Raw genomic sequence first — 230686 nt, forward strand, 5'->3', positions numbered from 1 at the left:
TGATCAAGTGAAGATTGATGTTGTATTAAGACTGAAAAAATTAAAGAAGTGAGAGATAAAGGATTGATTGATTTAATCAGTCATGAAAGGGCGTAGCGTATGACAACTAATGTACAATCGATTAAACAAATGATTGAAAAAGTAGGACATTTAAGTCCATTTGAGCTAAAAGATGAATTAATTCATCTAGCACAAAAAGCAGAAAATAAAGTGGGACGTCCGATGTTAAATGCGGGCCGAGGAAATCCAAATTGGACAGCAGCCACACCTCGTCAAGCCTTTTTTACCTTTGGTCAATTTGCTGTTGAAGAAACACAACGTGTTTGGTGTGAGAAAGATTTAGCGGGGATGCCGGAACAAGCCGGTATTTATGAACGTTTCAAAAGATATAGTGAAGTGTATGCGGAAGCACCAGGAATGACCTTGTTAAAAGAAATCATTGAATATGGAATCCAAAAACATGGATTTAACGAGGATGAGTGGGTTTATGAATTGACGGATGCTATTATTGGTGATAATTATCCAGTGCCGGATCGTATGCTCGTTCAAACAGAACAAGTAGTCAAAGATTATATTGTCAAAGAAATGGGAGGCAATTTGTTGACTTCAACACATGATTTATATGCCGTTGAAGGTGGGACTGCGGCCATGTGCTATATTTTTGACTCGTTAATGGCCAATCGTATTTTAAAACAAGGAGATAAAATTGCTTTATTCGTCCCGATTTTCACTCCATATGTTGAAATCGCAGGATTACCGAATTATGATTTTGAAATTGTTAAAGTATATGCCTCAGAAGTCAATGAGGATGGTCGTCATACATGGCAGTATCCAAAAGAAGAGTTAGATAAATTAGCTGATCCAAGTATTAAATTAGCCTGTATCGTGAATCCAAGTAATCCTGCATCTGTTGCAATTAATGATGAATCGATGGATTACTTAAAAGCAGTCGTTGAAGAAAAAAATCCTTATTTGATGATTGTAACAGATGATGTATATGGAACATTCTGCGATGATTTTAAATCGTTAATGATGACGATGCCTTATCACACCTTAGGCGTTTATTCGTATTCAAAATACTTTGGGGTAACAGGATGGCGTTTAGGTGTGATTGCGCTAGCACAAGAAAATGTCTTTAATGATTTAGTCAAACAGTTACCAGAAGATGAAAAGAAAATCTTACGTAAACGATATAAAGCCTTAACGGTGACACCAGATCAGATTCCATTTATTGATCGTATTGTAGCAGATAGTCGTCAGGTCGCTTTAAATCATACAGCTGGCTTATCAACGCCACAGCAGGTTCAAATGGCGTTCTTCTCGATTTTTGCTTTACTTGATCAAGAAGAGACGTATAAAAATCAGACAAAAGAGATTTGTCGTCGACGTAAGGAATTAATTTATGCACAGCTTCCATCTCTTGCTGAAAAACAGGATCGTTATACGACTTCTTACTATAATCAAATTGACTTATTAGTCTGGGCGCGTCTTCAATATGGAAATGAATTTGTGAGTTACCTTTTAGATCACTATCATCCACTCGAATTTTTATTTGAATTAGCAGCCCGTTATGGAATTGTGTTATTAAATGGAAGTGGATTTGAGGGACCGACTTGGTCGATTCGTGTATCGTTAGCCAATTTAAAGGATGAAGATTATACTGAAATTGGACAAGCCATTGGTGAGTTATTTGAAGATTATGCAACAAAATGGAAAGCACAGGGAACGACTCTTTCCACGATTGAAAGTGAAGGCAAAATTGAATCATTCATGTGGTAAAGAAAAAATCTAGTCAAGATAAATTGACTAGATTTTTTTTATGAATGGTTAGTATCGAGCAAGAAAGAGGGAATCGAGATAAAAAGGCCAAGTTGAAGGCCCTATCGCCGCCTTTCAGATGCAAAATTGATGAAATCAGCTTCAAACATTAAATTTCTTTTGTCAATGAAAAGTTAGAGGAATTAAATTTAAAATAGTCCTCTTTTTTTAATTACTTTTCGTAATTTTTAGATATAATGAAGTTATATCCATAAAGATAAGGGGAATTAAAATGGAACTGAAAGAACTAAAGGAAAGAATGTCTCATCAAAAGTTATATTATTGTAATCACGATGAGTTAATCAAAGAACAAACCATTTGTCTTGAGCGGTTATATGATTTTAATCAAACACGTCCGTCTGAGCATGAAAAGCGACTGGCTTTATTAAAGAAAATGTTTGCAAGTATCGGCGAGAATTGTTATATCGAACCGCCACTTCGTGCAAACTGGGGAGGAAAACATGTTCATTTTGGAGACGGTGTGTATGCAAACTTTAATTTAACACTTGTTGATGATTGTGAAATTATCGTCGGTAATCATGTGATGTTTGGGCCTAATGTCACCGTGAGTGCGGGAACTCATCCCATTCATCCTGAGTTAAGACGTAAGCAAGCTCAATATAATCTTCCGATTAAAATTGGAAACAATGTGTGGATTGGAGCAAATGCCGTTGTCTTACCAGGCGTGAGTATTGGTGATAACACGGTCATTGGAGCGGGAAGTGTCGTCACAAAAAATATTCCTGCCAATGTGGTAGCTGTTGGAAATCCTTGCCGTGTTTTACGAGAAATTAATGAACAAGATTTGACCTACTATCATCGAGATATGATCATTGATATTGATTAACACCTAATGAAACCTTATCCATTTTAGATAAGGTTTTTTTACACTGAATATTAGAAAATGACAGATGTGATAAGAGCGTTTTTATAGTAAAATATATCCAGGAAATGAGGTTCTTAAGAATCCAATCTCTAGATAGAAAGAAGACAGAGAAGTAAAAGATGAGGAGCAAAAAGATGAAAACATTTGAAGTGAAAGAAGAATTCTTAGTGGATGGAAAGCCAACTAGAATAATGTCGGGAGCGATTCATTATTTTAGAATAATGCCCGATCATTGGGAGCATAGCTTATATAATTTGAAGGCGTTAGGATTTAATACGGTGGAGACTTATGTTCCGTGGAATCTTCATGAAATGCGTGAAGGGCAGTTTGATTTTACTGGAGGTAAAGATTTAGTGTCGTTTGTGAAAAAGGCCGAAGAAATCGGACTGATGGTTATTTTAAGACCCGGACCTTATATTTGTGCGGAGTGGGAAAATGGGGGATTGCCTGCTTGGTTACTTAATTATCATGACATGAAAATTCGTTGTGATGATGAGTTGTTTTTAGAAAAGGTCGAAAATTATTTCAAGGTGCTATTACCGTTAATTGTGCCATTACAAGTGACAAAAGGCGGACCCGTTATCATGGTGCAAGTTGAGAATGAATACGGGTCATTTAGTAATGATAAATTGTATTTGCGTGCTTTGAAAAAGATGATTGAAGACGCAGGAATTGACGTGCCATTGTTTACATCTGACGGGGCATGGGAGCAGGCATTGATGTCAGGAACCTTAATTGAAGAGGAGGTATTGGTAACGGCAAACTTTGGGTCACGAGGGAATGAAAATTTTGATGTCTTGCAATCCTTTATGGAAAAGCATGATAAAAAGTGGCCATTGATGTGTATGGAATTTTGGTGTGGGTGGTTTAATCGTTGGAATGAAGATATTATTTTGCGCGACGCTGATGAGGTGATGACGTGTATGAAAGAATTATTACAACGTGGGAGTTTGAACCTGTATATGTTTCATGGGGGAACAAACTTTGGATTTATGAATGGTTCTTGTGCTGGGAAAATTGGGAATTTACCACAAGTCACCTCGTATGATTATGATGCCTTCTTAACAGAATGGGGAGATCCAACGAAAAAATATGAAGCAGCACAAGAATTGTTAAAAGAATTATTTCCAGATATGATTCAGCAAACACCTAAATTAAGAACAAAAAAAGATTACGGGCTCATTCCACTAAAACGTAAAGTGTCATTATTTAAGACATTATCTTCGTTAGGGAAAAGTGAGCAAAGTATTTGGCCCAAAACATTTGAACAATTAGGGAGTGGTTATGGGTACGTCTTGTATCAAACAAAGGTGATCGGTTCTACCAATTCAGAGCGTATCAAATTAGTAGATACAAGTGATCGTGTTTCGGTGTATGTAGACGAAGTCTTTTATTTAACACAAACACAAGAAGAAATCGGAACCGAATTTAATCTTCCACTTCAAGGGGAACATGAATTGTCCTTGTTAGTCGAAAATATGGGACGTAATAATTATGGGGCAAGGCTGTTAGCTCCTACTCAACGAAAAGGAATTCGTGGAGGTGTGATGGTGGATCATCATTTTGAAACAGAGTGGGTGCAATATGCTTTGTCATTTGAAACGATTGGTGACGTGGATTTCACAAAAGGATGGATTCCAAATACACCAGCATTTTATGAATATGAATTTGAAGCACACGAATGTGAAGATACATTTTTAGATTGTAGCACGCTTGGAAAAGGGGTTGCCTTTATCAATGACTTCAATCTCGGTCGATACTGGTCAGTAGGACCGATTCAATATTTATATATTCCAGGGCCTCTTTTAAAAGTAGGGATTAACAAATTGGTTCTTTTTGAAACAGAAGGTGTTGTAGCTGAAAGGATTGCGCTAAAAGACCATCCGGTTTATGTCAAAGGTTAACGTCTAGTTAACCTTTTTTTAGTGAAAAATAGTGTATATTTTGTTATAATTTAGCGAGTTATAGTACTTGTAGGGGAGAGAACTAATGAAGTTAACAAAGTATATATTATTAATATTAGGTTTTATATTGATTAGCGAATGTGAGGTTTTAGCACATCATCTTTCATTTGATAGCCAGCGTTTGATTGTGAAAAGTAATGAGCCACTTGAGTATGATGAATTTCGAATATTAGAAGAGGACTTATTTGTCATTTCATTTGATTCTATTTCACAGACAGAAGAAGCGTATGAAAGGCTATTAACGACGCCTGGTGTAGAGTGGGTAGAACTTGATTTGGAGCTTAGTTTAAACGTTATGGATACACAGACTATCACTTCATGGAGTGATGAATTTTGGGGAATGGACTATCTTGGAATTAATTCCTATCGAGACTATTTAATTCAAGAGGAAAAAGATGATGAGCTTGTCGTTGCGGTTATTGATACGGGAATTGATCCCACACATCCTCTATTTGAAAATAAACTATCAGATTTTGGATATAATTTTGTGAACCGAGATGAAGATCCATTTGATGATAGTTATAATAGTCATGGAACGCATGTAGCAGGAATCATTTCCAAGGCAACCGCAGGCTTAGACAATATTAAACTTTTACCATTAAAAGTGTTGGATTCGCGCGGGAAAGGAACTGTTTCAGCGTTGGTTGAAAGTGTGAAGTATGCCAAAGAAGCTGAGGTCGACATCATCAACCTAAGTCTTGGGTTGTATCCCTATTATCATTCAAAAGCGTTAGAAATGGCCATTTTAGAAGCAATCACCTCCGGCATTACAGTCGTCATTGCTTCGGGAAATGATAATATCGATACGATGAATAGTTGTCCCTCTCATTTAGAGGATGCGATTATTGTATCTGCTATGGATTCGTCGTTGCAAAAAGCAGTCTTTTCAAATTATGGAGCACATGTTGATGTGGTCGCACCAGGTGTTGATATTTATAGCACGGTTGCAGGTGGAGGATTTGGTTATTTAGATGGAACATCAATGGCTGCACCACATATTAGTGCGATGGCTGCTTTATTAAAATTAAATAATCCGACGTTAATGCCTCATGATATTGAAGAAATTTTGATTGAAATAGCTGATGATCTAGGAGAAGTGGGATGGGATCCTTACTTTGGATACGGGGTTCCGATTTTATCTAAGTTATTACCGGGACGAGCTCTCACTGGAATCGTCTTAGAGGTAGATACGCTTGATTTAAAAGTCGGAGAACGTATGAATTTGAATGTATTATTTATCCCAACTCATGCAACTATTACAGAAAATTTAAGTTGGAGCAGTTCTAATGAATCGGTCGTCATGGTTAATGATGGAGAACTGATTGCCAAACAAGTAGGTAAGGCAGTCATTGAAGTTAGAACCGGGACTCATGTTGCGAGTTGTGAGGTAACGGTTGAAGAAAGTCAGATAGAGCTTCAATCAAAGGAACTAAGTGAAAAAATCAGTGTCACCGAACAGTCAGCTATTAAAGAAGAGAGTCACAATGATTACTCAATTTTACCCGTTGAACCAATAGAAGAAGAGATTCAAAGAAATCAACAACCGATTTCAAAAACAATCATTGTTGAAGAAGTAGAACAATTAGAAGATGAAGAACCACAACTTGTCACAGCGTTTGAGATGATCGAAGAAGTTGAAAGTGTGAGCCAAAGGACATTTGAGAAAGACACAACAAATAAAGTGAAGGTTGGACGAACTTTTTGGTTATTTGCTTTCCTTTGCACTGGAATGGTCGTGCTGTATAAGAGAAAGCAGTAAGCGTGACATGAGATGAAAGTAGGTTTCTTTATTGAGAGTGAATTTTAAAAAAACTCCGAATCGTGGACTTTTTGAAGGACGATTCGGAGTTTTTAGTGTTTATGTTTTTTTCGATAGTCTGAGGGCGTACAATTCAGTTCTTTACGGAACGTTTCAGTAAAATAACTTGAACTGTTAAAGCCACATTGAAGGGCGATTTCAGTAATGGTATAGTTCGTCGTTTTAAGCAGGAAAAGACTTTTTTCTAGACGGTACTCGGTTAGATAACCAATGGGCGATTGATTGAGAAATTTTTGAAATATTTTACAACAGTTGCTACGACAAACATTCCCAGCTATCGCAATATCGTTTAAGGTGACTTTGGCGGAATAATTTTGTTGAATGTAACTAATCATTTGTCGCAAGGGCCCAATTCCTTTATCCAGAAATGACTCGTGTGCAGTTTGATCTTGTTTAACATGGTGATAAAGTTGGTAAGCAATCGTATAAAAAAGGGATGAGAGGAGTCTTGTTTAAGGGGATTGACGTAGTGATCGGTTATTCGAGGAATGGCAGAAATGAGAGAAGGTGGAAGTAGGATACAAATAAATTCACACTCATCACCATTACTTGAAAAACCGTAATGCATGTGTCCAGAATTTACAAAAATAGCTTGTCCTTCCGTCAAAAGATAAGGTTTTCCATTGATTGAATAGGCCATTTTTCCGTGTAAGATAATCGTAAATTCAAAATCATCATGCCAATGATTGGCAGCTGACATATTTGGATAATCACTAAGTCTTGCAAAGTTTGAGCGAATGCAAAAGTCAGTGAAGTTATAGGCTACATCCTCAGAATGGTCTTGAAATAATTTAAGTTCTAACATAGATAAACCCTCTTTGAAAAATACAATTGTTATAAGTTAATAGTCTATTATGATAGTAATTCGAAAATTTATAGACTATTATTATAATATAGCACATGTGAGCAAACAATTAAAAGTTTGAGAAGTAGGAGAGAGTAACATGACGATGCGAGAACGAATGGCAGCAGGTCAATTATTTACAGACAATTGCGATGGACTAGCAGAAGACCGTCAAAATGCTAAGAGAAGAATGAAAGCTTTTAATGAAACAGGCCCTGATGAGATTCAAACAAGAATTCAACTCATGAACGAGATTTTTGGCAAGGAAACGAAAGCTTGGATTGAACCTCCTTTTTATTTTTGTTACGGATATAATATAGAGATTGGCGAAAAATCCTATGTGAATTTTAATTGTCAATTTGTGGATGATGGGAAAATAACGATTGGTAAAAAAGTAATGTTTGGACCTGGGGTCACAATTGCAACAGTTGGTCATCCCATTAATCCAAATTATAGAGAGTATATGTATACTGATGCCGTGATAATTGAAGATAATTGTTGGATTGGAGCGGGTGTTGTGATTTGTCCGGGGGTTATCATTGGTGAAAATACAGTCATTGGAGCAGGGAGTGTGGTGACCAAGAGTATTCCAGCCAACTGTGTAGCTGTTGGAAATCCATGCCGTGTTCTTCGAGAGATTAATGAACAGGATTTAAAATATTATTATAAAAATCGTGAAATAACAGTAAAAGATTTAGAAGAAGAGGCAGTATGTCGTTTGAAAGGATGAGTTAGAAGGATGAACCCTTATAAAGTGATTGTGATGGATGTGGATGGAACATTAACTAATAAAGAAAAGAAAATTACCCAAAAGACCAAAGCAGCGTTAAAGATGGCACAAGAACAGGGAATGATTTTAGTCTTGGCATCTGGACGGCCAACCAGTGGATTGTTAAATCTAGCGAAAGAACTTGAAATGGATCAGCATCAGGGATTATTAGTGAGTTACAATGGAAGTCAAGTGATTGATTTAAGCACGAAAGCGATTTTACTCAATAACCCCCTTTCCATATCAGAGGCGAAGTCAATCTTAAGACATCTTAAGCAGTTTAATCTAACGCCGATGATTGACGATGGAGTTCATTTATATGTAGAAAATGTAGACGGGTATTTAGTCGAATACGAAACAAAAGGTAATGCATTTATTTTAAAAGAGGTAGACGATTTAGAAGCATTTGTTGAGTTTGAATGTCATAAAATACTAACGAGTGGTATGCCTGACTATATGGAAGAGATCTTTGAGGATATGAAGTATCCATTCAATGAGCAGTGCAATTGTATGTTTACAGCCCCTTTTTATGTTGAATATACAGCTAAAGGCATTGATAAGGCAAAAGCGTTAGAAACAGTCTTAAATCACCTAGGTTGCCAAAAAGAAGAAGTGGTAGCTTTTGGTGATGGACATAATGATGCTTCAATGCTCAAATACGTAGGCTTAGGCATTGCGATGGAGAATGCAGTTCAAGCGTTAAAAGACATAGCACATTTTGTCACGTTCTCTAATGAAGAGGATGGGATTGCGTATGCCTTAGAAAAATTTTGTTTAAATAAGAAGCTCTGAGTGAATTTAAAGAAATAGATGGAGTAGAAGACACATGAAAATTAATCATATGGCGATGTATGTCAGACAGTTAGAAGAGATGAAACGATTTTATATGCAATTTTTTGAGGCAACCTGCGGGGATAAATACCATAATCAAAAGACTGGTCTACAGACTTATTTTTTAACGTTTGAAAATCAGATGCGATTTGAATTAATGACACGACCTAATTTAGAGCGAGACCAAAAGTCTTTATATCAAACGGGATACATACATCTTGCGTTTAGTGTTGGGAGTAAAGAAAAGGTAGACGAGTTGACAAACTGTCTAAAAGAGGCAGGATACGATATTTTAAGTAGTCCTCGTACAACAGGAGATGGTTATTATGAAAGTTGCATTTTAGATCCTGAGGGAAACCAAGTTGAAATAACAATATAATAAAAGAAAGATTCTGATGGAATAGTCCATCAGAATCTTTTTGATATAAGATAAATTTAGCATATGATAGCGATATTTCTCATATACATGGTTAGCATGAGATAAAACGATGGGAGAGGTCGCTATGTATAGTTTTAAAAATGATTATAGTGAGGGGGCACATCCTAATCTTTTAAAAGCACTTCAGCAAACGAATTTAGAACAACATCAGGGTTATGGAGACGATGTTTTTTGTACCGAAGCCGCTCATTTGATAAAGGAAACGTTTATGTTAAATCACGATGAAATTCATTTTTTTGTGGGGGGGACACAGACGAATTTAACGGTGATTTCTGCTTTTTTAAAACCTTATGAAGCCGTGATTTCTGCGGATTCAGGTCATGTGGCAGTCCATGAAACTGGAGCAATCGAAGCAACGGGGCATAAAGTCATTCCAGTTTCTTCACATGATGGAAAATTGAGTGTTGCTCAAATAAAAGACGTATTAAAAACACACATTGATGAACATATGGTGAAGCCTAAGCTTGTGTATCTTTCAAATCCTACTGAACTCGGAACAATTTATCAAAAATCTGAACTTGAAGCCATTTATGAGTACTGCCAAGAACAGAATTTAATTTGTTATTTAGATGGGGCTCGGTTAGGGTCAGCCTTATGCTGCGAGAAAAATGATCTTTTACCATCAAATTTGGCTCAGTTGACAGATGTATTTTATATCGGTGGAACGAAGATGGGAGCATTATGTGGTGAGGCACTCGTGATCAATCAGCCAATGCTTAGAAAAGATTTCCGTTTTAATATGAAACAAAAAGGTGCCTTATTAGCAAAGGGACGTATTTTAGGTCTTCAGTTTAGCGAGTTATTTAAAGACAATCTTTATTTTGAATTAGCCAATCATGCGAATGAGATGGCCAGATTATTGAAGGTCGGTATTAGCTCTTTAGGTTATCAGTTTATGGTCGACTCAGACACGAATCAGATTTTTCCGATTATTCCAAATAAAATTGTCGCCTTACTTGAAACTAAGTATCTTTTTACGAGATGGGATTCAACTAATCGAACTGAAACCGTCATACGATTAGTGACTTCATGGTCCACATCTGAAAAAGCGGTGAAAGAATTCATTCAAGACCTCAAAAAATTTACGGTATTAGAGTTAAGGGGTAAATTGATGGACTCGTGATAGGCGTTTGTCGTAGCATCATAACAAGACAAGAAGATAAAAAAGGAGATTCATCTTAATGAAATACTACGTGGTTGAAGGGACGATTAAAAATCAAGAGGCAATGAATGACGATCTTTTAAAAGAGCATATGGCATGCACAAAAAAAGTGATGGATTAAGGACTAAGTTTGATGTCATCTTTAAAGGCTGATTTGAGTGGTGGGTTATTCATCATGAAGTCAAACTCTTACGAAGCAATAGCTGCTTATTTAAATGCTGAACCATTATTTAGGGCAGGAGTTCAAACCTATTGCATAACTGAATTGATGCCACATTATTTAATGCCTAATTCAAAAGAGTGGATTGAAGATTAAATAAAAAGATGACTGCCTATCCAGTCATCTTTTTGTTAGGAGATAGGATTGTGAATAAGTTTGCAAGCGTTTTTGATTAGGGTTTGAAATAATAATGATCTAATTTAACTAACTTAAAAGAGGGGGATATTAAAATGAATGTAGAACAAATTAATCAAGAAGTTGAAAAAATTGAAGCAGAAATAGAAACACTGAAGGAACATCGTTGCGATTCATTAGTTTGTACAACAAATGAATATGAAACATCATCGAAGATTTAAGATTTGCTAGAAAAAAGAACAGAATTATATTATCAATTAAACCTAGTAGGACAAGCGTCAATTCCTACTGAAAATGAAGATGAGGACGAAATAGAAAAAGTACGTCATCAAGAAAAAATAGAAATCGCCAGAAATTTATTAGATCTGTTAGATGACGAAGTGATTGCCACTAAAACAGGCTTATTAATCGATGAGGTTTATGCTTTAAGAAATAAATAGTATGTCAAAAAACATTATCCTGGGGGTGTTAGGATAATGTTTTTTGATTAATAGGTTGAAAAATAGCGATTGATAATTTTCTGATCTTTTGTTTTAGTAAGGGCAAGTTGTAACAAAATACGTGATTTTTGGGGATTAAACGTATTGGCATTGTTTTGAGCCGAGATATTTCCAGTGAAAACACGTGTACTTAAAATAAGAGGATATTCTTGCGCTAAAAGGACATTAATGGCATCAAGCCAACGTTTGCTTAATTGTCCATCACCTGCTGTAACGATTACCAATCCATCATGCTGACTGGCTAGATAAGGTAAAATACTAGGGTCACTATCAATCGTGAAATAGGCCATTCCAACCGATGGAAGTCGATCCAAACCGGTAATATCAAAGTCTGAGTGAATGGTATGCGGTTTGGTGGTCATTAAATAGAAATCAACTTTATGATCACGGATAAATCCAATCGCTCCAAATTTCCCTGAACCAAAGGCGTCGGTTTGAAAGGTACTAATTTTTTTAACATCGCGTGCACAGTAAATGGCATTATCAAAGACAACTAACACGCCTTTATTGATGGCATCTTCATGGGTGGCAACGACTACAGAGTCGTAAAGATTTAAGGGACCATCTGCACTGATAGCTGTTGCAGGTTTCATAGAACCAGTCAAAATCACGGGTTTTGTCGTTTTAAGCGTTAAGTTTAAAAACATGGCAGTTTCTTCTAAGGTATCAGTCCCATGAGTAATCACAAATCCATCCATATCTGGGTCATCGTTGTGTTCATGAATGGCATCCACAAGTTTTTTCCATTCATTGAATGTGATATCATCACTATTTAAATTGCTAATTTGAATGGCACTAATGCGAGCAGTTTCTTTTAAGTTTGGAATATCAGCTAAGATTTCATCAATTGAGATGACACCTGCTTGATAGCCTGTTGTATTTCCTTCAGGACCACTTCCGGCAATTGTACCACCGGTTGCTAAGATGAGAATATGTTTTAATTTTTTTTTCATAATTTAAGCACTCCTTAAATCTCAAAATTAAAGTTTGAAATGAGATAGATTATGTCACTATTTTGTAGAAATTAATCTCTTTGTATACCTTAAATCTAGGATATCTATGACAGAAAAAGAAATGATTTTTTGTGTCGCAATAAGATCAGTTTATGTACAGTTTATTGTTCTTTGATAAAATAGTAATGATAAGAATTTTAATGATTCAATCAATCAGGTTGGAGGCAAAAGATGATTAATATATTAGTCGCAGAAGATGATAAGCATGCTAGAAAATTATTAGAAACATTATTGAAGCGGGAAGGATATACTGTGTTTACTGCCGAAGATGGTGAAAAGGTATTGGAAATCTTAAGTATCCAACATATCGATTTAATCATTTTAGATATTATGATGCCTAAAATGGATGGATTTGAAGTGGCTAGATTATTAAGGGAAGCGAATTTTACGATGCCGATTTTAATGGCTACAGCAAAACACTTACCAGAAGATAAGAAAAAAGGTTTTATTGTTGGAACTGACGATTATATGACCAAACCTATTGATACTGAAGAAATGCTTTTAAGAATTCGAGCACTTCTTCGTCGATCTCAAATTGTAAATGAACGAAAATTAACGATTGGTAAAGTAAGGTTAGATTATGATGCGTTAACAGTGACAAGAGAAAATGAAATTCAGACCCTTCCGCAAAAAGAATTTTATTTATTATATAAATTACTGTCTTATCCTGGACGCATTTTCACACGAATTCAATTAATGGATGAAATTTGGGGAATGGAAAGCGAGACAACCGATACAACGGTTAATGTTCATATCAATCGTTTAAGAAATAAGTTTTCGAACTATCCTGAATTTGAATTGATATGTGTTCGTGGACTGGGGTATAAGGCGGTTAAAAAAGTATGAAGGCAATCAAAAAAAGAATTACCCTAACCCTTTATTTTTCTCTTTCTCTTTTTGTGATGTATTTAATTACATTTGCAATTACGGGGGCTTTAATGTCTTTTAGTCTTTTGTTTGGATGGATTAATGAAAGTACTTGTGAGAAGCCAATTATTATTATGCTGATTACGTTAGTATCGTGTATTATTGTGGGGACTATTATTTCAACGGTTGCGAGTAAAAGAATGTTAAGTTCAGTTAGAATGTTTATGGACGCTATGAATCAATTAGCTAGTGGGGATTTTTCAGCTAGATTAAATATTACACATCCCCCTGAATATGAGTTATTGTCTGAAAATTTTAATCATATGGCAGAAGAATTAGCAGGAATTGAAGTTTTACGAACGGATTTTATTAATAATTTTTCTCACGAATTTAAAACCCCGATTGTTTCAATTAAAGGATTTGCTGAAATTTTAAAAGATGATTCATTAACGAAAGAGGAAAGAGAAGAATACCTTGATATTGTCATTGAAGAGTCAACCCGTCTTTCAAATTTAGCGACAAATGTTTTGACGCTTTCTAAGGTCGAAGCACAGTCTATTTTAAGCGACCAACAATTATTTAATATTGGGGAACAAATTCGCCAATGCGTGTTATTATTAGAAACAAAATTAGAAAAAAAACAGTTAATTCTGAATGCAGATATTCAAGATTATCATTACTTTGGGAATAAGGAAATGTTAAATCAAGTGTGGTTAAATATACTTGATAATGCGATAAAGTTTATCTCACAAAATGGAATCATTGATATCAGTATGAAGAAAGTTAGCAATTCAATTGTTATTACTATTAGTGATACAGGAGTTGGGATTGCGGCTGAGGCTATCCCTAAAATATTTGATAAGTTTTATCAAGAAGATACGTCTCATGCCACGATGGGAAATGGCTTAGGCTTATCTATTGTCTATAAAATCATTCATTTACATAAAGGAAGTATAGCCTGTGAAAGTACCTTATCAAGAGGAAGTTCATTTACAATTGAGTTACCCAATATAATCTAAAAGAAAGAATTCTATTTTATTGATCATGTCATAGAATAGAATTCTTTTATTTTTATACATTAAAAAAGTAAAAAGTTTTTTTTCAGTTAATCTTTTTCCTGTATCCTACATTTATCATTAGGAAAAGGAGTGAGTTAATATGATAAAGATTTTTAAACATTTAAAAGTAAAAGAATGGATTCTTTTTGCTATTAGCTTCATCTTTATTGTGGCTCAAGTCTGGTTAGATTTAAAATTACCGGACTATATGAGTGAGATTACGCGATTAGTTCAAACACCAGGAAGTGAGATGAATGAGATTTGGGTGGCTGGGGGATACATGCTCTTGTGCGCGTTAGCTAGCTTAGGAACCTCATTTATTGCAGCGGCTATTTCAGCTAAAATTGCGGCGAACTTTTCAGCACGATTGCGTTCAGGATTATTTGATAAAGTCCAATCCTTCTCAATGGAGGAAATTAATAATTTTTCAACTGCGAGTTTAATTACACGCTCAACGAATGATATTAATCAAGTGCAAATGTTTATTGTCATGGGGTTACAAATGTTAATTAAAGCTCCTATTATGGCATTTTGGGCGTTAATGAAAATCTATGATAAAAGTTGGCAGTGGACGTTGTCAACAGGAGTTGCTGTCATGGTTTTATTCATCATTGTTGGAATCTGTATGATCATTGCATTACCTAAATTTAGAAGAATTCAACAATTAACGGATAATTTAAATCGAAGTGCTCGAGAAAATATTAGTGGTTTACGTGTGATTCGTGCCTATAATGCAGAGAAATATCAAGAAGATAAATTTACGGTAGCGAATAATGACTTAACGTATAACAATTTATATACAAACTCTGTTATGGCAAGTTTAATGCCAAGTATTAGCATGATTATGAGCGGTTTAAGTCTTGCTATTTATTGGGTTGGGGCTATCTTGATTAATGATGCGACATTACCATCAAGAATGGAAATTTTTTCGGATATGATTGTTTTCTCATCTTATGCGGTACAAGTAGTCATGGGATTTATGATGTTAATTATGGTATTTATTTTACTTCCACGTGCTACTGTTTCGGCTAAACGAATTAACGAGGTATTGGAAACAAAATCAGTGATTAAAAATGGTTCGTTGACTCAATCGCCAACAGGAATGAGTGGTGAAATAGAATTTAAACGAGTGAGCTTTAAATATGCTGATAGTGATGATTATGTATTAGAAGATATATCATTTACAGCAAAACGTGGAGAAACCATTGCCTTTATCGGAGCGACAGGTTGTGGAAAAAGTACATTGGTTAATTTAATTCCACGCTTTTACGATGTCAGTGAAGGTGAAATTTTAATCAATGGGATTAATGTAAAAGAATATGACCAAAAAGCACTTCGTAATAAATTTGGTTATGTGTCTCAAAAAGCGACTTTATTTGAAGGGACTGTTCAATCGAATGTTGCATTTGGAGAGAATGGAAAAGGAACACAAGGATTAGAGACAGTAATGGATGCAGTTCAAATTGCACAGGCTTCTGAATTTGTTGAGAAAATGGACAACAGTTATGAAGCTCATGTGGCTCAGGGTGGAACCAATTTATCTGGTGGACAAAAACAACGTTTATCTATCGCGAGGGCGATTGCTCGACGTCCTGAAGTTTTAATTTTTGACGATTCATTTTCAGCGCTTGATTACAAGACTGATCGACAATTAAGAAGTATTCTAAAAAAAGAGACCATTGGAACAACGTTATTAATTGTTGCTCAGCGTATCGGAACCATTAAAGATGCTGATAAAATTATTGTTTTAGAAGAGGGGCGAATCGTCGGAATGGGCTCACATAATGAGTTGATGGAAAATTGTGAAGCTTATCAAGAAATTGCTTATTCTCAACTTTCAAAGGAGGAGCTTGCGTAATGAGAAAAAAAGATAAAAATGAAAGTAGCCTGATTAAATTAGTTCATTATTGTCGTCGCTATCTTCCTATGATGATTATTGCACTAATTGGTGCAGGGATTGGAACATCCCTAACCTTATTTGGGCCAGATAAGCTATCAGAAATGACAGATTTGATGACTGAGGGATTATTTGGTGAGATTGATATCGAAGCCATTAGTTCAATTGGGATGACATTAATCATCATTTATGGAATTAGTTTTGTGTTATCACTTTCTCAAGGCTTGATTATGGCAAATATAACGCAAAAGGTTTCGAAAAATTTAAGAACAGATTTATCTAAAAAGATAAACAAACTACCCATGTCTTATTATAATAAGACAACAACAGGTGATATTCTTTCTCGAGTAACGAATGATGTGGACACAATTGGACAAACGTTAAATCAAAGTGTTGGAACTTTAGTGACGGCAATTTGTTTGTTCTTGGGATCTTTGATCATGATGCTTAAAACAAATGTGTTATTAACCATTACCGCTATTTTAGCTACTGTAATTGGTTTTGTTTTAGTAGGATTTATCATGAAAAAATCACAAAAATACTTCTTAAAACAACAAGAAGGCTTAGGAAAAATAAATGGTCATATTGAAGAAGTTTACACAGGGCATACGATTGTGAAAGCCTATAATGCTGAAAAGCAAATGGGAGATATCTTTGAATCGATGAATCAAGAATTAAAGCAAAATGGATTTAAGGCGCAGTTATTGGCAGGTCTTATGATGCCATTAATGACCTTTATTGGAAACCTTGGATATGTTGCAGTTTGTATCGTTGGAGCTGTCCTTGCAATGAATGATGTCATTTCATTTGGAGTGATTGTGGCCTTTATTATGTATGTTCGCTACTTTACACAACCCCTAGCACAAATGGCACAAGCAGCGCAAAGCTTACAATCAGCAACAGCGGCAAGTCATCGTGTCTTTGAATTTTTAGAAGCGAAGGAAATGGAGGATGAGAGCCATAAAATAAAACGACTTGAAACAGCTCAAGGAAATGTAGAGTTTAAAAATGTGACATTCACCTATGAAGGGACAACTCATCCGGTTATTAAAAATTTCTCGACAAAAGTAAAACCAGGTCAAAAAATTGCGATTGTTGGTCCAACAGGTGCTGGAAAAACAACACTTGTTAACTTACTCATGCGATTTAATGAAATAAATGGTGGAGCGATTTATATTGATGGTACGCCAATTAATCAATTAACCAGAGAGAACATTCATGATTTATTCTGTATGGTTTTACAAGACACTTGGTTATTTGAAGGATCAGTGAAAGAAAATTTAGTTTATAATCAAGCGCATATTACGGATGAACAAATTGAAGAGGCTTGTAAAGCGGTGGGATTACACCATTTTATTCAAACGTTACATCATGGTTATGATACGATTTTAGATGATAAATTGAATCTATCAGCTGGACAAAAACAACAATTAACGATTGCACGAGCGATGCTGAAAAATTCACCGATGTTGATATTAGATGAAGCCACAAGTTCCGTTGATACGAGAACAGAGCTTATTATTCAACAAGCAATGGATCAATTAATGGAAGGTAGAACCTCTTTCGTGATTGCACATCGATTATCAACGATTAAAAATGCAGATGTGATTCTAGTTTTAAAAGATGGCGACATTTTAGAAAGTGGAAATCATGAATCGTTATTAGCTAAACAAGGATTCTACGCAGAATTATATAACAGTCAATTTGAACAAGCATAAAAGATGAGCCATCTCTAGAGTGACTTAAAACAACATCCTATCTAGTCAATTTAGGCTAGATAAGGTGTAAAGGGATATGCAAAGAAAGGGTTAAAAAATGTGATGGTTTGAGTTGTGAATTTTCGACATTTCATGGAAGAAATGTTAGAGAAAAAGCAGTCAATTTTTCATTAAATAAAGCAAAAGCACCTCGTTAATCTCCATGAGGTGCTTTTGCTTTATTTAGTTGTTAAATGAAATATCCGGTTTTTCTTGTTGAGCTTGATAGGGAATCATAGATTGATTGAAAGGCTTATTTAAAACATCGACCTTGACAATTTGAGTGATTGGAATTAGCATATAGTCTTCATGATAACAATATAAGCAAATTCCAACCGGCTTTAAGACATAAGAGATAGGGATGACGGTTAGGCGTTTTTGTCTTATTTCCAAATCTATATAAGAGTTGGTTTGGATGGCATGGTCAAGTTGTTGATAAAGCTCACCTTTTCGATCAAAGGGATTATCATCTAAATCAATGACGAAATAATGATTTAAGTGATTTAAGATTTGTGAACATCGCTTAGGTTCCATCAATTGATACTTATCAATTAAAAAGGAATGACTAATGTTTTGACTGAACTGCTGTCCGATGTATAACGACGTAATTAATGACTCGTAGTCACTTTGTTTTAAAACTTGCTTCGCAATGATATAATTCTGATCGATTTCAATGCCACCATTTTTTCCTCGGGTGGATATAATCGGAATACCAAGAACACATAATTTGTCAATATCACGTTGAATCGTCTTCGTTGAAACATCGAAAGTCTCCGCTAATTCTTTAATGGTTACTTTTGAGTGGCATTTTAATAAATAAAAGACGAGTTCTAATAATCTCATTTTGTTACCTTTCTGATTGATTTTGATTATTTAGCGTGATTTTTTAGCCACATGATAGCACAATAGGTATGCATCGCGGCTCCAGTCGCTAAGATGTCTTCATTAAACACGACTTTTTCATTATGCATCGGTTCTCCATATGAAGGATCTTCTTGTTTTGTTCCAGCACCAAGCATCATATAAACACTTGGAACTTCGTATGAATAAGAGGCGAAATCCTCCGATCCCATACCGCCACCTTCAAATAAGACTACAGCTTGTTCACCAACTAAGTCTTTGACATAAGTCGTGACTTCTTTTGCTAAGTCTGTATCATTGGCTAATGGTGGAACTGAAGATAATTCAATAAGTTCTGCTTCTCCTCTAAACATTTTAGCAGTTGAGGTCACAATTTCGTTCATACGGTTAAAAATGAATTCACCGAGTTCTTTATTCAAACTTCTAATCGTTCCTTCCATGATCACTTCTCCTGGAATGATATTAGGAGCGTCTCCACCGGCAAATTTTCCGATGGTTAGAACAGCAGGTTGTGTTGGTGATACTTCACGAGCAATAATTTCTTGCAAAGAAATGTAAATATGAGCTGCAATATTAATCGGATCGACTCCAAGTTCAGGCATGGCTCCATGGCATCCTGTTCCTTTAACTACAATTCTAAAGCGATTGCATCCTGCAATACTTGTTCCAAGCCCACATAAGACAACGTTTGAAGGAGAACCTGAGTGAACATGCATCGCCATGGCGGCATCAACCTTTGGATTTTCAAGGACTCCCGCTTCAAGCATTTTTTTAGCTCCTGTAAATCCTTCCTCATCTGGTTGGAACACTAGTTTAATTGTTCCTTCGATTTGATTTTGATTTTGTTTAAGTAATTTAGCAGCTCCAAGTAACATTGCGGTGTGCATATCATGTCCACAAGAATGCATGCATCCATTTGTCGATTTAAAATCGCAACTTGTTTCTTCTTTCATAGGAAGTGCATCCATATCTGCTCGTAATAAGAAGGTTTTTCCTGGATTTGGTCCTGAAATTGTGGCAACAATTCCGCTCTCACAAATCTCTGTCGGTTCGTAACCAAACTCCATCAGTTTATTCATGACAAACGCTTTTGTTTTTGGAAGTTCGGCACCTACTTCAGGATTTTCATGAATAAATCGTCTATATTCTATCAGTTCATCTTTTATTAATTGTGCTTGATTCATAAATTCATTCATTTAAGATTCCTCCAAGTTAGTTTATGTTTTATGTAAACAAATCATATCAAAAAAATAGGACATATAGGGTCCAATTCAAAATTATTTTTACCAATTTTTAAAAAAATATAAAAAAGATTAATTAAAAAAATAAATTAATCTTTTCATTTAATATAGAATTATAAGGATATTAAGAATAATAGGGTCAGGATGAAGAGTAGAGACACATTATATAACGTAAATACTTTTAAATATTTTGCCGTTTGATTCGGATAGGTTTGAGCAAATAATTTATATGAAATGACGCTAGCTAGTGAGGCAATTAGGGTTCCAAGTCCACCGATATTGACTCCGATGAGGAGTGATTTTGCATAAGGTGTGAAAGTTGAGAGTAAGATAGCGGCCGGTACATTACTAATGATTTGTGAGGAAAGAATCCCTGCCAAATAAGTTTTTGGCTCAGTTTGAAGCATTGCTTGCATCCAGTGTGTTAATGCAGGAATAGAAGAGATATTCCCGATAAAAACAAAGAAAGCAATAAAGGTTATGAGTAGTGCGTAATCTACCTTTTTGAATAGGGAACGGTCTGAAATTAGGACGAATAAAAGAGTCAAAATGAACGTCCATTCTACTTTTATGAGATGAAACACGGACATTAAAATGATGCCAAGTAAAAAAGAATAGGCTAATACCTTTTTAGGTTGTTCGATGTTTGTGCAAGATAATTCAGCTTGCAGAGGTTCTTTTTTATCCCTTAACACAATAACAAGTAGTAAGGCAAAGGACATAAGCCCGAGTGGAAAGGTTATTTTTAAAAATTCACTCGGTGATAAATGGTAATAAGAATATAAGTATAAGTTTTGTGGGTTTCCAATCGGGGTGAGGCTACTTCCGAGGTTTGCGGCGAGCGTTAATAAAACGATGAGTTTAATCGCGTCGAGGTGTGTTGATTTGACTAAGATGAGCGCTAACGGCACAAAGGTAATTAAGGCAACATCATTTGTAATGATCATGGCCATGAAGAAGGTTAATAACATTAATCCAAGGGTCAGTTGTTTCGTATTTTGACAACGACTTAAGATGAGTGTTGAAATTTTGTCTAAGACATTGAGTTTTTTAAAAGCAGCGACGACAATCATCAAGTTAAAAAGTAACATTAAAACATTAAAATCGATATGTGAGGTGTGTAAACCTGTAAAAAAAGAGGATAGTAGTGCTAAACAGGAAGCAATCACGAGTACGATTTCTTTTTTAATCCAATTCTTTAGTGTATTCAAAATTATTCCCTCCAAATTCTTTCAAACCTTAATTATACCATAATTAGCATTAACTGTTATAAGGCAATAGGTCTTAGATTTTCATTTTGTAACAGATAAATAAATTTTCAAGGAAAAATCCTTACGGTCGGATCAGTTACGGATGAAAAAAGTTTTTTTAAGGTCACGCTAAAAGGATTGAAAAGACACAAGGAAAAGTTAAGTCAGACTTCTTAGATAAGAGGATTTTAAGTGCTACAACTATCTTAAATTAATTTAACCATTGACGATATTTTATGATAAACTAAATAAAGTGAACGAATTTACAATGAATACTGGAGTGTAAAAATGACAGCATTAGAGAAAAAACTACAACAGGAAGTCATCAAAAACTGTGAAGTAGCAGAAAAAGAGTATGACTGCAAAATGACAAGATTTCTCCAAACCATTGAACGATTTGGAATTGTGAGAACTGCACAAGAAATTTTAAGAAAAGGCAGAACATCAGACTGTTTTAATCAGTTAGCTGAAGCGGGACGCCTTGATTTAACGATGGAGGCCACAATTATTAAAAGTGAATATTCTGAGTTATTCACGGATGAAGAAGTTAATGATTGTTATGCTTTATTATGTGAAAGGGGATATTACTAAACATTGTCCTCATCAAAACAAAAAACCATTATCGATATGAAGATAATGGTTTTTTGTTTTGTTATTATTTAATAAATAGGATACTAAATAATGATGGATAATAGTTTAGGAAGTCATAAAATGTATCGTAAAAAAATCATCTTATTTTTTTTACTAATCTCCGTATCGAGTATGTTCTGTTTTCCTAATTTGAAGATAAGTCCATCGGCTCAAAAAGTTGAGGAACAGCAATTAAAAATGGCAACGATTACCTTTAATCAAGAGATGAAAGTGAGTGATCCTAATTATAACAGAGTATCGCTTGAACAAATCAAGGAAATTGCCAATTTAGATTCGGTTCAATCAGTAGAGTATCATTTAGGACTTGAGCTGTATAGTGAGAAGTTGAAACTTCCAAATGAACTCGCGAAAGAAGGAGACAAGGCTTGTTCTACCGTTCCTATCACTCAATTTATTACAAATGGTGTCACTCATACGCAAGTTGCTATCTTAAAGGAAGACATCATGATATTCAAAGAAGGGCGAAGTTTTATTGAGGATGAACTAAAGAAAACGACTTTTGAAAAAGTACCAGTCTTAATTTCAGAAGAGTTCGCAACCCTCAATTATTTAAGATTAGGTTCAGATTTTACATTAGATAACCGTGTTTATGTGATCCATTAAGAAATCTTGAAAAATTAGACTTAGAAAAAGTTTATGCCGAGGAGAATATAATGGCCAGCGAAACATATGAATTTGAAGTGATTGGTATTTTTTTACCAAATAAAAGTAATGAGATTCAAGCAAATGTATGATCAGGAGTCTTGGTGGGCGAACTCCGAAATTGAATACCACGTTTTGTTCCAAAATCAAAAGGCTAGTATGCCATTATTTATTTTAAAAGATTGTGCAGATTGGGAAAAATTTAAGAAAGAAGCGAATCAAATTTTGTTTCCTTACCATCAAATTGAGAGCGTGACGACACGAGAGATTTATAAGTTATTTTGAGGACGAAAGGCATGTAGACTAAAAACGTATCTTAATTCAGAATTGATTTCTGTTACAGATATGTTGTTTCTTTATAAATGGTACAGATGGTGCCCTCATAGCGTCCACATCCTGTCAAGCCGGGGAGGGAGCTTGCGCAATCCGATTAGTAGAAACGGCCATCCCCATTAAGTTATCTAATGTATAATTTGTTTACACAAGGCTGGTTGAATGAGTTTTTTTAAAAATAAGTAACCCTACTTTTACATAATGAAAAAACTCATAATCCATTGATCTAATTTTGAACAAGTCTGTTAAGTTGATCATGACATAGCTTAAGCTTCCTAATTCATTATTGGAATATTAGAAAATCTTATCTCACTAGTAGCATTCCTGAATATTTAAATACATAGAATTGTAGAGACATTACTTTTTTAGGGGGAATATGATGAATGATCAGAGATATGTTACGTTATCACTCGAACTACACTTATATTTTTTAAGAATCATGAAGGAACACTCACTTTTTTTGGAAGCTGGATTCACGCCACAAGACTCCGGACTTGCTTATGAAGCAGAACAGTATAAGTGTGAATTTGAAAAATTATTAGCCTATACCGTGGGTGTTAGTAATGGAATAATAAGACCCAACGTTCTAAATTCTGGCGAACTGATAACTGAATTCACATTCGGGACAGAGGCAAAGACTCAAATGTTTACTGGGATAGAAATAAACAGTAGTATAACTAATATAGAAGCAGGGTTATACAGTGGAACGAATCCTTTGGTTAGCCCTAATTTAGTAAACTATGGATAGGTTACAATTAATTAGACAGTTTTTTTAAGGTCATGTAGAATTATAAATAATATCAATCTAAAGGAGCTTTAACATGACCCAAACTAAAACTCGTAGACCACGCCGTACGTATACAGATGAATTTAAAAACCAATTAGTCCAGCTTTATTTAAATGGGAAACGTAAATGTGATATTGTTCGTGAATACGATATCTCATCGTCTTTACTCGATAAATGGATTAAACAGTCAACTTCTACAGGTTCTTTTAAGGAGAAAGATAACCGCTCAGAAGAAGAACAGGAGTTAATCCAACTTCGTAAAAAAGTTAAGCAATTGGAAATGGAAAATGATATTTTAAAGCAAGCCGCGCTGATCTTAGGACGAAGATAAATGTGATTAAAAACAATACACACAAATATTCAGTTTCAGCGATGTGCAAAGTCCTTAATGTGCCTCGTAGCACTTATTATTATGAGTCTAAACCGAAGAAAGATGAAACTCAACTGGTTACTGATATCATTGAGATTTTTCGTCGAAGCCGAAATAATTACGGGACTCGAAAAATTAAGCAAGAGTTAAAAAAGATGGGACAACAAGTTTCACGTCGTCGTATTAGTCGTATCATGAAACAAGAAGGCCTTGTATCGAATTATACCGTTGCTCAATTTAAGCCGCATACAGCTAAATGTAACGAAGATAACACTGAAAATATCGTGGATCGTAACTTTGATGAACAACCACATTTAAACGTTGTTGTCAGTGATTTAACGTACGTTCGTGTAAAAAATCGCTGGCACTATCTTTGTGTGCTTGTAGACCTGTTTAATCGTGAAATTATCGGTTATAGCTCTGGGCCTAATAAGGATGCAGAATTAGTTAAGAAGGCGTTCAGTACAGTCCAAACTAACCTAAGTCAAATCAAGATTTTCCACACGGATCGAGGTAACGAATTTAAGAATAAAATCATTGATGAGATTTTAGAGGTATTTGAAATTGAACGCTCTTTAAGTATGAAGGGATGTCTCTATGACAACGCTGTTGCAGAAGCGACCTATAAAGTAATCAAAACAGAATTTGTAAACCATCAGATATTTGAAACCCAAGAACAACTAGGTTATGAATTTGCCGACTACGTTAACTGGTATAACAATCATAGGATCCACTCTTCACTGGGATATTTATCCCCAGTTGAATATCGTCAAAATACCCTTAAAAAAGTTGTTTAGTTTAGTGTTGACAATCCAGAGTTTACCATTTATGTTAGATGGAATTATGACAACTCTATCTGGCATTGTGGCTGTCTATAAAAATAGAAAAAAATAATTATTATTTAAATGAGATAACTTTTTTTATGGATAAAATTTAGTCTTATTATAATTGAATTAAATATTATAATGGGCTATGCTGAAGGTGAAGTAATCCTGTCAGATAGATAATCAATAAAAATAGAATTTATGCGGCATGTGGTCTGACTTCAATCAGACTCATGCCGTATTTTGTTTGATTTCATTTATGTTTATAGTAATAAATAGATTTAGCGATAGATACATTAAAACCTGTTTTATAACAAGCTTTAATTAGCCTCACGTATTATTTGATGAAATAGTAAATTCTAGTTGGTTAAAACATCCTATTCAATCCCGCATTTATCTGAGAAAATATAGTTTTTTAAAAGTAGATATTTGAAGAGAAAATAAAAAAAGGTTAATCTCAAGTTAGTAGTCATCGACTATACTCAGATTAATCTTTTTATTTGTATTAAATTTTTTATAACAGTTGAAGTCGTAGGACTGATTCCTCTAGTGGATATGATGGCTGCAAGGCACAGGCGGTGGAGATAGGGCTCTTTGCAAAGAGAACTGATAAAAGTTAAAAGGAGATCTTACACTGTTTTTTGGGAGTGTTTTTTTGTTAAGCGCTTTTTAATTTTTAATATTTCTTAATTTTTTTTAACCGATTCTCTAATTTTTTGTTGTTAAGATAACTCTAGAGACAAAAAGGAGGATAACAGAGTTATGAATGTGATAGCAGATAAAGTCTTGAAACATAAAAAGGCTGTATTATTATGCTTTATTATCTCGGCCATTGTGTGTTTGTTTTTAAAACAACAGGTTGTAGTGAATTATAATTTAGCTGATTATTTGCCTGATAATGCCCCTTCAACGCTTGCGCTTGAAGTGATGGATGATGCTTATACGACAAAAACCCCCAATGTACGTGTTTATATTCCACATGTGAGTGTGGTCGAGGCATTAGCTTATAAAGAAACGTTAGCAAACGTTGAAGGCGTTGAGTCAATTGAATGGTTAGATGATTCTGAAGATGTGACAAAACCTCTAGAAACCCTAGAACCAGAGACGGTAGCTAAGTGGTATGTAGATAACGGGGCTCTTTATTCGTTAACAATTTCTGAAGAAGAGCCGGTGAAAGTGTTAGATGATATTCGTGCCATTATTGGAGATGAAGGAGCAATGACAGGAGAAGCGGTTACAACGGCTGCAGCTCAAGTTTCAACGGGAACTGAAATTCCGATGATTATGGGGTTTGTAATTCCGATGATCTTTGTCGTATTACTCGTGACGACAAGTTCATGGTTTGAGCCCGTTCTCTTTTTAGTGACAATTGGGATTTCGATTGCGTTAAATGCGGGAACCAATATCATCTTTGGGGAAATTTCATTCATTACGAATGCAACAAGTAATATTTTACAATTAGCAGTCTCGATGGATTACGCCATCTTTTTATTGCATCGATTTGCAGAGTTTAGGGATGAGGGAATGTCTGTCCAAGATGCGATGCATCAAGCAATGATTAAAGCGGCATCTTCTATCTTTTCAAGTGGATTGACGACCTTCTTTGGATTTATTGCCTTGACACTTATGAGTTTTAAAGTTGGCCCAGATATGGGAATCGTTTTAGCAAAAGGAATTATTTTCAGTTTATTATCCGTGTTATTTTTCTTACCTGTTCTGGCGATGTATACGTATAAATGGATTGATAAAACACATCACCGTTCCTTTATGCCATCATTTAATAAAATTGCAAAATTGGCAACTCGTGTTCGAACAGGAATCTTAGTGTTAGTTCTTGTATTAGTTGTTCCTTGTTTTTTAGCTCAGCAAAAAACAGACTTTATGTATGGATCTTCAGGTATGAATACACCCGAGTCACAAGTGGGACAGGAAAAGGCTCTGATTAATGAAACATTTGGAGAAGCAAATACCTTTGCATTAATGGTACCAAAAGGGCAATGGGGATTAGAAAAAGAACTGTCAGCTAACCTATCAACCCTTCCTGAAGTAACCTCTGTCTTATCCATCGTTGATGTCGTAGGATCAGAGATTCCTTTAGACTATTTACCAGAAGATGAGGCATCTAAATTAATTTCAGAAGATTATAGTCGCTTTATCATTACAGCAGCGGTAGATGAAGAATCGGAACAAACCTTTGAATTTGTGGCGAAGCTACGCGAGATTGCACATGAGTATTATGACGATGATTATTACCTAGCAGGTGGATCTGTTAGTACATACGATATCAAAGAGACGGTAACTAATGATAACTTATGGGTCAATCTGTTAGCGATTGGTGCCATTGGGGTTGTGTTACTCGTGACATTTAAATCACTATCTTTACCTGTCTTGTTATTATTGACAATCGAAGCGTCGATTTGGATTAATTTATCGGTTCCTTATTATAGTGGAACAAGTTTAAATTACATTGGCTATTTGGTCATTAATTCGGTTCAACTAGGGGCTACAGTGGACTATGCCATTTTATTTGCTGAAAGTTACCTACATCATCGACAATCTGTTTCTAAATATGAAGCGGCAACGCGTGCCATTACGGAAACAGCACCATCAATTTTAACATCAGGTGGAATTTTATGTATTGCAGGAGCAAATATTGGAATTATTTCAACAAATGTTGTGATTAGTCAATTAGGGGTGTTAATTGGACGTGGAGGATTTATTTCAGTTATTTTAGTGTTATTATTCTTACCAGCTTTACTGGTCTTATGCGATCCAATCATTGAAAAAACAACCTTAAAGACAAAGTTTTATCGTGAACAAAAGAGTGGAGGAGTTAAACATGAAATCATCAATGCCTAAAATAGTATCAATGGTGAGTGCGAGTGCACTTATTATGAGTTCAACTCAAATTGGGGTATTGGCAAGTGTAAATATTCCAAAAGAAGAAGTCGTTTATATTAATTTAAACCAGAGCGGTAATGTTGAAAATATCTATGTCGTGAATGTATTTAATTCAGAAAGTAGAGGTCGTATCGTCGATTACGGACCTTATACCAGTGTTAGTAATTTAACGACAACAGCTCCCATTACGTTAGCACAAGATAAAATTACGATTGATGATGTGAATGGACGTTTTTATTATCAAGGAGATTTGGAAACGACAGACATTCCTTGGTTATTGAACATTAGTTATTATTTAAATGGTAAAAAAGTAGATGCTAATGAACTTGCAGGGGCAAATGGAGAAATCACAGTGAAATTAAGTGTGAAAGAAAATACAAAAGTCGATTCAGTTTTCTTTGAAAATTTTGCTCTTCAAACCACGATTGCATTTGATTCAACTTATACAACGCTTGTTAAGTCTGAGGGAGCAACCGTTGCCAATGTAGGAAGTAAAAAACAATTAGTCTATACCATGATGGCTGGAAATGAAAAAGAAATTGAGTTTACAGTGAATTCAACAGACTTTAGTATGGATGGCATTCAAATTAATGGGATTCCATTAAATTTGAATATTGATAATCCAGACACAAGTGAGTTTACCGATCGTTTACTTGAACTTCAAGATGGAGTGGTAAAACTTGACGACGGTGCAACAGAACTGAAAGACGGAAGCTTTGATTTAAAAGATGGCACAGCAACATTAAAAGATGGGGTGAATACGTTAAAAGATGGTGCGACGTCTTTAAGTAAGGGAATGAATGAATTAGCGGCTGGAAGTTCTAGTCTTTACTCAGGGATTCAAACGTTAAAGGATGGGACTTCAAGACTACAAAATGGATCTTTAGAATTAGCGACTGGGCTTGATACCTTGGTGAGTCAAAATTCTATGTTAACAGAAGGATCTCAAGCTGTGGTGAATGGAATTCATCAATTACAAGAAGGAGCAGGAGCTTTATTAAGTGGAGTCGATCAATTCATTTTAGAGAGTGGGCAGATGGGAAATAGTCTATCACAGCTTCAAAATGGATCAGAATCATTTAAAGGAGGACTTAATGATTTAGCAAGTAGTAGTCAGTCACTTGTCAATAGCTCAAATGAAATTGCAGCAGGGATTTCTCAAAGCGCAGGGGCTTTACAACAACTTGCCGCATCATCACAATCAGAAGAAATGCAGGGATTACTAGCCGCGCTTAGTAGTAGTCAAGACACAAATGTTCAGGCACTAGTTTATGCTTATCAACAACAAGCAGGAATAATTGGCCAAATTTCTGCTGGAATGGACGGATTAAATGCCAATTATGGTGCATTTAATGAAGGGGTGAATCAAGTTGTTGGTGGAATTGGTTCTTTAAATGCGAATTATGATAGCATTCATTCTGGGATTGTAACATTAGTCTCTGGTGTATCAGGAATGCTCTCTTCAACAGGACCAATGGCGACACTTCGCGAAGGAGTGCAGACATTAAATAATGGAGTCGCACAGTTAGCCACAGAGTACCAGATACTTCATCAAGGAATTTTAGCCTATACTGATGGTGTGTCACAAGTAGGCGAAGGGGCTAAATCATTGGTAACAGGAGTGAATGGGTTAGCAAGTGGAACAACTAGTTTATCAGATGGAGCCAATACCTTAAAAGATGGCGTGAATCAACTACAAAGTGGAACAACAGAGCTTCAAAATGGAACGACTGAACTGTATAATGGAACGGTAAGTCTTGCTGATGGAGTGAACCAACTAGTCGATGGAACAATTGAACTTTCAGATGGAACAGGACAAATGAGAGAAGAAACAACTGGAATTGATCAAGAAGTCAGTGATAAAGTGGATGAAATGATTTCAGATATAATAGGTGGCGACTTTGAAATGAAATCTTTTGTGTCTGATAAAAATACGGAGGTTGAATCCGTTCAGTTTGTGATGAAAACAAATGCAATCGCAAAAGATATAACCGTTGAAGTCCCTGTTGTCGAAGAAACTTCTCTTAATTTTTGGCAAAAACTTTTACACTTATTTGGATTTTAATCATTAAGAACATGTATAATAGGAAAGAGAAGCAATGATTGGCTTCTCTCTCTTTATATTGAAGGGAAGGAGAATTGAACATGGATCGTATTTTAATTGTGGATGATGATCAAGCCATTGCATATTTAATTGCGGATGCTCTTGAAGATGAAGGATTTGAAATAATCATTTGTCATGATGGGAACGAAGCGTTAGAAAAGATAGAAGAATCATGTGAGATTTCACTCATGATTTTAGATATTATGATGCCAAAGATGGATGGGCTTGAATTATGTCGCCGGGTACGTGATCAATTGAAAGCGCCTATTATCTTTGTCAGTGCAAAAAGCAGAACGCTTGATACCTTACTGGGGCTTGAAATGGGAGCAGACGATTATATCTGCAAACCTTTTGTTGTAGAGGAATTAGTTGCACGAGTCAAAGCACATTTAAGAAGAGAAAAACGACATCAAATGAATGCCATTGAATCCTTACAAGATGTTTTGCAGTTTGATCGTTTCAAATTATATCTAAATCGATATGAAGTCTTTAAAGACGAGGTTAATATTGATTTATCTCCTCGTGAGTTTCAATTATTTCAGTACTTCGTTGAAAATAGTGGCCGTGTGTTAAGTCGTGAACAAATTTTTGATGCGATATGGGGCGAAAATTATGGTGATATTGGAACAGTAGCGGTTAATATCAAAAATCTACGTCAAAAGTTAGACCCAGATAATCAGTATATTAAAACCATTTGGGGAGTCGGGTATAAACTAGTTAAACCTGAAGGAGAAGGACGATGAGTTTACGACAAAAAGGAGCCATCGTCATTTTTTTAATCTTTATTTTAAACTTTGGGACCCTTGTTTGGTATTATAATTTTTATTTATCCGATCAAGTATTAGTAGAAATTGAGGAAGCTCAACAAAGTGTGAATGCGACAACTTTTGAAATTTTATCTAAAATCCAAAGCAATCAGTCGATTGACGAGTATGGTTCTAAGTCCTTTCATAACGGTGATTGTTATCAAATTGTGATTGAAAACTTAGAAGGGGAAACGCTATATGAAAATAAACCAACTATCAAGGGGAGTCTGGGTGTCCATGAATCTTCTATTTTTGAATATGAGGGCAGCTATTATTTACTAAAGGTAACAGGAATATTGTCTGTAGAAGATCCATTTGCAATTTCACCAGTTATGACCTTGCTTGATTTTGAACAATTTAATATTGTGATCAGTATTATCATTTTAACTACTTTACTATACTTATTTATTATCAAGCCAATTGAAGGTTTAAAACTAGATATGGATCAATATCAAAAGGGGATAAAGCCACGAAAAACAAATCGATGTGACGAAGTTGGAAAGCTTAAAAACCGATTTGTACATCTGGCAAATGAACTTGAAGATCAAAAGCTCCAACAAAGCCGTATTATAGCCTCAATTTCACACGATATTAAAACACCGCTTACTTCAATCATGGGGTATGCAGAACGATTGAACAAAGGAAATTTAAGTGCAGAACGAATGAAACGATATACGGAGACCATCTATGACAAGTCAATGGTGATTAAGGAGCTTATTGATGAGTTTGATCATTACTTAAATTATAATTTGGGAAGTTCACTCCATAAAAAGAAGATGAGTGTAAAGCAATTAGAGGAACATTTACGTCAAGATTATGAGTTAGAACTAAGTGAAATTGGCGTTGAGTTTAAGGTTGAAAATATGTGTCAGGATGAGGTTCTTGAGATTGATTATGGAAAAATCCGACGTGTATTTGGAAATATTATCGACAATAGCATCAAGCATATGAAGGAATCAACCATCAAGCGGATACAGATTAAGATTCAATCACAGGCAAAGGGGGTTTTGATTTCGATTGCTGATACAGGATGTGGGGTAAAAGAGACAGAATTGGAGCAGATTTTCAAGCCACTTTATACGTCAGATCAAAGTCGGAAGGTAGCAGGGCTTGGTTTATCTATTTGTCAAAGCATTATCGGTGCTCATGGAGGACGAATTTGGGCCACAAATGGAAGGGAAAGTGGACTGGTGATTCATTTTACGCTAAATAAGTCCTAAATCCTCTTAAAATCAGTTGACTGTTATGTGATACAATGATTTGAAAGGGGGAGTGTTAATGTGGATATTATATGCGATAGGATCAGCCTTTTTTGCCGGTGTAACGTCCATTTTAGCTAAAATTGGAATACAACAAACAGATTCTAATGTGGCGACAGCTATAAGGACTGTGATTGTTCTAGTGTTTTCTTGGTTTATGGTCTTTATCGTGGGCTCTTTTCAAACGATATCAGAGATTAGTCTAAAAACGTTACTATTTTTAATTTTATCGGGATTAGCAACTGGTGGATCATGGCTTTGTTATTTTAAAGCATTGCAACTGGGGGATGTCAATAAAGTGACGCCAATTGATAAATCAAGTACAGTTTTAACGATGATTTTAGCATTCATTTTCTTAGGAGAAAGGTTAAGTATAACGAAGCTTCTAGGAATGATTGGAATCGGTGTTGGAACCTATTTAATGATTATGAAAAAGGAAGATATCCAAAAAGAGGTTAGTAATCGTCGTTGGATGTTTTATGCCATTTTATCGGCTATTTTGGCTAGTTTAACTGCAATCTTAGGAAAGGTTGGAATTATCGGTGTTGAATCAAATTTAGGAACCGCAATTCGAACCATTGTCGTGCTAATCATGGCATGGATTATCGTCTTCGTAACCCATAAACAACATGAGGTGAAGCATATTGATTCAAAAAGTTGGTTCTTTATTGTACTGTCTGGGATAACAACTGGCTTATCGTGGCTTTGTTATTACAAAGCACTGCAAGAAGGAGACGCAAGTCTCGTCGTTCCAATCGATAAATTAAGTATTCTGGTAACCATCGGATTTTCTTATATGTTTTTAAAGGAAAAGTTAACGAAAAAATCTGCAAGTGGGTTAGTCATCATGGTGGGTGGCACCTTCATTTTACTCATATAAAAAGGTGATCAAGGATTGGTATAAAAATAAATCCTCGTCTGATCCACACATAGCTACTTGAAAGTTAATAATAGAAAAGTTCCTGTTTGTGGGCAACGCCAATGCTAAATCTATTGTTATTTTATAGATTTCAATTTGTTGTGGACGTAAGATTGTTGTATAATAATCTTACATCTTGAATGAAGCGAAGTGAGGCCAAAATATGAAGACGCGTTATTATACTAATTTTGAATTTTATTATGATGAAGATACAATGGATCTACCACAATCCGTGCTAGAAAGTGAACAGTTGTCACCTGCAGCTAAAAATATTTATATTTTCTTTGTTTATTTGATTACGGAACAGGTCGAAGATATTTTAGGAACGTTACAAAATTTAGAAGAAGCCAAGCATGACTTAGAGCCAGGATTAGCCGAATTATTGGCTTGTGGGTTAATTATTAAAGAAGTTCAAAAAAATGAGGCGGGAGAAGAGGAGTTACATTATATTGTGACGAAAGAATTCCAAGCATAAAAAGGGTATTTCTAGGTAGAAATACCCTTTTTTCTATGTATATAGGAACATGAAATAAATCATGAATATGATGGGAGGGTGTGAAATGATGAGATGGGGAATCATTGCAACGTGGTATTTTTCAAAAGAGGGAGTTCGGTTGGCGGCGAATCTTTTAAGTGAGGGAAAAACAGCAGATGAAGCGGTTAAAGTAGCGATTAATGATGTAGAGAATAATCCACGTTATAAATCGGTTGGATATGGGGGATTGCCAAACGAAGAAGGTGTTTGTGAGTTTGACGCAGGGTGGATGAATGGAAATACGTTGAGTTTTGGAGCTGTGGGAGCAGCTCGAGATATAAAAAATGTAATTGATGTAGTGAAGAAGTTATCGGATGAAGAGGTAAATGTTTTTTTAGTTGCAAATGGAGCAGAAAAATATGCGCATGTTGAAGGCTTTGAAAAGCGAAATATGTTAACGAAAAAAGCTAAAGATGAATTTTTAGCTCGTCAGTTGTTAATGAAAAATGTTGACTTAACACCGTATGATGGACATGACACAGTGAGTATGGTTGGCGTTGATTCTAATCAGACAGTTATTTCAGCAACGTCAACAAGTGGTTTGTTTATGAAAAAAACAGGCCGAGTGGGGGATTCTCCAATTATTGGATCGGGGTATTATGCAGATAGTGAAGTAGGGGGAGCGGCAGCAACAGGACTTGGCGAAGAGATTATGAAAGGATGCTTATCATATGAGGTGGTGAGGTTAATGGAAGAAGGTTGTAGTCCAATGGAAGCATGTGCCCAGGCACTGAAACGCTTTGAAAATAAACTGATGAGAAAGCGTGGGACAGTTAGTTCTATGAGTCTTATGGCAATGAATAGGGAAGGTCAGTGGGGAGTTGCAACAAATGTAGAGTTTACGTTTGTCGTGGCTACCCAGCAACACCCTTTAAAAACATATGTTGATCAAGTTCTAAATCAAAATTTAGTCATTGAAGAAGTAGAAGATGTGTCTAAATGGATGATGCAAGAGGAACATCAATTAGAGGGTGAATGAATTGAAACTAAGAAGTCACCTATCAAAAAAAAAGACATAGACTATTCTAGCAAGATTGGAGGGATAGAAATGGAATACTCTAATATTAGAATTGTTAATGTTGGAGCAGATGATGCACTCGGCTGGACAACGATTAATGAAGGACCGAATAGTATCCAAGTTCCAACAGGAACTCAGGATTCATGGAATGCTCAAAGTCAGCCTTTTAATTCGAATGTATGGCCAGGGCAAGTACTACCACCACCTAATATGCCACCTTATGGACCACCGATGATGGGCCCATCTTATAATCAACCACCAAAACAAAGTGAAGCACCTAAGTCACCACCGCCAAATTTTACGCCACAACAAAGCCAGGCTAAACCATTTGCCATTGATCCGGGTGGTATTGCAAATTGTCTATATCGATATGTCTATATTTGGCCAACAGGTAGCCATGGTCGTGGGTACTGGGTGTATTTCACTTATGTCGGACATAAAAGTATTGCAGGGTTTAGATGGAATGGTCGGTACTGGGTGTATGGTGGAATCGATTTAAGAAGAATTGAATCTTTTCAGTGTTATTGAAAGAAGACATGCTAAAAAAGCATGTCTTTTTTAAATTTCATGGTAATATATAACAAAATAATGAGGGTAGTAAGATGTTAATGAAACCGAAAAAATAAAACAAAGGAGATAAGTGACAACCATTAGTTTATCCTAGGGGGGAGGAGATGAGAATCTTTGTTGGAAGCTTTTTGAGATGAAAGCATCAAAGTGATTTTTAATTGTATCGGTGGTGATAATCTCATCAAATGATTACCGTATATATATAAGTCAAGATAAGTTTTTCACACTTGGAAAACTTTTAACTGGACTATAGTTAGCTCTAAGTATCAAAAAGACTTCAGGACTGAGATTAATTTATAATAGTGAAATACATTTCTGTTTGTATATAGATTTTGAGATCATTAAAAAGAATCCTAAAATTTTGATTGGTCATTCTGATACAACAATTGGTCACTTAATGTGTTTTAAGGCAGGTCTTTCTAGCTTTTATGGACCGAGTTTACTCGCAGAATTTGCAAAAAATGGTGGTATGTTTGAGTATGCGAAGAACTGCGTTCAGAAGATGTTATTTGAAACTGATGTAGGAGGTGAAATCAAGATGTCTTGGAATTTGGGTAGTGAATACCTGCATTGTGACTATGAGTTATGTCATCAACGACGCTAAGTTGTGAAAAACGAAGGATCGAAGTGGTTGCAAGGAGGTGGGGGAATCACAGGACGATTGTTCGGAGCTTGCATTGAAGTGTTTGAGATGGCAAAAGGGATGAGTCTTTGGCCTAAAATTGGAAAGAGGTGATGTTATTTTTTGAGATGTCTGAGAATCAATTGTACCCAAGTGTTATCAAGTATGGGCTTCGAAATGATGGGGCAATGGGGAGTTTGCAACAAGTAAGAGGGATTTTGTTTGGGAAGCCGTACGATGAGAAGGATGAGTATGAGGTGGTCATTTATCAGGTCGTGATTGAGGAGCTTGGCTTACGTGATTGAATGATGGGTTACGATTTGAATTTTGGTCATAACTCATCGATGATGATTTTATCTTATGGCGGATTAGTAGAAATTGATGCCGATTGACAAAAAAAATTACTGTTAGAAGCATCTGTTCGAGTTTAAATTTCGACATTTATAAGAGGTTTTGAGTTTAAAATAGGTTATTTTTTATTTGTGTACGTTTTCACAAGGTTTCATTGAATATTTTTTCACAAAATCATTGTTCATTAATTCACAACATGCTATAATAAGTTCATCAAGGAAAGAAAAAATGAAATGTGCGAAAGGGGTTTTCTAGCATGAGAACTGAGAAAGAATTTATCAACTATATCACTGAGTGTCCAACAAACGTAAAAATTAGAGGGAATCGTCAAAATATCATTTTAACTTGTGAAGAAACAGAAGTAAAATTCCCGGTAGTTGATCATATTTATACACGATTTGTGTGCTCTTTATCACATGCAGAAGTACTATCAACAGGACGTTTAGAAGAATTGAGTGAGCAAGTTTTACAAGCATTAGCAAACGCTGTAACAGGACGCCGTGAATCTAGTTTTGACATTACATTTGAAGCATAAAAATAAAATAAAGGAAGAAGAGCAGATGGAGTTAAGGGCTCTTCTTTTTCTTGTTTATCTCATCATTTTTTTATGAAAAACAGGGGATAATAAATTATAAAAAATGGAAATTTAGAGTGAGTGATTGAAAGAAATTTATGGTTTAGTTGCGGTTGATTTTGTCTGTTTATTTGAGATGTATAAATCATCTGAATCACTGATAAAGAATGATTATTTAACGGCGGAGTCTGTTGAATTCTTATTAAATCATGAGGACATAGTGAAGATTCAAGCGTTATTGTTGAATGGCGTAGCAACAGGTTTAAGAAATGCTAATTTTAAGGTGAAATCAGTGAAAAATGGATTTGGAATTTTTTTTAATATTGACTTTTTCGATTGAAACGTTTGTCATGAATGTTGATTTTTTTATCGAAAGTAAAGCTTATATATATAAGTCCAGATAAGTTTTTCACACTTGGAAAACTTTTAACTGGACTATAGTGACGCCTAAGGATCAAAAAGACTTTAGTACTGAGACTCATTTATAATAGTGAAATACATTTCTGTTTCTATATAGTAATCCATTTAACATCAGTAGAGCAGATTGAAAACAAGGGATTGTGAACTTTTAGATGAGAGTAAAACAGATGAATGTAAAGCTGACTGACCTAAGTAGTCAATATGGCATGAGAGGTATTGTTTTTTGGGTTTAAAATCGATTAAATTTAACAAAAAATATATTTTTTGAAAAAACACTATTGACGAATGTAAAATTATTGGATAAGATTTAGACAAATATTCGCGTTGAAAAGGAATAGTAAAGACTTCCCTTTTTTGTAGAGAGAGAATGGTTGGTGAAAATTCTCAAAAAGGTGTCTTGAACCAGCCTTGGAGCCCTGTACCGAAAACTTGAAGTAGGCTACAGCGATTCATCTCGTTATCGATGAAAAAGATGTGATCATAGTGCCATGGAATATGATCATAATTAGGGTGGTACCGCCGATTTTGGCCCCTTGCAGAGGGAGCAAATCGGTGGTTTTTTTGTATACAGAAATCACTGATGAACCCCTCACACTGTATAGCTCATCATGAAACAAAGGTTATGAGTCAATAGAATGTAAACTGTGTAGGGAGGAAGTTAACATGAGTAAAAAACTTGTTCAAGCCATTACAGCGATTGATGAAGATTTCGCACAGTGGTATACGGATGTTGTTAAAAAAGCTGAATTAGTTGACTATTCGAGTGTGAAAGGATGTATGATTATTCGCCCATATGGTTATGCCATTTGGGAAAATATTCAACAGTATCTAGATCAAAAGTTCAAAGAAACAGGACATGAAAATGTGTACATGCCGATGTTAATTCCAGAATCGCTACTTCAAAAAGAGGCAGATCATGTTGAAGGGTTTGCTCCAGAAGTCGCATGGGTGACACACGGTGGAAATGAAAAATTATCAGAACGATTAGTTGTTCGTCCAACATCTGAAACGTTATTCTGTGATCATTATTCAAAAATTATTCAAAGTTATAATGATTTACCGAAGAAATATAATCAATGGTGTTCTGTTGTTCGTTGGGAGAAGACAACACGTCCATTCTTACGTACAACTGAGTTTTTATGGCAAGAGGGGCATACCGTACATGCTACAGCTGAGGAAGCAGAGGAAGAAACATTACTGATGCTCAATACGTATGCCAAAATGTGTGAAGAATTTTTAGCAATTCCAGTGCTTAAAGGTCAAAAAACAGAAAAAGAAAAATTTGCGGGTGCACAGGCGACGTATACGATTGAAAGTTTAATGCATGATGGAAAGGCTCTTCAAAGTGGAACGTCACATAACTTTGGAACGGGTTTTGCAAAAGCTTTTGATATTAAATACAGTGATAAAAATTCAAAGATGCAATATGCGCATCAAACTTCATGGGGTGTGACGACTCGTTTAATCGGAGCTATTATTATGGTGCATGGGGATAGTAGTGGACTTGTACTACCTCCACGTGTCGCTCCAACACAAGTGATGATTATTCCAATTGCAGCCCATAAAGAGGGGGTTATAGAAAAGGCATGTGAGCTTCAAACACGTCTAGCAAGTGTTGCTCGTGTCAAGTGTGATACATCGGATAAAACACCAGGATGGAAGTTTAGTGAGTATGAGATGAAGGGAATTCCAGTTCGCGTTGAAATCGGACCAAAAGATATTGAAAATAATCAGGCGGTCTTAGTTCGTCGTGATACACGTGAAAAAATCATCGTATCATTAGATGATCTTGAAACAAAAGTGGTGGAATTATTAGAAGACATTCAACAAAGTTTGTTTGCAAAAGCATTAGCTAAACGTGAAGAGATGACCTTTATAGCGACAAACATGGAGGAGTTAAGAAATAATGCAGATAATCACCCAGGATTCACGAAAGCCATGTGGTGTGAAGATCAAGCATGTGAAGATAAAATTAAAGAAGAGGTTGGATTTACGTCACGATGTATGCCGTTTGTTCAAGAGCAGATAAGTGACAGTTGCGTTTGCTGCGGGAAAAAGGCAACGAAACTTGTATACTGGGCAAAAGCTTATTAAGATTTATAAAAAAAACAAGTGGCAAAACGTCATAAATTTAGTTGGTAGGATGTAAGACAAATAAATTCATCAAAAAAATAAAAAAAACATTCCAAAGTAGCATATTTTTTAAAGCTCATACTTATAATGTGATATCAAATCATTAAAGGAGCTTTAGGCGATGAAAAAATTTGAATACCGATTAGAACAAATAGACGTAGATATTAAAAGTGTCCTTAATCAGGAACAAACCAAAACTCAGGAAATATTAAATCAAAAATTAAATGAATTAGGAAAAGAAGGTTGGAGACTTTGCGGTGTGAATGGATCATGGTATTATTTCACTCGTGAAATGACCGCCTATATATAATAAGGAAAAAAAGATGATAGATTGCGGGATCTATCATCTTTTTTTTTGTTAGTCAAAAAGAGAAAATAATTTTGATTGTTTTATGAATGAATTTGAATGAATTTTAACACTTAAAGGTCCAAAATGATAGTTGAAAGCTGTATCATTTTCGGTCGATGAATGATTACGAAAGGTTTTTGAATGAAAATGAATGTTTGTGAAGAAAAATGATTGACTTATGTAATCGTTTTAAATATAATAGGGTTGTAAACAACTTCAATAAAATAAATTCTTAAATAGATTTAGATAAATATGGGTAAGTTAATAACTGAGGTGAAAAAGTGATTACGGAAGAGAGACATCAACTCATTATAACTGAATTAAAACAAAAAGGCTCGGTCAAAGTTTCAGACCTGGTTGAAAGATTTAATATCTCAGAATCAACAATTCGACGAGATTTAGTTTTTCTAGAAAATTTAAATTATTTAAAACGCGTTCATGGTGGGGCAGTTAATGTTAAAAATAAATTTGTTGAAAGTAGTTATAATGAAAAAGCTGCACAAAACAGTCATGAAAAAGACGCCATTGCCAAATACGCTGCCGCGCTTGTTGAAGATGGTGATAGCATTTATATTGACTCTGGAACGACGACGTTTGAGATGATTAAATATTTAGCTGGAAAAAAAATCATGGTCGTCACAAATGGATTATCTAATGTTGAATCATTAATTGAGTATGACATCCCGTGTTTTGTTTTAGGCGGTAAAGTCAAGCGAAATACTAAAGCGGTCGTAGGGTATGAAGCGATTACGACATTAAATCGTTATTGTTTTGATAAATGCTTTATGGGTGCTAATGGGGTTCACTCTATGCATGGATTTACAACACCTGATCCAGAAGAAGCCATGATTAAAGAAAATGCCATTAAGGCTTCAAATGATATCTTCGTTTTAGCAGACGGAAGTAAATTTGGAGAAGTCAGTTTTACGCGTTTTGCAGAATTGAATGATGCAACGATTATTACAAATTTAGAAGACGATTTAAATCGTTATCATGAAAAAACAACAGTGAAGGTAGTGAAACAATGATTTATACAGTTACATTAAATCCGTCCATTGATTATGTCGTGACGATGGATCAGTTAAATGAAGGCTCTGTCAATCGTGTGAGTACTGAAAACTTATATGCGGGTGGAAAAGGAATCAATGTCTCACAAATTTTAAATCAACATGGGGTTGATAATGTTGCCTTAGGATTTATTAGTGGATTTACAGGAGTGTTTATTCAAGAGAGTCTCCATTCAAAAGGAATTAAAACGGATTTTATTCATTTAAAAGAAGGCTTCTCACGTATTAATATGAAAGTGAAAACAATCGTAGATGAAACTGAAATTAATGGAGTTGGGCCTGCGATTTCTAAAGAAGATATTGCCAACTTGTATGCGCAATTCGATGGTTTAACAGCAGAAGATGTTTTAGTGTTAGCAGGAAGTATCCCGGGAACATTGCCTGATAATTTCTATGAAGAAATTATGAAGCATTTGGAAAACAAGGGGGTCAAAATTGTAGTTGATGCCACGAAAAACTTATTGCTCAATGTTTTAAAATATCGTCCCTTCTTAATTAAACCAAATCATCATGAAATTGCGGAAATGTTTAATGTTGAAATTAAAAGTATTGATGAGCTACTGGTTTATGGACGTAAGTTGAAAGAAATGGGTGCTCAAAATGTCTTAATTTCGATGGGTGGAGACGGCGCAGTTTTAATCACAGAAAATGATGATGTGTTTCAAAGTAATGTTCCAAAGGGAACAGTTAAAAACTCTGTTGGAGCAGGAGATTCAATGGTTGCTGGATTTATGGCGGGTTATTTAAACTCTCATAGCTATGAAAAGGCCCTACAATTAGGGGCAGCGAGTGGAAGTGCAACTGCCTTTTCTTCAGATGTCGCAACAAAAGAATATATTGATCAGTTAGTAGATCAAATTACCGTTAAACCATTATAATAGGAGGCTTTAAAAATGAGAATTACTGACTTATTAAATAAGCAATCAATTAGTTTAAATTTAAAAGCAACTAATAAAATGTCAGCGATTGATGAATTAGTTGATTTAGTCAATGCAAGTGGCAATTTAAATAATAAAGAAGAGTATAAGCAAGGTATTATTGCTCGTGAAGAGCAAAGTACAACAGGTATTGGGGAGGGAATTGCAATCCCTCATGCCAAAACGAAAGCGGTTAAAAAAGCATGTTTAGCAGCAGCCGTTAGTAAAGCAGGAGTGGACTATGAATCATTTGACGGAAGCTTAGCTCACTTATTCTTCATGATTGCAGCACCAGATGGAGCGAATAATACTCACTTAGAAGTATTATCACGTTTATCAACAATATTAATGGATGAAACATTCCGTCAAGATTTAATGAATGCCACATCAGTGGATCAATTTTTATCTTTAATTGATGCGAAGGAAACAGAAAAATTCCCTGAAGAAGAAGTGGTTGAAGAGGTGAAAACGCCAACATCAGCAAAAGATTCAAAATACCCTCGAGTGTTAGCGGTAACAGCCTGTCCAACTGGAATTGCTCATACCTTTATGGCTGCTGAAAGTTTAAATAAAAAAGGAGCTGAAATGGGAATTTCAATTAAAGTTGAAACAAACGGATCAGCAGGAGCTAAAAATGTTTTAACGAAAGAAGAAATTGAAAACTGTGACGCAATCATTGTAGCGGCTGATAAAAAAGTAGAAATGGCACGCTTTAATGGTAAAAAAGTGATTCAAACAAAAGTGGCGGATGGAATTCATAAATCAGAAGAATTAATCACGCGTGCCATTAATGGCGATGCGCCAGTTTATCATAGTGCAGAAGGCGCACAAGAAGTGGAAGAATCAAACGAAAGCCTTGGTCGTCAATTATATAAACACTTAATGAATGGTGTGTCAAACATGTTACCATTCGTTGTAGCAGGTGGTATTTTAATTGCTTTAGCATTCCTATTTGATGATCGCTCAATTGATCCAAGTAATTTTGGTTCAAATACGCCGTTTGCAGCTTTCTTTAAATCAGTAGGAGATGCAGCATTTGGATTCTTATTACCTGTTTTAGCTGGATTTATTGCCGTTAGTATCGCAGACCGTCCAGCGATGGTTGTCGGATTTGTTGGTGGATTCTTAGCAAACGCTGGTGGGGCAGGATTCTTAGGTGCGTTACTAGCAGGGTTTATTGCCGGATATTTAGTATTATTACTTCGAAAAGTATTATCATTCTTACCACAATCACTTGAAGGAATTAAACCGGTGCTATTATATCCTTTATTAGGAACACTGTTAATTGGGATTGTGATGACATTTATTGTTAATCCACCAGTAGCCTTTTTAAATAATGGATTAACTAACTTCTTAAATAGTTTAGGAACAAGTTCAGCTATCTTATTAGGAATTGTTGTTGCTGGTATGATGGCAATCGATATGGGAGGACCATTCAATAAAGCGGCTTATGTCTTTGGGATTGCATCTTTAAATTCAGGAAATGAAGCGGTTATGGCAGCTGTAATGGCAGGTGGGATGGTTCCACCGTTAGCAATTGCGTTAGCGACAACTTTCTTTAAACACCGTTTTACAAAACAAGAACAAGATGCTGGTAAAGTTAACTATATTATGGGATTATCATTTATCACAGAAGGAGCTATTCCATTTGCAGCAGCCGATCCACTAAAAGTCATTCCATCTTGTGTGATTGGATCAGCAGTAGCGGGAGCGTTAACAATGGTGTTTAATTGTACATTACCTGCACCTCATGGTGGAATCTTCGTCTTCCCAGTAGTAGGAAACTGGCCAATGTACTTAGTAGCTATTTTAATTGGATCTGTTGTGGGAGCCTTAATCTTAGCCTTCCTAAAACGTTCAGTAAAACAAGAAGCTTAAGAGTAATCTGAATAACATACAAAAAAAACCATAAGGATTTTAACCTTATGGTTTTTTATTTACCTAATGAAACCGAGTGCTTGAGGGACACTCGTTAAATGATAATCGCTATTAAAATGCTTGAAAGATAGACAACATTAATGAGGATAAAAATTTTGACGCTTAAACTAAACGTATGCTGTTTTGAGGGAGCATCAACAAATTGTTTAATATGGTGAAGGACCGGTTTGAGTGTCACTAAAGTGACTAATGAAACGAAAGGTAGAACACCAATCATCACACCAAAGATAATTGAAAAATATCCAAAAATATAAAGTGCAAAGAATAAAAGTAGGGCACGCTCTTTTCCAATACAAATCGGTAAGGTATAGCGTTGATTTATTAAATCATCATCCATATCGCAAATGTTATTTGCTAACATAATATTAGAAATTCCCATTATCAATGGAATCGACACAATGACTAAAACTAACAATTGAGACACATTCATGAATAATTCAATATGTGTACTCTCATGATGAAAGCTAATAAACTCTTGATCGTAGATATGGATATACATACTAATAAAAGTCAGAATTAATCCCATCGTAATCCCTGAAAAAATTTCGCCAAAAGGAGTTCTTGAAATGGGAAGAGGACCAAAAGAATAACCAATCCCAATAATAAAGCAAATGATTCCAAGAAAAAGAACGAAGGCATTCGTCTGGCTAACGAGTAACAGTCCAAAACAACCAGATAAACAAAGCATGAAAATAATCAACCGTTTAATTTGTTTAGGTGCTAATTGATCACCAACGATGGGATTATGGATTTCATAACCATAACCTTCTTTTTTTATGGCCTGTTTGTAGTCCATGTAATTATTAATCATCGTGGTGGTCATATCAAAAATAATCATTGAGATAAACATAATGACGGCATTCTTGATAGAAAAAACATGATAACGGTAGTAGACATATAATGACCCAAATAAAAAGGGGATAATACTGGCCACTTTAGTTTGGATTTCAATTAATTTTAAAAAGCTTGAAAAATTCATAAATCCTCCTCATCTTCTCTAATTCACTCACTTATTATATAAAACTTCATAAAGTTAAACAAGTTAAATTACTTGAGGCTCCTACCTGTCATGGCTTATTGGTTTGTAAGGGGAAAAATGTACAGGCGTTTTGGAAGAAAATATCATATGGTATAACAAAAAGGAGGGGGAAATATGGGACAATTAATTCCTAAAATTATTCATCAAATTTGGCTTGGAAAGCGTCCGATTCCAACTCAAATTCAGTCATATATGCAGTCATGGAAAACATATCACCCTGATTGGCAATTTATCCTATGGACAGATGAGAATTTGATTCCTTTACAAAATCAAGATCTTTATAATCAGGTAGAGGATCTAAGACAAAAAGCGGATATTGTCCGTTACGAAGTGTTATATCAATATGGCGGAGTCTATGTTGACATTGATATGGAATGCTTTAAAAACATTGAACCTTTATTACAAGAGGGTGAATTTTTCGTAGGCACCGAAGATGATTTCTATTTATCAAATGAGTTGATGGCTGTGACGAAAAAACATGATTTAATCAAAGAGTTACTAGATGGGTTAAAATATTCGCTATCTAATGATGAGAATAAAAGCATCGATGAGCAAACTGGCCCTATTTTTATGACCAAATACCTACTTTGGATGCCTCAGGTAACAGTTGCTGAGCAACAACTGTTATATCCAACACCCGAACAACTAAAAAAAGCAGATTCACCTTTTTATACCGTCCATCGTGCTAAGTGTTGTAAACAGCTGTTCAAATAAAAAAGATAGATAAAAAAACCTTGATTGCTTATAATAAATCTGATAGGCTATAGACGAAATAACTGATTATTTAGTGGTTAAAAGAGAAAGGGTTGACCGGTTTATGAAACGAAATCAAGGTGTTTTACTCACAATCTTATCTGCCTTTCTTTTTGGATTCACCCCAATCTTAGCTAAATGGACCTATAGTGGTGGAAGTAACGCAATTAGTTTGACCTTTTATCGAGCCCTTTTTTCTTTACCTGTGCTATATGGTATCTTGAAATATAGAAAAGTCTCATTAAAAGTGACAAAGTCACAATGGATTCATTTGCTAATTGTCGGAATTTTAGGGCAGACAGTTACAACAATCACGCTTTATGCGACGTATGACTATTTATCAGTTGGAATGGCGACAACACTACATTTTGTTTATCCTGCATTTGTTGTGTTAGCAGCTGTTCTATATTTTAAAGAAAAGTGGACACGAGCTAAAGTCATCTCAATCATACTGGCTATGATTGGAATGTTATGTTTTATTGATTTAAGTGGTCATATTAGTTTGTATGGTGTTTTCTTAGCGTTGGTATCAGGAATGACTTACGCCTTCTTCATTTTATATATTGATAAAAGTGGCCTTAAAGAGTTAGATTCGTTTAAACTGACTTTTTATATTAACTTAGTGGTATCTGCTGCGGTGTTCGTTTATGGGATGGGAACTCATTCTTTAATGATTAATTTAACGCCCATCGCCTGGGGATTAACATTAATCATTTCATTATTAGTATCAGTGTTCGCCGTTGCTTTACTGCAAATCGGAATTAAATTAATTGGAAGCACCAAAGCATCGATTCTTTGTTTATTTGAACCCATCACAAGCGTTGTATTTGGACTCATTTTATTACACGAAGATTTAACAATTTTAAAGTTAACAGGTTGTATTTTAATTTTGTTATCTGCATATGCCATTTCTAAAGAAAAATAACTCATCAACCATGTCGAATTACGCGATTAAAAACCCGCGTTTGACGTGGTTTTTTTGAATTTTATAGACAGAGATAGACAACATCTTTAAAATTCATATGTTAAAATGGAATAACTGTCGAGTGAGAGGAGAAGATGAAGATGGGGAAAAATCCTAAAGAATGGACGACTTTTTTAACTGGATTTAATATCGGAACTTTTTTATCTTTAATTTCTTTAGTTGAAGTTTTAATGACACGTTCGTCATTTAAAGAATATTGTATTATTTTAGCTGTTATTTTAGTTAATGGGACAATTATTGGGGTGGTGCTACAATATTTATTAATTCATATTCATTTAACGAAAAATATGGGGAGAGCCTTTTATTATGCAGGCGATGAAATTCCCAAACGTTTACTTGAAATGAGAAATCATAAATTAGAAAAAACGCTCGAGTTAATGGTGGGGATTCAGACACGAGTAAAACTAAATTTAATCATTTTAATTATGTTAGTGTTATTACTCATTTTATCATTATTATTACCCATTATTTATTGCTATCGCTTTGAGTCGGATATGTTTTTATTTAACATTGGCTGGTCATGTATTTTATTGATGTTCATGTCGCGATTAGTCTTAATTATGACGAAAAATAGTCGTTATATTCAATTCAAGATTAATCATTTATTAGATGTTCATGAGTTTAATAATATTCAATTGAAAAAAGAAGAATTATAACAAGAGATCGAAGTCGGATCTCTTTTTTGTTATGAAAAATTCATAAAATGTTATTAAATGTTAAAACTAGAATTAATAATAAATAAAAGGTGGAGTTGAAATGGATTCATTCAAAAAATTAGGCTTACAACTCGTTAAATGGATCCTATTGAGTCTTTTAATGGGAGTCATGATTGGTGTGATGGTAGGTGGATTTAAACAAATCTTAAGTACAGCTAATCACTATCGGAGCACTCATGAGAAGTTAGTCTTTGGTTTACCTGTTGCAGGAGTAGTTATCAGTTTTTTATACGTGAAAGTTAGACGAAATGCGTATTCAGGAGAGAATTTACTAAAATCAGAAGTTCAACAAGCTGCGAAGAATATTCCGCTTTCCATGATTCCGGCTGTTGTGATTGGATCTTTGGTGACAACTTTTTTTGGAGGATCAGCAGGGAAAGAAGCAGCGGGAGTTGCGATCGGTGGGATAACAGGTGATTTTTTATCAAGAAAATTTCATTTAAGTGATGAGGAGCAACGGACATTAGTTGTTGCAGGTGTTGGAAGTGGCTTTGGCGTCCTTTATAATACACCATTAGCCGGAGCTATTTTAGGAATGGAATTAGTTTTAAAGGGAAAGTTTCATTACGAAGCATTACTTCCTGCTTTTTTAACAAGTGTTATTTCAAGTGAGGTTGCGAAACAAATTGGAGATGAACTCATTACTTATCCCTCTTTAGAGCTTGGAGCTCTTGATTTGACTTTAATTTTAAAATTAGTTGGAATGGGGCTGTTATTTGGACTGGTGGCCATGATGTTTAATGGGGCTTTAGACCTAGCCCCTAAAATTTATTCTAGGTGGATTAAGAGCCCCTATATTAAAGGCATGGTAGGGGGCGTGCTAACAATTATTCTTTTTTGGATGGCTGGGGATAATTATAATGGGTTAGGACAGTCACATATCGCTTTAGCCTTTGAGGAACCCGTTAGTCTCATTGAGTTTATTTGGAAGATTATTTTTACAGCTGTTGCCCTAGGGTCTGTTTTTCAAGGGGGACGTGGAAATCCAACCTTTTTTGTTGGAGCAACATTTGGGAGTGCCATTGCAACATTTTTTAAATTACCTGTTGCTTCAGTTGCAGCACTTGGGATGATTGGAGTTTTTTGCGGCGCAACAGCCTTACCGTTAACTGGAATTATGATGGCGATTGAATATTTTGGATCTTCACATGTTATGGCGATTATTATAGTCATGATTATTTCATACAGTATTTCTGGTTTTTATGATTTATTGACTCATTCAAAGCTTGCTAAAGGAAAAAAAGAGATTTTTGAAGGGCAGGTAGAATCAAATGGAAATTAAAAGAAGTATGCGTTGCATACTTCTTTTTTATTTCTTCAATTGTAATCCAACTGGACAGTGATCAGATCCTAAAACATCAGGATAAATTCTCGCATCTTCAAGTCTTGATTCTAATGCTTTTGAGGTAATAAAGTAATCAATACGCCATCCAACGTTTTTTGCACGTGCGCCTGCACGATAAGACCACCAACTATAACAATTTTCTTTTGTTGGATAAAAATAACGGAATGTATCGATAAACCCACTATTTAATAGTTTCGTCATTTCATTACGTTCCTCGATTGTGAATCCAGCGTTTTTTGTATTTGTTTTAGGATTTTTTAAATCGATTTGTTGATGGGCTACATTCAAATCACCGCAAACAATGACTGGTTTTAAAACATCTAATCCTATCAAATAATTTCTAAAAGCTTCTTCCCATGTCAAGCGATAATCGAGTCGTGCCAACTCATTTTGAGAATTAGGTGTATAGACCGTTACCAAATAAAAATCATTATATTCGAGGGTAATGACACGACCTTCTTGATCATGTTCTGCAATATTAAGGCCGTAAGTCACCTGTAATGGCTCATGTTTTGTAAAAATAGCCGTTCCTGAATAACCTTTCTTCACGGCATAATTCCAATATTGATAATAGCCATCTAATTGCAAATCAATTTGACCTTCTTGTAATTTTGTTTCTTGTACACATAAAAAATCAGGTTGCTCTGCTTCGACAAAATCTAAAAATCCTTTTTTCACACAAGCACGCAATCCATTTACATTCCATGAAATAAATTTCATTACCTGCATCCTCCTTAATTACTAATAGATTATCGCAAAATGAAATAAATGTCTACTTTTGTGCTGATATCGAAGGTATAAATAGGAGGCTATCTCATTTTTGATGGCGCTTCGAAATTTTAGTAGGGAAGATGACTGTAAACGTTGTTTCATCATTTGGAATACTTTTCACTGAAATTTGCCCATGATGCTGGCTAACAATTGTTTTAGCAATAGAAAGACCTAATCCATAGCCACCTGTATCACGAGCACGTGATTCATCAGCACGGTAAAAACGCTCAAAAATCTTATCAAGATGCTCAGGTGGAATCCCAACACCTTTATTTTTGACAGCTAAAATAAATTGTTCATGCTCTTTCTTTAAAGAAAGCATAATTTGAGTTTGAGTTGGTGAATGTTTCAATGCATTATCAAGTAAAATAATGGCTACTTGTGCAATTCGTTCTTCTTCGCCTGTAAACATTAAGTCCGGTTCAATATCTAAAACTAATTCTTTCCCAGACTCAAAGAACACCGATTCAAGCGGTAACGCGGCATTAATAATGGCTTCGCTTAAATCAAAAGAAGCTGATTTTAATAACACTTCATTACTATCAATTTTCGCTAAATAGAGTAAGTCGCTAACAAGTTTTGACATTCGTTCCGTATCAGATTTAATGTGATCAATCCATTTTCGTTGTTCATTAATGGTTTGATGTTGATTCGCTAAAATGACATCTGTCGTTGTATGGATGACTGTTAAGGGAGTTTTTAATTCATGGGAAGCATCGGCGACAAATTGTTGCTGTTTTTGCCAAGCTAAAGCCACTGGTTTAATTGCCCAAGACGCTAAATAAAAACTAATGACAGCTAAAACAATTAATGTAATACATCCAATAAAAATTAAGACAAGTGCAAGTTGCGTCAAGGTCGTCATTTCAGAAGAACGATCTAAGAAAACAAAGAGTGTTCCTTCAGGACGCGTAATTTTTAAATAGCGAAAAGGAAGGGAGTTAATTGTAACTTTTCCCGTTTCAGTCGAACGATTGTATAAATCTTCAACAATAGATTCCACTCCCGATAAATCAGTATCAGACTCTAAATTTGAGGTAATGGTTAAAGTTTGAGTCGTGTTATCAATTGAAGCTGTAAAATGATTACGCATCAGACCTTCATTGAGTGGAAAGGGGCCTTTGCGATCTAAATTATATCCCCCCTTCGGTGGAAATTTTTGTGAAATGCTTGTATTTTGGGCGATTTGTTCCATCAAGACCATTGCTTGAGACACATTCGTTTTGTACATTAAATAATACGTCCCGCCAAAAATAGCAAGAAAAATCGACATCAGAATGGATAGATTAATCAAAATAAATCGCTTCTTAAGTTTTTTTAACATGATTCATTGACTCCTAAACAATATCCAACGCCTCTGACCGTTCGAATGATTACATTTGATTTAATAAAAGATAATTTTTTTCGAAGAAAAGAAATATAAACTTCAACGTTATTGTATTCAACATCTGCGTCAAATCCCCATACCTTTTCGATTAATAGTTCTTTAGTTACAATTTGATTACCATTTGAAAATAAATAATTTAAAATGTTAAATTCTTTTAACCCAAGTTTTACTGATTTGACTCCACAAGATAGCTCATAAGTGGATAAGTTAAGTTCAGCATCATGAAAACGTAGGGTATCCGTTGTGATTTCACCTTGTCGACGAAGAAGAACGCGAATTCTCGCTAATAGCTCTTCGGTCGCAAAGGGTTTGGTTAAGTAATCGTCAGCTCCTAAATCAAGTCCACGGACTTTATCTGCAATTTCATCTTTTGCAGTTAAAAATAAAATCGGCGTTTTAATTTTATCCTGACGACACATCTTTAAGATATCAAATCCATTTAACTTAGGTAACATAATATCTAAAATAATTAAATCATAAATACCTGTTAAGGCATAATCAAGACCTGATTGTCCATCGTGAAACACATCCACATCATATTTGTTTGTTTTTAATATTTGGCTAATCGCTTCTGCTAAGCGAATCTCATCTTCTACAACTAAGATTCTCATATTTATCACCTCATACGTTTAATGTTATCAAGCGAAACTTAAAACATTCTGAAATTTGACGGCTATTTCTTTATTATAAGGATAACAAATTTTGTTAAAAAGGAAAACCAAGTAAAATATAATTAATTAATTATTAAATTTTTAAGATTATGTTAAGAAATGGAATTTATAATAGCTCTAGTCAGCTATTTAGGAGGTGAGTCAGATGAAGTTTAGACATGAAATTAAACATTACATTAATTACGGCGATTATTTACTGCTTCGAAATCGTTTGAAATTTTTACTGCGATGTGATCATCATGCAAACGAGCTCGGAGAATATAAAATTCGAAGTATCTACTTTGATAACTATCATGATAAAGCTTTACAAGAAAAGTTAATGGGGATTAATAATCGAGAAAAGTTTAGAATTCGATATTATAACGATGATGTCAGTTTTATTCGGTTGGAGAAAAAATCAAAGGTGAACGGTTTATGTGCCAAAGTGAGTGCTCCATTGAGTGATGAGCAAGCTCAATCAATTATGGATGGAGAGTTTGAGTTTTTAAAAAATTCCCCACACGCTTTGCATCAAGAACTTTATTATAAGATGAAAACCGAGCTACTCAGACCTAAAACTATCGTGGATTATACCAGAGAGGCTTATATTCACGACGTGGGAAACGTTCGGATCACGTTTGATAAAAGAATTAGAACTGGAATCACTTCAATTGATGCCCTAAATCCGTTGCTGCCAACTGTTGAAGGGCTGGATTCAAATCTCATCATACTAGAAGTTAAATTTGATGAATTTTTACCGGAGTTTATTTCAGATGTTTTACAAAACAATTATAGTCGATCAACATCCGTTTCAAAGTATGCGGTTTGCCGGATTTATGGTTAATGACTTTAGGAGGGAAATGTTATGTTTGCAACACTAAATTTTAGCGATATTTTTAAATCAAGTTTTATGGAGAATATCTCAGCGTTTTCAGTATTAGATACAATCATTGCTTTGACCTTAGCCTTTGTAATCGGGCTCTTTATTATGGCTGTTTATAAAAAAACATTTAAAGGAGTCATGTATTCTCATAGTTTTTGTGTGTCATTACTTGCATTAAACTTAATTACAACCTTAATTATTTTAGCGATTACATCAAACGTTATTTTATCACTCGGGATGGTCGGGGCGTTATCAATCGTTCGTTTTAGAAGCGCCATTAAAGAACCGCTCGATATTGCCTTTTTATTTTGGTCAATTAGTGCTGGAATTGTGATTGGAGCAGGATTAATTCCATTAGCGGTCTTCGGATCATTATTTATTGGAATCATCTTAGTTTTATTCATCAATCGCCAAACAACTGATAATCCTTATTTATTAGTGTTATCGTGCCTAAATGATGAGAGTGAAAAAGAAGCATTAAAAACAGTCAATGCTTATGTAAAAAAACATGTCATCAAATCTAAAACAGTCTCAGCTCAAAATGGAATCGAAGTGACAGTTGAAATTCGTTTGAAAGAAATGGAAACAAAATTTGTAAACGAAATCAGTCAAATTAGTGGCGTAAAAAATGCCGTGTTAGTTTCTTATAATGGTGATTATTTAGGATAAATGATATTAAACAAGTAAGGAGGTGATGGTTGTTGCGTAATGAGAAAAGTCTCAATCGTTTAACGGTTCTATTAGTGTGTGGAATGGTTTTATTGACTGGACTCTTAATGTGGATATCGAACCATGAAACCATATCAGCCAGTTTAACTAAAGTGGCACAACCCGCCTATGTTGAAAAAATTTTTAACGCAGACGAAGTGTTAGAGATAGATATTCAAATATCAGAAGAAAATTGGAATTCAATGATTGAAAATGCTATATCAGAACAATATGTGATGGCTGATATCGTCATTAATGGTGAAGTATTTGAATCTGTAGGCATTAGACCGAAAGGAAATTCATCTTTAAGTATGGTAGCAAGTGATGATAGCACGGATCGATTTAGCTTTAAAGTTGATTTTTCAGAATACGTTGACGGACAAAGCCTATACGGATTAGATAAACTGGCACTCAATAACATGATTGGTGACGCAACCTATATGAAAGAATATTTATCATACGATATGTTTAGTGCCATGGGGATTGCGACTCCCGGATATTGTTATGCTAATATCAAAATTAATGGTGAACCATGGGGGTTATATCTTGCACTTGAGGTCATGGAGGAAAGTTTTGTCCAACGTTATTTTGGGACGATTTCCGGAAGTTTATATAAACCTGAAAGTGATTCAATGAACATGGGCAACAAAGAAGACAAGCAAGAGATGATGATCGGAGGCAATCCATTTAATGAAAATTCACAAATGATGTTTGGTGAAAAATCTTCTCGAGAAGGAAAAACAGACGAGGTAACCGCTCAGGAAGAAAGGGTTACATCAGATAAAATGATGCCATCAGGTAACGGAGAAATGCCAGAGGGAATGCCATCAGGTAATGGAGAACTACTAGAGGGAATGACACCACCGAATGGAAATGAAATGAGAGAAAACAATCCAATGGGAGGCATGTCTTCTTCAGGAAGTAATTTAGTTTATATCGATGACGAGATATCAAGTTACAGTGCTATTTTTGAAAATAGTGTTTTAAAAGGAACAACCGAAGATGCTTATCACAAAGTCATCGAGATGATGAAAAACTTAAATGACGGGACAAATTTAGAACAATATTTAGATATCGAAGAAATTCTACGATATTTTGCCGTCAATACGTTCTTAGTAAACTTAGATAGTTATGCAGGAAGTATGAAGCATAATTATTATTTATATGAACAAGACGGCGTATTTCAAATTTTACCTTGGGATTTTAATTTATCATTTGGTGCTTTTAATATCAATGATAGTAGTAAAGTTATTAACTTCCCGATTGATGAACCTGTAACAGATACGATGGCAAATAGTCCGTTAATTTCAAAATTACTAGAAGTCGACGAATATAAAGACATGTATCATGAGTATTTACAAGAATTAATTGATGGATATATCGAAAGTGGAAAATATGAGGCGACGATCAAAAAATTAGATGAGCTAATTGATGATTACGTTGCAAATGATGCAACAGCTTTTTATAGTCATGATGAATATCTTGCCTCTATTCCTCAATTACTTGTATTTGGAACCGATCGAACAAAAAGTATTAAAGCTCAGCTTGCAGGGGAACAACCTAGTGATACTTATGGAAACATTGAAACACACTTAGATTTAGATGCTCTTGGAAGTCAAAATGGGGCAGGTGGTCCAAAGGGGATGAGGGAATTCCAGTCATCAACTGAAAATGAAAGCAATCAAGTAGACTTAAACAAACCATCGATAGAGGATAACAATCATTTAAGTCAACCAAATGATTCAATATCTACTCCTAATTCAACCTCTTCAAATCAGATAAATACCAAACCAATGAATCCAGGAGAGGGGCTGATTGACTCGATCAGTGAGGAGCTAAAAACTGTGATAGCGTCACTTGATATGACTCAAATTCAACAAGTTGTGGCCCAATTATCAGGGAAGACAGAAGAAACCTTAACAGAGGAAGATTTAAATTTACTAAAAGAATTAGGAATTGATGAAGCGTTAATTCCAATGATTTTGGAACTGGTTGAAAATTTTAGTTCATTTAGAATGGGCGGGGGAAATCAACTAAATACGAGCTCACCTTCAAATGAATCTCAACAATTAATCGTAGCGATTGGATGTTTAGTATTTGTTTTACCAGCGCTTTGGTTTGTTTCACATTATAAAAAACGTAAATTTAGAAGTTAAAGCATAGGATTTTTCTTATGCTTTTTTTAATTAAGTAAATTAACAGATAAGTCATAAAAATTAGGGACTTTGCATATTTTAATAGGAAAGAAATAATGGCTAGTTTATGATAGAGTACATAATTGAGCTTAAAAAGGGATATGATTAAAAATAGAGAACGATTACATTGATCTGTAGGAGGGGTGACGATGGATTTCCAGACACAGCATTGTCTATTTAAAAGTATAAAAAATCGTAGTGGCCATCCTGTAGATTTAATGGGGGCAGAGCCTTTAAATGACGGGATGGAAGCCAATCAAGAATCTTTATTTTTTAGTGTGCATGTGATATCAAGTGATGAGTTAATAGGATTTATTTCACTGCAATTAATGTCAGATTATATGTCCTATGAAATGGCCTTACAATTATTTAATCAAAATATTGAGGATCCAGTCATCATAGAAATTTTCGATGAAGTCATAGCGTTTGCTTTTGATATGTTGAAGACGCCTTGTATTAAAACAAAAGTTTCAAGTTTAAATGTTGGAATGGTCAATCTCCTTCACCAAGTAGGTTTTAAGCTAGAAGAAAAATTTGAGCATCAGGGTGAAGTGATCTCTCTATATTTGATTAAAAATCATACACTCATTCAATCGACTCAAATGCGACAACCCTCTGTAGTCACGGCTCAAATTTTAGCATTTGCCAAAGAACGGTCGAATATTCGAGCGATTGCTCAGTCAGGGCTTCGATTAGATAGAAATGCCCCTATTGACTTAATGAGAGATTATCACTTTGATTTATTTATTTTAGATAAAGAAATTGAAAGTTATAAAATGAATCAAGATTGGATTCAACAATTTGGAGAAACCGTGATTACCAGGATGACAGACTTAGCAGAAAGTTCCTATTTATTTCAAATTCAATATCAAGATGGTGTCCGATTAGATTTGCAATTTGTATGTCTCAGTCACTATTTAAAAACCATCTACTCAGATTCTTTAATCAAGATTTTATTAGATAAAGATGGCGTCATCCCCCCACTAGATGAACCGAATGACAGTTCTCATTATGTTGAAAAGCCAAGTTATGAACAATTTTATGAAGTTTTAAATCGGTTATGGTGGTCTCAAATTGAAGTTGCAAAAGCAGTGTATCGAGATGAACTTCCATTGGCAAAAGGTGTTTACGATGGCATCATGATGCCCTTGATTATAGAACTATTATCTTGGAAAATTGGACTTCAATATGGTTGGGCAGTTGACATTGGGAGAGAGGGTCGATGGATTAAACGTTTTTTAAGTGAAAATATTTATTCTGAGTTTATTCATCTTTATCCGACAAAAGGGTATCTTTCAATATGGGAGAAGCTATTTTGTATCGGACCTTTTGCAAATAAAATTGCCTTAGAAATTAGTCGAGAGTTAAACTATCCATATTCGGAGCAAGAGGTTCAACGGGTGACCAAGTTTTTACACCGAATTAATTCACTACCCGATAATGCAACTGATTTTAATCGATAAAATTCGCCAGTTGTTTCAACTGTTTTGTTGAATTTAGTGCACGAAAATTAAGTGGAGGATATGAGCAATATACTGAAAGTGATGAAGTAGTTTGAAAAAAGTATATTGTTTCAATAAAGGATGTTATAATAAGAGTAAAGAGGATATGGGGTTATTTGAACAATAAAAACAAAATGGGAGGATGAGTGGATGCAATTCATACTACTGATACTTTTAATCGCCTTGATCATTGCTGCATTTGTTTCCTACTTGTTGATGGTAACTTTAATTAAGATGATTTATTTAACAAAAGGAGTAGCGCTCTTAGTCGTTTGTAGTCTAGGTCTTCTGCTATTTATGATGATTGGATTTATCATCTATTGGGTGATGAATGGGATTAGTTATTTAAAAGAAATAAAGCTTAAATTGTGATCGTAAGATGGAGTCTTACGATTTTTTTATGAATTGAGAGAAAACTAAGAAAACACATCGTAGGAGGTATATTTTGCAACAGAATAATCAATAAATCTGACCAGATACTTTTGAGAAATGTCAGGCAAAAGAGCCCTTTGAATAATTATCTCTCATAAGTGTGAAAGAAGACAGCAGTTTAAAAGACTTTCAATAAAAGGGATGTTATTAATTTCATTTTAGGGGACGATGCTATTTTTATGTACATAGTGAATAGGAGGCAGTTTTAATTGAGTTAAGTTGTTAAATCAGGATTAGGAATAGAATCGTCAAGAAATTGTATATTTTTACGCGAATAGGTTTGAACCTCGTGCATATAATCTAACAAGATATGATGTGTCATGGAGGAGAGAAAAGATGAAGCAAAGAAAAAAACGCTATTGGATTGGGGGTATTGTTTTATTACTCATTGTCGTAATCATTCCATTTGGTTTAAGTGTCTTCATATATGAACAAAATTTTGGGGGGCGTTATACAACGCCAGATGAGTTGAAATATGAAGTTAAGGAATTCGAAGGATTAGTTCAAACGCCAGCCTTCTTTGAATCTAATAAACAACAATTATTGGCTGGTTATATTTATACACAAGAAGAAACAAGTTTTCCAAACGGTGTGATTATTTTGGCACATGGACTTGGTGGTGGACACAATAGCTATTTACCTGAAATTCAGTTTATGACTCAAAATGGATACACAGTGTTTGCTTATGATGGAACCGGAACAGATGAAAGTGAAGGAAGTAGTATGAAAGGATTGCCTCAGGCAATCATTGATTTAGATTACGCGATCAATTATGTGAAAAACGATGAACAGTTTGATTGTCTCCCAATTATGTTGTACGGTCATAGTATGGGTGGCTATGCTGTTATGGCTGTATTAAATGAGCATGAGGATATAACAGCAGTTGTTGAGCGCTCTGGATTTGATGAATCTATTGATATGATTGTGGAAGCGGGAGGCCAAATGATGGGGAAGGGAATTAAATTATTAACACCCTATGTCAGATTTTATGAATATCTGAAGTTCGGTCATTATGCAACGTTGAGTGGGGTAGAAGGACTTGGTACAACAAAAGCCAAAGTCATGTTGATGCATAGTGAAGATGATGAAGTAGTGAGTTATCAACAAAATTTCGCACAGTATAAACATTTATTTGGAGCGAATACGAACTTTACGTTTGTGAGTTATGAAGGACGAGGGCATGATGTAGTGACAAATATTGAGTTAAAACAATCGATTGAGAAAGAAATTAAAGCCATTTACGGAAGCCTAGAATCTGTTCCCAAAGAGCAATTAATGGCGTATAATGGAGTGTTATATGATATTGATCAACGACTTGATTCCGTTGTCATGCGACAAATTATTGAATTTTATAACCAATCTGTTGTAAAAGAATATGAATAAGTTCAAAACCAGCCAAATTTCTTAAATAAAGGCTGGTTTTCTTTTTGAAAGGAGAAAAACCGCCATTAATTTAAAAATGTTGTCGAAGGATTAAGTCTGCACAGCATTGAAATATTTGCAAGAGATGTGTAAGATTAAGGCAAGAAAGATCTTTTTTAAAGGTGGGGGAATATGAAATTAACCATTCAAAAAGGTAGTTTAGGATTAGGGCTTGTCCTTTTATGGGTTGGCGTCTTAAACACGGGGACAGACTCCTTGTTTTATAATAGTTTGCTATTTCCTATCGTAGGAGCTTTTCTTAGGATTGGAACTGTATTACCAGTTTTGAAGATGCTAGTTTATTTAATGAGTACTTTATTCGCATTGTTATTGGGGTGGGAATTAATTCAGTCTGGGATTTATAGCGGGATGATTAGTTTTTCTATTTTTATGACAATGACGTATGCGGCATTAATCGGAATAGGGGCTTTGATTTTAAGTTATTTCAGGTGTTTATTCAATCAGACGGTGAATTGGAAAAAACGTTCCGTCTTAGGTGTAATGGGGACTTTTTTGTTACTATGGATTTTAGCCGGAGCTAATTCATTAATTGGAAATCCAATCGATGCCAATAAAGCAACGAAAGCGATTGAGGGATATGTTGAACATCAATATCCTAAAGAAGATTTGAAAGTGAAAGAAGCGACGTATGTTTTTGAAACTGCTTCGTATCAATCGCTAATCTACCATGAGGAAAATGAAGATTTAAATTTTTCAGTGAGCTATCAAAATGGTGAGATTGTGGATGATACGTATGAAAGTCATGTGTTGAGTTATTTTAATACATTAAAGCGATTATCAGCACAGTATTCTATTTTGGTGAATGAGTTACTTAATGAGAAGTTCCACCTTAAAGAGAATCAGTCATTTGTTTATTATGACTTTGATGCAGTCGATTATATGTCAAAGATCCTAGAACTCGGGATGGAATTTGATGAAACTTTGCCTATTTCAGCACAAATTACGTTACAGTTTACACTTGAAACCCAAAGTATAGATGAACTTAGTGATTTCATCGTAAGTGTTTTTGAGGTGTTAGAAGAGAAAGGATATCATTTTGATGTTTATCATTTGAAAGCTCAAAATCAAAAAGAGTGTATTTGGATTGAAAGTATAACTCCAAATGATATTTTAAGTGGTCAACTCGCGGCTCGAATCGAGGCTGGTCTCGCTAATGTTTCAAGTTATGGAATTAAAACGAATAAAAGTTCAAATAAATTTTAAAACACCAACTGAAAATGGGTGTTTTTTTTTTTTTTTTTTTTTACTAAAATTATGATAGGATTCGATTTGAATTATAAAATATACCAATTTGAGGAGAAAATAATGAGAACAAATCATCAAAAGACATCAAGAGTTATCATGATGTCATTAGCGATTTTGATTGAATTATTACTTCAATTATTAGTAGGGAATATCGACCACTATTCAGTTGGATTAGTGTGCCTAATACGGTCATTGAACAGGCATGTCTTTATTTAAAAATAGTCGGTGCTTTTATCTAAGTTCAAGGATGATACATGACATTCACTGCTATTTTACGAAGTTATTCATGACTCAAAGAAGTGATGATTTCAGCTATCGTGATGAATCTTATCAATATTCTAGGAAATGCCATCTTAATTAATGGGGTATTCGGTTTTCCACAACTTGGAATTCTCCGGGCTGCCATTTCAACAAAATGTGAGTAAAGTTATTGGTTTATTGATTGTTATCTATTTATTTATAAAAAAATTGATGAACACATCTCATTGAAGACTGTAAAACCGTTTCCAACTGATGTTTTTAAAAAGTTATGAGTGGTCGGGCTACCGGTAGGTGCCCAAGAATTTTCCTATAATTTATCTCAGAGGGTTATTTTAAAATTTATTAATTTATTTGGTACTGCAGTCATTGCGACAAAGGTTTATTGTAGCATGCTAGCTAGCGTTGCCTACGTTTATTCAATTGCTATCTCCCAAGCCAGTCAAATCGTTGTGGGGTATTTAGTGGGAGCGCATCAGTTTGACGATGTAGAAAAGCGTGTCTGGTCAACCTGTTTGATTTCAATTGTCATTTCACTGTCTATTACTTTTATGGTTTATTTAAATAGTGATGCCATCTTTTCACTGTTTACAAAGGATGCACTCCTTATTACGCTTGGCAAACCACTTATTTTTGTTGAATTTTTCTTAGAAATAGGACGTGCGATTAAAATGACCATGACCAAATGCTTAGTAGCAACCGGTGATGTTAAGTTTGCCGTAATTATTAGTTTAATTGGATGTTAGTTAATTGCTGTAGGATTTGGTTATTATATCGGGGTTTTACTAAATTATGGATTAGTTGGAATTTGGATTGCCATGGCTATTGATGAATGTTTGAGAGCCTTCGTTTTTGTGATCCGATTTAAGTTAGGGACGTGGAACAGTAAAGCCTTAGTTGAAATGTCAGAATAAAAAAAGAGGTTCTTTGTCAAATAGTGTTGCTGATTAATTTGTAACCTATTATAATGAACGACCGAATTGAAATCCTAGTAGCTATGCTGCTAGGATTTTTCTTTTGGGTTTAGTTAGATTTTGAATCATAAGAATTCTTGATTTGAAATGATAGAAGCTGCGATATCCAAACGCGATACGTTTGATGACTTTAATTTTATTATTGATTCCTTCAATAGGACCATTAGTATAGGGAGTAGTCAGAGTATTGTAGATATAAGAAGTATAGGTTTTAAAGGTTTGAAAAGATGTTTGAAGTTCGGGTGAAATCATTGGATGTTCTGTTTCAAGTAAGTGATTAAATCGATTCACATTTTTCGATTGAATGGCGAATAGTAAATCTTGATAAAGCTCATAAGTTGCTTTTAATTCAGGTGATAAATCGAGAAGGAAGTTTAAGATATCTATTTCACGCATCGGTTGCTTAAAACAATAAACAGATCGATAAGTTGTGGTATCGAGTAGGGTATGTGATTTTAAAAATAGTCGCCAGTAACGTTTGAATTTACGACCATGTTTTTTGAATTTTTTCATTAATCGAATACGTGTTTTATTGAGTGCACGGGAGATATGTTGAACGAGGTGAAACTTATCAAGGACAATTTTGGCATGAGGAAAAAGCTCCTTAATCAAACTGATATAAGGGGCGTACATATCAGTGACAATATGTTTCACACGCGCACGAGCTTCTTTTGTGTATCGCTTGAAATAAGTCTGAAGAGAGGTTAAGCGTCGATCTTCAATGATATCAATAATCTGCTTGGTATCTGCATCACAAAAGATAAAAGACATATGACCCTCAGCCGATTTTACCGATTTAAATTCATCAAAACAAAGATTTTCAGGTAGATCATTAAAGTTCAAAGTTTGAGATTCATAAAAGCTATGAATGATCCGATTAACGGTTGAATGAGAAACTTGATGGCGACGGGCAATATCGCACTCTGAAATTTTATTTTGAGCTTCTAAAGCAATCGCGTGTTTCGTATTGTAAGAAATATAACAGTTCTTTTCAACAATAGATGTTTTTAATGTAAAGGTGGATTGACAATGCCCACAATAATAACGCTGTTTCTTTAAAACTAAATAGGTATCATGGAGTGATACTTTTGGAATGATAATTCGAGAAGTTTTAAACCCATGCTTTTTAAAATTGGAATCAAAAAGAGTTCCACAGTGTTCACAATGAGTGGGTTGGTAAGATAAGATTCCCTTAAAAACAAAGCTAGTGATCCCATTTAATTTAACTTCTTCAAAATAATCTTCAGGAAAGATGATATTTTTATCTTTAATATTTAAAAATTTTCTAGTAGAATATGAGTCAGACATCAAAAATTATCCTTTCAATATTGTTTTAGCCGATAACATTGTAACAGGATAGAGACTTGATGTCTCTTTTTTTGATGCCATAAAAAAGGCGCTGCTTAGTTAGCAACACCAAATATTATAGAACCAAAAAAGAGAGCCTAAGCTCTCTTTTTTTATAGATACATCAGTATAATTCCTTGAACGAGTCCGATGACACCACCTAAAATAAACCCAAGAATTTCAATATGTTTTAATTCTTTTTTAGCTACTTGCAAAATAATGCGTTCGAGTTCACGTAAGTCTAGTGCCATGATATTATCTTCCACAATTTTAGCAATGTTAACACGCAGTTCAATCATGTCTTTAATATTCACAATAATATCGGTCAAGCCATTGTTCACTTCTGTTTCAATTAATTCATCAAGTGGACCTTGAATCATCCCTTTGAAGGGAAACGGAATGATGTTTAATTTTTCATCAATGACTGCTTTAATTTTGCGTTTTACGAAAAATCGAATTTGGGTTAAATCCTCTTCTGTGACTGCTTCATCCATCAGTTCACGAATTGAAATTAACTCATTTGCGACGACTTCCCCAATGTTTTTAGCAATTTCTTTTTTGCGTTTTGGAATTAATCCGACTATCGTAAAACGAGTCAGCGGAATTTTAATTGGCTTGATGGGGCGAAATAAGAGCTTGATTGCAAAAATATTTGTTATCCATCCAATTAAGGCTCCAACAACCGTTAATAAAAGAACGGTAAAAAAATGATTCATGATGAAAACCTCCTCTGTATATCAAGTCATCTAATTTTTATTTTGTTTGATGAAATCTTGGATTTAAGACTTACTTTGCTAGAAGAATAAAAATAAGTTTATCAAACTTCATTTGAGATGTAAATGATAAAGTGTGACATTTATCGATAACTAAAGACAGGTATAGCTTGCATTTAATGGAAGATTTCTTCTATAATGAGTGCAGATCATTAGAAACCAAAGATGTTTAGTTTTAAGTAAAGAAAGGGAAATTATACGTATGAAAAAATATGAATCATTTTTAGTTGGAGTTTGCGTAGGAGGAGTCATGGGAGCTTTCATCACAAAAAAATGGATGGACTCAAAGTCAAGCGTCAATGTTAAACATCAGGATGTCACACCGCAAAAAGAGGAAATTGATTTAGACGAGTTAACTGATGAACTTGAACGTCTATCACAGCGTGTAGATGCTTTACAATAGGAAAATGAGTAAATTTTATAGAATGTGTCAAATAGGGTTGAAACCTTTAATTTACAAGGTTATAATTACAAACAATACTAGTATTTAGTAAATAAAGGGAGTTATATGATATGCAGCTAAATGATTGGTTAATGCTAACCTCGATTGCCTGTGTCATTGTTGCAACGATTAGCGCTGTTTATCTCTTATCTCGACTTCGTCAAGCCATTAATACTCAAACGGAACAAATTAAAACATGTAATCAAAAGATGAAAGAAGTACCGTCAGAGTTGAAGCGAGAAATGAATACAACGGTTCAGGAGTTTAAACAAAAAATTAAAATGGGATGGAAGATTGTTGCTTTCATTCGAAGAAGACGTCAAAAAAGAAAACTTAAAAGATTACAGAAACAGGGGATGAGAGGATGAAAAAACGTTATATTTTTGGATTAGGTGCCTTAGTAGGTGGAGTCGCAGCTTTATTATTAACGCCTAAATCAGGAAAAGAGATGCAAGCTCAGTTACTTCAAAATGTTGAAGATTTACAACAAAAAGTAAAAGAGTTTGATCAAGATGCCTTTAAAGAAAAATGTAAAGAACAACTTGAAGAGATTAGAGCATCAATCAATGAATTTGACTGGAGCCATAGCGTGCAACAACTTGAGGAAAAAGTATCTCAATTAACAGGACGTTTACAAGAATTAAAAACGGTGATAGAAGATCATCAAGTTGAAGAAATGCCTTCTCTTCGTTTGCATGATGAATTAGAGGACATTGAAATGTTAGAGACGTTACAAACACTAGAAGATTTAGAAGAAGTTGAAGCTTCAGAAAAATAATTAAAAAACACATGCACGAGAGCGTGCATGTGTTTTTTAATTGCTAATGATCGCTACGATATACCCTATTGATAGGGTCACAAAATTCCAAATGAGAATTCCACCTGTTGAATATATGGCATATTTTGTCAACGGAATTTTGAAGATACCAGACATTAATGAAATGAATGTTCGAACCGTTGGCACAACTCGGCCAATCAAACACATCAGAGGACCGAATCGGTGACTAAGCTCAGTGGCTTTATCTAGACTTTTTTGAGTAGAAGGAAATTTTTGATAGAAAAAATCGTAAAGTGCTCCTCCAAATTTATAAGAAACCGCATAATAAGCCAGACAGGCTAAAATAGCTGCTAAGACACTGATTAGATAAATGAAGAAAAAGCTATATGAGCTCGTGTAAATAGAAAATCCGATGGCAGGCATAATGACGATGGCAGGGATCCCCGTTAAATTTAATCCTTCTAAAAAAATAAGCAAAAAGATTAAATAAGGGCCGAATAAATCGAGTTTTTCTAAAATTTCAGTGGTAAACATTTGATTCTCCTCAATAATAAAGATATGGGTTGATTATAACATATTTCCTATTATTTATCACTTAAAGAATAGAAATCCAACAAGTCACCATATTAAAAGAGCGTATCTTCATTGACAAATAAGTTAAAAAACTATAATATATTCCTGATTGGGAATATTCTGATATGGGAATATAAAGGAGATTAAGCCATGTATGTTGAAATATTAAAGGCGTTAGCAGATGAAAAAAGGTTGCAGATTATGTGTCTGTTATTTCATGGTGCGCGCTGTGTTTGTGAAATTGAACCCGCTTTAAAATGTTCTCAATCTTCAACCTCGAAACATTTAATTAAATTAAAACAAGCAGGGTTAATTGAAAGTCAAAAAAAAGGACAGTGGGTGCACTACTATATCCCAGAGAGTGTGTTTTCCAAGTATCCTTTTTTAAAATCACTAATTGAAGAAGTCGAACAGTTGAGGAGTAGATAAAAATGAAAAAAGTAGCTTTTGTATGTGTTCATAATTCATGTCGGTCACAAATGGCTGAAGCTTTTGGACGTGTGATGGGATTAAATGTCTTTGAATCTTATTCAGCAGGAACAGAACAGCGTGACGTGATCAATCAAGATGCCGTGAAAATCATGAAAGAAATTGGCATAGATATGGAATTGAATCAAAGACCAAAATTATTAAGTGATATCCCACAAGTTGATATTGTCATTACGATGGGATGCAATGTGTCTTGTCCAAATTTACCTTGTACTCATCGAGAAGATTGGGGAATTGAGGACCCGACAGGAGAATCTGAGGAGGTCTTTCGTCAAACCCGTGATGTTATTTTTCAAAAAATGGAGCACTTAGTAAATCGTTTAAAACATAACGAAATTTAATGAGGAGGCCAAACGGTGAAAAAAGTGGATTTAACGGAAGGGAAAGTATTGACCGTCCTATTAGCGTTGGCATTGCCCATTATGGGAAGTTCTGTTTTGCAATTGACGTATAGTTTAGTGGACATGTTACTAGTGGGGCGTTTAGGAAGCGATGCGGTGGCTAGTATTGGGACATCTAGTTTTTTAATTGGAATTGGAACGGCTATTAATACTTGCGTGGTCATCGGAACAGGAATTAAAGTTTCACATGCCCTTGGAAAAAAGGATGAACAAGAACAACAGGATTATATAAATGCTGGTTTTCGGTTAAACTTCTTAATAGGGATTATTTTTGCCATGATTTTGATTTTTACTGGAAAAGCTTTTATTTCATTTTTGGATGTTGAGAATGCTTATGTAGAAGTTGAGGGATACAAGTACTTACTTGTTAGTGCCCCAATGGTGTTCTTTTCTTTCTTTAATTTTTGGTATACGCGTCTTTATAATAGCTTTGGGCAAAATAAGGCAGCGTTGAAGATTAGCGCTTTAGGTGTGCTTCTCAATATTGTTTTAGATCCGATTTTTATCTATACACTGAAATTAGGCGTAATGGGTGCTGGATTAGCAACCTTAATTGCGAATGCCTTCATGAGTGGTTTGTTTTTTAAACAATCTCGTACGTTAATCAAACTAGATTACAAATTGAAAATAAAGCAATCGGTTTATTGGGATATTATTTCATTAGGTCTACCAATGTCAACTCAACGTATCTTATTTACGCTTGTAAGTATAGTCTTGGCGAAAATGATTGCAGTTTTTGGAACAAATGCCATTGCCGCACAAAAAATAGGCTTACAAATTGAGTCTATCACCTATATGGTCATTAGTGGATTAAATGGAGCTATTGCAAGTTTTGTCGGTCAAAATTATGGGGCAAAAGCTTATGAACGTATTCAATCGGGGATGAAGGTAGCCATGTGTTTGGGTGTCGGATATTCCTTATTAACGACGATGGTATTTCTATTCATTCCTGATAGTCTAGCCTCATTATTTGTCAGTGAACAGCAAACCATTCAAATGACAGCTGATTATTTAAAATTAGTTGGATTAACACAACTTTTTATGGCGGTTGAAATTATTTGTAATGGTGCATTTGTTGGAATGGGATTACCTAAAATTCCCGCTATGATTGGGATTAGTTTTACATTATTAAGAATTCCGATGGCTTATTTTTTCATACAGTGGATTGGAGTTAATGGAATTTGGATGAGTATTAGTTTGAGCATGTTATTTAAAGGAATTGTTGCATTTAGGATTTATTGTAAAAAAGAAAAGGAAGGTAATTGGTATGTTAATGCAGCTAAAGTCACTCCTTAATTCTCGGGAGTTAATGGAAGGAAAATTTGGAATAGAACGTGAATGTTTACGTGTAAATCCAGATGGATCGTTGGCCCTTAGCCCACATCCAACTGCCTTTGGGGAAAAGCAATTTAATCCCTACATTACAACAGACTTTTCAGAAAGCCAAATTGAAATGATTACACCAACATTTAAAACATTAGAAGAGGCTCATCAGTTTTTAAGTACGCTTTATGATATTGTGAGTGTTGAGGTTGGAGACGAATTATTATGGCCTCAATCAATGCCATGTTTTATTAAACCAAATCAAGAAATTCCGATTGCGATGTTTAGCGATAGTGAAGAAGGTCAAAAGTTAATGACTTATCGCGAATCTCTCCTAAAAAAATATGGTGGTAAACGCCAACTTATCTCGGGATTACATTATAACTTTTCTTTTAGTGAATCACTATTGGTGAAGTTGTTTGGCGCACAACATGATTATTCGGATTTTCGCTTGTTTAAAGATGCAATCTATTTAAAAGTAGTTCGAAATTATATTAGATATCGTTGGTTATTAATATATTTATTAGGGGCATCACCCATTGTTGATGAGAGTTATTGTAGTGAATGTAGTGTTTCATCCAATGAAGTGGCTCCAAAAAGTTTTTCTCGATCAGGGGCGATTTCGTTTCGAAATAGCTTATGTGGGTATCAAAATAAAAAACCAATTTACGTTGATTATACCTCTGCTAAGACGTATGTCAACTCATTAAAGGCTTATATTGAAGCGGGTGAAATTTCAAGTTTTAAAGAATTTTATAGTCCGATACGTCTAAAAGCAATCCGACCGAATCAATTACTAGAGTCACTTATTGAAGATGGGATTGAGTATTTAGAAATTCGCTCAATTGATTTAAATCCATTTGCAAAAGAAGGGATTACGTTAAATGATTTACATTTTATTCAGTTATTTGTGCTCTTCTTATTAGATGAAGAAGAGTCAAATGATCCTAATTGGCAAGAAGAAGCTAATGAAAATGAAAGAAGAGTCGCTGTTTCAGGTTTAGACGAGAAGTTAATGTTACTTTATAATGGAAATGAAGAGAGCCTAAAAACGTTAGCGACGCGTATCCTTAAGAAAATAAGTCTAATCAACGACACGTATGATTTAAATCAAACGTCGATTTTAAATCGAAAACAAGACGAAATCAAAAATCCTAATTTAACCTTATCTGCGAAGATGATGAAAATGGTTCAGGAGACAGATTATTTAAGCGCAAATTTAGAATTAGCCAGAACGTATAAACAAGAAGCGAGTGACGCACCATTTCAATTGCCTGGTTTTGAAGATTTAGAGTTATCGACTCAAATTTTGATGAAAGAGGCTATTAAACGAGGCGTAAAATTTGAAGTGTTAGATCGAGCGGAAAATTTTATTAAATTATCTAATGGGGAGCACTGTGAGTTCGTCAAACAAGCAACGAAAACGTCCTTAGATAGTTATATTACGATTTTAGCCATGGAAAATAAACAGGTAACAAAAGAAATTTTAAGAGATCATCATCTGAATGTTCCAACGGGTGCATTGTACGAAAGCATAGAAAAAGCCCAGTCAGATTATAAATGTTATCAAAATCGAGCTATTGTCATTAAACCCAAATCGACCAATTTTGGAATTGGAATCAGTATTTTTGAAGAGGGAGTCAGTGAATTAGAGTATTATAGAGCTTTAAAAGAAGCTTTTTCACATGATAAAGAAGTCATCGTTGAGGAGTTCGTTTCAGGGAAAGAATATCGATTTTTGGTGATTGAAAATGAGGTGATTGGAATTTTACATCGAGTTCCAGCCAATGTAATTGGAGATGGGGTTCATTCAATTACCGAGTTGATTGAGTTGAAAAATAAAAATCCACTTCGAGGGTATAAGTATCGACGTCCCCTTGAAAAAATTCAATTAGATGAAATTGCTATTCGTTTTTTATACGAACAAGGATACACACCAGATACGATCTTACCGATGAATGTGCAAGTCTTTTTACGAGAAAATTCGAATATCTCCACGGGTGGCGATAGTATTGATATGACTGATGATATTCATGATTATTTTAAAAAGATCGCCTGTGAAGCAACGAAGGCAATCGGTGCTAAAATTTGTGGGGTTGATATGATGATTGAAGATTTTCAAAATCCTGCCTCAGCTTACTCAATTATTGAATTGAATTTTAATCCAGCGATTCACATTCACACGTATCCATTTATTGGTCAAAAACGTGAAGCGGCTTTGGCAATATTAAAAGCTCTTTCGTTAGTTCAATAAAAAAAAACAGATTGAATTCAATCTGTTTTTTTATTGTGTCACTTCTTCGATTTCAGATAAGATTCCACTTAGTTCTAAAATAAGTTCATCTAACTCAACGTATTTAGTTGAAATCGCATCTTCTGTCGCTTTTTGTTGGCGTTTTGTCTTTTTAAATGCCTCAAGGTTAGAGTCATTTGATTGAATACTTTGGCTAAATTGGGTCATAAGGTCGTTTACCTTTGAAAGCTTCAAGCTAAGTTTTGTTTGAGTCATTCCTGATTTTAAAAATCTAGAAGCTGTTTCAATCCATCCCGAGGTTTCTTGAACCTGAAGTTCTTCATTTAATTGACTTAATGTATCGTTGAGTAAATGGTCATAGTCGGATTGGTTAGGATTTTCAACAAAAGTTGAAATCGCATGGATACAGTTCGTGATTGCGAGTAACGGAAGATCAATATTTTCTGTTTCAAGTGATTGAATTTCATTTTTAATGGTTTCAAGAGGCTCTAAATATGTTTTTTCAAGTGATTCAGTATAGGCACTACTTTCTTCAATTAAAATATTTTTTTGTATTTTTAAAATTTCCAATTCGTCTTGCGCATTTTCGACTTCTTGTCTCACTTCTTCTAAATGATCTTGCAAGATTTGTTGTTGTGAGGTAGCACCAGCTAGTGTTGGAATTGATTCATCAGGGATTAAAGGACTATAAGAAATCGGTTGACCAAAATCATCTAACTTAATGGTGAATAAAGCGCGATTATTCATGCGATTAGCAATGAGTGAGATGTCTTTTTCTTCTAGTAAGTGAAGAGTAGGAGAGGATATTAAAAGGGGAAGGCCCAAGGCGATAACACCAGACACTAATAATAGTTTAATTAATATTTGTTTAGGTTTCATAAAATCCTCCATGTCTAAGTCTAAATGATTTTCTTATATTATGGACGATTATAAAAATTTATAACAGAAAATATAAAAAATAGTAAAATTTAACGTTTTCAATATAGTTAACGACGAAAATCAAATTTAATGAAAGTTTAGAGTCTTAAGATGCTTCATACCAAGAAATAGGCATATCAGAGAGAAGGGTGCAGCTGTATCAATAGGAAGGTCATTTTTTAGTGAGAGACTAATTAACCTAATTTGTCTTTTATATGTTGAATTGGAAAATATTGAAAGGGTGTCGAATATTGAAGAAAAAACAATTATTTTCTATAATAAAAAAGTCTACTTTGGAATGTAAGTAGAAAAGAGGTAAAAAAATGAGTCAACACACAAAGAAGAAGGTTAAAGCAGTTAGTTTAGAAACCTTTGTGTTTTTAGCTATTCTTCTATTTGGCTTTGGTTATATTGCAAGTCAAATGGGAGTCGGAATTATGTTTGAAGTCATCATGAATACGGCCCATGATTTATTGTTAAATACGGTCTTTTTCATTATGGCATTAGCCGTATTGGCAGGTGCTTTAAGTGCTTTATTATCAGAGTTTGGTGTTATTGCCTTGATCAATAAATTATTATCTGTTTTTATTAAACCATTGTATGGATTACCAGGTGCTAGTATTATTGGGGCAATTGCCACGTATTTGTCAGATAACCCTGCCATTATCTCCTTTGCAAAAGATAAGGAATTTCAAAAGTATTTCAAAGATTATCAAATTCCCGCATTGTGTAATTTAGGAACTGCTTTTGGAATGGGGTTAATTGTGACAACCTTTATGATGTCACTTGGAACAGACTATATTTTGCCTGCTTTAATTGGAAATTTAGGAGCAATCGTTGGAAGTATTGTGAGTGTTCGATTAATGATTCACTTTACCAAAAAATATTATCATCATAACTCTTCAACATTAGAGACCATTCCTCAAAGTCAAGATTTAACACAGTATCGTGAAATTCGTGATGGAAATTTATTTCAACGTGTCTTAGATGCCATGTTAGAAGGAGGAAAAGCAGGTGTTGAAATGGGAATGTCTATTATTCCAGGCGTTTTAATTATCTGTACACTTGTGATGCTTTTAACGTTTGGTCCATCTATCGATCCGGTAACGGGGGCATCAGTTTATACAGGCGCAGCTTATGAAGGGGTTGCTTTATTACCTGCACTGGGTGAAAAATTGATGTTTATTCTAAATCCGATTTTTGGATTTACAGACTCACAGGCTATTGCCTTTCCAATTACATCTCTTGGAGCTGTAGGAGCTGCGATGTCACTCGTTCCACGATTTATTCAAGAACAAGTCATTACACCAAATGATATTGCTGTTTTTACAGCAATGGGGATGTGCTGGAGTGGTTACCTAAGTACACATGTTGGAATGATGGATGCTTTGGGTGTTCGAAAATTAAGTAGTAAAGCCATCTTATCTCATACTATTGGAGGGATTTGTGCCGGGATGGTAGCGCATTTTATCTATTTACTAGTCGTTTAAATATCCTAGAAGAGTGAAACCTATCTCAAATTTTGAGATAGGTTTTTTATTTGAAAAGATAATTCAAAAAAATAGAACAGTGGTATAATAAAAATAGAAATTAAGCTTAAAATAAAAATTAATTAGGATTAGAAACAGGTAGAGAATAGTCGGAGGTGTAGTCTGTTGAAAGTGATGACATTTAATTTACGTTCTGATTCTATTTTTGATGGGAAAAATAGATGGCATAAACGTAATCACATTGTATTTGATGTAATAAAAAAGTATAACTGCGATATCATTGGTTTGCAAGAAGTGACCAATAAAATGTATAAAGATATAGAAGAACAATTAAGTGATTATTATATCATTGGACAGCCACGATGCAAACGTTTCTTTGTGGAGCATAATAACATATTAATATCAAAACGACATGAAATTTTAGAAGAAGAGACCTTTTGGTTATCGAATCAACCTAAAAAAGTAGGGAGCTCGATTTGGTATTCAGTGTTTCCACGAATTTGTACAACAGCCAAAGTTAGACTAGATAGTGGGGAGTTGGTTCGCATTTACAACACGCATTTAGATGTTTATTTATCTCCCGCCCGCGGATATGGATTAAAAAAAATTAGTGAATACATCGAAAGACAGCAAGAGATAGATCAAATTCCAGTAGTTTTAATGGGGGATTTTAATGCAACCCCCAATCATCGTATCATTAAGACTTTTACTGAAGGTGAATTGAGTCATAAACGATTTGTTGCTGTTCAAGAGTATGATAAGTCGATTTATAATAAACCAACGATGGGGCGATTTAAAGATTCTGAAAAAGGGATGCATTTAGATTATATTTTCGTGTCAGAGGAATGTGCTGTATTACATGCTGAAATTATTAAGGATAATGTCAATGGACAATATCCATCAGATCATTATCCATTATTAGCTCATGTTCATGTTACACTTTCTTGAAAAAAATTTTTTCGACATAAAAAAGACACAAATCGACATTAAAAATATGTGATAATGAATATGTCTTGAAAAATAAGACACTACCCTAATTTAATTGTTATGAAGTTCCCCCAAAATACTTCATAACATATTCTCTCTTTTCATCCCAATATTTATAAATCATCCCCTGTTTTTGAGGTTCCTTGTGAACCTCCTTTTTTTGTTTTTTACAAGAAATAAACTGAAAAATTTTAAAAACTGATGGCTAAATTAAACACGTCTTGGAAAGATAAAAATAAAGTCTAATAAGTATTTTTTAAAATTCGACAAAAAACTCCAAATAGTAACAAAAGAACACAAAAAAGACACGTTTTTAGAAGATTAATATGCGATAATGAGTATGTCTTGAAGAACAAGACACTACCCTAATTTAATTGTTATGAAGTTCCCCCAAAATACTTCATAACATATTCTCTCTTTTCATCCCAATATTTATAAATCATCCCCTGTTTTAGGAGGTTCCTTGTGAACCTCCTTTTTATTTTGTTTTAGATCATGAATCAATACAATTGAAGAGGGCTTGCTGAGCCGAAGGATGCGAAATTGTGTTGTTGAATGCTAGGTATCGTCTGATAGCGAGTGACGAAATTAACTGATAGTGATATTCATTTATTAAGAAACTTTTAAAAAATCGCTGGAAAAGTGTTCTGATGGGCTTGTTTATTTCCTAAAATAAAATCTGAATACAGTCAAAAATCGTCAAAAAACTTCAAAAAAACACAGAAAGAACACAAAAATGACGTTTGAATATGTGATAATGAATATGTCTTGAAGAACAAGACACTACCCTAATTTAATTGTTATGAAGTTCCCCCAAATACTTCATAACATATTCTCTCTTTTCATCCCAATATTTATAAATCATCCCCTGTTTTATGAGGTTCCTTGTGAACCTCCTTTTTTTATTTTTTATTTATTGTAAATTTAAGGTTTTTATGTTATAAATAGTATATTCAAATAAAGACAGTTCATTCAGACCATCCTGTCTCTAAACAAAACTAGGCTCAAATAGAATGATGATATTGGGCGCTTTTGCGCCCTTTTTTTCTGTAAAAATCAGAAAGCTTCCTTTTATGTGCCGAGTTTTGCGCAAGAAGGAAGCTTTTTTTTATTGTTGAGGAGAGATTATATGTTTACTTTAAAAAGTGAAATTGAATTTGATGCAGCACATTACTTAAGTGATTATGAAGGGAAATGTCACAATATTCATGGGCATCGGTACCGAGTTGTCATCAAAGTGTCGGCAGACTCACTGCATGAAACGGGACAATGTCGTGGGATGGTGGATGATTTTTCAACTATCAAGCAAGCCTTAAAGAAAATTCATGATTTATTTGATCACCGATTAATTCTTGAAGAGAATGAAGAGGGAAAAGAGCTTGCTAAAAAAATAGCAGAGACAAAGCTAGGCTTTGAAATATATTTTGTTCCATATCGTCCAACAGCAGAGGAAATGTCGCGTGATATTTATCAGAGATTACAAAATCTAGGAATAAAGGTAACCGAAGTAGAGTTATTTGAAACGCCTAAAAATAGTTGTATTTATACGGAGGTTTAAGATGTATCAAGTCATTGAAAAGTTTATTTCCATTGATGGTGAGGGGCCATGTGCGGGACAGTTGGCTGCCTTTATTCGATTTAAAAATTGTAATTTAAGATGTGATTGGTGTGATACGTGCTATTCATATGATGGAAGTGTTGAAGGGGAAAATTTAAGTCCGCTAGAGATTTATCACTTTGTTAAGGAAAATAAAGTGAATCACGTGACTTTGACAGGGGGAGAGCCGCTGATTCAACCACAGATAGAAGTTTTGATAGGGATTTTAGCAGCCGATAAAGAGTTAACTATTCACATTGAAACCAATGGGTCTGTGAATATCCAGAGATTTAAGAAAAAGTTTTCAAAGTCTAATGTTGTTTTTATCTTAGATTATAAATTACCAAATAGCTTAATGCAATCAAGGATGGATGATGAAAACTTTAAATGGGTGACAAAGACAGATGTTTATAAATTTGTAATTGCAAGTCAAGAAGATTTAAAAGTTGCACATGAAGTGATTAGAGAACAGGGTCTATTAGAACGTTGTCTAGTTTATTTTAGTCCGGTAGTGGATTATATTAACCCAAGTTTGATTGTTGACTATATGAAAGATCATCAATTAAATGACGTGAGATTACAGTTACAATTGCATAAATATATTTGGCCAAAAGAAATGAGAGGTGTTTAAGATGAAGCGACAAATTGATACGAAACTGATTGAGCGCAGTATTAGAGATATTTTAGTTGCTCTTGGGGATGATCCAGAAAGAGAAGGATTAAAAGAAACTCCAAAACGTGTTGCTAAAATGTTTGAGGAAGTCTTTGAGGGGATGACGTTATCTAATGACGAAATTGCAGAGTTTTTTGGAACAACTTTTGAAGATGAAGCGCTCGATGAATGTCAAAATAACTTTGTCATCATTAAAGATATTCCAATTTTTAGTTATTGTGAGCATCATTTAGCCTTAATGTATAACATGCTTGTTACAGTGGCATATTTGCCGAAAGAAAAAATAATCGGCTTAAGTAAGGTAGCGCGAATTGCAGATATGGTTGGTCGTCGATTGCAGTTACAAGAGCGTATTGGTGAGGAAATCGCCGAAATCGTTGAAAAAGTAACAGAAAGTGAGGCGATTTGTGTTTTGATTAGTGGCGAACATAGTTGTATGACTGCAAGGGGGATTAAAAAACAGGGAACGACAACCACCACAGTGACTTATCGTGGAAAGCGAATGGGGGAAGAATCAGACTTGAGACAAGAGTGTTTATTATTAATGAAATAAAGGAGAGAATAAAAATGAAACAGGATAAAGCGGTACTTGTTTTTAGCGGTGGTCAAGATTCAACCACATGCTTATATTGGGCACTTGAAACATTTAAAGAAGTGATTGCTGTTACGTTTGATTATGGACAACGTCATCATTTAGAACTAGAGTGTGCTAAAGCGATTTGTCAGGAACTTGGTGTTGAACATCATGTGTTAGATATGTCTTTATTAAATCAATTAGCACCCAATGCTTTAACACGAGATGAGATTAAGATTGAGTTAGGTGAAGAGGGGCAGTTACCCTCAACTTTTGTACCAGGCCGTAATTTACTATTTTTAAGCTTTGCTGGAGTCTTAGCAAAGGTTAAAGGGGCTAAACATATTATTACAGGTGTCTGTGAAACTGATTTTTCTGGCTATCCAGATTGTCGAGATGTTTTTATCAAGTCATTAAATGTGACATTAAATTTAAGTATGGATGATGATTTTGTGATTCATACCCCACTCATGTGGTTGAATAAAGCACAGACTTGGGAGCTAGCAGACAAACTTGGAAAATTTGAGTATATACGAGAAAAAACTTTAACTTGCTACAATGGTATCATTGGAGATGGATGTGGTGAATGTCCAGCTTGTGTTTTAAGAAGGCGAGGACTAGAAAGTTATTTAACAACTAAAGGAGAGATTTAGATGTCAGGAAGAAAACAAGAAGAATTAAGCGAGATTACCTTACTTGGAAATCAAGGGACAACTTATACATATAGTTATGACCCTGAAATACTAGAAGTGTTTAATAATAAACATCCTAAGAATGATTACTTTGTGAAATTTAATTGTCCAGAGTTCACAAGTTTATGTCCGATTACAGGTCAACCTGATTTTGCCACGATTTATATCAGCTATATTCCTGGAGAAAAGATGGTTGAGAGTAAATCGTTAAAATTGTATTTATTTAGCTTTAGAAATCATGGGGATTTTCATGAAGATTGTATGAATATTATCATGGAAGATTTAATTAAATTGATGGATCCGAAATATATTGAGGTTTGGGGAAAATTCACACCTCGTGGTGGAATTAGTATTGATCCTTACTGTAATTATGGACGTCCTGGAACAAAATTTGAAGAAATGGCTCAATATCGTCTGATGAACCACGATTTATATCCAGAAAAAGTAGATAATCGTTAACTCAAATATCGCCTTTCATCCGACTATGTTTCCCTTTAAAAATGTGGTAGAATATGTCACATCAAAGGAATCGAGGAGGAGGAAAATACAATGACGAAACAAGAAGCCATTCATTTTTTACAAGAACATTTAAAATCGATGAAATATTTGGAATCAGCGATGGGGGTACTCTCTTGGGATATGGAAGTCATGGCTCCAGTCAAAGGGATTGAGTATCGAAGTGAGGTACTTGGATATTTATCGGTTGAGCATCATAAGTTAGCGACAGATACACGTATTGGTTGTGCGCTAAATGCTCTAGAAAATGAAAGTGATTTAATGCAAGTCGAGCAGAAATTAGTTGATTTTTTTAAAGATTCATTTGAAAAAAATACAAAAATTCCCGAATCATTACAACGCGATCTAACGGTAGCAACCTCTAAAGGAGGCCAATACTGGAAACAAGCGAAGGAAAAACAAGATTATAGTATCTTTAAACCGTACTTGCAAAAAGTCATTGATTTAGTTATTAAACAGGCAGAGTGTGTGGGGTATGAAGGACATATCTATAATGCGTGTCTAGATGATTTTGAAAAGGGAATGACGGTAGAGGAGTTGGATCGTATTTTTCCACCGCTACGAGATGGCTTAGTTAAGTTATTAAATCAAATTAAAGAAAGCCGTGTGTGTATTAAACTACATCCAAGTGGGGAGTTTGATAAAGCAAGACAAGAAAAATTGACGAATCAAGTCTTAGACATGATGGGATATGATTATCATGAAGCAGGTCGAATCGATGAAACTGAACACCCATTCACGACCTCTCTAGGAATCGGAGACACTCGAATTACAACACATTATTATGAAGATAATCTTGAGAGTGGTTTATTTAGTTCGATTCACGAAGGTGGACATGCAATTTATGATCAAAATATGCCACATGAACTTTCCGATTATGGTTTAGATGAGGCGCCATCTATGGGAATTCATGAATCTCAATCTCGTTTTTACGAAAACATCATTGGGCGCAGTTTGCCATTTTGGAAAGGTTATTATAAAAAATTGCAAGAATTATTTCCTGAGTATGGTTGGACCACCCTTGAAGAGTTCTATGGAATGATTAATGCTGTCAAACCTTCTTTAATTCGAACAGAAGCTGATGAAGTCACGTATTCATTACATGTCATTATTCGTTACGAAATCGAAAAATTAATGATGAGTGGAGAAGTCACAGTGGATGAACTTCCTGCTCTTTGGAATCAAAAGTATGAAGAATATTTAGGAATTACGCCAACAAATGATTCAGAAGGTGTCATGCAAGATGTTCACTGGTCAGAAGCATTAATTGGATACTTCCCAAGTTACGCACTCGGAAATTTATATGGTGCACAATTTTATCATCAAATGAAAAAAGAGATTCCTAACGTTGAAGAACAATTAGAAGCGGGAGATTTAAGTCAAGTCTTTATGTGGTTAAAAGAGAAAATTCATTCACAAGGAAATCTGTATTCACCAAGCGAACTGGTAGAAAAAGTGACGGGTGAGAAGTTGAATCCGATGTATTTTCTCGATTATTTAAATGAAAAGTATTCAAAGATTTATAAATTATAATTAAATCGTCTTTTGTTGCATATACTCCAATGATGAGCCTTTTGACTTATGATTGGAGTTTTTTTGTTGAGGTGATCAGATGAAATTGAAAGTTGAGAAAATGACAGAACAAGATGCATTTCAAATTTTTGTCTGGAAATATAGTGAGCCTTATGATTGGTATAACTTAGAAGGCGATGAAGCCTGTATCCATGAATTTTTAGAAGATTCGTATTATGTCGTGAAAGATCAAGAACATGGATTAGTTGGATTTTTTTGTTATGGACCATCGGCACAAGTTACAAGTGGGAAATTGTTAGGTTTTTATGCGGATGAGACTTATCTTGATATCGGACTGGGAATGAATCCACTTCTTTGTGGAAAAGGATATGGAGCCTCCTTTTTAGAGTTAGGGATGCAATATGCCAAAGAAATACTAGGAGCCAAAAAGTTTAGATTGACGGTTGCTGATTTTAATGAACGAGGAATTAAAGTGTATCAAAAAGTTGGTTTTTATGAAGTAGGAACGTTTGAAGCAAGAAATAGAGTGGAGCAAATTCGCTTTAAGGTCATGTGTAAATCAAATAATTAATCATTTAATAAAGTTTAATAAAAAAATGAACCTAAAAATTTGAAAAAACATTGAAATTAGATCGGAAATTTAGTTCGCAGATTACATGAGAAAATAACGTGTCATAAGAATAAATTTAGGAATGAATTTAAATAGGATTTAGTTCTCTATTCCGAACAAAATTATGAAGTTAGAATAATGTAATAAAAAACTCAAGTGAGGGTCTCACTTGAGTTTTGATTTAAAGATGAACTCATTAATGGCTTCACAAACGCCATTTTCATTGTGACTTTTTGCGATATAGTTACCGTGTGAAAACATATCTTCATTGGCATTTGCCATCACGAAGCTATATTTAGCAACTTTAAGCATTTCAATATCATTGTAATAATCACCAAAGACCATGGTTTCGTCTTGATTAATGTGTAATAAGGATTGGATTTTAGACAAGGCATTTCCCTTGTTGACTTCAAGGTTGGTAATATCGAGCCAAATATCTCCCGAGAGAGTCACCTTAAAATGTGAACCAAATCGGTTGTTTAAAATGGGATAACTGTTTTGCAACGGATGGTTTAAATCACAAATACAGATGCGGTGAATGGGATCGTGGATGTCTTGAAGATTAGAGACCACCTGGATATTAGAGAAGTAGTGCGCTAATATCTCTTCAAATTCGTTTTCGCATGGTGTTGCATACATTCCATTTGGACCAGATAAAATAACCTTGATATGGGTAATGGATTCACATTGCAGCAAGATGTCATCAATCGCTTTTTTTTCTAATAAGCTCATCTGTCGTTGATGATGTCGGCTCACCACAAACGCTCCGTTGTCACAAATGAAATCAAGATAAGGTGTGGCTTCTTTAAAAAAGTCTTTTAAATCATAATAAGATCGCCCACTTGCAATGACGAAGCAAATATTTTTTTGTAAGAGGCGATTTAATAAATCGATAAATCCATCTGGAAGCTGTCCCGCTTCGTTTAATAGTGTTCCATCCATATCTGTCGCAATTAATTTAATTATGAAAGGTCCCACCAGTACTGATCATGTTTATGTGCCTATTGTAGGGGATGACATGATTTTAAACAAGTAGAAGGATGATGAAATGAATAAATTGTTTCAGTTTTTCAAACGTCATTTGCGATTAAATAAAGCATCCAATCCGGATATTTAATGGTGAGGGACGTTTTAAATATTCAGGGAATCAATAGGCTTATTTTAATGTTAGCTATTTTTATTGAATTCATTGGTTAAAACTTGAATCCAACTGTCACGATTATTGGGGCATGTTGAGGTAGAATCATTGACGAAAGAATTTTGTGCTCTTTATCCCGAGATTAAATGGTTTTCAATCACATAAAGTACCCTTTATCACTCGATAACCTCCGGGGAAAAGATGTCATCTTGTCATTTATTCAGGCACAGTCTACTTTGACATAGGAGGATCGAGCTAAAATTTTATCCTCGTTAAAAAGTCGGACAAATCACGGGAAGCTCAGGTTATATGTAAAAAATAGTAAAAAATAAACTAAAAAATAAAATAGTTTTATTCATGTAAAAAAATGTCGTATTTTGACTAAAAGTGATTCTAAAAAAACACTTGGAAAAAATATATATAAATGGTAATATTGTCACGTGAAAAGTAATAGATTGAAGGAAGATGTGATGAATGACCATGAAATTAAATGTAGCCTTAATTGCACACGACCGAATGAAGGATCAAATGGTAAACTTTTGTTACGCCTATGAACACATTTTAGAAAACTATGGCTTATATGCAACGGGAACAACAGGTGGAAGAATTGAAGCGGGGACAAATTTGAAAGTGAATAAACTGGCATCGGGTCCACTTGGGGGAGATCAACAAATCGGTTCTTTAATTGTGACGGAAGCGATTGATCTTGTTATTTTTTTAAGAGACCCATTAACACCGCAACCCCATGAAACCGATATTCAAGCACTGATTAGATTGTGTGATGTTCACTATGTACCGATTGCGACTAATTTAGCTTCAGCAGAAATCTTTGTTAAGGCGTTAAATCAGGGGGATTTAGACTGGCGAACTTTAAGAAAAATACACGGTTCGTGAAATAAATTTAGGGGGATGTTAAATGTTACAAATTGTAAGTGTCAAACAAAGTCCAGTAGGAACACAAGAAGCGTTAGATTATATTCATCGTGTTTGGAATGGAAATAATCAAGCATCAAATTTTTTTGATATGATTACAAAAGTATCTCTTGGGGATGAAGAGATGGGAAATTTCTATGTGCTACTTCAAGATAATGAGGTTATTGGATGTTGTGGATTAGTCACACATGACGTGGTAACCAGTCGTAATTTTTATCCATGGGTGACGTCTTTGTATATTGATGAGGCATATCGAGGACGTAATTATGGGCAGTTGTTATTAAATCATGTTGGACATCAAGCACAGTTGATGGGATATCAAAAATTATATTTAACAACAGGTAAAACGGACTATTATCGCCGAAACGGGTGGCAGGAACTTGATCAGTATATTAGTCGTAAAAAAACACACGTTTATTATAAAGTGCTTCAAGAACAAAAATAATTATATTTTTTTTACAAAAACAGGAAACCGGTTACTGGTTTCCTGTTTTTTATTGACTTTTAGTAAAAGAAAAGAAACCACAATAAAGCGATAGAATCAAACAAACAAGAGATGATGCAGCCAAAAAGCCACCCAAAACATCACCTAAAAAATGGACGTTTACATACACTCGACTAAATCCAATTAAACAAGCATATAAAAAGCTAAAAAAACTAAGGAGATGGGCCCATGAACGCTTTTGACAATATTGATAAAGTAAGAAGCTACAAAGAATTGCAATGCCAAAACTCATCATGGAATGACCACTTGGAAAACTGTAGCCACTTTCATCAATTAAATGTTCAAAGGTTGGACGTTCTCGCATGTAATGAAGTTTTAATAGTAGATTACTCAATGTTAAGGCTAGAACTGTGAACATGCATAGTAAGCTTTCTTTATATTTTTTGAAGAGAAGAAACATAAGGCAACTAGCACCCGTGACAAACAAAATAGGAAGAGGATTAGCTGACTTCGTTAAGCTGATGAGGATAAAATTAAAAAAAGGCGATCGAATAGAGGTCATCATGTGATAAATTTGGATTTGGATGGGAGTCAAATCATGTGAAAAGATATAGTCTGCTAAAGAAAAGAAAAAAAGGATACTGAGAATAGAAATAATCAATAAGAGACGACTCTTAGGGGTAAAGTGGAATTTTTTCATCGGGAACTCCTTTCAAGATTAGATTTTTTGAAAAATAGTCAGCCTTAAAAGGTCTAATTTTGAAATTTAGATACAAACTAATTCTGTCAGAATGTTTGATGCTTAGGATGGAATGGTTATAGTATAAACTATTTCGTTCTCTTAAATGACTTAAAATATCTCAAATTTTTTAGTTTTTTACCTAAGCGATATTTTGACACTTTTGTTGTAGTCGTGTTAAAAATTTAAAAAATAATTGAGGGGTATTGATGAAAAAGTTATTGTATATAACAGTTAATTCTAAACCAGAAAATGAGTCGGCAAGTAAAATGGTTGGACGTCGGCTCGTAAATCAAATTTTAGCAACCTATCATGATTTCCAACTTGAAGAGTTGGACTTGTATGAGGTTCATGTCCCAAGACTTGAATCCCAATATTTTGAGTCTCGTAACTGCATGATTAATCAAGAGGCCATTAATCAATTACCTAAAAAAGAACAAGAAGAAGTCCATAAAATTGTGAAATTATGTGACCAATTTGTTGAGGCTGATGTAGTGGTTATGGCTGCTCCGATGTGGAGTTTATCGTTTCCAGCTCCTTTAAAAGAGTATATGGATTGCATTATTCAAGTCGGACGCACCATTACATTCGAAGGACACCTTCCAAAAGGATTACTTGATGATAAGTTACGTTCAGTGATCTATGTCCAGTCTTCTGGAGCATCGATTCCGTTTATTTTAAGCCCATTTTTCAATAAAGGTTTAAATTACATCGAAGATATGATGAAGTTTATGGGAATTAAAAAGTTCGAGTCTTTACTCGTTGATGGAACTGGAACAACGGAAGAAGAAAAACAAAAAGCAATCGAAAAAGCAACAAATAAAATAGAAGAGATCGTCAAACATTTGACGTTTGAAAAGTAGGAGGTTTAACATATGCAATTTAAATTAGATGATACGGTTCAACAATTTAAACTTGATTTTAAAGGACTTTATGATGAGATTAAAGTAGATGAAAATTATTTTGAAAGTAAAGAAGGCCATGAAACGGTGGCCATTACGTTAACGAATGAATTAAAAGTTAAAGAATATATTCATTGTGTGGTGACATTCCCTGATGGTGGAGGGTACGATGTTGATTTTGTTTATCAAAATGATGAAGCAACGCCAGGGATTACAAAAGAGCATTATCCAACACTGGCAGAAGTGGTTGAAGGTTGGAAACGCTTCATTAGCTTATATAAATAACCAAAAAAGTTGGAACTTATGAGTTCCAACTTTTTTTGATATAATGAAGACCGTGAAAGGTAGGGAGTCAATGAATATGGAATCATTAGTGAATAAAGAGGGATTGAAAATTGTAGGGTCTTTAATCAAATTAAATCGTTTAAATCAAAAGATGTCTCAAGCGGCCTTATGCGAAGGGATTTGTGTTTCCTCTTATTTAAGTAAGATTGAAAATGGGGAAGTGATGCCTTCACTAGAAATGATTGAATTATTATTTGAACAGTTAGCAATTGAGTACGTGGCGAGTCCTGACTTTATCAAAGTCATGACGGATCGTTTTGAAGAATTTTTTGAAGAATTAAATTTTAATGGCTTTGTTCAATCAAAAGAGATTTTTAAACATCTCGAACAAGAGGAATTAAAATTAATTCACTCGCCTTTAATACTCGATTATTACTTAGTTAAACTCGCTCACTACTGTGCAACAGATGAACGTGAATGTCTTGAAGAAGCGTATCGTCTTTTAACGTCAGTTAAGCCGTTGTTAAACAAAACACAACGCTTTAGATATTACCTATATCAAGGAATTGACCTGCTTTATTATCATCAAGACTATGAATTAGCTAAACAATTTTTTGAACTTGCAAAACAAGAGCTTGAAACTGGCCGTTTGTACGAAATGCTTGCTAATGTTAGCTATAAACAAGGCCAGTTTTATCAGGCATTTCAGTTCGTGAGCGAAGCAAAACGGCGTTATGTTTTAGAAGGAAATTTAGTCAGTTTATCAGGGATATATGAATTTGAAGCGATGCTTGCGTATAAAACAGGTAGTTTTAAACAAGCCATTGAATTGTGTGAATGTTCAGGTGCCTATGCTCATAAAATGAATCGATTCGATTTGACACTGACGCCACTTCTTTGCAAGGCTTTTATCCACTACACACGTCAAGAATCGTTAAAAGTGAGTGAAAGTTTAGAAGAAATAGCAAACATTCAACAACACTTTCAAGCAACATGGCCGGTTTTGATTTTAATTGAATGTTTTGAAGCGAAAACAGTGAAAGACTTTGAAAATATCGAAAAACGATGTCATGAAGAAATGCGAGCGGCCATATTATTAATTGGATTTTGTGTCACAGGTGGTGTATTTAAAAAAGATGAATTATCATCATTAATTCAAAAGTATCAAACAACGCATCGCCGTTTTCTATTAATCGATGAATGGATTTTTTATTTGTTAAAAGAATACTACACTTCAAAACGCCAATATAAAGAGGTAGTAGGTTTACTAAAACGACAACAACTCTAGGTTGAGAAATAAGTCAACAATTTTGGGTGTTAAGGGTGAAGATAGCGTCCGTTTTTCCCAAAGCTAAGCTAGTGATAGGATCAGTAAAATGGTTTATAATGTGAAGCGAGGTGAGGGGAAATGGATTTAATTAGACAAAATAAAAATTTTCGATTAGTATTTTTAGGCGCATTAGTTTCAAGTGTAGGAGATGTGTTGTTCAATTTTGCCATTGGACTCTATATTTTAGAGTTAACACACTCAGCCTTTATGTTGTCACTATATGGAACGATCGGTGGAGTAACGTGGTTACTTCTAGCTCCGTTTGGGGGTGTCATGGTTGACCGAATTCCACGCGTTAAAGTGATTTATTTCACAGATTTTATTCGAGGAATTAATATCTTACTTTGTGGGCTCGTGATGTTAACCGTGGATCATGTGAATATCATCATGGCTTGTCTTTGCTTAAGTTCAGTCATTAGTTCGATAAATGGGGCTTTATTTGGTCCAGCTTCACAGGCGATTATTCCACTAACTGTAGAAGAAGAGCAACTAGTCAAAGCGAATTCTTTAATGTCTTTAATGTACGGTATTAAAGATGTGTTTGGAATGCTGCTGGCAGGGATTTTATACAGTTGGCTTGGACCTATTGTGATTATTTTTATTAATGGGTTTTCATTTATTATGTCAGGAATCACGGAGTTATTTATTAAATTAGATGAAAGTGAGCTACTAAAACGAGCACAAGAAAGTCATGTCTTAACCGATTTAAAAGAAGGGTGTCGCTATATTTTATGTCAAAATAAAGCCATCTTATGGTTGCTCATTATTTTGAATTTTAAAAACTTGGCACTAGGACCTATTCAATCGGTATTAGTTCCCTATTTAATGAATGAGCATCTTCACGTGAATGAAATGTATTTATCCGCTTTATATGTGGCGATGGCGCTAGGAGGGATTTTAGGATCGCTATGGGTTTCAAAAGAAAAAGTTTTAAAAACAAATGAAACCATAAAAAAATCACTATGGACGCTAATAATTTGTGTAGGGATACAGTGGGCGTTATTTGAATTGCTTGAATTAGGGCGCATTCCGTATCTGGGATTCTTTTTGTTCTTATTTATTCTCTTTATTATCTCAGGTGCGATTAATGTGTTACTTTATGTCCCAGTCATGGCTTCATTGCAACGTGTTGTGTCAGCAGAATTTTATGGACGTGTCATGTCTTTATTTACGATGATCTCATCGATTACTTCACCGCTTAGCTTGATGTTTGGCGGGATCCTCATTGATTATGTTGGAATTTCTATGATCTATCTCTTTTCTTTGTTTTTTTTAGCTCTTTCTATTTATTTGATGAAGGAATGGAAAACATTAAAACAACTTTAAGATGGACTGAAGGTAGTCAGTCAGAGTGGATTCATGTTATAATGCTAATCATGTAATCAAGATCAAGCACTTTGGAGGGATCAAATGTGAAAATAGGTTTTTTTGATTCTGGAATCGGAGGCTTAACCGTTTTAAGTGAAGCATTAAAACGATTACCACATCATGACTATTTATACTATGCTGACACGTTGCACGCACCTTATGGACCCAAGCCAAAGGAAGAGGTTCGTGGCTATATCTTTGAAGCCATTGAATTTTTAGTGCGCAAAGGAGCAGATATCATTGTGATTGCCTGTAATACAGCGACTAGTATTGCAGTCAATGACTTAAGAGAGAAATATCAAATTCCGATTATTGGGATGGAACCAGCAGTTAAACCGGCTATTGAATGGGTTCAAGAAAGCGGAAAACGTGTGCTTGTGACGGCAACACCGTTAACGTTAAAAGAAGAAAAACTACATCATTTAATTGAACGATTAGATCAATCACATGTGACTGATTTATTGCCATTACCTGATTTAGTTCGTTTTGCGGAATCGTTTGATTTTTCTCCCGAAACGGTTGTTCCGTATTTAAAAAAACAATTAGTTGATTATCAGATTTCAGATTATGGTGCGATCGTCCTTGGATGTACGCATTTTCCGCTCTTTGCGTCATCTTTTAAAGAGGTTTTTGAACCAGGCATCGAGTTGATTGATGGAAGTGTTGGAACGGTGACTCATTTAGCAAATATAATTGATACGATGAAAGGTGAGACGTCTAAAACATCGACGGTGACATTTTATCAATCGGGAAGAGAAATAACCGAAGCGAATGAAATCAAAGGATTTAATCGTATTCTCAATCAAATAGCGTCTTAAGTTTTGGTATATCTTTGTGACTTTTATCATATCTTTTTTTAGACTAAGATTTTAAGGTTTTGAAAGAAAAGATGAAGAAAAGTCGTGGTGATGAAATGGACTTTCAATCGGTTAATCCTGAATTATTTATTTTAGTTGGAGAATTACTCGGAAATGTTATTGCCAATGAAATTCCATTAAATGTCCAAAATGCGGTTGGAAACTGGCTTCAGTTGGTTGGACAGGCCATTTTAACATATAATGCACAACAACAGTATTATCAACAAGGACCTGGTCGGTATTTTACTCCGGATAGTTTTAATGTGGATAATCCCTTTTGTCAATCGAATCAATCCAATCAAGACGGGATGAGTGCTGAGCAATTGAGACAATTTCAAGAGACATTAGAACAATTAGTCAAAAGAATCGAAACGCTTGAACAAGAGCTAAAGACGATGAAGCAGAGTGGTTAAAATTAACAGTTTTTTCATTCATGAACTCATGATGGTAAGGGTATACTATACTTATCGGAGGTGATCATCATGAGACATTATAGTCATCAAGCGGCTAATCACACTAAAAATCAAATGGATGTTGAATTTGGATCTGAGTTTGCTCCAAAAGATCATTTTTTAGATCAAGAAGCACAACAAGCATTATTATCTGCTAAAGCAGGAGGAACGATTACCAAACGTTTAGTTGAGATTGGGGAACAAATGTTAATGAATGAACCTAAAAAATAAAAGGTTAAAACGATTAAAATGAAATAATGAACCATAAATGACGATGGAACTCATCTGATTTTATGGTTTTTTTATATGATATGTTGAAAAATAACACTTATTAAGATTAAATCTGAAAAGCGTTAATCCCTCTTTTTTCGACGCTGTCATTTTATATAATAATGATTAAAAGAATGAAAGATTAAGTTTAAAAGTGAAAGGGTTAGAAATATGCCTAAAAATCTCGGTATCTTCGTAATCTCGGGGATAAGTTAAGTGAAAGAAATGAAAGTTTAATGTTGAATAAGCGTTAATTATAAAAAAAAAGACTTCTTTTTGACACAACTATGACACGATAAAGTCACAATTTTTACACATGAAAACACTTTTATTGGTAAAAACTATTTACTTTAGCAATAATTGGAAATATAATACACAATAACATCACATCAAACTAAGTCGTGATGAAATAAGGAGGGACCATATATGAATAAGAATTATTTATGGTTAGCTACTTGTTGTGCTTTAGTTGCCGGGGGATGTAGTAACAGTAATGATACTGCAGGTAATACAGAAGCGCCAAGTACTAACACATCAACAGAAAATGAAGGGACAGGAAGTACCGAAACAACAGACGTGTATCGTAATGATTATAACTACGTTTATAGTACTGATCCTGATACATTTGATTATGTGTATTCATTTCAAGCAGTTGATAATGAACATACGACTAACTTTGTAGATGGGTTGCTCGAACATGATCGTTATGGAAATTTAGTTGGAGCATTGGCAAAAAGCTATGAAGTAAATGATGATGCAACTGAATTTACGTTTCATCTTCGTGAAGGTGTCAAATGGGTGACAGACGATGGAATTGAATACGCTGAGGTGACAGCTCATGACTTCGTCACTGGTTTACGACATGCCGTTGAATTTGATTCACAAACCTTATACTTAGTTCAATATACCATTAAAAATTTAGATGCTTATTATAATGGAGAAGTAGAGTGGGAAGAAGTAGGGATTAAAGCAGTGGATGACTATACATTAGTTTATACACTGGAGGCCCCAACGCCATATTTTCACACGATTACAACTTATTCAATTTTAATGCCAGTTAACCAAGAATTCCTAGAGTCAAAAGGAACAGGATGTAAATTAGGTGCTGCAGAACCATCTAGCTGTTCATTTGGGGAAGTTGCACCTGATGGAATTTTATACAACGGGGCTTATTTATTAAGTAACTTTACCTCAAAATCAGTCATTGAATACACAGCAAACCCTGATTATTGGGATGCTGAACATGTTTATATTCCAAATGTAAAATTAGTTTACTATGATGGTTCAGATCCAGATAGCTTATTCACATCATTTGATAAAGGAGAGTTCTCATCAGCCCCAGTTTATACAGATAACGCTGCTATTTATGCATCAGCTAAAGAAAAATATGGAGATAATATCTTCATTTCTCGTACCACCTCAACATCATTCTGGATTTCATGGATTTTTGACCGCAATCAATATGCGTCTCCATTAGATTCATCAGTTGATGTTTCGCCACAAACGGATAAACAAAAAGCAGATACAGCATTAGCCAAACAAAATACAGCCTTCCGTAAAGCCATTATGTATGCATCTGATATTTCATCCGTGAATTCTCAATATGTAGGAGAAGATTTAAAATATGGTCGTTTACGTAACACCTTAACGCAACCTGATTTCTTATTAAATAGTCAAGGTCAAACGTATGGTGAATTGGTATCAGCTGCTTTAACAGCTTCAAATCCAACGGAATATCCAGCTGGATTTGACTTATCAGATGGACAATTAGCTTACTATAATACGGATTTAGCGACTCAATATATGGCTCAGGCGGTTGAAGAGTTAAGTGCACAAGGCGTTGAATTCCCAGTTCAATTAGATGTGATTGTTAATGGTGAATCAGAAAAAGGATTCCGTGCGGCACAAGCTTATAAAGCAACAGTAGAGGCTAATTTGTCGGATGTTCAAATTAATTTAATTATTTCAGATTCTACTAATATGGCAGCGTCTAAAACAGCCGATCAAATGAACTGTGACTTATACATTGGAGCAGGTTGGGGACCAGACTATGGTGATCCTAAAACTTATGTGGACATCGTCGATCCAGATAGTGGAGATATGTTAAAATACTTTGGATTAAACTGGACAGGTTCAGAAGTTGGAGACGATGCAGCAGTTAAAGAAGCGATTGGATTATACGAATTCCAAGCCTTAAAAAATGCAGCAGAGGCTATCGTTGATGACTTAGATTTACGTTATGAATTATATGCAAAAGCAGAAGCTTACTTATTAGAAAATGCTATTCTTATTCCATATATTACACAAGGTGGTGGATATGCGGTATCTCGTGTTGTTCCTTATACTCAACCTTACGCAGCGTATGGTTTATCTGATAATAAATATAAAGGAATGCAAGTTTCTAATGAAGTCATTACGGTTGAAGAACGTGAAGCGTTAAAAGCAGATTGGGAAAGTAAATTAGGTCAATAGTTTGACTAGTCTATATGCGCTTTAAAGATTGGGGCGATGCCCTAATCTTTTTGCATATAGAAAATTTAATAAAGGGGGAATGTTAATGAAACGATACATGCTATATCGATTTTTAAGATCGCTATTTTCAATCTTCATGGTTATCACAATTGTCTTCACCTTAATTTACTCAGTTATCCCGCGTGATCGTGTGTTCTTTTCGGACAGTAATATCGAAAAAATCCAAAAAAGACCAGACGATTATGCAAACTATAAGAATATTCAATGGGAAAAGTTGGGTTATTTAAAATACGATACCATTCAAGATTATTGTAAAGAGTTATATGGAGCCGCAACAACGGAATATAGTAACTGTGTTTTACCTGAGTCACAAGAAACAAAAGATTATGTAGCTTTACGTGAAAAAGAAGGATATGAGGTTCAATATTTTACAGAATCAGGACAAGCTTTTGCGACACGAGACATTCCAATTTTACAACGTGCGCTAAATTGGTGGGGGAATCTAATTAGCTTTGATCATCCGTACAAAGTGCAATCAGAAAATAATCCTGATTTAGAACGTAAAGTTTATATTGGAAAAGATCATAATAATCGTCCTGCTGTGATGTGTACAGGATGTGAAAGTAAATATTTAATTTATTTTGATGGGAATTTTCCATTTATTCATCAAAACTTCATCACCTTTAGTTTAGGAACGTCTTATCCAACGTATAATGGCCAAGAGATATTAGATGTCATTTCTGAAACACAAGGCTCTAAAAAGACAGAAGAAATCACCTTACCAAATGGAAATAAAGCAAATTCAGCATTAAATTTATATACGTGTAAATATAAAGATACACTAGATAATATTGATCAAAAGCAATTCGTAGATCATTATGCAAATTGTAAAACCAATAAAACGGATCCATCAATGGTTCAAATCTCATTTACCATCGGATTTATCTCGCTTGTTTTAACGTATATCATTGGGATTCCACTTGGGATTCAAATGGCGAATCATAAAGGAAAACTATTTGATAAAATGGGTCAATGGTATATCATTTTCATGATTTCGATTCCAGGTTTAGCTTATATTGTGTTAGTTCGATTCCTAGGGAGTAAATATGCTGATTTACCAGGAATGTTTCCAATGCTTGGTTCAAGTAACCCAAAATCATATATCTTACCGATTATCTCGCTTACCTTAATGTCAGTAGCAGGACGTATGATGTGGATGAGACGTTATATGATTGATCAAACGACCATGGATTACGTGAAGTTTGCACGCGCTAAAGGATTATCAGAAAATGAAATTTTCTTTAAACATATTTTCAGAAATGCAATCGGTCCTATTGCTCATGGACTTCCAGCGGCGGTTATTTTCTGTATTTCAGGGGCATTAATTACGGAAGCTGTCTATAGTATACCTGGGATGGGGAAAATTTTACCAGATTCTATCAATGTTTATAATAATTCAATGGTCATCGGAATTACATTCTTATTTACAACGTTAGCCATTTTCTCAACCTTCCTTGGGGACTGGTTGTTAACACTTGTTGATCCACGTATTACATTACATGAAAAAGGGGGACGTAAATGATGAGCGATTCAAGATTTGAATTTGTCAAAATAGATGTACAAGCATCTGAACATATTGCAGCACCAGCTTACTCATATTGGCGTTCTGTATCACGCGCCTTCTTTGCCAAAAAAACAACGGTTTTTTTATTAATTGTGGTGATTGTTTTTTCATTAATTGCTTTGATTCAACCGATTTTATCAGGATATGATCCACAAATCGTTCCTAATATTAATGATGCTTCAATGCGTTTTTTAGGACCAAGCGCCCAATATCCATTTGGGACTGATGATGTTGGAAATTCTGTTTGGGATGTCGTTTGGGCTGGAACGAAAACATCGTTAATCATTGGATTTATCGTGACATTAATTAATACAGTCGTGGGTGTTTTCGTCGGAGCTGTTTGGGGATTTTCGAAAAAAGTTGATAAATTTATGCTTGAAGTATATAACATTGTCTCAAGTGTTCCATATATTTTAATTGTCACCGTACTGATGTATGCGATTGGTCGAGGATTTTGGCAACTTGTGTTTGCAATGTGTGTCACTGGATGGTTAGGAACAGCTTATTTTATAAGAACGCAAGTGATGATTATTCGGGATCGTGAGTACAATTTAGCATCAAAATGTTTAGGAACGCCGACTGGGCGTTTAGTGACACGCAATATTTTACCGTACTTAATTTCAGTAATTATGACCATTGTAGCGGGAGATATTCCAGGTGCAATCGGAACAGAGGTAACGCTTTCTTATTTAGGTATCGGACTTGGAGTAGATACGCCATCTTTAGGACGTATGATTAGTAAATACGCGAATTATTTTAATGGATATCCGCATTTATTTTGGGCACCGGTTTTAGTGTTGGCAGTGGTGACAGTTTCGTTATATGTGATTGGACAATCGTTAGCGGATGCATCAGATCCACGTACACACATGTAGAAAGGGGAGTGTAAACATGAGTGTAAGAAAGACCGTTTTATCAGTAAAAGATTTAGAAATTCAATTTAAAGTTCGTGATCGACGTTTAAATGCGATTCGTCGCATTTCACTTGATTTATATGAAGGTGAAACCTTAGCTATTGTAGGAGAATCAGGTTCAGGAAAATCAGTTTTAATTAAATCATTTACTGGAATGCTTGAATCTAATGGGGAAATTGTTGGAGGAGAAATCCTCTTTGAAGGACAAGATATTAGTAAACTAAAAAAAAATAAAGAATGGGATGGCATTCGTGGGGCTAAAATTGCAACGGTTTTTCAAGATCCGATGACGTCTTTAAATCCGGTTCGAACGATTGGTTCTCAAATTGCAGAAGTAATCGTTAAGCATCAAAAACTAAATAAAGTAGAAGCAAAAGCGAAAGCCATCGATTTAATGAAACGTGTTGGAATTACAGATGCACAAAAACGATTTGGAGATTATCCGCATCAATATTCAGGGGGAATGCGCCAACGGATTGTCATTGCCATTGCTTTGGCTTGTCGACCTAAAATATTAATTTGTGATGAACCTACAACGGCTCTTGATGTCACGATACAGGCACAAATCTTGCAGTTAATTAAAGATTTGCAAGCTGAGTATGGATTTACAACGATTTATATTACGCATGACTTAGGTGTGGTCGCAAATGTAGCAGATCGCGTCGTTGTGATGTATTCAGGGCAAATTATTGAATATGGAGAGGTTGAAGAAATTTTCTATGAGCCAGCGCATCCGTATACATGGGCGTTACTTTCATCATTACCACAACTTGGAACTAAAGGAAATGAGCTCTTTTCTATCAATGGAACGCCTCCATCACTTTATAATGAGATTATTGGAGATGCCTTTGCCCCAAGAAATCAGTTTGCGATGCAAATTGATTTCGAAGAAGAACCACCATTTTTTGAAATTACGCCCACTCATTTTGCTAAAACGTGGTTACGTGATGAGCGTGCGCCAAAAACGGAAATGCCAAAAACGTTACAAAATTTACATGAAAAACTCGTGGCAATTTATGGAGAGGGCGCAAACGGAGGGGTGAACTAATGAGAGAACGTGAAGTTTTATTATCGGTCAAAGATTTAGAAATTAAATTTAAAGATTTTGTGGCAGTAAAAGATGTGAATTTTGATATTTATAAAGGAGAAACCTTCTCGTTAGTTGGAGAATCTGGATCAGGAAAAACAACCATTGGGCGTGCGATTATTCGTATTAACGACACGTCAAAAGGTGAAATTTTATTTAATGGGAAAAAAATTAATGGACGAATTACGCGAGATATGAATAAATACATTGTTAAAAATATTCAGATGGTGTTTCAAGATCCCGCTGCCTCATTAAATGAACGTGCGACCGTTGATTACATTGTTTCCGAGGGATTAATTAACTTTGGGATGTATGAAAATGAAGCAGATCGGAAACAAAAAGTTATTAAAGCACTTGAATCCGTAGGATTACTTCCAGAGCATGCCACGCGTTATCCTCATGAATTTTCAGGAGGACAACGCCAACGAATTGGAATGGCCCGTGCAATCGTCATGGAGCCAGAGTTTATTATTGCGGATGAGCCGATTTCGGCTCTAGATGTTTCAATTCGTGCGCAAGTGTTAAATTTACTAAAAAAATTACAACAGGACAAAGGCTTAACATATTTATTTATTGCGCATGATTTATCAGTGGTACGATTTATTTCTGATCGAATTGCGGTTATTCATAAAGGACGCATTGTAGAGTTAGCTGAGGCGGAAGAATTGTTTTTAAATCCGTTTCATCCGTATACAAAATCTTTATTATCAGCGATTCCAATTCCCGATCCTCGTCTTGAAAAAAATAAGCAATTAATTGTCTACACAGGCGAAGAGCATGATTATACGGTTGATAAACCTAAGTGGACTGAAATTAAAACAGGACACTTTGTATGGGCAAATGAAGCGGAAGCGCGTGAATATAAAAAGAATGCTAAAGTTAAATAAAGGGTCGTCTTAAAGGTCAGTTACATGTGTTTGTAGCTGACTTTTTTTGCTTTTAACAATTACAAGAAGAGGGAATACGATATAGTAAAGAAGGGGGGATAAGATTGAAACTAAAGAAATATAATCGGCAAAAGGCCATTGATTATGCAAGAAAATGGGCATTAGGACGCAATCCACTCTACCATGATTATGAAAATTATGGAGGAGATTGTACCAATTTTATTTCACAATGTTTACATGCAGGAGAAATTCCTTTTGATGTGAATGGGCGAGATGTTACACAAAAATGGTACTGGTATAGTGACCAGTCTCGAACTCCGTCCTGGACCTCAGCGAGACCTTTGAAAAACTACATCTTGAATAATAACAGAGAATTATCACAGAATTATGGGATTTATGCAAAACCTTGTCAATATGAAGAGTTAGAACTTGGAGATTTAGTCCAAAAAACAGTGAATGGTGAAATTACTCATACCATGATGGTCACAGCGCGTGTTTTTGATAAAAATGGTCAATTGATTGATTATCTAGTTTGTCAACACTCATATGACTTATTAGATTTTCCGTTGTCTCAAAAAGATGGAATTTTAAGTTTTATTAAAATAGTAGGTTATTATGATTGGTAATTTTGGATTATTTTTATTGAAATTTAAAGATATTTCAAATTGAATTCATACATGTTTTCGTGAGATAAAGTCATAATACTATAGTCGACCAATTCGACAAGATTTTGAAAGTGAGGACTTAATCATGAGAAATAATAACAATGCAAAAAACAATGCAAAAAACCAAGCAAATGCACAAGCTAAAAACCAAACAAATGCAAATGTAGAATTCGCAAATGACTTTGCCAATACAAATGCAAAAAACCAAACAAACAAATTAGCTTCTCAATCAAATACTAAAAATAATTGCCGCTAGTTAGTTAGAATTTATCAAATTGGCAAGAAAAATGAGACAGATAGAGGTCTCATTTTTTTTATGTGTAAACTCTGAAAATGGAAGATTCACATGAAATTAACAGACATTTTTTTGAATTGGACACAAATAATAAGAGTGTCGAGATTCGACAAGAAAATGTGAGGTGTTAATGATGAGTCAAAAAGCGAAAAAATGTGAAGGTAATAATCAATGGGCAGGGCAAAAAGCAGCTGCTAAAGCTACTCAGTATCACGATAAAACCGAGTTTAGTAATGAGTGGGTATCAACGAATAAAGTAGCCGATTGCAATCACCCAACTGAAAAAGAATCACAGGGTGATCAAGAAGAGTCAAGATGTCATTGTTCACATAAGCATTAAACCGAGGAAATAGTAAAAAACGCTATGAGATTGGTCATAGCGTTTTTTGTCATTTTCTAGTATAATAAAAATTGACGACATGAAGAAAGGGTGAGGACATGGAATTATTTGTATCAGATTTAGATGGGACTTTATTAAATAAGCAAAGCGAAGTCTCACAGACATCACGCCAAATTATTAATGATTTAATAGATAAAGGGGTGAAGTTTACCGTCGCAACAGCCCGTACACATGCGACTGTTATTGATTTACTAGAAGGATTAAAGATTGAAATGCCAATTGCCATTATGAATGGCGTGGGGATTTTCGATTTAAAAAATAGAAAATACTTGGAGATTGTGGATTTAGCAAAAGATACCACAATGTCTGTTTTAGCCGTTTTTGATAGCTTAAAACTAGAGCCGATGATTTATGGAATTAAGGATGATCAATTAAGTGTTTATTACCGTGAAATTAACAATGAAGTCGCACAAGACTTTTATTTAGGTCGTTGTGATAAACCATTGAAAACATTTAAACAAATTCAAGACTTTACACCATATATTCAAGATGAACAAATCGTAAATATTTTAGTCTTTGATAAGCTTGAGTTAATCGAAGAGGCTTATCGTCAAATTCAATTCATTGAGGGTGTGAGTGCAACATATTATAAAACACGTACAGAGGGATTTGGCTATATGGAATTATATAGTGCAAATGCCTCAAAAGCAAATGGAATCAAAGCGTTAGCAAAATATGCAGACTTTAGTAAAATCATTGGATTCGGAGATAATTTAAATGATTTACCAATGTTTGAACAGGCGGATGAAGCATATGCTCCTGCAAATGCGGTTCCTGAGATTAAAAAAATTGCGACAGGTGTGATTGGTCATCACAACGAAGATGCCATAGCCCTATATTTACAAGAGCGTTATCATCAAAATAATCAATAATTAAAAGAGCTTGGTTAATCTTAAACCAAGCCTTTTTAGCAGAGATGAAAAATACAGGATAGAAATGGATACTATTTGCACAAGTGCATAAACTATAGTATTATATTAGTAACGCGTTGTAGTGGAGGAGGATGTTTATGGCGGTTTCGAAATACTATCGAATCGATGAACCAAATCAAGAAATTGGAAGTATTGAAATCCATTCACAAGTTTTTGAAGTGATTGCACATAATGCAACAGCAGAAATTGAAGGTGTTTCAAAAATGTTTGAAAGTATCTCACAATCCATCGCAGATACTTTTAATAGTAAAAAACATCGTAATGGTGTTGAAGTAGAATTTGATGAATCAGGGTTAACGATTGATGTTTATGTGAGTATTAAAGCCGGATATACCATTAATGAGGTGGCTGAAAAAATTCAGAAAAATATTCATCAAATGATTTATCATATGACATCAGTTAAAACACATGAAATTTATGTTCATGTCGTATCGATTGATTTTGACTAGTAAAATAAACCACTTTTGGTGGTTTATTTTATTTTTTTCTACGTTTTGTTCATAAATGTGATAAGATATATAGTTGAAATTGTAGAAAATAGTATACAATATAAAAGTAGCAACTTAGAAGATTTGAATAGAAAGAGGGATTTTTGTGATTCGTCATGTTATACGTCAATTTGCAGTACAAACATTATATCAAATGGAAGTGGGGCAACTGACACGTGAAGAAGCCATTGAAAATATTGAATTAATGGTGGAAAGCTTAAAAGAAGAGGCGATTGAATTAATGGCCGAAGAAGTGACACCTCATCAAGCATTACAAATGGAACAAACTTTTAAATTAGATGAATTCTATTTTGAGTTAGTTAACGGGGTATTAACACATAAAGAGCAGTTAGATCAAATCATTAATGATAACCTTCGTGGATGGAGTCTATCACGTTTAAATAAAGTAGATAAAGCTATTTTACGTCTTGCGACATATGAAATGAAATATTGTCAAGACACAGCAAAGAAAATTGTTATTGATGAGGCGTTAGAGTTAACGAAAGAATTCTCAGATACAGGAGATGGAAAAGCACGTAGCTTTAACAATAAAGTTTTAGATCAAATTAGTAAACATATTGCATAGGGTGTGAGTCAATTGGAGCAAAAGCAACCATTAACCGTCAAAGCATTAACCAAATATATTAAATTAAAATTTGACTATGATAAAAATTTACAACACTTATTATTAAAGGGTGAAATTTCAAATTTTAAACGTCATTCCAGAGGGCATTTTTATTTCACGCTCAAAGATGATGAAGCTCAAATTAATGCGGTGATGTTTGCCAGTGCCGCTTCGCAAGTTTCATTTATGCCAAAAGAAGGGATGCAAGTCGTTGTAAAAGGACATATTGCTGTTTATGAGGCTGGCGGATCGTATTCTTTGTATGTAAAAGAAATGACGGAAGATGGGATTGGAAATTTATATGTTGCCTTTACTCAAATGAAAGAACGTTTAGGTGCGGAAGGATTGTTTGATGCGAGATTTAAACAGCCCATCCCCCCTTTTCCTCATGCGATAGGTGTCATTACCTCTCCAACAGGGGCGGCGATTCGAGATGTATTATCGACCATTAAAAGGCGTTTTCCCCTTGTGAAGGTGTATGTTTATCCGGCTCTGGTGCAAGGAGAACAAGCAGCACCTTCAATCGTTAAATGTATTCAACAAGCAAATGAACTCAAACAAGTAGATACTTTAATTGTGGGGCGCGGTGGTGGATCAATTGAAGACCTGTGGGCTTTTAATGAAGAAATTGTGGCCAGAGCCATTTTTGAATCAAAAATTCCAATTATCTCTGCCGTGGGTCATGAAACGGACTTTACGATTGCTGATTTCGTCGCAGATCATCGTGCCCCAACACCGACAGGAGCAGCAGAAATAGCTGTTCCGAATGTCGTAGATGTTTTAAAACACTTGAATCAACTAAATGTGAGGTTAAATCACAATTTTAATGTTCAATTCGAACAAAAAAAGCAATGGCTTTCACAGCTATCGAATCATTATATTATGAAAAATCCTCATGCTTTATTTGAGCAACGTTTAGTTTATGTCAGTCAGTTAAATGATAAACTACAGTACCAATTACAACAACAACTGAGAAAACGTCAACAAATTTTAATGATGCATTCTAATCGATTGATTCAACACAATCCAAAGCAACGAGTGATGAATTATCAACACCAACTCGAATACTTGTCTAAAGCTTTACAAAGTGGAATGAATCAAGAGTTAGCAAATCAAAAACAACACTATGGATTACTTTTAACGAAACTCGACATGCTTAATCCCATGTCTATTTTGAAAAAAGGATACACGGTGACAACGAATGAAAAAAACGAAATGGTGACGAGTGTTTCACAAGTAAGTGTGGGACAAAAAGTAACCGTTGCCTTTGATGATGGATCATTTGTTGCAGAGGTTGATGAAATAAAATCGATGTGAAAGGGTGAATCTTAGTGAGTGAACCAAAAATGAATTTTGATGAAGCATTAAGTCAATTAGAACAAGTGGTTCGTCAGCTAGAAGCTGGAAATTTACCACTTGAGCGTTCAATCGAGCTGTATAAGCAAGGAATGTCTTTATCTAATGAATGCCACCAAAAGCTTCAAAAAATTGAAGCAGAAGTTGCAAAATTAGTTGATTCATCAGGAAATGTCACGGATTTCGAGATTCCGGGGGAATAGTTCATGTTATCAACTTATATTGAAACGAATAAAAAACCATTTGAAAAGGTCATGTTTGACTTAATTGAATCAGAACCTATCCCATCAGAATTAAAAGAATCGATGCTTTACTCGTTAAAAGTAGGAGGGAAGCGATTAAGACCTATTCTGTTATTTGCTGTGTTAGAATCTTTTAACCTCGCACCACAAAAAGGATATCACGTCGCAGCAGCACTTGAAATGATTCATACTTATTCCTTAATTCATGATGATTTACCTGCAATGGATGATGATGCATTGCGTCGTGGGAAACCAACCAATCACATTGTTTTTGGTGAAGCAACAGCTATTTTAGCAGGTGATAGTCTATTGACACATGCCTTTAAAGTCATTGCAGAAGACGAACGATTGACGACAAATCAACGATTATCGTTGATTCAAGCATTATCGTTAGCCTCTGGACCTATGGGAATGGTAGCAGGTCAAGTTCTTGATATGGAAGCTGAAGTTAAAGCAGTGTCTTTAGAACAACTCAAACAGATTCATGTGAATAAGACGGGGCGATTAATCGAATTTGCGATTGTAGCAGGAGCGATTATTGCGCAGGCTGATGATGAAGTCATTAACCAGTTGAAACAATTTGCGTATCATCTTGGACTTGCCTTTCAAATTAAAGATGATATTTTAGATGTTGAAGGTAGTACAGCTGTGTTAGGAAAAAACGTAGGAAGTGATTTAGTAAATGGAAAGAGCACTTATGTGTCATTAACGTCTTTAACAGAGGCAAAAAACATGTTAGAAGAAGAAATTAAGTGTGCTAAAGTAATCTTACATAACCTTCCAGTTTCAACAGCTGTCTTAGAAGCTATTACCGATTACATTAAAGACCGTCAAGCTTAATAAAAATGGGGGCGATTAGACTTAATCGTCCTTTTTTTGACGATTTATCTTCATTTATAATGAATAATGGATGGCTACTGGTGGGAAAAAAAGTCGAAGTGTGGTATGATGATAGAATAAAAATCAAATATGGTTATATTTGAGAAGAAAAGATTAATAATAAAGGTGAAAATGAGGTTGGAGTGATAGAGATGTATAACATCAAGGAGATACAAGATCCTACGTTTATAAAACAATTATCGAATCGACAATTGAAAATTCTTTGTAAGGATCTTCGTACGTTCTTAATCGATTCGTTATCTAAAACAGGTGGACATCTGTCATCAAATCTCGGGGTGGTTGAATTAACCGTTGCTTTGCATAAGGTATTTAACTCACCAGAAGATAAATTTATTTGGGATGTAGGACATCAAAGCTATATCCATAAAATCTTAACAGGAAGAGCAAAGGATTTTCCAACATTAAGACAGTATAAAGGGCTGTCAGGCTTTCCAAAGCGAAAAGAGTCAAGCCATGATTGCTGGGAAACTGGTCATGCCTCTACCTCTATTTCAGCTGCAGTTGGAATGGCTTACGCCAGAGATTTAAATGAAGATGATTATCATGTCATTGCTATTATCGGTGACGGCTCATTAACAGGAGGAATGGCATATGAAGCTTTAAATCATATTGGACATACGAATAAGCGTTTAATCGTCATTTTAAATGACAATGAGATGGCAATTTCACCGAATGTCGGAGCCTTACATAATATTTTAGGAACGATTCGAACAACAGATTCATATTTAAATACAAAACGTCAAGTCAAAGCTGTTTTGAAGGGAAATCAGGTGTTAAATGGTGTGATTCACCGTACAAAGGGAAGTGTTAAGCGATTACTTATTGGAAATACACCTTTTGATGCGTTAGGATTTAAATATTTTGGACCCGTTGATGGACATAATCTGAATGACCTGATAAAGAATTTGAATTTTGCTAAAAAAGCGGATAAACCGGTCCTCATTCATGTGAAAACTACAAAAGGAAAAGGATTCTCGTTTGCCGAACAAGATAAGCTAGGAACATGGCACGGCGTTGGAAAATTTAATAAACGAACGGGAAATGTTGCGGGAGATAAAAAAGAAAATCAAATTTCTTGGAGTAAATTGATTAGTAATGGGTTAATGGAGCTAACAGCGCACGATAAACGTTGTGCAGTGATTACACCCGCCATGATTAATGGGTCGGCATTAAATGAATATGCCAAGCGTTATCCCGATCGTTTAATCGATGTGGGGATCGCAGAAGAGCATGCTGTTACGATGGCAGGTGGAATGGCGACTCAGGGAATGAAACCATTTGTTTCAATCTATTCGACGTTTTTAAAACGTTCATATGATCAAATTCATCACGATATTGCGAGACAAAATTTGGATGTTGTCTTTGGGATTGATCGAGCAGGGATTGTTGGAGCAGATGGCGAGACCCATCAGGGGCTTTATGATATTGCAATGCTTCGTCCAGTGCCTAATATGACACTGATGATGCCTCGTAATGGGGAAGAAGCATACAATCTTCTTTATACCGCTTATCAAACGCCAGGACCATTTGCAATGCGTTATCCACGTGGTGATGTTTGGCAAGTTGATCCTCATTATCATGAGTGGAAAATGATTGAAATTGGATCTTGGGAGTGGTTAGCAACCGCTCAGGATGCAGTCATTGTTTCAATGGGGCCGGTTTTAAGTGAATTAGCTGAATTAGTTGAGGAACTAAAGTTAGAAGGCCTTCACATTGGATTGGTTAATGCAAGATTTATTAAACCGTTGGATTATAAAATGCTTGATGAAATAGCCGCCTTACAGGTTCCGATCATTGTTTATGAAGAATCAACGTTAATAGCAGGACTCGGATCAGCCATTTTAGAGTATTACAATGAGACAAACCAAAGGGTTGAGATCAACCGATTAGGAATTCCGGATATTTATGTTCAACACGGTCGTGTCTCAGAAATTTTAGAAGAACTTCATTTAACAATCGAAGATGTTAAATTAGAAGTGATGCGTAGCTTAAAGAAATAGGTCGGTGTAAGTTAATGAAAAAAGAACGAATTGATGTGTTATTGACACAACTTGGATATTTTAATTCACGTGAAACAGCTAAGCGTGCCATCATGGCAGGGCTTGTTTTAGTGGATCAACAACGAATTGATAAACCGGGAGAAAAGGTTCCAGTAGAATCAAATATTACTGTAAAAGGAAACGTTTGTCCTTATGTCAGTCGAGGTGGATTTAAGCTTGAAAAAGCCATTAAAGCCTTTAATTTAGATTTAAAAGATAAAATTATTATTGATATCGGATCCTCAACAGGAGGATTTACAGATTGTGCCCTTCAAAATGGTGCTAAACTCTCGTATGCCGTTGATGTGGGTTACAACCAATTAGACTGGAAAATTCGTCAAGATGAGCGAGTCATTTGTATGGAACGTACAAACTTCAGATATATGACACCGGAAAATCTAACGCATGGTGTTCCTGAATTTGCATGTATCGATGTTTCATTTATCTCATTAAAAATCATTTTCCCAGTTTTAAAACAATTATTAGCAAAAGAAGGGCAAGTGGCAGCGTTAATTAAGCCACAGTTTGAAGCAGGAAAAGATCAGGTAGGTAAAAAAGGAATTGTGCGTGATCCTAAAATACATATCAAAGTTATTCAAGAAATTGTGGATTTCTTAACTGCTTTAGAATTAAGTGTATTAGGATTAACTTATTCACCGATTAAAGGTGGCGAAGGAAACATTGAGTTTTTAGTTCATGTTGGAAACAATGAACAGTTGACAACTTTAATTACTGAAAAAGAAATTATTAATGTGGTAACGGAAGCTCATAGTCAATTATAAACAAAAGAAGCGAAAAGAGGGGAGATGCATATCTCTCCTTTTATTATTTTTGAAACAAATGTTTGTTTTTTTAAAAAACGAGAGTTGAACAAATGTTCTATTTTTGATATAATGTGAAACAAATGAAATGAATTTTGGTAAGAGATATAGCTTATCGTGACATAAGAATAAAATAAAGATAATTTGAACAATATAGTGGGTGATTATATGTTATCGCATTTATCAATTCAAAATATGGCCATCATTGAAGGGTTACAATTAGATTTAAATCAAAAAATGACGGTGTTAACCGGAGAAACGGGAGCCGGAAAATCAATTATTATTGATGCTATTTCATTATTGATTGGAGATCGTGCCTCAACCGATTTAATTCGTTATCATGAAGAAATGGCAGTGGTTGAAGGCGTTTTTGAAATTGAGAACAATAAACCGTTAAAATCTTATCTAATCGCACATGATATTCCATTTGAGACGCAATTAATTGTTAAACGTACCATTAAACGTTCAGGTAATGGCCAAATTCGAGTAAACGGAGAATTAATGACAGCCAATCAACTAAAAGAAATTGGTCAATATTTAGTGGATATTCATGTTCAACATGATACACATCGATTATTTAATCAAGATTATAATTATCAATTAATTGATAACTTTGATACATCTGATCAAATAGAGAAGGCTAATAAAGCGTATCAAAAGGCTTTAAAGGGGTATAACGGAGCGAAGAAAAAGTATCTCGATTTTAAAAAAAATGCAGATGAAATTCAAAAGCGAATGGATTTAATTCTTTTTCAAAAAAGTGAAATCGAAAAAGTCAATCTGAAAAAGGGTGAATTAGAAGAGCTTGAAGATCGTCGCCATATCATTTTAAATTCGGATAAATTACATAAATCATATACTCAAATTTTATATAATTTAAAAGGAGATGGCGGTGCCATTGAAAAATTATATGAGGCCTACAATCAAACTCAAATGCTTGCTAACATTGATGAAGAGTTAACACCTTCTGTTTCACAAATGGCGGATATTTATTATGGCTTAGAAGAGTTTTTAATGATGATTAATTCGAAGTTAGATGAATTAAATTATTATCCAGAAGAGCTTGACGAAATTGAATCACGATTAAATGAACTGCAAATGTTAAAACGAAAGTATCGTATGGATATCGAAGAAATCATGACCTACCATGCTCAAATTGTGGAAGAGTTGGCCCAAGTTGAGGATTTTGATCACTATGAGAAAAACCTTCATGAGGAATTAAAAACTGCTCATCGGGACTTAATTGAAGCGGGAGAGGTATTGAATCAACATCGTCAAGAAATTTCAGAGGTGATTAAGACTCAGCTGATTCAAGAATTAAATGATTTACAGTTATTTAATACTCAGTTTGATATTGCCTTTACACGCCATCAAACCGATGAAATAATTCAAGGATTTTATACGATCAATGGAATTTATGATATTCAATTCTTATTAAGTACAAATAAAGGAGAGCCAATGAAACCTTTAAACAAGGTAGCATCAGGTGGAGAGTTATCTCGAATTATGTTAGCCTTAAAAACGATTTTGAATCGTGGTCAATTCATTTCAACCATTATTTTTGATGAAATCGATACAGGAGTTAGTGGTCAAGTTGCTTCAAGTATTGGGGCAAAAATGAAAGAGATTGCCAAACAAAAACAAGTTTTATGTATCACGCATTTACCACAAGTTGCTTCACTCGCAGATTATCATATTCATGTCTCTAAACATGAACGCAATGAACGCACCATTACGTCTGTTAAATATTTAACACTCGAAGAGAGAATGCATGAGATTGCGAGAATGTTAAGTAGTGATAATATTACGGAATCGGCAATATTAAATGCGAAACAATTATTACAAAATCATTAATAAATATGAAGAATTCCTTTTTTTTGAGCGCTAGAGTAGAAAAATTGGAATTCTTTTTTTTAGATATTTGAGATTGAAAGAGCCATAATAATTTTGTAGTTCGTGTCGAATAAAGTTGAAAGGAGGCGCAATATGAATCAAAAATTTAATAAAAATTTAAAAAAAGTTTATAATCTTTTGATATTTGTCTTCTCATTAATCAGTATTGTCGCTCCTGCAAGTGAATATGCATGGGCCAAAACGGATAATGAACAACTTTTACACATTGATGAAAAACGAAAAATCTATGAGGTTTCTCATCATCGATTCGAAAAAACAAACACAGTGGCTTCAGTCGACCGATATATGCTTATTCCGGGTGGTGATGCCATTGGAATCAAGATTCAAACAGATGGATTAGTCGTCGTGGATACTTATTTAGTCAATACCTCTAATGGAGCGATTAATCCGGCTAAAGAAGCAGGAATTGTGAAAGGTGATTTAATTGTAGCTGTGAATAATCAAAAAATTACGACTGTTGATGATTATAAGCAGCAATTATTATTGAGCCAAAATAGTGGTCAATTGATCTTAACTGTAAATCGTCAAGGCAAAATTGAACATGTTACGGTTCATCCGGTGACGTCTACAGAAGGCGTCACCACGACGGGACTTTATCTACGTGATAAGTTAGCTGGAATTGGAACCTTGACATTTATTGATCCAAATTCCTTGAAATATGGAGCACTTGGACATGAAATTATTGATCAAGATACCAATCAGTTAGTGACGGTGAGTTATGGAGAAATTATAAACTCCAATGTGACAGCAATTCGTAAAGCGGCAACAGGTAGACCAGGTGAAAAAGTGGCTGACATTTTATTTGATCAAAAGTTAGGAACACTGGAAAAAAACAATAACTTCGGTATCTATGGTGTTATGGGAAATGCTGATACATTTAGTAAAGAACCGATGCCAATTGCTTATGCGAATGAGGTAAAAACTGGTCCAGCTCAAATTTATACTGTATTAAATGGAAATAAAGTTGAGGTATTTAATATTAACATTACCGAAGTCAATCCTCAAACACAAAAAGCTATTAAAGGATTAAAATACGTGGTAACGGATGAACGCTTGCTCAATGAAACCGGTGGAATTGTTCAAGGGATGAGTGGTAGTCCAATCATTCAAGATGGAAAAATTGTAGGTGCTGTTACTCATGTATTAGTTCATGATGCGACGATGGGATATGGTATTTTTATTGAGTGGATGCTACAAGAAGCGGGAATTGATTATTTAAATATTCAAAGTACAACGAATGTAGCTTAGCTAAATACCCAAATTCGACAAAATTCCACATTGTGAGGTGAATATTCGCTCTTTGTGAATAAAAGACAAAACATGATAAAAAATATTTGTCGAATAGAAAAAGTAAAATTTACAATATTTTAAAAATTTACAAGTAATCATTGAAAAATGTAAGGAACTGTAATTTAATAGTAATATAAACCGTAAAAAATTAGGGGGACAAGAGATGAGTAAATTAAGAGTTCTATTAGCGGACGACAATAAAGAATTAATTACTGTACTTTCAGAGTATATTTCTTTACAAGACGACATGGAAGTAGTGGAAGTAGCGGGAAACGGGAATGAAGTTTTATCGACATTACGTCAACGTGAAATTGATATTTTATTATTAGATGTTGTAATGCCTGATTTAGATGGTGTGAGCGTACTCGAAGAATTACGTGAAAATCCTTCAATGTATCGTCGTCCACGTCATATCATTATGTTCACAGCTTTCAATCAAGAAAAAATTATGATGCGTGCTGCTGAATTAGGAGCTTCATATTTTATTATGAAACCATTTGAAATTAATAAAATTGTTAAAATTATTCGTGACATTAACGTACGTTTTGATGCTGTAGAACCATCAAAACCATCAGTGAACGCCTTATACTCAAGCCGCCCTGTTGTAAAAGAGTTTGACTTAGAGGCTGAAATTACGAATATTTTACATGAAATGGGTGTGCCAGCTCATATCAAAGGATACTTATACTTACGTGAGTCAATTAAAATGGTTTATAACGATATTGAATTGTTAGGATCAATTACAAAAGTATTATATCCAGATGTAGCAAAAAAATATAAAACAACGGCTTCACGTGTTGAGCGTGCGATTCGTCATGCCATCGAAGTAGCATGGAATCGCGGAAATATTGAAGCGATCTCAAATATTTTTGGCTATACGGTAAGTGTATCAAAATCTAAACCAACGAACTCAGAGTTTATTGCGATGATTGCCGATAAACTTCGTTTAGAACATAAAAATAAAGTTGCATCTTAATAATCAAACAAAAAGAGTATTGACCGAATCAATACTCTTTTTTATTTTTTTCTTTAAACAACTCACGTTTAAAACGTTTTTTTAATATACTATCGCAGTGGTAAATCTAAAGAACAATTAGCAAGCAAATCGTTAATTGTTCTTAGAAAGGAGAAGCAAGCTAACTAAATAAGGAAATTTAACTAATGAACGTTATGTCTCTTTAATAGAATGGCTTGTAAACGTGAGACAATGAGTGAAAAATATATAAATCATCAGATTTTAACCTGTTCTTGTCCAGTTTGTCATGCAATAAAGCAAAGTTTTTATCCGATTGATTTTTATCATTATCCAATTGATCAAAATTCAGGAATTCCGTCAATTAATATTCCAGTTGAAATTTTACCAGAAAACAAATCATCAAATTCGCCGATGGTAACCGATTATGCTAATAGGAGCTCAGCATGGATAAGTGATGAAGAGGCAGTCTTTTTACAATATGCAACTCATCCTATTTATGAGTTTCGGGGAGTGTGGGTGACAACTGTTCGAAATAGTGACTTTCCAAATAAGGCAGTTTTTGAAGATGGAACATTCGATTTAGAGTTATTTAAACGTGAGTTTTTTTCAATTTTAAAGCATTGTAAATTATTAAATCTAAATGCCATCTTTTTTCAAGTAAGACCTCAAGGTGATGCATTTTACGAGTCTAAGATAAATCCATGGAGTGAATTTTTATCTGGACAACAAGGCGTAAGGCCTGATTGGGGAGATTTTGATCCATTAGAATGGATGATTACCATGACGCATGGTGCCGGTCTTGAATTTCATGCATGGTTTAATCCATATCGCTTAAGTTCTATTTCTAAAGAGGGAAATTCTAAAGAGGAATTGTTAAATCGCCTAGCTCCTAATCATTTTGCAAAAAAAAATCCACAATATGTTTATTTCTTTGACGGTCAAATTTTCCTAGATCCAGGATTTCCTCAAGTCCAAAAGCACGTGATTCAAAGTGTGATGGAAGTGGTCCAAAATTATTCGATTGATGCGGTTCATTTTGATGATTATTTTTATCCCTATTCCTATCTAACGATAATAGATGATGAACCTAAAGAAATAAGTTTTAATGATGAGAGTCCAGATATCGAGACCTATGAAACGTATCATCAACCTGGACAAAGTATTAAGCAGTGGCGTGAATATAACGTTAATTCACTGATTTATTCCTTGTCCTTGTCCATCCGTAAATACAATCGAGAAACAGGCAAAAGTATCGCATTTGGTGTGAGCCCGTTTGGAGTTTGGGCATCAAATTTTGAACAATCTGTCGGATCAAAAACGTCTCCGTACCAACTTTCTTCATTAGATGAATACGTGAATTCAAAATTATGGGTTGATGAGGAGTGGGTAGATTATTTAATCCCACAAAACTATTGGTCGTTTCACGATCCCTTATCTCCTTTTGGTGAAGTGGCGAATTGGTGGAATGAGGTGGTTAAATCCTCAAGAACACAACTATACATGGGAATTGGTCTTTATTTATACCTAGAAGATAACCAAAATCCTTCTTGGCAAGAGGCTCGAGAAGTAAGCAATCAAATCAAATATACAAGAGTATTATCAAATGTAGAAGGATTTGCTCTTTTTACCTATCGTAATTTGGTTATGAGACCTCAGTCTAATGTAGCCGGTCAACAAGTTTTAAATGTAGCACTTGAGTACCTGAGTTTGGATGTATTGAAATATAAAAGTTTAATCCCACCTAGAACCTGGTTACAAACTAAAGCAATTCATCCTGTTAGTGGATTGCAAGTTCGACGTTGTGAAGACGATAACTGTTTAGTATTTTATGATCAGCTAGATAATGACAGTCAGTATTATGTTATTTATCGTTGTGAAGGGGCAGTGGAAAATTTTGATTTTAATGAGGCTGCCAATATCTTAGACGTTATCGGACGGAATTATGGAGAGGCGATGCAACACTATACGGATATTGAGATTGATGAAAATCAAACTTATACTTATGCCGTCACGGCTCTTTCTCAAGCCCAAGTCCAATCGCTAGCAGTAGCTTATGTATTCATGCCCTAAATAAAAAAATCATTTACTCCTTAGTAAATGATTTTTTTGTTTTTTATTAGAATAAAGTATTATTCAGACGCGCAATAACGTAAGCAACCATTGAGATTAATGGAGCCACAACAAACGATAAAGCTAAAATTAATAATAAGATTTTTGTCCCCTTCATTTTGTTTAAATTATGCTTTGCTTTTTTCGCCATATAAAATTCACCTCTAAGACAAAGTTTGCTATAATGTTTAATGTAACTTAATCTATTATAATATAAATAAGTAGAAAAAGAAAGAGGATTTACCGTGGGAGAACCGATATTTAGAATTATATTCCATATTGACTTAAACGCTTTCTTTGCCTCGTGTGAAGCCATCCTACATCCAGAGTTGAATCAACAACCACTAGTGATTACAGGTGAGAAACAGTCAAAGCGAGGGATTGTCGTGACAGCAAATTATGAAGCGAGAAAATATGGGATTCATAGCGCGATGCCCTTGATGCAGGCCAAGAAAAAATGTCCTCATTTAGTGGTGGCACCTGTTCGCTTTGATCTATATCGTAAAATTTCGAAGCAATTTATTCAAATTTTACAGGAATACTCTCCGTTAGTTGAAAAAGCCTCGATTGATGAGGCTTATGTTGATGTGACGCATCACTATCAAAATATGCATCCGTTAGTGCTGGCTCAGCACATTCAAGCACGAATAGCAAAAGATTTACAAATTGGATGTAGTATCGGAGTGGCGCCCAATAAATTTTTAGCCAAAATGGCATCAGATATGAAAAAGCCAAATGGGATTACCGTCCTACGAAAACGCGATTTACAGACGATGCTTTGGCCCATGTCCATTGAAGAAATGTTTGGGATTGGCAAAGCATCGGCACCCAAATTAAGACAATTTGGTATTCATAAAATTGGTGATTTAACGACCATTGAAGATGTCGAAAAATTTCAACAACTTTTTGGAAAGCATGCTCTTAAGTGGATTGAAGATGCGAAAGGTGAAGATAAAACACCCATTAATCCAAATAAATATGAGGAATTATCAAGCATTGGTCATTCAACAACTTTTCCAAAAGATTATAGTTTTGAAATCGAATTAAAACAGCAAGCGAAGTTAATGTGCCAAAAAACGGCGAATCGATTAAAACAACATGGTGTTTATGCCAAGACGGTTAGTTTGCAGATAAAAGAAGCGAATTTCAGACAGAGTAGTCGAAGTAAAACGCTCACGATTCCAGTGCAAACCGTCGATGAGCTTTACGCTGTGATTGAGGAGCTATTTGATGAGCATTGGGAGGGTGAGCCTCTGCGGTTGATTGGCGTCAGTACCTCTAATTTAGTGAAGACGAAGAAAGTGACAGAACAGCTTAATTTATTTAATTATCAAAATTTTGCTGAAGAAGAAAAACTAAACCAACTATTGCAAAAAATTAAAACAAAACACGGAGAATCCAGTATTTTTAAAGGGATTAAGAAAGGTGAGAATAAAAAATGATGAACTTAGAAGAAAAACAAGTTAGCACTAAAACTTATTATACAAACCCATTTCTAAAAGTGACTGAAGATGAGGTGATTTTACCAGATCAAAAAGAGGCTAAACGCGTCGTAGTCCATCATCCGGGTGGTGTGAATCTAATTGCGTTAGATGAGGAGAACCGTTTGTTATTAGTCGAACAATATCGCTATCCGGTTGGAAAAACAACACTTGAAACACCAGCGGGAAAAATTGAGCCAGGAGAAGAAACAATCATTACAGCAAGACGTGAACTTGAGGAAGAAACAGGCTATACCTGTGATTGTTTAGAACGTGTCGGACGTTTTGCAACATCACCCGGTTTTTGTAATGAATACATTGAAAATTTCTTTGCTAAAAATATTCAAAAATTAGATCATAAGGTCGCAGGGGATGACGATGAGTTTTTAAACTTATACCGTGTGACAAAAGAAGAAGCCATTCAGTATATTGAATCAGGATTTATTTGTGATTTTAAAACGATTTACGCGATTCAGTATTTAATGATGCATCATATTTGGTAAAAATATCGATTTTTAAAAAATTAGGATAAAAAGGAAAAAAGACGATGAGTTAATTTTATAAAAAAATTAAATAATTTTATGAATTATATCATAAACTTCCCACCCTATTACATAAGTTTGAGTATAAAGGGGGGAAGTGCTCATGGTCGCACACAAAAAACGTCGCAAAAAAACATTTAACTATGTCTTATATGTCATGTATGTCCTACTATTACTCGTCTTAATTGGAGATATCATTGGCTCTTCGCTTTACGTTAAGCTTGAACAAGCTTCACAAACATCTTTAATGTCTTATGTTGGAGACAATATTAGTTCATTCGATCCAAATCAATGGTCATTTAATCAATTGTTTTATAAACAATTTATGTATCAAGGAAGTATGTGGGTACTTGGGTTATCTATTATTGGAATTGTGGTCAATTTGTTTTTAGTCTTTTTAAAAGGCGTGATTGCTGGATTTAATGTGTTTTTTATCTTTCAAACCTTATCTCCACTTTCAGCACTAATCACAAGCTTTTTATGGCTATTGCAATATTTATTGATTTTAGGTGTCACCATTTTAAGTGGGTATTTTAGTATTCGTTTTGTCATCTTACTGTTAAAAATTATTTTTGTGAAAAAAAATAATGCGTTACTTCAAAAGCATTTTCTATATTATTTCTATCAATTAGTCATTGTCATGGTTTTAACCTTGGTAACCTCAGGTTTAACTTATTTCATTCAACCGGTTGTGTACCATCAGTTTGAAAAAGCAGGACAAACAGATGCTTTAGAGGCTAAAGAATCGGCAGATGACTTTTTATCGACTCATGAGGGAGCAACATCTGACGTTTGGTTGCAAATTGATGTAAATTTCGATTCAGAAGTGATATAATAAAGATAGAAATTTAAAAACGTAATACAAGATGGTGAAAAGATGAAGCAACTTTCGCAATATGAAACTTTGATTGTTAAATCAGGATCGAAATTAACAAAGCAACGTAAACAAATACTAAAGACGATTGTGACCCATTCTGATGAGCACTTCTCCGCTGAGTCACTTTATGATTTAGTTAAACACTTAGATGATACGATTGGGATTGCGACTGTGTATCGCACATTAGAATTATTCGAAAAATTAAAAATTGTTCGTAATGTTAAAATTAAAAATGATGGGATTAATTATTATGATTTAATGGAGCTAGGGGAAGAAACTCATTTACATCATCATTTAATTTGTACAAAATGTCAAAAAATTATTGAGATGGCAGATGAACTTGAAAGTTATGAGTCATTTATTAAAGAAAAATATGGATTTGATGTGATTGACCATGACTTAACTTTCTATGGGATTTGTAAAGAGTGCCAATCATCAATTCAATAAAAGACTTCTACCCTCGTGTAGAAGTCTTTTTTAAATAAAGGATAGGGAAATTATGAATAAAAATTATCAGTATTATTTAAATGACTTTTTAGCACATCTATTAATCGATCGTGGGTTGAGTTTAAATACCAAGATTAGTTATGAACGCGACTTAACAGAATACCTTCTTTATTTACAAAATCAATCGGTTCATCAGTTGGACGAGATTAGGCGAGAACATGTGCAACAATATTTGATAACGTTATATGAACGGAACCTAAATACAAAATCAGTTGCAAGACATCTTTCTGCCATTCGTTCATTTCATCAATATTTAATGATTGAGAAAATTTCAAATACGAACCCATGTGAACTCATTGAATCACCCAAATTAAAACGTCACTTACCTGAAATCTTAAGCATTGACGAAGTAGAGCACCTGTTGAGTAGCTTTAATACGAAGACAGTGAATGATATTCGGAATAAGGCAATGGTTGAACTGATGTATGCTTCAGGACTTCGCGTCAGTGAATTACTTCAATTAAAGCTTGATGATGTTCACTTATCGATGATGTTTGTACGATGTGTTGGAAAGGGAGATAAAGAACGTATAGTTCCGATTGGTGAAGTAGCGACTGAATTACTTCAGCTTTATTTAGATACCGCGCGTCCAAAGCTTTTAAAAAAATCGAATGATTGGTTATTTTTGAATCGGTTTGGAGAAGTAATGACGCGACAAGGGTTTTGGAAAATCTTAAAAAAACAAGCGAAAGAAGCGGGAATTGAGAAGGAAATATCACCTCATAAATTACGTCATTCCTTTGCAACTCATTTAATTGAAAATGGAGTTGATTTGAGACTTGTCCAAGAAATGCTGGGTCATTCTGATATTTCAACGACTCAAATTTATACACACATAAGTAAAGAACATCTAAAAGATGTCTATGATTTATACCATCCGAGAAGTCAAAAAGACGATGTTGAAATTTAATCCTTTTTCTCGCCAATTTAAGGAATTTGAACTATAATAAATATAGATGCAAAAAATTAGAATAATAATAAATGACTAGTTTTAGGCAGAAGAAAGGACGTTGTATATGAAATATAATCGTGTATTTTTAGTTATAATGGATTCTGTTGGAGCAGGGGAATTACCTGATGCCAAAGACTATAATGATACAGGAGCTAATACGCTTAAACATATTGCACAAACAGCAAAAGGATTAAACTTACCTCATTTACAATCATTAGGACTTGGAAGTATTACGGAGATTGAGGGCGTGGCTCCGACAACTCCTGCCAAAGGATACTATACAAAATGTGAAGAATTATCAGTTGGAAAAGATACGATGACAGGTCATTGGGAAATAATGGGTCTTAAAGTGACAGAACCATTTCAAACGTTTACAGATACTGGATTTCCAAAAGAGTTAATTGATGAATTAGAAGAGAAAACAGGACGTAAAGTGGTTGGGAATAAATCGGCTTCTGGAACTGAAATTTTAGATGAATTAGGAGAACATCATCTAAAAACAGGCGATCTTATCGTTTATACATCAGCGGATTCTGTTTTACAAATTGCGGCTCATGAAGACGTGATTTCACCAGAAGAGTTATGGAAAATTTGTAAACAAGCACGTGAAATGACGATGAAAGAAGAATGGAAAGTTGGACGTATTATTGCTCGTCCATTTGTTGGAGCTAAAAAAGGTGAGTTTAAACGTACACCAAATCGTCATGATTATGCGTTAAAGCCGTTTGGACGTACTGTTTTAAATGAATTAAAAGATGCTAATAAAGAAGTCATTGCAATCGGAAAAATTAATGATATTTACGTCGGAGAAGGAATCACTGAATCCATTTTAACGAAGTCAAATGAAGATGGAATGAATCAATTATTAAACGTGATGAAACGTGATTTTAATGGATTAGCATTCTTGAATTTAGTTGATTTTGATGCCATGTATGGACATCGTCGTGATCCACTTGGATATGCGAAATGTTTAGAAGAATTCGATGTTCAACTAGGTGATGTATTATCACAAATGAAGGAAGATGATTTATTAATCATTTCAGCCGATCATGGGAATGACCCAATTGCAAGCGGAAGTGATCATACACGTGAATATATTCCGGTATTAATGTATTCTCCATCCATGCAAGCGGGTGGGGAGTTACCGATTGGAAAAACGTTTGCAAATATTGGAGCAACAGTTGCTGAAAACTTTGAAGTGGAGTTACCAGCAATCGGAGAAAGTTATTTAGCATCGTTAAACTAAGGAAATTAAAGCTCAAGGACAAGTCCTTGAGTTTTTTATAGGAAGTCGGGGTGAAACCAATTTGGAATCCAAAGATAGACGAGATGAAATTTTAGAGCATTTAAAGCAAGCAGGTCATCCAGTTAAAGGAAGTGAATTGGCTAAAATGTTTGCTGTTAGTCGTCAAGTTATCGTTCAAGATATTGCTTTGATTCGTGCGAAGGGGATTTCAGTCGTGGCAACACCTTCTGGGTATATGATCCAAACTCCTATTACAACAGGTGTATTGAAGACTATCTGTTGTAAACATGGTCAACGTATCGAAGAATTAGAAACTGAGTTAGAATTAATTATTTCGTTTGGTGGAAAAGTATTAGATGTCGTCGTAGAACATCCCATTTATGGAGAAATTCGTGCTGTGTTAAACATAAATTGTTTAATGGACATTAAACAATTTATTAATCAGGTCAAATCTCAAGCCTCTAAGCCACTTTCTTTACTAACTGAGGGGATTCATTATCATACGATTGAAGTAACAGATGAATCCATGTATGAATCCATTATAAATGCCTTAAATCAACATCATTATTTATATTAAGAATCATAGGAGTTCCTATGATTTTTTTTATTCTTTGAAATATTTTAGAGCAATTCGGATACCTTATTAAAGGAGAAGTGAGGGATTAAAAATGCCTGAGCAAAAACGACTTGAATAAAAGACTCAATGAAAAAGTGGTGATTTAATCTTTAAATCATGAAATCTTGTCATCATACGAGCAATTGAAAAAGAAAACGTTTAAAAATGAAAACAAAAATTGTCGAACTATTGAACATTATGTAAAATTTGAGTAAAATAAAAAAATAAACAAGTAAAAAGGTGGCGAGCAATGATGGTTAAACATATTGTGATGTGGAAAATTCAAGGTATTAATGGCCTTTCTAAAGAAGAAGTGGCGGCTAACATGAAATCAGAATTAGAAGCCTTAAATGGACAAATTGAAGGATTACTAAGTTTAGAAGTTGGAATTGACTTTTTACACTCGGATTCATCGTATGATGTGGTCTTATACTCTGAATTAGAGAGTAAAGAGGCATTAGATTTTTATCAATCACATCCTCTTCATGTACAGGTTGCTACAAACACTGTAAAACCAGCTGCTACTTCACGAATTGTTGTGGATTACGAAATTTAATTTTTGAAGGCAGTGAGGATTATTTAACAAGTGAAAGAAATGACGTATCTCTTGTTATTTATCAACTTTTATAATATAATGTCGGAATAAGTAGAGAACTTGATCTGCCATATTAACTAAAGGGAGAGGCTATCTAACATGAAACACAATCACGAGGCGTACAATTTAGTCTTTGGTATTTCAATATATGATATTTTTGGTTTTACATCATCAACATATCGTTCACATGATTCAAACCCAGGACGTGTGAAAGTTTCTTTTGGTGGTGTTTGTCGTAACATTGCTGAGAATATGGCACGTGTAGGTGGAAATACAAAGTTCATTTCTATTTTAGGAAATGATGAAAAAGGGAAGAGTATTCTTGAACATGCAAAATCAATGAATTTTGATATGTCTGATTCATTAGTGGTAGAAGGAGCATCAACTCCAACTTATGTTGCTATTTTAGATGAAAATGGTGAGATGGTGTCAGCTATTGTGGATATCAATATTGATCACCATATGGATGCAGCATTTATTGACTCAAAGGCATCAGTTATTGAAGGCGCAGAATATATGTTTTTTGGAGCAGATAATCCTGAATGTATTGAGTATATTGTTAAAAAATATGCTGGAAAAACAAAGTTCGTTTTAGATCCTGTTTCAGCGGCCAAAGCAAAAAATATTAAACATTTACTACCTTATTTTCATACGGTAAAACCAAATCGTCACGAAGCAGAAGTGTTATGTGACTGTGAAATTAAAACGATAGAAGATGTTCGTCGTGCTGGCGCATATTTTATGGAAGTCGGAGTTGAAAATGTCTTTATCAGTTTAGATGCAGATGGTGTTTACTATTGTAATCAATCTGAAGAGGGGATTATCAAACCGATGGATGTAAAAGTGGTGAACGTAACAGGTGCTGGGGATGCTTTTATCGCGGGTATTGGTTATGCTTATTTAAATCATATGCCGATTGCAGAAGCTGTCCAATTTGCACAAACAATGTCGATTGTGACGATTTCTCATGAGGAAACAATTCATCCTCATTTATGCCATAATTATGTAAAACAACAGATGAATGAATTAACGTGGGACATGATTAAATTTTAACGAAAAGTGCTATCTCTAAGGATTGAGGTAGCACTTTTTTTATATAGAAGTAAGTAAGTCGTATCAAAATTGAAAATTGAAAAAAAATAGGGAGAAAAAAAGACATATTAAAGATCTAACGTTGAACTTGTACTGATACTTGTAGAATGTTGAGGAGATGATTTTTGATAGAAGATTTGAAGTGAGGGATAAAGTAGCTAAAAAGACATAATATGTCGAAAATTGAGATACCGGTTACATAAAGGTTCACCCTTGTTTTCAAAAATGAAAACGATATAATTATTTATGTCAAGATATCGAAAGTTATAATTTGACACGTATTTTTTAATAAAGCCATGAATGACACCGAGAAGGATAACATAGAGGAGGCGTTATTGTCGTGAATAAAGTATGGTGGAAAGAGGCAGTAGCCTATCAAATCTATCCAAGAAGTTTTATGGATTCAAATGGAGATGGGATTGGAGATTTAAAAGGAATCATTCAAAAGCTAGATTACTTAAAAGATTTAGGAATTGATGTATTATGGATTTCTCCGTTTTATAAATCACCGAATGATGATTGTGGTTATGATATTAGTGACTACTGTAATATCATGGATGAATTTGGAACAATGGCCGACTTCGACTTATTATTAAGTGAAGTACATAAACGTGGGATGAAATTGATTGCTGATTTAGTGATTAATCATACGAGTGATGAGCATCCATGGTTTATAGAATCACGTTCTTCATTAGATAATCCAAAACGTGATTGGTATATTTGGCGTGATGGAAAAGACGGTGCTGAGCCAAATAACTGGGAAAGTATTTTTAGTGGGTCAGCATGGGAATACGATGATGAAACAAAACAGTATTATATGCACTTATTTTCAAAGAAACAGCCTGACTTAAACTGGGAAAATGAAGAAGTCCGCCAAGCTTTATATGATATGGTTAATTGGTGGTTAGATAAAGGGATTGATGGATTTAGAGTAGATGCCATTAGTCACATTAAAAAAGAAGAAGGATTAAGTGATCTTCCTAATCCAACAGGGTTAAAATATGTTTCTTCTTTTGAAAAGCATATGAATGTTGAAGGGATTCACCCATTACTTGAAGATTTAAAGAAAAATACATTTGATAAGTATGACATCATGACAGTCGGAGAGGCGAATGGTGTTAAAATTGAAGATGCTGAGCTTTGGGTTGGAGAGCAAGAAGGTAAATTTAATATGGTTTTCCAATTTGAACATTTAGGTTTATGGAAAGATAATGGAGAATCTGGAAAAGATATTATTGGCTTAAAACAAATTTTATCAAAGTGGCAAAAAGGTTTATATAATAAGGGGTGGAATGCTCTTTATATTGAAAATCACGATTTGGCACGTATTGTCTCAACGCTTGGTGATGATGAGTTGTATTGGAAAGAAAGTGCAACGTCACTAGCTGTTATGTATTTCTTAATGCAAGGGACACCGTTTATTTATCAAGGACAAGAAATTGGAATGACGAATGTTCATTTTAAAACGGTTGAGGAATACCAAGATGTTCAAAGTACAGGTCTCTATTATTCTAAATTAGAACAGGGAATGGCACATGAAGATATTATGGAAATTATTTGGGCAACGGCACGTGGAAATTCACGTACACCGATGCAATGGGATGAGACTGTAAATGGTGGATTCTCAAGTGGAACACCGTGGTTAGCTGTTAATCCAAATTACAAAGAGATTAACGTGGCTCAACAATTAGCAGATGAAGAGTCAATCTTAAATTTCTATAAAAAAATGATTCAACTTAAAAAATCACATGATGTGTTTACTTATGGGGAATATGATTTGACTCTAGACAATCACCCGGCAATTTATGCTTATACAAGAACGCTAGATCATGAGCAAGTTTTAATTTTATCAAATTTAACAGATCAAGAAGTGGCGTTTGAATTAGAAGAGATGAACTTAGTATTCGATCAGTTAATGTTATCAAATTACAAAGTTGAAGAACATGAACCGATGATGAAGGGGACATTAAAACCATATGAGGCACGTGTTTACCGTATTAAGGATAAACAGTAGAGGATAATTAGGAGGAAAAAATATGAAAAAACCAGGATTTATGTCATTTGATTTCTGGCAAAAATTTGGGAAAGCATTGATGGTTGTTGTGGCAGTTATGCCTGCAGCAGGAATCATGATTTCAATTGCAAAATTAATTGCAATGTCAGGTGGAGATATTAACTTTATCGCGACGATTGCACGAGTAATGGAAGATATCGGATGGGCGATTATCGGAAATCTTCACATCTTATTTGCCGTTGCAATCGGAGGATCTTGGGCAAAAGAACGTGCAGGAGGAGCTTTCTCGGCATTAATTGCGTTTATTTTAATTAATCGTATTACAGGAGCCATTTTTGGAATATCATCTGATATGTTAGCAGATCCAACAATGACGGTTCAATCATTATTTGGAGCTGAGATGGTTGTTTCAGATTATTTTACTTCTGTGCTTGGAGCACCAGCTCTAAACATGGGAGTGTTCGTAGGAATTATTTCAGGATTCTTAGGTGCTTCTTTATTTAATAAATATTATAACTTTAATAAATTACCACAGGCCTTAGCATTTTTTAATGGTAAGCGATTTGTTCCATTCGTTGTTATTTTAGGTTCAACGATTACAGCACTTATCTTATCGATTGTTTGGCCATTTGCTCAAGGAGCTTTAAATTCATTTGGACAATGGATTGCGACGTCTCAAGATACAGCCCCAATTATTGCCCCATTTATTTATGGAGCAGGAGAGCGCTTATTATTGCCATTTGGTTTACATCATATGTTAACGATTCCAATGAACTACACAGAATTAGGTGGAGTTTATGAAGTTTTAACAGGTCCAAATGCTGGATCAATTGTTGCGGGACAAGAATCATTATGGTTAGCATGGGTAACAGATTTAAATAATTTAAATGCAGCCGGAGATAGCGTTGCTTATAATCAATTATTAGAGTCGGTGACGCCAGCTCGCTTCAAAGCAGGACAAGTGATCTTATCAACAGCTTCATTAATGGGAGCTGCCCTAGCGATGTATCGTAATGTTGACACTGATAAAAAAGCAGCTTATCGCTCAATGTTCTTATCGGCAGCTTTAGCAACCTTCTTAACAGGAGTTTCAGAACCATTAGAATTTATGTTCATGTTTATCTCACCTGTGTTATACTTAATTTATGCGGTTTTAGCTGGATTAGCGTTTGCTTTATCTGATTTGATTAACTTACGTATTCATGCTTTCGGATTTATTGAGTTCTTAACGCGTATTCCAATGATGGTCAATGCAGGATTAACGATGGATATCATCAACTTTATCTTAGCTTGTTTAGCATTCTTTGGATTAAACTTTGGTATTTTCAATTTTGCCATTAAAAAATTCAACATTGCAACACCAGGACGTTTAGGAAACTATAATGATGATGATGAGACATCTCAGGCAAGTGTTACGACAGCGGCTGGTAGCTCACAAGCTAATGAAATTATTAACTTATTAGGTGGGGCTGAAAATATTGTAGATGTTGATGCTTGTATGACGCGTTTACGTGTAACTGTTAAAGATCCAGATCATGTTTCAGAACAAGCAGGATGGAAAGCCTCTGGAGCACTTGGGTTAATCATTAAAGATAATGGAATTCAGGCCATTTATGGACCGAAAGCTGACGTGTTAAAATCAGAAATTCAAGATATTTTAGGTCTATAGGAGAATAGCACGATGAAATTACTAACTTTAAACTGTCATGCTTGGCAAGAAGAAAATCAAGTTGAAAAAATTAAATATTTAGCACAAGTCATCAAAGAGAAACAATATGATGTGATTGCTTTACAAGAAGTGAGTCAATTAATCAATCCAAACGATGAAAATAAAGTGAAGGCAGATAACTATGCTGTGGTTTTATTGAGTGAATTAATGAAACTCGGAATAACGGATTATCAATTTATCTGGGACTTTTCACACATTGGATTCGATGTATATGAAGAAGGATTAGCTATTTTAACACGTTATCACATTGAAAGAGCTCATTCATTCGTTGTCACACAAGCAAATGATGTGACAAATTATCGAACTCGTCGTATTGTTGCCATTGATTTTATATCTAATAATCAACCTGTGAGTGTATATTCTTGTCATTTAGGATGGTTCCATGATACAGAGGAACCATTTACTGGACAAGTCGATGAGTTAGTTTCTAGATTAAACAAAGAACGTTTAAATATTGTAGTCGGTGACTTTAATAATGATGCCAATTTATCTGGTGAAGGATATGATTATTTATTGAGTAAAGGCTTACTTGATACCTATCATCTTGCCTTAAAAAAAGATGAAGGAACAACAGTTGCAGGGAAAATTGATGGTTGGGAAGAGAATAAAAAAGGGTTACGTATAGACTTAGTCTTAAGTGATAAGCCTGTGAATGTTTTATCTTCTCATGTTATTTTTAACGGAAGTCATAAAGATATCGTATCGGATCATTTTGGTGTTGAAGTTGAATTAAATATTTAAAAAGCGAAGCTTAGGCTTCGCTTTTTTTATTTTTTAGAGAAAATTGAAACATTTAAGATGGTTTTAAGGTTTTTATTTTATAATCAATCTTGTTAAAAACATCACAGATGAAGGAGGGGATAAAATGGCCATTACATCATTTAAACGATACGAAAAAAAGTTTATGTTAACTCAAGAGCAATTTAATCACTTGATGCCTAAATTAAAAGAATATATGAATGAAGATGAGCATAGTCAAGATGGTGGAACGTATCATATTTATAATATTTATTATGATAATGAAACACATGATGTGATCAGACATTCGATTTCAAAACCTTATTATAAAGAAAAATTAAGATTAAGAAGCTATCATGTGGTTCATCAACAAGAGGAAACTGTTTTTTTAGAATTAAAGAAAAAGATTGATGGTGTCGTAAATAAACGGCGAGTGGTTTTAAGTTTAGCTGAGAGTCAAGCTTTTTTAGAGCACGGAATCCGGCCTATGACGAAAAATTACATGGGAGAACAAGTATTAAACGAAATTGAATACTATCTCAAACAAAATCCTGTTCAACCAAAAGTTTATATTGCTTATGAACGATTTGCGTTATTTGGGAAGGATGATCGTTCCATCCGTATTACATTTGACTTTAATATTGTTTCAAGGCGTCATGATTTAAGTTTGCAAAAAGATAATTACGAAGAGAAACTACTAAAAGAGGGGATGTACTTGATGGAAGTTAAAATCTCAGATGCCATTCCGATTTGGTTGACACAAATTTTATCCGAATTATCAATTTATAACTCAAGTTTTTCAAAATATGGAAACGAATATCAAAAATATATAAAAGAAATAAATAATAGAAAAGGAAGTGTTCAAGTATGTTACAATCCATCTTATCGACAACAGGAGAATCCTTTACCCTTGTTAACGCCTTAATTATTATGTTAGCTTCAATTGTTTTAGGACTAGTTATCAGTTCAGTCTATTTATTTACACACCGAAAAGAAACCACACAACAAAGTTTTGTTATTACGCTTGTCATGTTACCAATTGTTATTTCTGTTATCATTTTACTGATTGGCAACAACGTTGCAAGAGCATTTAGTTTGGCTGGAGCCTTTTCTATTATTCGCTTTAGAAGTGCTCCAGGAGATGCGAAAGACATGTCTTATATCTTCTTTACCCTTGCAGTAGGATTAGCGTGTGGGATGGGGTATATTGGTTATGCGGCCCTCATTACAGTTGTGTTGTGTTTGTTAATGATGCTGTTATCTGTCTTCCAGTTTGGAAGATCTAAAACGACTCAATTGCAATTAAAAATAACGGTTCCTGAGCATTTAAACTATCAAGATTTATTTGATGAGGTATTAGAGAATTACACGACATCATATCGCTTAGAACGCGTCAGAACGCGTGAATTTGGAGCCTTATTTGAAGTGAGTTATCGAATTCAATTAAAGGATGTAAGTAAGCAAAAAGAATTTTTAGATTTAATTCGTTGTCGTAATGGTAACTTGAATGTTTCTTTAATTCTTTGTGATTTTGGAACGGATAGCTATTAAAAAAAGGTGAGGGAGATAATCTCCTTCACCTTTTTTAGTTAGTTGATGGGTCGAATAGATAGACGTTTAAATTTTGACGTCGATTATCCAGTGGATTTTTATTTAAGTGAGCGACACGATATCCTTTTTGACAATCTGTTAAGAATGAGTCTAAATAGATTCGTCCTGCTGGCGTATGAGCAATGGCATAGGGTTGACCATTTGAACGCTTTTGACAAATCCACGTATAATCAGATGTAATCACACGATCAAAGTCTTCGGCCGAAATTAAAGCTTTAGCTTCTACATTTCCATAACGATCTTTTAAAAACACCGCGATTACATCATTTTCTAATATTTCGTATTCATTAGGTTGAAATCGGTTGTAAATTTCTAAATTCGTTTTACGGTTATCTAAGACATCACCATTTAAATGACGAATAGGAGCATTTGGGCTTGTTCCTAAAATAACAGATTGTAACGAATATTTTTTATACTTTAATTTTCCTTTGACCATTTCTTCTGTTACAGCTTGAGCCAAATATTGATTGAAATCTTTATTCCACTCCGCAAACCAGTTTCCAAAGTGTTTAACTTTGTCTAAATCTTCTAAATCAAATAGGGCAGTTAATTCCTTTCCTTTTTTATTTAGAATAGTCATTTTGATAACTTCATTTTCAATATTGAATTGATTAGGAACTGTCTTGTAATCTTGAAACATAATTTTTCACCTTATTCTAGTTAGTCTTTTTGAATTATAACAAAAGATTGCAAAGAATACTACTAAATTTCAAAAGAAAAAAGGAGTGAGTAATCTCAGCTCCTTTTTTTATATCATTATTTTGCTAATGCTTCTTCGATTTCTGGAAGGTAAGAACCAACTTTGATTGATACTCCAGTTACAGCATCAGTGTGTCCATCTTCATCAGATAATGTTACTTTTGATAAATCGAAGTTATTAGCAACGATGAATTCTTGTAATAAATCCATTTGCTCATGGAATTGTAATTCTCCACCCATTACATAAGTTCCAGCTTCAGAAGCTTCACGTTTAGAAGATCCATCTGCTTGGATTACATCAACAGTTAAGTCAACAGGATTTCCGTTTTCGAAAGTTACTGCTACTACATCTGATCCTTCTTCACCTTTGAATTCAACAGTTTTTACACCTGTAAATTCATTGTTTTCAATGCTCGTCATTAATTCTTGAACTAATTCTAAGTAACGACCAGCTTTGAATGATACACCTGTAATAGAATCAGTGTGTCCATCTTCATCAGTTAAGTTGATTGCAGTTACATCAAAGTTATTTTCAGCTAAGAATGCTTCTACAGCATCGATTTGCTCATGCCATTGTAAAGCTCCTTCTTCTTGGCTCATTACATATTCACCAGAAGCAGCTAATTCGCTTTTTAATGTTCCATCTTCTAAAATAACATCGATGTTTACTGAAGTTGGTTGTCCATTTTCATAAGTCATTGATACTGTTACAACATCAGTTTTTTCTCCAGTTGTATCGTATAAAGCTTCTAACGTATACGTCTCAACTTTTTGAGCTTCTACTTCTGCCTCTTCAGTTGTTTCTTCAACTGCTGGAGTTTCAGTTGTTGTTTCTTCAACTGCTGGAGTTTCTGGAATTGTTTGTACTGGTGCTTCATTTGAACAAGCTCCTAAGAATAATACTGCTGATGCTAATGCGATTAAAAGTTTACCTTTTAACATGTCTTTTACCCCCTATAGGTTATGTTTCTGAAATACAAGGTATATTCTAGCAATATATAAAAAATTACACAAGTCTTTTTTTGTGTTTTTTTGAACAATATGAGTCGAAATTATTTTTTTTATGAATATTATATCCATTTTATAGTAAAAAAACTAAAAATTATTAAATAAATATGGTATTTATTGTATTATAATCGTTTTTCTTTGTTAATAATTTAGAAATATCATGTAAAACGTAAATCAGTCATAAAGTGAGTACGAAAAAATCTGACTCATCAGAGGTAGATTTTATGAATTAATAAAAAGTATCCTTATTATATGTGTTAACTAAAAATAAAGAGCTATAAGTAAAGGTAGGTGGGGGGGGATTTACTAAAAGAATTGAAATTCAAATGGATTGCATTTTTTGACAAATATAATAATATATCATGATATGATAGGTGTATAAAACGTTATCATAAGGGGGATTGTCATGAGAAATTATTATCTTGTCTTAGAGTTGTTACCGGTTTGTGGGTTTATCTACGCACATTATTGTGAGAAACATCATTCTAATTATCCAAATACATCGAAGGGGTATCCAAACAAGCGGATTAAAAAGAGCAGACAAGGGTGGGAAGTTGGAAATCAAATAATGGCACAAGCAATTAAATCAGTCACCACCATCATGATTTTATTAAATGTCATCTTCTTTTTTATGAATGTCTTAAATTATGGTTTTGCAACTCTATTAAATCTGTTAATGATTGGAATTGGAATTTATACAGGAGAAAAACAATTACGTGTTTGTATCAATGAAAAAGGAATCGTGATGGCGACACCAAAAGTGAAAGTTAAACGATATTTACTGCCTAAATTGACAAGAAAATGATGAAAACTGTAATCGTTTACGGATAAGCAATTGCTTATTAAAAAGTAATTATATGGTAAAATAGCAACGTAGAAACGATTCAATTAAGAGGGGAATGACGTTTGTGACAAAATTAGATCGTAAATGGTGGAAGGAAGCCGTTGGATATCAAATCTACCCAAAAAGTTTTTGTGATTCAAATGGGGACGGAATTGGAGATATTAATGGAATCACAAGTAAGTTAGATTATTTAAATGAACTTGGAGTTAATTTACTTTGGCTTTGTCCAATTTATAAATCACCAATGGATGATAATGGATATGATGTTTCAGATTACTATGATATTGCAAAAGAATTTGGAACAATGGAAGATTTTAAAACATTATTGTCTGAAGCTAAAAAACGTGAGATAAAAATCGTGATGGACTTAGTGCTTAACCATACAAGTGATGAGCACCCTTGGTTTATTGAAGCAAGACAATCAACAGATAATCCTTATCGCGATTATTATATTTGGCAAAAAGGAAAGATAAATGAAGCGGGAGAAGAGATTGAGCCGACAAATTGGGCTTCATTTTTCACTCCATCATGTTGGGAAAAAGATGAACAAACAGGCGAATATTTTATGCATATTTTCTCTAAGAAAATGCCGGATTTAAATTGGGCGAATGAAAATATGCGAAAAAAACTGTTTGAAATGGTGAAATGGTGGTTAGATCTTGGGATTGACGGATTCCGTGTCGATGCTGTTGCCCACATTGACCGCGATTTTACGTTTACTGATTCAACCCTTAAAGGAAATGGAAAGTATGTTGAAGATTGGTCTAAATTTTCAAATCTTCCAAAAGTTCATGATTATTTAAAAGAATTAAACCGTGAGGTCTTATCTAAATATGATATTTTTACGGTAGGAGAAGTTGGCGGAGGGGCCGATGTCCTAGAAGCGTTAAAATATGCAGGTGAAGATTCAAATGAATTAAACATGGTATTCACGTTTGATCATTGTTGGTTGAATAGTGGGTTTGATTCTTTAGATGAAAAGTGGAATGGGAATACGGACTTAGTTGAATTGAAAAAAGTCTTTAAAAAATGGCAAACCGGTCTTTATTCAAAAGCATGGAATCCATTATATTGGCTAAACCATGATCATCCACGTGTCATGTCACAATATGGAGATCCGACTCATTATCATAAAGAATCAGGTAAAATGTTAGCGACCTCTTTATTGATGATGTGGGGAACACCATTTTTATACAATGGTGAAGAAATTGGGATGACTAATGCCAACTATACTAACTTTGAAGACTATCGTGATGTCTCAACGATTGAAAAAATTAACCGTTTGTTGCAAGACGGTTATCCAGAAGATCTCATTCGTCGATATATTGGGGTTACTTCACGCGATAATGCTAGAACACCAATGCAATGGAATTCAAGCGAAAATGCTGGGTTTACAAGTGGAGAACCTTGGATTAAAGTCAACTCAAATTATGCTACAATAAATGTTGAGGCACAATTAAACGATGAGGATTCTATTTTTAATCACTATAAAAAATTGATTCATTTGCGCCGACATAGTGAGTATAAAGATGTCATTGTTTATGGAGATTATGAACTTTTAAGTGAAAATCATCCAAATGTTTATGCCTATACACGAACACTAGATCATCAAAAATTATTAATTGTCTCAAATTTTTTTGCAAAACCAGCAATCGCTTGTTTAAAGCAATTAAGGGCAAAACAAATCATCTTATCTAACTATGAAGATTCATCTCTTTCATTAGATTGCTTAATGTTAAGACCCTTTGAATCAATTGTGTTTGAATTAGAGTAATCAAAGTGCTACTTACTTTATCTTTTCTTAAGATCAAGTAAGTAGCTTTTTTCAATGCATAAGATATCCTAATCACGCATCAAACAAGATTAAAGCTCTCATTACTATTCAATCTTACTGAATCAAAAAGTTGAGAAGTGATCAGCCAATCATTGGCAGGGAATACGATAGAAAACGGGACTTAGAGGACTGTGTATTTATTTTTTTAAATATGTGATAATTGTATAAAAAACGAAAACACTTTCAATTAACTCGAAATTTAAGCGAATTTTTGTTAGAATAATAGAGAGGTTTGGTAAAAAGGGGAAATGGAAAATGGCTGAAAAAAAAGTAGACTTAAAAACAATGACGCGAAAAGAAAAAAAAGATTATATTTGGTATTACTATAAAAGCCACATGATGATGGGGTTATTTGCAGTGGTATTAGTCGGAAGTTTAATTTACGATGTCATGACAAAAGATAAAATTATTTTTTCACTGACTTTGTTTGGAGAAGCAGAGTCGGGCGTGCAAATCGAAGAAATTCAACAAGATTTAACACAATTAGTGGCGCCAGAAGCAACAAAGAAAGAAAAAGTATTGGTTCAATTTTATGGGTTGAATGAAGTGGAGACATCATTTGATGAGATGACCGATTTATATCAACAAAAGATGATCTCACAAATCGCAGCTCAAGAATTAGATTTAGTCATTATGGGGGAGAGTGATTTTGGCTTTTATGCAGAGGAGAAGATGTTTGAAGCTTTAAATGAAATATCAGGGATTGATTGGAATTTAGTTGAGGAAACACAACTAATCAAAGATGAACAAACTGATTTAGTTTATGGTATTAAAATGGCTGGAAGCCAACTTTTAAATCGTATTAATTATGACACGAATGGAAAAGTATTGGCTTTAATTAATAATTCACTCAATAAGGAAATGGCGGTGGATGTCATTAATCAATTATTGTCTGAATAAGAAAGAGAAGGAAGAGAATGGATTGGCTACAACTCCTTTTATTTGGATTCATCTTATTGTATTTATTAATGAAAGTAATTCAAACTAAGTCACTCAAAACAACAATGATTTTAATCACGGGTGTTTTGGTGATAGGTTGTAAGTTATTTTTACAGCAACTCGATTCGATGCTCTTGCGCCAACTGTTGGCAAGTTTAACATTCATTTTATGTTTAATTAGTGGGTGGCTGATTATAAAAAGACCTCAATGACTGGATGGGATTGAGGTTTTTTTATACGACAAGGACAAAACAACGTGCTCGTTTTTTTGAATTTCATAATTTATAGTAGGATTAAAAAATCCGAGGCCCAAAAGAAAGGTCGTATCGTCCATAATGAAGCAATGGTTAGAGTTTTTAAAGTTAAGAATTCATAATTACGGTTTTTGGATTTCTATCTTTTCATTAGTTGTTCTTGTTTTACAAACATTCGAGATTCCGATATTCCCTCATTATGATTTGATTGTCAACATTATTTTATTGCTCCTATTAGTCTTCGGGATTATCAATAATCCAACCACGACTAATAAATGGTTTGGAGATGATAAAAAAGAACATGAAATGCTAAATCAAATAGAGGATACTTTAAAAGAACTTAAAAATGAGGGTCAAGAAAAGAATGATAGCTTTTAGTCTTTAAACTTTAGGCGAAAGCATATATGTTTCCATCATTTGTGAATAAGATACAGTAGAGCAGAGATTGTAGTAAAAGTTAAAGTAGGATAAGAACTTGTGATTTGATATCTCTAATTCGAGGTGAGGGAAAATGCTTAATCGAGGTAAAGATGGTTGGAATAAAGGCATGCTTCAAAAAGAAACAAAAACATCCTCTAGTGTCAGAAATACAAAAAAAACGCCTCTTCAACAGTTTGATGTTGCGGCTTTCTTTGAAGAAAATCTTTATGACATCATTGATTTAGAAGAAAATCGTTCCGGTGTTAAAGAATTCGAAGATGCTGTAAAGAAAGAAGAGTAAAATGAGTGAACTTCCACGGTTAGTCAATAGTAAAGATATTTCAAGAGGAAAAATCTTTTATGTTGCATTGCCTTATACACAAGGAAGACCATTTAGATTCATCGAAAAAGATGAACAACATTCAAAAATGTATCGAATTATCGAGAAAGAGGATGGCTTTCAAGGGAAATCTGAACCCCAAACAGGGAAACGACGATCAGAAAGCCTTGAAATTGTAACAGGAATCAAGTTAAGACCATGTATTGTGATTCAAAAAGATCAGTACAATCATAATGAAAAATACCCATTTGTTGTCATATTACCCATTGCGACACTCTCTGAAGATCATAAAAAAAAACCTATCTTTAAACGATTAATTGAACGTAATGATTTAGATCAATTTTATTATTTAGGAAATGATTGTTACATTACGGTTAATGATCCAAAAAGAGTTTATAAAAATACGCTCTTTTATGTAGAAGGTCATCTCAAAATTGATGAAAAAGAAATTGACATGGATGAGTTAATGATGCGCTTTGCAGAGTGTTTTGATGTGAAAAAGATTAGATAACATAGGGAAGAATGAGGAAAAGTAGAGGGTGAAAGCCTTCTACTTTTTGTATCTAGGGGTTCAAATCAAGTTTGCATAATTGAAAACTTTGACTTTTCCCTACTAGAGATGGTGACTTTTTTAAGAGTAGGGGAGTATTCGGACGATTTTACTCCCCCTTTGGTGAGATGATTCCTTTAGAGGATTCATCCTAAAAAGTTTTATGAATTGAGACTGATTCAAGGACTGTAGATGTTCTGATGTTTTGCGTTCAAAGCAATTGTCAACTTCTAGGCAAACCTATGATGATTTCTATTTAGACGGATTAAAATAATCATAAAATTAATTTAATCACAGAGAAATCTCATGCACTTCTTCGATTTTCAGGTATAATAAAGTTATTTTAAGAAATAGGAGTTGAGTAACGTGTCAAAAGTGAAAACAAATGCAATCCGTTTACTTGATCAAAAAAAGATTTCGTATGAATTGTTAACTTATGAGGTCGATGATCAACTCGATGGAATAACGGTAGCGACTAAAATTAACTATCCAGTAGAAGTTGTTTATAAAACGTTGGTGACGAGAGGGAATAGTAAAAATATTTATGTTTTTGTGATTCCTGTAGCCACTGAACTGGATTTAAAAAAAGCGGCAAAAGTTGTGGCGGAAAAAAAACTTGAGATGATAGCAGTCAGTGAAATTAACGGATTAACGGGCTATATTCGAGGGGGATGTTCACCGGTAGGGATGAAAAAAGTTTACCCGACTGTGATTGATGTCACTGCACAACAGTTAGACTATTTTATTGTGAGTGGTGGGAAAATTGGATTACAAATGAAATTAAATCCAAAAGACTTAGAAAAAGTGATTACGCTTCGTTTTGAAAAGGTCACGATAGAGAAGGGAGACATCATGTGTTAATTTTATTAATTATTCTTAATCTCATCAGCTTTACATTAATGTATGTCGATAAACAAAAAGCAATCAAAGGAGAGTGGCGAATCAGCGAGAAAACTTTATTCTTGAGTGCCGCTTGCTTTGGGGCTTATGGAATGTGGTTAGGCATGAATCAATTTCACCATAAGACCAAACATGTAAATTTCAGAGTATTTATTCCACTATTAATGATCATTGAAAGTGTCATCTTGTTTGTACTGTATACGAAAGGGTGGTTTTAAAAAAGTTTTTGATGAAAATTTACTTTCATTTTTTAAAAAGTAGAAGGACATAATTCATTTCATACATCATTAAATATAAGTACTGTATTTTTTTAGAAGGCGTGGTCTTTCAATGTGTCTCTAAAGAAACCTATGAGATGAAACGTGTGTCGAACTCTTGTTAGAGACCCGATAAGGCTGTCTGTGTAGTCAGCAGTTGGATGTGTTTCATCAAGCAAGTGTCAAGCATTTGATAGAGAATGATCCCATCAATGATTTTAGGAAGAAATAAGTAGCAGACTAGGGCTTTTTTACCTAGTCTTTTTTTAAGCTATAGTTTAATAATGGGTGGATTTAAGAAAAAAGAAATAAATCTGTTTATTTCTTTTTTTCTTAAATTTGATGATGAACTGACTTCATTAAAGATTACATCGATTTTGTTTTGAGTTGTAAAGTCGACTTTTTTCTTTGTTTCATCATGAAAAGAGGAGTTTAAACATATGATTTAATAAATGAGAGGATAAGGAGAGAGAGGTATGTTAAAAGAGTTAAATCAAATAAAAAATCAGCGTTATGGATATGTTCGTGTTAAATTGTTGATTGATTATTGGGAACATCTCTCGCAAATTAAATCGGTTGAAGTAGGAACCATAATTTATAAGGGGCGGCAGTTAGAGTATGGTGTGCTTGCCAAAGGATGGAATCATCATGGAACTTATATTCAATTGCTGTATATTTTGAATTCCCCAAAAGATGAATACCACTTTTTAATTGGAAATGTGAAGGGTCCTGTAGAGGAGTATGAGGATTACCGATTAAAGATTGATGATGTAGTACCAATGAATGAATCTTTAATCGAGTATATTATTGATTTGAATCGATTATTATGAGGGATTTTTTTAAAATTAAACGTTAGTTTTCTACGTGTCATACCTTTAAAAATTTTTACAGAAGAACGTCATTAAAAACAGATTGATTTGAAGGCTGTTATGATGGGGTTCTTTTTTTACTGTATTTTAAATAAGTATAGATGATAAAAAATCATTGATACGATTAGTTAGTATGGATAAATTTTTAATTTTAATTGTAGATCAGCATTCTTATAAAGCAGAGATCTTTTAATCTACTCAGTGAAAGTTTTAGATTAATCATCTGTTTTTCATTCTCATTTAATAAGAATCAGAACGCAGGAAATGAGTTCTGATAGCTTTTTTATGGTGGCAAAGTTTTATTTTCTCTAGATCAGAGCAGGGAGCCTCACAAGTTTTTATTCTCTTTTTAATGGGTTAACCCCTGAATGATAAGATACCGTCGGACTAAAAGTTTTATAACTGTGACTCATTCTAAACATGCAGGTTCCCTATTGTTTTGCTTGTAAAAACTATTCTCTCTCAACTGCTTGGTAAAAAGGTCTCTATTTAGAGAGAGTAGAAATGAGGTTTATTTTTGAAGGAGAATGGGATGAATTTATTTTTTTAGATGCATTGTTTTTTTGAAATAAGGAGATCACACTAACGCAAAATGAAGAGAAATTCATATTTTATATTATACGAGATTCCATAAGAGGAAGTGCTTAAACGTGAACGAAAATCACATCGATAAACGGTCAACGAATTTAAAATGTAAACCACCTTATATTGATCCCTCAAATCCTGATAGTATCCCAAAATATATTGATCGACTCCCTATTCCCAAAAAAGCAGCACGTGAAATTTGTACTGAAACATATGATGCATACCGTATCACTATGAAGGAAGCGTTTCATACCTTCCATTCCTATTTTCCTAAAACGAAAGTTTGGGGATATAATGGAAAATATCCGGGTCCAACCATCGAGGCATTTAAAGATAGAATAACTTATATACGCTGGGAAAATAAATTGCCTGAAAAACATATCCTTCCCTATGATTACATGCTTCATGGGACCATAGATACACCTGAAGTTAAAACAGTTGTTCATGTTCATGGTGCTCATGTAGAGCCTGAAAGTGATGGCCATCCGGAAGCCTGGTTTACTCAAGATTATGCGCTTAGAGGACCACACTTCACTAAGAGGGTATATCAATATACCAATCATCAACCTTCTACAATGTTGTGGTATCATGATCATGCCATGGGAAGTACGAGATTAAATGTATATGCTGGCTTGGCAGGATTATATCTGATTAGAGATGAATTAGAAGAAAGGTTAAATTTACCGAAAGGTGCGTTTGAAATTCCAATTATCATCCAAGATAAATCGTTTAATCCAGATGGATCATTGTTATATCCTGAACCATTGATTAATCCAGATCCACCTGCTCCCATTACTGGATTTTTAGGTAATACTATTGTAGTTAATGGAAAGATTTGGCCATGTTTAGAAGTAGAGCCTCGTAAATATCGTTTGAGATTTCTGAATGCATCTAATGAAAGAAATTATGATTTAAGCTTTTCTAATGATGCCTCTTTTTATCAAATAGGAACTGATGGAGGATTTATAAAAGAAACGAATGAAATCAAATCTTTTAAAATTTTCCCTGCTGAAAGAATCGATACCATTGTAGATTTTTCAGACTATAAAGGTAAAACGATTATTTTAAAAAATAACGGAGATGACGTAGATTCCAATACGGCCGTTATTATGCAATTTAAAGTTTCCTCTAAACGTTCAAAACCCGATACTAGTGAGATTCCAACGAGACTTAATCCTTATGACCATTTAACTGTAACAGATGCTGTTACTACTCGAACTTTAAGACTTGGAGCGAAGACTGATTCAAATGGAAATTTGATGCTTGATCCGGATGGGAGACTGATACTTGTTTTAAATAATCGAATGTGGCATGAACCAACGACTGAGATTGTTAAAAGTGACACAATAGAAGTTTGGAATATAATTAATCCAACACCAGTTACACATCCGATTCATATCCACTTAGTTCAATTTCAAATATTATCTAGAACGTCGATTGAAACAGGAGAAGAACTTCCAATTCACTCGTATGAACAAGGATTTAAAGATACGGTTGAAGTACCTTCTGGAACCATTACAAGTGTTGCGATGCATTTTACTGGATTTACGGGTGAATACGTCTGGCATTGTCATTTGTTAGAACATGAAGATCACGATATGATGAGACCTTTACGTGTTATTGAAGGGAGCTTACCCAGTAGAGAAAATCCTATAGTATAACGTAGGGGTTCACATGATTTGTCCTATTGATTCATTTAACGATGATTTACTAAAAGATAAATTCAAAACTAATGGTTTAAAGAGAATAAGAAAACAAGCAAATGATCGACTGAAGTCCGAAATGATTTCACTCATTTTTTTTCTCTACTACTATTGATGAGAAATTAGGGACTCATCACTTAGGCATATAAAGCCAATTTAAATTTTAAACCTTAAGAGATTATGATAGGACGATCTCAATGTCATTAGGATATTTTTTTATTGTGAAGTTATATAGGATTGAGTAAAATGAATGAAGGTAATTCAAAAGGTAGGGGAGTTTTTATGCATTATGTCTATATTGTAGAATGTTCTGATCAAACTTTATATACGGGGTATGCAAAAGATGTCTTTAAAAGATTACATGAACATAATCATACAAAAGCAGGCGCAAAATACACTCGAAGTCGACGTCCAGTAGAGCTAAGATATATCGAAAACTTTAATTCTCGATCTGAGGCGTGTAAAAGGGAAAGTGAAATTAAAAGGTTAAAACGTGAAGAAAAATTAGAATTAATCAAAGAGTATATGGAAAAGGAGTCAATAAATTCATATTGACAAGCGTCATCTTTTTATTTATACTATAACTAATAATCATTACTATTATAAATATTGGATAGATTTGTTTAATTCACAAATATAAGTTATAAGTATCTAAAATAGATGATAAAGTTAGGTGATAATTATGAAGTATTCAAAACAGCGAGAAATGATCTTTAATTGTATTAAAGAAAATCCTATGCATTTAACGGCAGATGCCATTTATGAAATGTTAAAAAAAGATAATCCAAATTTAAGTCTTGGAACGGTTTATCGTAATCTTTCTCAATTAGCTGAGCATAATATGATTCAAAAGGTAAGTATCGCAGGGTATCCGGATCGTTTTGATGGAACGCTACAAGATCACTTTCACTTTTTATGTTTAGAGTGTGGCGATATTCAAGATATTTTTATTGATGAATTATTTGATGTGGCAAAGGTAGTAGAAAACCAGGAAAATGTTCAAGTTCAATCATTTGATATGTCATTTAAAGGAATTTGTAGTAAATGTAAGGGACATAAAGTTAATTAAGGATAAAAAATTCGTCAGACTCGTGACGAATTTTTTTGTTTTTGGATAGAAAATGATAACCAGTCATATCAAAAATGGATAAATTCAACTAAGATATGGATTTTTTTTAGCTCTTTTTATAGATTTAAATCTAACGCTTGAGTGAAGATATTTTTCAAGGTATATTGTAATTGTGAAACGTAATTTCAAATTAAAACGCGTTTAAATGGAAATCAAATGTTGATCATAATGGACGAGTAAAAGATTAGCATTTGATTCTTTTATCGCTAACTTTGTAACCGTTAACATTAGGGGAGGGGATTGAATTGAGTAGTAAGATAACCAGTATCATGCAAACACATTCAAGTGGATTTACAAAATCTGAAATCAAAATATGTCACTACATCAATTCACATCGAGAATCTGTGATGTATCTATCGATTACGGAATTAGCGGAGTTAATCGGGGTCGGAGAGGCAACCATTCTACGCTTCTGTCGTAAGATAGGTTACAAAGGGTATCAAGATTTTAAGTTAGCTATGGCAAAAGAACCTGCTTTAAATTCCATTGAAAATCACGAACTATCATATATTGATAAACTCTACGAAATGATGATTAAATCATTAGAGAATACTAAACATTTATTGGATGATCTGGAAATTAAACATGGATGTGCTCTCATCGAACAGACGAACAATGTTTATGTATATGGTGTTGGATCTTCAGGGCTTAGTGCTCGGGAAGCCAGTAGCAAATTTTTAAGGGTTGGGAAACATATCGAGGCTATTACAGACTCACATTTTCAGGCCATTAATAGTGCAACCTTAAGCCAAGAAGATGTTGTCATTGCTATTACGATAACAGGTAGTACAATCGATTTATTAGACTCTGTCAAAATTGCAAAGGAAAGAGGCTGTAAAATTATTGCAATTACAAGCTATATTAAATCTCCCATTACTAAATATGCAGATGTTGTCTTACTTACTTCAGGAAAAGAAAATCCGTTAGAAGGTGGATCGTTATCCGCGAAAATGTCACAGTTATTTATGATTGAACTATTGTGCATCGGATATATGATAAATAATGCAAAAGTCTCAGAAGAAATGAAAAACTTAACGGCAGGCGCAGTGGCAAATAAATTAAATTAGTGGGTTGATTACTTAAATTAGGTTAGTCCAGCGATAACTTATTATCGTTGTGTTTAACAATAGATACCTATAGGGGGAATAGTCATGTTAAAGAAACGATTTTTATCGATGGTAACGTTATTAGCGCTTGGGACGCTAACCGTTGCTTGTGCACCAAAACTTGAACAACCAACGACAGATACATCAAATACCTCAACCGAGAGTACAAAACCAGAAACCTCGACCGAAACACCTAAAAATGAGGTAACAACCATTACGTTTTGGAATTTTCCAAACTTTGCAACCATTGATGACACCGTAGGAAAATACGAAGAAGAAATGATTGCAGCTTTTGAAGCTAAAAATCCAGACATTAAAGTCAATTTAGAAATCATTTCATTTAATGATGGACCAGCGAAAATTAATACAGCGATTGAAACCAATACTGCACCAGATGTTGTCTATGATGCACCAGGTCGTATTATTACTTGGGGAAATAACGGTGTTTTAGCCCCATTAAATGACATGTTTACAGAGGAGTTTAAAAATGATTTAGATCCAATGCTTTTAGATGCTGTACAAGGTCAAGATGATAATTATTATATGTATCCAATTAATACATCACCTTTTATGATGGCATTTAATAAAACGATGCTTGAAGAACTTGGGTTACTTGAGTTGTTACCATTAGATAATGAAACACGTGCCTGGACGGTTGCAGAGTATGAAACATTATTATCAGCATTAAAAGATGCTGGAAAAATTCCAGCGATTTTCTATGCAAAAAGTTCAGCGGGGGATCAAGGAACTCGTGCCTTCATTTCTAATCTTTATAACTCATGGATTACAAATGATGATTTAACAGCTTACCGTATCAATGATGAAGGTGGAGTTAAAGCCTTACAGTGGACGGTAGATGCGATTAAAAACGGATATTTAGTAAATGGTAGTGCGATGACATCAAGTGATGCGATTGACGAATTCGTAGCTGGACGTGCAGCAAGCACCATTTTATTCTCACCAGGATTACTAAATAACAATAAAGAGAAAATGGATTTTGAAGTCGTATTCGTTCCTTATCCAAATGAAAGTGGAGAACCCTCACTTGAATACTTAATTGGTGGTCCTTGTGTATTTAATAGTGGAGACAGTGCACGTATCGAGGCCGCAAAACGTTTTGTTGATTTCATGGCTAATGATGAAGAATGGGGTGTTAAAAATATTAAAGCGACTGGAACATTTGCCGCTCGAAAATCAATGACAGGATTATATGACGATGCAGAGTTACAGTACAATGCCTTAATGACGTCATATTACGGGACTTACTACAATACCATTAGTGGATATGATGAAATGAGAACTTTATGGTTCCCAGCTCTTCAAGACGCAATTAACGGTGGAGATGTTCAATCTGCTCTGGATCATTTCGCAGAACAGGCGAATACCACAATAAAATAAAAAAATGACGTAGCCTAAATTTAGGCTACGTCTAATTAAATCAAGAACGAGAGTTGTTCAAAAATAATAGGGGGGAAGTCATGGCGAGTATTAGTCAAAAACCACTTATGCCATCAGTCTCACAGACTAAAAATCAAAAACGTACCCTTTCACCTAAGATGCGTGAAACAATTGTTGGGTATTTGTTTTTATTACCGGCTTTAATCTTCTTTGGAATATTTGTTTTATTTCCAATTATTCAAGGCATTTATATTAGTTTTTATGATTATACGATGAGTACCTTCAATTTTATAGGGCTTCAAAACTACATCGACCTGATGTCAGATCAAGTGTTTACTAAATCACTTTGGAATACTGTTCTCTTAGTTATTGGAACGGTACCATTTATCATTGTATTTTCAATTTTTGTTTCAAATGCTATCTATGAACGCTCAGCCTTTACAAGATCATTTTTTAGGGGAGTCTTTTACTTACCAGTGGTCACAGGGATTGTAAGTGTTACGGTTGTTTGGCAATGGATTTTTCATCCTTTACATGGGATTTTGAATTATTTATTACAAAATATGGGGGTCATTGATAGTCCAATTTCATGGCTCGGAGATGCAAGATTTGCTTTAATTTCAGTGATGGTCGTTTTATTAACAACTTCTGTTGGACAGCCAATTATCTTGTATGTGGCATCACTTGGAAATATCCCGAAAGATTATAGTGAAGCAGCGCAGATTGATGGAGCAAATAATTGGCAGATTTTTAGACATATTAAATGGCCGCTATTAATGCCAACGACCTTATATATTGTCGTGATATCAACCATTAACTCTTTCCAATGTTTCTCTTTAATTCAACTTTTAACAGCTGGAGGACCAAACTATTCAACTTCAACCGTGATGTATCTTGTTTATGAACGCTCATTTGTTTTAAATAAATATGGGTATGCTTCGGCAATGGGAGTTATTTTAGCGATCGTCATTGGGGTGTTCTCAATCATCCAATACAAGTTCTTTGGGAAAGATGTTGAATATTAAGAGATAGGAGGGGATTAATTTGTCAACGAAACAAAATACTGAAAAGAAATTAAGTAAAAAGAAGAAAATAACGGTTGGATCAGTCATGACGCTCATCATTTTAACCTTGTTAGCCATCTTTTTTATCTTTCCATTTTATTGGATTATAACAGGAGCATTTAAGTTACAAGATGTAGCTGTGGCACTTCCACCCGAATGGTTTCCAACAAATCCAACACTTGATAACTGGGTCAAATTATTTAAAAATCCAGCAGGATCATGGTTCCTTAATAGTGTCTATCTTTCATTTTTTACGATGATTTTAGTTTGTGTGACATCTACTTTAGCTGGATATGTTCTGGGGAAAAAGAATTTTTATGGTTCTAAACTCATGTTTGCTATATTCATTGGAGCGATGGCACTTCCAAAACAAGTTATCTTAATTCCACTTGTTCGTATTGTCTCAGCTTGGGGATTTGGCGATACGCTAAGTGCTGTGATTTTACCAGCAGTGGGATGGCCATTTGGGATTTTTTTAATGAAACAATTTTCTCAAACCGTCCCGAATGAGTTATTAGAATCGGCGAAAATAGATGGATGTAGTGAATGGGGAATCTTCACCAAAATTGTATTACCGCTTGTTAAACCAGGGGTGGCGGCTTTAGCTATCTTTACCTTTATTTCATCTTGGAATGATTATTTCTTACAGTTAATTTTCTTAAATTCACGCTCTAATTTATCATTACCACTTGGGGTTGCAACAATGCAACAAGAATTCTCATCAAATTATGGCGTTATTATGGCAGGTGCTGCTTTAGCATCACTTCCAATGGTTATTATCTTTGTGTTCTTTCAAAAATACTTTACACAAGGAATTACAATGGGAGCTGTTAAAGGGTAAACAAAAAAAGACGTTTTGGAATGATCCAGACGTCTTTTTTTTGTTTGCTAAAATCTGTTTATTGGTTTTCAAATGTTCTTAATCATCTACCATGTCTGTCAGATCATTTAATGGTTTATTAAACGTTTTATGATAGAAAATAATAAAGCACGTAAAAGTTGTTAGTGCTGCAATAATATCTGCAATTGGTTCGGCTAAGAATACAGCATCTAATGGTGAAATAAAAGAAGCAGTGGTTGCAGGTAAGATGAAAATGAGGGGAACTAATAAAATCATCTTACGAAGTAAGGCTAAAACAAGTGAAATTTTAGCTTGTCCAAGTGCTAAAAACGTTTGTTGACATGCTGATTGAGCCCCAAAGATAAAGATACCTGCAAAGAAAATACGGATGCTATGAGAGGTGATTTCAACCAACTCCGGCTTATCGTTAAAAATATTAACAAAAATGTGTGGTGCTAATTCTAAAGAGACACACATCACGGTTGTATAGACTAAACAAACCGTTAATAATAACTTGAATGTTTTTTTGACACGATCAAATTGATTGGCACCGAAATTATATGAAATAATCGGTTGTGCACCAGAAGCAAGCCCCATTAAGGGTAAGAAAATGATTTGATTGATACTACTAATAATGGTCATCGCACTGACTGCTAAATCGCCACCAAATCGTGATAGTTGATTATTTAAAGAAATTAAGACAAGACTTTCTGTTGCCTGCATAATAAATGGCGAAACACCGAGCGCTAAAATAGGGAGAATCACGTTCAATTCAGGTTTAAGGTAACGTTTTTGAATCTTTAAAATACTTTGCTTACCAAAAAGGAATTTTAAAACCCAAATAGCAGAAACAAATTGTGACGTAATGGTTGCAATCGCAGCCCCTTTAACGCCTAAGTTAAGACCGAAAATAAAGATAGGGTCTAGTACGATATTAAAAATAGCCCCGACTAAGACCGTTAGCATACCAATTTTAGCAAATCCTTGAGTATTAATAAATGGATTCATTCCAAGCGCGATTTGAACGAAAATGGTTCCTAGTAAATAAATGGTTAAATAATCATTCGCGTATCCTAATGTTTGAGAACTGGCCCCAAAAGCAAGAAGAATGGGTTCTTTAAAAATTAATAAAAGTGTCATTAATAAGACCGAAATAATCATTAGCGTCGATAAACTATTACTTATGATTTTCTCTGCGCCATCATGATCTTGTTTCCCCATTTTAATGGCCGCTAGTGGGGCACCTCCCATCCCGATGAGTGCACTAGTAGCAGAGATTAACATGATAATTGGAAATGCTACACCAACACCAGCCATTGCTAAATCTCCATCTTGAATACGTCCGATAAAAATTCGATCGACGATGTTATATAAAACATTAACTAATTGTGCTATGATAGCAGGTGTTGCAAGCTTTAATAATAATCGACCAATAGGATCTTTTCCTAAATCAGTAGATTGAGTTGACATCAAATCCCTCCAATAGTAGTTCTATTTTTATCCTCAACATATAATGATACTATACTTTAAATGGAGTGGGAACCTTAATTTTGTCGAAATATTTAAAATTTGAATAGGACTAAAATTAATGATTGATTAATAAATCATAGATGACATAGAATAAATTATAGGTAAAATCAGAAAAAATGAAAAAGGAGTTTAGCAATGAGTGGAAAGAAAAGATGGATGATTGGATTAGGTGGCGTATTTACACTTCTTGGAGGCTATACGATTTACAAATTTAGTCAACCTCCCAACAATAGACCTAAGGACTATCAACGACAAGATAAAAATCGTCAATTAGTAGCATGTCTTGGAGACAGTAATACCCAAGGAACGATGGCGTATAATTTTGTTAATGAATTAGCAACCTCTATGGGGGAAGAAGGATATGACTTTATTAATGCAGGGGTAAATGGAGATTTAGTTTATAATGTTTTAAATCGATTAGATGAGGTTATCATCTGTGATCCTGACTATATCATTATATTAATCGGGACCAATGATATTTTAGCTCAGTTAAATAAACCTAATGAAATCAAATTTGAACTAAAAAAACATCTGCCTATGAAACCAAATGAAGCCTGGTTTATTTCTAATTTAACGGCGGTGATTTCTAAGCTTAAAGCCAATACTCGTGCTAAAATAGCCATCTTATCACTACCATTAATAAGTGAAGATACAGATTCGTTTGCATTTAAACAAGCGATAGAGTATAGTCAACAAATTCAAAAAATTGCTCAATTAGAGCAGATTACTTACCTTCCTTTGAATGAATGGCAATTAAAGTTTTTAGAAGAGAATCGTGAGTCGAAGCGTAAAAAGGTTAAAACATCCCCCTTTGCGTTTTTTATGCCTTCTTTTAAACATTATGTATTAAGAAAATCTTGGGAAGAAATATCACAGGAAGCGGGACTTATTTTAACAGTCGATACGGTTCATCAAAATAAAATTGCGGCTTCTATGATTGAACAATTGATTCGCTCATTCTTAGAAACAGAAGAATAGATCAAAAAGATACCCATTTTGTGGTATCTTTTTTTTATAAGAGGATATAGAAGGATTGAATCATTAAATCTTTTTATTTAAATTTTTAATAAATTTAATAAATTAGTTCTATAATCGAATTTCATTTCATAATCATTAATGAAAACAAAATGAAAGCAGGTGACGGTCATCAAACCTTTGGCGAAAGAAGCAAATCATAATCATCAACGTAACATTAATGTAAAAACAGGTTTAACAGAAGAACAAGTACTCGAACAACGAAAGCAGTATGGAACAAATGAATTTTCAAAGCCAAGCGAGCGAGGACTATTAAAAGAGTTTCTAGACATTTTTAAAGAGCCCTTAATGGTCATTTTATTTATTGCAAGTGGAATGAGCTTTTTAGTGGGAGAGTACAAAGACGGTGTTGGAATCTGCATGGCAGTTGTCCTAGGGATTCTAATTGGGAAGATTACAGAAGGTAAATCTAAAAAAGCAGCTGCAACACTTGAAAAAATGACAGATGATGTTGTGGTTAAGGTCATGAGATCTGGGAAAAAACAACAAATTCATAAATCAGAGGTTGTCCCGAACGATATCGTCTTTTTAGAAACAGGTGATTTAGTTCCGGCAGATGGAATCATTTTAGAAGCAGCTGAATTGAAACTTAGAGAGGATATGCTAACTGGGGAATCTGATCAGGTTTCAAAACAAAAAGATAGTATTGTTTATGGAGGGACCTTAGTAGGAAATGGTAATGGTCTAATGCTTGTCACCAAAATAGGTGATGAAACAGAAATGGGATCAATTGCAAAAGATTTAGATCAGACTGAACAAATGACGCCATTACAAATAAAATTAGGAATACTAGGTCAAAAAATATCATCCATATCGTCTGGTGTAGCTGGAATGTTATTTGTGTATATGATTATTCAGATTTTTAAAGATAGTCATATTCAAATTAATTTTTCTAGTTGGGATGCATTTGTCCATTCTTTACATGATATTTATATTGTATTTCCAAGTATTAAAACAGCTTTTATTGTTTGTGTGGGGTTAATTGTAGCAGCTGTTCCTGAAGGATTGCCAACGATGATCAATATCACATTAGCAATTACCATGAATCAAATGGCTAAGATTAATGTTCTCATTCGAAAAAAAGAAGCATGCGAAACAATCGGATCTGTCAGTGTGATTTGTAGCGATAAAACAGGAACATTAACTGAAAATAAAATGAAAGTTGGAAAGTTAGTCTTAGAAGGTCGTGAAGTTGACTTAGATTCAGCTAGTGAATATCCCTTACTAGTCAGAAGTTGTTTGCTAAATAGTAGTGCGGATGTTGAATTCAATGGGACGCATCATAACTATATTGGAAATCCAACAGAAGGTGCATTGATTTCAATGATTAATAATCCATCTTACTCTCGATTCCGAGAGGAAGCAAAAGTGGTGCGACAAATTCCATTTGCTTCAGTTAATAAATATATGTTAACTGCCATTGAAACTAAAGAAGGATATGAAGTTCTTTCTAAAGGAGCACCGGAAGTGATTTTAAATCAAAGTGCATATGAGTTAGTGAATGGACAAAAAAGAGTATTATCTAGTGCGCGAATCAAGGCGATTTCGGATTCAATCAAGACTTATCAATCGCAGGCTATGCGTGTCATTGCCTTTGCTTATTTGGAGACTCCATCTAAGGATCTTGTCATGAATACGGATCGTTGGAATCAAAAGTTAATTTTTTATGGATTTGTCGGAATTACAGATCCTCTACGAGCAGGTGTAAAAGAATCAATTGAAAGTGCAAGAGCTGCTCGTATTGAAACAAAGATTTTAACCGGAGATAATATCAACACGGCTGTTGCTATTGGAAATGAACTTGGAATTATCACAAAAGATAAGCGTGTTGTAGAAGCAAGTTATATTGATAGTTTAAGTGATGCCGAGCTTCGTAAAGAAATCAAAGATATTGCGATCGTTGCACGTTCAATGCCTAATACAAAGATGAGGATTGTTAGTGCTCTTCAAAAAAATGGAGAAGTCGTTGCGGTTACCGGAGATGGAATTAATGATGCACCGGCACTCACGAAAGCAGATGTAGGGATCGCAATGGGAATTGCAGGGACTGAAGTGAGTCGTAATGCGGCTGATATTATTTTAACAGATGATAGTTTTAATACGATTGTTGAAGCCATTAAGTGGGGGCGTGGAATCTATAATAACTTCCAACGGTATTTACAATTTACTCTAACGGTTAATGTGATTGCCTTTTTATTAACGATTATCAGTCAGTTGTTAGATCAACCCTTACCTTTTACAACGATTCATCTTCTTTGGGTGAATATTATTATGGATGGTCCACCAGCCTTAGCGCTTGGATTAGAGCCTATCCGTCAGACGGTCATGAGACGTAAGCCAACTTCGAAAAATGCGTCGATTATTAATCGTTTTATGGTTCAAACGATTATTGGTAATAGTATTTTTATGATTTTGGTGTTGCTTGCCCAGTTACAATTTAACTTCCTTGGTGCGGATGTGACCCATGTTACACGAGGAGCAAGTGAATCACAAACCGTTATTTTTAGTTTATTTGTAAGTTTAGTCTTATTTAATGCTCTGAATTGTCGTGAGTTTGGTCTTGTCAGTATCATTCCAAACTTCTGTAAAAATAAGACAGCCCTTAAAATTTTAGGTGCGACATTCGCTATCCAAATTTTAGTGACCCAATTAGCAAGTGGCTTCTTTAATACGGTGCCGTTAAGCTTTATGATGTGGATCAAAATTATTTTATTAGGATCAAGCGTTGTTTTATTTAGTGAGATAGTCAAATGTGTTTTACGTCTCATCAACTTAAAACGTAAGAAAAAACGTCAGGAGCAAAAAGTAATTCAGAATGTCACAGCATCTTAAAGATGTAAAAAAGAATCATTGAGTTTAGGACCCAATGATTCTTTTTTTTCATTCTTTAGTTATCGAAACGTTTCAAAAGGTTAACCGGTTTCAGAGGGTTTACTCTTCAAAAGAAAGGCTTAGTTATGATATACTTCCTTTGTAACCGCTTAAGTTGAGGTGAGGAGGAGTTAAAATGGAATTAACATATAAATTTGGACGTGGAAATTGGCGCACTATTGAAGAAGGTCAAGAACGCGAATGGTTAATGGGAAATGGGATCGGAGGATATAGTGGACAAACGATTGTCAACAGTGGTTTTCGTTCATTTCATGCCTATTTAGTCGCATCTTTAAATCCACCCGTTGAACGTTATGCAGTTTTTACACGTACCCAAGAACAAGTGATTTTAAATGGAAAAGAATACGATTTAACGGCACAAACGTACGTTAATGAAAATAAAAATGGGCAACATTATTTAAATCGTTTTACGTTTGATAGTGTTCCAACCTACTATTATCAAGTCGAAGATGTAGAGTTAAGCAAAACCATTGCGATGGAGTATGGACATAATACAGTTGCTGTTTGTTATGAAGTCAAAACAGGTGGGCAAAAAGCAACCCTAAATATTGTGCCATTATTTAATTTCCGTGGAGCAGGGGCGACATCTGAACGTCAGGAATTAAACTTTGAGATGAATTTAGCTGATCAAGTCTTAACATTAGTACCTGCAGGTTTTGAGGAAATGAGTATTAAATTCTTTGCCTCAAAGGGGACTTATATCGATCGAAAATTACGTCCAACGAGTATGGCAACGCCAAATTATTTAATTGAAGAAAATCATTACTATGAGTTTGATAATCGAAATGGAAGTCGAGGCCTCGATAATCATTATACGCCATATGATTTAGTGGTAGAGCTAGAGCCTCATACAACGACTAAGTTTTATTTGAAGTGTACGGTTGAAGAATTAGATGAACGAGATGGGTTTGAGATTGTGAAAAACTATCGTGAACGTGCGAATCAGTTAATGGATCAATCTGGATATGAGGATGCACTCGCGTTAAATTTAGTAAAAGCAGCTGACCATTTTGTGGTGAAACGTGAAAGTACAGGATTAAAAACCATTTTAGCTGGCTTCCCTTGGTTTACAGACTGGGGACGTGATACGATGATTGCATTTGAAGGGTTGACATTATGTACAAAACGTTTTGAAGAAGCACGAGAAATTTTGGAGTCATTCGTACGCTATTTAAAAGATGGTCTTGTTCCAAATGTCTTCCCGGATAAGGGAAGTGAGCCAGGATATAATACAGTCGATGCCTCTTTATGGTATATTCATGCGGTTTATCAATATTTAGCGTATACCGGGCAAGAATCAGATTACCATTTCGTTGAATCGGTATTATTTGAAAAAATGAAAGAAATTATTAAAGCGTATCGCGAAGGAACAGCATTCTCAATTGGAATGGATGAGGATGGATTGATTCATGCTGGAGATGGATTAGATCAGGTGACATGGATGGATGTTCGTGTGGGAGATTTCGTTGTGACACCACGCCATGGTAAACCAGTAGAAATTAATGCACTTTGGTATAATGCCTTATGCATTATGTCTGAATTATCGTTAAAATTTGGTCAAGTGAACAATGAGTATGAAGAATTAGCAGTGCGTGTCAAAGAGTCCTTTAACGCTCGTTTTTGGAATGAAGAAACACAGTGCTTAAATGATGTAGTGGATATCGATGATGCCAAGGTCAGACCAAATCAAATTTACGCGGTTTCATTACCGTTCACGATGTTAAGTGAAGAAAAGGAATTAAAGGTGGTAGAGAAAGTTTACCAAGAATTATATGCCACATATGGCTTACGATCTTTATCATTTAAAGACCCTGAATACAAAAGACAATATATCGGAAAACTCCTAACTCGTGATTGTGCGTATCACATGGGAACAACATGGGGATTTTTAATTGGAGGATTTATTTCGGCTTATTGTAAAGTGCACCGTCATGATAAAGCAGCTATTAGGAGTGCAAAAATGATGTGTGAAGTGTTTGAGGATCATTTACATGATGGTTGTATTAACGGAATCGCTGAAATATTTGATGGTGAGTTTGCAGCAACCAGTCGAGGATGTTTTACACAGGCTTGGAGTGTTGGGGAAGTATTAAGAGCTTACACCGTTGATGTTTTACCGTATTTAGATTAAGTATAAAAAAAGGAAAGTGAACGCGGCTTAATAGGGTTCACTTTCCTTTTTTATTATTTTAAAAGGTTACTTTTTGATTAATTTTATAAACGTTGCCATCAATTTGGATATATAGTTGATAGGTTCCTGATAAACCTTCGGCATTGATGTAGTTCGTAACGGATAGTAAATCACCGTCGTTAACGTCTGAAGCATTAAATAAGTCAATGCACATAGCAGAATAGCTTGTTTTTGAGACACGAATATCATAAACTCGTTGATCGCCAAGTTTTGATAAAATCAGTTTAACTTTTTGCCCTTCTTTGAATTGCGCGTTAAAAATTAAACGATCAGATTCTTGATTAAAGGTTAAATGATAATCATTGGCTGGTAATTCTTTTGCTTTCCATAAGCCGTTAATATCGAGTTTTAGGGTTGGGGTTTGTCCAAGGGTTCCAAGACGTGTTCCAGGCTCTAGATTATAGTTGAATCCTGATGAATAAAGCGACATTTTTTGCACGCGATAAAATTGGGTCGGGAAGTCAAGTGTTGTAATGACCTGATATTTTAAAACTTCAACTGTTTTAGCTTCTAGTTTGGCTTCAGGGTTGAAATAGGCTGGTTGATTCATTGGCACTCCATTCACAGAACCCATTCCACCTGAATGAATGAGATAATGATTTTCTCCTAAATAATCAACTTCTGAAATATAAGGCGAGTAAAAACTTGAACCTAATTCTTTTCCATATTCATAAATTTGCTCGATTGTCATCTCATCTGTATTGAGTCGATAGATCACGCCACGAGAATAGTTGTCCTTGGCTTCAACATAATCGAGTGGATTTTTTGAACGATTATTTCCATTATCAAAAATAAAGAGGTCTCCGTTTGGTAACACTTTGGCAGAATGTTGTGACCACTGCCATTCAAAATTTTCACCGATTGGCGTAAAGAAATAACGTTGCATCTCTTCAGGCCAATTCGTGGAATCTCCAATAATCCAGTTTAAATCTCCTGTCTCATAGTCTATGCTGATGACAGCATCTTGATGGCGTCCAGATAAAATGATAGCATCTGTCAGATGATCATAATAAACGGAGTTGTTATGGAACCAATCGTGTTCGGTCCAATTTTCACTTTTTCCGGCGTCAGTCGGTAGAACAGAGGAAAGATCCCATTCTTTTATTACTTCACCGCTTTGACGATTGATTTCGATGACATAATCTTCAACAACAGTTTTAGAAGGGTTATTCCCAGCCACGATAAAGTTTCCGTTATCTAATTCATAAACATCATGATGATATCCGCCAGGAAAGACGTATTCATGATAAACTTTACCTAACAGGTCCATTTCCATTAATCCCGCCATATAATAAGGGGCATTTACGGTACGATTGGAACTTAAAATAAGATTTCCATTTTTTAATCGGTTAATCTCCCAGACATTAGCCGTCGTTAAGTACCAACGAACATCGCCATTTAAATCATACGCTGCTGTATAACCAGCACTAGCAGGGGTATAGAAAAATAAATCTGAAGTGGCCTGATTGGCATCATAAGTCACACTTGTAGGCAAAATAAAGTCATCTGGTAAGGGATCTGTCTGAATGTCAAGTGTAGTAGAACTTCCGTCAGATAACGTTAAAGTGACATGATTTAACGTATCAGGATAAAGCCCATAGATTGGTACTAAGTGATTGGTTGCTGCAGGGAGAGTTGTCTTAAATGTTGTGAATTCATCTTTTCCTTCAATCCTAACCTCAACAGCTTGAGATTGTGAGGTCGTAAAAGCTACAAGTGCTGTTAATGGTGAATTTTGATACGGATTAATCTTTATAAAAGGATTTTCAAACGTATAATTTCCAATTTCAATTTCTGTTTGTAAATCTTGATCGATTTGGTTTTGTTGCGTGATTAAATCAAGACTTTGTGGAACGGTTAACATCTGAGAAGAAGATTTTAGATTAATGTATAGCACACATCCAAGCAGGATAATTAAAAGGGTAGCAATGACTAGCCATATTTTTTTCATTGTGTTTTCCTTTCGGTCATTTGAACAGGTCTTGAAATGACATTTTTTTATGTAATGCTTTTATCATAAAATGACTGTAGATGAAAGTCAATAATAACCATTTATAACAGAAAATTTATACAACTTTACCATTATTATAAACACTTTAAAGGATGTTTAGTCCTATATTAACTAAAAAAGCCATCTAGAGAAGACTAGATGGCGCTTTTTTATTTTATAATATGAATAAATTGACGGTCATCAACTGTAACATGTTGATGTTTCTTAAAGTAATCGATAATAATTTCAGTCATTTCAATTTGGATTTCTTTGATAATTGGACAATCACGGAAGAATTCATAACCTCCAACACCACTTGAACGATAGTTGTTCATCACGAGTGAGAACGTATCCGTCGGGTTGACTTCTTGGCCTTTCACGATCATGTTAACGACTCGTTCACCGACAGGTTTAGTTAAATCAAATGTATACTCCACATTTGAGAAGAAATCATAGTTGTAGTGAGCCACTTTAGGTTGAAGGAAACGTTTAGATACAGATAGTTCTCCATTTGTATAATCAATATAGGAAGCGCAGACTTCTAATGCTTGCTTTAAAACTTTTCCACTAACTTCACGGACAACTAATGTATTCGGGTAGACATAAGTTGAAACAATGTCGCGAACGGTAACACTTTTGTTAAATCCTTTAACAGCGTTGGCAAAAGAAGTACAAGCTAAATCACATTCTGCCACTTCGAGTTGAATTTGGTTAATAAAGTTAGCAAGTAATGAACCATTAATCGCCATATCAAGACGATCACTTGGTTGTAATTCTACATTTAAATAACCGACCGGACAATCTAGCCACTCTTGAACACGATTTTCGAGTGGTAATAGGGTATCATACATGACTTGATCAGGATGATTTTCAAATGCATTTAATGAAGAGGTTACGCTCGTCACATGATGATCATCTGTTTGAACATGAACTTCAGCATATTTTGTTGCATTGTGTGGAGTTTGGATGATATGAGTCCCAAATAACGTTTGATTTTGTAGTGGGATATGTTGATGTCCTGTTAGTAAGACATTAAAATCTAATTCTTTACAAACTTTATAGGCTATATTTTCAGAAGATGTACTTAATTGTTCATGTGTTGATAAATCGTATTCAAATCCACCATGATAAATTCCAATTAAAACATCAACTTGAGGTTTTAACTCATCGTGAACTTGTTTAATTGAAGTAAAGGTATCACGCACTTCGAAATTTGTTAAATTATACTCTTTTTCCCAAATAGGAATAAAGTCAGTTGTAAATCCGATAATCCCAACTTTTAAACCGTTTTCCATTGTTTTTATGTCGTAACCTTGAATAGGCAGCTGATTTGTTTTATCTAGGACATTTGTACATAAACATTTCGCATTTAAATAATCGAGATATGATTTTAGATAGTCATAGCCATAATTAAATTCATGATTTCCTAGTGTAATATAATCATATCCTCCTGCATTCATCACCTCAGCAATGGGATGTTTAATTAATTTCTCACTACTTAAAAAAGTGGTAAAAGGAGAGCCTTGAATGGTATCACCACCATCAATGATTAGTGTATTTCCATCCTTTTGATAAGACGCAATAATATTTAGCATCCCCATCGGCTTGATTGTTGTATCCGTATAATCTGTTGGATAAACATATCCATGTAAATCGGAAGTAAAATAGATTTTTAATTCTTTCATTATAACACCTCATACAAATTATAACACAAAATTCGACATCAATCTGCCCGTGCTATCATTATTGTGCGATAAAAGTATTAAAACATGAAGTGAATTTGCAAAATAAATGAATTTTAAAAAAGGAACCACCATTTTTTTATGTGAATTTAATAATAGAATATGATAAAATAATAAAAAAACAAAAAGGAAGATCAATCATGGCCGAAAATATATTAAAATTTAAGGATTGGAATGATCTAGAGGGAACAGAATTACTTCAATTATTGGAGCAATCAGTTGATTTAGATGAAGAGCTTTATGAGCTGATGATGAAAAAAGTACCATATTTGTTAAAACAGACAAAAATGGTACACAAACAAACTTATAAAACAACAAAAATTTCAATGAAATTAAGTAAACAGACAAAGAAGTATTATTTAAAAGTTTCGAAATCAATTTTGAAATTAATTAAAAATTCAGAAGTTTCAAATGAGCTAAAGGTTGAATTAATTGAGTTGTTAAAAGAAATCACTCTCAAAATTGAGAAATGTGATGAACGAGATAAACACTTTTTAACTCAACAACAGGTTAAAACATTTGGTTATAGTACACTAGCCTTAGCTGGATTGGTAGCGATTTATGGGGTAAAGGCTATCAAAAAAGATTAAAAACTCATCAAAAACAGAGGCGATTCCACTTAGTGAAATTGACTCTGTTTTTTTTTAGTGATAACTTAACTTTGTTGATAAAATGAATCTATCATATCATGTTTTAGAGATATAAGGAATAGAGTAGTATTAACAAACCTTACAGGAGGGGAGAGGGATGGCTAGTAACGTTCAATATCAAAGACAATTATTTTTTCAAGTTCATTGCGGAGTTAATCTCCTTTGTTTTGCGATTACATTAATGTGTGTGGTGGCTTTAAAATTTAGCATTGGGTTGTTACAATTATTTGCTTTAATTTTGCCACTCGTTGGGATTGCTTCTTTTTTTGTGAATGATAGTGTGAGTAAAGGTCGAAAAGTTGTAAAGGAATGTTATTGTTTTGGGAGTATGGCTAGTCTTATTTCACTTTTGCTTGTTTCACAACTTTTATTTCAATTTAGTGTAGCGGGATGGATTTGGGAATTAGCATATTTTATTGTAACAGCGGCTGCTGTCATTGCAATCGGTTATTTTATCCTCATGGCAGATTCGTTACTCTTAAGTAAAACCTTAACGCCTATTTCAATTGTTGCAGGATTAATCATTGGACTACTAGTGGCAATTGTTATCTATAAATTTTTCATTTGTTATTTTTTTACACCCGGATTTTTGATTTTTTGGAGCTATACCTTTTGGATTATAGATCTCATTTTAACGGTATTAGTTTGTCTAGATTTGCGAATTATTTTATTTAAAGGAAGATAAGTTAGATTAATAGAAAAGAGGCTTTATATGTTACAACCTTATATAGAAGGTGAATTAGTTTATTTGAGTGAATTAAAAAAAGAAGAATTACCTTTGTTACTAGAACTTTATGAAGATGAAGAGTTTATGGAGGACTTTGGCTATATTGAGGGAGTTGTCCAAACATATGAGTCACTTTACACATGGTATGAAGAACTAAAATTATCTGAAGATGAAATCTTTTATTCCGTTTATGAAAAAAAAACTCAGGAATGGATTGGATTTATTAGTTTAATGGATATAAATGAAGGTGAACGAGAAGGATGGCTTGTAATTGGATTAACCCAAATCAAAAGGGGGAAAGGATTTGGGAAAGAGGCAATGTTTTATTTAATTAATGAAGCCTTTCATCAAGGATTAACAACGATTCGACTCAGTGTGTTAAGTCATAATGAACGTGCCATTAGGTTATATAAAAAACTAGGATTTAAATTGGAAATGATTTATCCAAAAGAACAGTTCCCCAATTTTTTTCAAGTAGATATTATAGAACTGAGTCTTGAGGAGACAGAGTTTAATAGCAGATAAGAAGAAGGGGGAAGTGGCGTGAGAAATCAGTTGAAAAATTCAAATTGGTTGGAATTTGAACAAGCCTTTCCTGAGTATTATGCCTCACTAGGGAAAATTCACTTCGATTCCTGTCAAATTAATGGCTCACGTATTGGAAGTTTGCAATTAGTCACGACGGAACAAGAGGTGCTTCAATATATAGAGCCGATTGCTTTACATGGATACGAGTACTTGACAATGGGGCTTGTGATTCGAGGAAATGATGTTGAGGCATTTCATTATCAAGTTAATTTTTTAAATATTGAAAAACAAAGCATCAAAAAAATTAGGCAAAATATTGTTTCTGAAATAACACCAGAGTTTAAAATAATTACGGTCACGTGTAAAATCCCAGCCCATGCTCATTTAGCTAAAGTTAGTTGGGAGATAACGGGATGTGCAACAGGGATCACGTTATATAAACCAAGTGTGACATTAAAATAAAAAAAACTCAGCGTTAAAGCTGAGTTTTTTCATTTTGATCTATTTTTGTCATTGAGAATCCAGTGGCTGCTAAAATAAGTGAAAACAGTGGACTTAATAAGTTAAAGAATGCAAATGGTAAGAAAGCAATAGGGTTCAAGCCAAGCGTTGCCATCATGTAGGATCCACAAGTTGTCCATGGGATAAGTGGAGAAGTCACGGTCGCACCATCTTCAAGAGCGCGTGATAAGTTTTTCGGCGCTAATCCACGTTTTGGATATTCATTTTTATACATACGACCTGGCATCACAAGTGCTAAATATTGATCACCTGTTACAATATTTGTGAAAATACAAGTAAAAATCGTAGCGAATACAAGTCCGAATGTCCCTTTTGCATATTTTAAAATGGTTGAGGCAATGGTTTCAAGCATTCCTGTTTTTTCTAAAACGCCACCAAATGATAAGGCGCAAAGGATTAAGGAAACGGTCCATAACATACTATCTAAACCACCACGTGTTAATAAATCATCAACAGCGGTGACTCCGGTTTGAGAGTAATAGCCATAGTGCATAGCTGTCATGATGTCTCCCACATTTGCCCCTTGGAAGATCATCGCAAACACCCCACCAAGTAACGTACCAGTTAATAAGGCAGGAATCGCAGGCACTTTTAAAATAACCATCGCAATGACAGCAACAGGTGCTAGTAATAAGATAGGTGATAATGTGTGGAAATTTCCTATTAAGGTGTTTTGTATAATGTCGATTTGACCAGTATCTAGTGATTGTCCAGCATATTTTAATCCAAGGACCGTGTAAAGTATGATTGAAATAACATACGCAGGAACTGTCGTATACATCATATGTTTGATGTGTTCAAATAACGTCGCACCAGCCATGGCAGGTGCTAAGTTAGTCGTATCAGATAAAGGGGACATTTTATCTCCAAAGTAGGCCCCAGAAATGATGGCCCCAGCAATAATAGGTGAAGGAATTCCAAGTGTTTGTCCAATTCCTAATAATGCAATCCCGACTGTTCCAGCTGTTGTCCAAGAAGAACCCGTTGCCACGGATACGATAGAACAAATTAATAAGGTAGCAACTAAGAAAATACCAGGTGATAAAATGTTGAGTCCCCAATAAATCATTGAAGGGACAACCCCTCCTAAAATCCATGTTCCAATTAAAGTTCCAACAATGAGCAAAATTAAAACAGCTTGTAAGGCCATTGTAATGGTTTGGATAATCCCCTCTTCAAGCTCACTCCATTTATACCCCAAACGAAGTACTCCAATTAAGGCTGCGACTCCAGTGGCTAAAATTAATGGAATCTGTGGATCGACATTAAACTTTAATAAAGCTAATGCCAACATGATGACTAAAAAAACAATAGGAATTAGAGCTTCAAATAGCGTCGCTTTTCTAGGTTGTTTCATCTTTATTTCTCCTTCTTATGAGTGTTATGTTTGTTCTCAGTTTTGTTGTTTTGAAGTCCCCAATGAATCATTCTAAATTAGTTTCATTGTGAGCATAAAATCAATTGTCACAACGAGTCGAAAAAACACATTTTTTTGCCGACATTCAATATATCATTTTATATCTTAAACTGCAAATAAATCATGAAGTTTATAAAATGTAATTTTTGGAAAATAATACTTTTACTTCAAAAATATTAGGATATATTTGGATAATTTTAAAGGGTAGTTCTTTTTATAAGTTTCTCTAAAATTATTTTAATTATTCCAAAAAATATAAAATAAATATATTATAAGGTTGATAAAAATGGAAATTTATGATATGTTAAAGAAGTACTTAATAGTTCTTTTTGTTTGTTTCACAGTATATCAGATTGGATTGCGTTTCTGGGGGTTTTTAACTACAGGGTAAAAAGGTGTGGGGTTACAAAATAGTATTAAGTCACTAATCTTTATTTTTATTCGGAGGTATTTATTATGAATACAGGTACAGTTAAATGGTTTAATGCAGAAAAAGGATTTGGATTCATTTCAGTTGAAGGTGGAGAAGACGTATTCGTTCATTACTCTGCAATCACTGGTGAAGGATTTAAAACATTAGAAGAAGGACAAAAAGTGTCTTTTGATATCGTTGAAGGAAACCGTGGAGCTCAAGCTTCTAACGTAGTAAAATTATAATTCTATTTCAAAATAAGACATGAATGAGCTAGTAGCCATGGGTTACTAGTTTTTTCTTGTTCGTTAAAAGGCTAGAAAGTAAAGGAATGACTAGGGTCAGGGTTTCATCATAAAGAAGAAGGTGAAGAAAGTGGAGAAAAGACTTGATTTAACAAAGGGTCATATTATTGGAACGCTTGTAAAGTTAGCTTTACCCATAATGGGAACCTCATTTATTCAAATGGCGTATAATCTGACCGACATGATCTGGATTGGTCGTGTCGGAAGTAGTGCAGTAGCGGCTGTTGGAACGGCCGGATTTTTTACCTGGTTAGCGATGGCATTTATTATGATTTCAAAAATTGGAGCTGAAATTAAGGTCTCACAAACAATAGGTGCTCATTTATACGAAGAAACAAAAGGTTATGTTCGAAGTGCTATACAAATTAATCTCATTTTAGCTGTTTTATATATGATGGTTCTGTTCTTCTTTAAAGAACCTTTAATTGGCTTCTTTAACTTAGGCGATGAGGAAATTATTCAAATGTCCTATACTTATTTAGAGGTTATGATTATTGGAATGATTTTTTATTTTATCAACCCTGTTTTTACAGCTATCTTTAACGGATCAGGCGATAGTAAAACGCCATTTATGATCAATACCATTGGATTAATCTTCAATATTGTTTTTGATCCAATTTTAATTTTAGGATTTGGACCTATTCCGGCGCTGGGTGTTTTAGGAGCTGCCATTGCAACAGTGTGTGCTCAAATAGTGGTTAGCTTATGTTTCTTAGTTATTATTTTACGCAGTAAAGCAGCCTACTTAAAAGTGAACTTATTTGAAAAGTTTGATATAAAATTCATTAAAATCATCTGTAAAATCGGCTTTCCAGGAGCGCTTCAAAGTGGATTGTTCACGTGTATTTCAATGGTGCTTGGTCGATTGGTAGCCGCTTATGGAGCTGTTCCAATTGCTGTTCAAAAAGTTGGATCTCAAATCGAATCGATTTCTTGGATGACTGCAGGAGGATTTTCAACGGCGCTCGGTGCCTTTGTTGGACAAAATTATGGAGCAAAACAATTTGATCGAATTCAAAAAGGCTATCAAACGACAATGCTTTTAGCACTAGGTCTTGGTGTTTTTGCAACCGTTCTTCTTGTCTTCTTTGGGGAACCGATCTTTTCATTTTTCTTACCAGAAGCAGAGGCTATTGAACAGGGAAAAATGTACTTAAAAATCTTAGGGTATTCGCAATTATTTATGTGTATTGAGATTACGACACAAGGATTATTTAATGGATTAGGTCGTACGTACATTCCATCCATTGTCGGAATTATCTTAACCGGTGCACGTATTCCACTCGCCTATGTGATAGGACAACCTCATGTACTAGGAATTGATGGGGTTTGGTGGGCGATTACACTAAGTAGTGTCGTCAAGGGTCTCGTACTGGCAGGTATTTATTTCTATCTTTCAAAACGTCAGCGTCTTTATTTAAAACAAGCCCCATCAACTCTTGAAGGAGAAGGTGAACGAAGTTCTCAGGAATTAAAATTAAAGATAGAATAAACCAAAAAGGCGTCCGATACGGATGCCTTTTTTATATGAGAAGCCAAACAACGATGATATACAACGATTGAAATATTTGATAAAATAGATAAGTTCAGATTAGTTTTGTAAAACTGTAAAATTTTTGAACTATCAGTGGAGAAGGCCTTTTCAAGAGCAGGTTAGTCATTCTCTAGAAGCTAAGAAGGGGATAACCTATGAGCTAAGTGAACCACATAGTGTAGGGAGCCTGTTGTGTTCTTTGTCAGGGATTCTTTGCATGAGTTACTCCACTTTTAGTGAAGTAAGCTTTGGACGATAGGATACCTTAGGTTCAAAAAAGCTTAAATCCTCAGATAGATTCATGAGTGTGAAATAGAGTTCAGTTTCAATCAAGTAGAAAAAGAAGTAAAAAGGTAGAAAGGGGAATGGTGATGAAAATATTAGTAACTGAAATGTTTTTGAGCCATATCCCTCGTGGTAAAGAAACATTTGTGTTGCAAAAAATGAGTCAATTCGTGAAAGATTATGTAGAATATAAGTTTAACATGTCTGCGATGCGTGGAGGCGTGTCTGTGCGTGAAATTAAACATAATCGCAATGGGTTGCGTATTTTTAAGCTTCGAATTAATAAAGGTGATCGGATCTTGTTTACCTTTGATACAAATCGTGTTCGAAGTGAGTACCGACAAGCCATTTTGTTTTTAGATTATTGTCATCATGATGATCAGGCAATGCGAGGACGACAAATTGGAATCAAAGAAGATAGGATTGAGGTTGTATCTTCTGAAGAAGAGGTAGTCGATGCCTACATTGATCAACAATATGAAAATTTTGATTATGATCCTAATGTCATCATTACCAGAGTCATAAACGTCGAAACGATGAATCAGTTACTTGACGATCGAGATGAAAAGGCGATTTATTATTTAAATGATGAACAGTTTCAATGTCTGGCGCCAACTGAGTCGCCAACGTTTTTATTCGGAAGTGCCGGAAGTGGAAAAACCACGATTAATATTCATAAAGCGTATTTACTTGCCTTGCAACCGATTCGTTTAGCTTATTTCACGTATTCTTCTTATTTAGTTGAAGATGCAGTTAAATTATTCAAAAAAATTGTGGAAGATTCTGATGAGGTGAAAGCGGATGATATTTTAAAACGGGTTCAATTTCTTCACTACAATCACTTTGTTTCCACAGAGGTTCGAGCGTATCAAATGATGACATACGAAGCATTTCGCTTATGGGCAATTGAACGCCAACCGATGCTAATTAAACAAATCGGATTAGATGTTTATGATTTGTGGAAAGAAATTCGGGGCATCATTAAAGGAATGATTCCAAAAGAATGGATTCGTTATGCCATCCCTATTTCTGATTTTCCATATCCGTCAGAGGTCATGGAAGTGATGTTGAAAAAAGGCTTAGCTCATGTTGAAAATGACGTGTTAATCTTACATGCTGATGCCTTATATGAGGCAAAAAAACATTATTTAGATCGCTATACCCTACAAGCGATTATGCTTATGCATCAACTGCTTGATGAGTATTTATTCACACATAAAATGATTGAAAAAGAGATCTATCTTTCACTTGATGAGCAGTATTGTGTGTACGAACGAAAACAACGTGAACTGTTGTATGAGTTAGCGGTGCGTTATCAGTTCTTTTTAGATGATGAGAAAAAAGTGGATGAGAACGATCTATCAAGAGCGCTGCTTCAAAAAATAATCAAAAAAGAAGTGAATTTATTTGATTATGTCATTGCTGATGAAATTCAAGATTTGACGGAGATTCAAATTTATTGTTTGATTCGCTTGTCACGAAATCGTAATCAACTGTTATTTAGTGGAGATATTAATCAAACCATTCGACCTACTTATTTTCATACAGGACGCGTTGAAAGCATTATGAAAACATCGAATACCCATTTAGGTTTTTTGAAACATCAACTGGTGAAAAATTATCGTAGCACAAAAGAGGTCGTAGATTTAGCGAATAAAGTCGTGGATCTTCGGATCAAGCGCTTAGGATTAAATAAAAAAAATGATTATCATGAAATTGCTATCCGTGGTCTTTCACATGCGGTTTATTATTTACAGAGCACGAATCCTCAAAATGTCATTAAGCTCATTGAGACGGGCTTAAATCGACATTATGTTGCGATCGTCGTGCCAGATGAAGCTGAAAAACGGAATTTAGAGCGTTTAACCCAAGTGAAAGGGGCCGTCTTTACGGTTGAAGAAATTAAAGGAATCGAAAAAGATTACATCATTTGTTATAATGTGATGTCTAAGTTTAAATCGCTTTGGGAAACCATCTTAAATACCGATGTGATGCATCAAAATCAATACCGCTATTACTTTAATTTATTGTATGTTGCGATTACAAGGGCTCGTCAGCACTTATGTTTTGTAGAAGAGGACATGCCGCCGTCATTATTTGAGTATCTGAGTGATGAACTCTTAATTTTTTCTGAGTTTGATGAATCGGCTTTAAAACTAAGTCAAATTTCAAGTGATAATCAGTTCTATAAAGAAGCAACATTATACGAACGTCGCGAATTATATGAACAGGCTATTACCGAGTACGAGCTATCGAAATTAGAGGTGGCGAAACATGATATTAAACGGTGTCAGGCTTTGATGAAAAATAGAGAAGGGCAGCATATTGAAGCGGGAATCGAGCTCTTAAACTTAAAAGAATTTGAACAGGCGGCAAACTGTTTTAGACAGGGGCAAGATGTGCTCCGCTATTTACAGGCATTGGTTTATCAAGATTGTCCGTTTGAAAAAATACAAGAAGAATTATTAACCTTTGGCATTGAAGACGTGATTAGTTATGTCTATTTACAACCAACGCGAGTCTCGTGGCTTCGCCGTTTTAATAAGTTATATGCCATTCATTTAACTAAGCGAACACAAGTCATCGATCACCTAATGGAATGTATTGATGAAATGAAAGGGTGAGGGAAATGGACGTCGAATTTTTAGATTTAATTAAAACGTTTGAGAAAACGTTAAAACGAATTGAAGTGTTAGATCATAAAGTGACATCATTTAAAGAAGTATTGGAAACATTAAAATCAAATTTAGATGAACTCGTTGAAATGGTCATGCTTGAAGAAATTGTGGAGTTGTCACAAAACGGGACGCAAAAAATTAAAGCCTTAAATCATGAAATGAACCAGTTGATGAGTGCTTATTCATCAGTGGCACAACTTCAAAAACTAAGTGAGGAAGAAGCCAACAGATTTCAAAAGCTAGAGCAAGGAGTGGCAGAACTGAAACACCTAATCCAAAGAAAAGCGCCTCAAATGTCTTCAAGACTACTTGAACTGGCAGATGAGATTTATTATGTGGATGAGGAGTCAAATCTTTGCTGTGAATCAAACATCATCAATCAAACACTAATCACAACAGGTGTTAAAAGCATTGCTCAACATCAAGATTTATTATTTGTTAGTTGTGAACAGGAGTTAGTGGTGATGAAAGACAAACAGCTTTTAGTCAGTTTTCCGATTCAATGTGAGAGTTTTTTTGTAGAAGGCTATCTCATTTACTTCTTAGACCATCAAATGTTAAAACAGTGTCATCTGTTAACACAAGAAGTCACGGTGATTGAAGAGGACGTGCTATTCATGATGCCACAACATGACAAAATCTTGATTAAAACCACGTCGGGATTAAAAAGACTAGCCTATTAAAAAAGAGCTCGATTGAGCTCTTTTTAATTTCCTCCAGTAGGGATAAAGGGGAGTAAACGACTTGCTACATTTTGCATGGTTAAGGTTTGTAAATAAACTGTTCCGGGTCCTGTTAATTTGGTTAAGAAGAGACCTTCTCCTCCAAAGAAAATATTTTTAAATCCTTTAACGGTTTCAATTTCATACTTGACCTGACGATCAAATCCAACGACATTGCCTGTGTCAACTTTAATGACTTCACCGGGTTTTAATTCACGTTTGACCACGCTTCCAGCGACTTCTAAAAAGACTTTTCCATGACCGGATAATCGCTGTAAAATAAAACCTTCGCCACCAAATAAACCAGCCGATACACGTCTAGTCCACTCGACACTTAAATTAACGCCAGGTTCACCGACTAAAAATGAACTTTTTTGACAAATCCAATCTTGTCCTGGAACTAAATCAAGTTCAATGATTTTACCAGGAAACGTTGAAGCAAAGACGATTTCTTGGTTTGGAAGGCTTGAGGTATAGGTTGCCATGAATAAAGATTCACCCGAAAACATGCGGCCAATCCCTTTCATTAAGCCTCCCTTAATGTTAGTATTCATTGTAATCCCATTGTCCATCCAAGCCATACCACCTGATTGGGTGTACACACTCTCTCCTTTATCTAACACAATTGAAACACCAGGTAAATCGTTTCCGAAAATAGATGTTTTCATTTAGAGCCTCCTTCATTTTGTTTTATTAACCATAATTTACCACAAAAAGCAAAGTGAAACAAGAGGTCAACTAATTTATAGGTTCATAGTACGCTAGTAATAAGTCGACCACACGACCATAACTTTGAACCCCATCGTTGACACCGTTTAGTTTTAAGTACGTTTGATTCATTTGGGTGAAGGTTTCTTCAACTTTTCCTTCGTATTGTTTCCAGTAATCGCGTTGATCATTTAAATCACGACGTACACCGTCGGATAATTTTTCGTTTAAGGTGATGAGTGTTTCACGATCAACAAGTGCTAAAGCACGATTGACATAACTTAAGGCATTTAAGTAGCCTGAATATTGAAAATCAACATCAGGGTGAGCGATACAGGTGAGGTAGGCGATGAAGTTCGCTTCATTTTCACTCGCAAAGCCACGTTGATGGGCCATTTCATGCATTGTGGTAAATAAAAGGGTGCTCTTTGGAACTGAAACGTTGACATTGGCTTCTGCCGTAAAGGGAGAATAAATTCCTGTAATGTTTGTATAAGACATTAAATCTGAGAGAAACACTGCTTTGGGAAGCCCGTAATCCCCACCTAAAAAAGGATAAGTTGTTGCAGCTGCTGCATAGCCAAGCGGTGCGCGCTTAAAAATTTCTGAGATAGTTTCGTTAATTGTAAAGATACCGTCTTCATTTTCGAACACTTGAGTTCTAGTTTCATTCGTTTGATTGATGAGATAATCATAAAGGAGAGCTAATTCTTCGACTGACCGAGGGCTCAAGTTTAACTGTAAGGTTTCTTCTAGGGGTGTTTTATAGTAGTTGAGCCCCCATAAAATCGTGAATAAAAAGTATAATAAACTGGCAAAACTTAAAAGATGAAGGAAAAAGCGCCCGATGATGGACAACCAAGTTTTTGGATACATTGCCACTTGATACAACGTTAGACCAAAGTATCCAAGAATCATTAGGATTAAAAAATAAATGAGCCATTCAAATAACGAAAAAGGAAGTATTCCAGTTAGCTGGCTTAATTTTTCAACGACCCATTGATTAAACCGTTCAGAGTAGAGTGCGGTGAGCGTGGTAGGGTTAGATTTGGCCATGAAGATGAGTAAAAGTGATAGAGGAAACAGGCAGAGTAAGATGAGTGGTGTCAAGTAACGCTTCATAAAAAACCTCCGATTATCTAGCTTTCTTTCTATTATAACAAAAAGAGGATGACATACCAATAATGAGGTAATTCAGGAAGCTGGTTTGTCGAATCATTGTGAAAATGAGACAAAATACTAGACAATTTTTATCACATATGGTTAACTAGTAAGAAAACTTCTAGAGGTGAGATGATGAGGAAAGTTCAATTAGTGAATCAAATTAAAGCAGCTAGTCATCAAATCGGATGTGATTTGGTAATCAAAAATATTACGATTATTGATGTGTTTCAAAATGATCGATTTGTTGCTGATGTCGCCATCCACGAGGGCCATATCGTTGGAATTGGGGAATATCAAGGAAATTGTGAAGTGGATGGAAGCGGGAAGTTTATCTGTCCTGGATTAATTGATGCGCATGCTCATATTGAGTCATCGCTTGTGACACCTTGTGAATATTATAAGGAAGCATTAAAGCATGGGATTACATCGATGATTACGGACCCACATGAAATAGCGAACGTGCTAGGGGTTGAGGGGATTGAATTAATGATTAAGTTGAGCGAGGACATTCCGTTTGATATGTATGTGATGCTTCCTTCTTGTGTTCCGGCGACGGGGTTTGAAAATTCAGGAGCCAATCTTTATGCGAAAGACTTAGCTCCTTTATACGCTCATCACCGTGTTCTTGGATTAGCGGAAGTGATGAATTTTCCAGCTGTTATCCATGGAGAGGATGACATGATTCAAAAAATTATGGATGCGAGAAAGCGTGGCTTAACGGTCGATGGGCATGGCGCAAGTTTTGATTTAAAGACGCTCAATGCTTATGTCACAGCAGGAATTACGACGGATCATGAATGTCACACAGCTGAGGAAGTGATTGATCGTTTACGTCGTGGGATGTATGTGTTAATGCGCGAAGGAAGTGTGGCTAAAAATTTAGAAAAATTAATTTCAGTGGCAAGCATCGCCAACAGCCGACGTATTTGTTTTTGTACCGATGATAAACATATTGATGATTTAATGACAGAAGGAAGTATTGATCACTCCATTAAAGTAGCGGTTAAACATGGTTTAAAAATTGAAACAGCCATTCAAATGTGTACCTTAAATACAGCGGAGTGTTATAAACTAGACGGATATGGTGCCATTGCCCCTGGATTTATAGCCGATTTTATTATCTTAGATGATCTAGATTCATTTAACATTCATTCGGTTTACAAAAAAGGGATTCGTGTCGTTCATCAAGGTGTTTTAGAGGTAGGAGAGAATAGGAACTCAAAAATAACTAAGACGTTTGAAAACACGGTAAAATTACCAACGTTAACATTTGAGTCGTTCAAAATTTCGTGCCGTGATAAAGAAATATTAAATGTGATTGAGCTAATTCCAAATAAATTAGAAACGATTCATCAGTGTTTTAACTTACAAGAATTAGGAGTGACGGATGAAGTTCATTCCGATGTGGAACGTGATTTATTAAAAGTGGCGGTGATTGAACGTCATCATTTGACGAATAACATTGGACTGGGAGTGCTCAAAGGCTTAAAGTTAAAAAAAGGTGCCATTGCCACGACCATTTCACACGATTCACATAATTTAATTGTATGTGGGACAAATGATGAAGAGATGCTCTTTGCATCAAGACAATTGCAACAAATGGGTGGAGGCATTATCGTGGTTTGTGAAGGAAAAGTATTAGCTTCTTTAACACTAGAAATTGGTGGTTTAATTACCAATCGCGCCGCATGTGATGTCATTGAAGAATTAAAATTATTACATGAAGCCATTGAAATGATTGCACCAAGTCTTGATTTTAATCCTTTTTTGACGCTTTCGTTTTTAACGCTACCAGTTATTCCGGCAATTAAATTAACAGATAAAGGTTTGTTTGATGTGATGAAATTTGACTTTATTTCTGTTGTCTCATAAAAAGTGTTCGCTATAGCGAACACTTTTTATAATGGCTCATATAATAAGTTGATGGGGGCCGGTTTAAAAAGAGGAGGGAGAGAGACGATGAATATTAAAACCATACAAGTGGTCATTTTAAATCATAAGACCTCTTCTATTGAAAAATTTGCAAGAAATGCAAAAGCTATTCAATATTATCAAGATGGAGAAAGTGCCAATTTGGTGAATGATTTATATCATCATTGGTTCGGCATTAATGAAGCCTGTATTGTTGCTCATCATTTAGCTTCATTAAGTGATAATCAAGAGGAAATTAATTATGTCGTGGCCGTCAATCCGTTTAAAGCAGGGGTGTCTTACGATGTCCAAAAGATAAATGGCAGGCGACTTCGTTTTGTGTTTATCTTTTTTGAGGTCCAAGAGTCAGAGGCTAGACAGTATGTGTATGAATATTTAAAGGATCTCCTTCTGAATAATAAAACGCAGCCAGTTGAAGTAGATGTCGACTACCATAATGTCAATTTTTATTAAATCCATAAAAATATAGGTCATGTTTTATTTGTTTCGACAATATAATTAAGAGAGAGTCTAGGTCACCAACGTAAGAAAAAATGAGGTGAAATCATGCTAAATTTTTTAAATAATATGAATTTATTGCCGACAAATTTTATTGTGGCTAATATTGTCGAAGTTTTAAAAGAGGATCCTGAAAATGGGGTAGATAAACTATATGAGATGTCGCAAAATTTCATTACTGATCCTCAAATTCAACAAACCGTTAAAGAAATAAAATCGTATTATGATAGCCATCCTTCGATTAAACGGTATATTAAAAATATGGTGTATAATACGCATAAAAATGTATTAAACCACTTTTTACAAAATATCGCGGTTAAAGAAGCATGGGAAGGCATCAATAAGCGAGAACAGGCAAGTCAAAAATATCAAGTTCAAATTCCGTATGCATTGATGCTTGATATTGGAATGGACTGTCAATTAAACTGTAAGGATTGTTACTACCCTCATGACCACTCGTTCTCGATGCCATTAAGTGAAATTGATCGATTAGTCTTCGAAGCAAAAGAAATTGGAATTCATTTGATTATTTTAAGTGGGGGAGACCCTGTTTTAAATGATGGGTTGTTAAAGTTGTATGAGAAATATTCAGATGTTGAGTTTATTGTATTTACGAATGGGACATCAATGAACACAGAGCGTTGCCAGCGCCTTGTCAATCTCGGGAATGTGTTGCCGATGATCGTGCTTGAAGGGGAAGCGAATGAGATGAAAGAGCAGGTGAATCCAGGCTTATATCATCAGATTTTTGAAACATTTGATTTGCTAAAATCACAAGGGTTATTATTTGGGGTTGTGACGCCTCTTAAAGCGACTAATTTAGAAAAAGTCGTCAGTGATCGATTTATTTTACCATTGATTAAACATGGGTCAAGACTTCAACTCTATGTAAGTACTCATCAGCCAAAGAGTGGAGAAGAATTGACACCTAAAATGAATCAGTGGCTAGAACGTCAATTAAATGATATGAGACGAATGCGTCCGTATATGGCTGTTCATTTACAAAGCTATTCTCCTTTTATTGGGCGTTGTGTAATCGGACCATTAGCCTATAACACCATGCTTGAGAGTATGAATCAAGTAGTTGAAATTCCTCAGTTTAATACCAAAATGATTAACGGAGCTAGACTAGTGCAAGTTTTAAAACAATATCAAATCTAAAAAAAAGACGTGAATTTAATCACGTCCTTTTTTAGTCTTGCCATTCATCCACATTTGTTAAGCCTTTAATATTAGAAGCTTTGAAGATAGGTTCTTTAATTCCTTGTTTCTTTTGTTCTGTATAGTCTTTCAATGCTTTAATAGCGAGGTGTCCAAGTAATATGATAGCGATGAGGTTTACAATAGCCATAAATGACATGAATAAGTCAGCTAAGTCCCACACAATCGCTACTTTCGTTAATGATCCGAAGATAATCATTGCCACTACAATAATACGGTAAGCAATTAAATAAGTTTTCTTCGTACTCATAAATTCAATATTTGATTCTCCATAATAGTAGTTTCCAATAATTGAACTAAAAGCAAATAATAAAATACAGAAGGCAATAAAGTAGTTACCAAAAGCTCCAATTTGTGAAGTTAAGGCATGTTGCGTTAATTGAATTCCTGTTAAGGAAGAATCTGTATATGAACCGGATAATAAAATAACAAAAGCGGTACAGCTACAAATTAAAATCGTGTCGGTAAAAACACCTAATGTCTGAATTAACCCTTGTTTAACCGGATGAGTGACTTCAGCTGTTGCAGCTGCATTTGGCGCACTCCCCATTCCAGCTTCATTTGAAAATAAACCGCGTTTTACCCCTTGAATGAACATCACACCAAAGGCTCCTGATGCAAATGAAGAGAAGTCAAATGCATTTGAGATAATTAAGTTAAAAACATGAGGGATTTCTTTAATATTTAAGATAATCACTACAATGGCTACTAAAACATAAGCCACTGCTAAAATAGGAACGATTACCTCTGAAACTTTAGCAATACGGTGAACACCACCAAAAATAATTAAAGCACTCACAGCTGCTAATAAAAGTCCCATCACTAGTTTGTCCATTCCAAAGGCTGTTTGGAAGGCTTCAGAAATCGTGTTAGCTTGTACGGCATTAAAGACAAATCCGAAGGTAATAGTAATTAAAACAGAGAAGATAAGACCCAACCAACGTTTGTTTAATCCTTTTTCAATGTAGTAAGCAGGACCTCCACGATACGCCCCATTTTCATCTTTTACTTTATAAATTTGAGCTAAGGTACTTTCAATGAAACTTGAAGCTCCTCCGATTAAAGCAATGATCCACATCCAAAAGACAGCACCTGGTCCACCGACTGCAATTGCAAGGGCAACGCCAGCAATGTTTCCAGTTCCAACGCGAGAAGCGGTACTAATACAAAAGGCTTGGAAAGATGAGATTTTATCTTCATTTTTATTAGATTTTCCAACTCCATCCCCTAGAAGTCGAATCATCTCTTTCATCATTCTAAATTGAACAAATCCTGTTCTAAAGCTAAAGTAGAAACCAGCGATTAACAGTAGGACAATTAACAGATAGCTTCCGATATACGTGTTACCAGCACTAATCAAATTATTTAATCCATCTAAAATCGAGTTTCCCATTGTTTGAATAGTTTCCATATTGGCCTCCTTTTTTACTTATCAAAATCCAATTTTTTTCGACACTCCGATTTCTATTATAACTTAAAATGAAAGAAAATGTAAGTTTAAACCATTAATAGTAAAAAATTAGAATGAGTCAAAATGGAAAATTTTTAGATTATGGTTAACAAAAAAACCTTAAGGAAGCCCTTAAGGTTTTCATTTATTTTTTAAAGATACCAAGTCCTGTAACCACTAATGTTGCCCAATCTGAGTCGTCGTTGTTTTGCCAAGTATACTCCACGTTTAATTTCTTTAACCAAGCATTTAATCCTGTTGATGTTTTTCCATCCGTCGCAGCTTGACGTCCAAAAGCTTCTTTAATTTTTTCTAGTAAGTCTTTTTGTCCTTCTGCATCTAATTCAAATCCGACGATATCTTCTAATTCTTCACGAATATTTTCATAAGCAATTAAATCATCGCGATATAAATCATTGACTAATAATTGACGTTCACGATTTAATTCTAAAATAACATTTTGGATTTCTTCATGATTTGAAAGATATTTTTTAGCGACATTCATCGCAGCAATCACATGATCGATTTTAACAATACGCTTTTCAATAGCTGAACTTTTCATAACTTAATCTCACTTCGCAATCTTTATTTTTCCATAACTTTTGAATTATATCATTTCACTAAAGCGTGGGCAAGTTTTATTTTGTATAATAGGCGATCCCAATACTTCCAGGTCCAACATGACATCCAATGACAGGTCCAATAGATTGTAATCCCACCGGTTGTTTTAACTCTTCTTCAAGTTTTTGAGCGAGAAGAAATCCATCCTCTTCATTGTTAATATGATGAACAATAACGCCTCCAAGCTCGCGAGACGTTAAATCTTCTTTAAACTTATCGATAAAGGTTTGAATCGCTTTTTTCTTCGTTCGAACTTTTGTATAGACAGTTGTTTTCCCGTCTTCGACTGTTAAAATTGGTTTTATTTGGAAAATGTTCCCTAATAGAGCTGAAGCCCCTCCAATACGTCCGCCTTTTTTTAAGTAATCAAGTGTTTCAGGCGTAAATAAGAAACGACTGTGCTCTTTCACTTGTGTCGCAACTTCGATGACTTCATCCATTGAAGCCCCTGCTTTTGCTGCTTTTGCCGCTTCTATTGCAATATAACCCATTTGCATGCAATTAGTCATTGAGTCAAACAGCTGAATATTGGCAGTAGGGTATTTCTCAAGCACTAAGTCACGAATCATATGGGCATTTGAGAAGGTACCGCTCATCTCAGAAGATAAGAAAACTCCGAAAATATCGTGCCCGTTACGAACCAATGACTCAAATGTTTCTAACATTTCATCAGGTGTGGGTTGAGAAGAGGTTGGAATTTCATTGAGCTCTTTTAGGTGGCTATAAAATTGGTCTAAGTTGACATCCAATTCACGTTCACTAGTTCCTTTAACAATAATATTGAGCGAGACAATTGAAAGATCTAAATCTTCTTGAATTTCCTTTGGAATGTAAGATGTACTATCTGTAATCACTTTAATTGACATAAGGATCCTCCTAAAATGAGATAAAAATAAAAGAAACAGGGATACTAATTAATAACCAATATTATAACTTAAGATAAAGAAAAAATTAACAAAAAATGCAAATATATTTTGAGATTTGAGTGAAATGACGTACAATGAGGAAATAAAAAGATAAATCAATCATCGGATAAAAAACGACGTTAAAAAGGATGTGGAATTTTGAAAATATTAATTGATGGAGACGGATGTCCAGTGACAGACCTTGTGATTAATCTAGCTGCGCCTTATAACATCCCTGTCATCTTAATTTGTGATACTGCACATGTTTGTAATCGAGAAGGGATTAAAACAATTATGGTAAATAAAGGGCGTGACGCAACGGATTTTGAATTGATGCGACATGTTCAAAAAGGCGATATTATCGTGACTCAAGATTATGGATTAGCGGCGATGGGGTTAACCAAGCAGGCTTACGTGATCCATCAAAGTGGGATGCAGTATACGATACAAAATATTGATCAGCTCCTATTTGCGCGACATCTCTCTCAAAAAATAAGAAATTCAGGCGGAAGATTAAAAGGGCCAGCGAAACGAACACGAGACGATGACTTAGCGTTTAAAACTTCTTTTCAGAGCTTACTGTCTAGATTAACGACGACAAATTAAAATGGAATCTTACAAAATTTATTCAAATACGATATAATATGTAAGGAATTTGATTTGTTTTTATCATCATCTATGACGTTTTAGATGAAATGGAAATGAATGAACGATGGAGGTTTTAATATGATTGCTTTAATCGTCGCACTATCGCTCACCCTCATTCATTTTTTGAATTTAGGAGCTATTTTAGTGATGATTTTCCGAAGAAGGGAAGAGCCTATTTTTATTATTGCTTGGACAATGCTCATGATGTTTGTCCCTTTAATCGGATTTATTTTATACTTATTATTTGGGCATGGACCTATTGTTAAAGAAAAAAGAACATTTGTCGATGAGATTGAACAAAATCATCATGAATCAAACGTCGCTAATCAAATGGAAAGATTTAAAGCGTTAGATGAAGAAAACCATCCGTTTTCATCTTTAATTCAATTTAATTTAAATTATAATCATAGTCTTTTAACAACCTATAATGAGGTGGAACTTTTTTCAGAGGCAAAGGCCAAATACGAACGTTTAATTCAAGATATTAACGAAGCTAAAGAAACGATTAATATTCTGTACTTTATTATTCGAGGTGACCAAAGTGGAGAGGCCTTATTATCTGCGTTAACGCGAAAAGCAAAAGAGGGCGTTAAAGTTCGATTAGTTTATGATGATGGAGGAAGTTTCATGACTCCCGCCTCTTTTTTTAAGCCTTTAATTGAGGCAGGTGGAATCGTTGTGAAGCATTATCCAGCTAAATTGAAAATTTTCACATTAAATTGGAATTATCGAAATCATCGAAAAATTGTCGTGATTGATGGGAAAATTGGATACATGGGTGGGATGAACATCGGTGATGAGTATCTATCGCTTAATCCTAAGTATAGCCCATGGCGTGATGCCCATTTTAGAGTGGAGGGAGAGGCTGTTCCGTTACTTCAAATGAGATTTTTAAAAGATTATTTTGCCGTCATGGAAAATGAAGCAGATGTATCACAGATTGAACAGAATCTTAACCTGTATTTTAAAGCGCCAACCATTACAACTAAAACCTATCTACAAATTATTACGGATGGTCCTGATCAAAAAACAGACCATATGCGTGCTGCTTTTATTAAATTAATTATGAGTGCAAGAAAGAGTATCTGGATTCAAACTCCGTATTTTATTCCAGATAGTGAGTTTTTACATGTGTTAAAAATTGCGTCTCATTCTGGTTTAGATGTTAAAATCATGATTCCAGTGATTCCGGATAATCATTTCGTGCATCGAACAACCACTTCTTATATTAAAGAGTTGCTTGAAGCGGGAATTGAAGTTTATTTTTATGAAGGGTTCTTACATTCCAAAATTATTATCATCGATGGAAAAATGAGTTCAGTTGGATCTGTTAATATGGATGTTCGAAGTTTTAGCATTAATTTTGAAATCACAGCTTTTATCTATGATGATCAGATGGCGAAGCAATTAATTAAACAATTTGAATTTGATCAACAAAATTGCCGTTTGCTTGATTTTGAATACGAACGCAATAAATCTTGGGTTATGAAAGCTGAAGAATCGATTTATCGATTATTATCAATGTTAATGTAGGGGAGATTAAGAATGAGAAAGAAAATTGGTATGAGAACCATAAAAACGGCTGTCGGGGCAACCATTGCCATTATTTTAGCTAACTTTTTCGGGCTTAAATATGCGCTTTCTGCAGGGGTTATCACGATTTTAAGTGTACAAAACACGAAGCGAAAGTCTGTTGAAATTGCATGGTCTAGATTTAATTCGACTTGCTTAGCGCTTATGATTAGTGGGATTTTATTCTCACTCATTGGCTTTAATGCGTTCGCATTTGGATTATATTTACTGATTTTTATTCCATTGGCTGTTTCCTATAAATTAAGCGATGGCATTGTGATGAGTTCAGTGTTGGTCACACATCTCTTAGGAGAGGGATATATTAGTCTCTCTTTAATTGCGAATGAGTTTTTTTTAGTCATCATCGGGGCAGGAATTGCTATTTTATTTAATCTTTATATGCCAAAAATGCAACCCCGTATTAAAGAAGATCAGGCAAAAATAGAAGAGCAATTTAGAATTGTTCTGCTGTGCTTAGCGGGAACGACCTCAAGTCAATCGGTGGCGATTGATGAAGAATTTTTATTTCAAACATTGGAGGAGATGTTGCTAAAAGCGAGAGATCGAGCTATGTTGCACAAAGAAAATTACTTATTAGATGAAATGACGTACTATGTTCAATATATGGATATGCGCTTCATGCAATATCAGGTGCTTTTAAGTATGCGACAGACGCTTGGAAAAGTGGTAATGACCGTCGAACAGTCGAGTTTAATTGCAGATTTAACGGAACATATTGCTTTTAATTTACATGAATATAATCCTGCAGAAGATTTAATTCAAATGACACAAGATGTTTTAACTCAATGTCGTAATCAAGAGTTACCTAAAACACGAGAAGAGTTTGAAAATCGAGCCTTATTATTCCAATATTTAAATGATTTGCAATATCTCCTTGAAATTAAATGCCATTTTGTTCGAAATTTGACGGAACAACAACGTTTGAAATTTGGACCACAGAGTTTGTAAATAAAAAAAAGTCATTGAGACCTTGCTCAATGACTTTTTTTTTATGCTTCTATAAATTGACCGTGTGAAACTTTCATTTCTTTAAATTGAATGTTAAATTTCTTTTGATATTTTTTCAATGTACTTAAATCTTTATCTGTAATGATACAAATTGATTTTCCACTTGCATACCCACGAGCCGTACGACCCGCACGATGTAAATATTCATTTGGATTGGCCGGACAGTCAAGGTGAATGATGTGTGTGACTTCTGGAATATCAAGACCACGAGCCGTTAAATCTGATGAAACTAATAATTTGATTTTTCCACTTCTAAATAGATCTAGTGCACGTTTGCGTTCTTCTTTTTGAATGTTACCACGCATGACGAATGTTTCTTTTTGATGATAATTTAATTTTTCAGCAATTTCTTGCATCGAATCGTTTTGATTTACAAAAATTAAAGCACGTTCTGGGTTTTCGGCAACAATCAATTTGCGAAGTAATTCGAATTTATCACGACGCTCACCTTTTAAATAGAAATGAGCAATATTTGGATTCATTTCGACGGCATCTGCAGTTTTTAAAATAACAGGTTCTTTCATTAAAGACGTCGCAAGTGTTTGCGTATTCTCACTAATTGAAGCTGAGAATAGACAAAGTTGACGATCACGTAGTGTTGTTTTAATAATATCTTGAATCGTTTTGGTATTGGTATTATCAAGTAGACTATCCGCTTCATCTAAAATGATGGTTTTAAGGGTATGAGCCGTAATTTTTTTCTTTTTAATCAATTCTAAAATACGACCACATGATCCCGTGATGATATGAGGTTTTTCTTTTAATTTTTTGATTTGTTTATCAATGTTTGCGCCCCCAATAATCGTGGTAGACGTCACCGGAATTTCTGAGTTTGCTGCTAGTAACTTGATTTGAGCATCAATTTGCATGACTAGCTCATGTGTAGGTGCTAAGATTAAAACTTGCATTTCACGTTTTGTCGTGTCAATTTTTTCAAAAAGGGGGGCGACAAAAGCTAATGTTTTTCCGCTTCCTGTATGTGATTGGGCAATCACATCTTGATGATTTAAAATAACAGGAATGGCCTCTTGTTGAATAGAGGTTGGGACACTAATATTTTGTTTGTTTAATCCCGCAATGATACGTGAATCTAAATTTAAATTTTCAAATGTAATAGACATGGGCTTCCTCCTAATGGTAAGTGTGTCTAAGTAATCATAAATTAAAGCGTGGAAAAACTCGATTTATTTATCGAATAATCCTCCACCTTTATGTCGTTTGATACGTTTACGAGGTTCTCCAATCGTTTTATCCGGACGTTTTAATTTATCTTGTTGTTTTGTTCCTTGACGTTTTTGTTCAATAATTTGTTTCATTAAATCCATATTTTTTGTTGCCATCTTGGTATCTCCTAAACTAAAAAATTAATGTTAAAATAGTCTTAACCCTATTATTTTATAATATTTAACGTTTTTTATCTATTCTTCTCGTATGAAATGTCGAAAAAAGTAAAATTCTAAGGGTAAGTTTAAAAGGATTGTGGTGAAAGAATGAAAATTGGTTATCTTGAAATCGTCTTATCCGCATCTTGGGTGCGTAGTTTAAAAGAGAAACGAATGCTTGTGAGAAGTATCGTAGCCAAAACACGTCAAAAATTTAATATATCGGTTAAGGAGTTTGCAACACTTGATGAACATCAGACCATTACGCTTGGAATCACGTGTGGGTCGAATTCTACTTCACAAATCGATGCGATTTTGGATCAAGTGGTTAATTTTATTGAATCAAATTATGAAACAGAAATAATTGGGATAGAAAGAGAAATTTTATAATGGTTTAAATTGTCATTCATTTCTAATTATAGTATAATTTGATACATCTTAAACAAGGTGTGATTAAATTGGAAAAGTGGTTAGAAAAACGAATTTCATTTATAAAGGGCTTATTTTTTGTGAGTTGCGCTTATATTATCATTAAGATGGTGGATAATTATCAAGTATTTTTTGCTAGTTTTAAAGATATCCTAGCGACACTCTCTCCTTTTTTATTAGCTTTTATAATCGCATATATTTTTAATCCGGTGATGATGTTTATTGAAAAACGATTTAAGGTGAAACGTAATCTAAGTCTTAGTCTCACATATTTTGGTTTTTTACTCCTGTGTTACTTGATGATTAGTTTTATTTTCCCTGTCATTTATCATAGTGCCTCAGATTTAATCAAGCAGATTCCAAGTTATGCAACTGAAATTCAAACCTGGATTAATGGGTGGACCAATCAAATGTCTGGTTTTGATTTTGGAGAGTTGAATGAGTTTAAAACACAATTGTTAAGTATGATTCCAAAAGTGACTGAAATCTTGACCAGTTCAATCGGCTCATTGGTGTCTATCACTTATGGTGCCGTGACCTTAACAGGAAATGTTCTATTAGCTTTTATTATTAGCATTTATATTTTAGTTGAAAAAGAAAAATTTACTGAGATGTCTAAAAAGTTGATTTATATTATCTTTCGCCCAAAAAATGCGGGATACATATTGCAGACTTCACGATTATTTCATGAAAACATCGGTAAATATCTAATTGGAAAGTCCATTGATTCCATTTTCGTTGGGATTTGCGCAACGATTGGACTCGCCTTGATGGGTGCTAAATATGCCGTCCTTTTAGGAGTTATTTTTGGATTAACAAATATGGTCCCGTTTGTTGGGCCTATTTTTGGAACACTGATTGCCGTTGGAATTAATTTATTCTATAATCCCATCGTGGCAATCATTGCCCTGATTTTCTTACTGATTGTCCAACAAGTAGAGTCTTTAATTATTGATCCAAAAGTGGTTGGTCAAAAGATGGGGTTAAATCCATTCTTCACCTTATTAGCCGTCACGGTTGGAGGGAAGTTAATGGGTATTGTTGGGATGATTTTAGGTGTTCCGATTATGGGAGTTTTAAAATTATATGCCTCAAATGCGATTAACTACTATTATGACAAAACAATTCTAGTTTGCGAACAAGAAGAGTCTGACGAATAAAAAAAGCCCTCGAATCTCGAGGGCTTTTTTTATCCTAAAATACCGGCTTTGCGTCGTTTACTTTTGCCTTTTTGACCTTTTACCATTTCACGACTCGGAATCATATGATTGTTTTGATTAGCTGTTTGTTGTTTCTTTTTATTTAATAAATCTTGAATAGATTGTTTAGTTGTGGATTGATTCATGATGAAAACTCCTTATCTCTTAAAATTCTTATCCTAATTGTAACGAACTTTTTGATTCCTGACTATATAAAACAAGTAAAATAGAACGAAAAAGATAAAATTTTGACATAGGACTTGAATTTAAATTGATTATTTGATAGAATGATGTGGAATTTGCGAATAAAATCTTTTTAATTTTTACAAGTGTTGAACCCCCACTTTGAACAAACTTCAAATTGGGGGTTTTTCTATGTGAAAATAAAGAAAACGGTTCGCAAGAGTTTAATTTTAGTTAGAAATGAGGGGTAAGATGCCAAAAAACAATCGTAAATTTTATAAACGATTATTTATCTTAGCAATACCAATTGTCTTACAAAACTTGATTACATCATCGTTAAATATGTTAGATACGATGATGATAGGAAGTTTAGGAGAAGTCCAACTTGCAGCTGTTGGTGTTGCGAATCAGTTTTATTTCTTATATAGTTTACTTGTGATGGGAATTGGAGCAGGATGCTCGATTTTAATCGCTCAATTATGGGGAAAAGAAGACACAGAGAATGTTAAAAAAGTTTTACAACTCGGGTTAGCAGCAGGAATAGTTTTTGCTGTTATTTTCACCGTGATTGGATTCTTTGGTTCAGAATCGATTATTAAAATATTTAATCCAGATCCAGATGTTATCCGTTTTGGAAGTGAGTATCTTCGTGTTTCTATTTTTAGTTATTTAGCGACGGCTATTTCATTTGTATTTGCTGGTGCACTTCGTAGTATTGGAAATACTGCATTACCGATGTGGGGAAGTTTAATTGGATTAATCATTAATGGCGTATTCAATGCAATTTTAATTTTTGGATTACTTGGATTCCCAGCACTTGGAGTAGTAGGGGCGGCCATCGCAACACTAATGGCTCGATTAGTCGAATGTTTTATTATCATCATCGTCGTGGCCTTAAAAGTTAAACCACTAAACTTATCATTCAAGCAACTCGTTACATTTGATCGTCTAATGGCGGGGATGTTATATCAAGCAGCTTTACCTGTTGTTTTGAATGAAGCTTGTTGGGGATTAACAAATATTACTTATAATATCATTTATGGTCGAATGGGAGTAAATGCCATTGCTACGACACAAATTACGACGACGATTATGAATTTATTTATGATTGTGGTCTTTGGAATGGCCCATGCTTCTGTAGTGGTCATTGGAAACGAAATTGGAGCAAATCAAGAAGAGCAAGCGATTATTTACGCTAAAAAGATTATTCGCCTCGCGTTAATTATTGCGGTCGTCATGGCGGTTGGTCTTGTTTTATTTGCACCAGCCATTGTTGGAATTTATAAGGTTTCAGATCTTGTGCGACAAAATGCGATTCAAATCTTGTATATCTTTGCTATTTTTATGCTGCCACGTGTTTATAATGGTGTTCAAATTGTTGGAATTTTACGTGGAGGTGGAGATGCAAAATACGGTTCAATTGTTCAAGGTTTAAGCATGTGGATTTTTGGAATTCCGTTTGGAATCATTGGAGCCTTTATTTTTAAATGGCCGATTACCTATGTCATCTTCCTTATTTCATGTGAAGAAGTAATCCGTTATTTAATTATTAGTCGTCGTTTCCGTTCAAATAAATGGATAAATAATATGGTTCGTGAAATGGCATAAAATTTCTAAAATAGACTTGTTTTTCAGACTCTTTCTAGCTATAATAAGGTAAAATAGTTAAAGATTATGATAAGAAAGAGTAAATCTAGTCAACTTTTTTAGAGAGCTAACGGGTGGTGGAAGTTAGTAAAGCATCTAGGTTGAAGCAGTCTTTGAGTCGCTAGCTGAGAACTAAAAAGCATGTCTTTTTAATTAGGCTAAGACGTTCCCTCGCGTTACTGAGGACTTGAGTGGGTAATTTAAATTACTTATTAGGGTGGTACCGCGAAGTAGTCCTTCGTCCCTTTTTGGGATGAAGGACTTTTTTTATTTTCATTTGAGCTAGGAGGAAAGATGATGGAAGAAATCTTAGAGATTTTAGAACAAAATAGTCGATATACCGACGAGCAAATTGCCGTGATGACCGGTAAAACAGTAGAAGAAGTTCGCGAAGCGATTCAAGATTATGAAGAGCGAAGTATTATTGCAGGCTATACAACCCTTATCAATTGGGAGAATACGGGTCATGAAACAGTGACGGCGTTAATTGAGGTAAAAGTGACACCACAACGTGGAGCAGGATTTGATAGTGTCGCAGAACGCATTTATAAATTTGATGAAGTGCGTGCTTGTTACCTGATGTCAGGTGGATTTGATTTAACGGTCATTGTGGAAGGAAAAACGATGAAGCAAGTGGCGATGTTTGTTTCTGAAAAATTAGCCGTTCAAGAATATGTCTTAAGTTGTTCAACACACTTTGTCTTAAAAAAATATAAAGATCATGGAACCATCTTTAAAGACCAGGAATTTGATGATCGTGAGGTTGTGATTTTATGAGATTAGAAAATATGATTTTAGAGAATGTAAAAAAAATGCCACCATCTGGGATTCGAAAGTATTTTGATATGGTGCATGAAATGGAAGGTGTGATTTCTTTAGGAGTAGGCGAGCCTGATTTTGTGACTCCATGGAATGTTCGTGAAGCGGGAATTTATTCACTTGAACAAGGTCATACCCATTATTCTTCGAATGCTGGATTCATGGAATTGCGTCATGAAATTTCACGTTATTTACATCGCCGTTTTAATTTAAGCTATCAGGTGGATGAAATTTTAGTAACCGTAGGAGGGAGCGAAGGGATTGATCTTGCACTTCGAGCACTTGTTGGTCCGGGTGATGAAGTCATCATTCCAGAACCAAGTTTTGTCGCATACAAAGGATGTACGACATTTACTGGAGCCACACCTGTTGTGATTGAATTAAAGGCTGAAAACGAATTTAAATTAACTGCAGAAGAATTAGAAGCCGCGATCACGCCTAAAACAAAAGTTTTAATCATGCCGTTTCCTAATAATCCTACGGGAGCGATTATGACACGTGACGAACTTGAAAAAATCGTAGAGGTTGTCAAAGATAAAGACATCATTATTATTTCGGATGAAATCTATGCGGAATTAACATATGAAAAGGAGCACGTTTCCATTGCAAGTTTTGATTGCGTGAAAGATCAAACATTGGTGATTAATGGATTTTCAAAAGCGTATGCGATGACAGGATGGCGACTTGGATACGTCTGCGGTCATCCAACTTTAATCAATGCCATGAAAAAAATTCATCAATATGCGATTATGTGTTCCCCAACAACCTCGCAATATGCTGCGATTGAAGCGATGAAAAATGGAGATCATAGTGTTGAGACGATGGTTAAAGAATACAATCGTCGTCGTCGAGTCCTTGTGAATGGATTTAGAAAGTTGGGTCTTGATTGCTTTGAACCATTAGGAGCTTTTTATGTTTTTCCGTGTATTCAATCAACGGGATTATCATCGGATGAGTTTTGTGAGAAATTATTACGATCAGAAAAAGTTTTAACCGTTCCAGGTAATGCTTTTGGGGATTGTGGGGAAGGATATATTCGTGCGTGTTATGCGTCATCTATGGAAAATATTATGGAGGCGTTAGTTCGAATTGAACGTTTTTTAAAACAAAATCCAACACGTTAATTAAACAAAAGAAAAGGTGAAGCTTTTGAAACATCAAGAAGAGTTAGCGACAAAGCCGGTTTATCGCTTATTAATTCAATATTCGATTCCTGCTATCGTAGGGATGATTGTTAATGCCCTGTATAATGTGGTAGACCGTATTTTCATTGGAAATATTCCCGAGGTCGGTTCACTCGCCATAACAGGTGTTGGCATTACGCTACCAATTACCACCATTATTCTAGCCTGCGGGATGTTAGTAGGAGTTGGAAGTACCGCTAATATCTCGATTAAATTAGGGCAGGGGGAGCGAGAAAATGCAGAGCGTTTAATAGGAAATAATATCACCTTATCGACCATTATCGCTTTAGCATTGACGGTTCTTGGCCTTGTTTTTAAAACGCCGATTTTAAATTTATTTGGGGCAAGTTCAAGCACTTTGCCTTATGCCGATCGGTATATTACAGTGATTTTATATGGAACGATTTTTAATGTGATGGGCTACTCTTTAAACAGTAACATTAGAGCAGATGGAAACCCCAAAATGGCTGCTTTAACGATGGTTGTTGGATGCATCATTAATATTATTTTAGATCCTATTTTTATCTTTGGATTAGGATGGGGAATTCAAGGAGCGGCTATCGCAACTGTTATTTCTCAGGCTACAACTGCTATTTGGGTGTTACTTTATTTTGTTATGGGAAAATCACGATTGACGTTTAAATCAAAATTCTTGAAGCTTGAGTCTAATTTAGTCAAAAGTATCCTCGCAATTGGATCAGCTCCATTTGCTATGCAATTAGCGGCGAGTTTAGTTCAAGTGGTCTCAAATAATACGTTAAAAGCTTACGGTGGTGATTTAGCCATTGGAGCCTTTGCGACGATTTCTTCCATTTCGATGATGTTTTTAATGCCGATTTTCGGTATTAATCAAGGAGCACAACCAATCATTGGTTACAATTATGGAGCTCGTGAATACCATCGAGCGAATCAGACCTTTTTATACTCTGTTTTAATGGCGTCTGCTTTTTTAACCATAGGTTTTATTGTGATTGAATTTTTCCCAGAAATGATGATTTCACTTTTTAATCGTGATCAAGAGTTGATGGCGATTACAGTCAAAGGGATTCGGATTTATTTATTCATGTTTCCATTTGTCTCGATTTCAATTATTGGATCCACGTATTTTCAGTCCATTGGAAAAGCACGGATTGCTATGATTCTAAGTTTATTGAGACAACTTATTTTATTAGTTCCTTTGCTTTTAGTTTTACCTCCTTTTTTAGGATTAGATGGTGTTTGGTTGGCACAACCCATTTCGGATACATTAGCAATCTCAATCACCCTCTATTTCTTAGTCAAACAATTTAAAAAAATGAAGCGATTAGAACTAGCAAAAGGCGAAAAGCACTGAAATTTTTCAGTGCTTTTTTTGGTTGTTCTAACATAAATTGTAATATGAATTAAAGGGGAGGATTTCAACATTGAAACGTCGTATTTACAAAGTAATCATTAAACTAATCATCGCGGTTGTCGTATTGGGAGTTATTTTAATCGGAGGAATTTTAGCATATCGACGAATTGAACAGCGACACGTTCAAAGTCAAATTAATCAAATCATTGATAGCGGTGGAATCAGTGAAATAAGAGAAATAGAATTAGGAGGTGTGACGCAATACATTGCAATCGAAGGGATGAGTCAAAGTAAACCACTGTGCTTATATTTACATGGTGGGCCTGGCTTATCTGTTCCATATGGGATTAGTGCACGTGGACAAAATCAAGATTTGCTGACACATTGTACGGCTGTTTATTGGGATCAACGGGGATCAGGAAAGAGCTATGATGAGACCTTGACTAGTCAAAATGTCTCTTTAACACAATTGCAACAAGATGCAAAAGAATTAATCAATTATTTATTAGAAACGTTTAATAAAGACAAACTTTATGTAATTGGATTTTCTTGGGGAACTGTTCTCGGAATGAACTTAGTAAAAGAAATTCCGCAGCTCATTGAAGCATATTTTGGCATTGGACAAGTCGTCAATCCATCTAAATCTGATTTAGAACTGTATGAATGGCTTATCGATGAATACGCAAGTATTGGGGCGAATGAATTAGTTTTAGCACTGAAACAAATGGGATACCCGCCTTATCAAAAGGTAGCGCATCAAGAACTTTTTACGAAAGCAATTACTAATAGTGGAGCTTATATTAAAATGCACGATGGTGTAGCGGGACTCAATATTTCAAAATGGATTGCTCAAGCCTTCTCATCACCTGACTTAAGTATAAAGGAAGCTTATGAAACGTTGTTTAAAACATCACATAAGGTTTTAACACAAAGTAACTTATGGGCTGAATTGAATGCGGTTCAATTTGATGAAGACATGACAAACCTTAAAATTCCAATCTATTTTATATCAGGAGTCGATGATTATATCTGTTCAAAAGACTTATTACAACAATGGTTTCAAAAATTCCAAGCCCCTAAAAAGGATTATCTCATCTTAAGTCACTCAGCTCATTATATTTCAACACAAGATGAACCATCCATGAATGATTTTATCAAACAAATTATTAATGAGGTTTATCCAACAAAAGAAATAAAGGATGAAGCCGGATTGAATGAAGTGAATTGAAAAGAGTGCTTAATAATGGAAAGTAACGGGATTTTTCCGATATTGAAATATAATCGGTTAGCCATAGTGGAAATCAGAAAAAAATAAGATAATTCATAGCTTATGAGATGAAATTAAAGTCATTACTCATGATATATTTTAATATTAAATGATAATTAAGATTTATAACGGTAAAAAACATTTACTTGTATCTCAAATCACTCTGCCCAGCTCATCAGGTAAAAGTTAGACAATAAAACGAGGAGATAATAGAAATCTAGCATTTTCACTTGATGTATGAGTTTTTATTATCAAGAAAGAATTAATTTAACTCCAAAAAAACTATCTCGCTTGAGATAGTTTTTTTGTTATAGGAATTGAAATTAGGATAAAACTAATAAAAAGAATGAATTTGAGTTGAGGTTATTTATGAAGAAAATGTCGTTATATCAAGCCACCATTATTGTTTTGTCTTTTGTTGTCATCATTATGACGCTGTTACAATTAACTCTCTCATTAACGCCTCAAATTGATGCGCTTTTTAATACATTAGATGTTTTAATTTGGCTATTTTTTTTCGTTGATTATCTGGTGAGACTTGGAGTCAGTAAAGATAAGAAACAGTTTTTTTTATCTCATAAGATAGATTTAATTGTCATCATTCCCTTTTTCTCCATTTATCGCTTATTTCGGCTCGCTCGAGTGGCAGAATTATTACCTTTGTTAAGATTTACAAAGGTGGTAAAGGTCACAGTCATGTTAACGACAGCTTTTAAACAAATCAGTCAATTTTTTAAAACGAATAATCTTCATTATGTGTCCTTAGCCACTCTTGTCATTGTATTGTTAGGCGCTGGTGGGATCTCACTCGTTGAAGGATTTTCATTTAAAGATTCATTATGGTGGAGCATTGTTACGTTAACGACGGTGGGATATGGTGATATCGTACCTAAAACGGGAATCGGACGTCTCATTGCTTCTGTTGTCATGTTAACTGGGATTGGCTTTTTAGGAGCTTTAACGGGGACGATTTCAACCTATTTTTTAAATAAAAGCCATGATGTCTATCGTCCTAAAATTGTAGATGAGATGATTGAAAAATTGAATCATTTTGATGAATTGAGCTTTGAGGAATTTCAACAAATTATTTCTGTCTTAACCCTTATAAAAAAAGGTCAGGAGGAAATACAAGAAGAACGTGTGAAAGTTATTGAGAAAAAAGAGGAAGAGTAACCTAAGGTGTGATATGATAGTAGACTGTAAAGGAGAGAGAAAATGAATCAACCTAAAATCATTAATATTCAGGAAAGACTTCGCTTATATACGCCGGATAAATCAGAGTGGGATCACGCACTGCCTTGGTATCAAAATGAGAAAGTGATGTATTTATCAGAAGGAATTAGCAATCGAGTTTATGGGCTAGATGAAATTTATAATATGTATGAATTTTTAAGCACTAGAGGAGAACTTTATTTCATTCAAGTTTGTGAAAATCAGGATTGGGTCTCGATTGGAGATGTCACGTTGTGGGAAGAGAATCTACCTATTGCCATCGGTGTTGAGGCATATTGGCAACAAGGAATTGGAAAGCAGGTGATTAAAACCCTATTAAAGCGCGCTAAAGAGAAAGGGATGCAAAAAATATCTGTGCCTGCCATTTTTCACTATAATACGAGTTCACAACGGCTTTTTGAGTCGCTAGGGTTTAAAAAAGTTGGAGAAAATTCAACTGAAAAGTCATATGAAAAAATCATTAGGTAATCTTAGGAATCTTAATTGACACTCAAACATACATTTTCTATAATAAGATTATTAATTAGATAATTAACTAATTATTGGGGGATGGTATAATGGTTAGTACATCATCATTCATCATGATGGGGATAACGTGTTTTGTTTGTTTTATAGTACCACTTGTTTTAATTTGGTGGCTAAGAAAGAGATATCAAGCTTCTATTACAAGTTTTTTAACCGGAATGATTGCATTTGTCGTTGCAGTTCAGGTGATTGAAGCACCGATCAATTATTATTTCTTAGTCGTAAATGGAAACACGTCAAGTTGGTTAACTCAGCCTGTTATTTATAGTTTATATGGGGGATTAATGGCTGGTATTTTTGAGGAAACAGCTCGTTATCTTTGTTTTAGGTTTTGTTTAAAAAAACAAACAAGACTTCAAGATAGTTTGAGCTATGGCGTTGGCCATGGCGGAATAGAAGCGATGCTAATTGTCGGGACAACGTATATTAGTAATATCGTTATCTCTTTGTTTATTAATCATGGATTAATTGAAAATTTGGGGTTTAGTACAGCACTTGAGCAATCCATAACCGAACAATTAACGATGGTGTCGCCCATTATATTTGGGGTGGCAGGCTATGAACGTTTGATGACGCTCATCATCCAAATTGGATTATCGGTTCTTGTGTTTAAAGCCGTTCGTGAACGTAAAATCAAGTATTATCTTTTCGCTATTTTATTACATGCCTCGTTAGATTTGCCAGCGGCGCTTTATCAACTTGGAAAAGTTAATTTAATTGCAACCGAAGGACTCGTCACGCTCTTTGCCATTGGATTCTTAGTGTTTATTTTCAGACAAATAAAGCGATATAAAGAAGATTTATCTATTCCTGAGGATCAAGAATTACAAAAGTATCAAAAAGCTGGGTATTAGTAACATAAGGAGGTAAGTTAGTGAATAAGGTTTTTCAAGCACTCGCGGATCCCACTCGTCGTACGATTTTAAAAAAATTGAACAAGGGTGAGATGACAGCGGGGCAAATTGCAGAATGTTTTGACATGAGTAAGCCTTCTATTACTCATCACTTAAACATCTTAAAAAATGCGGATTTAGTACAAAGTGAAAAAAGAGGGCAATTCGTTGTCTATACGTTAAATACAACCGTGGTTCAAGATGTGATTGGGTGGTTTTATGAGTTTATGTATCGAGGAGGGAATCATGAAAATTAATAAATTTTTAGTCAGTGTGATAGGATTGACACTCGTCGCAACACTCATCGCTTATCCTGTTTTACCACAGCAAATTCCAACGCACTGGAACATCAATGGTGATGTGGATGGTTACAGCCCTAGATGGATGGCTATTGTTCTAGCTTGTCTTCCTGCTTTCATGTATGGGTTATTTTGGCTTATGCCAAAAATTGATCCAAAGCAAAAATCTTTTTCTAAATTTACAAAAGCATATGAACGTGTGATGTTAATCTTAATCTTATTTATGGTTGTCTTACAAATCATGACTTTTCTTGTTGCTTTAGGAGTTGAACTGCCCATTGATTTGATTGCTAAGATTGGAATTTCGATTTTATTTATTGTCATGGGGAATTATTTAGGACAAGTGAAACCGAATTATACGTTTGGCATTCGTACGCCATGGACTTTAGCAAGTGATGAGGTTTGGACTAAAACGCATCGTATGAGTTCTTATTTAATCGTTGTGAGTGGCGTTTTAATGCTTTTCTGTGCTTTTGTATCAGGTATAGTAGGAATGAGCTTATATCTGGCTTGTATTTTTATTCCAATCATTTTTTCAATGGGATACTCATATTATCTATATCATTGTCAATCGAATAAAAAAGATGGAATTTCTTAAGAAATTCCATCTTTTTTTTACAAGTTTTCCGTTGAAGTTATGCTATTTTTAGATTGAATAAAATCCAAAATTTATGACATAATAAGGTACATGATTAATGACAAAAAGGTGGGGAATGGATTGGATATATATACAGTTTTAGATTACTTTTCGACTTATGGTTTATATTTTTTATTTATCATTGTGTTTCTCGAGTATATGAATTTACCTGGACTACCAGCTGGAATTATTATGCCTGCCGCTGGGATTTTAATTGCAAGCAGTGACATGAACTTCATGACCGCCTTAATTGTTTCGATTATGGCGGGCTTATTAGGAAGCTATGTCTTATATTTTATTGGTTATTTTTTAGGGAAACCCATTTTAGATAAATTTTATCAAAAGTTTGTCAATTTACAACCGTCTATTGATAAGGCGATTGGGTATACGGATCGCCATGGAAATAAAGGGGTATTTATTGCCAGGCTTATTCCGGTTGCTAGAACATTGATTTCATTAACAGTGGGAACGCTTCGAATGAACTTCGTCTCATTTAGTCTTTATTCAATGGCAGGGATTGCCATATGGAATATTGTGTTTATCTATGCAGGCTATGCATTTGGTTATTTATTTTTAAAATAATAATAAAGGGGGATTTTTTTAGTTGGAGGATGCAATATGATCGCGTTTCTTTTAATTATAATCAGACTAATTAATCTCTTTTTAATTGGGAATTTAATATTTTATAAACGAAAAGAACCTTCTTTATTATTGGCTTGGATACTTGTTTTAGTTTTTATTCCGGTCATTGGGTTTATTTTTTATCTACTTTTTGAAAGAACACCAAAAGTGTCAAAGAAAGTGAATCTAGTTGATACCATTGAAGAAAATGTGAGTGATTTACATTATGAATCAAACGTTGATGAACCTATCAGGTCCATTATGCGGTATAATCGTCAATTTAATCAAGCGAAGTTAACACGATATAATGATTTGACGTTTTATTCTGAAGGGGAATTAAAGTATAAGCAACTGTATTTAGATATCAGTCAAGCCACGACATCTATTCATTTTCTATATTTTATTATTCGTCAAGATGAACTCGGAACTGAATTTGTCAATTTATTAGCAAAAAAGGCACACGAAGGGGTAGAAGTACGCGTTATTTATGATGGGGCGGGATGCTTTGGAACACCGATGCATTTTTTTGATCCAATTATTCGAGCAGGCGGAAAGGTCTATAATTTTCACCCTGCTAAAATACGTTTAGTTGGATTAAATTATAATTATCGTAATCATCGTAAAATTGTGGTGATTGATGGTAAAATAGGTTATATGGGAGGAATGAATATTGGAAAAGAATATATGTCTTTAGATCCGAAATATTCTCCTTGGCGAGATGCTCATTTGCGAATCATAGGTGAATCCGTTCGTTTTTTACAGCTCCGTTTTTTACGTGATTATTTCATGGTTTGTGATGATGTTGAAGAAGAAAATCAGATTAAAACAAAATTCAAGAATTATTTCTCATCTCATAGGGGTGAGAAAGAGTGTGAAATGCAAATTGTGAGTGATGGACCCGATACGAGTACGGATGATATTAAATCAGGGATGGTAAAAATGATTCAAACAGCCATGAAGTCGATTCAAATTCAAACCCCTTATTTTATACCGGATAATTTATTTCTCGAGACGTTAAAAATGGCTGCTTATTCAGGCGTTAAGGTAGAGGTGATGATTCCAACGATTGCGGATCATCACTACGTTTATCGAACGACTACTTCATTTATTAAAGAGTTACGAGAAGCAGGAATTACCGTCTATTTATATAAAGGGTTTTTACATTCAAAAATTATGACAGTTGATGGCAAAGTTAGTTGTATTGGTTCAACTAATATGGATCAAAGAAGTTTTAAAATTAATTATGAAATTAGTGCTTTTGTTTATAATGAAACGTTTACAGAGCAGTTAAATCATCAATTTAATAAAGATTTGGAGAATTGTTTAATAGTGGATGACTCATACGAATTAAATAAGCGATGGTGGGTAAGAATGGAAGAAAGTATTTATCGCGTCATCTCGATGATTTTATAAAGGACAGGGAAAGGGTGTGTGAAAGACTTATGATGCTGTTAGCCTTACTACTGTTTGGGATAGGATTTTTATATTTCGAATTAGAAACGTTAAAAGTAAGTACGTTCTATCTTAAAACAGAGAAACTCAAGCATAAAATAAAAATTGTTCACTTATCCGATTTGCATTCTAAAGAATTCGGAGTTAATAATGAGCGACTGATTAAAAAAGTCCGGGAACTTAAACCGGATTTAATTGTGACAACAGGGGATATGATTAGTTCAACAGATCATAATGGGGATGCCTTTTTATCAGTTGCAGCGGCATTAAGTGATCAAATTCCAATGTATTATATCGAAGGAAATCATGAATTAACAGCACGCTATGATACGCTCAATCTAGAAAATGGGTGGTATGAGACTTATTTAAATGATTTAAGAGCATTGGGAGTGCATGTCTTGAAAAATGACACGAATCTGATTCAACTACAAGATGTAAAGTTACATATTCAAGGATTAACCGTTCCATTGGCTCATTATTGTGCCGTCCCAGAAAAAATTTCAGCAATTGATGATATTCATCCTATTAAAAAGGTTTCTGATGTGCTAGAGCCCACATCACCGCATCATTATAATATTCTACTTGCGCATAACCCATTTTTAATTCCGATCTATCTTGAACATGAAGTTGATTTAATTTGTTGCGGACATGTTCATGGAGGCGCTGTAAGACTACCTTTTATCGGAGGGATTCTATCCCCTGAACGCAAATTGTTTCCTAAATATAGTGGGGGACATTATCGATTTAATTCGTCAAATCTGATTGTAAGTCGAGGGTTAGGAAGACTTCGTTTGTTTAATCGACCAGATGTGGTGATGATTGAGATCAATCCTGAATAAGTCGGGAGAATATAAATGAGAAAAGTGAAACTTTGCCCTTATTTCTGATAGACATGGAAATATGCCTTCTCTTAAGGTCGTCTTGCATGATATTGAACAAAAACCCATTTTTTGTTTAGGTGATATGATTGGAAAAGGGTCACAATCAAAGGAAGTGGTTGATCTCTATTTAAAAAAGTGCCAAGTTATTGCAAAAGGAAATTGGGAAGATTTTATTTTGGTAATACCGACATGCATTCGGTGGGAGACGATTAGAAATATTGAGAACTCTTCGAGAAGTTACTGGATTTGACTTAAGCGGACGGTATATTCGTTTATTTCATGCTAATCCTCGTGAGTTATAGTGCGGTATTCAGGGTGATTATTTACAATATTTACGCGACGAAAGAGTGTTATTTAATGTCAGAAGTGTTGGAAATTCTTTCGATTTAATCCCAATGGCCGCCTATGTTATCTTAGAGGGAATTTTAAATTCCCAACAAGAAGCAGACTTTTCTATTCAGTTTTATTGACTTAAATACGATATTGAATCGGCAATTGAGCTAGCAAATGAGTCAAAATACCAGATAAAGAAGTTAATATTCATGAACTTAAAACCGGTTTATATGGACGATAAAAGCAGAGTGATTCTGCTTTTTTTTGTTGTCTGTTTTTAATTTCTAAATATTATCTGATAAAGAAGAAGTTGGCACACAATAATCGACAAAAAATGCTCAAACTAATTTTGTCGGTTGTGTAAGAATTATTTGAAGAAGGTGTTTTTTGTGAAAAAAGTAATCTCAATTTTTACAGCCTGTATGCTTGTTGGCCTAGGTGGCATAAATGGACAAGCTGCTGAAAAAAATGATGACGTCATTTCAGTATCACAGCAATTAACAGAAGATCAAAAGGCTGAAATGGCTAAACATGAACAAAAATTTAAAGAAGCTCAAGCAAAATTTGATGCGTTAACTGCAGATCAGAAAAAAGAAATCTACGACTTATTTGATAAAGTGAATGTGGCTAAAGTCAAGTTATTAGATAAATACGTTGAATATGGAATTATTTCAAAAGATGAAGCACAAGCTATGCAAAAATATATGGCTGAATTTTCAGAAAAAGCTCGTAATGAACAAATGTTTATTGGGGTAGCTGGGCCTCGAGGACCAAAAGCCCCTAAACCAGAATCTGAGACAAAAGAAGAATCTAAAACTTCTAAAACACAAAACGCTTCAACTGAAAAAGGCGAAGTAGAATCAAAAGCTCCTAAAGCTCGACAAGAGACTGAAAATAAAGGAACAACAGAATCAAAAGCTCCTGAAGCTCGACAAGAGACTGAAAATAAAGGAACAACAGAATCAAAAGCTCCTGAAGCTCGAAAAGAAACTGAAAATAAAGGAACAACAGAATCAAAAGCTCCTGAAGCTCGACAAGAGACCGAAAATAAAGGAACAACAGAATCAAAAGCTCCTGAAGCTCGACAAGAGACTGAAAATAAAGGAACAACAGAATCAAGAGTTCCTGAAACTCAAAAAGAAGCTGAAAATAAAGGAAATCTCAAAGAGAATCAATCAGAGAATATTGCTGAAAAAGGTTCTAAAATTCAAGAAGACTAAGAATTTATCATTTTATTATATATAACCGACACTAAGAGGATGCCTCATTGAATTGGCATTCCTTTTTTTAGTGCTAGAATTCTGAGTAGGAGACTTTCAAACTTGAAACCAATTTATTTTTTTACGAAAGGGTTAGAGCTTGAGTTTCGATAACGGATGATCGGAGTCAATTCGATACACAGAGATGAAGAACAGGACTTGCAACATAGGTGTTCTTTGCATATAGTATCATAGAACTATAGATTAGCTGAGGTGTTAGTATGAAAGAACAGAAAGTACACACATCCTCTTCACAACAAAAAATTATCCAGTCTTCGATTCATCACACATACCAATTAAAGTTAGGGGAAACTGAACAAAAAAATAAAACGTATTTTGCAAGACTAAGAGGCTATCGCGATCGTAAATAAGGCATTAGCCTTTTTTTCTTTTCAACAGATATAAGATTTAAAAATTAGAAAATTAGACAATTCTCTAATTAATAGAAGAATAAAAAAAAGAGAAGAACTGATTCAAATAAACACTCAAAAAAGTCAGCCAAACGGGAAAAATAAGGATTTTTGATTGACATGATAATTGCTAATTCAACATAAAATTTAATATAGGAAGGGGGGAGTCTAATGCTAGATCATCATTTATGGGATATTTATACGTATTGTATCATGGATGACTTGATCAGATGCCTAATTTTATATGAGAGACATGAGATTGCAACGGAACGGTTAGAATATAAATTTGTCATCTTCACTCCTAATATCTATAATTTTCTAAAAGACACGAATTGGTTAAAGCAGCTTGGAAAAGTCTTTCATGCGGAATGTGAATATAAATTAAATGGGGACCACCCTATTTTACATTACTGTGCCGTTTATGAAATGGGATGGTCCGTCCAATTTTTGTTCATCTCAGATCATTTAAGTTTCAATTATTTAAAAGAAAAACGCATGAGGTTATTGATTGATAAGGATCATCAATTCAAAAAAGAGCAAATAAAATTAGAAGGAATAAAGTATGGAAAATGGTATGAATTACCTGATCAAATGGAGTTTATTCAAGTTATTGAGAAGTTTTATATCTTTTTATTAAAATCAGTTCGACTCATGAAGAATCATAATATGATTGAAATCTTAAAGATTGAGTCGGAAATATTAGAACCCATTGTGATTAGCTTGACACAATGGTTAAGCTATTGTGATGAGTTATTTACATTTGAGGAAGTAAATAACATTAAAAATTTAGTAACTGACGCAAAAAAAAACTTACCTTCTATGAGAGAAAAAAATGATTATAACCGTCTGAATACTTATTTAAATGTCGGTGAAAACTTAATTAATAATTATTCAGATATCATGGATTATGAAATGAATAATGCAAAGATCATCTATTTAAAAGAGACTCTTTTGACACAGTTACAGCATTTTTTAAATCATCAACAAACGGATAAAGGTAACTTAATTTGTCTATACTAATAAAACAGGATTTGACTTTTAAATTAATCGTGAACTTCCATTTATCTCTAGACTAATTTATGGTAAAATTAAGAGATAAGTTGTCGTAAGGAGAGTGATAGGCGTGAACTTAAATTTAAATATGATTAAAAGCATGGCTGCAAATCCAGCTGTTTTTTCACGTGCACAATCCTTTTATAACTTTGGAGCAACGATTAAATACTACATTATTTATGATAAGGTAGATGATTATCAAGTTTTTGCTGAAGTTATAGAAGATCCAGATTTATTTCATGTCCATTTGAATATTAATGAGCAGGGGAAAGTCACCCATCATATGTGTGACTGCGGAGGGTTTCATACAAAGTTTGGTTCATGTAAGCATGTAATTGCTCTTTTATTGCGTTTATATGACGATCAAATTAAAAATAGATTAGTGATTCATTCAGGGTTAAGCGAGGATGATGATCTCATTTCTAAAGTTTTAGATACATATGAAACAAATTTGACAAGTGAACTGAATTATGAAATGTATCCTCAACAAGTCACGATGTATCCTAAACTAGTGATTAGTAGTCGTAATCAACCTTCTTTAGAAGTTAGTATGGGGATTACGAGACCGTATGTCATCAGAGATTTATATCGATTTGTTATTGACTTAGAATGTGAATGTATTATCTCTTATGGAAAAGAGTTAGAGTTTAAACATACGATGAATCATTTTGATGAACGGTCACGTCCCTTAGTGAAATTTATTTGGGATCGTGTTGTAGAAGATCGCGTCTATTTGAAACAATTTGGTTTATCACCAGGACAAGCACGTCAATTGTTTTTAACGCCGTCTAGTTTGGATACGTTTTATGACTTAAACTTACGTAAAACAATTGCTTGTAGTATTGAGTATTATAATTGTGAAACGATTACCCTTCATTCGAAAGAACCAGAAATTGAATTCCAAATTGAAGAAGAAGACAGTACTTATTATTTAAGACATAATTTAGGTCAATATCTAATCATTCGAGGACAAAATTATACCTATTTACTCCAAGAGCGAGAAATGTATCGCTGTCATGAAGAGTTTGTTCAAAATATTATTCCTTTACTTGAAAAAATGTCAGAAGCAACTTCATTTGGACTTAAAATTTCCAATGAAACGATGGGGAAATTTTTATCACTGGTTTTACCTAAAATTAAGCCTTACATTCGTGATACTGCACTTGAAGAACTCTATCAAAAATTTAAAGTCTATCCTCTAACCTTTGGTTTTTATTTAGATTCAGAGTTTAAAGGAAATATTGGATTACGTGTTCAGTATCGCTATGGCGATATTCATATCGATGCCAACCAACCGAATACGGAGGAAAGTAAGCAAATTCTTCGTGATGTTGTCAAAGAAGCCAAGGTGTTGGCAATGCTTGAAACGTTCCATTTTGAAAAAATACCTGGGGGAACCTATTTATTAAAAGATGAAGAAGCCACGTATACGTTTTTAACAGAAGGGATTAATGAACTTAGACAAATAGGGGAGGTCTATGCTTCAGAAACATTTAAAGGGATTAAAATTAAAGAACCCAAATCTTTATCTGTTGGAATCCGTTTGCAAAGTGAGTGGTTAAATGTTCATTTTGAAGATTTAGAATTTGACGCATCGGAATACAAAAAAATATTAGCGGCTTATCGCTTAAATAAAAAATATTTCCGACTAAAAGACGGATCATTTATTAACTTACAAAATGATTACGTTGAAACGTTGGCTTCCTTTGTCGACGATTTAAACTTAAAAGATAACGAATTTGGACAGGCAGAAGTGATGATCCCAAAATATCGTGCGCTTTATTTAGATCAACTCATTCAACATCACGAAACTTTGCATGCCGTGAGGGATGCTTCCTTTAAATCGATGGTCCGTGAATTTAAATTAGTCGAAGATGCCGATTTTATCGTGCCTGAACCTTTGCAAAAAACACTTCGTCGTTATCAAAAAACAGGGTTTAGATGGATTAAAACCTTAGCTAAATATCAAATGGGTGGAATTTTAGCCGATGATATGGGACTTGGAAAAACCTTGCAAATTATTTCAGTTCTTTTATCTGAACAATCAGAAAGTACAAAACCCTCACTCATTGTGGCACCTAGTTCATTAATCTATAACTGGAAAAGCGAAATTGAGAAATTTGCGCCAAGTTTAAACGTATTAATTGTGACAGGAGAACCAACTGTCAGACAAGATTTAATTAATACCTCAACAGATTATGATGTTGTTATTACCTCTTACGACTTAATTCGCCGAGATATTGAAGTGTATGAAACACAACAATATCGCTTCTGTATTTTAGATGAGGCTCATTTTATTAAAAATCATACGACTCAAAATGCTAAGTCAGTGAAACGAATTCGAAGTGAAGTCCGTTTTGCCTTAACTGGTACGCCAATCGAGAATTCATTAGCAGACTTATGGTCAATTTTTGACTTCATTCTTCCGGGATACTTTGGATCTTATTCACAGTTTAAGAAAAAATATGAAGCCCCAATCGTAAAACATCATCACTTACATTTATTAACTCGCATTCACCAACAAGTGGCTCCTTTTATCCTTCGCCGCTTGAAAAAAGATGTCTTAAAAGAATTACCAGATAAAATCGAAACAAACGTGTATTGTGAAATGGGAAAAACGCAGCGTGACTTGTACTATGCGATGCTATCTCAAATGAAACAAGAAATGCATCATGAAATTGAAGAAGTTGGGGTAGAACGTAGTCGAATTAAAATTTTAGCCTTATTAATGCGCTTACGCCAACTTTGCTGTCATCCGTCACTTTATCTTGAAAATTATCGTGGTGAAAGTGCGAAACTAAATTTATGTATGCAGTTAGTTCAAGATTGTATTGCATCAGGTCATAAGGTTTTAATTTTCTCGCAATTTACCTCGATGTTAGAGATTTTAGGGCGTGAGCTTAAAGCTAAAGAAATTAAATTTTTAACCTTAACAGGCGCAACCAAAACAAGTGATCGTTTAGCTTTAACGGAGCAATTTAATCAAGACGATACGAAAGTCTTCTTAATTTCATTAAAAGCAGGTGGAACAGGACTTAATTTAACAGGGGCAGATGTTGTGATTCACTATGACCCATGGTGGAACATGAGTGCTCAAAATCAGGCAACTGACCGAGCTCACCGTTTAGGACAAGATAAAACAGTTCAAGTCTTTAAATTAATGGTTAAAAATACAATTGAAGAACGAATTCAAGTGTTACAGGAACAAAAACGTGATTTAACCGAAGCCATTGTCAAAGAAGGGGAAACGTTTATTAGTAAACTTTCAACAGAAGAATTAAGTGCTTTATTTGAAGAACACCATGATTTTTAATTGACAAGATGAATGGTAAAGTCATACAATAAAAATATATAATAAACCTTTGATTGAGAAATAGTAGTTCGTCATCTGATTTTACAGAGAGTCGATGGTTGGTGGAAATCGATAAATCAAGCGAATGAATGGGCTCATGAGTGGAACCTGAATGTGAAAGTAGGGAACTCGGATTCTTCCGTTATCAAGACTAAAGTGGATAAATTAAGTTTATCTATTGAGGTGGCACCGCGGTAATATATCGTCCTCTATCTATGTGTACATAGGTAGAGGACTTTTTTTGTTCTCTACCATTAATAAGGAGTGAAAATTATGTCAAGAATTTTATCAGCAATTCAACCATCTGGAACTTTAACAATCGGAAACTATTTAGGGGCATTAAAAAACTTTGTTAAATTACAAGATGAACATGAGTGTTTTTTCTTTATCGTGGATCAACATGCGATTACTGTCCCTCAAGATCGCTTAGAATTACGTAAGAAGATTAAAGAATTAACGGCCTTATATTTAGCGTGTGGCCTAGACCCAGAAAAAGCAACAATTTTTGTGCAATCTGAAGTTCCAGCCCATACACAACTAGCATGGATGTTAACCTGTAATACGTCAATGGGTGAACTTGAACGTATGACACAATTTAAAGATAAATCGCAAAAACAAAGTGCAAAAGGACAAGGAATTGGTGTTGGCTTATTTATGTATCCTGTTTTAATGGCAGCTGATATTTTATTATATGATGTAGATTTTGTCCCTGTTGGAGATGATCAAAAACAACATTTAGAATTAACCAGAGATCTTGCAGAACGTTTTAATAATCGATTTGGAGAAACGTTTAAAATTCCTGAGCCTTTAATCGCTAAAACAGGTGCTCGTATTATGTCTTTACAAGAGCCAACCAAAAAAATGAGTAAATCAGATGATAACGCCCGTAACTTTATCTTAATGACAGATGAACCAAATGTTATTCGTAAAAAAATCAAATCAGCGATGACAGATTCAGATGGTATCATTGCCTTTGATCGCGAGAACAAACCAGGCATTTCAAACTTATTAGAAATTTATTCAACCATTACAGGAGAAAGTATTGACTCATTAGTCGCTCGCTATGATGGAGCAGGTTATGGAACATTTAAATCTGATTTAGCAGAGGTCGTAGTTGCAGAACTTGAACCCATTCAACAACGTATGAAAGAATTATTAAATTCTCCAATCATTGATGAAGTATTGGATCGTGGAGCCGAAAGAGCAAACCAATTAGCGTTTAAAAAAGTGAAAAAAGCAGAACATAAAATGGGATTAGGTCGTAAAAAATAATCTTTTCTAAACGAATGATAGGCGAGATGCACCGTAAATGTTCGATTTTAAATCGGATATTTACGGTGCTTTTTTCATGACTTCACATTAAACATCAAGAACCTTAACAGCTACTTCTCTTGTAAAGTAATATGGAGTTACATATGATGATAAATTGACAATAAATAGAAATAATTACAAAAATATAATCATGAAATTAAATAAAAATTGGCTGCTAGGCATTCAAAAATGAATTCCTAGCAACCAATCGGCAACTTCATATTTAGTTACAGCTTTTAGGGCCTACCATTTTTGATGGGGCTTGGATTGATGAATGGGATGAAACTTCAAGATATCACTTTTTTTGATAAATCAAAGAAAATAAGTAGCAAATTTTATCGAAACATTGAATAATTCTCGAATCTTGAGGTCTTTTAAGAGATGAGATGGCCATCAAACGTTGACATTTAAAAGGCATTTACTCTACAATGAAATTAATGACCTCAAAAAGAGGATAAATTTAACAATGTTAAGGGGATTTCAATGGGGAAGATTTTAATATTCATGTTTGAAGGAATGGCAGATTATGAAGTAACCTTTATCAGTCATCTTCTGCACGCTGATGCAGGAAAAGAAATCATGACAATTGCGTATACCGACGATGCAGTTGAGGGACAATCAGGCCTTCATTATCAGCCACAATATACAATCAAAGAAGTTTTAAAAGAAGACGTCGAAGGATTAATTTTATGTGGGGGATGGAATAACGATATTCGCTTAGAATTAGTCGAACTGATTCAACGTATTCATAAAGAACGGAAGCTATTAGCTGGAATTTGTAGCGCTGGAACGGTTATGCTTGCAAAAGCAGGGGTTTTAGATTACATGACTTATACCACGCCAATCAGTAAATGGAGTGCAGAAGAAGCCCTTTTTTATAATATGGACGATCCTTTTCCGCGTGAAAACTATGTTTCAAAACGCTTAGTACGTGATCGTCATGTCATTACAGCCCAAGGAATTGCATTTGTGGACTTTGCATTAGAAATATGCGCTTGGTTTAAATTGTTTCAGTCACAGCAAGAAAAGCATGAATTTTCAAAACTTGTCAAAGGTCATTAGTCTGATGCATCCCTGTATTTAATGATGATTTAATCTGCGACTCATCGTAGCCGATTTTACATGCTTTTATCTTGACCAGATATCCTTTTTTAGATAACTGCATTTATAAGCTTCTCCAAATAAAAATACATCATAAAAAGGTTGTAACAGCACAACCTTTTTATTTTGAACATAAAAAAAACTGCCGTCAAAAGGCAGGAACATAGGAATTTAAGGATAGCGATTTAATTTGATATATTCGCCATTAATCATGATTTCTTCTTCTTTATGAAACAATTGAATTGCTTTTTCACATGAAAGATAATAGTTTCCATTTAATGAACAAATTTTAAATCTATCAGAACCTAAGTGATTTTCCAACAGATTATCAAGAGACTTCATTTCGTTTAAGAACGATAAAGAAGCGTCATTTGATTTATGATATAAAGTTTGAAAGCTAAAATTTGAATCGTTGTTTAAAGTTGAAATCATCATTTCTGTTTCAACAAGGATTGAAATATCTGATTTCATATCATGATCATGATCAACGATTGTTGTTTGGTCATAAGCCGAAGCATCGACTGGTTTAGAACATCCAATCAATAAAACGCTAGAGGCAAATGCCGCAAATAACATTTGTTGTAATCTCATATAATTCCTCCATTGTTCAACTTTTTAGCGAACGTTATCTAATTTAACATATGATTTTTACATTGTAAACAGAAAAACTATAGTTTTTTTACATTTTTCGCACAAAAAAGTCTATTTCCAATCAGAATTCATGATGTATTCCCTTACATTTTAAAAAGAGAAGTCTAGATTTGTCCTGTTTTAATTTATCGATGCGAGGCTCTTCCCTTTGCGATAAAACGTGTTAAAATAGGCCTAAATACCTATATTTGGTAATTATTGTTAAGGAGGGGAGCGCCTTGATTGAATATAATAAGCGTTCAAATTTAATGGAGGCCATTGAGTTTAATTATGTCTTAAACGATATAAAAGATGCCAATTTGTATCGAGATATTTATCCTTATTCAGAAATCCCTAAAGTGACGTTTAATCATACCCGCGTACCAATCCATATGCCAGATGAAATCTTTATAACGGATACATCATTTCGAGACGGACAGCAATCAAGAGCACCGTATACCGTTGATCAAATTACAACGTTATATCAAATGCTTCATCGACTAGGTGGGCCACAGGGAAAAGTACGTCAAAGCGAATTCTTTTTATATTCTAAAAAGGATCGTGAAGCCGTTTATCGTTGTTTAGAGCTCGATTATGAATTTCCAGAAGTCACGTCTTGGATTCGAGCGAATAAAGACGACTTTAAGCTCGTTAGAGAAATAGGACTAAAAGAAACTGGAATATTACTCTCTTGTTCTGATTATCATATTTTTAAAAAATTAAACATGACACGAAAGCAGGCCTTTGATCACTACTTAGGAATTGTTAAACAAGCTTTAGACGTAGGAATTATACCTCGTTGTCATTTCGAAGATATTACACGAGCTGATTTTTATGGTTTTGTTGTTCCTTTAGCAATGGCTTTAAGACAATTAAGTGAAGAAAGTCAAACACCGATCAAAATAAGAGCTTGTGACACCATGGGGTATGGTGTGACCTATCCAGGAGCAGCACTTCCACGTTCTGTTCAAGGAATTATCTTTGGATTAAACCACCATGCACATTTTCCAAGCGAATGGATTGAGTGGCATGGACATAATGATTTTTACAAAGCGGTGAATAATTCATCAAATGCCTGGCTGTACGGTGCATCAGGAGTTAACTGTACAATGCTTGGAATTGGAGAACGAACGGGTAACACGCCACTTGAAGCAATGGTTTTTGAATATGCTTCCTTACGTGGCACACTAGATGGGATGGATCCGACCGTCATCAGTGAGATTGCCTCTTATTACGAACATGAAATTGGACTGAAGATTAGTCCAAGCACCCCTTTTGTCGGAAAAAATTTCAATGTAACACGAGCAGGTATTCATGCAGATGGTTTACTAAAAGATGAAGAGATTTATAACATTTTTGACACCAACAAGTTTTTAAATCGACCACCACTCGTTGCCATTTCTGCTCATTCTGGATTAGCAGGCATTGCTCATTGGATTAACACTTATTATCAATTAACGAAAGAACAGCAAGTTAATAAAAGTTCAAAAATCGTAACGCAATTAAAAGAATATGTGGATCATGAGTTTGAACAGGGGCGAATCGGAATCATATCTGATCAAGAACTCGATGATTACATCCATTTTTTAAAAAATGAAGTGGGGGAATATTTATGGGATTAACCATGAGCCAAAAAATCATTCATAACCATTTAGTATCAGGTAAATTGAAAAAAGAAGAAGAAATCGGCATTCAGATTGATCAAACGTTAACACAAGACTCAACTGGAACCATGACTTATTTACAATTAGAAGCCATGAACATCGATGAAGTCAAAACAAAGCGTTCAGTCGCTTATGTCGATCATAATTTATTACAAGTTGGATTTGAAAATGCAGACGATCACAAATATTTGCAAACCGTAACAAATCGATATGGCATTTACTTTTCAAAACCCGGAAATGGAATTTGTCATCAAGTACATCTTGAACGATTTTCAGTTCCAGGTCAAACTTTAATTGGAAGTGATTCTCATACACCAACATGTGGAGCCGTTGGGATGTTAGCCATTGGAGCGGGAGGATTAGATGTTGCAAAAGCAATGGCAGGTGTTCCTTATTATTTTAAAATGCCAAAGATGGTTAATATTAAGTTAAGTGGAACCTTACAGCCAGGATGCAGTGCTAAGGATATCATACTAGAAGTTTTACGTCGACTGACAGTTAAAGGTGGCGTTGGAAAAATCCTTGAATACACGGGAAGTGGCGTTTGTAACTTAAGTATTCCCGAGCGTGGAACCATTACCAATATGGGAGCAGAACTTGGAGCTACAACCTCAATTTTTCCAAGTGATGCAACAACGAAAGAATTTTTAAAAGCGCAAAATCGCCTTGAAGATTATCATGAATTATCACCAGACGAGGATGCTCATTATGATGAAGTGTATGAGATTAACTTAGATGAACTCAAACCGCTTATTGCCTGTCCTCATTCTCCAGATGCTGTTCGCACGGTTGAAGAAGTGGGGACTATCAAAGTAGATCAAGTAGCAATTGGAAGTTGTACAAATGGTTCCTATCAAGATCTCATGAAAGTCGCGACCATCTTAAAAGGAAAGACGGTTCATCCTGATGTCAGTTTAGTCATTTCACCAGGGTCAAAACAAGTATTGACGATGCTTGCTAAAAATGGAGCACTAGCTGATATCCTTGCAAGTGGGGCTAGATTATTAGAGTCTGGATGTGGACCGTGTATTGGAATGGGACAATCACCGGCAACAAATGCAATCAGTTTAAGAACGTTTAACCGTAATTTTTATGGACGTTGTGGCACCTTATCTGCTAATGTCTACCTTTGTTCACCTGAAACAGCTGCCTATTCTGCTCTTGCCGGAGTCCTAATCAATCCAATGAACGAAAAACTAGGTATTTCACAGCCTGATTCTTTTGAAATCAATGATTTATCTATTATTTCACCTAACAAACAAGGAGACATCAAAAGAGGACCGAATATTAAACCATTTCCTTTGAATGAACCTTTATCTGCTTATCTAACTAAAAAAGCTTTGATTAAAGTAGGGGATCATATCACAACCGATCATATTATGCCCTCAAATGCTAAACTGTTACCGTATCGGTCAAACATTCCCTATTTAAGTCAGTACTGCTTTCAAACCGTTGATGAAACCTTTGCAACCCGAGCAATGAGTGAAAAAGGTGGATTTATTATCGCGGGGCTTAATTATGGACAAGGCTCATCAAGAGAGCATGCTGCGCTCGTTCCCTTGTATTTAGGCATCAAAGGGGTTATTGCGAAATCATTTGCCCGAATTCATCGATCAAATCTTATTAATTCGGGAATTTTGCCCCTTGAGTTTGTTGAAGATAAAGATTATGATCAGATGAATCAAAATGACGTTTTAGAATTAAAAGATTTAACTCATCTGGTGACACAGGCACAACCATTGGTGATGGTTTATAATGTCACGCAAAACCGCTATATTAAAACAAGACTCTTATTATCAAAGAGAGAACGTAAAATGATTCTTGCGGGTGGAGCCATTAATTTGATTAAGCAAGAAAGGGGAGAGTAAAATGAGAGTCGTCACGTTAATTCCTGGTGATGGAATTGGACCTGAAATTAGTGAGGCAGTTGTTAAAATTTTTGAAGCTGCTAAAGTGCCAATTGAATGGGAGATTGTTCAAGCTGGAGCTCATGTGATGGAAGTTGAAAAAACACCATTACCACGTGCTGTCATTGATTCCATTGAAAAAAATAAGGTGGCGTTAAAAGGTCCGATTACAACTCCAATTGGATTTGGATTTCGCAGTGTCAATGTTACACTTCGGCAAACGTTCAATTTATATGCTAACATTCGTCCAATTAAATCCATCAAGGGCATTACTTCACGGTATGAAAATATTGATTTAGTAGTTGTGCGAGAAAACACCGAAGATTTATATGCTGGCATTGAACATCAAATCGGCGATGTGGCAGCTGAAAGCATTAAGATTGTCACGAAAAAGGCTAGTGAACGAATTGCAAAAGTAGCCTTTGATTTAGCGATTAAACAACATCGCAAGCTGGTGACAGCTGTTCATAAAGCAAACATTATGAAATTAAGTGATGGATTATTTTTAGACTGTGTTCGAAAGATTAAAGCGGACTATCCATCAATTGATTATCATGAACAAATTGTGGATGCAATGTGTATGAACTTAGTGATGAATCCTCAAAAATCGGATGTCTTAGTAATGGGAAATTTATATGGCGATATTTTATCAGATTTATGTGCCGGCTTGGTTGGCGGACTTGGATTAGTACCGGGAGCTAATTTAGGAGATGAAGTAGCCATTTTTGAAGCTGTTCATGGAAGTGCACCAGATATTGCAGGACAAAATATAGCAAACCCAACGGCTCTTTTACAATCTAGTATTTTGATGTTACGCCATTTGAATTTAAGTTCTTATGCCAATCAGATTGAAAAAGCAATGATGGCAGTTTATGAGGACGGTCTATATTTAACAAAAGACGTAGGTGGAGAAGCAACACTTTCTTCCTTTACTGAACAGATTATTGAAAAAATAATCAAATAATTATTGTATTTTTTGACATTTCGTGTCCTTTCTGTGTTATTATAGATGAAATAACTAACAAAATATGTTATAATTTCTAATAAATTGCATAAAGGGGTATTTATGTATTATTTAGAATAGGGCATTGGAGGAACACATAATGAAACAAGAGGATCAAATAAAGGAAGTCAAATGGGAGAATGATGAAACTTTAATTTGGAAAAATCCAGCAGAAGAAACGTATTATCTACGTAAACGTTGGGAACTTCGTAAGTTAGACCGTTTTTTAGATTTAGGATGTGCAACGGGGCGTCACGCCTTATTCTTTGCAGAAGATGGCTACACAGTGACGGCATATCAATCTAAAAATGATAGTTTGAGTGAATTATTAGAAAAAGTAAATGAGTTAGGTTTAGAAATGAAGTACGTTCATGGTCCATTAACGTCTCTTTCTTTATCAGATGAAAGTTTTGATTGTGTTTTAGCATACGATTGCTTACATGAATTAAATCAGGATGAAATGATTCAAGTCTTTAAGGAAGTATATCGTATTTTGAAAGTAGGAGGCGAATGTTACATGACATTGCCAAATACCTTCCTTTCAAAAAAGCTGATTCAAAATTTTAGTGTGATCTCGTATAAGAAGGTGACAACTTTCACGCAAAATAACGGATCTGAATGTTACCATTTACTCTTAAAAAAATAAAAAGTAAAAGAGCCTCTTTCTAAAGAAGGCTCTTTTTACATCGGGTGATAGGGGAAGTAGGAGAGGTTTGGTTTGTTTTTTAGATGAAGAGAAAACAAGTTCACTCCCTCTCATTCGATTAATGATTCAAAGAAATTAAAAAACGCGCTATTACTAATCATTAGCGTTTTTTTTTTGAGGATTAGAAGTTATGGACGTTTAAAGAAATAGTCTGTTCGCTGTGCAATTTTATGAAAGCCCAGTTTTTGATACATGTCTTTTGCTGTATCCTCTTCATCTGTGACTAAATAGATGAGCTGACAATTTTGTTGAATAGCTGTTTCAATCATAGATTTTAAAATAGCCGTTCCAAATCCTTGATGTTGATAGCATGGATTTACACCAAAATCTTCGATTTTAGCTATTTCATCATGAATAAATAAGTCACACTTTCCAATGGGATGACCTTTATAATAAGCGATATAGCAATCCACACCGTCGTTTGATAAGTATACATTTTTGCGTCGAGTCGCACGACGGACACAAAAATCATAACCTAAGGTTTGTTCATCATGAGCTAAATCACATGCGATTAAATCTGCCACAGTATCGATCTGTTTTAGTACCTCAATCACCAAATCATCTCGGTCTTTTAGATTTAAAACTTCTGTCCAATCGAATTGATAAACCCCCATTAAGCTAATCTCACCATTTGGGATAGAATCGATGGGAGGTTCATATGAAACGAGTTTACAAAAATCTTGTGTCTTAAAACAATCTAAGACTTCTTGAGTTATGATATTTGTTGAAATTTTTGGAAGATACATATAATTATGATCATACATATCGAGTAGTTCGGAATCAGTAAATCGAATTCCATGAACAGTTTTGATTTCTTTTGAAAAAAAAACGGCTATAGGCCAATTCACAATGAATGATTTTATTGATCATTTTAAACGCTCCATTTCCTCTCATCTCAGACAAGTATAACATATAATGGAAAAAATAAAATAATTACCAATCTTAGAATTTTTGACAGTATCGTCAAATTGGTGACAAAACAATACGGCGAAAGAGATTTTACGAGATAATTAGCAAGGAATTCTTATCCTGATCTTTATATCACAATTGATTCTTATTTAGTAAACTCGAAGGTGTAAGGTATAATGAAGAAGATTAAAGTATTTCGGCAAAATGGGGGGAACAACAATGCCAAATATCACCTCAATGTTTTTATTATTAGCTTTTATCTGTTTAATGACGGGAATCTTCAGTCCAGATATTGTAATTAAGTGGGGAATTCCACACCTGAAAAATCGTAAAAATATTCTTATTACCTTCAGTGGGGTAATCATAGGATGTTCTTTTTTATACGCATTAAATGAAAATCCAATGATTAGCGTCACTGAAGCAGCTAGCAGTACTCGCTCACAAAGCTCGAAGCCATTAGAAAAAGTGATTTATCAAATAGGTGAAGTGGGAACGTTGCATGAGACGACGCTTGAACTGAATAGTGTCAATCAAACAGAAGAAATTTTATCAATTAACATCGTTCTTCAAAACCATTCTGATGAGGTGTTAGCATATAATCCTTATCAATTTATTCTAAAAACAAATACAGGGGGAAGTTTGGTTCCAAACGTCGATGATGAGACCACCTTAAAGGCCGGGGAATTAGCACCGGGCGATGAAGTGAGTGGAACGTTGATTTATACCTATCCGCTAGATGAGGGATATTCATTCGAGTACCGACCAGTAGCAACCAATGCGTTAGCATCCATTACCTTTGATTTAGAAATTGAGGCATTACAGGTCGTCAGTCAGCCGAAAGTCATGGGAATTGGAGATATGGTCACAAATGAATCGATTGACTTACAGGTCACAAAGGTAGAACGCCTAAATAAAACAGAGTTGAGTACGCCAAAAAAAGGATACGAGTATGTAAAAGTAGACTTAATGTTAAAAAATAAGACTGACGATACGCTTATTTTTTTCCCGTATCATTTTGAACTAAGTGATCAATACAATCAAAAGCTTAAACCCATGACGTCTTTAATTGAAACGGAAAATTTATTAAAAATGACTGAAATCGTTAGTGGTGGGGTCATTGAGGGAAGTTTAATGTTTGAAATTCCTAAAAACGCTACAAATTTGATGCTTTATTATACACTTCCAACGCTATTTTCAAAAGAAACGCTCAGTGTTAATTTAGAATTAGAACATGAAGTCAAAAATACCTTAACCCCTTCGTTGTCATTTAATGAGAATTGGTTGTTCGGAGAACGACTCGTTCCTATTGAACTAGAAAACATGATTCTAACTGTTTTTTCATATGATAAAGTCAATGAAACAACTTATAGCAAAGCGAAAGATGGAAAATCATTTATTATCATCGATGTACAACTTGAAAATAGAAGTGAGACAGATAAAAACTATAGTGCCTATGATTTTAAATTATTAACGGATAAGGGTGAATTGATACTTCCTAGTTTAACGCTCATTGACAATGATCATGAATTTAAAAGTGGATCCTTGGCAATGGAATCATCAATAGAGGGACTTTTAATCTTTGAAATAGATGACTTTGATACTCAATTATCCTTAATCTATTCTCCTAGTCAATGGGAACACTCACAAAAACTGGTGATTCCGCTATCATAAAATAAATCACACGCTTTTTACAATTTTCGCCATAAAAAGCGTGTCTTTTTTGTGTCCTAGGTGTATAATATGAATTAATACGGGGTGAGATGATGATTCAATTATTTTTGATTTAGATGGGACGCTTTAACCTTTAAGTGAAACAGGTTCAAATGCCAGGTCTGAAGTTTGATAAATCAGAGAATATTAAATTAATCAGGAAATATCATCACTTATAAGTACCTATTTATATAGGGGATACCGTAGGAGACTAGGAAACAGTAAAAGCAAATGATTTGCCATACTTCTTTGCAAGTTAAGGATTTGGAGCTGTTAAAAAATTTAACTTGTTTAGGTGATTTTGGAAGACATTAATAGTAACGTTGTAGGGGAAATACAACGAAATGAGTGCTTAATTAAGGGGATGAGAAAAATGAATAAAGGGTTATACGATTATTTAGTACAAGAAGAAAATCAGCCGTTAACAGGGTGGAACTTTGATTATTTAGAACGTTCAGGACGTATGGTTGAGTTTCCACTGAAGTGGCATTTACCAACGATTATTAAAGATTATTTTAAAGAGGCTCATTCGGTGTTAGATATGGGAACAGGTGGTGGCGAATTTTTATCATCCCTTGCTCCACTTCCAGCTAAAACAGTGGCAACAGAAGGATATGAACCCAATATTTCAGTAGCGAAAACATGTCTTGAGCCTCTTGGAGTATCGGTTGTTCACGCAAATAGTAATCAGATTTTACCACTTGAATCAAATCAATTTGATATTGTGATCAACCGTCATGAACCCTTTGATGCTTGTGAAGTCGCACGCCTCTTAAACGATGGTGGTGTGTTTATTACCCAACAAGTTGGGGGATTAAATGATTGTGAACTTAATCTTTGGTTAAACGCTGAGCCTTGCGAATTTTCAAATTGGAGCTTACGTACAGCCGTTAATGAGTTAAGAGAAGCTGGATTTCACATTGAAGTCGCAAAAGATGATATCAGTTTAACACGTTTTTATGATATTGGTGCCATTGTGTATTACTTAAAAGTCATTAATCAACAAGTCCCTAACTTTAGCGTAGAGAAATATTATGATCGATTAGAAATTATTCATCGACTAATACACGAAAAGGGTTACGTTGACATAACACGTCATCGATTTTTAATCGTCGCTAAAAAAGAAACTGATCAATAAGATCAGTTTCTTTTTTAGATTGATAAAAGTTACAGTAAAAGGGGGAGTTTTGATGATTCGTTATGCTAATTTAAAAGATGCAAAACGCATTGCCACCATTAATATTAATGGATGGAGAACGGCATATAAAGGCATTGTATCGGATGAAGAACTTGCCATTTTAGATGTTGAAAAAGCAACAAAAAATGTCAGAGAACGTCTCATAGCAAAACCTCATGAAATCATTGTTATTGAGAATGAAACTGAAATTGAAGGATTTATTGGATTTGGAACTGCTCGTGATGAAGATATTACCAAAACTTGTGCTGAAATTTATGCCGTTTATTTTGATGTAAAATATTATGGAAATGGTAGTGCCATAACGTTAATGAACTGGGTTTTCAATCGATTAAAGGATGCCGGCTATCATGAAGTCATCCTCTGGGTTTTTAAAGATAATCATCGTGCTAGGCGATTTTATGAGAAGATGGGATTTACAACCTTAACTAAAGAAAAATGGTATAAAGAAGAAGCGCTTGAATATCGTTTGAAACGATTATTGTAAATCTTTTGCCATCTTTTTAAAGAGAATCCATTCATGATTTAGGCGGACGTAAACATAATCATCATCAAATTTTAGATACGGTGTGCCAACGGTTCCAAAGTTTGCTTCACCGTTTTGAGTGGGAGTAGAAGTTGAGGTCACGGTCGAGGTTATTTCTGCGTATCGTTCGCTCTTTTTAAGACGAATCAAATCGATATTCAACATGACAACATTTTCGGTTGTGACATATAAATGACCTTCGACCATGAGTGTGTGTTCCCACTTAGACGAATAGCAACCGGTTAATACGAAAATCATCAGTAAGATAGCTAGTTTTTTCATCGAATTTCATCCTCCCAGATTATATTATCTTTATGATGGCTTGGGTCTTTTGTTTTTATACAAGGTGCTATCATAATCACAATCAAGCGTCAGTTTCATTTTTGAAAGGCTAAGAGATGTCATAAAATACAGACAAAAAGGAAAGCGAAAGCTTTCTTTTTTTCTCTATTTGTACAAATAAAACGTTTATCAAATGCCAGGATGGCATATATTTTATGACATTTATTGCATAGGCTTTAAGGTAGTCCTAGTAAAAAGAGAGGAACTTCATTATTAGAAAACGTCTATTTGGATTTTTTTGACTTCAATATAGACGAATTATCGTAAGGCACCTAATTATATTGAGATTGTGTAAGCGATATCGTAAACTAAGGGTGTAGCGACGAAGAGGAGGAAGAGAAAGTGAAAAATGTGATGATACTAACAGGGCATGGGGAATATGCCAAGGGAATACGAAGTAACTTAACCTTCATTGCAGGAGAAAATGAAGATTTATATGCGGTCGATTTCCTCATTGATGATACTGAGGAAACGTTAAAAGCGAAGTTTAAACAGATTTTAGATGAAACAGTAGGGGCAAATTATGTGTTTATTTGTGACTTGCTTGGAGGAACACCCTTTCGATGTGCAGCAGGCCTTAGCCAACAGCAACCAGGAATCGAGGTTGTATGTGGGATTACAACTGGATCTTTAATGGAGGCCTTATTTTTAAAAGATACGATGTCAATTGAAGAGTTAGCACAATCATTAGTCAATAAAAGTCATGAATCTTGTGTTCGATTCGAGATGATTAATAAAGTCAAAACTGCATCAGATAATCTTGAGAGTGAGCAAGATGGAATTTAACAATCTGACCTTAAAAAGGAATAATCTGTAATAATAAGAATATATTTTTTATGTAAGCGTTATAAAAATAGGGGGAATTAGTAATGCCAAACATTTTATTAACACGAATTGATAACCGTTTAATTCATGGACAAGTTGCAACACAATGGTCAAAAATCGTAGGAGCTAACTTATTGTTAGTGGCAAACGATGAAGTAGCACATGATGAATTTAGACAAAGTTTGATGGATATGGCTGCACCATCATTTGCCCAAACACGCTATTTCACCATTGATAAAACAATCAATGTCATTCATAAAGCAAGTGACTCACAACTTATCTTCTTAATTTGTGAAACACCTCAAGATGTTTTACGACTTGTAAAAGGAGGAGTTCCAATTAAGAAGGTGAACATCGGAAACATGCATATGGCAGAAGGTAAACACCAAGTAACCAAAGCTGTTTGCGTGGATGAATCGGATATCCAAGCCTTTAAAGAATTAAAAGAGCTTGGAGTTGAACTTGAAATCCGCAGAGTTCCTAGTGAATCTGCTGATGATATAAACAAACTATTTAATTAGTTTAGTTAGGGGGAAAGGAAATGGAACTTAATGCGTTTCAAATGTTACTTATCGTAATTGTTACGATGGTAGCTGCGATCGACCAGTTCAACTTCCTTGAGTCATTGTATCGCCCAATCGTAGTTGGACCAGTTATCGGGTTAATTATGGGTGATTTGACAACAGGACTTGCAATTGGGGCTTCATACGAATTAATGATGATTGGTGCCATGCCAGTCGGAGGGGCACAACCACCTAATGCTGTTATCGGGGGAGTTATGGCAACGGTGTTTGGTATCAGTTTAGGATTAGATGTAGATGCAGCATTACCACTTGCGATTCCGTTTGCATTACTCGGACAATATGCTGTAACGATTCTCTTTACAGCTATGTCACCATTAATGCATAAAGCGGACCAATGTGCTGAAAATGCAGATACAAAAGGAATTGATCGTATCAACTACTTAGCGATGGGAGCTTTGGCGTTATTATTTGCCCTGATCGTATTAGCTGGTATGGCATTCGGTAGTGCAGTCGGTGAACAATTAACAACCTTATTACCTGATTGGGTATGGACTGGATTATCTGCTGCTGGTAAAATGATGCCTGCTCTTGGATTCGCAATTCTACTTCGCGTAATGTTAAGCAAAGAGTACTTAATGTTCGTCTTCTTAGGATTCATCCTAGTAGCTTACTTACAATTACCACTATTAGCAGTTGCAATTTTAGGTGTTATTGTTGCTGTTTATGACTTCCAAATGAGCACTAAAAATAAATCTCAAAGGGTGGTGAGCAGTGATGGCATCTAATGGATTAACTTATGTCGATCGAAAAGAGGCGCCACAATTAAGTAATAAAGACTTAAATAAAATGGTCTGGCGTTCTTTATTCTTACAAGCTTCATTTAACTATGAACGTATGCAAGCTGGTGGATGGTTATACAGTATCTTGCCAGGACTTAAAAAAATTCATACAAACAAAGATGATTTATCAGCTTCAATGAAACACAATCTTGAGTTTTTCAATACTCATCCATTCTTAATTACCTTCGTCATGGGAATCGTGCTTTCATTCGAACAGAAAAAAGCAGATATTCAAACCATTCGTGCAATGCGTGTAGCTGCCATGGGACCTCTTGGAGGAATTGGAGATGCCATCTTCTGGTTCACCTTACTTCCAATCGCTGCTGGGATCGGGGCTAACCTGTCTTTATCAGGAAGCATTATGGGACCTATTATCTTCTTAATTCTATTTAACGTTGTCCAATTTGCACTACGTTTTGGATTAATGCATTGGTCTTATAAAGTAGGACTTGAAGGAGTAAAAACTGTCACAAAATATGCGAAAGAATTTACTCGTTCTGCAACCATTCTTGGGGTAATTGTCGTAGGGGCTTTAATTGCATCTTATGTAGGAGTTCCAATTACGGCTGAAATTCCAAATGGGGAATCAGTTATTGTCGTTCAAGAAATTCTTGATGGAATTATGCCTTGTTTGCTTCCATTAGGCTTAACTTTTGGTCTATATGGCTTAGTTAAAAAAGGAGCTTCACCGCTTGTAAACATTGCTGTTCTTGTGGTTATAGGACTTTTAGGAGCAGCTATCGGATTGTTCTAAAGGGTAAAATAAAAACACCGTGATTGGTTTAATTTGACCAGTCATGGTGTTTTTATTTTTGACAGATTGTAATATTAAGTGCGACACATAAAAAAAAGCTCATAAATAGGATCTTTGTTATAGAATGAAGTTACCACACCCAATTCTTAACAAGGAGATCTATTTATGAGTTATAACCATCTTAACACATTTGAGCGTACACGTATAGAAGTGCTTTCAAAAATGGGTTATTCAGCGAGACAAATTGCGGTGCAATTAAATCGTCATCATTCAACGATTGCTCGTGAACTGAAACGAAATACTCAACAGACGTATCAGGCTGAGTTAGCAGATGAATTAGCTTGGAAACGTCGCTTAGGTTGTCATCGTCCAGAGACGAAATCTGAAGAAGTCATTCAAACTATCCAACATCATTTAAAACTAACCTGGTCACCTGAACAAATTTCTAATACCGTTTTAAAGGGTGTTATTTCCTTTAAAACCATTTATCGTTGGATTTATGATGGAACGATTTTATTGGGAGATTTAAACTGTCTAAGACAAAAAGGAAAACGCCGAAAACCTCGAGAAACACGCGGACCATTTAACATTGGAACCTCGATTCATCAACGTCCTAAAGAAGTCAAAAACCGTGAAACGTTTGGGCACTGGGAGTTGGATACCGTTGTTTCAAGTCGTGGGAAAAGTAAAGGTTGTTTAGCCACCTTTGTTGAACGTCAAACACGCTTTTATGTGGCTGTAAAAATAGACAATCGCTCGGCTTTAGAAATGTACCGAGCAATTAGTGAGTTATATGAACATTTTCCTAAAGATACCTTTAAAACTTATACCGTTGATCGAGGAAAAGAGTTTGCTTGTTATTCCAAAGTAGAAGCTGATTTAAAGGTTCCTGTTTACTTCGCAGATGACTATTCGTCTTGGCAAAGAGGCAGTAATGAAAATGCCAATGGTCTTCTTCGAGAATTTTCCCGAAGAAGACAGACTTAGCACGAGTCAGTGATGAAGAGATTGATGAGGCACTCTGCCTCATTAATCATCGACCACGAAAATGTTTAGGTTGGAAAACTTCATTCGAGCTATTTCATGAGAAACTGTCGCATTTGTATTGACAATTCGTCAATTAAAAACAACTTCCTTATTGATGACGCTTTTATATGTATAATATTCTTTTATTTTGACAACTTCATAAAGGTATCTCAGTATGTATTAAGAATAATAGATATATAAAACGATAGATTAAATCAATGTATCATTTAAAAGTTGAGATGAATCAAACATTCCAATAAATAAAAATACAACCTTTTAAAAGGTTGTATTTTTATTTACAAAGCCATTATATTTTATTAGTTAATAATGTATATGTAATTCTCATGTAAAAAGTAATGCTAATTTAGTTACATTTAGAAATGTATAATTTTATGAATTTTTATAAAAACCCTCCCTAAACTGAAACCGATGCGGGTAGTAGTATCTCTTTTTTTTAAAAGTGGATAGGTATTTGGGATCGGTATATACCTTCAAGAAATGAAGATGTATAGTGAAAATATACTAAATAATTTGCATTTTAAAATAGAATGTTACGGAAAACGCTTGTTTTTTGTGACATTTTGATTGTTTTGAAAAGAAAGGAAAAAGAGTACAATAGAATAGATATATGGGTAATTTTTAAAAAAGAGGGTGGAGTGTTATGCAAGGCATTAGGAAACATTTATTACAAGCTCAACATGATTTGAGAGGAAAGTGTGAACCAGCGAGTGAACTGATAGATAGACTTCGATCAGAAGGTAAAAGTATGGGAGAAATTGAGCAAGCATTATTGAATTTGAATCGTATTCAGGGGGCATATGATTCAGTTGAGACAGCATTAAGAATGTTAGAGTAATGAAAAAGAGGTCATAAAGACCTCGCTATAAAAAGAGAAATTAGGGTTTAACTAACTATTATATCATAGGGCAGTTAGTTAGTGTTATAACATACCACTAAGAATGGTATGATTAAACATTAGCATAATTTTGAATAAAAATAAATTTAAATGTAAATAAATGTAAAACAGACACATGTTATTGTGTCTATTTTTGGTTTGATGATGAAATTTAGTTAGTGTTTCTAAATTTTTGTTGTAAGTATATTGCATGATAAAAATTAGTATTAAATTTAATATCGGGGATAAAAAAACTTATTATCAAGAAATCATTAAAGATAGAAAAAAAAAAAAAGAGGTTATGGGAACCTCTTTTTAAGGCAAGATATTGCGTTGTCAGCAATGAGATGTTGACGACATAATAGTAATCGTATTTTTGAATAATAAACTAGTATAGTATTTGTGGCATCATTAATGAAATCTATATTATTTCAAAAAATGATATAAATCACACTGTATCCTAATGTTTTTTTGAAAAAGTGATAATTATTTATTAGGATTTTCGAATGACGGAGGCGTTGGATTTGGAGCTTCGTGTTTAGGACCAGGACTTGATAAATCAAAGTACAGCTTAGAATCTTCCGTAACTCCAAAATCACGATTTGACCCTGTATTTTGTACTTTATTTAATGCCTCACGGAAAAGGGCATTATGTGCTTCTTCACGATTAAGTAAAAAATCAATTGTTTCACGGACATACTTATCATCAATTTGACGATAGAGGTATTCATAGACACATTTTGCACGTTGCTCTGAGGCAATATTTGAAAGTAAGTCAGCAACTAGGTCCCCTGTAACATTAACGTATGTTGCAGTCCAAGGAAATCCAGAAGAGTTAATAAGTCCAGGATTTAATCCATGAACAACATGAGCCTGTACTTCTCCGGCTACAGCTGCTTCGTAGTTTAAGTCGTGACCATTTAATAAGTTGATAGTTTGAGCCACCATTTCCATGTGACTTAACTCTTCTGCAGCGATATCTAAAAATAAATCTTTTATAACGGGATCTTTAATACGGAAACTTTGAGACATATACTGAAGAGCTGCCTTTAACTCACCGTTTTCTCCCCCAAGTTGTTCTTGCATTAAAATAGCGTACTGAGGGTTAGGTTTTTCAACTCGGACTGGATGTAAGAATTGTTTTTCGTGTTTAAACATTATATCACCTCTATCGGTTTATTTTTTTCTATTTTATTATGTACCGATTATCAATTAATATAACTGTCAATAAGCTCAATAGTATAGGTAAAGCTAGTCAACTAACTTTTAAAGATAAAACCCCTTCATTTTTCAATGAAGGGGGAAAATTTATTATTATTTTTTTTGAAAGAAATATTTATCATGTTGTAAATGTTCTTGTACATGAACTAATGTTTCACCGAAACGTTGGAAGTGAACAATTTCACGTTCTCTTAGATAAGAAAGGACTTTTTTAACATCTTCATCAGTTGTCATATCAAGTAAATGTTCATATCCCGCACGCGCGCGTTGCTCAGCCCCCATATTAGAAGCAATATCTGCTACAGGGTCACCTTTCATATCGATATAAGCCGAAGTCCAAGGTGTTTGTTCAGGATCAGCTAAGAAAACTGAAATACCTCTAGAAGCATAGGTTCCATCAAATCCTGCACGTTTAATTTCTTCTATTGTTGCTCCCTCTGTTAATTGAAAAATTAAAGCTGAAACAATTTCAAGATGTGCAAGTTCTTCAGTACCAATGTCTGTTAATGTTGCAATCGATTGACCTGTTGGCATCGTATAACGTTGTTGAAGATATTCCATAGAAGCTGATAATTCACCATCAGAGCCTCCGAGTTCTTCATAGATGGCTTTTGCCATTCTAACATCTCGTTTTTTAATATCAACAGGATATTGTAATTTTTTTTCATAAATCCACATAAAAACTCCCCCTAACGTCTTTCCCAAGGCCATGGATCATTAACCCAGCTTATTTGATCAAAATCCGTCATATAACCAAAGTTAGTTAATGGTCCAAATACTTGTTCATATTCTTTTCTTAATTCTTGATATTGTCTAGATACTTTTCTGTAATCTTCTAATGCTTTTTTATTTTCTGGATGGGTATCAAGGAAGAGTTGAAGATCAACTGCCATGATATGCACAGCTTGAAGTGCGGTTAAAAATTCTTCTCTACTCATGACGACGGCCTCCTTGGGCAACTTTTCTTGGCATATATGGATCATAAAGATCAGCAAAAAAAGTTCCCTGATTTAACGTTTGTAGTGGGGTGTTTAGGTGTTGATAAGGTTGTGATTTGACATAGGCTGTTGCCAAAGGTAGATTGAAGCATGTGAGTTTTTGAGCACAACCATTATTTTGATAAGTAGTTTCGTTAGTAGACATTTTTTCACCGTCCATTAGAATATATATTGTTGTTTTAAAATGTTATTTGTTACAAAGTTTTATACAGTAGTTTTTAGTCCCTATAGGATAAATATTTGTGCGTTTTTATATTAACAACTGCACACCATATTATATGTATTACTTTTCGAAGGGAGTAGGCTTTTACGAATGAATTAATGGAAGAATATTATATAAGATGTAAAAAAACAAAAGAGGGAGAGAATAGAGTGAACTATTTTGCTCGCATCAGTTGTTTCAATTTTGACCACACCGTGACCACGTTTTTAATAAAAAAGTACTTTTTTTGCGATTTTAATGAACTCTATGTCCTTGTATAAACACAAAAAAATTTTGAATTATTATGAAAATAATTCTTGGGGTAATCGTCGTAGGGGCTTTAATTGCATCCTATGTAGGAGTTCCAATTACGGCTGAAATTCCTAATGGGGAGTCAGTTATTGTCGTTCAAGAAATCCTTGATGGAATTATGCCTTGTTTATTACCACTTGGATTAACATTTGGATTATATCCTCTAGTTAAACGTGGAGCCTCTCCACTTGTTAACATCGCAATTCTAGTTGTCATTGGATTACTAGGAGCATTCATCGGATTATTCTAATAAAGAAAACACCAACTGTAATTGTCACAGTTGGTGTTTTTTGTCTATCGTTTACTATCATTTAAACCCTATATTGCCTGAATATTAAAGACTTTTAGTGTGGTAAAAAGAAACAGTTGATGCTATTTTTAGACAAAACAACGTATTATCTATCCGAATTTAACAATTTATTATATTTTTCAACAATCACCTATCAAAATATATCGAATAAATTTGAATCATAACGAAAAAGAGGGTAGCTCAACATTATTTTGAATCAATTTATCTGCGCTGGATTAAAACCCTTTTCCTATTTATATAGTCCTGTGATATTTTGGTAGTACAACAGGAGGGGAAGGAGTGAGTAGGATTGTTAGAAAAAATAAGCTTTGATCCTAAACAATTAATTCAACAGTCAAAAGGAAATAATGCCTTTTTAAAACGTCTTGTGAAAGAGGAAATTGATTCACAGGAATATCCCATTTATTTACTGATTGAAAATACTGAAGATGAATTGAGACTACTAGAAGAAGAGCGAAACTGGATTTTATTTTGGATGGGGATTGTTGTTATTTTGAATCTTTATTTAAATCTAGTTCATCAAGAAATAGTGCTTCCAACCATGGTACTTGGGAATATAGGCTTGATATTAAGTGCCTTACTACTTGGATTTTATTTCAAAAAAAATGCCTTTATTGGGGCGTATCGTCTTATCTTAGATGTTCTAGACAGATATCAACAAAATCAACTCAAAGCGATTAGATTGTCAAGTATGTACCTAGATATTAAACACTTTTTTCAAGATTTTGAAAAAAAAATTGATTTATATGGTAAGGATTGTAAGTGTTATGTTTATTACCGAACACAGGATGGGAAAAATTATTATACTGGATATTCTTTATGTGAAAGTTCAATTTGGGATGAAGAAAGAGAGGAAATGTTGGATACGATCGACAAAGTTGGCATAATGACCATTCGGTTACAAGATGCATATGAGCTTTTTAAATCTCAAATACGAAAATAAATTTAAAACCCTCATTGTTTATCAAATCAAATTCCTAAAAAACTGTTACTTTTTTTGCTTGAGTAACCGTTTTTTTTTATGACGTTAAATGTTAGAGACATCCATTCAATGACCTAAAATTATTTTTGCCATTTAGCAATTTGAACGTAAAAATACGACATTATTTTATAATTTATGGATATATATGTATAGATGGATAACTTATGGTCAAAAGGAGTGAAAATATGGGGGAAATCTTTAAGCATTTAAAGAAACCAGAATGGGGAGGAATGATTGTTTGTCTCATTTTTATCGTGACACAAGTTTGGTTAGATTTGAAGCTTCCCGATTATATGTCAGAGATTACGAGGCTAGTTCAAACAGAAGGTAGTGCCATGGGTGACATTTGGGTACAAGGCTCTTACATGCTATTTTGCGCACTAGGGAGTTTAATTTCTGCAGTCATTGTTGGTTTTTTCGCAGCACGTATTGCCGCAACATTATCAAAACGACTTCGAGAAAGTTTATACACCAAAGTAGAATCTTTTTCGATGCAAGAAATTAATCAATTTTCTAATGCTAGTTTAATTACACGTTCAACCAATGACATTACACAAGTTCAAATGGTATTTGCCATGGGGTTACAAGTGATGATTAAAGCACCCATTTTAGCTGTTTGGGCAATATTAAAAATTCTTGGAAAAAATTTCGAATGGTCGCTTGTAACTGCAGGAGCCGTCTGTGTGTTATTAGTTATGCTATCAATCATTTTAATTTTTGCTGTTCCAAAATTTAAAATAATTCAAGGACTAACCGATAATCTCAACTTAGTCACACGAGAAAATTTAACGGGAATTCGAGTTGTCCGAGCTTATAATGCAGAAAATTATCAAGAAGAAAAATTCGAAAATGCAAATAACATTTTAACTCGTACTCATTTATTTACTGGACGTATTATGGCTATTATGGGACCTGGAATGACATTAATTATGAGTGGATTAAGTTTGGCTATCTACTGGATTGGAGCTTACCTGATTGAAGCTGCGGATAGAATGGATAAAATTGGGTTATTTAGCGATATGGTCGTATTTTCATCTTATTCAATTCAAGTCGTCATGGCCTTTATGATGCTCACCATGATCTTTATCATGTTACCACGTGCCACTGTTTCAGCCAAACGAATTATGGAGGTTTTAAATACACCTCTTAGTATTGTTGATGGAACAAAGCAAGCCCCTACTGATAGGGTTGGAGAAGTGGAATTTAGAAATGTTAGCTTCAAATATCCAGATGCTGAAGAATATGTGATTGAAAACATCAGTTTCAAAGCGAACCGAGGCGAAACCGTTGCTTTTATTGGATCAACGGGTAGTGGTAAGTCAACCTTAATCAACTTAGTTCCTCGTTTTTACGATGCAACCGAAGGAGAAGTCTTAGTTGATGGAATGAACGTCAAGGATTATAAACAATCTGATTTAAACAATAAGCTGGGCTATGTTTCACAAAAAGCCGTCTTATTTGCTGGTACAGTAGAGTCCAATATTGTTTTTGGAGATAACGGACGTCAGATGGCTAAATTAGATCAGGTTAAAAAAGCAATCACCATTGCCCAAGGTCGTGACTTTGTTGAAAAAATGGATCGAACTTATCACTCATCTATTGCTCAAGGAGGAAGTAACGTTTCCGGAGGACAAAAACAACGTCTTGCAATCGCTCGTGCCATTTGTCGTGATCCTGAGATCTATATTTTTGATGATTCTTTCTCAGCGCTCGATTATAAAACAGATCGTGTCTTACGCGCTGCATTACGACAAGAAACAAAGGATGCAACCCATTTAATTGTTGCGCAACGAATTGGAACGATCATTCATGCGGATAAAATTATTGTACTCGATGAAGGAAAAATGGTTGGCATCGGAACCCATCAAGAGCTTTTGAAAAATTGTGAAGTTTACCGACAAATTGCTTATTCACAATTATCGAAGGAGGAGTTAGAACATGAGTAGACCAAATCGCGGACCAATGGCAGGAGCAGGGGCTCCGACTGAGAAAGCAAAAGACACGAAAAAAAGCGTCAAAAAACTTCTTCTATTTTGTCAACCTCATTATCTTTTAATAGCTTTCGCCCTTATTTTTTCGATTGTTGGAACCATTCTTACCCTGATTGGACCTGACAAATTAAGTGAAGTCACAGACCTTATTACAGCGGGTTTAATGACGGGAATTGATCTAGACGCTGTCGAAGATCTTTGCTTACTTCTTGTGTATATGTACGGAGCATCCTTCATTTTATCTTATTTTCAAGGATTTATTATGAATACAGTCACACAAAAAGTGGCAAAGAGTTTAAGAACACAAATTTCAGAAAAAATCAATCGGTTACCACTCAGATACTTTGATTCAACAAGTTATGGCGATATTTTAAGTCGTGTGACAAATGATGTCGATAGCATTGCGCAAACTTTGAATCAAAGCGTGGGGAATTTAGTATCTGCCATCACCTTATTTTTCGGCTCACTTTTCATGATGTTTATCACCAATGCATGGATGGCAATCACCGCCATTCTTTCAACCGTGATTGGTTTTATCTTAATGATGTTTATTATGTCAAAATCACAAAAATATTTTATTAGACAACAACGTGATTTAGGATTAATGAATGGACATGTCGAAGAAATCTATTCAGGACACAACATTGTCAAAGTGTATAATGATGAGGCAAAAGCGAAAGCAAAATTTGATGAGATTAATGAGGACTTATACGAAAGTGTTTGGCGTTCTCAATTTTTATCAGGATTAATGATGCCACTGATGAGTTTTATTGGAAATTTTGGTTATGTGGCAGTATGTATTGTAGGAGCCTCTTTGGCGATGAATGAAGTCATCACCTTTGGGGTGATCGTAGCCTTTATGGTTTATATTCGTCTGTTTACTCAACCACTATCACAAATTGCACAAGCAATGACGAGTTTACAACAGACGGCAGCGGCTAGTGAACGTGTTTTTGAGTTCTTAGAAGAACCTGAAATGCAACAAGAAAATGGAAAAATCAATGATTTTACTGTTAGTAAAGGGGAAGTCGAGTTTAAACACGTTCATTTCGGTTATCACGCAGATCGAACCATTATTAACGATTTTTCAGTGACAACAAAACCTGGACAAAAAGTTGCCATTGTGGGTCCAACCGGTGCTGGAAAAACGACGATGGTTAATTTACTTATGAAGTTCTATGAAGCGAATTCAGGTGAAATTTTAATTGATGGGATGCCAATTAATCAGTTAACTCGTCACAATGTTCATGATTTGTTTGGGATGGTGCTTCAAGATACATGGATTTTTGAAGGAACGATTCGTGAAAACATCGTGTATTCCATGAAAAATGTGTCAGATGAAGAGGTGGAGAAGGCATGTAAGGCCGTTGGCATTCACCATTTTATTAAAACATTACCGAAAGGATATGAGACGATTCTAAATGATAAGGCAAATTTATCAGCTGGACAAAAACAGCTAATCACGATTGCCCGTGCGATGGTTGAAAATGCACCCCTTCTTATTTTAGATGAAGCCACAAGTTCGGTTGATACCCGTACTGAAATTCTCATTCAAGAGGCGATGGATAAATTAATGAGAGGACGCACCTCATTTGTGATTGCGCATCGCTTGTCCACTATTAAAAATGCCAATCTCATTTTAGTGATGAATCATGGAGACATTATTGAAAGTGGAACCCATGAACAACTCATGAAGCAAAACGGATTCTATGCTGAGCTTTATAACAGCCAGTTTGAGAAATTAGCTGAGTAAAAATCGGCATGAAAACAGTAATATCATTGGAGGAGTCCGTACCTTTTAATAGAGACCTCGATTAATCAATCGTTGTGACAAAAAAAATCCTTTGAACCACAAGGTGTTCAAAGGATTTTTAATTATTTAGCAAAAACAGCGTCTAAAGCGTCAACTGCTTTTTGTACCTCTGCTTGTGCAAAAGCAGCTGCTTCATCATCACTTGCATCCATATCTTCGTTAATGGCTCCTAACATCACTAAGAACACATAGTTATCGTAGCGTAACACTTGACAAGCCGAAACCTTAGCTAAGTTCATTGGATATTGCATGCTATCGTTAATTAAGTATTCTTGGTAAGCTTGTAAAGCAGCTTCAACGGCTTCAGCATTTCCTTCAGTGGCTTCAATTCCGATAAATAAGTCTGGGTGCATGCTGATCATCGGTTGTTCAGCAACGAATTGTGCCACGTATTCAGGATTAACTCCGTATACACTTTCTAATAAGTCAGCTGGAATAGCCGTGTTTGGAAGATAATCTTCACCATATACATCACGAACGGCTTCATAAGCATCCGCTAATTGACCTGTGACTTCAACTGTGATTTCACCTTCAATAAGACCGTCTTCTTCCACAACGTCATCTGTTTCAACTTCTGTTGTTTGATCAATCGCTGGTGTTTCTGGTTCTCCCGCAGGCGTTTGTTCTTTTGAGCTACAAGCTGTTAAAGCTCCAGCAGCCATCATAGCAACTAATAAATATTTAAAATTTTTCATAGTTTTACTCCTTTTTTCCCCTTGTTCGTACTTTAATGTTTAGTACACCCTTATTATAACAAAATACGGCACGAGATTCTATGGAATATCTATGGAATTAAAAGTGTTTTGAGCGGTTAAATTCAGAAAAATTATAAAAAATGATCCTATCATATGATCTCCACTCAAAAAGCTTCATCACATTTAAACCTTGGAGGAGTCTACTTTTTTTACATTTTATTTAACGAGATGACAAAAAACGACAAAGATTAAATCATTTTTGTGAGATAATAATCTCTTGTGTTTTGTTACTTATGAAAGGGGATGCTCTCGGTGTCAAATCAACTCCGCACTGATCAATCACTATCTAAAATAGAAAATAGATTTTTCTGGGGAATTATTTTAATATCCGTTTTACTATCTATTTATTTAATTACTACTATGTTGTTCTATCAATCATTAGATAAACTCTCGTTGATTTCAGCTATTAACTTTATTAGGCATTTTAACTTTATCCTTTCCGTTTTAGCCGTTGCGAGTTGTTTGATGTCCTATAACCGTTCAAAAAAAGAAAATATCTTTATTATCGCCCTAATGTACCTAGGATTATCAACGGGTATTTTATTTGGGCAAGTTGATTATTTAACCTTTTTATCGAATGAACTGGTTATTACTAACTATATCACCGTATCAGCCTCATTATTAAGGATTGGAATTTTACTGATTGTGCTTCAAAAAAATTCTAAATTAAAACAGTTGATACTCAGTCATAAAAAAAAGTCGATTTTATTTGTCATCTTATTTACCATGATTTTTGGCTTTATCGAGCGAATAGTTAATTCTTATGGTATTCTAAATGGTAACTTCTTCTTTATCGACTATAATTTATTTTTATTTATTTGCTATACGAGCGTTTCAATCCATCTCTTCATGTCTGGATTTAAAGAAAAAGATTATCTATTTCCTATCTTAAGTTCTAGTATTTTTATGTTAGCCCTTAAAGCCCTTTATGCCATCATTGCTTTAAATGGCTCAGTTCAACTTTCTTTAAACGTTAAATTGATGTCAGTGGCCATTACCTATATTGGTTTTTTAATTGTGATTGCCGGTAATTTTGTTGACTTATTTTTATCAAGTTTACGAATCAAATTGTTAAATAATAAGCTTACGTTATTTTATAAACTAACAGATGATAATAAACACAGTTATATGTTTTTAATGGATGAACAATTGAACATCTTGTACGCGAACAAAAAAATGCAAGAATACTACCATGAAACAGACCTACATCGTCTAAATCAAATTCTTCCCCCTTATATGTTAGCTCACGAAAAAAAACATCTGATCAGACAACACCTTAATCAAACCGGAAAATGGCGTGGGAGTCTAAATGTCGACTTAAATAATGTAAAACGAACAGTTGATTGTAGTATTCAAGTCATCACCGAAAATGATGGCAAAAAAGAAATAGCGGTCACCTATTTTGACAAATCAAAAGAACTCGAACTCGAAAAGTTAAAGGTCTATGATCACGAAAAAACTCAATTTATTTCAAATCTTTCTCATGAATTAAAAACGCCATTAAATGTCTTTTGTTCAGTCATTCAGTTACTAAATCAAATGGTGAACGTTAATGATGAAAAATTCAAACAAATTTATTTAAAATATCGTACCTCACTCGATGTCAGTGGAAAAAGGATGACGAAGCTTGTTAATAACTTAATGGATATTTCAAAAATAGAGATGAATACATTAGTCCCTCATTTTCATAATTATCAGGTTATCCAGTTACTACAAGATGTTACGGCTATCATATCAGCTCATCCGTGCTGTGAATCCGTCTCCATCAAGTTTCAAACAGACATCAATCAGCATCTATTAAAATGTGATGGTTCGATGATTGAGCGAATTCTATGTAATCTTTTATCGAATGCCATTAAGTTTTCTTCGCCATCCACTACGATTACAGTGCGAACCCTGATAGAGGAGGAATGGTTTGTTTTAGAAGTGCAAGATGAAGGGATTGGGATTACCGCCATCGACCAATCGCTCATTTTTGAACGATTTGTGCAAGTCGATAAATCATTGACACGAATTAATGAAGGCATTGGGATGGGACTTTATATGGTGAAGAGCCTTGTTAGTCTACATGGCGGAAAAATCGAATTAGAAAGTGCTGCACACAAAGGAAGTACCTTTAAAATCTTATTACCGAATCTCTGCTTACCTGATACCCCATGCAAATCATATGAACCTGACACCTATAAAATTGAGTTAGAACTTGCAGATATTAAAAAATCATAACGTTAAAAAGGGATGAGCCTCTTATTGGCTCATCCCTTTTTAACGATCCCCTTATTATTTATCATATCTCCGCCAAAATGACTCAAACTAATTCAGACAACAATTCTGAAGGAAGTGAAGATATGACGAAACAAGCCAATCATTTAATACATGAAAAATCCCCCTATCTCTTACAGCATGCCTATAATCCTGTCAACTGGTATCCTTGGAATGATGAAGCCTTTACCAAAGCAAAAGAAGAAGACAAACCCATTTTTTTAAGCATCGGGTACTCAACTTGTCATTGGTGTCATGTCATGGAGCATGAATCTTTTGAAGATGAGGACGTTGCAACCTATTTAAATGAACACTTTATCTCGATTAAAGTGGATCGTGAAGAAAGACCCGATATCGATACGGTTTATATGAGTATTTGCCAAGCTTTAACCGGACAAGGGGGATGGCCACTCACCATTTTCATGACACCGACTCAACAAGCTTTTTATGCGGGAACTTATTTTCCAAAAACAAGCCGCTATGGCCGACCAGGATTTCTCGATGTTTTAAAAACCATTGACTTCAATTGGAATCATCATCGAGCTAAAGTAACGGACATTACCAAACAGATTGAATCTCACTTCAAAGACCTAGAAGGAATAGAGACTGAAGGGGATTCTTTATCCATGACCATTATTCAAAACGGGGTCAATCAGCTAAAGCAAAGCTATGATCCACGATTTGGTGGCTTTGGAACCGCACCAAAATTTCCGACGCCGCACAAACTCATGTTTTTGCTTCGTTATGATGAACAAACAAAGGACAAGTCTGTCCAAGACATGGTGACTCAAACACTCGATCACATGTACAAAGGTGGAATTTTTGATCATCTTGGGTATGGCTTTTCACGTTATTCAACGGATGAAATCTGGCTCGTTCCTCATTTTGAGAAAATGCTATACGATAATGCGCTTCTTATGATTAGTTATACTGAAGCCTATCAAGTGACGCGTGAACCTCGTTACCTAAGTATTGCGATGCAAACCGCAGAGTATGTCTTAACTCAATTAACTAGTCCTGAAGGTGGATTTTATTGTGCAGAAGATGCGGATAGTGAAGGGGAAGAAGGTAAATTCTATGTCTTCACGCCAGCAGAAATCATCCAGATTCTAGGACCTGAAAAGGGACACTGGTTTAATGAGTTTTATAATGTCACAGAAGAGGGGAACTTTGAAGGAAAAAATATCTTAAATCGACTACATCATAAAAAACTAGAACTAGACATCAAAGAACTAGAGGCCTGCCGTGAAACATTACTCACCTACCGATTAGAACGAACACATCTTCATAAAGACGATAAAATCTTAACCTCTTGGAATGGCTTAATGATTGCCGCCTTTGCTAAACTCTATGGGCAAACACAAAAGATGATTTACTTAGATGCCGCCTCAAAAGCTGTCATCTTTATTAAACAACACCTCTTTGATGAAACACGACTCTTAGCGAGATACCGAGAAGGGGAGAGTCATTTTAAAGCTTATCTTGATGACTATGCCTTCTTGTCATACGGATTAATCGAACTCCATCAAAGTACCGCAGAAGTGGAGTATTTAGAACTAGCGATTCAATTAAACAAAGAGATGTTAGACTTATTCAAAGATGAAGCGGGTGGATTTTATCTAACGGGACATGATGCTGAAACCTTAATGCTAAGACCAAAAGAGTTATATGATGGAGCTATGCCATCTGGTAATTCAGTCGCCGCATACAATCTCATTCGTCTAGCCAAACTCACAGGTGATACCTTATTTGAAACAGAAGCTGAAAAACAAATTCAGTACCTAGCCAAACAAGTGAAGCACTATGAAATGAATCATACCTTCTACTTAATCGCTGCTTTATTCGCGCTAAGTGACACCAAAGAACTCATGATCACCGTGCCAAAACAAGAACAAATTAAAGAGATTCTCAAACAACTGAATGAAACACCTCACTTTAATACCACCCTTTTATTTAAGACACCTGAAAATCAAACCCAACTCTCAAAACTCGCACCATACACAAAAGACTACCCAATCGTTGATCAACCAACGTACTATCTTTGTTCAAATGGGACTTGTCAGGCCCCAACCTCATCCTTAGAAAGTCTAAAAAACATTCTTTAATCAAAAAGGTGATTTCCAAGTGTTTGGAAATCACCTTTTTAGAAAATGTCTAAAAAGACAAATAAAAAAACAAAAATTTGAAACTCTTGATGGCCAAGAACGAAGAGTTTACAAAATGTTTAAAATTCATATTCCTTCGCCTAGATGGAGAATTAGAAACCTTAATTCTAGCTGACTTAAAGCAATTACAACTTGATGATATTCCTAATTTATAACTCGCAATCAAAGAACATTTTATTTGACAATCTATTAAAATTTGAATTTAATATTCTTGATTCTATAATATAATTGGCAATGAATAAAATGACTTCTCTTGCTTACAATATAATTATACTTCAGGTAAGGAGAACATTGGATGATGTATGGTAGTATATTTGTTAGCACGATAGTTAAAGGTATTTTAATATATATTTTAGCATTATTTCTCAGTAAATTAATTGGCTGAATCTAAGTCAATATTTTGGACACAAAAAAGTTAAGTTTTTAAGCCACTTGTCGAGCAAGTTGCTCACATTCTTCAGGTGTTAAATAATTAATCGATCCATGCATTCGTTTTCGATTGTACCAGCCCTCTATATATTGAAACAAAGCGATTCTAGCCTGTTCAAATGTAACATATGTTGTTTGATACACTTCTTCTTTCTTTAGAGTGGCATGGAAAGATTCGATACAAGCATTATCGTAAGGACATCCTTTACGACTAAAAGACTGGATGATGTTAAAGTCTAAAGTTAAGTCTTTAAACTCTTGGCTGGTATACTGCGATCCTAAATCAGTATGGAGAATAATCTCACCTTTAGGTTTTTGAGAAAAATAAGCATTCTTTAAAGCTTTGACGATAATATCCGTTGTCATTTGTTTAGAAAAGTGATAACCAATAATTTTTTTAGAATGTAAATCCATGACTGATGCTAGGTAGCACCAACCTTCTTCTTGAACGTGAATATAAGTAATATCCGATACCCATTTTTGGTTAATTGAGTTGGTCGAAAAATCCTGTTCTAGAATGTTTTCACGTTCTAAAACAAGTTCTTTAGATTGCTTATAAGGGGTATATTTCTTTTGAATAATAGAAGCTAAGCCTGCTGATTTCATTAATCGTTGGACACGCTTTAAGCTAACAGATAATCCTTCTTTAATCAACTGACGGTGTATCTTAATAGCACCATATCGACGCTTACTTTCAAAATAAATTTCCTTAATACGTTTAAGCAATTGTTCGTTCTCGTACTTCCATTTAGATTCCGTTTGATGCTTAGATTGATAATAGGTACTTCTTGGAACATATAACACCTTACAAAGTTGTTTAATATCGTATTCTTCTCGGTGTTGCTCGATAAAGTGACATAATTCAGATTGGCTTACCTTCTCGCGAATATGGTCATAGCCTTTTTTAAAATCTCATTCTCCTCTTGTAAACGTAACATTTCTTGCTTCATACGTTTAATGTCCTCTAGGGTAATCTCTGTATCATCTATTGAGGCAATTGGAGAAATCTGTTTAATCCATTTGTAAATTGTTACTTCTGAAACACCATATTCACGACTTAGATCTTTAACTGAACGCCCAGTTTTATAAAGTTCAACAATCATTGATTTAAATTCAGAATTATATTTTTTCATATCGACACATCCTTTAATTATTAAGTCTATTGTAACGACTTAACTTAAATGTGTCCATATGACTATACTAGCACCAGGCGTTAAGATTATTTCACAAATGAATTTCTTTGATTTTATAGTAGGGATTTCTTTTGGTTCGATAATTGCCAAAATTATAATTGATAAAGATCATGTGGTTTTTTCAGGAATTATAGCATTAATAATCTTTACATTGTTAACGATATCAACTAGTTATTTAAATTTAAAAAGTTATGCAGCCAGAAGGATAATAAATGCTAAAACTTTGATATTAGTTGAGAATGGCCGCATTGTTGATAAAAATATGAGAAAGCTTAGGCTTACAATAAATGAACTCATGATGAAGTTAAGAGAAAAGGATGTTTTCGCTTTAGAGGATGTACAATTTGCAATAATGGAGAGTAATGGCCAATTGTCAGTTTTAATAAAAGCTAATAAAAAACCTGTCACGCCAGATGATTTGGATTTAAAGGTCGAGAGCGTTTCTTTAGTAAATGATATTATAATTGATGGAAAACTCATTGATAAGAATCTTGAAATGGCCAATATAAATAAAAAATGGCTACAATCTGAACTTAACCGGAAAAATATACATAAGATTGAAGATGTTTTTTATGTAGGAATAGACCAAAATAAAAAATTAGCTATTTCAGTAAGATATCCGGATGATTTTAATTCTAAAAATAAGTTTAATCTAGAATAAATCTTGAATAAAAAACAAATAGAGCAGTCAATAAAAATATATAGAATGTAATTTCTCCTAAAGCTGACTATTTTCTAACTGTGATTAACAGTAGAAGAAGCATTAGAACTGTTGTCAATTGAATATGCAAATCTAACAAAGATTAATCTCAATATAGCAACTACTTGCTATACTCAGATTAATCTTTTTGTTTTGATTCCATTTTCTATAACAGTTATTTAAAATAATGGACAATTTGCTTTAATCGATGCTGGTGATTGTGATGATGATGCAAAAGTTAAATCATATCTTAAAAATCAAGAGGTTACTGGATTAGAATATTTAATTATTACTCATTTCCATGCAAACCACTTCGGAGATGCTGAAAGCCAAGTCGAAGCGACACTCACAACTATTGGGGATGTTGATTTATTTAAAGCGGGTCATCATGGTTCAAGTACAAGCAATACAGCTTCTTTATTAAATCGCATTACACCAGAACATGTTGTCATCATGGCAGGAGCCAATAATCAATATGGTCACCCGGATGCCGAAGTCATGGACCGTTTTAAAAACTTAGGAATCCCTGTTTATCGAACGGATGAGCAAGGAACCATTATCGTAACCTTAAGTGAAGACGGTGTCTCAGTCAATAAACAACCAGGAAGTTATCAAGCTGGTAAGCAACCTGAAAGTTCAAGTAGCACATCAAATAGCTCATCAGGTAGTTCCTCAAGCAACACCTCACCCAATACCTCTTCAACTCAAAGTCAATCAACTAATGAAAGCTCAACTTCTACTCAATATAAAGATGACAATCCGAATGGAATCTACAATCAGGAATCAACCGCTCCTAAAGAATCCTACAAAAACTGTACGTTGTTAAGAGTAGTTTATCCAGATGGGGTTCCACAAGGACATCCAGCTTATGAGTCAAAACATGATCGCGATAAAGATGGTTGGGCTTGTGAAAGATAAAATAAACCAAGTATGATTATAAAGGTATTAATATATACTTAGAGTCCCTAAATTGGATTCAGGAAAGAATTATATCTTTCTACATAAGAATCCCGTTGAGCAGGGGTAAGGCTTAAGAAGAAATAAAACTGATAACATATTCACATTTCTTGTTACACTCAAAGCAAAGATGAACTACCATTAAAATAGATGCTAATCTGGCGTTTTAAGCAGTTTTAAATGGTGGAACATCTTATGTTTGAAAATACGTAAGATGTTTTTTTATCTCGAGAGAATTAAAAATAACAATTATTCTCTGTTGATCTCTAACCCAACATATGTAAAAATAAAATTATGACAATAAAAAACATATTTACCTATAAATTTACATTAAAATTAGGATAGGGAGCGGTAAAAATGACACAATACTGGCAGTTTACACCAGTTGATCGTATTGAAGAGTCGACTTTTCATCCTGTATTGGAGCGATTTTATAAAAATGGTATATCAGGGTTAATTCGTGAGAATATTCAAAACTCATTGGATGGGAAGTTAAAAGAAATTGAGGGTCCTGTTACAGTAACTATTAAAACTGGAACCATTGATAAAGAACATATTCCTGGATTAGATGAAGTAAAAGAGCGCATTTTGAGTTTACAAGGGCGTAATGGATATACAAAAGAAACAATTGCGCACATGCAAAATAAGCTGCATACTCAAACCATTCAGTATATTTCTTTTGAAGACAGCAATACAAAAGGCTTACGTGGTGCAAAGAATGGGCAAACCAACTCTAATGAGGACACGTGGAGCATTTACGCCTATAACAAAGGGGTTCACACAATTGAAGCAGATGAGTCAGCAGAGCAGGCACGCGGTGGTTCTCACGGAATCGGGAAAATTGCATCAAATGCAGCATCTGATTTGTATCTAATGTATTTTGCGAACTGTGATGAATTTGGGAATCAGCACCTCGGTGGAACTATTCAATTAATTGAACACGAAATGAATTCGAAATGTTATCGTGCAACAGGTTATTTTACACAGATACAGGATGGTAAATTTTATCCCTTTGAAAACCATTACCACGAGGTATTCCAAAAACAAACGCGTGGTTTAAA

Annotated in this window: 226 protein-coding genes, 2 pseudogenes and 3 other annotated features (1 of these 231 only partly in view); of the genes and pseudogenes, 188 read left to right on the forward strand and 40 right to left on the reverse strand. The window is 34.6% G+C overall.

Annotated elements, in window-relative coordinates:
• Positions 1-99: 99 nt before the first annotated feature.
• The 4 genes from aspD (at position 100) to HLK68_RS11240 (ending at position 6427) form a co-directional block, all read left to right on the forward strand.
• Positions 100-1779, forward strand: coding sequence for an aspartate 4-decarboxylase (gene aspD / locus HLK68_RS11225; protein ID WP_006785746.1), 1680 nt, complete (start codon positions 100-102; stop codon positions 1777-1779).
• Positions 1780-2050: 271 nt separating this feature from the next.
• Entirely contained in the window at positions 2051-2665 is a 615-nt protein-coding gene (locus HLK68_RS11230) for a sugar O-acetyltransferase (protein WP_006785747.1), read from the forward strand.
• A gap of 173 nt (positions 2666-2838) precedes the next feature.
• Positions 2839-4608, forward strand: a complete 1770-nt coding sequence (locus tag HLK68_RS11235) for a glycoside hydrolase family 35 protein (RefSeq protein ID WP_006785748.1) — start codon at positions 2839-2841, stop codon at positions 4606-4608.
• 85 nt (positions 4609-4693) lie between these two features.
• Positions 4694-6427 carry a S8 family peptidase gene (locus tag HLK68_RS11240; protein ID WP_132942784.1) on the forward strand — a complete coding sequence of 578 codons (1734 nt, stop codon included), beginning with the start codon at positions 4694-4696 and terminating at the stop codon, positions 6425-6427.
• A gap of 92 nt (positions 6428-6519) precedes the next feature.
• On the opposite strand, the gene HLK68_RS14615 is transcribed toward HLK68_RS11240, so the two are convergent.
• Positions 6520-6822: a helix-turn-helix transcriptional regulator gene (locus HLK68_RS14615; RefSeq protein WP_238843653.1), complete on the reverse strand. Its 303-nt coding sequence runs from the start codon at positions 6820-6822 to the stop codon at positions 6520-6522.
• A complete protein-coding gene (locus HLK68_RS14620) occupies positions 6819-7292 on the reverse strand; it encodes an AraC family ligand binding domain-containing protein (RefSeq protein WP_238843590.1) in 474 nt (157 codons plus the stop codon). Before HLK68_RS14620 ends, HLK68_RS14615 begins: the two co-directional genes overlap by 4 nt.
• A gap of 139 nt (positions 7293-7431) precedes the next feature.
• Here HLK68_RS14620 and HLK68_RS11250 point away from each other — a divergent pair, with 139 nt between their 5' ends.
• The 7 genes from HLK68_RS11250 to HLK68_RS11275 all read left to right on the forward strand — a co-directional run bounded on the left by HLK68_RS11250 (position 7432) and on the right by HLK68_RS11275 (position 11327).
• Positions 7432-8061, forward strand: coding sequence for a sugar O-acetyltransferase (locus HLK68_RS11250; RefSeq protein WP_129821562.1), 630 nt, complete (start codon positions 7432-7434; stop codon positions 8059-8061).
• 9 nt (positions 8062-8070) lie between these two features.
• Complete coding sequence (locus tag HLK68_RS11255; protein WP_055164005.1) at positions 8071-8892, forward strand: Cof-type HAD-IIB family hydrolase; 822 nt, start codon at positions 8071-8073, stop codon at positions 8890-8892.
• A gap of 34 nt (positions 8893-8926) precedes the next feature.
• Entirely contained in the window at positions 8927-9310 is a 384-nt protein-coding gene (locus tag HLK68_RS11260; RefSeq protein ID WP_006785754.1) for a VOC family protein, read from the forward strand.
• Positions 9311-9419: 109 nt separating this feature from the next.
• Positions 9420-10493: a threonine aldolase family protein gene (locus HLK68_RS11265; RefSeq protein ID WP_009607703.1), complete on the forward strand. Its 1074-nt coding sequence runs from the start codon at positions 9420-9422 to the stop codon at positions 10491-10493.
• Between the two features lie 172 nt (positions 10494-10665).
• The gene (locus HLK68_RS11270; RefSeq protein WP_006785756.1) at positions 10666-10848 is read left to right on the forward strand and encodes a YciI family protein; all 183 of its coding nucleotides are present in this window, start codon (positions 10666-10668) and stop codon (positions 10846-10848) included.
• 134 nt (positions 10849-10982) lie between these two features.
• On the forward strand, positions 10983-11108 hold the full coding sequence (locus HLK68_RS14755) for a hypothetical protein (protein WP_006785757.1): 126 nt from the start codon (positions 10983-10985) through the stop codon (positions 11106-11108).
• A 3-nt stretch (positions 11109-11111) separates the two neighbouring features.
• Positions 11112-11327 (forward strand): hypothetical protein, encoded by a 216-nt coding sequence (locus tag HLK68_RS11275; RefSeq protein WP_006785758.1) that lies wholly within the window; start codon positions 11112-11114, stop codon positions 11325-11327.
• A gap of 47 nt (positions 11328-11374) precedes the next feature.
• On the opposite strand, the gene HLK68_RS11280 is transcribed toward HLK68_RS11275, so the two are convergent.
• Positions 11375-12340 carry an asparaginase gene (locus tag HLK68_RS11280; RefSeq protein WP_009607717.1) on the reverse strand — a complete coding sequence of 322 codons (966 nt, stop codon included), beginning with the start codon at positions 12338-12340 and terminating at the stop codon, positions 11375-11377.
• Between the two features lie 231 nt (positions 12341-12571).
• Between HLK68_RS11280 and HLK68_RS11285 the strand changes: the two genes are divergently transcribed.
• From HLK68_RS11285 to HLK68_RS11300, 4 genes are all read left to right on the forward strand, one after another.
• Positions 12572-13246 (forward strand): response regulator transcription factor, encoded by a 675-nt coding sequence (locus HLK68_RS11285; RefSeq protein WP_006785760.1) that lies wholly within the window; start codon positions 12572-12574, stop codon positions 13244-13246.
• The gene (locus HLK68_RS11290; protein WP_132942785.1) at positions 13243-14286 is read left to right on the forward strand and encodes a sensor histidine kinase; all 1044 of its coding nucleotides are present in this window, start codon (positions 13243-13245) and stop codon (positions 14284-14286) included. Before HLK68_RS11285 ends, HLK68_RS11290 begins: the two co-directional genes overlap by 4 nt.
• Before the next feature lie 139 nt (positions 14287-14425).
• Positions 14426-16183 carry an ABC transporter ATP-binding protein gene (locus tag HLK68_RS11295; RefSeq protein ID WP_132942786.1) on the forward strand — a complete coding sequence of 586 codons (1758 nt, stop codon included), beginning with the start codon at positions 14426-14428 and terminating at the stop codon, positions 16181-16183.
• Positions 16183-17940, forward strand: a complete 1758-nt coding sequence (locus HLK68_RS11300; protein ID WP_132942787.1) for an ABC transporter ATP-binding protein — start codon at positions 16183-16185, stop codon at positions 17938-17940. Before HLK68_RS11295 ends, HLK68_RS11300 begins: the two co-directional genes overlap by 1 nt.
• Positions 17941-18162: 222 nt before the next feature.
• Here the strand turns inward: HLK68_RS11300 and HLK68_RS11305 are convergent, their stop codons facing one another.
• From HLK68_RS11305 to HLK68_RS11315, 3 genes are all read right to left on the reverse strand, one after another.
• The gene (locus HLK68_RS11305; RefSeq protein WP_006785764.1) at positions 18163-18822 is read right to left on the reverse strand and encodes a helix-turn-helix transcriptional regulator; all 660 of its coding nucleotides are present in this window, start codon (positions 18820-18822) and stop codon (positions 18163-18165) included.
• A 26-nt stretch (positions 18823-18848) separates the two neighbouring features.
• Positions 18849-20036, reverse strand: coding sequence for a M20 metallopeptidase family protein (locus HLK68_RS11310; RefSeq protein WP_006785765.1), 1188 nt, complete (start codon positions 20034-20036; stop codon positions 18849-18851).
• 158 nt (positions 20037-20194) lie between these two features.
• Positions 20195-21292: an SLC13 family permease gene (locus HLK68_RS11315; RefSeq protein WP_006785766.1), complete on the reverse strand. Its 1098-nt coding sequence runs from the start codon at positions 21290-21292 to the stop codon at positions 20195-20197.
• A 327-nt stretch (positions 21293-21619) separates the two neighbouring features.
• Here HLK68_RS11315 and HLK68_RS11320 point away from each other — a divergent pair, with 327 nt between their 5' ends.
• From HLK68_RS11320 to HLK68_RS11425, 22 genes are all read left to right on the forward strand, one after another.
• A complete protein-coding gene (locus HLK68_RS11320; RefSeq protein WP_006785767.1) occupies positions 21620-21922 on the forward strand; it encodes a hypothetical protein in 303 nt (100 codons plus the stop codon).
• A 90-nt stretch (positions 21923-22012) separates the two neighbouring features.
• Positions 22013-22585, forward strand: coding sequence for a hypothetical protein (locus HLK68_RS11325; RefSeq protein ID WP_132942788.1), 573 nt, complete (start codon positions 22013-22015; stop codon positions 22583-22585).
• A 123-nt stretch (positions 22586-22708) separates the two neighbouring features.
• Positions 22709-22909 carry a hypothetical protein gene (locus HLK68_RS11330; RefSeq protein ID WP_132942789.1) on the forward strand — a complete coding sequence of 67 codons (201 nt, stop codon included), beginning with the start codon at positions 22709-22711 and terminating at the stop codon, positions 22907-22909.
• 427 nt (positions 22910-23336) lie between these two features.
• A complete protein-coding gene (locus tag HLK68_RS11335; protein ID WP_055163978.1) occupies positions 23337-23705 on the forward strand; it encodes a DUF2935 domain-containing protein in 369 nt (122 codons plus the stop codon).
• Between the two features lie 73 nt (positions 23706-23778).
• Positions 23779-24911 (forward strand): IS3 family transposase gene (locus HLK68_RS11340; RefSeq protein WP_170837677.1). Its coding sequence is split into 2 segments (ribosomal slippage): positions 23779-24040 and positions 24040-24911, totalling 1134 coding nucleotides; the frame shifts between segments, so codons are not numbered across the junction.
• A 789-nt stretch (positions 24912-25700) separates the two neighbouring features.
• Positions 25701-27797 carry an efflux RND transporter permease subunit gene (locus HLK68_RS11345; protein ID WP_129821348.1) on the forward strand — a complete coding sequence of 699 codons (2097 nt, stop codon included), beginning with the start codon at positions 25701-25703 and terminating at the stop codon, positions 27795-27797.
• The gene (locus HLK68_RS11350) at positions 27778-29904 is read left to right on the forward strand and encodes a hypothetical protein (RefSeq protein WP_132942967.1); all 2127 of its coding nucleotides are present in this window, start codon (positions 27778-27780) and stop codon (positions 29902-29904) included. The genes HLK68_RS11345 and HLK68_RS11350 overlap by 20 nt, the downstream gene beginning before the upstream one ends.
• A gap of 80 nt (positions 29905-29984) precedes the next feature.
• Positions 29985-30686, forward strand: coding sequence for a response regulator transcription factor (locus tag HLK68_RS11355; RefSeq protein WP_132942966.1), 702 nt, complete (start codon positions 29985-29987; stop codon positions 30684-30686).
• Entirely contained in the window at positions 30683-31969 is a 1287-nt protein-coding gene (locus HLK68_RS11360) for a sensor histidine kinase (protein ID WP_006785493.1), read from the forward strand. Before HLK68_RS11355 ends, HLK68_RS11360 begins: the two co-directional genes overlap by 4 nt.
• Positions 31970-32027: 58 nt before the next feature.
• On the forward strand, positions 32028-32888 hold the full coding sequence (locus HLK68_RS11365) for an EamA family transporter (protein ID WP_132942965.1): 861 nt from the start codon (positions 32028-32030) through the stop codon (positions 32886-32888).
• Between the two features lie 202 nt (positions 32889-33090).
• The gene (locus tag HLK68_RS11370; protein WP_006785495.1) at positions 33091-33402 is read left to right on the forward strand and encodes a hypothetical protein; all 312 of its coding nucleotides are present in this window, start codon (positions 33091-33093) and stop codon (positions 33400-33402) included.
• A gap of 85 nt (positions 33403-33487) precedes the next feature.
• Complete coding sequence (locus HLK68_RS11375) at positions 33488-34441, forward strand: N(4)-(beta-N-acetylglucosaminyl)-L-asparaginase (RefSeq protein WP_230311921.1); 954 nt, start codon at positions 33488-33490, stop codon at positions 34439-34441.
• Positions 34442-34510: 69 nt separating this feature from the next.
• On the forward strand, positions 34511-35008 hold the full coding sequence (locus tag HLK68_RS11380) for a hypothetical protein (RefSeq protein ID WP_202979832.1): 498 nt from the start codon (positions 34511-34513) through the stop codon (positions 35006-35008).
• Positions 35009-35369: 361 nt separating this feature from the next.
• Positions 35370-35654, forward strand: a complete 285-nt coding sequence (locus HLK68_RS11385; protein WP_040764128.1) for an LD-carboxypeptidase — start codon at positions 35370-35372, stop codon at positions 35652-35654.
• 131 nt (positions 35655-35785) lie between these two features.
• A complete protein-coding gene (locus HLK68_RS11390) occupies positions 35786-35977 on the forward strand; it encodes a hypothetical protein (protein WP_132942963.1) in 192 nt (63 codons plus the stop codon).
• Between the two features lie 302 nt (positions 35978-36279).
• Complete coding sequence (locus tag HLK68_RS11395; protein ID WP_009607548.1) at positions 36280-36558, forward strand: hypothetical protein; 279 nt, start codon at positions 36280-36282, stop codon at positions 36556-36558.
• 124 nt (positions 36559-36682) lie between these two features.
• A complete protein-coding gene (locus HLK68_RS11400) occupies positions 36683-36937 on the forward strand; it encodes a hypothetical protein (RefSeq protein WP_132942962.1) in 255 nt (84 codons plus the stop codon).
• A gap of 395 nt (positions 36938-37332) precedes the next feature.
• Positions 37333-37554: a binding site (T-box leader), on the forward strand.
• A gap of 126 nt (positions 37555-37680) precedes the next feature.
• A complete protein-coding gene (proS, locus tag HLK68_RS11405; RefSeq protein ID WP_009607576.1) occupies positions 37681-39111 on the forward strand; it encodes a proline--tRNA ligase in 1431 nt (476 codons plus the stop codon).
• Positions 39112-39271: 160 nt separating this feature from the next.
• On the forward strand, positions 39272-39460 hold the full coding sequence (locus HLK68_RS11410; protein WP_006785502.1) for a DUF4177 domain-containing protein: 189 nt from the start codon (positions 39272-39274) through the stop codon (positions 39458-39460).
• A 320-nt stretch (positions 39461-39780) separates the two neighbouring features.
• Positions 39781-40527 carry a DeoR/GlpR family DNA-binding transcription regulator gene (locus tag HLK68_RS11415; RefSeq protein ID WP_132942961.1) on the forward strand — a complete coding sequence of 249 codons (747 nt, stop codon included), beginning with the start codon at positions 39781-39783 and terminating at the stop codon, positions 40525-40527.
• On the forward strand, positions 40524-41444 hold the full coding sequence (gene pfkB / locus HLK68_RS11420) for a 1-phosphofructokinase (RefSeq protein ID WP_006785504.1): 921 nt from the start codon (positions 40524-40526) through the stop codon (positions 41442-41444). The genes HLK68_RS11415 and pfkB overlap by 4 nt, the downstream gene beginning before the upstream one ends.
• A gap of 15 nt (positions 41445-41459) precedes the next feature.
• On the forward strand, positions 41460-43361 hold the full coding sequence (locus HLK68_RS11425) for a PTS fructose transporter subunit IIABC (RefSeq protein WP_006785505.1): 1902 nt from the start codon (positions 41460-41462) through the stop codon (positions 43359-43361).
• Positions 43362-43455: 94 nt separating this feature from the next.
• On the opposite strand, the gene HLK68_RS11430 is transcribed toward HLK68_RS11425, so the two are convergent.
• Complete coding sequence (locus tag HLK68_RS11430; protein WP_006785506.1) at positions 43456-44400, reverse strand: 1,4-dihydroxy-2-naphthoate polyprenyltransferase; 945 nt, start codon at positions 44398-44400, stop codon at positions 43456-43458.
• Between the two features lie 174 nt (positions 44401-44574).
• Between HLK68_RS11430 and HLK68_RS11435 the strand changes: the two genes are divergently transcribed.
• The 4 genes from HLK68_RS11435 to HLK68_RS11450 all read left to right on the forward strand — a co-directional run bounded on the left by HLK68_RS11435 (position 44575) and on the right by HLK68_RS11450 (position 48196).
• Entirely contained in the window at positions 44575-45174 is a 600-nt protein-coding gene (locus HLK68_RS11435; RefSeq protein ID WP_006785507.1) for a glycosyltransferase family 32 protein, read from the forward strand.
• Between the two features lie 103 nt (positions 45175-45277).
• A complete protein-coding gene (locus HLK68_RS11440; protein ID WP_006785508.1) occupies positions 45278-46138 on the forward strand; it encodes a DMT family transporter in 861 nt (286 codons plus the stop codon).
• 140 nt (positions 46139-46278) lie between these two features.
• Positions 46279-46854: a hypothetical protein gene (locus HLK68_RS11445; protein ID WP_006785509.1), complete on the forward strand. Its 576-nt coding sequence runs from the start codon at positions 46279-46281 to the stop codon at positions 46852-46854.
• 100 nt (positions 46855-46954) lie between these two features.
• Positions 46955-48196, forward strand: coding sequence for a chloride channel protein (locus HLK68_RS11450; protein ID WP_006785510.1), 1242 nt, complete (start codon positions 46955-46957; stop codon positions 48194-48196).
• A 27-nt stretch (positions 48197-48223) separates the two neighbouring features.
• Here the strand turns inward: HLK68_RS11450 and HLK68_RS11455 are convergent, their stop codons facing one another.
• The 3 genes from HLK68_RS11455 to HLK68_RS11465 all read right to left on the reverse strand — a co-directional run bounded on the left by HLK68_RS11455 (position 48224) and on the right by HLK68_RS11465 (position 51028).
• On the reverse strand, positions 48224-48979 hold the full coding sequence (locus HLK68_RS11455) for an exodeoxyribonuclease III (protein ID WP_006785511.1): 756 nt from the start codon (positions 48977-48979) through the stop codon (positions 48224-48226).
• Positions 48980-49073: 94 nt separating this feature from the next.
• The gene (locus tag HLK68_RS11460) at positions 49074-50354 is read right to left on the reverse strand and encodes a sensor histidine kinase (protein WP_132942960.1); all 1281 of its coding nucleotides are present in this window, start codon (positions 50352-50354) and stop codon (positions 49074-49076) included.
• Complete coding sequence (locus HLK68_RS11465) at positions 50348-51028, reverse strand: response regulator transcription factor (RefSeq protein WP_006785513.1); 681 nt, start codon at positions 51026-51028, stop codon at positions 50348-50350. The genes HLK68_RS11460 and HLK68_RS11465 overlap by 7 nt, the downstream gene beginning before the upstream one ends.
• Positions 51029-51233: 205 nt before the next feature.
• Here HLK68_RS11465 and HLK68_RS11470 point away from each other — a divergent pair, with 205 nt between their 5' ends.
• From HLK68_RS11470 to HLK68_RS11510, 9 genes are all read left to right on the forward strand, one after another.
• Positions 51234-51911, forward strand: a complete 678-nt coding sequence (locus HLK68_RS11470) for a polyphosphate polymerase domain-containing protein (protein ID WP_238843591.1) — start codon at positions 51234-51236, stop codon at positions 51909-51911.
• A 21-nt stretch (positions 51912-51932) separates the two neighbouring features.
• On the forward strand, positions 51933-52619 hold the full coding sequence (locus tag HLK68_RS11475) for a DUF4956 domain-containing protein (protein ID WP_006785515.1): 687 nt from the start codon (positions 51933-51935) through the stop codon (positions 52617-52619).
• 29 nt (positions 52620-52648) lie between these two features.
• On the forward strand, positions 52649-54814 hold the full coding sequence (locus HLK68_RS11480; protein WP_238843592.1) for a CotH kinase family protein: 2166 nt from the start codon (positions 52649-52651) through the stop codon (positions 54812-54814).
• A gap of 188 nt (positions 54815-55002) precedes the next feature.
• Positions 55003-56316: an aminoglycoside 6-adenylyltransferase gene (locus tag HLK68_RS11485; protein WP_132942958.1), complete on the forward strand. Its 1314-nt coding sequence runs from the start codon at positions 55003-55005 to the stop codon at positions 56314-56316.
• Positions 56317-56505: 189 nt separating this feature from the next.
• Positions 56506-56727 carry a hypothetical protein gene (locus HLK68_RS11490; RefSeq protein ID WP_006785518.1) on the forward strand — a complete coding sequence of 74 codons (222 nt, stop codon included), beginning with the start codon at positions 56506-56508 and terminating at the stop codon, positions 56725-56727.
• 396 nt (positions 56728-57123) lie between these two features.
• Complete coding sequence (locus HLK68_RS11495) at positions 57124-58170, forward strand: alpha/beta hydrolase family protein (protein ID WP_132942957.1); 1047 nt, start codon at positions 57124-57126, stop codon at positions 58168-58170.
• Positions 58171-58341: 171 nt separating this feature from the next.
• On the forward strand, positions 58342-59433 hold the full coding sequence (locus HLK68_RS11500) for a YfjL-like protein (protein WP_132942956.1): 1092 nt from the start codon (positions 58342-58344) through the stop codon (positions 59431-59433).
• A 102-nt stretch (positions 59434-59535) separates the two neighbouring features.
• Entirely contained in the window at positions 59536-59691 is a 156-nt protein-coding gene (locus HLK68_RS11505) for a hypothetical protein (RefSeq protein ID WP_170837678.1), read from the forward strand.
• Between the two features lie 317 nt (positions 59692-60008).
• Complete coding sequence (locus HLK68_RS11510) at positions 60009-60479, forward strand: MATE family efflux transporter (RefSeq protein WP_006785523.1); 471 nt, start codon at positions 60009-60011, stop codon at positions 60477-60479.
• A 249-nt stretch (positions 60480-60728) separates the two neighbouring features.
• Here the strand turns inward: HLK68_RS11510 and HLK68_RS11515 are convergent, their stop codons facing one another.
• Positions 60729-62015 carry an ISL3 family transposase gene (locus HLK68_RS11515; protein ID WP_170837679.1) on the reverse strand — a complete coding sequence of 429 codons (1287 nt, stop codon included), beginning with the start codon at positions 62013-62015 and terminating at the stop codon, positions 60729-60731.
• A gap of 152 nt (positions 62016-62167) precedes the next feature.
• Complete coding sequence (locus tag HLK68_RS11520) at positions 62168-62770, reverse strand: DUF445 domain-containing protein (RefSeq protein ID WP_006785524.1); 603 nt, start codon at positions 62768-62770, stop codon at positions 62168-62170.
• A gap of 259 nt (positions 62771-63029) precedes the next feature.
• On the opposite strand from HLK68_RS11520, the gene HLK68_RS11525 reads away from it, so the two are divergent.
• The 3 genes from HLK68_RS11525 (at position 63030) to HLK68_RS11535 (ending at position 64047) form a co-directional block, all read left to right on the forward strand.
• A complete protein-coding gene (locus HLK68_RS11525; RefSeq protein ID WP_040764131.1) occupies positions 63030-63230 on the forward strand; it encodes a hypothetical protein in 201 nt (66 codons plus the stop codon).
• Positions 63231-63340: 110 nt separating this feature from the next.
• The gene (locus HLK68_RS11530) at positions 63341-63637 is read left to right on the forward strand and encodes a hypothetical protein (protein ID WP_006785526.1); all 297 of its coding nucleotides are present in this window, start codon (positions 63341-63343) and stop codon (positions 63635-63637) included.
• A complete protein-coding gene (locus HLK68_RS11535) occupies positions 63634-64047 on the forward strand; it encodes a YtxH domain-containing protein (protein ID WP_132942641.1) in 414 nt (137 codons plus the stop codon). Before HLK68_RS11530 ends, HLK68_RS11535 begins: the two co-directional genes overlap by 4 nt.
• Positions 64048-64083: 36 nt before the next feature.
• Here HLK68_RS11535 and HLK68_RS11540 read toward each other — a convergent pair whose 3' ends face one another.
• On the reverse strand, positions 64084-64581 hold the full coding sequence (locus tag HLK68_RS11540; RefSeq protein WP_006785528.1) for a DedA family protein: 498 nt from the start codon (positions 64579-64581) through the stop codon (positions 64084-64086).
• 189 nt (positions 64582-64770) lie between these two features.
• Here HLK68_RS11540 and HLK68_RS11545 point away from each other — a divergent pair, with 189 nt between their 5' ends.
• The 4 genes from HLK68_RS11545 to gshAB are packed head-to-tail and all read left to right on the forward strand — an operon-like array spanning position 64771 to position 69087.
• The gene (locus HLK68_RS11545; protein WP_006785529.1) at positions 64771-65049 is read left to right on the forward strand and encodes an ArsR/SmtB family transcription factor; all 279 of its coding nucleotides are present in this window, start codon (positions 64771-64773) and stop codon (positions 65047-65049) included.
• Positions 65050-65051: 2 nt separating this feature from the next.
• Complete coding sequence (locus tag HLK68_RS11550) at positions 65052-65450, forward strand: arsenate reductase ArsC (RefSeq protein ID WP_006785530.1); 399 nt, start codon at positions 65052-65054, stop codon at positions 65448-65450.
• A 15-nt stretch (positions 65451-65465) separates the two neighbouring features.
• Complete coding sequence (locus HLK68_RS11555) at positions 65466-66806, forward strand: MATE family efflux transporter (RefSeq protein ID WP_006785531.1); 1341 nt, start codon at positions 65466-65468, stop codon at positions 66804-66806.
• A gap of 13 nt (positions 66807-66819) precedes the next feature.
• Positions 66820-69087, forward strand: coding sequence for a bifunctional glutamate--cysteine ligase GshA/glutathione synthetase GshB (gshAB, locus tag HLK68_RS11560; protein ID WP_238581458.1), 2268 nt, complete (start codon positions 66820-66822; stop codon positions 69085-69087).
• Positions 69088-69117: 30 nt separating this feature from the next.
• Here gshAB and HLK68_RS11565 read toward each other — a convergent pair whose 3' ends face one another.
• Complete coding sequence (locus tag HLK68_RS11565) at positions 69118-69966, reverse strand: coiled-coil domain-containing protein (RefSeq protein ID WP_009606429.1); 849 nt, start codon at positions 69964-69966, stop codon at positions 69118-69120.
• A gap of 362 nt (positions 69967-70328) precedes the next feature.
• On the opposite strand from HLK68_RS11565, the gene HLK68_RS11570 reads away from it, so the two are divergent.
• The 9 genes from HLK68_RS11570 to HLK68_RS11610 all read left to right on the forward strand — a co-directional run bounded on the left by HLK68_RS11570 (position 70329) and on the right by HLK68_RS11610 (position 78638).
• Positions 70329-71495 carry a CD0519/CD1768 family membrane protein gene (locus HLK68_RS11570; protein ID WP_006785535.1) on the forward strand — a complete coding sequence of 389 codons (1167 nt, stop codon included), beginning with the start codon at positions 70329-70331 and terminating at the stop codon, positions 71493-71495.
• A 174-nt stretch (positions 71496-71669) separates the two neighbouring features.
• Positions 71670-72443: an endonuclease/exonuclease/phosphatase family protein gene (locus HLK68_RS11575; protein ID WP_229040087.1), complete on the forward strand. Its 774-nt coding sequence runs from the start codon at positions 71670-71672 to the stop codon at positions 72441-72443.
• 1168 nt (positions 72444-73611) lie between these two features.
• Positions 73612-74040: a 6-carboxytetrahydropterin synthase QueD gene (queD, locus tag HLK68_RS11580; RefSeq protein WP_006785537.1), complete on the forward strand. Its 429-nt coding sequence runs from the start codon at positions 73612-73614 to the stop codon at positions 74038-74040.
• Between the two features lies 1 nt (position 74041).
• Positions 74042-74710: a putative 7-carboxy-7-deazaguanine synthase QueE gene (queE, locus tag HLK68_RS11585; protein WP_006785538.1), complete on the forward strand. Its 669-nt coding sequence runs from the start codon at positions 74042-74044 to the stop codon at positions 74708-74710.
• A 1-nt stretch (position 74711) separates the two neighbouring features.
• On the forward strand, positions 74712-75305 hold the full coding sequence (gene folE, locus HLK68_RS11590) for a GTP cyclohydrolase I (protein WP_132942640.1): 594 nt from the start codon (positions 74712-74714) through the stop codon (positions 75303-75305).
• The gene (queC, locus tag HLK68_RS11595) at positions 75284-75979 is read left to right on the forward strand and encodes a 7-cyano-7-deazaguanine synthase QueC (protein ID WP_262941925.1); all 696 of its coding nucleotides are present in this window, start codon (positions 75284-75286) and stop codon (positions 75977-75979) included. Before folE ends, queC begins: the two co-directional genes overlap by 22 nt.
• Complete coding sequence (queF, locus tag HLK68_RS11600) at positions 75980-76477, forward strand: preQ(1) synthase (RefSeq protein WP_006785541.1); 498 nt, start codon at positions 75980-75982, stop codon at positions 76475-76477.
• Between the two features lie 90 nt (positions 76478-76567).
• Entirely contained in the window at positions 76568-78067 is a 1500-nt protein-coding gene (locus HLK68_RS11605) for a carboxypeptidase M32 (protein WP_006785542.1), read from the forward strand.
• 79 nt (positions 78068-78146) lie between these two features.
• Entirely contained in the window at positions 78147-78638 is a 492-nt protein-coding gene (locus HLK68_RS11610) for a GNAT family N-acetyltransferase (RefSeq protein ID WP_006785543.1), read from the forward strand.
• 204 nt (positions 78639-78842) lie between these two features.
• Here the strand turns inward: HLK68_RS11610 and HLK68_RS11615 are convergent, their stop codons facing one another.
• Positions 78843-79655 (reverse strand): HAD family hydrolase, encoded by an 813-nt coding sequence (locus HLK68_RS11615; protein ID WP_238843593.1) that lies wholly within the window; start codon positions 79653-79655, stop codon positions 78843-78845.
• 634 nt (positions 79656-80289) lie between these two features.
• Between HLK68_RS11615 and HLK68_RS11620 the strand changes: the two genes are divergently transcribed.
• Both HLK68_RS11620 and HLK68_RS11625 read left to right on the forward strand, forming a co-directional pair.
• Positions 80290-80709: a methylglyoxal synthase gene (locus HLK68_RS11620; RefSeq protein WP_006785545.1), complete on the forward strand. Its 420-nt coding sequence runs from the start codon at positions 80290-80292 to the stop codon at positions 80707-80709.
• Positions 80710-80731: 22 nt separating this feature from the next.
• Positions 80732-81193, forward strand: a complete 462-nt coding sequence (locus tag HLK68_RS11625) for a GNAT family N-acetyltransferase (protein WP_009606472.1) — start codon at positions 80732-80734, stop codon at positions 81191-81193.
• 49 nt (positions 81194-81242) lie between these two features.
• Here HLK68_RS11625 and HLK68_RS14630 read toward each other — a convergent pair whose 3' ends face one another.
• Positions 81243-81611: a phosphatase PAP2 family protein gene (locus HLK68_RS14630; RefSeq protein ID WP_229040077.1), complete on the reverse strand. Its 369-nt coding sequence runs from the start codon at positions 81609-81611 to the stop codon at positions 81243-81245.
• A 530-nt stretch (positions 81612-82141) separates the two neighbouring features.
• Here HLK68_RS14630 and HLK68_RS11635 point away from each other — a divergent pair.
• The 27 genes from HLK68_RS11635 (at position 82142) to HLK68_RS11765 (ending at position 109393) form a co-directional block, all read left to right on the forward strand.
• Complete coding sequence (locus HLK68_RS11635; RefSeq protein ID WP_006785548.1) at positions 82142-82795, forward strand: FMN-dependent NADH-azoreductase; 654 nt, start codon at positions 82142-82144, stop codon at positions 82793-82795.
• A gap of 12 nt (positions 82796-82807) precedes the next feature.
• Entirely contained in the window at positions 82808-83119 is a 312-nt protein-coding gene (locus tag HLK68_RS11640; RefSeq protein ID WP_006785549.1) for a hypothetical protein, read from the forward strand.
• Positions 83120-83195: 76 nt separating this feature from the next.
• The gene (locus HLK68_RS11645) at positions 83196-84407 is read left to right on the forward strand and encodes a helix-turn-helix domain-containing protein (protein ID WP_170837680.1); all 1212 of its coding nucleotides are present in this window, start codon (positions 83196-83198) and stop codon (positions 84405-84407) included.
• A 120-nt stretch (positions 84408-84527) separates the two neighbouring features.
• The gene (locus HLK68_RS11650) at positions 84528-85775 is read left to right on the forward strand and encodes an MFS transporter (protein WP_006785551.1); all 1248 of its coding nucleotides are present in this window, start codon (positions 84528-84530) and stop codon (positions 85773-85775) included.
• 86 nt (positions 85776-85861) lie between these two features.
• Positions 85862-86635: a glutamate racemase gene (murI, locus tag HLK68_RS11655; protein WP_055164782.1), complete on the forward strand. Its 774-nt coding sequence runs from the start codon at positions 85862-85864 to the stop codon at positions 86633-86635.
• Between the two features lie 71 nt (positions 86636-86706).
• Positions 86707-87087: a hypothetical protein gene (locus tag HLK68_RS11660; protein WP_055164779.1), complete on the forward strand. Its 381-nt coding sequence runs from the start codon at positions 86707-86709 to the stop codon at positions 87085-87087.
• A 69-nt stretch (positions 87088-87156) separates the two neighbouring features.
• A complete protein-coding gene (locus tag HLK68_RS11665) occupies positions 87157-87357 on the forward strand; it encodes a hypothetical protein (protein WP_006785554.1) in 201 nt (66 codons plus the stop codon).
• A gap of 465 nt (positions 87358-87822) precedes the next feature.
• Complete coding sequence (locus HLK68_RS11670; protein WP_055164777.1) at positions 87823-89868, forward strand: peptide ABC transporter substrate-binding protein; 2046 nt, start codon at positions 87823-87825, stop codon at positions 89866-89868.
• 85 nt (positions 89869-89953) lie between these two features.
• A complete protein-coding gene (locus tag HLK68_RS11675) occupies positions 89954-91450 on the forward strand; it encodes an ABC transporter permease (protein WP_006785556.1) in 1497 nt (498 codons plus the stop codon).
• Entirely contained in the window at positions 91450-92367 is a 918-nt protein-coding gene (gene oppC, locus HLK68_RS11680; RefSeq protein WP_229040076.1) for an oligopeptide ABC transporter permease OppC, read from the forward strand. The genes HLK68_RS11675 and oppC overlap by 1 nt, the downstream gene beginning before the upstream one ends.
• Positions 92368-92383: 16 nt before the next feature.
• Positions 92384-93454, forward strand: coding sequence for an ABC transporter ATP-binding protein (locus HLK68_RS11685; RefSeq protein ID WP_055164775.1), 1071 nt, complete (start codon positions 92384-92386; stop codon positions 93452-93454).
• The gene (locus HLK68_RS11690; RefSeq protein WP_006785560.1) at positions 93454-94380 is read left to right on the forward strand and encodes an ATP-binding cassette domain-containing protein; all 927 of its coding nucleotides are present in this window, start codon (positions 93454-93456) and stop codon (positions 94378-94380) included. Before HLK68_RS11685 ends, HLK68_RS11690 begins: the two co-directional genes overlap by 1 nt.
• Before the next feature lie 104 nt (positions 94381-94484).
• Positions 94485-95006 (forward strand): amidase domain-containing protein, encoded by a 522-nt coding sequence (locus HLK68_RS11695; protein WP_006785561.1) that lies wholly within the window; start codon positions 94485-94487, stop codon positions 95004-95006.
• 124 nt (positions 95007-95130) lie between these two features.
• A complete protein-coding gene (locus tag HLK68_RS11700) occupies positions 95131-95301 on the forward strand; it encodes a hypothetical protein (protein WP_009606431.1) in 171 nt (56 codons plus the stop codon).
• Positions 95302-95473: 172 nt separating this feature from the next.
• Complete coding sequence (locus HLK68_RS11705; RefSeq protein WP_132942638.1) at positions 95474-95680, forward strand: hypothetical protein; 207 nt, start codon at positions 95474-95476, stop codon at positions 95678-95680.
• 98 nt (positions 95681-95778) lie between these two features.
• Entirely contained in the window at positions 95779-96612 is an 834-nt protein-coding gene (locus tag HLK68_RS11710) for a Cof-type HAD-IIB family hydrolase (protein ID WP_006785563.1), read from the forward strand.
• Between the two features lie 137 nt (positions 96613-96749).
• The gene (locus tag HLK68_RS11715; RefSeq protein WP_006785564.1) at positions 96750-97121 is read left to right on the forward strand and encodes an Asp23/Gls24 family envelope stress response protein; all 372 of its coding nucleotides are present in this window, start codon (positions 96750-96752) and stop codon (positions 97119-97121) included.
• Positions 97122-97266: 145 nt separating this feature from the next.
• Positions 97267-97746 carry a transcription antitermination factor NusB gene (gene nusB, locus HLK68_RS11720; protein ID WP_006785565.1) on the forward strand — a complete coding sequence of 160 codons (480 nt, stop codon included), beginning with the start codon at positions 97267-97269 and terminating at the stop codon, positions 97744-97746.
• Between the two features lie 3 nt (positions 97747-97749).
• Positions 97750-99102, forward strand: a complete 1353-nt coding sequence (gene xseA / locus HLK68_RS11725) for an exodeoxyribonuclease VII large subunit (protein WP_237701291.1) — start codon at positions 97750-97752, stop codon at positions 99100-99102.
• Positions 99103-99116: 14 nt separating this feature from the next.
• Positions 99117-99344: an exodeoxyribonuclease VII small subunit gene (gene xseB, locus HLK68_RS11730; RefSeq protein ID WP_006785567.1), complete on the forward strand. Its 228-nt coding sequence runs from the start codon at positions 99117-99119 to the stop codon at positions 99342-99344.
• A gap of 3 nt (positions 99345-99347) precedes the next feature.
• Positions 99348-100223 carry a polyprenyl synthetase family protein gene (locus tag HLK68_RS11735; protein WP_006785568.1) on the forward strand — a complete coding sequence of 292 codons (876 nt, stop codon included), beginning with the start codon at positions 99348-99350 and terminating at the stop codon, positions 100221-100223.
• A gap of 191 nt (positions 100224-100414) precedes the next feature.
• On the forward strand, positions 100415-102283 hold the full coding sequence (gene dxs, locus HLK68_RS11740; RefSeq protein WP_006785569.1) for a 1-deoxy-D-xylulose-5-phosphate synthase: 1869 nt from the start codon (positions 100415-100417) through the stop codon (positions 102281-102283).
• Positions 102284-102297: 14 nt separating this feature from the next.
• Entirely contained in the window at positions 102298-103104 is an 807-nt protein-coding gene (locus tag HLK68_RS11745) for a TlyA family RNA methyltransferase (RefSeq protein WP_006785570.1), read from the forward strand.
• Between the two features lie 207 nt (positions 103105-103311).
• Positions 103312-104997: a DNA repair protein RecN gene (gene recN, locus HLK68_RS11750; RefSeq protein WP_132942637.1), complete on the forward strand. Its 1686-nt coding sequence runs from the start codon at positions 103312-103314 to the stop codon at positions 104995-104997.
• 132 nt (positions 104998-105129) lie between these two features.
• Positions 105130-106305 carry a SpoIVB peptidase gene (gene spoIVB, locus HLK68_RS11755; RefSeq protein ID WP_006785572.1) on the forward strand — a complete coding sequence of 392 codons (1176 nt, stop codon included), beginning with the start codon at positions 105130-105132 and terminating at the stop codon, positions 106303-106305.
• A gap of 205 nt (positions 106306-106510) precedes the next feature.
• Positions 106511-107323, forward strand: a complete 813-nt coding sequence (gene spo0A / locus HLK68_RS11760) for a sporulation transcription factor Spo0A (RefSeq protein ID WP_006785573.1) — start codon at positions 106511-106513, stop codon at positions 107321-107323.
• 231 nt (positions 107324-107554) lie between these two features.
• The gene (locus HLK68_RS11765) at positions 107555-109393 is read left to right on the forward strand and encodes a glycoside hydrolase family 10 protein (protein ID WP_237701292.1); all 1839 of its coding nucleotides are present in this window, start codon (positions 107555-107557) and stop codon (positions 109391-109393) included.
• A 46-nt stretch (positions 109394-109439) separates the two neighbouring features.
• Here HLK68_RS11765 and HLK68_RS11770 read toward each other — a convergent pair whose 3' ends face one another.
• Positions 109440-109583, reverse strand: a complete 144-nt coding sequence (locus HLK68_RS11770) for a hypothetical protein (RefSeq protein WP_006785575.1) — start codon at positions 109581-109583, stop codon at positions 109440-109442.
• A 94-nt stretch (positions 109584-109677) separates the two neighbouring features.
• On the opposite strand from HLK68_RS11770, the gene HLK68_RS11775 reads away from it, so the two are divergent.
• The 14 genes from HLK68_RS11775 (at position 109678) to HLK68_RS11840 (ending at position 123372) form a co-directional block, all read left to right on the forward strand.
• On the forward strand, positions 109678-110874 hold the full coding sequence (locus HLK68_RS11775; protein WP_006785576.1) for a DNA polymerase IV: 1197 nt from the start codon (positions 109678-109680) through the stop codon (positions 110872-110874).
• Positions 110871-111416, forward strand: coding sequence for an NUDIX hydrolase (locus HLK68_RS11780; protein WP_006785577.1), 546 nt, complete (start codon positions 110871-110873; stop codon positions 111414-111416). Before HLK68_RS11775 ends, HLK68_RS11780 begins: the two co-directional genes overlap by 4 nt.
• A 142-nt stretch (positions 111417-111558) precedes the next feature.
• Positions 111559-112290: a stage II sporulation protein M gene (locus HLK68_RS11785; RefSeq protein WP_006785578.1), complete on the forward strand. Its 732-nt coding sequence runs from the start codon at positions 111559-111561 to the stop codon at positions 112288-112290.
• 42 nt (positions 112291-112332) lie between these two features.
• A complete protein-coding gene (locus HLK68_RS11790) occupies positions 112333-112779 on the forward strand; it encodes a Fur family transcriptional regulator (RefSeq protein WP_006785579.1) in 447 nt (148 codons plus the stop codon).
• Between the two features lie 52 nt (positions 112780-112831).
• Positions 112832-113749, forward strand: a complete 918-nt coding sequence (xerD, locus tag HLK68_RS11795; protein WP_006785580.1) for a site-specific tyrosine recombinase XerD — start codon at positions 112832-112834, stop codon at positions 113747-113749.
• 106 nt (positions 113750-113855) lie between these two features.
• Complete coding sequence (gene deoB, locus HLK68_RS11800; RefSeq protein WP_009606428.1) at positions 113856-115037, forward strand: phosphopentomutase; 1182 nt, start codon at positions 113856-113858, stop codon at positions 115035-115037.
• 61 nt (positions 115038-115098) lie between these two features.
• The gene (locus HLK68_RS11805) at positions 115099-115614 is read left to right on the forward strand and encodes a transcription repressor NadR (protein ID WP_006785582.1); all 516 of its coding nucleotides are present in this window, start codon (positions 115099-115101) and stop codon (positions 115612-115614) included.
• Between the two features lie 289 nt (positions 115615-115903).
• Positions 115904-116209 (forward strand): Dabb family protein, encoded by a 306-nt coding sequence (locus tag HLK68_RS11810; RefSeq protein WP_132942636.1) that lies wholly within the window; start codon positions 115904-115906, stop codon positions 116207-116209.
• Between the two features lie 138 nt (positions 116210-116347).
• Positions 116348-117301, forward strand: a complete 954-nt coding sequence (locus tag HLK68_RS11815) for a carbohydrate kinase family protein (RefSeq protein ID WP_006785584.1) — start codon at positions 116348-116350, stop codon at positions 117299-117301.
• A gap of 379 nt (positions 117302-117680) precedes the next feature.
• Positions 117681-119354, forward strand: a complete 1674-nt coding sequence (locus HLK68_RS11820) for a glycoside hydrolase family 13 protein (protein WP_006785585.1) — start codon at positions 117681-117683, stop codon at positions 119352-119354.
• Between the two features lie 22 nt (positions 119355-119376).
• Positions 119377-121023 carry a PTS transporter subunit IIBC gene (locus HLK68_RS11825; protein WP_006785586.1) on the forward strand — a complete coding sequence of 549 codons (1647 nt, stop codon included), beginning with the start codon at positions 119377-119379 and terminating at the stop codon, positions 121021-121023.
• 12 nt (positions 121024-121035) lie between these two features.
• Positions 121036-121824 carry an endonuclease/exonuclease/phosphatase family protein gene (locus HLK68_RS11830; RefSeq protein WP_006785587.1) on the forward strand — a complete coding sequence of 263 codons (789 nt, stop codon included), beginning with the start codon at positions 121036-121038 and terminating at the stop codon, positions 121822-121824.
• Between the two features lie 124 nt (positions 121825-121948).
• Entirely contained in the window at positions 121949-122746 is a 798-nt protein-coding gene (locus HLK68_RS11835) for a polyphosphate polymerase domain-containing protein (RefSeq protein WP_009606470.1), read from the forward strand.
• Positions 122689-123372: a DUF4956 domain-containing protein gene (locus HLK68_RS11840; protein ID WP_039930735.1), complete on the forward strand. Its 684-nt coding sequence runs from the start codon at positions 122689-122691 to the stop codon at positions 123370-123372. The genes HLK68_RS11835 and HLK68_RS11840 overlap by 58 nt, the downstream gene beginning before the upstream one ends.
• A gap of 34 nt (positions 123373-123406) precedes the next feature.
• Here HLK68_RS11840 and HLK68_RS11845 read toward each other — a convergent pair whose 3' ends face one another.
• Both HLK68_RS11845 and HLK68_RS11850 read right to left on the reverse strand, forming a co-directional pair.
• A complete protein-coding gene (locus HLK68_RS11845; RefSeq protein ID WP_006785590.1) occupies positions 123407-124072 on the reverse strand; it encodes a hypothetical protein in 666 nt (221 codons plus the stop codon).
• Positions 124073-124188: 116 nt separating this feature from the next.
• The gene (locus HLK68_RS11850) at positions 124189-125073 is read right to left on the reverse strand and encodes a hypothetical protein (RefSeq protein WP_006785591.1); all 885 of its coding nucleotides are present in this window, start codon (positions 125071-125073) and stop codon (positions 124189-124191) included.
• 472 nt (positions 125074-125545) lie between these two features.
• On the opposite strand from HLK68_RS11850, the gene HLK68_RS11855 reads away from it, so the two are divergent.
• The 17 genes from HLK68_RS11855 (at position 125546) to HLK68_RS11935 (ending at position 140172) form a co-directional block, all read left to right on the forward strand.
• On the forward strand, positions 125546-125944 hold the full coding sequence (locus tag HLK68_RS11855) for a hypothetical protein (RefSeq protein WP_006785592.1): 399 nt from the start codon (positions 125546-125548) through the stop codon (positions 125942-125944).
• A 94-nt stretch (positions 125945-126038) separates the two neighbouring features.
• Positions 126039-127757, forward strand: a complete 1719-nt coding sequence (locus HLK68_RS11860) for a glycoside hydrolase family 13 protein (RefSeq protein ID WP_039930733.1) — start codon at positions 126039-126041, stop codon at positions 127755-127757.
• A 315-nt stretch (positions 127758-128072) separates the two neighbouring features.
• Positions 128073-128717: a hypothetical protein gene (locus HLK68_RS11865; protein ID WP_006785594.1), complete on the forward strand. Its 645-nt coding sequence runs from the start codon at positions 128073-128075 to the stop codon at positions 128715-128717.
• 17 nt (positions 128718-128734) lie between these two features.
• Positions 128735-128968 carry a hypothetical protein gene (locus tag HLK68_RS11870; RefSeq protein WP_006785595.1) on the forward strand — a complete coding sequence of 78 codons (234 nt, stop codon included), beginning with the start codon at positions 128735-128737 and terminating at the stop codon, positions 128966-128968.
• Between the two features lie 123 nt (positions 128969-129091).
• Positions 129092-129388 (forward strand): hypothetical protein, encoded by a 297-nt coding sequence (locus tag HLK68_RS11875; protein ID WP_132942635.1) that lies wholly within the window; start codon positions 129092-129094, stop codon positions 129386-129388.
• A 133-nt stretch (positions 129389-129521) separates the two neighbouring features.
• Positions 129522-129731, forward strand: a complete 210-nt coding sequence (locus HLK68_RS11880) for a hypothetical protein (RefSeq protein ID WP_006785597.1) — start codon at positions 129522-129524, stop codon at positions 129729-129731.
• 1 nt (position 129732) lies between these two features.
• Positions 129733-130281, forward strand: coding sequence for a type II toxin-antitoxin system PemK/MazF family toxin (locus HLK68_RS11885; RefSeq protein WP_006785598.1), 549 nt, complete (start codon positions 129733-129735; stop codon positions 130279-130281).
• 405 nt (positions 130282-130686) lie between these two features.
• The gene (gene ybaK, locus HLK68_RS11890; RefSeq protein WP_006785599.1) at positions 130687-131181 is read left to right on the forward strand and encodes a Cys-tRNA(Pro) deacylase; all 495 of its coding nucleotides are present in this window, start codon (positions 130687-130689) and stop codon (positions 131179-131181) included.
• Positions 131175-131438, forward strand: a complete 264-nt coding sequence (locus HLK68_RS11895) for a DUF1294 domain-containing protein (RefSeq protein ID WP_009606476.1) — start codon at positions 131175-131177, stop codon at positions 131436-131438. The genes ybaK and HLK68_RS11895 overlap by 7 nt, the downstream gene beginning before the upstream one ends.
• Before the next feature lie 515 nt (positions 131439-131953).
• Entirely contained in the window at positions 131954-132307 is a 354-nt protein-coding gene (locus tag HLK68_RS11900; protein ID WP_009606426.1) for a hypothetical protein, read from the forward strand.
• A 689-nt stretch (positions 132308-132996) separates the two neighbouring features.
• On the forward strand, positions 132997-134592 hold the full coding sequence (locus HLK68_RS11905; RefSeq protein WP_009606432.1) for a multicopper oxidase family protein: 1596 nt from the start codon (positions 132997-132999) through the stop codon (positions 134590-134592).
• A gap of 324 nt (positions 134593-134916) precedes the next feature.
• Positions 134917-135189: a GIY-YIG nuclease family protein gene (locus tag HLK68_RS11910; RefSeq protein ID WP_006785603.1), complete on the forward strand. Its 273-nt coding sequence runs from the start codon at positions 134917-134919 to the stop codon at positions 135187-135189.
• 127 nt (positions 135190-135316) lie between these two features.
• A complete protein-coding gene (locus HLK68_RS11915) occupies positions 135317-135703 on the forward strand; it encodes a Fur family transcriptional regulator (RefSeq protein ID WP_006785604.1) in 387 nt (128 codons plus the stop codon).
• 305 nt (positions 135704-136008) lie between these two features.
• Positions 136009-136830 carry a MurR/RpiR family transcriptional regulator gene (locus HLK68_RS11920; RefSeq protein WP_006785605.1) on the forward strand — a complete coding sequence of 274 codons (822 nt, stop codon included), beginning with the start codon at positions 136009-136011 and terminating at the stop codon, positions 136828-136830.
• Between the two features lie 84 nt (positions 136831-136914).
• On the forward strand, positions 136915-138267 hold the full coding sequence (locus HLK68_RS11925) for an extracellular solute-binding protein (RefSeq protein WP_006785606.1): 1353 nt from the start codon (positions 136915-136917) through the stop codon (positions 138265-138267).
• An 80-nt stretch (positions 138268-138347) separates the two neighbouring features.
• On the forward strand, positions 138348-139292 hold the full coding sequence (locus HLK68_RS11930) for a carbohydrate ABC transporter permease (RefSeq protein WP_006785607.1): 945 nt from the start codon (positions 138348-138350) through the stop codon (positions 139290-139292).
• Between the two features lie 19 nt (positions 139293-139311).
• On the forward strand, positions 139312-140172 hold the full coding sequence (locus HLK68_RS11935; protein WP_009606441.1) for a carbohydrate ABC transporter permease: 861 nt from the start codon (positions 139312-139314) through the stop codon (positions 140170-140172).
• A 78-nt stretch (positions 140173-140250) separates the two neighbouring features.
• On the opposite strand, the gene HLK68_RS11940 is transcribed toward HLK68_RS11935, so the two are convergent.
• Positions 140251-141642 carry an MATE family efflux transporter gene (locus HLK68_RS11940; protein ID WP_132942634.1) on the reverse strand — a complete coding sequence of 464 codons (1392 nt, stop codon included), beginning with the start codon at positions 141640-141642 and terminating at the stop codon, positions 140251-140253.
• Positions 141643-141837: 195 nt separating this feature from the next.
• On the opposite strand from HLK68_RS11940, the gene HLK68_RS11945 reads away from it, so the two are divergent.
• From HLK68_RS11945 to HLK68_RS11955, 3 genes are all read left to right on the forward strand, one after another.
• Entirely contained in the window at positions 141838-142680 is an 843-nt protein-coding gene (locus tag HLK68_RS11945) for an SGNH/GDSL hydrolase family protein (protein WP_132942633.1), read from the forward strand.
• A 177-nt stretch (positions 142681-142857) separates the two neighbouring features.
• Positions 142858-145569, forward strand: coding sequence for a calcium-translocating P-type ATPase, PMCA-type (locus tag HLK68_RS11950; protein ID WP_009606453.1), 2712 nt, complete (start codon positions 142858-142860; stop codon positions 145567-145569).
• Positions 145570-145744: 175 nt separating this feature from the next.
• A complete protein-coding gene (locus tag HLK68_RS11955) occupies positions 145745-147760 on the forward strand; it encodes an amylo-alpha-1,6-glucosidase (protein ID WP_055164754.1) in 2016 nt (671 codons plus the stop codon).
• Positions 147761-147818: 58 nt separating this feature from the next.
• Here the strand turns inward: HLK68_RS11955 and HLK68_RS11960 are convergent, their stop codons facing one another.
• Positions 147819-149771, reverse strand: a complete 1953-nt coding sequence (locus HLK68_RS11960) for an aryl-sulfate sulfotransferase (RefSeq protein ID WP_132942632.1) — start codon at positions 149769-149771, stop codon at positions 147819-147821.
• A gap of 209 nt (positions 149772-149980) precedes the next feature.
• The gene (locus HLK68_RS11965; protein ID WP_006785616.1) at positions 149981-151495 is read right to left on the reverse strand and encodes a bifunctional metallophosphatase/5'-nucleotidase; all 1515 of its coding nucleotides are present in this window, start codon (positions 151493-151495) and stop codon (positions 149981-149983) included.
• 197 nt (positions 151496-151692) lie between these two features.
• On the opposite strand from HLK68_RS11965, the gene HLK68_RS11970 reads away from it, so the two are divergent.
• From HLK68_RS11970 to HLK68_RS11985, 4 genes are all read left to right on the forward strand, one after another.
• Positions 151693-152142, forward strand: coding sequence for a hypothetical protein (locus HLK68_RS11970; RefSeq protein ID WP_006785617.1), 450 nt, complete (start codon positions 151693-151695; stop codon positions 152140-152142).
• A 157-nt stretch (positions 152143-152299) separates the two neighbouring features.
• Positions 152300-152887: a hypothetical protein gene (locus HLK68_RS11975; protein WP_006785618.1), complete on the forward strand. Its 588-nt coding sequence runs from the start codon at positions 152300-152302 to the stop codon at positions 152885-152887.
• Between the two features lie 27 nt (positions 152888-152914).
• Positions 152915-153454 (forward strand): GNAT family N-acetyltransferase, encoded by a 540-nt coding sequence (locus tag HLK68_RS11980; RefSeq protein ID WP_009606436.1) that lies wholly within the window; start codon positions 152915-152917, stop codon positions 153452-153454.
• 18 nt (positions 153455-153472) lie between these two features.
• The gene (locus tag HLK68_RS11985) at positions 153473-153919 is read left to right on the forward strand and encodes a hypothetical protein (RefSeq protein ID WP_006785620.1); all 447 of its coding nucleotides are present in this window, start codon (positions 153473-153475) and stop codon (positions 153917-153919) included.
• 13 nt (positions 153920-153932) lie between these two features.
• Here the strand turns inward: HLK68_RS11985 and nhaC are convergent, their stop codons facing one another.
• Entirely contained in the window at positions 153933-155336 is a 1404-nt protein-coding gene (nhaC, locus tag HLK68_RS11990; RefSeq protein ID WP_006785621.1) for a Na+/H+ antiporter NhaC, read from the reverse strand.
• Positions 155337-155852: 516 nt separating this feature from the next.
• Here nhaC and HLK68_RS11995 point away from each other — a divergent pair.
• The 4 genes from HLK68_RS11995 (at position 155853) to HLK68_RS12010 (ending at position 161293) form a co-directional block, all read left to right on the forward strand.
• Entirely contained in the window at positions 155853-156053 is a 201-nt protein-coding gene (locus tag HLK68_RS11995) for a cold-shock protein (RefSeq protein WP_006785622.1), read from the forward strand.
• A 130-nt stretch (positions 156054-156183) separates the two neighbouring features.
• Positions 156184-157605, forward strand: a complete 1422-nt coding sequence (locus tag HLK68_RS12000) for an MATE family efflux transporter (RefSeq protein ID WP_006785623.1) — start codon at positions 156184-156186, stop codon at positions 157603-157605.
• A gap of 413 nt (positions 157606-158018) precedes the next feature.
• Positions 158019-160556, forward strand: a complete 2538-nt coding sequence (locus tag HLK68_RS12005; RefSeq protein WP_132942631.1) for a UvrD-helicase domain-containing protein — start codon at positions 158019-158021, stop codon at positions 160554-160556.
• Positions 160557-160561: 5 nt separating this feature from the next.
• Complete coding sequence (locus tag HLK68_RS12010; protein WP_006785625.1) at positions 160562-161293, forward strand: hypothetical protein; 732 nt, start codon at positions 160562-160564, stop codon at positions 161291-161293.
• A gap of 23 nt (positions 161294-161316) precedes the next feature.
• Here the strand turns inward: HLK68_RS12010 and HLK68_RS12015 are convergent, their stop codons facing one another.
• Positions 161317-162000 carry a TIGR00266 family protein gene (locus tag HLK68_RS12015; RefSeq protein WP_006785626.1) on the reverse strand — a complete coding sequence of 228 codons (684 nt, stop codon included), beginning with the start codon at positions 161998-162000 and terminating at the stop codon, positions 161317-161319.
• Positions 162001-162070: 70 nt separating this feature from the next.
• Entirely contained in the window at positions 162071-163162 is a 1092-nt protein-coding gene (locus HLK68_RS12020) for a DUF3810 domain-containing protein (RefSeq protein ID WP_132942630.1), read from the reverse strand.
• A 174-nt stretch (positions 163163-163336) separates the two neighbouring features.
• Here HLK68_RS12020 and ade point away from each other — a divergent pair, with 174 nt between their 5' ends.
• The 3 genes from ade (at position 163337) to HLK68_RS12035 (ending at position 166795) form a co-directional block, all read left to right on the forward strand.
• Positions 163337-165076: an adenine deaminase gene (ade, locus tag HLK68_RS12025; RefSeq protein ID WP_132942629.1), complete on the forward strand. Its 1740-nt coding sequence runs from the start codon at positions 163337-163339 to the stop codon at positions 165074-165076.
• An 87-nt stretch (positions 165077-165163) separates the two neighbouring features.
• Positions 165164-165589: a hypothetical protein gene (locus tag HLK68_RS12030; RefSeq protein ID WP_006785629.1), complete on the forward strand. Its 426-nt coding sequence runs from the start codon at positions 165164-165166 to the stop codon at positions 165587-165589.
• 93 nt (positions 165590-165682) lie between these two features.
• Positions 165683-166795, forward strand: coding sequence for a radical SAM protein (locus HLK68_RS12035; protein WP_129821374.1), 1113 nt, complete (start codon positions 165683-165685; stop codon positions 166793-166795).
• Between the two features lie 31 nt (positions 166796-166826).
• Here the strand turns inward: HLK68_RS12035 and HLK68_RS12040 are convergent, their stop codons facing one another.
• The 3 genes from HLK68_RS12040 to HLK68_RS12050 form a co-directional block, all read right to left on the reverse strand.
• Entirely contained in the window at positions 166827-168266 is a 1440-nt protein-coding gene (locus HLK68_RS12040) for an alanine/glycine:cation symporter family protein (RefSeq protein WP_132942628.1), read from the reverse strand.
• 184 nt (positions 168267-168450) lie between these two features.
• The gene (locus HLK68_RS12045) at positions 168451-168867 is read right to left on the reverse strand and encodes a hypothetical protein (protein ID WP_006785632.1); all 417 of its coding nucleotides are present in this window, start codon (positions 168865-168867) and stop codon (positions 168451-168453) included.
• Positions 168868-168943: 76 nt separating this feature from the next.
• Complete coding sequence (locus tag HLK68_RS12050) at positions 168944-169792, reverse strand: DegV family protein (RefSeq protein ID WP_006785633.1); 849 nt, start codon at positions 169790-169792, stop codon at positions 168944-168946.
• 198 nt (positions 169793-169990) lie between these two features.
• Here HLK68_RS12050 and HLK68_RS12055 point away from each other — a divergent pair, with 198 nt between their 5' ends.
• From HLK68_RS12055 to HLK68_RS12065, 3 genes are all read left to right on the forward strand, one after another.
• The gene (locus HLK68_RS12055; RefSeq protein WP_132942627.1) at positions 169991-170437 is read left to right on the forward strand and encodes a YaiI/YqxD family protein; all 447 of its coding nucleotides are present in this window, start codon (positions 169991-169993) and stop codon (positions 170435-170437) included.
• Positions 170438-170557: 120 nt separating this feature from the next.
• Positions 170558-172012: a cardiolipin synthase gene (gene cls / locus HLK68_RS12060; protein ID WP_009606477.1), complete on the forward strand. Its 1455-nt coding sequence runs from the start codon at positions 170558-170560 to the stop codon at positions 172010-172012.
• A gap of 12 nt (positions 172013-172024) precedes the next feature.
• Positions 172025-173020 (forward strand): aromatic acid exporter family protein, encoded by a 996-nt coding sequence (locus HLK68_RS12065; protein ID WP_006785636.1) that lies wholly within the window; start codon positions 172025-172027, stop codon positions 173018-173020.
• A 41-nt stretch (positions 173021-173061) separates the two neighbouring features.
• Here HLK68_RS12065 and HLK68_RS12070 read toward each other — a convergent pair whose 3' ends face one another.
• Positions 173062-174201: a DEAD/DEAH box helicase gene (locus HLK68_RS12070; protein WP_055164740.1), complete on the reverse strand. Its 1140-nt coding sequence runs from the start codon at positions 174199-174201 to the stop codon at positions 173062-173064.
• A 63-nt stretch (positions 174202-174264) separates the two neighbouring features.
• Positions 174265-174420 (reverse strand): hypothetical protein, encoded by a 156-nt coding sequence (locus HLK68_RS12075; RefSeq protein WP_006783642.1) that lies wholly within the window; start codon positions 174418-174420, stop codon positions 174265-174267.
• Positions 174421-174570: 150 nt separating this feature from the next.
• Here HLK68_RS12075 and HLK68_RS12080 point away from each other — a divergent pair, with 150 nt between their 5' ends.
• Together HLK68_RS12080 and HLK68_RS12085 are read left to right on the forward strand one after the other, a co-directional pair.
• On the forward strand, positions 174571-174852 hold the full coding sequence (locus HLK68_RS12080; protein WP_006783643.1) for a DUF503 domain-containing protein: 282 nt from the start codon (positions 174571-174573) through the stop codon (positions 174850-174852).
• A gap of 59 nt (positions 174853-174911) precedes the next feature.
• The gene (locus HLK68_RS12085) at positions 174912-176051 is read left to right on the forward strand and encodes an AI-2E family transporter (RefSeq protein WP_237701252.1); all 1140 of its coding nucleotides are present in this window, start codon (positions 174912-174914) and stop codon (positions 176049-176051) included.
• Positions 176052-176080: 29 nt separating this feature from the next.
• Here HLK68_RS12085 and HLK68_RS12090 read toward each other — a convergent pair whose 3' ends face one another.
• The gene (locus HLK68_RS12090; RefSeq protein WP_006785141.1) at positions 176081-176236 is read right to left on the reverse strand and encodes a hypothetical protein; all 156 of its coding nucleotides are present in this window, start codon (positions 176234-176236) and stop codon (positions 176081-176083) included.
• A 289-nt stretch (positions 176237-176525) separates the two neighbouring features.
• Here HLK68_RS12090 and HLK68_RS12095 point away from each other — a divergent pair, with 289 nt between their 5' ends.
• The 20 genes from HLK68_RS12095 (at position 176526) to HLK68_RS12190 (ending at position 197844) form a co-directional block, all read left to right on the forward strand.
• Entirely contained in the window at positions 176526-177881 is a 1356-nt protein-coding gene (locus HLK68_RS12095) for an MATE family efflux transporter (protein WP_009606370.1), read from the forward strand.
• Positions 177882-177938: 57 nt separating this feature from the next.
• Positions 177939-178169, forward strand: a binding site (T-box leader).
• Positions 178170-178217: 48 nt separating this feature from the next.
• Positions 178218-178697 (forward strand): Lrp/AsnC family transcriptional regulator, encoded by a 480-nt coding sequence (locus HLK68_RS12100; RefSeq protein ID WP_006785139.1) that lies wholly within the window; start codon positions 178218-178220, stop codon positions 178695-178697.
• Positions 178694-179863: an aminotransferase class I/II-fold pyridoxal phosphate-dependent enzyme gene (locus HLK68_RS12105; RefSeq protein ID WP_009606369.1), complete on the forward strand. Its 1170-nt coding sequence runs from the start codon at positions 178694-178696 to the stop codon at positions 179861-179863. Before HLK68_RS12100 ends, HLK68_RS12105 begins: the two co-directional genes overlap by 4 nt.
• Positions 179864-179879: 16 nt before the next feature.
• On the forward strand, positions 179880-181256 hold the full coding sequence (locus tag HLK68_RS12110) for an MATE family efflux transporter (protein WP_238843595.1): 1377 nt from the start codon (positions 179880-179882) through the stop codon (positions 181254-181256).
• A gap of 70 nt (positions 181257-181326) precedes the next feature.
• On the forward strand, positions 181327-182484 hold the full coding sequence (locus tag HLK68_RS12115) for an alpha/beta hydrolase (RefSeq protein ID WP_132942626.1): 1158 nt from the start codon (positions 181327-181329) through the stop codon (positions 182482-182484).
• A gap of 408 nt (positions 182485-182892) precedes the next feature.
• Positions 182893-183696 carry a potassium channel family protein gene (locus HLK68_RS12120; protein WP_009607372.1) on the forward strand — a complete coding sequence of 268 codons (804 nt, stop codon included), beginning with the start codon at positions 182893-182895 and terminating at the stop codon, positions 183694-183696.
• A gap of 42 nt (positions 183697-183738) precedes the next feature.
• On the forward strand, positions 183739-184224 hold the full coding sequence (locus HLK68_RS12125; RefSeq protein WP_006784899.1) for a GNAT family N-acetyltransferase: 486 nt from the start codon (positions 183739-183741) through the stop codon (positions 184222-184224).
• An 89-nt stretch (positions 184225-184313) separates the two neighbouring features.
• Positions 184314-185135, forward strand: a complete 822-nt coding sequence (locus tag HLK68_RS12130) for a YhfC family intramembrane metalloprotease (protein ID WP_006784900.1) — start codon at positions 184314-184316, stop codon at positions 185133-185135.
• A 20-nt stretch (positions 185136-185155) separates the two neighbouring features.
• Positions 185156-185431 carry an autorepressor SdpR family transcription factor gene (locus HLK68_RS12135; RefSeq protein ID WP_006784901.1) on the forward strand — a complete coding sequence of 92 codons (276 nt, stop codon included), beginning with the start codon at positions 185156-185158 and terminating at the stop codon, positions 185429-185431.
• Complete coding sequence (locus HLK68_RS12140) at positions 185421-186071, forward strand: SdpI family protein (protein ID WP_055164734.1); 651 nt, start codon at positions 185421-185423, stop codon at positions 186069-186071. The genes HLK68_RS12135 and HLK68_RS12140 overlap by 11 nt, the downstream gene beginning before the upstream one ends.
• Positions 186072-186191: 120 nt before the next feature.
• On the forward strand, positions 186192-186692 hold the full coding sequence (locus tag HLK68_RS12145) for a DedA family protein (protein ID WP_006784903.1): 501 nt from the start codon (positions 186192-186194) through the stop codon (positions 186690-186692).
• A 36-nt stretch (positions 186693-186728) separates the two neighbouring features.
• On the forward strand, positions 186729-188144 hold the full coding sequence (cls, locus tag HLK68_RS12150; RefSeq protein WP_055164731.1) for a cardiolipin synthase: 1416 nt from the start codon (positions 186729-186731) through the stop codon (positions 188142-188144).
• A gap of 14 nt (positions 188145-188158) precedes the next feature.
• Positions 188159-189022 carry a metallophosphoesterase gene (locus tag HLK68_RS12155; protein ID WP_237701272.1) on the forward strand — a complete coding sequence of 288 codons (864 nt, stop codon included), beginning with the start codon at positions 188159-188161 and terminating at the stop codon, positions 189020-189022.
• A 40-nt stretch (positions 189023-189062) separates the two neighbouring features.
• The gene (locus HLK68_RS14830; protein WP_353734598.1) at positions 189063-189314 is read left to right on the forward strand and encodes a metallophosphoesterase family protein; all 252 of its coding nucleotides are present in this window, start codon (positions 189063-189065) and stop codon (positions 189312-189314) included.
• Between the two features lie 472 nt (positions 189315-189786).
• Positions 189787-190617, forward strand: coding sequence for a DUF2680 domain-containing protein (locus HLK68_RS12165; RefSeq protein WP_132942624.1), 831 nt, complete (start codon positions 189787-189789; stop codon positions 190615-190617).
• 260 nt (positions 190618-190877) lie between these two features.
• Complete coding sequence (locus HLK68_RS12170; RefSeq protein WP_155225906.1) at positions 190878-191027, forward strand: hypothetical protein; 150 nt, start codon at positions 190878-190880, stop codon at positions 191025-191027.
• 210 nt (positions 191028-191237) lie between these two features.
• The gene (locus tag HLK68_RS12175; protein WP_006784857.1) at positions 191238-192086 is read left to right on the forward strand and encodes an aminoglycoside 6-adenylyltransferase; all 849 of its coding nucleotides are present in this window, start codon (positions 191238-191240) and stop codon (positions 192084-192086) included.
• A 103-nt stretch (positions 192087-192189) separates the two neighbouring features.
• Complete coding sequence (locus tag HLK68_RS12180; protein WP_055164723.1) at positions 192190-195432, forward strand: DEAD/DEAH box helicase; 3243 nt, start codon at positions 192190-192192, stop codon at positions 195430-195432.
• A 40-nt stretch (positions 195433-195472) separates the two neighbouring features.
• Positions 195473-195684 (forward strand) — a binding site (T-box leader).
• A gap of 60 nt (positions 195685-195744) precedes the next feature.
• Complete coding sequence (gene trpS, locus HLK68_RS12185; protein WP_006784859.1) at positions 195745-196743, forward strand: tryptophan--tRNA ligase; 999 nt, start codon at positions 195745-195747, stop codon at positions 196741-196743.
• 522 nt (positions 196744-197265) lie between these two features.
• Complete coding sequence (locus HLK68_RS12190; protein ID WP_055164721.1) at positions 197266-197844, forward strand: DJ-1/PfpI family protein; 579 nt, start codon at positions 197266-197268, stop codon at positions 197842-197844.
• A 210-nt stretch (positions 197845-198054) separates the two neighbouring features.
• On the opposite strand, the gene HLK68_RS12195 is transcribed toward HLK68_RS12190, so the two are convergent.
• On the reverse strand, positions 198055-198474 hold the full coding sequence (locus tag HLK68_RS12195; RefSeq protein WP_006784861.1) for a hypothetical protein: 420 nt from the start codon (positions 198472-198474) through the stop codon (positions 198055-198057).
• A 278-nt stretch (positions 198475-198752) separates the two neighbouring features.
• Here HLK68_RS12195 and HLK68_RS12200 point away from each other — a divergent pair, with 278 nt between their 5' ends.
• The 4 genes from HLK68_RS12200 (at position 198753) to HLK68_RS12215 (ending at position 203733) form a co-directional block, all read left to right on the forward strand.
• Positions 198753-200135, forward strand: a complete 1383-nt coding sequence (locus tag HLK68_RS12200) for a beta/alpha barrel domain-containing protein (RefSeq protein WP_006784862.1) — start codon at positions 198753-198755, stop codon at positions 200133-200135.
• Positions 200126-202045 carry an aconitate hydratase gene (locus HLK68_RS12205; RefSeq protein WP_132942623.1) on the forward strand — a complete coding sequence of 640 codons (1920 nt, stop codon included), beginning with the start codon at positions 200126-200128 and terminating at the stop codon, positions 202043-202045. The genes HLK68_RS12200 and HLK68_RS12205 overlap by 10 nt, the downstream gene beginning before the upstream one ends.
• 1 nt (position 202046) lies before the next feature.
• Complete coding sequence (locus HLK68_RS12210) at positions 202047-203048, forward strand: isocitrate dehydrogenase (NAD(+)) (protein ID WP_006784864.1); 1002 nt, start codon at positions 202047-202049, stop codon at positions 203046-203048.
• 139 nt (positions 203049-203187) lie between these two features.
• Positions 203188-203733 (forward strand): class I SAM-dependent methyltransferase, encoded by a 546-nt coding sequence (locus HLK68_RS12215; protein ID WP_006784865.1) that lies wholly within the window; start codon positions 203188-203190, stop codon positions 203731-203733.
• Positions 203734-203921: 188 nt separating this feature from the next.
• Here HLK68_RS12215 and HLK68_RS12220 read toward each other — a convergent pair whose 3' ends face one another.
• Complete coding sequence (locus HLK68_RS12220) at positions 203922-204641, reverse strand: GNAT family N-acetyltransferase (RefSeq protein ID WP_238843597.1); 720 nt, start codon at positions 204639-204641, stop codon at positions 203922-203924.
• 280 nt (positions 204642-204921) lie between these two features.
• Between HLK68_RS12220 and HLK68_RS12225 the strand changes: the two genes are divergently transcribed.
• The 3 genes from HLK68_RS12225 (at position 204922) to HLK68_RS12235 (ending at position 208094) form a co-directional block, all read left to right on the forward strand.
• Entirely contained in the window at positions 204922-206373 is a 1452-nt protein-coding gene (locus HLK68_RS12225; RefSeq protein WP_132942622.1) for a DUF4352 domain-containing protein, read from the forward strand.
• Positions 206374-206785: 412 nt separating this feature from the next.
• Entirely contained in the window at positions 206786-207550 is a 765-nt protein-coding gene (locus tag HLK68_RS12230) for a class I SAM-dependent methyltransferase (protein WP_129821704.1), read from the forward strand.
• 52 nt (positions 207551-207602) lie between these two features.
• Complete coding sequence (locus HLK68_RS12235; protein WP_006785079.1) at positions 207603-208094, forward strand: GNAT family N-acetyltransferase; 492 nt, start codon at positions 207603-207605, stop codon at positions 208092-208094.
• Here HLK68_RS12235 and HLK68_RS12240 read toward each other — a convergent pair.
• Positions 208086-208415, reverse strand: coding sequence for a hypothetical protein (locus HLK68_RS12240; RefSeq protein WP_132942621.1), 330 nt, complete (start codon positions 208413-208415; stop codon positions 208086-208088). The two genes, HLK68_RS12235 and HLK68_RS12240, sit on opposite strands and share 9 nt — an antisense overlap.
• 402 nt (positions 208416-208817) lie before the next feature.
• Here HLK68_RS12240 and HLK68_RS12245 point away from each other — a divergent pair, with 402 nt between their 5' ends.
• The 6 genes and pseudogenes from HLK68_RS12245 to HLK68_RS12270 all read left to right on the forward strand — a co-directional run bounded on the left by HLK68_RS12245 (position 208818) and on the right by HLK68_RS12270 (position 213299).
• Positions 208818-209261: a PTS sugar transporter subunit IIA gene (locus tag HLK68_RS12245; protein WP_006785081.1), complete on the forward strand. Its 444-nt coding sequence runs from the start codon at positions 208818-208820 to the stop codon at positions 209259-209261.
• An 83-nt stretch (positions 209262-209344) separates the two neighbouring features.
• Entirely contained in the window at positions 209345-209821 is a 477-nt protein-coding gene (gene agaV, locus HLK68_RS12250; RefSeq protein ID WP_006785082.1) for a PTS N-acetylgalactosamine transporter subunit IIB, read from the forward strand.
• A 20-nt stretch (positions 209822-209841) separates the two neighbouring features.
• Complete coding sequence (locus HLK68_RS12255) at positions 209842-210609, forward strand: PTS mannose/fructose/sorbose/N-acetylgalactosamine transporter subunit IIC (protein ID WP_006785083.1); 768 nt, start codon at positions 209842-209844, stop codon at positions 210607-210609.
• Positions 210599-211417, forward strand: coding sequence for a PTS system mannose/fructose/sorbose family transporter subunit IID (locus tag HLK68_RS12260; protein WP_006785084.1), 819 nt, complete (start codon positions 210599-210601; stop codon positions 211415-211417). The genes HLK68_RS12255 and HLK68_RS12260 overlap by 11 nt, the downstream gene beginning before the upstream one ends.
• Positions 211418-211582: 165 nt before the next feature.
• Positions 211583-212526, forward strand: a pseudogene (locus HLK68_RS12265) (IS30 family transposase).
• Positions 212527-213104: 578 nt separating this feature from the next.
• Positions 213105-213299 (forward strand): hypothetical protein, encoded by a 195-nt coding sequence (locus HLK68_RS12270; RefSeq protein WP_006783412.1) that lies wholly within the window; start codon positions 213105-213107, stop codon positions 213297-213299.
• Between the two features lie 525 nt (positions 213300-213824).
• Here HLK68_RS12270 and HLK68_RS12275 read toward each other — a convergent pair.
• The 4 genes from HLK68_RS12275 to HLK68_RS12290 all read right to left on the reverse strand — a co-directional run bounded on the left by HLK68_RS12275 (position 213825) and on the right by HLK68_RS12290 (position 215702).
• Complete coding sequence (locus HLK68_RS12275) at positions 213825-214496, reverse strand: manganese catalase family protein (RefSeq protein WP_006785086.1); 672 nt, start codon at positions 214494-214496, stop codon at positions 213825-213827.
• Positions 214497-214652: 156 nt separating this feature from the next.
• Positions 214653-215237, reverse strand: a complete 585-nt coding sequence (locus HLK68_RS12280; protein ID WP_006785087.1) for a manganese catalase family protein — start codon at positions 215235-215237, stop codon at positions 214653-214655.
• A gap of 11 nt (positions 215238-215248) precedes the next feature.
• Positions 215249-215497: a spore coat protein CotJB gene (locus HLK68_RS12285; protein WP_055166421.1), complete on the reverse strand. Its 249-nt coding sequence runs from the start codon at positions 215495-215497 to the stop codon at positions 215249-215251.
• Positions 215490-215702, reverse strand: coding sequence for a spore coat associated protein CotJA (locus HLK68_RS12290; protein WP_055166418.1), 213 nt, complete (start codon positions 215700-215702; stop codon positions 215490-215492). Before HLK68_RS12290 ends, HLK68_RS12285 begins: the two co-directional genes overlap by 8 nt.
• Positions 215703-216063: 361 nt before the next feature.
• On the opposite strand from HLK68_RS12290, the gene HLK68_RS12295 reads away from it, so the two are divergent.
• The 4 genes from HLK68_RS12295 (at position 216064) to HLK68_RS12310 (ending at position 221107) form a co-directional block, all read left to right on the forward strand.
• The gene (locus tag HLK68_RS12295; RefSeq protein WP_006785090.1) at positions 216064-216321 is read left to right on the forward strand and encodes a PTS system mannose/fructose/sorbose family transporter subunit IID; all 258 of its coding nucleotides are present in this window, start codon (positions 216064-216066) and stop codon (positions 216319-216321) included.
• A gap of 349 nt (positions 216322-216670) precedes the next feature.
• A complete protein-coding gene (locus HLK68_RS12300; RefSeq protein WP_009607324.1) occupies positions 216671-217324 on the forward strand; it encodes a hypothetical protein in 654 nt (217 codons plus the stop codon).
• A gap of 224 nt (positions 217325-217548) precedes the next feature.
• Positions 217549-219309, forward strand: coding sequence for an ABC transporter ATP-binding protein (locus tag HLK68_RS12305; protein ID WP_132942619.1), 1761 nt, complete (start codon positions 217549-217551; stop codon positions 219307-219309).
• Positions 219302-221107 (forward strand): ABC transporter ATP-binding protein, encoded by a 1806-nt coding sequence (locus HLK68_RS12310; RefSeq protein WP_006785093.1) that lies wholly within the window; start codon positions 219302-219304, stop codon positions 221105-221107. Before HLK68_RS12305 ends, HLK68_RS12310 begins: the two co-directional genes overlap by 8 nt.
• Positions 221108-221229: 122 nt before the next feature.
• Here the strand turns inward: HLK68_RS12310 and HLK68_RS12315 are convergent, their stop codons facing one another.
• Positions 221230-221862: a DUF4358 domain-containing protein gene (locus HLK68_RS12315; protein WP_006785094.1), complete on the reverse strand. Its 633-nt coding sequence runs from the start codon at positions 221860-221862 to the stop codon at positions 221230-221232.
• 303 nt (positions 221863-222165) lie between these two features.
• Here HLK68_RS12315 and HLK68_RS12320 point away from each other — a divergent pair, with 303 nt between their 5' ends.
• A complete protein-coding gene (locus tag HLK68_RS12320) occupies positions 222166-224145 on the forward strand; it encodes a sensor histidine kinase (protein ID WP_238843599.1) in 1980 nt (659 codons plus the stop codon).
• Positions 224146-224267: 122 nt separating this feature from the next.
• Positions 224268-226286, forward strand: coding sequence for a thioredoxin domain-containing protein (locus tag HLK68_RS12325; RefSeq protein ID WP_129821792.1), 2019 nt, complete (start codon positions 224268-224270; stop codon positions 226284-226286).
• A 483-nt stretch (positions 226287-226769) separates the two neighbouring features.
• Here the strand turns inward: HLK68_RS12325 and HLK68_RS12330 are convergent.
• Positions 226770-227908, reverse strand: a protein-coding gene (locus HLK68_RS12330; RefSeq protein ID WP_238698366.1) for an IS3 family transposase whose coding sequence is annotated in 2 segments (ribosomal slippage) — positions 226770-227683 and positions 227683-227908 — 1140 coding nt in all. Because the reading frame shifts where the segments join, the coding sequence is not laid out codon by codon here.
• 58 nt (positions 227909-227966) lie between these two features.
• Between HLK68_RS12330 and HLK68_RS12335 the strand changes: the two genes are divergently transcribed.
• From HLK68_RS12335 to HLK68_RS12350, 4 genes and pseudogenes are all read left to right on the forward strand, one after another.
• Positions 227967-228629: a DUF421 domain-containing protein gene (locus tag HLK68_RS12335; RefSeq protein ID WP_155062401.1), complete on the forward strand. Its 663-nt coding sequence runs from the start codon at positions 227967-227969 to the stop codon at positions 228627-228629.
• Positions 228630-228866: 237 nt separating this feature from the next.
• A pseudogene (locus tag HLK68_RS14835) lies at positions 228867-228983 on the forward strand (hypothetical protein); the annotation flags it as partial.
• 138 nt (positions 228984-229121) lie between these two features.
• Positions 229122-229586: an excalibur calcium-binding domain-containing protein gene (locus HLK68_RS14760; RefSeq protein WP_132942729.1), complete on the forward strand. Its 465-nt coding sequence runs from the start codon at positions 229122-229124 to the stop codon at positions 229584-229586.
• A gap of 396 nt (positions 229587-229982) precedes the next feature.
• Positions 229983-230686 carry the beginning of a hypothetical protein gene (locus tag HLK68_RS12350; protein WP_132942728.1) on the forward strand. The gene runs 1171 nt beyond the window's last position, so the window shows 704 of its 1875 coding nt (coding positions 1-704); it begins with the start codon at positions 229983-229985; the stop codon falls past the right edge of the window.

This window comes from Turicibacter sanguinis (assembly GCF_013046825.1).
Lineage (GTDB): Bacteria > Bacillota_I > Bacilli_A > MOL361 > Turicibacteraceae > Turicibacter > Turicibacter sanguinis.

Coding starts and splice junctions, on each gene's coding strand:
- HLK68_RS11575 (WP_229040087.1), top strand. CDS start 71,670: ATGACATTTAATTTACGTTCTGATTCTATTTTTGATGGGAAAAATAGA.
- proS (WP_009607576.1), top strand. CDS start 37,681: ATGAGTAAAAAACTTGTTCAAGCCATTACAGCGATTGATGAAGATTTC.
- HLK68_RS11365 (WP_132942965.1), top strand. CDS start 32,028: ATGTGGATATTATATGCGATAGGATCAGCCTTTTTTGCCGGTGTAACG.
- HLK68_RS11840 (WP_039930735.1), top strand. CDS start 122,689: ATGTTACAATCCATCTTATCGACAACAGGAGAATCCTTTACCCTTGTT.
- HLK68_RS12195 (WP_006784861.1), bottom strand. CDS start 198,474: ATGAGATTACAACAAATGTTATTTGCGGCATTTGCCTCTAGCGTTTTA.
- HLK68_RS11880 (WP_006785597.1), top strand. CDS start 129,522: ATGCTTAATCGAGGTAAAGATGGTTGGAATAAAGGCATGCTTCAAAAA.
- queD (WP_006785537.1), top strand. CDS start 73,612: ATGTTTACTTTAAAAAGTGAAATTGAATTTGATGCAGCACATTACTTA.
- aspD (WP_006785746.1), top strand. CDS start 100: ATGACAACTAATGTACAATCGATTAAACAAATGATTGAAAAAGTAGGA.
- HLK68_RS11645 (WP_170837680.1), top strand. CDS start 83,196: ATGGAATCATTAGTGAATAAAGAGGGATTGAAAATTGTAGGGTCTTTA.
- HLK68_RS12240 (WP_132942621.1), bottom strand. CDS start 208,415: ATGAAAAAACTAGCTATCTTACTGATGATTTTCGTATTAACCGGTTGC.
- queF (WP_006785541.1), top strand. CDS start 75,980: ATGTCAGGAAGAAAACAAGAAGAATTAAGCGAGATTACCTTACTTGGA.
- queE (WP_006785538.1), top strand. CDS start 74,042: ATGTATCAAGTCATTGAAAAGTTTATTTCCATTGATGGTGAGGGGCCA.
- trpS (WP_006784859.1), top strand. CDS start 195,745: ATGTCAAGAATTTTATCAGCAATTCAACCATCTGGAACTTTAACAATC.
- HLK68_RS12325 (WP_129821792.1), top strand. CDS start 224,268: ATGACGAAACAAGCCAATCATTTAATACATGAAAAATCCCCCTATCTC.
- HLK68_RS11490 (WP_006785518.1), top strand. CDS start 56,506: ATGCAATTCATACTACTGATACTTTTAATCGCCTTGATCATTGCTGCA.
- HLK68_RS11540 (WP_006785528.1), bottom strand. CDS start 64,581: ATGTTTACCACTGAAATTTTAGAAAAACTCGATTTATTCGGCCCTTAT.
- HLK68_RS11955 (WP_055164754.1), top strand. CDS start 145,745: ATGGAATTAACATATAAATTTGGACGTGGAAATTGGCGCACTATTGAA.
- HLK68_RS12260 (WP_006785084.1), top strand. CDS start 210,599: ATGGCATCTAATGGATTAACTTATGTCGATCGAAAAGAGGCGCCACAA.
- HLK68_RS11395 (WP_009607548.1), top strand. CDS start 36,280: ATGAGAACTGAGAAAGAATTTATCAACTATATCACTGAGTGTCCAACA.
- HLK68_RS11915 (WP_006785604.1), top strand. CDS start 135,317: ATGAAGTATTCAAAACAGCGAGAAATGATCTTTAATTGTATTAAAGAA.
- HLK68_RS11290 (WP_132942785.1), top strand. CDS start 13,243: ATGAAGGCAATCAAAAAAAGAATTACCCTAACCCTTTATTTTTCTCTT.
- HLK68_RS12045 (WP_006785632.1), bottom strand. CDS start 168,867: ATGAAAAGTTCAGCTATTGAAAAGCGTATTGTTAAAATCGATCATGTG.
- HLK68_RS11325 (WP_132942788.1), top strand. CDS start 22,013: ATGATGGATAATAGTTTAGGAAGTCATAAAATGTATCGTAAAAAAATC.
- recN (WP_132942637.1), top strand. CDS start 103,312: ATGTTATCGCATTTATCAATTCAAAATATGGCCATCATTGAAGGGTTA.
- HLK68_RS11370 (WP_006785495.1), top strand. CDS start 33,091: ATGAAGACGCGTTATTATACTAATTTTGAATTTTATTATGATGAAGAT.
- HLK68_RS11440 (WP_006785508.1), top strand. CDS start 45,278: ATGAAACGAAATCAAGGTGTTTTACTCACAATCTTATCTGCCTTTCTT.
- HLK68_RS11280 (WP_009607717.1), bottom strand. CDS start 12,340: ATGAAAAAAAAATTAAAACATATTCTCATCTTAGCAACCGGTGGTACA.
- HLK68_RS12120 (WP_009607372.1), top strand. CDS start 182,893: ATGAAGAAAATGTCGTTATATCAAGCCACCATTATTGTTTTGTCTTTT.
- spoIVB (WP_006785572.1), top strand. CDS start 105,130: ATGAATCAAAAATTTAATAAAAATTTAAAAAAAGTTTATAATCTTTTG.
- agaV (WP_006785082.1), top strand. CDS start 209,345: ATGCCAAACATTTTATTAACACGAATTGATAACCGTTTAATTCATGGA.
- HLK68_RS11500 (WP_132942956.1), top strand. CDS start 58,342: ATGAAATTAACCATTCAAAAAGGTAGTTTAGGATTAGGGCTTGTCCTT.
- HLK68_RS12015 (WP_006785626.1), bottom strand. CDS start 162,000: ATGAAAACATCTATTTTCGGAAACGATTTACCTGGTGTTTCAATTGTG.
- HLK68_RS11465 (WP_006785513.1), bottom strand. CDS start 51,028: ATGAGAATCTTAGTTGTAGAAGATGAGATTCGCTTAGCAGAAGCGATT.
- HLK68_RS12040 (WP_132942628.1), bottom strand. CDS start 168,266: ATGGAAACTATTCAAACAATGGGAAACTCGATTTTAGATGGATTAAAT.
- HLK68_RS11300 (WP_132942787.1), top strand. CDS start 16,183: ATGAGAAAAAAAGATAAAAATGAAAGTAGCCTGATTAAATTAGTTCAT.
- HLK68_RS11735 (WP_006785568.1), top strand. CDS start 99,348: ATGTTATCAACTTATATTGAAACGAATAAAAAACCATTTGAAAAGGTC.
- HLK68_RS11520 (WP_006785524.1), bottom strand. CDS start 62,770: ATGAATCATTTTTTTACCGTTCTTTTATTAACGGTTGTTGGAGCCTTA.
- HLK68_RS11620 (WP_006785545.1), top strand. CDS start 80,290: ATGACCATGAAATTAAATGTAGCCTTAATTGCACACGACCGAATGAAG.
- HLK68_RS11435 (WP_006785507.1), top strand. CDS start 44,575: ATGGGACAATTAATTCCTAAAATTATTCATCAAATTTGGCTTGGAAAG.
- HLK68_RS11960 (WP_132942632.1), bottom strand. CDS start 149,771: ATGAAAAAAATATGGCTAGTCATTGCTACCCTTTTAATTATCCTGCTT.
- ade (WP_132942629.1), top strand. CDS start 163,337: ATGAGGAAAGTTCAATTAGTGAATCAAATTAAAGCAGCTAGTCATCAA.
- HLK68_RS12035 (WP_129821374.1), top strand. CDS start 165,683: ATGCTAAATTTTTTAAATAATATGAATTTATTGCCGACAAATTTTATT.
- HLK68_RS11945 (WP_132942633.1), top strand. CDS start 141,838: ATGAGTGGAAAGAAAAGATGGATGATTGGATTAGGTGGCGTATTTACA.
- HLK68_RS11320 (WP_006785767.1), top strand. CDS start 21,620: ATGACAGCATTAGAGAAAAAACTACAACAGGAAGTCATCAAAAACTGT.
- deoB (WP_009606428.1), top strand. CDS start 113,856: ATGAAATATAATCGTGTATTTTTAGTTATAATGGATTCTGTTGGAGCA.
- HLK68_RS12305 (WP_132942619.1), top strand. CDS start 217,549: ATGGGGGAAATCTTTAAGCATTTAAAGAAACCAGAATGGGGAGGAATG.
- HLK68_RS12075 (WP_006783642.1), bottom strand. CDS start 174,420: ATGGCAACAAAAAATATGGATTTAATGAAACAAATTATTGAACAAAAA.
- HLK68_RS12215 (WP_006784865.1), top strand. CDS start 203,188: ATGAAACAAGAGGATCAAATAAAGGAAGTCAAATGGGAGAATGATGAA.
- HLK68_RS11975 (WP_006785618.1), top strand. CDS start 152,300: ATGGCTAGTAACGTTCAATATCAAAGACAATTATTTTTTCAAGTTCAT.
- pfkB (WP_006785504.1), top strand. CDS start 40,524: ATGATTTATACAGTTACATTAAATCCGTCCATTGATTATGTCGTGACG.
- HLK68_RS11265 (WP_009607703.1), top strand. CDS start 9,420: ATGGGAGAGGTCGCTATGTATAGTTTTAAAAATGATTATAGTGAGGGG.
- HLK68_RS11790 (WP_006785579.1), top strand. CDS start 112,333: ATGAAGCAACTTTCGCAATATGAAACTTTGATTGTTAAATCAGGATCG.
- HLK68_RS11685 (WP_055164775.1), top strand. CDS start 92,384: ATGAGTGTAAGAAAGACCGTTTTATCAGTAAAAGATTTAGAAATTCAA.
- spo0A (WP_006785573.1), top strand. CDS start 106,511: ATGAGTAAATTAAGAGTTCTATTAGCGGACGACAATAAAGAATTAATT.
- HLK68_RS11380 (WP_202979832.1), top strand. CDS start 34,511: ATGGAATACTCTAATATTAGAATTGTTAATGTTGGAGCAGATGATGCA.
- HLK68_RS11425 (WP_006785505.1), top strand. CDS start 41,460: ATGAGAATTACTGACTTATTAAATAAGCAATCAATTAGTTTAAATTTA.
- HLK68_RS11570 (WP_006785535.1), top strand. CDS start 70,329: ATGAGTCAACACACAAAGAAGAAGGTTAAAGCAGTTAGTTTAGAAACC.
- HLK68_RS11675 (WP_006785556.1), top strand. CDS start 89,954: ATGAAACGATACATGCTATATCGATTTTTAAGATCGCTATTTTCAATC.
- HLK68_RS11830 (WP_006785587.1), top strand. CDS start 121,036: ATGAAATTACTAACTTTAAACTGTCATGCTTGGCAAGAAGAAAATCAA.
- HLK68_RS11545 (WP_006785529.1), top strand. CDS start 64,771: ATGTATGTTGAAATATTAAAGGCGTTAGCAGATGAAAAAAGGTTGCAG.
- HLK68_RS11235 (WP_006785748.1), top strand. CDS start 2,839: ATGAAAACATTTGAAGTGAAAGAAGAATTCTTAGTGGATGGAAAGCCA.
- HLK68_RS12100 (WP_006785139.1), top strand. CDS start 178,218: ATGGAAGAAATCTTAGAGATTTTAGAACAAAATAGTCGATATACCGAC.
- gshAB (WP_238581458.1), top strand. CDS start 66,820: ATGGAAGGAAAATTTGGAATAGAACGTGAATGTTTACGTGTAAATCCA.
- HLK68_RS11860 (WP_039930733.1), top strand. CDS start 126,039: ATGACGTTTGTGACAAAATTAGATCGTAAATGGTGGAAGGAAGCCGTT.
- HLK68_RS11690 (WP_006785560.1), top strand. CDS start 93,454: ATGAGAGAACGTGAAGTTTTATTATCGGTCAAAGATTTAGAAATTAAA.
- HLK68_RS11240 (WP_132942784.1), top strand. CDS start 4,694: ATGAAGTTAACAAAGTATATATTATTAATATTAGGTTTTATATTGATT.
- HLK68_RS11270 (WP_006785756.1), top strand. CDS start 10,666: ATGTCATCTTTAAAGGCTGATTTGAGTGGTGGGTTATTCATCATGAAG.
- HLK68_RS11430 (WP_006785506.1), bottom strand. CDS start 44,400: ATGAATTTTTCAAGCTTTTTAAAATTAATTGAAATCCAAACTAAAGTG.
- HLK68_RS11505 (WP_170837678.1), top strand. CDS start 59,536: ATGAGAACAAATCATCAAAAGACATCAAGAGTTATCATGATGTCATTA.
- HLK68_RS11980 (WP_009606436.1), top strand. CDS start 152,915: ATGTTACAACCTTATATAGAAGGTGAATTAGTTTATTTGAGTGAATTA.
- HLK68_RS11970 (WP_006785617.1), top strand. CDS start 151,693: ATGGCCGAAAATATATTAAAATTTAAGGATTGGAATGATCTAGAGGGA.
- HLK68_RS11345 (WP_129821348.1), top strand. CDS start 25,701: ATGAATGTGATAGCAGATAAAGTCTTGAAACATAAAAAGGCTGTATTA.
- HLK68_RS14620 (WP_238843590.1), bottom strand. CDS start 7,292: ATGTTAGAACTTAAATTATTTCAAGACCATTCTGAGGATGTAGCCTAT.
- HLK68_RS12310 (WP_006785093.1), top strand. CDS start 219,302: ATGAGTAGACCAAATCGCGGACCAATGGCAGGAGCAGGGGCTCCGACT.
- HLK68_RS12130 (WP_006784900.1), top strand. CDS start 184,314: ATGGTTAGTACATCATCATTCATCATGATGGGGATAACGTGTTTTGTT.
- HLK68_RS11350 (WP_132942967.1), top strand. CDS start 27,778: ATGAAATCATCAATGCCTAAAATAGTATCAATGGTGAGTGCGAGTGCA.
- HLK68_RS12205 (WP_132942623.1), top strand. CDS start 200,126: ATGGGATTAACCATGAGCCAAAAAATCATTCATAACCATTTAGTATCA.
- HLK68_RS12095 (WP_009606370.1), top strand. CDS start 176,526: ATGCCAAAAAACAATCGTAAATTTTATAAACGATTATTTATCTTAGCA.
- HLK68_RS11535 (WP_132942641.1), top strand. CDS start 63,634: ATGAAAAAACGTTATATTTTTGGATTAGGTGCCTTAGTAGGTGGAGTC.
- HLK68_RS12190 (WP_055164721.1), top strand. CDS start 197,266: ATGGGGAAGATTTTAATATTCATGTTTGAAGGAATGGCAGATTATGAA.
- HLK68_RS14630 (WP_229040077.1), bottom strand. CDS start 81,611: ATGTTCACAGTTCTAGCCTTAACATTGAGTAATCTACTATTAAAACTT.
- HLK68_RS11715 (WP_006785564.1), top strand. CDS start 96,750: ATGGCGGTTTCGAAATACTATCGAATCGATGAACCAAATCAAGAAATT.
- HLK68_RS12140 (WP_055164734.1), top strand. CDS start 185,421: ATGAAAATTAATAAATTTTTAGTCAGTGTGATAGGATTGACACTCGTC.
- nhaC (WP_006785621.1), bottom strand. CDS start 155,336: ATGAAACAACCTAGAAAAGCGACGCTATTTGAAGCTCTAATTCCTATT.
- HLK68_RS11765 (WP_237701292.1), top strand. CDS start 107,555: ATGAGTGAAAAATATATAAATCATCAGATTTTAACCTGTTCTTGTCCA.
- HLK68_RS11525 (WP_040764131.1), top strand. CDS start 63,030: ATGAAAAAATATGAATCATTTTTAGTTGGAGTTTGCGTAGGAGGAGTC.
- HLK68_RS12175 (WP_006784857.1), top strand. CDS start 191,238: ATGCTAGATCATCATTTATGGGATATTTATACGTATTGTATCATGGAT.
- HLK68_RS12030 (WP_006785629.1), top strand. CDS start 165,164: ATGAATATTAAAACCATACAAGTGGTCATTTTAAATCATAAGACCTCT.
- HLK68_RS11770 (WP_006785575.1), bottom strand. CDS start 109,583: ATGGCGAAAAAAGCAAAGCATAATTTAAACAAAATGAAGGGGACAAAA.
- HLK68_RS11230 (WP_006785747.1), top strand. CDS start 2,051: ATGGAACTGAAAGAACTAAAGGAAAGAATGTCTCATCAAAAGTTATAT.
- HLK68_RS12270 (WP_006783412.1), top strand. CDS start 213,105: ATGCAAGGCATTAGGAAACATTTATTACAAGCTCAACATGATTTGAGA.
- HLK68_RS11485 (WP_132942958.1), top strand. CDS start 55,003: ATGGATTTCCAGACACAGCATTGTCTATTTAAAAGTATAAAAAATCGT.
- HLK68_RS12290 (WP_055166418.1), bottom strand. CDS start 215,702: ATGTCTACTAACGAAACTACTTATCAAAATAATGGTTGTGCTCAAAAA.
- HLK68_RS11330 (WP_132942789.1), top strand. CDS start 22,709: ATGTATGATCAGGAGTCTTGGTGGGCGAACTCCGAAATTGAATACCAC.
- HLK68_RS12295 (WP_006785090.1), top strand. CDS start 216,064: ATGAAAATAATTCTTGGGGTAATCGTCGTAGGGGCTTTAATTGCATCC.
- HLK68_RS11285 (WP_006785760.1), top strand. CDS start 12,572: ATGATTAATATATTAGTCGCAGAAGATGATAAGCATGCTAGAAAATTA.
- HLK68_RS11845 (WP_006785590.1), bottom strand. CDS start 124,072: ATGTTTCAAGATTACAAGACAGTTCCTAATCAATTCAATATTGAAAAT.
- HLK68_RS11410 (WP_006785502.1), top strand. CDS start 39,272: ATGAAAAAATTTGAATACCGATTAGAACAAATAGACGTAGATATTAAA.
- HLK68_RS11815 (WP_006785584.1), top strand. CDS start 116,348: ATGAAACACAATCACGAGGCGTACAATTTAGTCTTTGGTATTTCAATA.
- HLK68_RS14615 (WP_238843653.1), bottom strand. CDS start 6,822: ATGATTAGTTACATTCAACAAAATTATTCCGCCAAAGTCACCTTAAAC.
- HLK68_RS11355 (WP_132942966.1), top strand. CDS start 29,985: ATGGATCGTATTTTAATTGTGGATGATGATCAAGCCATTGCATATTTA.
- HLK68_RS11530 (WP_006785526.1), top strand. CDS start 63,341: ATGCAGCTAAATGATTGGTTAATGCTAACCTCGATTGCCTGTGTCATT.
- HLK68_RS12050 (WP_006785633.1), bottom strand. CDS start 169,792: ATGTCAATTAAAGTGATTACAGATAGTACATCTTACATTCCAAAGGAA.
- HLK68_RS11495 (WP_132942957.1), top strand. CDS start 57,124: ATGAAGCAAAGAAAAAAACGCTATTGGATTGGGGGTATTGTTTTATTA.
- HLK68_RS11710 (WP_006785563.1), top strand. CDS start 95,779: ATGGAATTATTTGTATCAGATTTAGATGGGACTTTATTAAATAAGCAA.
- HLK68_RS11640 (WP_006785549.1), top strand. CDS start 82,808: ATGCAATTTAAATTAGATGATACGGTTCAACAATTTAAACTTGATTTT.
- HLK68_RS12280 (WP_006785087.1), bottom strand. CDS start 215,237: ATGTGGATTTATGAAAAAAAATTACAATATCCTGTTGATATTAAAAAA.
- HLK68_RS11455 (WP_006785511.1), bottom strand. CDS start 48,979: ATGAAATTTATTTCATGGAATGTAAATGGATTGCGTGCTTGTGTGAAA.
- HLK68_RS12285 (WP_055166421.1), bottom strand. CDS start 215,497: ATGAGTAGAGAAGAATTTTTAACCGCACTTCAAGCTGTGCATATCATG.
- HLK68_RS11885 (WP_006785598.1), top strand. CDS start 129,733: ATGAGTGAACTTCCACGGTTAGTCAATAGTAAAGATATTTCAAGAGGA.
- HLK68_RS11965 (WP_006785616.1), bottom strand. CDS start 151,495: ATGAAAGAATTAAAAATCTATTTTACTTCCGATTTACATGGATATGTT.
- HLK68_RS12255 (WP_006785083.1), top strand. CDS start 209,842: ATGGAACTTAATGCGTTTCAAATGTTACTTATCGTAATTGTTACGATG.
- HLK68_RS12275 (WP_006785086.1), bottom strand. CDS start 214,496: ATGTTTAAACACGAAAAACAATTCTTACATCCAGTCCGAGTTGAAAAA.
- HLK68_RS11390 (WP_132942963.1), top strand. CDS start 35,786: ATGTTATTTTTTGAGATGTCTGAGAATCAATTGTACCCAAGTGTTATC.
- HLK68_RS12315 (WP_006785094.1), bottom strand. CDS start 221,862: ATGAAAAATTTTAAATATTTATTAGTTGCTATGATGGCTGCTGGAGCT.
- HLK68_RS11335 (WP_055163978.1), top strand. CDS start 23,337: ATGAATGATCAGAGATATGTTACGTTATCACTCGAACTACACTTATAT.
- HLK68_RS12335 (WP_155062401.1), top strand. CDS start 227,967: ATGACTATACTAGCACCAGGCGTTAAGATTATTTCACAAATGAATTTC.
- HLK68_RS12070 (WP_055164740.1), bottom strand. CDS start 174,201: ATGTCTATTACATTTGAAAATTTAAATTTAGATTCACGTATCATTGCG.
- HLK68_RS11705 (WP_132942638.1), top strand. CDS start 95,474: ATGAGTCAAAAAGCGAAAAAATGTGAAGGTAATAATCAATGGGCAGGG.
- HLK68_RS11445 (WP_006785509.1), top strand. CDS start 46,279: ATGGGGAAAAATCCTAAAGAATGGACGACTTTTTTAACTGGATTTAAT.
- HLK68_RS11255 (WP_055164005.1), top strand. CDS start 8,071: ATGAACCCTTATAAAGTGATTGTGATGGATGTGGATGGAACATTAACT.
- HLK68_RS11700 (WP_009606431.1), top strand. CDS start 95,131: ATGAGAAATAATAACAATGCAAAAAACAATGCAAAAAACCAAGCAAAT.
- HLK68_RS11660 (WP_055164779.1), top strand. CDS start 86,707: ATGAAGAAAAGTCGTGGTGATGAAATGGACTTTCAATCGGTTAATCCT.
- HLK68_RS11470 (WP_238843591.1), top strand. CDS start 51,234: ATGAAGTTTAGACATGAAATTAAACATTACATTAATTACGGCGATTAT.
- HLK68_RS11745 (WP_006785570.1), top strand. CDS start 102,298: ATGAAAAAAGAACGAATTGATGTGTTATTGACACAACTTGGATATTTT.
- HLK68_RS11665 (WP_006785554.1), top strand. CDS start 87,157: ATGAGACATTATAGTCATCAAGCGGCTAATCACACTAAAAATCAAATG.
- HLK68_RS11625 (WP_009606472.1), top strand. CDS start 80,732: ATGTTACAAATTGTAAGTGTCAAACAAAGTCCAGTAGGAACACAAGAA.
- HLK68_RS11900 (WP_009606426.1), top strand. CDS start 131,954: ATGTTAAAAGAGTTAAATCAAATAAAAAATCAGCGTTATGGATATGTT.
- HLK68_RS11550 (WP_006785530.1), top strand. CDS start 65,052: ATGAAAAAAGTAGCTTTTGTATGTGTTCATAATTCATGTCGGTCACAA.
- HLK68_RS11610 (WP_006785543.1), top strand. CDS start 78,147: ATGAAATTGAAAGTTGAGAAAATGACAGAACAAGATGCATTTCAAATT.
- HLK68_RS12235 (WP_006785079.1), top strand. CDS start 207,603: ATGATTCGTTATGCTAATTTAAAAGATGCAAAACGCATTGCCACCATT.
- HLK68_RS11305 (WP_006785764.1), bottom strand. CDS start 18,822: ATGAGATTATTAGAACTCGTCTTTTATTTATTAAAATGCCACTCAAAA.
- HLK68_RS11650 (WP_006785551.1), top strand. CDS start 84,528: ATGGATTTAATTAGACAAAATAAAAATTTTCGATTAGTATTTTTAGGC.
- HLK68_RS11605 (WP_006785542.1), top strand. CDS start 76,568: ATGACGAAACAAGAAGCCATTCATTTTTTACAAGAACATTTAAAATCG.
- HLK68_RS11360 (WP_006785493.1), top strand. CDS start 30,683: ATGAGTTTACGACAAAAAGGAGCCATCGTCATTTTTTTAATCTTTATT.
- HLK68_RS12090 (WP_006785141.1), bottom strand. CDS start 176,236: ATGAATCAATCCACAACTAAACAATCTATTCAAGATTTATTAAATAAA.
- HLK68_RS11940 (WP_132942634.1), bottom strand. CDS start 141,642: ATGTCAACTCAATCTACTGATTTAGGAAAAGATCCTATTGGTCGATTA.
- HLK68_RS12170 (WP_155225906.1), top strand. CDS start 190,878: ATGAAAGAACAGAAAGTACACACATCCTCTTCACAACAAAAAATTATC.
- HLK68_RS11450 (WP_006785510.1), top strand. CDS start 46,955: ATGGATTCATTCAAAAAATTAGGCTTACAACTCGTTAAATGGATCCTA.
- HLK68_RS12210 (WP_006784864.1), top strand. CDS start 202,047: ATGAGAGTCGTCACGTTAATTCCTGGTGATGGAATTGGACCTGAAATT.
- HLK68_RS11475 (WP_006785515.1), top strand. CDS start 51,933: ATGTTTGCAACACTAAATTTTAGCGATATTTTTAAATCAAGTTTTATG.
- HLK68_RS12230 (WP_129821704.1), top strand. CDS start 206,786: ATGAATAAAGGGTTATACGATTATTTAGTACAAGAAGAAAATCAGCCG.
- HLK68_RS11260 (WP_006785754.1), top strand. CDS start 8,927: ATGAAAATTAATCATATGGCGATGTATGTCAGACAGTTAGAAGAGATG.
- HLK68_RS11825 (WP_006785586.1), top strand. CDS start 119,377: ATGAAAAAACCAGGATTTATGTCATTTGATTTCTGGCAAAAATTTGGG.
- HLK68_RS11835 (WP_009606470.1), top strand. CDS start 121,949: ATGGCCATTACATCATTTAAACGATACGAAAAAAAGTTTATGTTAACT.
- cls (WP_009606477.1), top strand. CDS start 170,558: ATGATTGCTTTAATCGTCGCACTATCGCTCACCCTCATTCATTTTTTG.
- HLK68_RS12080 (WP_006783643.1), top strand. CDS start 174,571: ATGAAAATTGGTTATCTTGAAATCGTCTTATCCGCATCTTGGGTGCGT.
- HLK68_RS11855 (WP_006785592.1), top strand. CDS start 125,546: ATGAGAAATTATTATCTTGTCTTAGAGTTGTTACCGGTTTGTGGGTTT.
- HLK68_RS11995 (WP_006785622.1), top strand. CDS start 155,853: ATGAATACAGGTACAGTTAAATGGTTTAATGCAGAAAAAGGATTTGGA.
- cls (WP_055164731.1), top strand. CDS start 186,729: ATGATCGCGTTTCTTTTAATTATAATCAGACTAATTAATCTCTTTTTA.
- HLK68_RS11375 (WP_230311921.1), top strand. CDS start 33,488: ATGATGAGATGGGGAATCATTGCAACGTGGTATTTTTCAAAAGAGGGA.
- HLK68_RS11850 (WP_006785591.1), bottom strand. CDS start 125,073: ATGTTAAAAGGTAAACTTTTAATCGCATTAGCATCAGCAGTATTATTC.
- HLK68_RS11930 (WP_006785607.1), top strand. CDS start 138,348: ATGGCGAGTATTAGTCAAAAACCACTTATGCCATCAGTCTCACAGACT.
- HLK68_RS11250 (WP_129821562.1), top strand. CDS start 7,432: ATGACGATGCGAGAACGAATGGCAGCAGGTCAATTATTTACAGACAAT.
- HLK68_RS12225 (WP_132942622.1), top strand. CDS start 204,922: ATGCCAAATATCACCTCAATGTTTTTATTATTAGCTTTTATCTGTTTA.
- folE (WP_132942640.1), top strand. CDS start 74,712: ATGAAGCGACAAATTGATACGAAACTGATTGAGCGCAGTATTAGAGAT.
- HLK68_RS11870 (WP_006785595.1), top strand. CDS start 128,735: ATGGATTGGCTACAACTCCTTTTATTTGGATTCATCTTATTGTATTTA.
- HLK68_RS11865 (WP_006785594.1), top strand. CDS start 128,073: ATGGCTGAAAAAAAAGTAGACTTAAAAACAATGACGCGAAAAGAAAAA.
- oppC (WP_229040076.1), top strand. CDS start 91,450: ATGAGCGATTCAAGATTTGAATTTGTCAAAATAGATGTACAAGCATCT.
- HLK68_RS11780 (WP_006785577.1), top strand. CDS start 110,871: ATGATGAACTTAGAAGAAAAACAAGTTAGCACTAAAACTTATTATACA.
- HLK68_RS12320 (WP_238843599.1), top strand. CDS start 222,166: ATGCTCTCGGTGTCAAATCAACTCCGCACTGATCAATCACTATCTAAA.
- HLK68_RS11310 (WP_006785765.1), bottom strand. CDS start 20,036: ATGAATGAATTTATGAATCAAGCACAATTAATAAAAGATGAACTGATA.
- xerD (WP_006785580.1), top strand. CDS start 112,832: ATGAATAAAAATTATCAGTATTATTTAAATGACTTTTTAGCACATCTA.
- HLK68_RS11910 (WP_006785603.1), top strand. CDS start 134,917: ATGCATTATGTCTATATTGTAGAATGTTCTGATCAAACTTTATATACG.
- HLK68_RS11670 (WP_055164777.1), top strand. CDS start 87,823: ATGAATAAGAATTATTTATGGTTAGCTACTTGTTGTGCTTTAGTTGCC.
- HLK68_RS12005 (WP_132942631.1), top strand. CDS start 158,019: ATGAAAATATTAGTAACTGAAATGTTTTTGAGCCATATCCCTCGTGGT.
- HLK68_RS11295 (WP_132942786.1), top strand. CDS start 14,426: ATGATAAAGATTTTTAAACATTTAAAAGTAAAAGAATGGATTCTTTTT.
- HLK68_RS14755 (WP_006785757.1), top strand. CDS start 10,983: ATGAATGTAGAACAAATTAATCAAGAAGTTGAAAAAATTGAAGCAGAA.
- HLK68_RS12010 (WP_006785625.1), top strand. CDS start 160,562: ATGGACGTCGAATTTTTAGATTTAATTAAAACGTTTGAGAAAACGTTA.
- HLK68_RS11875 (WP_132942635.1), top strand. CDS start 129,092: ATGAAGCAATGGTTAGAGTTTTTAAAGTTAAGAATTCATAATTACGGT.
- HLK68_RS11460 (WP_132942960.1), bottom strand. CDS start 50,354: ATGTTAAAAAAACTTAAGAAGCGATTTATTTTGATTAATCTATCCATT.
- HLK68_RS12020 (WP_132942630.1), bottom strand. CDS start 163,162: ATGAAGCGTTACTTGACACCACTCATCTTACTCTGCCTGTTTCCTCTA.
- HLK68_RS11925 (WP_006785606.1), top strand. CDS start 136,915: ATGTTAAAGAAACGATTTTTATCGATGGTAACGTTATTAGCGCTTGGG.
- HLK68_RS12125 (WP_006784899.1), top strand. CDS start 183,739: ATGAATCAACCTAAAATCATTAATATTCAGGAAAGACTTCGCTTATAT.
- HLK68_RS14760 (WP_132942729.1), top strand. CDS start 229,122: ATGGCAGGAGCCAATAATCAATATGGTCACCCGGATGCCGAAGTCATG.
- HLK68_RS11785 (WP_006785578.1), top strand. CDS start 111,559: ATGGTCGCACACAAAAAACGTCGCAAAAAAACATTTAACTATGTCTTA.
- HLK68_RS11635 (WP_006785548.1), top strand. CDS start 82,142: ATGAAAAAGTTATTGTATATAACAGTTAATTCTAAACCAGAAAATGAG.
- HLK68_RS11565 (WP_009606429.1), bottom strand. CDS start 69,966: ATGAAACCTAAACAAATATTAATTAAACTATTATTAGTGTCTGGTGTT.
- dxs (WP_006785569.1), top strand. CDS start 100,415: ATGTATAACATCAAGGAGATACAAGATCCTACGTTTATAAAACAATTA.
- HLK68_RS11810 (WP_132942636.1), top strand. CDS start 115,904: ATGATGGTTAAACATATTGTGATGTGGAAAATTCAAGGTATTAATGGC.
- HLK68_RS12105 (WP_009606369.1), top strand. CDS start 178,694: ATGAGATTAGAAAATATGATTTTAGAGAATGTAAAAAAAATGCCACCA.
- HLK68_RS11515 (WP_170837679.1), bottom strand. CDS start 62,015: ATGTCTGACTCATATTCTACTAGAAAATTTTTAAATATTAAAGATAAA.
- HLK68_RS12065 (WP_006785636.1), top strand. CDS start 172,025: ATGAGAAAGAAAATTGGTATGAGAACCATAAAAACGGCTGTCGGGGCA.